Genomic DNA, 161,536 nt, shown 5'->3' with positions numbered 1-161,536 from the left:
GAGCGGTAGTTCAGTTGGTTAGAATACCTGCCTGTCACGCAGGGGGTCGCGGGTTCGAGCCCCGTCCGTTCCGCCACCCTATTTAGGGGCGTAGTTCAATTGGTAGAGCACCGGTCTCCAAAACCGGGTGTTGGGGGTTCGAGTCCCTCCGCCCCTGCCAGAAATAGAAAAAACCTTTGCTTAGGCAAAGGTTTTTTTTTGCCTGCAAAACAGCGACAAGAACAAAAATTAAGCCAGTTAACTTTATAACGGGCTTAATTAGTGCTTTGTTAGGCAAAAGATCTGTCAGCGTACCATTACCGGGAATTTTAAGAGCTGTTTGATATGTGCCTGCTGATCACTGTTTTGCAGCCACACCGCATAAAGCGGGCGAACAGCAACCGGTGTGTCGGGAATAACCATCAGATCACTATAAAGGCTGTGCCAGTAATCAGGCAAAAACGCACAGGCGCCGGTGGTATGTAACAGTTCACGCGTGACGTGCGCAGAAGTAGTCGTTAAAACGGGTACGTCATCTCCTCCTGAAAGATAACTTTCATGCTGATGAAAATCCGCACCCCATTCCAACTTAATGTAATCGTATTTCTCACGCTTCTCTGTTTTACGCGCACGGAATAGGGCTAATGAGATATGACCTATCTGTTGGCTCGTCAGCTCATCCATTTTCGGTGCTTCAGTGGTGACCAGCAGGTCGAGTTGACGCTCATGTAGTTGCTTAACCAGCAGATGACGTTGCGCCACACGCGCCTCAAGGTGAAGACTCTCACGATTCTCATAAAGCGTCTGCAGCCAGGGCGTCAAGTAAGCCTCCCATAACGAGGCGCTGGCCCCAATTGAGAGCTCATGATGCTGCTGAGTATGCGAGACTTCTTTCTTAGCCATGAGCCATGTACTCATCAAACTCTCGGCATAGGGCAATAACCGTTCGCCAGCTGAAGTCAGTCGTATGTTATTGCGGTGACGAGTAAAAAGATTTACACCAAGCTGATTTTCCAACTGACGGATGCGAAAACTGACCGCAGATTGCGTTAAGTAAAGTGCTTCTGCAGCGCGCCCGAAATGGCGAGTTCTACTCACTTCCAGGAAAGTTTTCAGTAATTCCGTATCCACAGCGTTCTCCCAAAAAATGTTTGTCGTATAGATTTAAATGTTTTGTTTTACACTCTGTCAAGCCTATCTAATACTCCGCGCCATAAATAGCACGGCCATACGAGAATCAGGAGCGTGTAACATGGCGGAAAGCTTCTCAACAGAAAATCGGTTCTTTGATAACAAACATTACCCTCGCGGTTTTTCGCGTCACGGTGACTTTACTATTAAAGAAGCACAGCTTCTTGAGCGCCACGGATTCGCTTTTAACGAACTTGATTTGTCAAAGCGTGAACCGATAACGGAAGAAGAACGTTTATTTATTGAAGTATGTCGTGGTGTGCGTGAGCCGCAAACGGAAGCGGAACGTGTATGGACAAAATATACCGCACGTATCAAGCGTCCTAAGCGTTTTCACACCTTGTCGGGTGGTAAGCCTCAAATGGATACCGTCGAAGATTACAGCGACAGTGAAGATTAAAAAAAGGGGCGAAAGCCCCTTTTTTATTGCAGGCTTTTATGAAGATAAATCATTAACCTGTCAATACTGCGATAGCTCAGCGCTTCCTGCAAATGGCTTCGGTTAATATCCTTTTCTCCTGCCAGATCCGCCACTGTACGCGCCACTTTTAAAATCCGTTGCCATGCTCGTACTGATAAGCCCAGTTTATTCAGTACAGATTCAAGCCACTCTGCATCCTCTTTCCGAATGTCACACCAACACTGTATATCCGCATTGCTCATATGAGCGTTAATTTTTCCTGCACGCGCAATCTGTACAGCTCGAGCTGACAAAACGCGCTCACGTACTTTTGCAGATGTTTCACCCGCGCGACGTTGCTGGCTTAGCATCCCGCTTGGCAATAAAGGGACTTCAAGCGAGAGATCAAAACGATCAAGAAAGGGCCCAGAAAGCTTACTGAGATACCGTAAAACTTGCTGAGGTGTGCAGCGATTATGTTGGCCTTGGTAATGACCAGTTGGGCTAGGATTCAGCGCTGCGATAAGCTGAAAGCGAGCAGGATAGGTCACTTTCGCTCGGGCTCGAGATATGGCGATTTCGCCAGATTCTATCGGTTCGCGTAATGAGTCTAAGACTTTTCGTTCAAACTCAGGAAGTTCATCCAAAAAAAGCACCCCATTGTGCGCTAATGAAATTTCGCCTGGACGAGGTAGCGAACCGCCCCCAATCAACGCATACAACGAAGCGCTATGATGAGGGGACCTGAATGGCCTTTTACGCCATTGCTGATGAAGATCACCGCTGTTGGCCAGGCTGGCGATAGCGGCACACTCCAGTGCTTCCTGATCGCTCAGCGGTGGCATAATACCTGGCAATCGCGTGGCCAACATGGTCTTTCCCGTACCGGGCGGGCCAATTAACATCAAATTATGTCCGCCTGCAGCGGTAATCTCTAAGGCTCTTCGGCCTTGTTCCTGCCCAATGATGTCACTTAAATCTTCGCTAAAATGCTCGGGTGTTTCATCCTGCGGTTCGGCTACGGTTAGTTCACACTGATTATGCAAAAAAGCGCAGACATCGAGTAGATGCGGACTAACCAGTGATGTACCCAAGCGGATAAGTCCTACATCTGCCTGATTCTCCACAGCGAGTATCAGTTGACGACCCGCTTCAAGCGCAGCCATTGCTGCCGGAATCGCGCCCTGAACGCGACAGAGCGCGCCATCAAGAGCTAACTCTCCCAGAAACTCATGCTGAGTCAATTTCTCGGCAGGAAGCTGTTCAGAAGCCACAAGAATGGCGATTGCCATCGGGAGGTCATAGCGTCCGCCTTCTTTCGGTAAATCGGCTGGGCCCAGATTGATGGTGATACGTTTAGCTGGAAAGTTAAAGCCGCTGTTGATGATGGCGCTACGAACCCGCTCCCGGGCTTCTTTTACCGTCGTCTCGGGTAAACCAACTAATGTCAATGCAGGCAAACCATTACTGATATGCACTTCAATGGTCACTAATGGTGCTTCCACACCCAATGCAGCACGCGTAAGTACTTTAGACAATGACATAACCGCTCCTTGTTGCAGCGATTCTGACGACATAAGGGAGAGATTACGAAAGGATAAAGGTGGACGCGCGAGATGCTGCACAGCAAATTTATGTCACTTGCTTGAGATTACGGCTAAGCGAGACACTGCCCGCAAAAGCACCAATCAATTATAACGTTAGGAAAGTGATGAATATTTATCATTCAGCAAATATCCTTTTAATTACAATTTGATAACGAATAACTCAAATCAAAATTATGAAAATAACTGATGAAAATTATTGTCATCACCCTGCTAACTATGATAACTCTGTAGGCATTACTTCGAACACGTAAAAGAATTGAACAAAAAATGAAAGCCCTTCTACAAGTGATTAGCCTAGTCGTGATTAGCGTGGTGGTGATTATTAACCTACCGTGCGGGGCAACGCTTGGAGAAAGAAAGGCTTAAAAATCAAGCCTGAAACTCGAAAAACCCCCGCACCGAAAGGTCCGGGGGTTTTTTTTCGGCCAGGCTAAATATCAGCAAATCATCAAGGAACAAACAATGAACAGTAGCATAAAATTCTGTTGTTCCCCTCAGGATACAGGAGAATAGCGATGACAGGTGCACAGTGGGTGGTTCAGGCTATACGCGCGCAGGGCGTTGATACCGTATTTGGTTATCCCGGCGGCGCAATCATGCCGGTATACGATGCGCTCTATGACGGCGGCGTGGATCACCTATTGTGCCGGCATGAGCAGGGCGCTGTGATGGCTGCAATCGGATATGCGCGTTCTACCGGTAAAACGGGTGTTTGCATTGCAACCTCAGGTCCGGGTGCGACCAACCTGATCACTGGCCTTGCTGACGCCATGATGGATTCCGTTCCTGTAGTTGCGATCACCGGGCAGGTTTCATCCGCGTTCATCGGAACCGATGCCTTTCAGGAAATTGATGTGTTAGGCCTTTCCCTGGCCTGCACCAAACACAGCTTTTTGGTTGAGTCGCTTGATGATCTGCCTTCCGTGATGGCTGAAGCGTTTGCCATTGCTCAATCTGGCCGTCCTGGCCCGGTTTTAGTTGATATTCCTAAAGATATCCAAATTGCGAAAGGTGAACCCGTGCCACATCTGCTGCCGGTTGAAGAAGTGTTGGCGCTGCCGCACGACGCCATTCTTGAAGCGCGTGCGATGATGGCGCAGGCACAGAAACCGATGTTGTATATCGGCGGCGGTGTTGGCATGGCGCAGGCAGTTCCGGCGCTGCGTGCGCTGGCACAAGAAACTGGTATACCAGCCGTTGCCACATTAAAAGGGTTGGGCAGCGTAGATGCAGAAAGCGAGGTTTACCTCGGTATGCTGGGCATGCATGGAACCAAAGCCGCTAACTTGGCTGTTCAGTCTTGTGATTTGCTGATTGCGGTAGGTGCGCGCTTTGATGATCGCGTAACCGGCAAGCTGGATACCTTTGCACCGCTTGCTAGCGTGATTCACTTGGATGTTGATCCTGCTGAATTCAATAAACTGCGCCGTGCCCATGTTTCTCTGCAAGCCGACCTGAATCATGTGTTGCCTGCCCTGAGCCAGCCGCTGCAAATTGATGCCTGGCGTGAAGAGGTAAAAAGCCTCAAAGCAATGCACGAATGGCGTTACGATCATCCCGGTGATGCAATCTACGCTCCGCTGTTGTTAAAGCAGTTGTCCGATCGTAAGCCAACCAACGCTGTAGTCACCACAGATGTCGGACAGCATCAGATGTGGTCGGCGCAACATATGTCTTTTAGCGCCCCTGAAAATTTCATTACGTCCAGCGGACTAGGCACGATGGGTTTTGGGCTGCCAGCCGCCATTGGCGCGCAAGTCGCACGTCCGCAAGATACGGTGATCTGTGTCTCTGGCGATGGCTCTATCATGATGAATATTCAGGAGCTGGGCACCATCAAACGCGGCAAGCTGCCGGTAAAAATCGTGTTGTTGGATAACCAACGTTTAGGCATGGTTCGCCAGTGGCAACAGCTGTTTTTTGATGGTCGCTACAGTGAAACGAACCTGTCCGATAACCCCGATTTTCTTACACTGGCGAGCGCCTTTAATATCCCAGGCCAGCGTATTACCCGTAAAGAACAGGTCGACGCCGCACTTGATGCTCTGCTGAACAGCGAAGGTCCTTACTTCCTGCATGTTGCGATTGATGAGCATGAAAACGTCTGGCCATTGGTACCACCGGGTGCCAGCAACGCAAACATGATGGAGAAAACCGCATGATCCAGCATCAATTGTCTATCGAAGCACGCTTCCGCCCTGAAATATTGGAGCGCATTTTACGCGTGGTCCGTCACCGGGGTTTCCAGGTGTGTTCCATGAACATGGCGTCAGTGGCCAATGCCGAAAACATTAATATTGAAATGACCGTTGCCAGCCAGCGCTCAGTCGATTTACTGTCTTCTCAGTTAAGCAAATTGATGGATGTCGCGTGCGTCCAGATTCAACAACAGACAACACAACAAATCCGCGCATAGTCGCGAAAGGAATAAAAAAATGAGCACGAAGAAAGCAGACTTTATTTGGTTCAATGGGGAGATGGTTAAGTGGGAAGATGCCAAGGTTAGCGTCATGTCTCACGCGTTGCATTACGGCACTTCAGTTTTTGAAGGCGTACGTTGCTACGACTCTCACATCGGACCGGTTGTGTTCCGCCATCGCGAGCACATGCAACGTCTGCACGATTCCGCCAAAATTTACCGTTTTCCAATCAAACCGAATGTTGACGAGTTGATGGAAGCCTGCCGCGAAGTTATCCGCGTTAACAAATTGAAAAGCGCCTATATCCGTCCGCTGGCATTCGTGGGCGACGTCGGTTTGGGCGTGAACCCGCCAGATGGCTTCAGCACTGATGTGATTATTGCTGCATTCCCGTGGGGGGCTTATCTGGGCGCTGAAGCGCTGGAGAACGGCATTGATGCGATGGTCTCTTCCTGGAATCGCGTTGCGCCAAACACGCTGCCAACCGCCGCTAAAGCGGGTGGTAACTATCTTTCTTCACTGTTGGTCGGTAGCGAAGCGCGCCGTCACGGTTATCAGGAAGGTATTGCCCTCGACACCAATGGCTATATTTCAGAAGGTGCGGGTGAAAACTTATTCGAAGTGAAAGATGGCATTCTGTTCACACCGCCATTCACTTCCTCTGCACTGCCGGGCATCACGCGTGACGCCATCATCAAACTGGCCATCGACATGGGCATTGAAGTGCGTGAGCAAACGCTGTCGCGTGAATCGCTGTATCTGGCTGACGAAATCTTTATGTCAGGCACCGCAGCAGAGATCACCCCGGTTCGCAGCGTCGACGGCATCCAGGTCGGTGAAGGCAAGCGTGGTCCGGTGACTGCACGCATCCAGCAGGCATTCTTTGGCCTGTTCACTGGCGAGACTGAAGACAAATGGGGCTGGTTAGATCCGGTTAACTCATAATTAGATAGTGCGCGGGCGTCAGTCGACGTCCGCGACCTTATTCATTTTGGAGTAAATAGAGCATGCCTAAGTACCGTTCCGCCACTACCACCCATGGCCGTAATATGGCAGGTGCCCGTGCCTTGTGGCGCGCGACAGGAATGACCGACGACGATTTCGGCAAGCCGATTATTGCCGTGGTCAACTCATTCACCCAATTCGTACCTGGCCACGTTCATCTGCGTGACCTCGGCAAACTGGTCGCCGAGCAGATTGAAGCGGCGGGCGGTGTAGCCAAAGAGTTCAACACCATCGCGGTCGATGACGGTATTGCCATGGGGCATGGCGGCATGCTGTATTCACTGCCTTCACGCGAGCTCATTGCAGACTCGGTTGAATATATGGTCAACGCACACTGCGCCGATGCCATGGTCTGTATCTCTAACTGCGACAAAATCACCCCCGGCATGTTAATGGCGTCAATGCGTCTGAACATCCCGGTGATCTTTGTTTCCGGCGGTCCAATGGAAGCCGGTAAAACCAAGCTTTCAGACAAAATCATCAAGCTGGATCTGGTTGATGCGATGATTCAGGGTGCCAACCCAAACGTCAGCGATGCCGACAGCGAGCAGATCGAACGCTCTGCGTGTCCAACCTGCGGCTCGTGCTCCGGCATGTTCACTGCAAACTCAATGAACTGTCTGACCGAAGCGCTGGGTCTTTCGCAGCCGGGCAATGGTTCTTTGCTGGCAACTCACGCAGACCGCAAAGATCTCTTCATCAACGCCGGTAAGCGCATCGTGAGCCTGACCAAACGCTATTACGAGCAGGATGACGTCAACATGCTGCCGCGCAATATCGCCACCAAGGCAGCGTTTGAGAACGCCATGACGCTGGACATTGCCATGGGCGGTTCCACTAACACTGTTCTGCATCTGATAGCGGCGGCGCAGGAAGGAGGAATCGATTTCAATATTTCCGATATTGACCGCTTGTCACGCAAAGTGCCGCAACTGTGTAAAGTGGCGCCGAGTACGCCGAAATACCACATGGAAGATGTTCACCGTGCAGGTGGCGTAATCGGGATTCTGGGTGAGTTGGATCGTGCTGGCTTGCTCGACTCCAGCACTCGCAACATCCTCCAACAGACAATGCGTGAGACGTTAGATCAGTACGACGTCATGCTGACAAAAGACCAGGCGGTGAAGGACATGTTCCGCGCAGGTCCAGCCGGTATTCGTACCACCCAGGCATTCTCACAGAATTGCCGTTGGGACACGTTGGATGACGATCGTGCCGAGGGGTGTATTCGTACCCGCGAGCATGCGTACTCACAGGAAGGCGGCTTGGCGGTACTGTACGGCAACATTGCAGAAGATGGTTGTATCGTCAAAACTGCGGGCGTGGACGAAGAAAGCCTGACCTTCAGTGGCCCGGCGAAAGTTTACGAAAGCCAGGATGATGCGGTAGCCGCCATTCTGGGTGGCAAAGTCGTTGCGGGCGATGTGGTTGTCATCCGTTACGAAGGGCCGAAAGGCGGACCAGGCATGCAAGAAATGCTCTATCCGACCACTTACCTGAAATCCATGGGGCTGGGCAAAAGCTGTGCACTGATCACCGATGGCCGTTTCTCAGGCGGGACTTCAGGCCTGTCGATTGGTCACGCATCGCCAGAAGCCGCCAGCGGCGGCACTATCGCGCTGGTGAAAGAGGGCGATATCATTGAGATCGATATCCCGAACCGTGGCATCAAGCTGGCGGTACCAGATAACGAACTGCATGCGCGTCGTGAAGAGCAAGAAGCGCGCGGTGCCGAGGCTTATACGCCAGTCAACCGTGAACGTGAAGTCTCCTTTGCGCTGCGTGCCTATGCTTTGCTTGCAACCAGCGCAGACAAAGGCGCGGTACGTGACAAGAGTAAGCTGGGAGGCTAACTGATGGCTGAGTCTCAACCGCTACCCGATGCGCCATGTGGCGCAGAGTACTTGCGCGCGGTGCTGCGTTCACCGGTGTATGAAGTTGCACAGGTAACGCCGCTACAAAAAATGGAAAAAATTTCATCGCGTCTCGGTAACACCATTCTGGTGAAGCGCGAAGATCGTCAACCGGTGCACAGTTTCAAACTGCGTGGCGCCTACGCGATGATTGCCGGTCTGAATGAAGAGCAGAAAGCGCGCGGTGTGGTAACGGCTTCGGCCGGAAACCATGCACAGGGCGTGGCGCTCTCCGCCAGTAAGTTAGGTATCAAATCACTGATTGTGATGCCGCTGGCGACAGCCGATATCAAGGTTGATGCGGTGCGCGCATTTGGCGGTGAGGCTTATCTGTTTGGCGCCAACTTTGACGAGGCGAAAGCCAAGGCCATTGAATTGTCAGAGCAGCGGGGCTACACCTTCGTTCCGCCTTTTGATCATCCCGCAGTGATCGCCGGGCAAGGCACGCTGGCGTTGGAGCTGCTGCAACAGGATGCGCATCTCGATCGCGTTTTTGTGCCGGTTGGCGGCGGCGGTTTGGCGGCGGGCGTGGCGGTACTGATCAAACAGCTAATGCCACAAATCAAAGTGATTGCGGTGGAATCAGAAGATTCAGCTTGCCTGAAAGCAGCGCTGGAAGCGGGCCACCCGGTTGATCTGCCGCGTGTGGGTTTATTTGCTGAAGGCGTGGCGGTAAAGCGCATCGGCACTGAAACTTTCCGTCTCTGCCAGGAATACCTCGACGACATCATCACCGTTGACAGCGATGCTATCTGCGCCGCGATGAAGGATCTGTTCGAAGATGTGCGTGCCGTCGCTGAACCTTCTGGCGCGCTGGCGCTGGCGGGCATGAAAAAGTACATCCAGCAACATGACATCAAAGGCGAACGTCTGGCGCACGTGTTATCAGGCGCTAACGTCAACTTTCACGGGTTACGTTATGTTTCCGAGCGTTGCGAGTTAGGCGAACAGCGTGAAGCGCTGCTGGCAGTCACCATTCCCGAACAGCAGGGCAGTTTCCTGAAGTTCTGTCAGACGCTAGGTGGACGTTCCATTACTGAGTTCAACTATCGCTATGCTGATGCTGACAAAGCCTGCATTTTTGTGGGTGTGCGCTTAACGCGTGGCCTGGAAGAGCGCAGTGAAATCATCACGCATCTGACCGAAAGTGGTTATCAGGTAGTGGATTTGTCAGACGATGAAATGGCGAAGCTGCATGTGCGTTACATGGTGGGAGGACGTCCATCCAAGCCGCTGCGTGAACGCTTATTCAGTTTTGAGTTTCCAGAAGCGCCGGGCGCCTTGCTGAAATTTCTGCAAACGCTCGGTACCCACTGGAATATTTCACTGTTTCACTACCGCAGCCACGGCACCGATTACGGTCGCGTGCTGGCGGGCTTTGAACTGGGCGATATTGAACCCCGCTTTGAAGAGCACCTCGCCGATCTGGGTTACGACTTTCATGATGAAACCCAGAACCCGGCGTTCCGCTTTTTCCTCGCGGGGCAGTAAATTTCGGTGACTACAGCTGGCTCCAGAAAGCACTAATAAGCGGCTCCCCGAGCCGCTTTTTTTGTACGCAGACACCAAGCTCGAATGGCGCGACCGATTCCACATTTTCCAGCATCAATACGCGATTACGCACCGGTTCTGGGCTGTTTTCCAGTACCACATCAGGCAGCAAGGCAATGCCACACCCTAGCGCGACCATTGACACAATCGCTTCATGCCCGGAAACCGTGGCATAAATCAACGGATTGGGAATGCGGTGACGCCGAAACCATAAATCGATGCGGCGGCGTGCAGGCCCTTGTTCCGGCAGGATAAAGGGAATTTGTGACCAGTCTGGCGTCGGCTGCGTGGCTTGTGCTCGCACCGTGCAGGGCAGCGCTGGCGCGATCAGCACCAGCGGGATCAGCCCCAATGGCATAAAATCAATGCTGGCGGGCAGCGTTTCAGGCCGTCCGGCAATCGCCAGATCGGCATCGCCGGAGTGCACTTTTTCCACCGCATCGGCGGCATCGCCGGTGTTGAGCTTGATTTCAACTTGTGGATGTTCAGCGCGAAAACGGTCAAGAATCGGCGGAAGATGGCTGTAGGCGGCCGTTACCGAGCAGAAAAGACGGAGTTCACCACTCAGCGACGGGCCATTCAGATCCATCACGTGACGCAGCTGTTGATACTGCAACAGCGTTTGTTGCGCGAACTGGCGCAAGCGCTCACCTGCTTCAGTCAGCGTCACTGTGCGGTTATCACGTAAAAAAAGCGCGTGGCCCACATCTTCCTCCAGGCGCTGTATCTGACGCGACAGCGTCGAAGGGCTGACGTGCATAGCGCGTGCGGTACGGCCAAAGTGACAGCTTTCAGCCAGATGAAGAAACAATTTTAGATCTCGTAAGTCCATATGCGCATCGTCTCAAAGTGGTATTGCAAATATTGCAATGTAACGTTGTTAATATATCAATTTAAGCAACAGATTTCCTGTCATATGATGGGGTCATTCGCGGCGCTGCAATCAGCTGTCGTATCCAAACAAAAACAGTAAACACAACCTCACTGGAGTACCCATGGCCAACTATTTCAACACATTGAACCTGCGCAATCAGTTAGCGCAGTTAGGTAAATGTCGTTTCATGGCGCGCGATGAATTCGCGGACGGCGCTAGCTTTCTGAAAGGCAAAAAAGTCGTCATCGTTGGCTGTGGTGCTCAAGGCCTGAATCAGGGTCTTAACATGCGCGATTCCGGTCTGGACGTTTCCTACGCTCTGCGCGCGGAAGCCATCGCGGAGAAACGTGCATCGTGGCGCAAAGCGACCGATAACGGTTTCAAAGTAGGCACTTACGAAGAGCTGATTCCACAAGCTGATTTAGTGGTTAACCTGACGCCAGACAAGCAGCACTCAGCGGTCGTTCAGGCTGTTCAGCCGCTGATGAAAGATGGCGCTGCGCTGGGTTACTCGCACGGCTTTAACATCGTTGAAGTCGGTGAAACTATCCGTAAAGACATCACCGTGGTGATGGTTGCACCGAAATGTCCGGGCACCGAAGTGCGTGAAGAATATAAACGTGGTTTCGGCGTACCTACGCTGATCGCGGTTCACCCAGAAAACGATCCAAAAGGCGAAGGCATGGCCATCGCTAAAGCCTGGGCTGCGGCAACCGGCGGCGATCGCGCTGGTGTGTTGGAATCCTCTTTCGTGGCTGAAGTAAAATCTGACCTGATGGGCGAGCAAACCATTCTGTGTGGCATGCTGCAGGCGGGTTCACTGCTGTGCTTCGACAAGCTGGTGGCTGAAGGTACCGATCCGACCTATGCTGAAAAACTGATTCAGTTCGGCTGGGAAACCATCACCGAATCGCTGAAATTTGGTGGTATTACCTTGATGATGGATCGCCTCTCTAACCCGGCGAAACTGCGCGCTTATGCGCTGTCTGAACAGTTAAAAACCATCATGGCTCCCCTGTTCCAGAAGCACATGGACGACATCATCTCCGGCGAATTCTCTTCTGGCATGATGGCTGACTGGGCGAATGATGACAAAAATCTGCTGACCTGGCGTGAAGAGACCGGCCAAACTGCGTTTGAAACCGCGTCTCAGTACGAAGGTAAAATCGAAGAGCAAGAATACTACGACAAAGGCGTTGTGATGGTTGCCATGGTGAAAGCAGGCGTTGAGCTGGCTTTCGAAACCATGGTTGATGCAGGCATCATTGAAGAGTCAGCTTATTATGAATCACTGCATGAGCTGCCACTGATTGCTAACACCATTGCACGTAAGCGTCTGTATGAGATGAACGTAGTTATCTCTGACACCGCCGAGTACGGTAACTATCTGTTCTCCTTCGCGGCTGTTCCGCTGCTGAAAGAGTTCATGACCACTCTGCAGCCGGGCGATCTGGGTAAAGCGGTTGAAGGGACTCAGGTTGATAACGCACAGCTGCGTGATGTCAACGAAGCGGTTCGTCAGCATGCAATCGAAACCGTAGGCCGCAAACTGCGTGGCTACATGACTGATATGAAGCGTATCGCTGTCGCTGGTTAATCCTCAGTAACACGATTTTCAGCAGAGAAACCCCGGCTTGCCGGGGTTTTTTTATGGGCTGAATTGGGTACACGCTGCTTCATTCCGGGCAGGCTAAATAAGGTGTCTTTGTTGGTGCGCGCTGCCCCATTCCAGGCAGGCTAGATAAGGTGTCGTTTGTCGGTGCGCGCTGCCCCCCATCCCGGCCTTCCCCCGCGAAGCGGGGGAAGGAGACGCTACCGCATGTAGCTTCATAATTAACAGATAGCAGCATCTTCCTCCCCCATTTATGGGGGAGGACCGAGGTGGGGGACAAACGACACCTTACTCAGGAGTAACCGGGATGGGGGACAGCGTGCACCATCAAATACTCAACCCAACCCCAATAAAAAACCCGGCCTGAGCCGGGTTTCTCATCACTACTGAAGCCGAAGCCTTAGCAATTACGCCTCATACAGCGTTTGGTTACGCGTCTCTTTACAGGCAATCAACGCAATCAGCGTCAGCACCGCCATTGAAGCCAGATAAAACCCTACCGCCTGCAAACCATAGTGGGTGTTCAGCCAGGTTGCGATATAAGGCGCAACGGACGCACCAAGAATCGATGAGAGGTTATAGGAGAACGACGCGCCGGTATAACGCACTTCTGTCGGGAACAACTCCGGCAGCAGCGCGCCCATTGGGCCGAAGGTCAAACCCATGATACTCAGGCCGAGCAGCAAGAAGACCATGACCAGCGCTTGCGATCCTGAACCCAACAGCATCGGGAACATAAACGAAAAAACGATAATCAGCAGGGTAATGGTGATCATGGTTTTACGACGACCAAAGCGGTCAGCCAGGATACCGGCAATCGGCACCGTGATGCCAAAGCCAATCACGGCCACCATCAGCATCCACAGGAAACTGTTACGCGAGAACCCAAGGCCAGCAGGGGCCGCTGCGGTGCCGTAACTCATGGAGTAAACGGTCATGATGTAAAACAGCGTATAGGTCGCGAGCATGATAAAGGTGCCAAGGATCGTCGCGGTCATATGCTTGCTTAGCAGCGCCACAATCGGTACACGCACCTGTTTCTTCTCTTTTTGCACCTTGGCAAACACCGGGCTTTCATGCAGCGAAACGCGCACATACAAACCAATTAACACCAGCACGGCGGAAAGGATAAACGGCACGCGCCAGCCCCAATCCATGAACTGCTGATCGGTAAGCAGCCAGGAGAGCAGCAGGAACGTTCCGTTGGCAAAAAAGAAGCCGATCGGTGCGCCCAGCTGCGGGAATGAACCGTACAACGCACGCTTCTTAGCCGGTGCGTTTTCGGTTGCCAGCAGCGCCGCTCCGCCCCATTCGCCGCCTAATCCCAAACCCTGCCCAAATCGCGCCAGTGCCAGCAGCAGCGGTGCCATCACACCAATGGTTTCATAACTTGGCAGCAGGCCAATCACCACGGTAGAAATGCCCATGGTCAGCAGTGAAGCGACCAGCGTGGCTTTACGGCCAATGCGATCACCAAAGTGGCCAAATAGCGCGGAGCCAATTGGACGCGCCACGAAGGCGATGGCAAAAGTCGCCAGCGATTGTAGCGTCGCGACGGTGGCATCACCTTGTGGGAAGAAGATGTGCGGAAAAACAATCACGGCGGCAGTGGCATAAATATAGAAATCGAAGAATTCAATGGCTGTACCGACCAGCGATGCAATAACCACTTTGCTACGCGAATTGACCGGCGTTGGATCATATTGCTTGTCGATTTTTTCTGAGATGGAGGCTTGCATAACTGTATCTTATTTGTAAATGAGACCAAGAATCTTACGCACCTGTATGACGTCATTCAATGACGAAAAACCGCGACACAACAGGCTTTAGCGGCCAAAAAGTGGATAATTTCTGTCTCTTAACTAATGTCGGGTTATGTCAGGGTGAAGTGGCGGAATTTTGGCGGGATACTCTACAAAATGGCTTAATAAAAGAGACCCCTCAGCTATTCATCCTGCTATTTGCATGAAAAATAGGCGAGGGGAAAGATTTTCCGCTGTTGTTAACGCTTTGTCATCAACGGTTACGTGAATCTTTAACCGTTTCCGAGATGCGCGGGTCATCTTTGTACTTAGCCGTAGCGATCCAGGCCGCACAAAACAGCGTCAAACGCGCGAAGAAATAGAAAAAGGCCATTAAGCCCAGCACCGAGCCAAAGGCGGCGCCAGAAGGTGAACTAGCCAGCTTGGGCAGCGTCAGCGTCATCACAAATTTAATCACCTCAAAGCCAATCGCCGCCAGCAGCGTACCGCGAAACAGCGCTTTTTTACGTGGCTTGTGGCGCGGCAGAATCCAGAAAATCCACAAAAACAGCAGATAGTTGGCTAAGACGGAAATCGACGTCGCGATGATAGTCAGCGCGGGGCGCAGCCATTCAATGCCATCCAGCCCTAACGCACGCACAATGGTTTCCTGCGCAGAACCGGCAACAGAGGTCAGCGATAGGGTGATAACCAACGCCAGCATTAAACCGATCAGCGACAAAAGATCGCGGAGGTAGCGTTTCCAAATCTTCTCTTTATCGTCGGGCTTGCGTTCCCAGACGTCACGCGACTGCGCGCGAATCGCTTCACGCAGATTGCCCATCCAGTTCAATCCTGAATAGAGCGCCAGCAGTAAACCGGTGATTCCCACCGTCGCACGCTGTTGAACCGCCGTATTCACCGTGTTCTTTAGCGTGGTTGCCAAAGTAGGATCGCTGATGCTGCTCACGATCTTGTTGATCACATCGGTCAACAGATCCTGATTGGATGCCAACACAAAACCCACCGCAGCAAAGGAGACCATCAAAATCGGGATCAACGATAAAAAAGAAAAATAGGTAATGGCGGCACCAAACTGGCTGCCGAGACGATCGTTAAAGCGATCAAGCGCACGAATGAAATGCGCAACCGCGGGAATAGCCTGAAACCAGGCGGCAAAACGCGACACGCGAACAATGGATTTATCGACAGATTTATTGCCGGTCTTGATATCGATCAGCGGCTTATCAGGCTGCGTATCGTGTGGTTTTTCCTGGTTGTCTGTCATAGACGCTCATCATCCTGTTATTAATCAAAAATAAATTATAGCTTGTCAGGTAACGTACTCCTGCAAGACCTGGCTCAGCCACTCCATAAACACCCGCACGCGCCGTGCTACGTTGCGCCGATGTGGGTAGAGCAGATGGATAGGCATCGGTTTCGCCGGAAAATGGTGCAGCACTTCAACCAGCTCACCCGACTCCAGCAGTTTTTGAATGCCAATCGCCGGCACCTGAATAATGCCCAAACCCGCCAGGCAGGCAGCGCGATACGTTTCGGTGCTGTTCACCGTCACCACGCCGCCCGTCTTGACGAAATGCGTCAGTTTGCCATCGAAATACTCAAAACCGGGTGAAGCTTGGCCCAGCTGTTGGGTGTAATGCACCATCGCATGTTGCGATAATTCTTCCAGGCGAATCGGCATACCAAAGCGCGAAAGGTAGCCAGGACTTGCGCAGTTGATCAAGCTGTAGCTGCCGATCTTACGGGCAATCAAGCCTGAATCTTTCAGATCGCCAACGCGAATCACGCAATCAAACCCTTCCCGAACCACATCAACCTGGCGATCGCTGCTGCTGAGTTCTAATTCGATACCGGGATAGTGCTGCAAAAATTCCGGCAAGCGCGGCAGGACAAAGCCGGTTGCCATCGCCACCGACATATCCACGCGCAGCTTGCCGCTTAGGGTGGCGGGATCGTGTTGAAACAGGCTGTCCATATCATCCAGGATCGACAGCATGTCCAGGCAGCGATCGTAATAAACCAGCCCATCTTGAGTCAGTTGCACGCGACGCGTGGTGCGATGCAGTAGCCGCGTTCCCATCTGATTTTCCAGCGCCTGTAACTGCCGCGACACGCTGCCCTTAGGAAGACCTAAACTTTCTGCAGCTCGGGTAAAACTGCCCATTTCGGCAACCCGGACGAACACCTGCATTGCGTGAATTTTATCCATGTTGTTCACCGATTGTTGTTTTAAGTGAAACAGTGATGCGTATTGAACTGCGTTTATGGATCAATTATTAGCGAATATCCTTAACGCGTGTTCAATTTTGCAACAGGAGCGAAGTATGAGTCATAAAATAGCGTTAATTACTGGCGGAAGTCGTGGTTTAGGCAAGAATGCAGCCCTAAAACTGGCAGCCAGGCAGACCGATATCATTTTGACCTACCGTAGTCAGGCAGAAGAGGCGCAGGCGGTTGTTAAGGAGATTGAAGCGCTCGGTGGCCGTGCAGTCGCGCTGGCACTGGATGTCGGCGATACTCAACAATTTGACGGCTTCGTGACCGCAGTAAAAAACGCGCTGCAAAATCGCTGGCAGAGAGAAAGCTTTGACTATTTAGTGAACAATGCTGGCATCGGTCATTACAAACCTTTCGCGGAAACCACCGAAGAGGAATTTGATAGTCTGATCAATGTCCATTTCAAAGGCCCTTTTTTCCTGACGCAGAAACTGTTGCCCGTGATTGCCGATGGCGGACGCATCCTGAATATCTCCAGCGGACTGACGCGCATCATCCTGCCAGGTTCTGGCACCTACGGCTCGATCAAAGCAGCGATGGAAGTCTTAACGCGTTATCAGGCGAAAGAGTTAGGTGAGCGCGGTATCCGCGTCAATATTTTGGCGCCAGGTGCGATAGAAACCGATTTTGGTGGCGGTCGGGTGCGTGACAACCCAGAAATGAACAAGCACATCGCTTCACTAACGGCGTTGGGACGCGTGGGCTTACCAGACGATATTGGCAATGCCATCACCGCATTGCTGAGTGACGAAACCGGCTGGATCACCGGTCAACGCATTGAAGCATCAGGCGGGCAGTCGATTTAAGCGTGCGGGCGACAAGATGTCGCCCGTTTCTTTTACCGCTGACCGCTGACTTCTTTTATAACTGAATCGTGCCGTCGATAACCGTAACGGTGTTACCACCAATCCAAATTCTTTCGCCGTCGAAATCGACTTGCACGCGGCCTGCACGCTGAATGGCGGTGCCCTGACGTACACGATACGCGCTGATTTGGCCTTGCGCGGCAAAGTAACGCGCCAGGCAGGCGTTAGCGCTGCCGGTGATCGGATCTTCTGTCAGGCTGCCGTTTTCTACCAGTAATCCGCGTACTTCATACTGCTCCGCTTCGCCTTCTGGCAGGCGACCAAACACCATCACGCCATTTACGCCAGCATGTTTCTTCAAGCGCTGCATATCGCTGACGTCAGGTTGGATTGCCAACACCGCGTCGGCGCTGATCATCGGAATCAACAACCAGCGGATTCCCATGTCTGCCACCGTGGCGCTGTGCGTATGATCGAACGCGTCGCTGTTTAAGGCACTGCTCATCAAGGCATCGTTATAGGGCGTTAAGGTTGCAGCCGGTGCCGCAAAGGCCAGCGCACCGCCGGCACCGATTTTCACCGTGACGTTACCCACCCCGCACTCCTGTACAATCTCTCCTGGCGTTTTAGTCGGCCAACCCGCTTCAAGCAGCGCATGAGCGGTGCCCAGCGTGGGATGTCCAGCAAATGGCAGCTCGCCTTCAACGGTAAAAATGCGCACGCGATAATCCGCCTGCGCATCTTGTGGTGGCAGCACAAAGGTGGTTTCTGACAAATTCGTCCAGCGCGCAATCGCGGCCAGCTGTTCATCACTCAATCCCTGTGCATCCATGATCACAGCCAGCGGATTACCGTTAAATGCTGACGAAGTAAACACATCTACTTGCTTAAACGCGACCTTCATTGTCTCTCCTTGCTGATTAGGGTTTGCAAAAGGCTTTTTCTGTCTGGTGATTGCTTATCACTGTTAACAGCGTTATGAATAAGTTAAAGATTTCGCTGGTGGAGCTGGTTATGTTGAAAATTCTTGGACGCGCTTCCTCAATCAACGTGCGCAAAGTTTTATGGCTGTGTGAAGAATTGGATCTTGATTACGAACGCGAAGAGTGGGGCGACAGCAACAAATCGCTGCACTCGCCCGAGTTCATGGCGCTCAATCCCAATGCGCTGATTCCGGTACTCAAAGATGATGACTTCGTGCTGTGGGAATCCAACGCCATCCTGCGCTACCTGGTCAACGCTTACAGCGGCGAATGGCTTTATCCGACACAACCGCAGGCGCGTGCGCCTGTCGATCAGTGGATGGATTGGCAGTCCACCGAGCTTAATACGTCCTGGCGCTACGCGTTTATGTCGCTGGTGCGCAATTCGCCTGCCCATCAGGATCCACGCTTGCTGGCTGCCGCGTGTAAAGGCTGGTCGCACACCATGAATATCCTTGATCAGCAGCTAAAAAAAACCGGGCGCTACGTCGCAGGGCGTAACTTTACGCTGGCTGATATTCCGGTTGGCCTGGCGGTGAACCGCTGGTTTGAAACTCCATTGGATCATCCCGATTATCCGGCGGTGCGCACCTATTACGAACGGCTGACCGAACGCCACGGCTACACCGTTTGGGGCCGTAACGGTACGCCTTGATCCTGACCTGGCGGCAAACCCGCCAGTTCGCAAGCCACCGCGCCAGCCCGCTTGATAGCCCAGGTATAGCGGTCATCAAACGGGTAACAGCAGGAGAGGCGCAACGCATGGTTATAGCGTTCACTCAAAGAGTAGAGCGCGCCGGGCGTGACGCAAATTTGCTCGCGCAGCAGGCGATCAAACATTTCAGTAGTATTCACTCCACCCGGCAGCTCGACCCAAAATACAAAACCACCGCGCGGCAACGTCGCGCGCGTGCCTTGCGGGAAGTAACGCGCAATCAATCCTCGCGCTTCATCCAGATTCGCGGCATAACGACGTCGTAACGTACGAAGATGATGATCGTAACCGCCGTTAGCTAAAAATTCCGCCAGGGTTTCAGACAGCAGCGCCGACTCAGCCATAGAAGAAACCGCTTTGAGTCGCGCCACCGCATCATGAAAGCGCCCGGCAGCAATCCAACCAATGCGAAAATCGGGTGCCACGGTTTTGGTAAAGCTGGTGCAGTAAAGCACCCAACCCTGCTGATCAAAGGCTTTCACGGCAGGTGAGAGCGGCCAGTCAAACTGCAATTCGTCATACAGGCCATCTTCCAGCATTGGAATCTGGTAAGTATTCACTAACTTCGCAAGCCGCTTCTTATTCTCCAGCGACATGCAGTAACCCAGCGGATTCTGCGCACTCGGCATGGTAATCAGCGCCTGGATACGCTTCTCCTGCAGCAGCATTTCCAGCGCATCCAGCGATAAGCCTTGCTGCGGATCGGTAGGAATCTCCAGCGCCTTCAGGCCCAGCGACGCCAGCAGCGGAAACAGGAAAAAGTAAGTCGGTGACTCCAGCCCAATACAGTCGCCCGGTTGAGTTACCGCACGTAAGGCCAGCTGCAACGCCTCCATGCAACCGTGCGTCAGCGTGATCTCATCAGAAGTCAAAGATTGCCCGGCATGCAAAGCGCGCCGCGCAATCTCCTCCCGTAAGCGCTCACTACCAGGCGGAAGCGCATAGCGCCCAATCATGTTGGGATTTCGACGTAATAATGAAGCGGTAATGCGGCCAATCCGCGCCGAGGGAAACAGCTCGCTATCTTGCGGGCAAGCCAGCGAAATATTGATGTAATCAGGGTGATTTTGCGCAGCAAATACTTTATCGATCAGGTCCAGTTTTTCACTGCTGGGATCTCTGACGCGCGCTTTATGCGGCGCGTCGCGCGTCACCGCCGGTAATACGCTTCGGACATAATATCCTGATTGGGGACGCGCCTCGATTAAGCCGCGATCTTCCAGCAGTTGCCAGGCATTAAGTACAGTATTAACGCTAACCTGCTGCGATTGGGCTACCCGACGAATAGCGGGAAGGCGTTTGCCAGGCTTCAGCGTACCTTGATGGATCGCCTCAGCAAAGTTATCTGCTAGCTGATGATAAAGGCGTTGATCGGTTGATGGCGCAAGGGACACAGAAGCCTCCAAAATTAACGGGTACAATTTTAAATAATCTTAACTGTAACCATCACAATAGTAATTTTGTGTCTCTGTTACCATTGTTTTTATCGCCGTAGCATGAAGCTCTGTTCACTACCCGGAAAGCCATCATGCTCGATCCCTCTTTTTTCAGTTATGTCACCGTTATGTCCATTACGCCAGGCCCCAATAACCTGTTGCTTGCAACATCAGGTGTCAATTTTGGTATGCGACGTACCTTGCCCATGGTGTTTGGCATTATGATTGGTTGTGCGGTGCAAACGGCGATTGCGGGCATGGCACTGGAACTCTTGCTGCACTGGATGGCGACGATTCGCCTGCCGCTAACGCTGGTGGGATGTGCCTATTTACTGTGGCTATCGTGGAAGCTGTTTCGGGCAGGCGCGCCGGAATTGCGGGCTAAGCCGCAGCCGATGTCGCTGTTAGGCGGTGCCTGTTTTCAGGCAATTAACCCTAAAGCCTGGCTGATGGCGAGTAACGTCGCGCTGCTTTACAGCACCAGCAGCGGCGTACTGACGGTAATGATCGGTTTTATGCTGCTTAATTTGCCGTGCATTTTAGTCTGGGCGGCATTGGGTGATCGGCTGCGCAGCCACCTGCAAATTGAGTGGAAGCGCCGCCTGTTTAACAGTTTGATGGCGCTGTCGCTGGTTGCAACGACAGCGTGGATGCTGGTGGATGCATTCGCGGCTTAATCGGGCGCGCCCGGCGCGTCCTGTGATGGCCACAACCAGTCGCGCACTTCCGGGATATCTTCGCCATATTCCCGTACGTAACGATGGTGCTCCGCAATGCGTTCCTGCAGGTCATCCAACAGCTCGGGGTGTTTATCGGCAAGGCCCGGCACGCGCAGAATCGCCTCCTGCGCCAGATGATAACGATCGAGTTCATTAAGCACTGTCATATCAAATGGCGTGGTGGTAGTGCCTTCTTCATTAAAACCGCGTACATGGAAGTTGCGGTCGTTGTTACGCTGATAGGTCAGGCGATGAATCAGGCTCGGATAACCGTGGAACGCAAAAATCACCGGTTTATCTTGCGTAAACAGCGCATCAAAATCTGCTTCGGATTTGCCGTGCGGATGCTGATCTTGCGTTTGCAGTGCAAGAAGATCCACCACGTTTACCACGCGAATACGCAAATCAGGCAAATAGCCGCGCAGTAAATCGACCGCGGCCAGGGTTTCCAGCGTCGGCACATCGCCGGCGCAGGCCATGACGACATCGGGCGATTCGCCTTCTGGTGTGGTGCCTGCCCAGCGCCATTCGCCCATGCCCGCTTCGCAGTGCGCAATCGCACTGTCCATATCCAGCCACTGCGCCGCGGGCTGCTTGCCTGCCACAATCACGTTGATACGATCCCAGGTGCGTAAACAGTGATCGCCAACCCACAGCAATGTGTTGGCATCTGGCGGCAAATAGATGCGCACAATGTCAGCTTTCTTGTTGGCAACATGATCGATAAAGCCCGGATCCTGATGACTGTAGCCATTATGGTCCTGCCGCCAGACATGCGAAGAGAGCAGATAATTCAGCGAGGAGATCGGTTTACGCCAGCCCAGCTTGCGCGTCACTTTCAGCCATTTAGCGTGCTGATTAAACATAGAATCGACGATATGAATAAACGCTTCATAACAGTTGAACAAGCCGTGGCGGCCCGTAAGTAAATAACCTTCCAGCCAACCCTGACACTGATGTTCACTGAGAATTTCCATTACCCGACCATCGCGGGCCAGCTGTTCGTCATAAGGCTTAACGGCCTCAAGCCACGTTTTACTGGTGACATCAAACACGGGCGTCAGGCGATTTGACGCGGTTTCATCTGGGCCAAACAGACGGAAATTGTCTTTATTTCGCTGAAAGATGGCGCTTAAATAACGACCCAGATGCTCGGTAGCTTGCGCCTGTTGTGAGCCGGGTTTTTGCGTATCAAAAGCAAATTCGCGAATATCTGGCACATTCAGTTCGCGCCGCAGTAAGCCGCCATTAGCAAAGGGTGAAGCGCCCATGCGTTTGTCGCCCTGCGGTGCCAGCGCCTGTAATTCAGCTTTCAGCGTACCGTTTTCATCAAACAGATCTTCTGGCTGATAGCTGCGCATCCACTCTTCAAGAATTTTGCGGTGATCATCATTTTCACGACAGCCTGAAACCGGCACCTGATGCGCACGCCAGAAATCTTCTACTTTTTTGCCATCAACGGTTTGCGGGCCGGTCCAACCTTTAGGGCTGCGCAGAATAATCATTGGCCAGCGCGGAATATCTTCTGTGGCATGGCCTTCGCGTGCTTCACGCTGGTAAGTGGCGATTTTCGCAAAGGCGTTATCCAGGGCATCAGCCATCTGCACATGCATTTTTTCAGGTTCATGACCCGACACAAACAGCGGTTCGTAGCCATAACCGCTGAACAATTGATGCAAATCGTCATCGCTGGCGCGCCCAAGAATCGTCGGGTTAGCAATTTTGTAGCCGTTGAGATGCAGGATCGGTAGCACCGCGCCGTCACGTTCAGGATTAAGGAATTTGATGCCGTGCCAGCTTGACGCCAGCGGCCCGGTTTCCGCTTCGCCATCGCCTATCACACAAGGCACCACTAAATCGGGGTTATCAAAAGCCGCGCCGAACGCGTGAGAAAGCGAATAGCCCAGCTCACCCCCTTCGTTTATCGAACCCGGCGTTTCCGGCGCGGCATGGCTTGGAATCCCACCGGGAAAAGAAAATTGCTTAAATAGCCGTTGCATACCTTCCGCATCCTGACTAATGTGCGGATAAATTTCGCTGTAGCTGCCCTCTAACCAGGTATTCGCCACCATTCCTGGGCCACCATGTCCTGGCCCACAGATATAAATCAGGTTGAGATCCTGCTGGCGGATGATGCGATTGAGATGGGCATAGATAAAATTCAGACCGGGTGTAGTACCCCAATGCCCAAGCAGGCGGGGCTTGATGTGTTCCGGTTTCAGCGGCTCACGCAGTAGCGGGTTTGCCATCAGGTAAATCTGCCCAACAGAAAGGTAATTGGCAGCACGCCAATAGCGATCCAGCAAGGTGAGTTCAGCGGCGGCGGTCGGTTGGGACATATCATTTCCTCCTGATTCAGTGGGCAAATGGTGTGCAGCACACCACTAACCCTAATAGAGAATCAGTGAGTCGACCAGGCCAGCAGCAAACAAAAAGGCCTCGCAATGCGAGGCCTTTGAAGAAAGCTTAGCCGGTTACTTTCCAACAACGTGCGCGGTTTCGCGGCCTTCGTCGTTGGCAGCCATGGGCGTGACCGCGACGTATTCAAGCTGCAAAATACGGCTGGTATCAGCCAGTACGCGTTCTGTCAGCGCCACATCACCATTCAGTTTGCGGCCCCAGGATGGGATCACAGTGCGGATTTTGTTCTGCCATTCCGGCGATGCCATCTGCTCGGGATACACTTTTTGCATCAACTCCAGCATGATCGGTGCGGCGGTTGATGCACCTGGTGATGCGCCAAGCAGGGCAGAAATCGAGCCATCTTCCGATGCCACTACTTCGGTGCCAAGGCGCAGCACGCCGCCTTCTTTCTCATCTTTCTTGATGATTTGCACACGTTGGCCCGCTGTCACCAGACGCCAGTCTTCCTGCTTAGCTTGCGGAACGTACGCGCGCAGCGCATCCATTCGATCGCGATCGCTTTGCAGTACCTGATCCATCAGGTATTTCACCAGGTCAAAACTTTTCAAACCCACATGCATCATCGGCAGCAGGTTCGAACTGTTCATGGAAGCGAACATATCCAGCAGTGAACCTTGCTTCAAAAACTTGGTAGAGAAGGTCGCAAACGGCCCGAACAGCAGCACTTGCTTACCATCCAACACGCGAGTATCAACGTGCGGCACAGACATCGGCGGTGCGCCAACGCTGGCTTTGCCATAGACCTTCGCCATGTGCTGTTTCACAACTTCTGGGTTTTCGGTGACCAGGAAAGAACCGCCGACCGGAAAACCTGCATAGCCGCTGGCTTCCGGGATGCCGGCTTTTTGCAGCAGCGGCAGCGCCGCACCACCTGCACCGATAAACACCGTTTTCGCCGTCAGCGTGCGCTGCGTACCGCTTGCCAGACAGTGCAGCGTGACCTGCCAGCGACCATCATCGAGGCGGCTGATATCACGCACTTCCTGATGCAGGCGCAGACGGAAATTAGGCTTTTTCTCCAGCGCTGCAATCAGCTGACGCGTGACTTCGCCGAAGTTAACGTCGGTACCCATTTCGGTCCAGGTCGCGGCCACTTTCTGGCTGCGATCGCGGCCTTTCATCACCAGCGGGATCCACTCCTCAATCTGCTGAGCATCTTCTGAGTAATCCATGCCACGGAACAAGGTGCTTTTCTGCAACGCCTTGAAGCGCTTGCGCAGAAACGAAACGTTATCCTCGCCCCAGACAAAACTCATGTGCGGCGTACTGTGGATAAAGCTTTTAGGGTTTTTCAGATTGCCTTTCTGGACGTGATAAGCCCAAAACTGCCGTGAAATCTGGAAGGATTCGTTGATCGCCACCGCTTTAGAGATGTCGATACTGCCGTCGGCCTTTTGCGGCGTATAGTTCAGCTCGGCCAACGCAGCGTGGCCGGTGCCCGCATTGTTCCAGCCATTCGACGACTCTTCAGCCACGCTATCCAGACGCTCGACCATTTCGATTGACCAGTCTGGCTCTAAGTCTTGCAGCCATGCGCCTAAGGTTGCGCTCATGACGCCCGCGCCGATAAGCAGAACATCGACGTCTTTACGCTCCTGCGTGGTGGTGTCCTTGCCAATGGCACTCATCGCGAGCGCAAGGTTTACAGCTGAATTGCACATGAGGCGACATCTCCTCTTCTGTTGACCTGAAGCTCAACAGGTTTGCAGGCGAAATAGACACGCTTCGTTCGAGCGCGTTGCGCTATCTCTTAAGGTTAAGACTCAGGTATAGGTTAAAGCGGTGATAACGGTTAACTGCACGTTATGCTTTGTCTTAGGAATATAACATTCTCGCATCTGAATTAAACATTTGTTTATTTTTTAAATGCAGAAATGATTCAGCATAAGAATTAATCATCAAAGGCGGCGGGATATAAGGTATTTTTACCATTAACTCAGTAAGTTAACCGAGTAATATGTTGCAGGTGGGTTTAAGCAAAAAACAGCAGAGGAAACCGTTGAGTTTTTAAGGGATTAATTAACTTAATGATTATAAACAATAAAAAAATAGTTGAGAATTTATGCGATTTTTTGGTTACGTGATCTGAATCACCTTTCTGTAAAAATTATGTTACATATTTGTGTGTATTCAAACAGGCTGCAAACCTAAACAGCCATCGCGCTTTGTTATGTCAGCAGAGAGAAAGAGCCGCTTTCAAGCTCAGGTTTAAACCCTAAACCAGCGGCGCCAGACAAAACGAATCACAAAGAACTCCACCGTTCCCAGCAGCAAAAACCAAATGCAAAAAACCACGGTGTAAAGCTGGCTGAGATCCTGGAAATGAAACATCTCCATCAGGCGTTGCGCCAAAGCGATGCCAAAAGCGGGCGCGGGCAGCAGCAGGGCGGAGAGGAAACCCAGCAATAAAATACCGCCTGGGATAATGACTGTTTCAAATGGGTTATTCATTAGCGACTTTCTCAAAGGGTTAGCCCACTATTTTCGGGCAATCCACGTTGCGGTTCAATCCCACAATGCCGAACCGGGCGTTAAAAAACGGTCTCAAATCACTAAGACAGGTCTCAGAAAATGCTTTTACACCATCAACTTAGCGTCAAACATAGCGGCTGTTAAAAGTTATAGCCTTTGCTATACTTAAATCCATGATTTTACTGTCTTTTTATCTTTAGTAATGCGTGCTAGACTGCGGCCACTTTTTCATTACTGAACAAAATGTGTGGTGAAATCAGCGGTAACTCTGGCTTTTTTCATCGCAATACCTGAAATCATGACTTTTATTGCCACGCTCATTCTTGCCTTAGGTATGTCCATGGACGCTTTTGCCGCTGCACTCGGCAAAGGTGCCACGCTGCATCGTCCTGGATTCAAAGAAGCGCTGCGTACCGGTCTGATTTTTGGTTCGATTGAAGCCTTAACGCCATTAATTGGCTGGGCAATCGGGCTTGCAGCCAGCCGCTACATTATGGCGTGGGATCATTGGGTTGCCTTTATTCTGCTGGCCTTTCTGGGTGGCCGTATGATGATGGAAGGCTTTCGCCAAAATGTCGCAGAACCTTGCGAAGCGCCACAGCAGCACGGGTTTATGGTGCTGGCCACCACAGCCGTAGCGACCAGTTTGGATGCGCTGGCGGTCGGCGTTGGTTTGGCTTTTTTGCAGGTCAATATTATTACCACGGCGTTAACCATCGGCGCGGCTACCACCGTCATGGCCACCACCGGCGTACTGGTCGGGCGTTTTATCGGTCCCATCCTTGGCAAATGGGCCGAAGTGCTCGGGGGTTTAGTCTTGATTGCAGTGGGCTCAACTATTCTGTTCCAACATCTTGGTTACTTCGCTTAAGCCGTGACTGAGTAAAAAGCAAAAAACCCAAAAAACGTGATCTACTTCAAAATTTATTGCCTGTAAAATGCGCGGAAGTTATACTTTTCGCGTATTTCTTCAACAAATTTTGAAACAGGTGACACATGAAACGCATTATTAAGTACGTGTTCCGCGCTTACGTTGAAACGTTTAAACACGTACCGCCGGGTGCAATGTACTAAACACCCCGCAAGAAACCCTCGATAATCGCGGTCAGGGATCGACCGGTGATTATCACTTTTTCCTCTCGCTTTTTCGCTGTAACGCCCTCTTTTTCGCCTTTTTAAGCGCCCTCAGACTTACAACCATAAGCAGGCGATCTACACATAGCTGTAGGTTATACCCCAGCATCAAACAAGCATTCGTCACGCTGTCATCTGCATGAAATATTCCGTTCAGGCCCCCTAAACTCTGACGGAATAAAGAGAAACATCATGCTGATCCCTCAACCTTATTTGCTTTTCCTTGGTGATGTCACCGATCCGCTGGCAGCCAAAACAGCGCGCGGCATTCATGTATGGCGTCCTGAACAATGCGTTGGTGAAATCCGTTTGCCGGGTTGCACGGTCAGCCTTGGCCTGGAAGAACTCGACATCGCGACAGCGAAAGCGCGCGGCGCGAAAACACTGGTACTCGGTACCGCTAACGCAGGCGGATATTTGCCCACGCATTGGCTAGCAACCGTAACCGAGGCGATCACCGCAGGAATGAACGTTGCCAGCGGTTTGCATCATCGCCTGGCTGATGAACCGGAACTGGTGGCGTTGGCACAAGAGCATGGCGTGGAACTGTTCGATATTCGCCACATGCGGCCAAAATTGGATGTTGGCAGCGGTAAAAAACGCAGCGGTAAACGCATCTTAACGGTCGGTACGGATTGTTCGGTCGGCAAAATGTACACTTCGCTGGCGCTGGAAGCGGCAATGCGCGAGATCGGAATGAAAGCGGATTTCCGCGCTACCGGGCAAACCGGCATTCTGGTTGCAGGCGAAGGCATTGCGATTGATGCAGTGATTGCCGATTTCATCGCAGGTGCAGCAGAGGCGCTTTCGCCAGCTAACGATGACGATCACTGGGATATTGTCGAAGGTCAGGGTTCACTGTTCCATCCTTCTTATGCAGGCGTCAGCATGGGGCTGATTCATGGCGCACAGCCACATTGGCTGGTGATGTGTCATGAAATGGGCCGTCCGCATATGCGTCACTTGCCGCATCAACCGATGGTTAGCGTGGCCGATTGCGTTGACGCTAACCTGCGCGCTGCCGCAGTGACCAGCGACAACGTCCAACTCGCCGGTTTTGCTATCAACACCTCTAATTTCCCTGAACAAGAAGCCCGCGACTATTGCGCACAGGTCAGTGCTGAGTTTGGTGTTCCTGCGACCGATCCGGTGCGCTTTGGTATCGACGCGATCGCAGCGTTGCTGAAGGAGCAGGGCTAAGATGCGTCGCATGCAGATTCAGCTGCTGGAGTTGCCTTTAGCGCGTCCGTTTGCCATCTCACGCGGCACCCGTACTGCGGTAACGGTCATTCGCGTCACGTTAGAACAGAACGGTTTTATCGGGCGCGGTGAATGTACGCCAACGCCGCGTTATAGCGAAACCGCTGAAAGCGTGCATGCTCAGCTTGAAGCGTTACAGGCCGATATTGAAGCTGGCCTCAGCCGTGACGCGTTGCAAACCCGTCTCGCTGCCGGTTCAGCCCGTAACGCGCTGGACTGCGCTTTATGGCGGCTGGATGCCGCACTGGCGAAACAAACGCTGTGGCAGCAGGCGGCCCGCAAGGTGCCGGTCTCCGTTGTGACCGCTGAAACGTTGAGTCTGGATACGCGCGAAAACATGGCAGAAGCTGCCGCAGATGCGGTATCGCGCGGTGCCGTGCTGCTGAAAATCAAACTCAACCGTGATGAGATTCTGGAAAAAGTGGCGGCAATCCGTGCCGTTGCGCCCCATGCGACGCTGATCATTGATGCCAATGAAGCCTGGGCGGGCCTTGATCTGCAAAGCCTGTTTAACGCCTTGCTGCCCTACAACATCGCCATGATTGAGCAGCCGTTACCTGCTGGTCAGGATGGTGATTTACAACGTTTCACCCATTCCATTCCTCTCTGCGCTGACGAAAGCTGTCACACCGTTGCCGACATTGAAGGTCTGCGCAATCGCTATGAAATGATCAACATCAAGCTCGATAAGTGCGGTGGTTTGACCGAAGCGCTGGCGATGGTTGTCGAGGCGAAAAAGCAGGAAATGCGGGTGATGGTGGGCTGCATGCTGGGTTCGTCGCTGGCAATGGAAGCCGCGCTGCCGGTGGCGATTGATGCAGAGCATGTCGATCTCGACGGCCCCATTTGGTTAGCGGCAGACAGTTCGCCGTTTCTCACCTATTCGCAAGGCCGCATCTGGCTGTAACACTCTGGAGCAACGATGACGGACACCTCCTTTTTAACTGCCCCCGCCAGCGTTGCCGATACGCGTTCCGCGCCGGTACTCGCCATTCAGGATCTTTGCGTCAGCTTTCGTGGGCGCAGCGGCGTTCATCAGGCGCTCAAGGGCATCTCTTTTGCTATTCATCCCGGTGAAATTGTTGCTGTAGTCGGCGAAAGTGGTTCCGGTAAATCCGTGACCTCGCTGGCGATAATGGGATTGCTGGCCGCCTCGGCGCGCACCGAACGGGGTTCCATTTTTTTCCGCGATCGTGCCGGAAAAGAGCATGATCTGAGCAAATTGAGCGATGAACAGCGGCGAACGCTGCGTGGTCGTGAAATGGCGATGATTTTTCAGGAGCCGATGACGTCACTCAATCCGGTATTGCGGGTGGGCGATCAACTCACTGAAGCGTTGCGCGACCATCAGCTGTGCGATAAAGCGCAGGCCCATGCACGGGCGCGTGAGCTGTTACGTCAGGTGCGCATCGCCGATGTTGATCGCGTAATGAAAAGCTATCCCCATTCGCTGTCTGGCGGTATGCGCCAGCGCGTCATGATTGCGCAGGCGCTGGCGTGCGATCCGCAACTGCTGATTGCCGACGAACCGACCACCGCGCTCGACGTTACGGTGCAGGCGCGCATTCTGCATATCCTGCGTGATTTACAACAGCAAAAGCAGATGGCGGTGTTGTTCATCACCCATGACATGGGCGTAGTGGCAGAAGTTGCCGATCGCGTTGTGGTGATGTATCGCGGCAACGTTGTTGAGCAGGGCACGGTCGCAGAGGTTTTCACTGCACCGCAGCATGACTACACCAAGGCATTGCTGGCGGCAGTACCCAAACTCGGCGACATGCGTGAGCTGCCATGGCCGCAGCGCTTTCCATTACTGGGCGCAGAAACCACCGCCGCATCCAGCCAACACACCGCCCGTTACGAGGAAAAACCGTTGCTAGATGTACGCGGTTTGAAAGTGTACTTCCCGATACGCAGCGGTATTTTTTCAGCGCTAACCCATCAGGTTCATGCGGTAGAGCAGATCGACTTCACGCTCTGGCCAGGCGAAACCCTGGCGATTGTCGGCGAAAGCGGTTGTGGAAAGTCCACCACCGGACGGGCGCTGATGCGTTTATTACACAGCGATGCCGAGAGCATTCACTTTCAAGGCAATGAAATTACCAACCTGAAAGAGGCGCAATTCCAACCGCTGCGCCGTGAAATTCAAATGGTTTTTCAGGACCCTTATGCCTCGCTCAATCCTCGGTTAACCGTGGGTTTTACCATTGCGGAACCGCTGCTATTACATGGCGTGGTGAAGTCGCTGGAAGAGGCCACGCCGCAGGTTGAGGCGCTGTTGAAAAGTGTCGGTCTACTGCCGGAACATGCGCAGCGCTATCCGCATGAGTTTTCTGGCGGTCAGCGCCAGCGTATTGCTATCGCCCGCGCGATGGCGCTCAAACCCAAAGTCATTATTGCTGATGAAGCCGTTTCGGCGCTCGACGTCTCGATTCAGGCGCAGGTTGTCAATTTGATGATGGATTTGCAGCAGCAAACCGGCGTGGCATGGATTTTCATCTCGCATGATATGGCGGTGGTTGAGCGTATTGCCAATCGTGTGGCGGTGATGTATCTCGGCCAAATTGTCGAGATCGGCCCGCGCCAGTCAGTTTTCAACCATCCGCAACATCCTTATACCCAACGTCTGCTGGCTTCGGTGCCGGTTGCCGATCCATTGAACCGTCCTGAGCGTCATTTCGATGACAGCGAAATTCCCTCGCCGCTGCGCAAGGTTGGCGAGACGGTAGAGAAAAATCGTTATCGCCAGGTGGCTCCCCATCATTGGGTAGCCGAAGGCGCTTTTCCGCGTTAATTCATCAATACCAGGAGCCACCATGAAGCCGTTATTACGTCGTACGTCTCTCGCCCTTGGGCTGTCATTGTGTCTGGCGAATGTTGCCCAGGCGCAGGATCTGCGCATCTCCATGTATGCCGACATTACCGGGCTAGACCCGCACGATACCTCCGATAACATCAGCTATTCGGTGCAGAGCGGCATCTTTGAACGCTTGTTCCAGTTCGACGCCAAAATGACGCTGACACCGTGGCTCGCCACCGCTTACACCAGCAATGAAGACGCGACTCAATTTACGATTACGCTGCGCGATGGCGTGACTTTCCAGGACGGCACGCCGTTTGATGCTGAGGCGGTGAAAGCTAACCTTGATCGCCTTGCCGATCAGAGCAAAGGGCTGAAACGCAACAGCCTGTATCGCATGATTAACACCGTCACGGTGCTGGCACCGAATAAGGTGCAGATCGATCTGAATGAATCCTTTGGTGCCTTCATCAACACGTTGGCGCATCCATCAGCCGTGATGTGGAGCCCGGCGATTCTCAAGCAATACCCAGAAGAGTCGCAACTGCGTTTGCATCCTGTGGGCACCGGCCCGTTCAAATTCGTTGCATGGCAGCCGGGCAAAGCAGTCACCATGGCGAAATATACGGGTTACTGGAATAAAGGCTGGCCGAAAGTCGACAACGTGATTTTCTCGCCTAGCCCAGAAGATGCTACACGCGTAGCAGCATTGAAGTCAGGCCAGGTAGATGCGATTTACCCGCTGCCGTCCGATTTAATTGGCACCGTGCAAAGCGACAGCAAGTTGGCGATTCAGCGCGATCCGAGCATTTATCTCTATTACATGGCGATCAACACGCAGCATAAAGCACTGGCTGATGTGCGCGTGCGTCAGGCGATCAACTACGCCATTAACCGCGATCTCTGGCTGAAAGTTGGTTTTGCCGGCATGGGAACGCCAGCGACCTCGGCGATTCCAGCGGGCGTCCAGTTTTATCAGAAACAAGGCGAGCCGAATTACCGCTATGCGCCTGACGAAGCCAAGGCGCTGCTGAAAGCGGCGGGCTACCCGAACGGACTGGACTTGAAATTGTGGAGCACCAATGCCACAGCCAGCGTGCGCGCTGCGCAGTTCCTGAAGGCCCAACTGGCAACCGTGGGCATCCGCGTAACGGTAACGCCAATGGATTCCGGCACCCGCAACGCCAAACTCTGGGGTGTGAAAGATCCTAAGCAGGCTGAATATGATCTCTATTACGGCGGCTGGTCTACCTCAACCGGTGATGCAGACTGGGCGTTGCGTCCGCTGTTCGCCACTGAATCTTGGGTACCGACCTCCTATAACGTTTCTTACTACAGCAATCCCGCGGTGGATAAAGCCATTGCAGGCGGTTTAGCGACAGCCGATCCAACCAAGCGCGCTGCCTCTTACGCAGAAGCGCAGACGCTGCTGTGGAAAGATGCACCGATTGCATTCTTAGGTACGCCGGACAATTTAGTCGGCAAGACCAAAGCGCTGAGCGGCGTCTCGATGCTGCCAGACGGCAATTTGCTGTTTACCCAAGCGGCGTTTAAGTAAGGCTTTGTTGGGGCAGGGCGTTGTTTGCCTCCCATCTCGTTGCTCTTTAGTCCGGGGTCGTTTGTCCCCCACCTCGGTCCTCTTTAGTCCGGGGTCGTTTGTCCCCCACCTCGGTCCTCCCCCACATGTGGGGAGGAAGGGGCTGCAATATGCGAGTAATGAAGTTGCATGTGGCAGCGTCTCCTTCCCCCGCTGGCGGGGAAAGGCCGGGATGGGGGACAGCGAGCACAATCTTGGGTCCGCGCCTTGTCCCTGGACAATAAGCACCGAGTCAATAAAAAGGAACCTCATGTTCGCATACATCATTCGTCGACTGCTGGAGATGATCCCGGTGCTGTTGGTGGTCTCACTGCTGGTCTTCGGCTTCATCAAGCTGCTGCCCGGCGATCCGGCACGTATCTATGCGGGACCCGATGCGCCCATCGAGGCGGTCGAAGCAGCACGTCAGCACCTTGGTCTTAACGATCCGCTACCACAGCAATATATTCATTGGCTTGGCGGCATTTTTCGTGGCGACCTGGGCGTCACCTATCGTACCCAGCAACCGGTATTAGAGGTGATCAAACAAGGATTTATGCCAACTATGTGGCTGGCGCTGGCCGGTTTTGTCTGGTCAGTCGTACTGGGCCTCATTTTGGGGGTGATCGCCGCGCTGCGTCGCGGAAAATGGCAAGACTGGACTTTAATGAGCGTGGCGGTTGGCGGCATCTCAATGCCAACCTTTTGGCTTGGCCTGCTGCTGATACAGTTTGTTGCCATGCCGTTTGGCCTGTTCTCCGTTAGCGGCTTCAATAAGCCCGCCGATATTATCCTGCCCGCTATCACGTTGGGTTCCTCAGTAGCGGCGGTCATGGCACGCTTTACCCGCTCAGCCTTTCTCGAAGTGGCGCAGGAAGATTACGTGCGCACCGCGCGCGCCAAAGGGTTGCGCCAGCGGCTGGTCACCTGGAAACATGTGATGCGTAACGCACTGATCCCGGTGATCACCATGCTGGGTCTGCAGTTTGGTTTTCTGCTGGGTGGATCAATTGTGGTGGAAAGTGTCTTCAACTGGCCGGGTTTAGGCTGGCTGTTGATCGAGTCGATCAAATCGCAAGATCAGCCGGTGATCCAGGCGCTGGTGATGCTGTTTGTGTTTGAATTTATTGCGATCAACCTGCTGGTCGATCTGCTCTACGCGGTGGTTAATCCCGCCATCCGTTTGAAATAGGAGTCAGAGATGAGCGAAACGCTTTCTGCTGTTGTGCCTGACACTATCCGCTCGCCGTGGCGCGATTTTTTGCACGCTTTAGTGCGTAATCCGCTGGCGCTGGTTTCGGGCAGCTTTGTGCTACTGCTGGTATTGGTGGCGATTTTTGCCCCTTGGTTAGCCCCGTGGAACCCCATGGAGCCGGACTGGATGGCGCTCTCTTCGCCGCCGTCTGCCACACACTGGATGGGCACCGATGATCTGGGCCGCGACGTATTAAGTCGTATTATTTATGGTGCGCGCATTTCGCTGTACGTCGGCGTGGTGTCTGTCACGCTCGGCATGCTGGTGGGGATTTTCCTTGGCCTGCTGGCGGGTTATTACGGACGTTGGGTCGATATGCTGCTCATGCGCGCTTCTGACGTATTGTTCGCCTTTCCCGGCATGCTATTGGCAATTGCGGTGGTGGCGATTCTTGGTCCCGGCTTGAATAACGTGATCATTGCCGTAGCGGTGTTCAGTGTGCCGGTCTTCGCCCGCATCGTGCGTGCCTCCACGTTGACGCTGAAACAGGCGGCCTATGTGGAAGCCGTGCGCTGCGCCGGTGCGCCAGATCGGATTATCCTGCTACGCCACATTTTGCCCGGCACGCTTTCCAGCGTAATCGTCTATTTCACCATGCGTATTGGCACCAGTATTCTCACCGCAGCGGGCCTGAGTTTCATTGGCCTTGGCCCGGAGCCAGACGTGCCTGAATGGGGCAATATTCTGGCCATGAGCCGCAGCATGATGATGGCGGGCTTGTGGCATGTCAGCGTCTTTCCGGGGCTGGCGATATTTATCACCGTGCTGGCGTTTAACCTGCTGGGCGATGCCCTGCGTGACACCCTGGATCCAAAACTGAAGAGCTAATCATGGATTTTCAACAGATGCAGCGTGACCTGCTGTTGCAGCGCTGGCGCAGCGAACGTCAACTCGGTCAACCGCGCAGCGAATGTGGTGCAACTGATCGTATCACCGATGTTCCGGGCGTACGCGTCGGGCATCACACAATAGCAGCAGGCGAAGTGCAGACCGGTGTCACGGCAATTGTGCCGCCCGGCGATAATCTTTTTACCCAGCCGCTGCCCTGTGCGGCGGCAGTATTTAACGGTTTTGCCAAGCCGGTTGGCTTAGTGCAGCTCAGTGAGTTGGGCGTGCTGCAAACCCCAATTTTGCTAAGCAACACGCTGGCGGTGGGCACGCTGTATACCACGCTGGTGCGTGAGGCGATTCTTGCTAATCCGGAATTAGGCCGCAGTTTACCCACCGTGAACCCGCTGGCGCTGGAGTGCAATGATGGCTGGCTAAATGATATTCAGGCGCTGGCGATCACGGAAGAGATGGCGCGCTCTGCGCTTAGCAATGCCGATGCAGATTTTGCGTGTGGCAGCGTGGGTGCTGGGCGTGGCATGAGCTGTTTCAGCCTGAAAGGGGGGATCGGCAGCGCCTCGCGGCTCATTCCCACGTTGAACGCCACGCTCGGTGTTTTGGTGCTGGCAAACTTCGGCGCATTAACCGCGTTAACGCTGGATGGCGTTCGCCTGGGCGAGATGATTGCGCCGCTGCTGCCGGAACTGACGCCGCAGCGCGATGCCGGTTCGATCATCATCATCATGGCAACCGATGCGCCGCTCGATGCTCGTCAGCTTAAGCGCGTCGCGAAACGCGCCGGTGCGGGTTTGGGGCGACTTGGCAGTTATTGGGGCCACGGTTCCGGTGACATCGCCGTCGCGTTTTCCACTCAAGCAACGCCGCAACCGCCCGATGACGCTGCGCTAGAGCCGCTGTTGGCCGCCGCCGCAGATGCCACCGAGCACGCGGTGCTGGATGCGTTACTCAGCGCCGAGGCAGTAACCGGTTTTCGCGATCATCATCGTCCGGCTTTGCGTGAGGTGCTGGATCGACTGGCTGCACAAGGAGAATCTGACCAATGAAAATCTTTATCTCTGCCGATATTGAAGGCATCGCTGGCGTCATGCGCCCGGAGCAGTGTTCTCCAGGACATGCAGAACATCAGTTGGCGCGTGGCCTGATGGAACAAGAGGTGAATGCCGCCATTGCTGGCGCGTTTGCTGGTGGTGCAACGGAAGTGGTGGTGGCCGACAGCCACGCGCAAATGACCAATCTGCGTGCTGAAAATATCGATCCGCGCGCCCGGCTGGTGCAGGGCAAACCGCGCGGCTTATCGATGGTGGAAGGGCTGGAGCAGCAAGCTTTCGACGGCATGATGTTTATCGGCTATCACAGCGCGGCGGGTGAGTTTGGCGTGCTGGCGCATACCATTAACGGGCGCGCATTTTGGCGTATTCAGATCAACGGCCAGGTGATGGGTGAAAGCGACATCTATGCCGCAGCGGGCGCGGAGCAGGGCACGCCACTGTGGCTGGTAAGCGGCGACGATTGTCTGAAAAAGTGGATTGGCGAATATTATCCGTCAGTGGAGTATGTCCAGGTGAAGCGTGCCATTTCACAAACCAGCGCTGAATCGCTCAGCCCTGAAATGGCCCGAACCGCAATTCGTGAAGCCGCAGAACATGCCGTTAAACGGGCGGACCTGAAATCGACGACGTTGCTCACCGCGCCTTATCAGCTGCGTTTGCAGGCCAGCAAACCGGTATTAGCCGATTTGTTCAGCCTGATACCGGGTGTAGAGCGGATTGATGCGGTGACGGTGGGTTATCAGGCTGACCGCATGGCGACAATTATCAGCCTGTTAAGCGCATTCTCTTATCTGGCGACGACGCAAAATTAGGTCATCCGATGAGCAGAACTCTGTACGATTTTTAGCGTCGCTTTTGTTACCCTGCACGGCATTGATTAAGCACACGTTTTTAAAACAGCGTTCACAACACGCGATACCCAAAATCATTCGAATTGAAGAGTGATGGGTATATAACAAATGAGGCAGTAATGCAGCTTTGCAGTTTTTACCTTCCTGACCAGGAAAGAAAAAGTTTTGGTATTGTGCTGGAAAATGGCGTTATCGATCTCGGCCTGCGTTTTGGCGCAGAATGTCCCGATCTTAAAAGCTTTCTGACCCGCTCATCGCTGGCCGATCTCGATGCGTTTCGTGCCATGCCCGCTGATCATCCGTTCTCTGCACTGCGCTTTCTGCCAGTGATTGAAAACCCGGGTAAAGTCTTCTGCGTAGGCATGAACTACGCCGATAAGCGTAAAGAGTTCGCCGAAACCCTCGACGCGCCGACTTTATTTGTTCGTTTCGCCGATTCGCTGACCGGCCACGATTCACCCTTGCAGAAGCCAGCTACTACACAAGAGTTTGATTATGAAGGTGAGCTGGCGGTGATTATCGGTAAAGCTGCGCATCAGGTAAAAGCCGCAGAGGCGTTAGATGTGGTCGCCGGTTACAGCTGCTTTATGGATGCGACAGTACGCGATATGCAGTTTACCTGGTTCACCGCTGGGAAAAACTGGCCGCAAACCGGGGGATTCGGGCCGTGGATGACCACTGCCGATGAAATCCCCGATCCGCAGCAGTTGGCAATCAAAACCTTCCTGAATGATCGGGAAGTGCAGAACGACAACACCAGCAGCATGGTGCATCCGGTGGCGAAGATTATTGAATATATCTCGGCATTCAGCCCGCTATCACCTGGCGATGTGATCATCACCGGTTCACCGGGCGGTGTCGGCAAGAAACGCACGCCGCCGCTGTTTATGTTTAGCGGAGATGTCATCGAAGTACATATCGAAAAAATCGGCCGTTTAGTTAACGCAATCGCGTAGCGCCTTCATACTTCGCGCTGCAGGTGCGTTGGCTGCATGGGTTAACCCCGGTCACTTACTCATGTAAGCTCCCGGGGATTAACCCGTTTGCCGCCTTCCTGCAGCACGAATTATTTTGGCTCGCTTCGGTGAGCGCTGAGGCTAAAAAGAGGACGCTGCTGCGGCTCGCCTCGGTGAGCGCTGGAAAAGACGACGCTGCTGCGGCTCAGGTTGGTGAGCGCTGAAAATAGACCACGCGGCTGCGGCTGAGTTGGAGTCGAATACGCTCGCCCTGGCGCTGTATCACAAAGCGCTTCTGCCACGGACCATCCTTACCGGTGGCGAGAACCCGATCCTGCCCCAGCGATTGCAGCGTGGCGGGGATTGCGGCGGGCCCGATTCCCATCATCAACACTTTGCCTTCCACAGTCAGTTCCGCGCGCTGTTCTGGCGCAAACCAGCGGCCTTGTAGTGCCGTAATCGAGGCTTCATCTGGCTCTACCGGTACAAAGCGGCGTGCCGCGTGACCAATTTCACCGACAATTGCCTGCCCTTCATGACGTAAACGCAGCGGGAAAGTGCTGGAAAGCGACACGGCATCGCCATGCGCATCGCCGCGCCACAGCGTTTCGCCTGCGCCCAGCCAGGTCGCGGTCACGCCAGCGATTTCCAGCCAATCGGCTTCAGCCGGATTTTCTGCCACATACAGCCCAGGCGTTAAGTCATGACCTTTTTCTGGCAGGGAACGATTAATCAGCGCCGCCATCACCCGCATCGCGCTTTCAGAGGTTGTAATGTCCTCACGATTGGCAACCAACGCCACGCCAATTTTTAATTCCGGGTGCAGCAGAAAATAACTTTTATAACCCGCGTGCGAACCGCCGTGACCAAACAGCGTCTGGCTGCCGATCATGCTGCTGGTTAACCCCAAGCCGTAGCCGCTGGTGCGGCCATCTGCCAAGGTGCGTGGCGCACTGAGTCGCTGCAACACGCCCGCGCCTGGTCCGCTGTCTGCCAGCAAGGTTTGCAACCAGCGCGTCAAATGACGCAGGCTACCGGTGATACAACCTGATGCCGAAAGATGCAGGCCAGCGCTGGAAAGCAACCAGCGCTCACCATCATGCCAGTAACCTGGCACCAAACCCGGTACGATATCAAACCAGGTTTCGGCGGCGGTGAGATCAATCTCCAGTGGTTCGCAGAGATACTGCTGGAGCAGGTCGCGAAAGCGCACCCCTTTGGCTTTCAACGCCTCTTCAACCAGGCGATAACCGGTATTGGTATAAGAAATTTCGCTGCCTGGCGAATAATTTAACTCGCCTTCTTCCGCTACAAAGTGCAGCAGATCTGCGGCTGAAGTCGCGTTGTAAACCGACAAACCCAGCAGCGATAACGTTTCACGCACGTCGGGTAAACCGCTGCTCATATCGAGTGCCTGGCCCACAGTAATCTGACCGTTCGCGCCGCGCAGCTGGGGTAAATGCTGCACCAGCTTATCGTCGAGCGATAAATAGTGACGGCCCGGCCCAGTAACCAGTGCTGCGAAAATGTGTTTGGTAATTGAAGCAAAGCGCACCACGCTGTCGGGGCTGAACGGCGTTTGCTGGGCTAAATCGGCCAGGCCCGCGCTGTGCGCTGAGTGGATCTGATGGGCGTCGAACAGTACGATTGCGCCGCCCGGTGCGCCCGGCTGTTGCCAGCTTTGGGTGATCTGTTCCGCGACGTCTGCCGCGTGTTGCCAGTTAACTGTCATGCAGGTTCCTCAAGCGTCATGCTGAGATCAAAAAGCTGCGCAGTATGCGGATGCTGAATGCGCCTGGCGCGCAAATCGTCCGCGCTCAGCTGCTCCACCATCTCACCGTTTTGCATCACGCCAATGCGCTGACAGAGATGCGCCACCACTGCCAGATTGTGCGTCACCATAATGTAGGTGAGTTTGCGTTCGCTGCGTAGATCACTGAGCAAATTCAGGATTTCCGCCTGCACCGAAACATCGAGCGCTGACGTCGGCTCATCCAGCAGCAGGACTTCAGGTTCAGCAATCAGCGCACGGGCAATCGCCACGCGCTGGCGCTGACCGCCAGAAAGCTGATGCGGAAAACGAAAACGCACCGCCGCCGCTAAACCAACTTCACTCAGCGCCTGGCTGATGCGCTGTTCAGCGCGATCCAGCCGATGCACCAGCAGCGGCTCGTGCAGGATACGGTCGATGGTTTGGCGCGGATGCAGCGAACCATAGGGATCCTGAAACACCATCTGCACCTGCTGGTAGAAATGGCGTCCGCGTTTTGCGCTCAATGCCATTTCGCCAAACCGCATCGTACCGCGCCAGTCGTGATTCAGCCCGGCCAACGCCCGCAAAAGGGTGGATTTGCCGGAACCACTTTCGCCCACCAGCCCAAAACTTTCGCCATTGGCTACGCGAAAACTTACGCCTTTCACCACCTCGTGCGCACCAAAAGCAATGCGCAGATCATCAATCTCAATCATCTTGATTCCCTTAATCGCGCCACGCGGCATCGCGCTGCAATACCGGTAAACGCGCGCGCGGATGGCGCAGCGACGGCAGGCAGGCCAGCAAACCTTGCGTATAAGGATGCTGCGCCTGATGCAGTTCGCCCGCCTTTAGCTGTTCAACAATCTTGCCGGCGTACATCACCGCCACGCGATCGCAGAAGTGCGACACCAAAGGCAGATCGTGGCTGATCAGGATCAATCCCATGCCGCGCGCAGAAACCAGATCGTCAATAAGCTTGAGGATCTCCGCCTGCACCGTGGCATCCAGCGCGCTGGTGGGTTCATCGGCAATCAGCAATTCAGGATCGGGTGCCAGCATCATGGCAATCATGACGCGCTGGCCCATGCCGCCAGAAACTTCATGCGCATACCGCTGTGCGACTGCTTCAGCGTCACGAATTTTGACCTGCTCCAGCAAACCAATGGCTGCCTGCATGGCGGCTTTTTTGCTGCCGCCTTTGTGCTCACGCCAGGCTTCTGCCACCTGCTGACCGATGGTCATCACGGGATTAAGCGAATATTTCGGATCTTGCAGGATAAAACCGACACGCTTGCCGCGAATCTGGCGCAGCACTTTCTCACTCGCCTGGCGCAGATCGATGCCGTCAAAGCGCAACACATCCGCGCTAACGTCTGCATTGCCGGGCAACAGCTGCATCAGGCTGCGTGCGGTAAGCGACTTGCCGGAACCGCTTTCGCCGACGATGGCAAACTTCTCTTTGCCGACGCTGAGGCTGACGCCGCGCACCGCCTCAACGGTTTCGCTGCGACTGCGAAAGGCGATGCGCAGGTTTTCAATTTCCACCAGCATTTAGCGCTCCTTGGGATCGAGGACGTCGCGTAAACCGTCGCCTAAAAAGTTAAACGCCAGCGATGTCAGGAAGATGGCGATACACGGCATCAGCGGTACCCACCATTCGCTGAACAGGAAGCGGCGTGCAGTCGCGATCATCGTGCCCCATTCGGGTGATGGCGGTTGCGCGCCCATGCCGAGAAAGCCCAGGCTGGCAGCCGTGATGATGATGGAGCTCATGTCTAACGTGATGCGCACAATCAGGCTGGGCACGCACAGCGGCATGATGTGACGCAGGATAATGCGCAGCGGTGTTGCACCCGTCAGGCGGTTGGCGGCGATAAAATCGCTGTGGCGATATTGCAGCGTTTCGGCACGCGCCAGACGTGCGTAAGGCGGCCACGAAGTTAAGGCAATCGCCAGCACCGCACTTTCAATGCCCGGTTTCAACGCAGCAACAAACGCCAGCGCCAGAATCAAACGCGGAAAGGCGAGAAAAATGTCGGTGATGCGCATCAACGCTTTATCAATAAAGCCGCCGCAATAACCCGCAATGCAGCCAATCAGCAGGCCGAGCGGGGCGGTAAGCAGCACCACCGCGATCACCATGCCCAACGTGGTTCTGCCGCCATAAATAATGCGCGTCCAGACATCGCGCCCGAGTTCATCGGTACCGAGCCAGTGTGTAAAAGAGGGCGCGGCCAGGCGATTCTCCAGATGCTGTGCGCTGGGAGCGAAACCACTCAGCAGAGGCGCAAACAGCGCCAGCAGCAGCATAAGCATAATGACAATCAATCCTGCCACGGCCAGCGGATTGCTGCGCAGGTTGAGCCACAAGCGGTAGCGGCGGCCCCAAACTGCCTGTCGGCGGTTGCTGGGCGTGTCGTCGAGCAGCCAGGCTCGTGAGAAAAAAGTCATTTTACGCGGGGATCCCAAAGTCGATAGAGAAGGTCAGCTAGCTGATTTAGCAACACGTAAACCGCGCCGACCAGCAGCGTGGCACCGACCACTGGATTCATATCAGCGTTCATCAGCGAGGTAGTGAGATATTGGCCGAGACCAGGCCAGGCGAAGACGTTTTCCGTCACCACCGCGCCTTCCAGTAATCCGGCGTAGGTAAGCGCCAGCACCGTGACCAACTGCACCGCCACGGTGGGAAAGGCGTGTCGCCAAATCACCCGACGGGACGACAACCCTTTGGCGCGGGCAGTGATCACAAACTCGCCGCCTAATGCGTTGAGCATGAAGGTACGCGTCATGCGGGTGATATACGCCATGCTGAAATATGCCAGGATCAACACCGGCTGCGCCATGTGCGCCAGCGCATCCCAAAAGGCGTCATATTCGCCCGCCAGCAGGGAATCGATGGTTAAAAATCCCGTAACCTGCGGCACCATGTCCTGCCAAATAATGTCCTGGCGTCCCGGGCCAGGCGCGATACCCAACACCGCGTAGAACACCAGCAGGCTGAGCAGCGCCAGCACAAACACCGGCAGCGAATGGCCAGCAAGGCATATCACGCGAATGGTTTGATCTATCCACGAACGCTGGCGTACTGCGGCCCAGACCCCAAGGGGAATGCCAACCAGCGCGGCAATCACGATCGCCGCCGTTGCCAGCTCCATCGTCGCCGGAAAGAAGCGCGCAATATCGCTGGTGACAGCGTTAGAGGTGAGAATGGATTTGCCTAAATCTCCGTGTAGCAGTTGATTCAGGTAGTGACCAAACTGGATGTAGAGGGGCTGATCCAGCCCCATTTCCATCCGCACGCGCTCAACCACCGATTGCGGCGCGTTATCACCCACCGCCGCCAGCACCGGATCGGTGGGCATGACGCGGCCAATGAAAAAGGTCAACACGGATAAGCCAAACAGCGTCAGCACTAAACTGCCCAAGGTGCTGAAGGTTTTTTTCAACGCCCCCATCAGGCTTTTTTCACCTGCGCATAGGACCACTGTTCCAGCACCGTGAGATGCACATCAGAGATGTTTTTATTGCAGGCCACGGTTTGAATCTGCTGCATCATATAAATGAACGGGCTTTTTTCCCGGCCCATTTGCTGAATTTTTTGGTAGAGCGCAATGCGTTTCGCGGGGTCACTTTCATGCAGTGCCTGCTCGGTGAGTGTGTTGAATTCATCGTCGGACCAGCCGCAACGCCACGCCAGCGTGCGGTTGCGCGCATTGGTGCTGTTGTCGGTATTGACGCAGAACGCTTCGGTATTGGAGTTGGGATCAAAGTAATCTGCGCCCCATGATGTCAGCGCAAGCTGATGTTGGCGGGCGCGCATTTTGGTTAGCACCTGACGGTTTTCTGAAGAGATCAGCGACACCTTGATACCAATCGCGCCTAACTGAGTCTGAACCGCCTGAGCGATATCTGGGTAAGGCTGCATTGAATAGTGGTCGAGCGTGATGTCGAAACCGTCTGGATAACCCGCTTCTGCCAACAGCGCTTTGGCTTTACTGACGTCTTTATGGAACGGTGTGTCATCCAGCGCCGCCGGGAAGCCGCTCGGCAAGAAGCTTTGATGCACGTTATACGTCAGCGTCAGAATGTTTTTCTGGATGCTGTCGTAATCCAGCGCCCACTTGATCGCTTGCCATACCTGCGGCTTTTTCAGCAGTTCATTGGTGGTATTGCAAGACATCAGCATAATGGCGGAGAGCGGCTGTTTCACCAGCGACACGCTGGTGTCATTCACCAGCGGCTTGAGCTGTTCGGTGGTCAAATCATACGCCGCATCCACGTCGCCTTTTTTCAGCATCAGCGCCTGCGCAGCGGGATCGGCGATGTGTTTGAGGATCACACGTTTGATTTTGCTCTGGCTGGCGTAAGCCGGGTTCAGTTCCAGAATCACGCTTTCACTGGCTTTCCAGCCGCGCAGCGTAAAGGCGCCTGATCCCGCGCTGTGCTGTTTCAGCCAGGCGTTACCGAAATCATTGCCTTGCTGATTCGCTAAACAGGCTTTCTTCGACACAATGCTGCCCACCGTCGCGGACAGGCAATACAACAGGAACGATTCCGATGCCGGGCCACCAAGCTTCATCTGCAATGTCTGCGCATCGGTCGCCGTGATCATCTGGTCAACGTTCTCTTTAGTAAAACCGAACTGGTTGATGATAAACGCCGGGCTTTTATCCAGTTTGACGATGCGTTGGAGTGAGAAAGCCGCATCTTCAGCGGTCAAAGCGGTTCCGTCAGCGAACTTTGCCGCCGGGTCGAGATGAAAAGTGAACACGCTATTATCACTGCTGACGTCCCAGCTTTTTGCCAGTTGACCTATCACTTTATCGGCCTGAACCGGGTCAGCCATCACCAGACGTTGATAGAGGTTGCCGCAGATTTGGCCGCCGGTCGCTTCGAAACTTTCATGCGGATCGAGGCTGGTTATGTTATCGAGCTGCATCGCCATCACCAGCATGCTGGGCGGCGTAGCGGCAAAGGCAGAATTAAGGCTGAGATAGGAAACGAACGGAACGGCGCTGCATCCTGCGAGAAAACGTCTTCTGGTGACCATGCTATCTCCAACTAATTGATTATTAATATAATTATTTTATATTTGTGCTTTTTTTGTCTTGACATCTTTCTGCGGCAAGCGGATTAATAATGCCTATAGCCGAAAACCCTTTGCCTCTTTTTGGTGCGTTCGCGCGGTCAGTTTGCCTGCGCTGTGCGCTCTCTCTCGTTAACGGAATGGATAAATATGTCTGACACAATTACCGCTGCACGGCTTGCCATCCCGGTGTTTGATGGGCACAACGACGTGTTAAACAAGCTGTGGGAGCACCATCAGCCGGATCCGGTCCGCGCTTTTTTGCAGGGCACCGATTCAGGCCAAATGGATTTTCCGCGCATCCGCCAAGGCAATATGGCGGGCGGCATTTTCGCCACGTGGGTGCCAACGCATCCGTCTGTTGCAAGAAGCGAGCCAGATGCCTTGGATTTTCCTCAGGAAATTGTCTCAGCGGCACGCGATGCCACTTTTTCTATGCTGGCGTTGCTGCTACGAATTGAGGCGGCTTCAGCCGGTAAGATCAAAATCTGCCATAGCGTGCGAGAGATTCGTGAATGTATGGCGCAACAGGTTCTGGCGGTGGTGATGCACGTTGAAGGTGCGGAAGCGCTGGATACCAACGGTGATCTGCTGGATATGCTCTACGCCAGCGGTTTGCGCACGCTTGGCCCACTCTGGAGCCGCACCAACCAATTTGGTTATGGTGTGCCGTTCCGTTATCCCTCGTCGCCAGATCTTGGCGAGGGCTTAACACCCGCAGGTAAACAGCTGGTGCGCGACTGTAATCGTCGCCGTATCCTTGTTGACCTGTCGCACATGGATGAGAAAGGGTTCTGGCATACCGCTGAAATCAGCGATGCACCGTTGGTCGCCAGTCATTCCAATGCGCATGTGTTAAGTGCGCAGTCGCGTAATCTCACCGATCGCCAACTTGCGGCAATCGCTGAAACCCAAGGCTTTGTCGGCGTTAACTTTGCTGTGCCATTTTTGCGTGCCGATGGCGATCGTCATGCGGCAACCGGCGTGGATGAGATCGTGCGCCACGTTGAATATCTGCTGGAAAAAGTCGGTGAAGATGGCGTGGGTTTTGGTTCAGATCTGGATGGCGCAACCATGCCGGATGAGCTGAAAGATGTGGCGGGCTTCCCGCTGCTGGTCGAGGCGCTGGCGAAGCGCGGGTACAGCCACGCCTTGCTGAATAAAATTTGTCATGGCAACTGGTTGCGCGTGCTCGAAGCGACCTGGGGCGAATAACGATGCGGCTGCGGCATATTGAAGTTTTTCAGGCGATTGTGCAGACCGGCACCATCAGCGGTGCGGCGCGCCTGCTGAATGTGTCACAGCCCAATGTGAGTCGGGTACTTAATCACGCCGAACAGCAGCTCGGTTTTACGCTGTTTGAGCGGCGTGCGCAGGGCATGGTGGTCACTGCTGAAGGGCGTCGCCTGTTACCGGAAATTGATGAGCTTTATCATCGCTTGCAGGCGATCAATCTGCTCGCTGAGCAGCTGCGACGTGGCGAAGGGCAAACGGTGCGCGTGGGCGCGGCGCACGCCTTTGGTCAAATGGTATTGGCACCCGCGCTGGTGGCCTATCAACAACAGGCGGTGGCGGTAAACGTTGAGCTAGTGACCGAACACTTCGGCACGCTGTGTCGCAGTCTGCTTGATAATCAACTCGATTTCGCGCTGGTGTTTGGTCAACAGGTCGATGCTGATTTACTGGCCGAGCCGCTGTTTCAATCATCCATGGTAGCCTTGTTGCCAGCCGACTCGCCGCAGCAGGCTCCGGTTACGCTGGAATGGCTGTGCGCTAACAATCTGTTGATGATGCAGAATCAGGATCCGCTTGGGCGCGTTTTGCATCGCGCCCTGCGTGATAAGCAGCTGCATTCGGCACTATCGTTGTCGATCAAAACCTATTCAGTCATTGCCGATATGGTGCTGGCGGGCGGCGGTGTAGGTGTGGTTGATCTGTTTACGGCTTGCCGCTACGCCGACAAACTCAAGCTGCTGCCCATCGCACAACCGCTGCCGTTTGAAGTGATGCTGATTAGCCGTCGCGACCAGCCACAATCACAATCTACGCTGCACCTGAAACAGGTGATCCGCAGCAAGCTGTGGGAAATTGCCCGCCAGTGTGAAATACAATTTATGGCCCCATTAATCTGATAAACCGCCTGCCGCTGAATCCCGTCCTACACTGAAAGTCTACGTCTGAACAGGAGCAGCAGATGGGGCGAACTATCCAGAGTAAACGGCGGCAGCGTGCGGCGCTGGTCGCCGGTGTAGGTTTAGGGGCCGCCGCCGCGTGGTGGGGCATCAAAAAATGGCAACAGCTGAAGCAAACTCCGCCAGTCTCAACGCGTAGCCATCACGCCGGGTTGGCCGGTTATTATCAGCAAATTGGTGACTGGCGCATGTTTACGCGGGTCACACCCAATGAAACCCACGGCTTGCCGGTGGTGCTGATTCACGGCCTGGTGTTGTCGGGCAGGTCGATGGAAGATCTGGCTTTAGCATTAAGCCGCGATTACCACGTTTTAGTGCCAGATTTGCCCGGCTTTGGCGCCAGCGCGTTACCGGCGAAAGCGCCCATCTTGTCGGTGGATGAGTTAGCCGAAGCGCTTTGGCTCTGGCTACAGCACAACAATTTCCAGCGCGCGATTTGGATCGGTAACTCGTTTGGCTGCCAAATTTTGGCGGCGTTAGCGGTTAATCATCCTGAAGCCGTGGCAGGTTTGGTGCTGCAAGGCCCAACGGTTGATCGTCACGCCCGAAGCCTGCCCCGTCAAATTTGGCGCGACTGGCACAACGGGCGGCTGGAATCACATCGCTCTCCCAGTCAGCTGTCGCGTGTTGACTACGCCAAAGCGGGACTGTGGCGCGCCTTTGGCACCCTGCGCGCCATGATGCGCGACCATATCGAACGAAGGCTCACCTACATTACGGCACCCACGCTGTTACTGCGCGGCTCGCGTGATACGGTCTCGCCCGCACGCTGGGTTGAAGAGCTGGGTGCACTGCTGGCCAACGGTGAAACCCTTACGCTGCGCGGCGGCACCCATACGCTACATTTTGTTTATCCGTGGAGTTTCTGTCGCGCAATTCGTCCGTTCCTGGCGCGCATTCAGCAGGAGAATCATCATGAGTAAACCGCCAAAAGGCATCGCCCGTTTCGATTCCTCTGCTGCCATGTTAGTGGCGTTAGCCAATGCGCTACACGATCGCCCGTTTGCCAGCCCCAGCCAGTCGCCAACGCTGGATCGCCTGTTGCCGTCATTGAATAAACTGCCGACGCGGCTGCGAGAATGGGGATACGCCGTTGGCGGCATGGCGGAAGGGATCAGCGTGGCACAGGCTGGCGAACTGGATATTGAAGGTATTGCCGAATGGATGGTAAGCGAATATCCACAGCAATCCTATCCGGCGGCGTTTATCGGCTCATCAAATGGCGCAATGATTCATCTCGCGGCGGCAATGGGCGTGCCGTGGTTGCCACAAACCTTTCTTTGTCCGGTGCGGGCACTCAACAACGATCCCGATGATGCGCAGGCCGGTTTTGAGCAGGGCAAACACGTGGCTGCGGCTCTGCTTGCTGCCTGGCCGCAACTGGCGGTGCACCACATGCAGGATCCAAATCAGGATCGGTTGATGCTTGATCAGATGAGCTATTACCGACTGAAGCTGCGCGCGTTGCCGTTGGCGTTTAACGAATTTTTAATGGGCAGTTTGCCCGCTGGCTCAACACTGTTTATCAATCATTGCACGCGTCAATGGCCGGTGACACGCACCAGCGATCGCTCCTTTTTCCAGTTTGGTGCGTTGGGCGGAGCAACCGAAAAAGAGTATCTGGAGGGCGGGCCGCGCGTGGCTGAGTATCTGGCACGTTACGGTATTGATCGCGAAAAATGGGATGCGCCTCGCACCACCGACAGTGTGCCGGAAGCGGAATGGGGGCTGGACGGTTATCTGATTCCGCCGCTGAAAAATCTGGCGACATCACAAGGTCTCAAGCTGATGGAAATTCGTTACGAAGACCCGGAAGCGCTGAGTTTTGTCGTGGCTGAAATCTATCGAGACTGGTATCTGGCCGCCGGAATTTTGCCGACGCGCCTGACGGTGGACAGCTTCTTACTGATGGATCCGTGGTGCAGCATGCACCAGCACGCGATTCCCTTCTGGTTGGTGTTCTGTACCTCGCCTTCAGCGGCCGCGCTGCAAAAATTCCTGGAGAAACAGCCGCCATTCCGCAACATCGACATGATGCTGTTTTCACATGGCACCGAGAGTATTGGGTTGGCCGAGATTTCGCGCTGGCAGGAGTTATTAAATTTTGCCCGCGATGAAGGCGCTTTTGTTGGGGTAGATACGGAGCGTTTCCCACGTGATTTTGCCACGCTGGCACGCTTCGATTCTGCTTTGCGTGAGCGCGCAGCGCTGCTTCCGCCGCCGCCGCCGCTGAGTGTTGAAAAGGTGATTTCAGGGATTCAGCGTTACGGCGTACGGCATGGCGTAACGCTGAAGGCGCTGAACTGATCAGCGCCTTCGCGGGAAGATTAATCGTTGTCGGTAATGGGTTTACGTACCAGCACCAAATAAGCCAGCGCGCCAACTAAGGTGACGCAGGCACAAATCATCAGCGCCAGGCTGAAGGATTTGGTGGTGTCGAGTACCCAACCGGTAATAACCGGCGCGAACGAGGCGAAGATAAAACTGGCGAAGTTCTGGATGCTGCCCACAGATGCGGTCATACGCGCCGTCACGTTAGCGTGAATCAGGCCCCAGCATGAGGTACCCGCAAAGTGGATGCAGAACAGCGCCAGGCCAATCAGCGTCACTGCGCTGGTGGTATCGGTGGCCCGCGTCACAATCGCGGTAAACGCTGCGGACAACACCATGCCGCTCACAATGCAAACTTTACGGGTTTTCACGGCGTCGTAACCGCGACGTACCAGCGCATCAACCACATAGCCGTTCAGCAACATGCCTGCCGCACCAAACAAGAACGGAATCGCTGCCAGCAGGCCGGTGCTTTTCAGATCAAGGTTGTAAGTGGATTGCAGGTAACCCGGCAGCCAGGCAATATACAACCATGCGGTGTAGTTGATGCCGCTGAAGCCAATCATCATGCCCCACATGGTGCGTTGCTTGAACAAACCACGCCAGGATTTGAAACTGATCGGTTCTTTACGCGACGCCACGCTGCCCGCTTGCAGATAATTAATCTCTTCTGCACTCAGCTTGCTGTTGTCACGATCGCGATAAATCATATACCAGCCGATGGCGAGGAAAATGCCCAGAATCCCAATGGTGACAAACATGCCGCGCCAGCCGAGCACCAGCATCATTGCTGCCAGAATGGGTGGCGCAACGGAAAGGCCAATCATCGAGGCAGCGTTGAACATGCCCATCGGCATGCCGCGATCTTTGATATTGAACCAATCGTTGATCACTTTGACGCCGCACGGGTTCATCGGCGCTTCACCGATTCCCAGGCCGATACGCACCAAAATAAATTGAGTGAAGTTGTTTACCAGTCCTGATGCCGCCTGGAACAGCGACCAGAAGAACATGCCTAACCCCAACATGATGCGGGGACCTTTGCGATCCAGCAACGCGCCACACGGCAGCTGTGCCAAACCGTAAGCCAGCGAGAACGCTGACAGCAGCAGCCCAATTTCGGTGGCGCTTAAACCCATTTCCTCACGGATGGTCATATTGGCGACAGAAAGCGAGCTGCGATCGAGATAGTTAATGATGGCGGCGAACAGCAACAGCAGCATTGCCGTAATTTGAATTTTGCGAATGCGCGGTGAGCGCACCACATCGCTACGCATCGGGATGTAATCCTGACCTGGCGAGGGCTTGCCGGGCGAGGTATCGCGACCGGTAACCGATGTATTGTCCATTGCAACCTCCCGGAACTGGGTACTTATCGTTATGGTGAAAGTCAGTGTTCGCGTGACGGTAAAAGGGGCCGCCATGACGTTGCAGTTGAGACTAGAAGCAAAGGGTCAACGATGTTGCAAAGATGTTTCTGATTCGTGCGGGAGCTAATGCTTTGTGGTTTTTAATCGGTTCTTAATTGTACTGACGAATGGATCGCACCATTGAGGTCTTGGCTGTCGTTAGATGATTGTGTAATGCGCACAGCGCATCAACATCTTGTCGGCCAATCAGCGCGGTGAGAATCGCCATATGCTCTTCCAGCGCCACAATATTACGCTGCTTTAAATCACTCTCATCCCATTGATAATGCGAATGAAAAATAACTGAAATAATCTCCAGCGATTGATTAAAAAAAGGATTATTGGCAGCGGATAAAATCAGGGAATGCATCTGCTTATCCAGCGCAGCGAAATGACGATAATTACTGGCGATGGTGTCGCGCATTGATCGATGACGGTTCAGCAGATCGCGCGCCTGAATCCAGCGTTCATCGTCGGCAGGTAAATTGAGGAAGCGGCTCAGTGCATGGGTTTCCAGCATTTCTCGCAGTTCGAACAGCTTCTCAGCGTAATCCTGCGTGAATTTCTTCATTCGCCATTGGCCACGCTTAACCGGTTCCAACAAGTCGTAACGCATAAAGCGCAGCAGGAATTCGCGCACCACCACCGGACTGACTTTCACCTGCTGGGCCAACTGCAACTCGCTAAACGCATCGCCAGGCGTTAACTGACGCTGGTTAATCATATTGAAAAACGCCTGCTCAAACTGACTGGCCTGCTGTTCAATTGGCGGCGTCAGGGCGCTGAAGCCATCTTCTTGAGTAGGATCGCGCACAATAACGTAGGTTTCTTCCACTTTCTCCAGCACGCCACGCTGATGCAGATAATGCAATGTGTGACGCACCGTGGTGCGACTGATGTTAAACATTTCCGCCAGCGCAGCCTGCGGCGGCAGTGGTGAGCGAATGTGGTGCTGCGCAATGCTTTCCAACATCTGGTTGATCACGTTTTGACGCAGGTTTTGACTTCGACTCATGACGCCTCCGGGTTTTTATGCATTAAAAACCATTCAAAGCCCAAAAAAATCGTCGTGCTTCACAGTTCCCACTGTTTAAATCCGCGGTTGCGCTGAGATTCGCCATAAATGCCTGCAAGACAACGGGAGAATCATCATGACGACAATGAAAACGCTGGTTATCGCTGAACCGCGCAAAATGGTTTGGACTACGCGTGACAAGCCGACGCCAGCGGCGGGCGAAGCGCTAATTAAAATTCTCACCGCCGGTATTTGCGGAACCGACATTCATGCCTGGGCAGGCAATCAACCTTTCTTCAGCTATCCACGCGTGTTAGGCCACGAATTGTGTGCCGAAGTCGTGGAGTTGGGCAGCGATGCTCGCGGGTTTGAACGGGGCCAACGCGTAGCGCTGATCCCCTATATTTCCTGCCAGCAATGCGATGCTTGTCAGAGCGGCAAAACTAACTGCTGCGAAAAAATCTCTGTGATTGGTGTTCATCAGGATGGCGGTTTTTGTGAATACCTGAACGTGCCGGTTAGCAATCTGCTGGCCGTGGACGATGTGGCACCCGAAGCTGCCGCACTGATTGAACCCTTCGCTATCAGTGCACATGCAGTGCGCCGCGCCGGAATCGTTGCCGGTGAACATGTTTTAGTCGTGGGAGCCGGGCCGATTGGGTTAGGCGTGGCCGCGATTGCCGCCGCAAACGGTGCAAGCGTGGTGGTAGCAGATACCAGCGAATTCCGTCGCCAGCACGTCAACGATAAGTTGGCATTAGCGGCGCTTAATCCCGCCGACGAAAACTTTTACGATGCGCTGCGCGAGCAGTTTAATGGCCGATTGGCCCTGAAAGTCATTGATGCCACCGGCAGTCCAGCAGCGATGAACAACGCGGTGAATTTAATGCGTCACGGCGGCACCATCGTTTACGTCGGTCTGCATAAAGGTGATTTGGTGATCCCCGACAGCGAGTTTCATAAAAAAGAGACCACGCTAATGGGCAGCCGCAACGCGACGCGTGAAGATTTCGACCGTGTTCGTGCGTTGATGGCCAGCGGAAAATTGCGTGCTGAAATGATGTTAAATGAACACTTCGCTTTCTCAACGCTGGCGGAAGATTTTGAACCGCAGGTGATTAACAATCGTGAGCTGATCAAAGGTGTTATCTATTTTGACCGCTGATGTACTGCGCTAGCCTGGCGGGTTAACCCCATTCTCAAGGATTAACCCGCTTGAAGTCATGATGGCTGTGCGGAAAGGGTAGAGAAGAAGTGCGCGCGTACCGCATCGGCATCGACAGATAACGCAATACGCTGCGCAGGGAGATCGCGAAACGCATCTTCGCGTGATGCTAACCTGCTGAGTTTTCTGACCGTTTGCCCGCTGGCGATGCCTTCAGTGATCACTCTTAGCGGGCTTTCGATCAATGTGAACGCGTGGGGCAAACAGAGCCAGGAAATGGTCAGCGTGTCATGCAGCGCCATGCCGGCAAAACCCTCTTTTGCCAGGCTGTAGGCAAGGTAAGGACGGCAGATGGCACTTAACACGGGCTGGTTCAGCTGATGCACTTCTGCCTCGCGAATTAAGACTTTGTGCGTAACATCCAGCGGCATCAAAACCACCGGTAACGCCGATGACAGTACCTGATCGGCGGCGTGCGGATCCTTCCAGATATTAAATTCACTGAAGGGCGTTACGTTGCCTGAATGGCCTTCTGTACCAAACGCGCCACCCATGATGACCAACTCTTTCACCAGCGGAATGATGTCAGGCGCCTGATTAATGGCGCTGGCGATATTGGTCAGCGGACCAATCGCCACCAGCGTGATGTCATGCGGCTGCGCCCGCACGCTATCAATGATGAACTGCACCGCGCCCGTGGCCTGATCGCTGTGTGGGTTTTCAAAGGCATCACCCAATCCGTCTTCACCGTGCAGTTTAGCGGGCGCACTGGGTGCCTGCGCCAGCGGACGTGAACAGCCGCGATAAACCGGCACATCAATGCCCATTTTTTCACAAAATAGCCGGGCATTTTTTGTCGCTTGCCCAACCGCAACATTACCAAACACGGTAGTGATACCGAGCAAACGCTGGGTTTTTGCTGCATACGCCAACGCAAATGCGTCATCAACGCCGATGTCAGTATCAAAAATCAGAGTGCGCATGGTGTTCTCCGAAAAACGTATTAAGTACCCAGCATTACAGCGATGAGTGCCAGCGCGTCAAGTAACTCTGGCGCGCCTGTTTAGCGCCTGATGTTTACACTGGGTTTCAATGTAATCGAAATAATCGAAACGAACGGTCATTCTTTTGTCATAACTTCCTCACCTCTGTGTCAGAGCCGATTCGTTATCCTCTTCACATCAAATCAATGAGGAAACGATCATGAAAAAGCAAATCATTCTGGCCGCAGGTATGCTGTGTGCTCTGGCAGGAGCAGCGGCACAGGCGGAAACAGTAAAAAATATTGTATTAGTCCACGGCGCCTTTGTAGGCGGTTCGGGCTGGCGTCCGGTTTACGATCGGCTGACGCACGACGGCTATCACGTCACGCTGGTGCAGGAACCGTTAACCGGTTTTACTGACGATGTTGCCGCGACACGGCGCGTGCTTGATCAGCAAGAGGGGTCGGCGATTTTGGTCGGCCACAGCTACGGCGGCGCGATCATTACCGAAGCGGGCAACGACAACCATGTGGCGGGACTGGTCTATATCGCGGCACATGCGCTGGATAATGGGGAAACCGAAGCCAGCAACGGCAAAAAATTCCCTAATAGCGCGCACCCTTTCATGAAAACGCCGGATGGATTTTTGATGATTGCGCCGCAACACTTTCATAGCGACTTTGCTGCCGATTTGACGGCTAAACAAGCCGACTTTGAAGCGCATGCACAGATGCCGACGTCTGCTGCCGTGTTTACCGCCAACATTCCTGATCCTGCATGGAAAACCAAACCCAGCTGGTACATGGTGGCGAAAGCCGACAAAATTATTAATCCCGATCTCGAGCGGATGTACGCCAAACGCGCCCACAGTCACACAGTAGAAGTGGCCGGCGCCAGCCATTCGGTGTATGAATCACATCCTGATGCGGTCGCCAGTTTAATTGAGCAAGCAGCTCAACACGCCAAATCCTGACCACCGGCGCGCCCGCAGATATTCCCGGAGAACACGATGAAAATTCTGGTGATTGAAGACGAGGCGAAGGCCCGTGAATACATGCGACATGGCCTGACGGAAGCGGGTTATGTTGTCGATGTCGCCGCAAATGGCCAGGATGGCCTGTTTTGCGCGCAAGAACACCATTACGATCTGATTTTACTGGATGTCATGATGCCGGAAATGAGCGGCTGGGAAGTGATGGCCTCGCTGGATCAACAGATCCACACGCCCGTGATTTTCCTGACGGCGAAAGGCACGCTAGAGGATCGCATTAAAGGTCTGGAGCTGGGCGCAGATGACTATTTAGTGAAACCGTTCTCGTTTGCTGAGCTGCTGGCACGGGTACGAACGCAGTTGCGACGCGGCAGCCAGCAGAAGCTTCCCGATATTCTGACACTCTCCGACCTGCGGCTTAGCATTGCTAAACGGCGGGTTGAGCGTGCTGGTCAGCGCATCGATCTCACTAATAAAGAGTTCAATCTGCTGCTGCTGTTTATGCAGCATCCCGGCGAGGTGTTAACGCGCACGCTGATCGCTTCACGCGTCTGGGATATGAATTTTGATAGCGATACCAACGTCGTGGATGTGGCGGTGCGCCGCTTACGACAGAAAGTAGATGAACCCTTTTCCCGGCCACTGATTCACACCGTGCACGGCGTCGGTTATCGCTGCGAGGCGGAAGCATGAAACCGCTGTCGCTCACCACGCGGCTGTCGCTGATTCTGGCGTGTACCATGCTGGTAGTGATGGCGTTAACGGGGCTGGCGCTGTATCACTCGCTGGCGAAGCAAATCAGTGTGCGTGATGATGGCGCGTTGCTGGCGCGCATGGATCAAATTCGTACGCTGCTGCGTGATGAGGACGCGATTGCGCTTATTCATCAAAAGCCGCGACTGTTTGCCAACATGTTGGGAAACACCGAGTCGCTATTAATGCTGCGTTTTCCCGGTCAATCGCCACTGATTGAGGTCAATCCTGGCCAGCGCACCTTGCCTGCCATCACGCCGATGTCCGCCGAACAGCCGCTGACGCTCAACGCTGTTCATCATTTACAGTCGTCAGATGGCACGCCGTTTATCGCCGCTGCCGCGCTGGCCAATACGCGTGACGGACCGGGAAAAATAGAAATTGTCACCGGACGTTTGATGACCGAACGTACCCAAACCCTTGCCAGCTATCGTGATCAAATTATCACCTTTACCTTACTGGCTACGCTGTTAGTGGCGTTAATCGCGCATGTTTCCCTGCGCCGAGGTTTGGTTGGGCTACGTCATTTGGCTTCAGAAACGGATGCGATAGATGTTCGCCATCTTTCTCATCGCATTCGACTCACAAAAGTGCCGCTTGAACTCCAGCCGCTGGTGGCGGCGTTTAACCAAATGCTGACGCGACTGGAAACAGGCTATCAGCAGTTGAGTCAGGTCTCAGCGGACATGGCTCACGACCTGCGCACACCCGTGAATACGCTCATCGGGCAAACCGAAGTGGCGCTGCGTCAGCAACGAACGCCCGCTGAATATCAGGCGCTGCTCGGCTCGAATTATGAAGAGCTAGAACGACTGGCAAAGATGATTGATAACATGCTGTTTCTGGCGAAAGCTGAAGATGCCAGCCAGGCGATTGCCCTACAAATCCTGGATCTTGAGAGTTTGGGTACACGCTTAGCAGACTATTTTGAAGGTCTGGCTGAAGAGCGTCAGATGGCGTTACGGGTTGAATTACAGGGCGAAGTGCAGGCCGATCTCGACCTGCTGCTGCGTGCGTTGGCCAATCTACTCGCCAACGCGCTGCGCTATGGTGACAGCGGCAGCGTGATTCGGTTGTTCAGCGAAACAGGCGCGAATGGCGTAACAATCAGCGTGGAAAATCACGGCCCAACCATTCCTTCAGAACGGCAAGCCAGACTGTTTGATCGCTTCTGGCGCGCCGACAGTTCACGTCATCTCTCTTCCAGCGGCAGCGGTTTAGGCTTGTCGATTGTGCGCAGCATAATGCAGTTACATCATGGGCGCTGCGCGGTTCAGAGTGAGCAGGGATTAACCCGCTTCACGCTCTATTTCCCCTTAAAACCCTGAGTTGTCAGCGGCCAATCTCGCGAGTATTATCATCGCCTTAAGGTGATGGCGTTCCACCTTTCCCAACCGCTTGCGGCGTTAATCCGCGGCTGATGACGCCTGACATACACCGTAATCCTCACGCAGGAGCGGATGTGTCAGGCGCGTGTTTTGCCTGCCACCGCGATCCTGCGCGTATCCCTAAACAGGAGCATTACTGATGTTGAAATCTCTGTTAGCCGTGATGTTAGGCGGAGCGGTTGGATGTGCCCTGCGCTGGCTCATTTCACTGCGTTTTAATACGCTGTTTCCTAATCTGCCGCCAGGCACGTTAATCGTGAATCTGGTAGGCGGGTTTGTCATTGGTGCCGCACTGGCGTGGTTCGTAAAAAATCCTCAAATCGACCCAACCTGGAAATTGCTGATCGTCACCGGGTTATGCGGCGGCTTGACCACGTTTTCGACCTTCTCCGCTGAAATTGTCGTGCTGCTACAATCAGGTAAATACCTTTGGGCGATGTCGAGCGTGTTAGTACACGTTATCGGTTCGCTGCTGATGACCTTTGCCGGCTTTGCCGTGGTCAACGTGCTGGGGTAATCCCTGGCGCGGAAAGGCAGCGAAATCGCCCTTGAATTAACCCTAAAGAGGTAGATACTGTTTCAGGTTCAGTAAAGAGTAAAAACAGAACCTGAACGTTAAGTCACCGATTATTCCGGACGATTAAGGAGCACGTTGATGAGCCACAACCCTAAATTCCTTAACCTGGTGTTGTTAAACGGTGGACCCGAGCAAAAATTGCAGGCGGCACGAGAAGCCGGTTTCGATCAGGTCGAAATATGGCGTGAGGATGTACAAGCTTGTGAGCAGGGTGCAGCGGCGTTAGCGCAGTTTGCGGGCCAACAGGGAATAGGTTTTACCAATCTACAAGTGTTACGCGATTTTACCGGCGCATCCGATGGCCTGCGCGTTGAAAAACGCGAGGAGCTACGTCAGTTTATTCAGATCGCGCAGGCGCTGGGCTGCGATACCATTCAGGCACCGGCAACCACACGTGAAGATTGTCTTCCCGAATGCATTGATGACGATTTACGCTGGATGGCGTCGGAAGCCGCCCGCTACAAAATGCGCATCATGTATGAGCCAATGGCATGGTGCAGCGTGGATAACACGCTACCGCTGGCGTGGGAACGTTTGCAGCGTCTCGATCAGCCCAACATCGGTTTAGTGGTGGATCTGTTTCACATTTGCGCCCTTGGCGGCGATGCTTCGCAGCTGGACGGCATTCCTGCCGATCGCATCTATGAAGTGCAACTGTGCGATATGGCGGAAAAACCGTCACAGGATAAACAGGCATTGATCGACACCGCGCGCCATCAACGCCTGTTGCCCGGCGACGGCATCATCAATATTGAACATTTCGTTGATAAGCTGAAAAGTGCCGGTTATCAAGGCCCGGTGGGCATTGAAGTGTTTAACGATGAACTCAAACGCTTGCCGCCCGCCGAAGCGGCACAACACGCGTGGCGAGCATTAAATCGTTACTGGCCTTAATCCTGCAAACACTGGGCGATAAAAGCGGCAGCATGCATCGCGCCTTGCCCTGAAATCGAATGACCCGTTTTGGGTTCAAACAGCGTTTCGGTCGGGACATTGGCGCTTTTAAGCCGATGCGCTGCCGATTCGCTTTCTCTCCACGGAATCACGTTATCGGCGTGCCCGTGAATCAGCATCGCTGGCGTATAAGGCTGCGGCGTTAGGGGGCCATCAAAAGCCAGTCGACCTGAAAAAGCCACCACGCCGGCCAACGGATAACGGCCATCTACCAGCGCATCCAGCGCCATTATTGAGCCTTGTGAAAACCCCACCAGCACGACTTTATCCCACTGATCGGCCATATTGTTTTGCGCCATGATCTCGCTTAGTCGGGCATCAAATGCGGCTCGCGCTTCACGCACGCGGGCTGGGCGATTTTCTACTGTTACACCGGCCAGACTGAACCATTGATAGCCGAATCCCTGCTCAAAAGCATAAGGCGCGTCAGGCGAGGCAAAAACAACATCGGGTAACAATGCAGTCCAATGCTGACCAATCGGAGCAAGATCGTCACCATTACTGCCAACGCCGTGTAAAAATATCACCAATGCTTTTGCCATGTTTATTCCTTAAAAGCCGTAATCGCTCAGGTCTGGGCCTGCGGGCACAATGCCGTTGGGGTTCAGCGCCTTGATCGAGTAATAACCCTGTTTAATATGATCAATATTGACGGTTTCGCGCACGCCAGACACCGACAGCATGCTCTTCAGGTAGCGGTTGAGCAACGGATAGTCACGTACCCGGCGCAAGTTGCATTTAAACAACCCGAAGTAGGCCGCATCAAAACGAATCAGCGTGACAAACAAGCGGATATCCGCCTCGGTGATACGCTCGCCAAGCAGAAAAGTGCGGCCATCTTGTAGGCGCGTTTCCAGCTCATCCATTTGCTCAAACACCTCATTACATGCTTGCTGATAGCTGATTTGCGTGGTGGCAAATCCCGCCCGGTAGACGCCATTATTCAGGCGTGGATAGATTTGCGCGTTCAGGGCATCAATCTCTTCACGCAGACATTCAGGATAGAGATTGATGCGGTTATCCGCCAAACCGCCAAACCCGCTGTTCAGCATTCGCACAATATCAGCGGATTCGTTATTTACAATGGTGACGGTCTTTTTATCCCACAATACCGGTACCGTGGCGCGACCGGTAAAGTCAGCGTCAGCGCGGGTATAAAGTTCGTGCAGATATTCTGCGCCGTTTACGCTGTCGCGATCAGCGCCCGGATAATCACCGAAACGCCAGCCTTGCTCACTTAGTAGCGGTTCAACCACCGACACGCTAATCAGTGATTCCAACCCTTTGAGTTTACGGGTAATCAATGTACGTGATGCCCAAGGACAAATCAGCGCAACATAGAGATGATAGCGATCGGGTTCGGCAGCAAACTCCGTTGAGCCATCGCTGCTGATCCTGTCGCGGAAGCGTGAAGTCTGGCGAACAAATCCGCCTTGCTTATCGGTGGCCTGCACCGGATGCCATTCTGCACTCCATTTGCCGTTCACTAACATCATTCTGCTCCTCTATGGTAATAAGAAGCAGCTTAACCCGCTGCGGGTTCAGTGATAATCCGGTCCAAAAGGTAAACGTTATTTCCAAAATGGAAAGAATAGTCGCGGTGATACGTTAAGCGGATACGGAGTGAAAATAGGCGACATCCACATCGAGCAGCTAGCGTGATGTCTGTGCCAAATGACGAGTGAGCGGGTAAAATGCGCACCATCGAACGGGTGCAGTTTCAATGCGTTGTCATCACGGAACGATCTCTCCCGTTCGATCAATAGATAACGTCTGGCCGCTGCTGATACCATTACACTTTCCCTCTACTCAAAAACCTGCTTGACTGACGGTTCGCCCGTTCTTGTCTGGAGTTGTTGATGTCACTGATTCACCTGACTTCGTTAGCAGAGATTGCTGCCGCCGAATGGGATGCGCTGTTACCTGATGATCAACCTTTTTTACGCCACGCCTTTCTGTCCAGTCTGGAGGAGAGCGGCAGCGTGCGCGCTGAATCGGGCTGGCAACCGGATCATCTGCTGTGGCGTGAAAACGGCGTGCTGCGCGCTGCTATTCCTGGCTATCGCAAGCGTCACTCGCAGGGCGAATATGTATTTGATCATGCATGGGCCGATGCCAGCCAGCGTGCAGGAATCCGTTATTATCCAAAATGGCTTGGGGCCATTCCTTTCAGTCCGGTCACGGGCGCACGTCTGATTGGCGCGCCCGACGCGGCGGCACAATTGCTGGCAGCCTTACCGGAAACGCTGCTAAAAAACGGATTGAGCGGCGCGCACATTAATTTTACCGATGCGCAGGCCAATCATCTGCTGCACGAGCAGCCCAACTGGCTTGAACGCTGGGGCCTGCAGTATCACTGGCACAATCGCGGCTACCGCGACTTTCAGGATTTCCTCGACACGTTGATGTCACGCAAGCGTAAACAGCTGCGCAAAGAGCGTGAACAGGTGACGCAGAGTGGCTTTGAATTCAGCGGGTATCGCGGCGATCAGCTCCGTGAAGATCAGTGGGATTTTGTGTATACCTGTTACGCCAACACTTACGCAGTGCGCGGCCAGCGGCCCTATTTAACGCGCAATTTCTTTAGTTTGCTGGCGGAGCGGATGCCAGAAAATATCCGCGTGGTGATTGCGCACCTTCAGCAGCAGCCCGCAGCGATGGCGTTTTACCTCAAAGATGAACACGCACTGTATGGACGTTATTGGGGATGTTTAGCCGAATTTGACCGGCTGCATTTTGAAACCTGTTTCTATCAGGGAATGGATTTTGCCATTGCAGAAGGATTGCAGCGTTTTGATGCGGGCGCACAAGGCGAACATAAACTGGTGCGCGGCTTTGAGCCGCATATTACCCACTCGTGGCATTACTTAATGCATCCGGGATTGCGTGAAGCGGTGGATGATTTTCTTCAGCGAGAAAGGGAGGGCGTACGCGCCTGGGAAGAGGAGGCGCGCGACGCCTTGCCCTATCGACGCGGTGATTAATCGGTGCCGACAAAGCCGCCGGTTTGATGCTGCCACAAGCGGGCGTACAGTCCGTTTTGCGCCAGCAACTCGCGGTGGCTGCCCATCTCGACAATCTCACCTTTCTCCAGCACCACTAAGCGGTCCATCTTGGCGATGGTCGACAAGCGGTGAGCGATAGCAATCACCGTTTTGCCCTGCATCAGCGATTCCAGGCTCTCCTGAATAGCCGCTTCGACTTCCGAGTCGAGTGCCGATGTGGCTTCATCCATGATCAAAATCGGCGCATCTTTCAGCAGCACGCGCGCAATCGCCACACGTTGACGCTGCCCGCCAGAAAGCTTCACGCCGCGCTCACCAACTTGCGCATCCAGCCCGGTACGTCCTTGCGGGTCAGAGAGCAGCGGAATGAATTCATCTGCGCGGGCGCGATGAATAGCCAATTGCAGCGCTTGTTCGCTGGCATCGGGGCGGCCATACAGCAGGTTTTCCCGAATCGAACGGTGCAGCAGTGAGGTATCTTGGGTGATCATACCAATCTGGCTGCGCAAGCTTTCTTGGGTAACTTCCGCGATATTCTGGCCATCAATTACGATGCGGCCCCCGTTCAGGTCATACAGCCGCAGCAGCAGGTTAACCAGGGTGGATTTGCCCGCGCCAGACGGGCCAATCAGCCCAATCTTCTCGCCCGGTTTGATGTCGAGATTAAGGCGATTGATGACCTGACGGCCGCCGCCGTAATCAAAGCGCACATCCTCAAAGCGGATATTGCCGCGTGTCACTTCAAGGTTTTTGGCTTTTGGCGCATCCTGCACGCTCAGCGGCTGGGCGATGGTATTCAGGCCATCCTGCACCATGCCGATATTTTCAAAAATGCCGTTCACCACCCACATGATCCAACCGGACATGTTGACCAGGCGGATCACCAAACCAGTTGCCAGTGCGATAGCACCGACGCTGATCAGCGACTCGCTCCAGAGCCACAGCGCCAGCCCGGAAGTGGAGACTATCAGCAGGCCATTCAACGCTGATAAGGTCAGATCCATGCTCGTAACCATGCGGCTGGCGTGCTGCGTTTTGTTGGTCTGTTCCTGAATCGCTTCGCGGGCATATTTGCGTTCCAGGTCGCTGTGGGCAAAGAGTTTGATGGTGGTGATATTGGTGTAGCCATCGACAATCGTGCCCATCAATTTTGAACGCGCTTCTGAAGAGACCACTGAACGCGCTTTCACGCGTGGCACAAAAAAGCGCAGCGAGGCGGCATAAGCAACAATCCAGATAATCAGTGGGATCATCAATCGCCAGTCCGCTTCGGCGAACAGAATCAGCGAGGTTACGGAATAGATCAGCACGTGCCAGATGGCATCCACCAGTTGTACTGATGAATCTCTGAGCGCATTGCCGGTTTGCATGATGCGCTGCGCAATGCGTCCAGCGAAGTCGTTCTGGAAGAAGTTCAGGCTCTGGCGCAACACATAGTTGTGGTGCTGCCAGCGGATCATACTGGTCATACTGGGGTTAATACTTTGATGCACCAGCATGTCATGCAGCGCGATAAAGATGGGTCGCAGAATCAAGGCGACACATCCCATCCAGAGCAGAATTTGCCAGTTGTCGCGGAACAAGCTGGCGGGCGTTGAATGATTGACCAGGTCGATGATGCGGCTCAGGTAGCTGAAAAGCGCAACCTCCACCAACGCCGATCCAAGCCCAACCACCAACAGCGCCGCAAAACTGGGCCACACCTGACGCAAATAATACGCGTAAAAGGGCCAGACTGATGAGGGCGGCGATTCGGTGGGCGCATCCTGAAAAATATTGATAAAACGTTCAAAACGGCGATACAACATAGAATCACTCTTTCCAACCGATAAAGAATTACAGCTTAGTGCAATTTGGTGCAGTGAAACCCACCGTCTAACAGGAGAAAATATGGAAATTACCGTTCGTGGACGTGAACCCAGCGATGCTGCGGCTTATCAGCGTTTGTACAGCCATCCTGATGTTTATCCCTGGACGCTTCAGCTGCCGTATCCGAGCGTAGCGACCTGGGAAAAGAAATTTTTGAAAATGGATGCTGAAGGATTCATCGCTTTTGTTGCTGAAATTGACGGCAAAATGGTGGGCGAATTAACCCTGTTTGTTGAAAACAGGCCGCGGACGCGCCACTGCATCAGTTTTGGCATTGGTGTTGATCCGGCCTTTGCCGGGCGCGGCGTGGGCGAGCGATTGATTCGTACCGGGATAGATTACGCGCAAAACTGGCTGGGCGTGACGCGCATCGAACTGGAAGTGTTTCACGATAATCACCGCGCGCTGCGCTTGTATGAGCGTCTTGGGTTTGAGCGTGAAGGCGTACGGCGTCAGGCATCGCTGCGTGACGGAAAACGGCATGACGTGGTGATGATGGCGAAGCTGCTGGATAGTTAACCAAGCCCGGAGCGGCGGACAGGCCGCTCCGGTTTCAGGTTATTTACTTTTATTGACGTACTGCTGCATGTTCTCTTTAGTGACCAACTCAAACGGGATCCACTGATGCGAATCCACTTTTTCGCGTTTTATTAAACGCTGCGCCACCTCAACAGACTTTTTGCCTTGTCCCACCGCATCCTGAAATACCGTGACCTGCATGCTGCCGTTAGCCATCGATTTTAATCCATCCGGCGTGGCATCAATGCCGCCGACCAGAATGTTTTTCTTCGGTTTTGCCTGCGCGATGGCCATGGTGGCACCAATCGCCATTTCGTCGTTATTGGCCGCAACAATGTCGATATCTTCACCGTTCGACAGCCAGTTCAACATCAAATCCATGCCTTCGCTGCGTGAATAGTTGGCGGTTTGTTTCAGCACCACTTTCATGTTGGGGTATTTCGCCACCACTTGCTCAACGTCTTTGGTACGCTGCAATGCACCCGCATCGGTGAGGTTGCCAATCATGATGGCGACGTTGCCGCGATAGTTAGCCATTTTTGCCAGCGCTTCCATCTGCAACACGCCCGATTCACGTTCGTCAGAACCCACAAACACCACGCCCGGCGGCAGCGTTTTATCGCCTGGCGTACGGTTAACAAACACCAGCGGAATTTTTGCCTGTTGCGCCAGCTTGGTGAGCGCAGGCGTGCTGGCAGAATCAACCGGATCGACAATGATGGCGTCTACACCTGAGCCGATAAAGCTCTGTACCTGATCGGTTTGCCGACCGACATCGCCGCGCGCATCTTCAAACTGCGATTCCAGCCCCTGCGTTTTAGCCTCTTTATCAATCGACTGACGAATAATGGTGAGAAAGTTTTGGTCAAAGTAAGCCATCGATACGCCGATTTTTTCAGCCAGCGCCGAAGCGGAGAGACTCATCATGCACAGCATTACTAACGCTTTCTTTTTCATTGCAGACTCCGCAGGCTATTTTTGGAATTTTCTTTTCATTAATAAAGGAAATGGTTTAATGAATTCATTTGCAGCCTACGAGTCGGCGCGTGCTTTGACAATTGCCTGATTTTACTCTTGCAAGCGGGTGCACACTTTGCTGAAAAAATTTATGCTGCATAGCGTTCTCTGGTGCTGATTTCTCAGACACGGCGCACATTCCACGGCAAAAATGGCGTACTTTTTCAGCTTATGTGCAGCGTCGCACTGCGCATTGTGGCAGTTGCCAAAATTAGCGCTAAACATGGCCGACAATCTCACCATTCGCACAATGACCTTTAGTTAGGCTCCTATCTATATTTTCTTCACAAGGGAATCTCAGCGGTATTCCTGAAAAAAAACTATGCGGCAGGACGCTGCCCCTTTTTAAGGAATTCACCTCATGTTGAAAGATAAGCTCGCGACGAAAACCTCGCATGTTCGTATCTGGATTTTGTGTCTGATCCTCTTTTTATCGGTGGTGGCCTATGCTGACCGTTCGATCCTGTCGATCTCAGGATCGGCGATCAAAGATGAATTTGGCCTGTCCGCGATCCAGCTTGGGCTGATCCTGTCGGCATTCAGTTGGGCATATGTGATCGGCCAAATCCCCGGCGGACTTTTTCTGGATCGTTTTGGGGCTAAAAAAGTCTATGGCGTCACGCTGGCGCTCTGGTCGGTATCTACCATCGCGATGGGATTTGTCGGTGAGTTTTCCAGCGGCATGACAGGTGCACTGATACTGATGTTTGGCCTGCGTTTCCTGCTGGGATTGATAGAAGCACCCAGCTTTCCTGCCAACGCCCGCGTGGTGATCATGTGGTTTCCTGGCGCTGAACGCGGTCGTGCGTCGTCGCTGTTTAGCTCGGCGCAGTACTTTGCTGTCGCTATTTTTTCGCCGCTTTCTGCCTGGCTGGTTTCACGTCACGGTTGGGAATGGCCTTTCTTTGTGCTTGGCGGCATTGGCGTGCTGGCGGTGTTTGTTTGGGCAACCTATATGCGTGAACCGCGCAATCATCCTGGCGTGTCGGAAAACGAATTCCGCCACATCGTTGAGGGTGGCGCGCTGGTGGATATCGACTCAGCCAAAACACTGAAAGAGCGTCCGGCACTGAGCAAAGCGATGTTCAAAAAACTGCTGACCAACCGCATGTTGTGGTGTGCCTATCTCGGCCAGTACTGCATCATCGCGCTGAGCTACTTCTTCATCACCTGGTTTCCTATCTATCTGGTTCAGGCGCGCGGCATGAACATCATGGATGCCGGTTTAGCCACCATTGCACCGGCGCTGTTTGGCTTCCTCGGCGGCATCAGCGGCGGTTATATCTCTGACAAACTGCTGGCCAGAGGCTGGAGCGTTTCCTGGGCGCGTAAAACGCCTTACATCGTGGGTATGTTGATGGCAGCCAGCTTGATTCTGGCGGCAGTGATCCCCAGCAATGTGGGCATTATCGCCATCATGTCGTTTGCTTTCTTTGGCAAAGGTGTGGCGGCAGGCGCAGGAACCTGGACCGTGATCAGCGATACCGCACCCAAAGAAGCGGTTGGCCTGGCGGGCGCAATCTTTAACGGTATCGGTAATATCGCGGGTTTCACCACGCCGCTGCTGTTCGGCATCATTGTGGGTTTGACCGGCAGTTACAGTATCGGTTTGGTGTTTGTCGGCGCGCACTGCGTGATTGCCGCAGTATTGTTCCTGTTTGTAATGGGCCCTATCGAACGTGTCGGGGAAGAGCAGCAGGAAAATCACCAAGGCTTCGAAAAACAGGGGAAAGAAGATGGCATTAAAGCAATTTAACGTGCTGATAAAGGGCCCCCATAAATGCGGGGTCGTCTGTCCCCCACCTCAATCCTCCTTAAGTGCGAGGCCGTTTGTCCCCCACCTCAGTCCTCCCCCATATATGGGGGAGGAAGACGCTGCCACATGCGAGTAATGAAGCTGCATGTTGCAGCGTCTCCTTCCCCCGCGTTGCGGGGGGAGGCCGGGATGGGGGACAGCGCGCAGATGAGGCCGTTTGTCCCCCACCTCAATCCTCCCCCATACATGGGGGGAGGAAGACGCTGCCATATGTTAGTGATGAAGCTGCATGTTGCAGCGTCTCCTTCCCCCGCAGTGCGGGGGAAGGCCGGGATGGGGGACAGCGCGCAGATGAGGCCGTTTGACAGTGCGCAGAGGACAGGAGACAGCGCGCACAATCCCCGTCTCGTCGTACCACACAGTTTGCACAAAACCTGTTGAAGAATATTTGTTCAGCTGCCGATATCACCCTACCACCCGCTGATATTAAGGAGTGATATCGTGATAAAGCTGATTGCCGTTGGCGAACTGCGGCTCGGAATGTTCATCCACAAACTGGACGTTTGGTGGATGAAAGACAAGCGCATTCGCAACCAAATGCTGATCACTGATCCTCATCAGATCATCACTTTACGTAACGAAGGGATCCAATCGATCTGGATCGATCTCGATAAATCGGTACAGGCCCCGCTTGCGCCAGCAGTAGAAAAAAAAGCTATTCCACGTACGCCGTTTTTTCAGGAACTGGATAAGGCGCAGCTGATCTTTCAGCAGGGCAAGCCGAAAGTGTTAGCGATGTTCAACGAAGCGCGTCTGGGTAACAGCCTCGATCTCTCTTTTATGATCGATTTAGTCGATGAAATCGCCGGATCCATTGAGCGTGAACCTTCTGCTTTGCTGAGCGTGGCGCGGCTAAAAAGCCACGATGATTACACCTATCTGCATTCCATGGCGGTCTGCGGCTTGATGATCTCACTGGGTAAAACATTGGGTCTCAACGAACAGCAGCTTCGTCGCGTGGGTATGGGCGGCTTGCTGCATGACGTGGGCAAGGCGGCGGTGCCGCTGGATATTCTCAATAAGCCCACCAAGCTGACAGAGGAAGAGTTCAACGTCATGCGTCAGCATCCCATTATCGGAGCACAGATTTTAATGGAGGCTGACGCTGACGAAGATCTACTGGATATTGCCCTGCATCACCATGAAAGATATGACGGAAATGGCTATCCACATGGGCTGAAAGGCGAACAGATTACACGGTTCGCTCGCATGGCGGCAGTGTGCGATGTTTACGATGCACTGACGTCGACGCGTGTTTATCGTAAAGGCTGGACGCCCGCAGAAGCGATGCACAACATGCTGAGCTGGCGCGGTCATTTTGACAGCCACCTGCTCAATAGTTTTGTGCGCACTATTGGCATTTATCCGGTGGGATCGCTGGTACGTCTGGCATCGGGCCGGGTTGCGCTGGTGGTAAAGGCAGGCGAAAAATCCCTGTTGCGTCCTTGTGTTCACGTATTCTGGTCGCTGCATGCCCAGCGCGAAATGAAGCCTGAAATAGTCGATCTCGGTGACAGCTTTTGTACTGACAGTATTGTTAGCGCAGAAGAGAGCAATTTATGGATAAACGTCGATCTCAACCGTATTTGGGCGCTGCATGCGGCTTAAGCGCCGCCTATTAATGCAGCCTGCATACCCCACATAAAACGCCTGATTTATCGCCATTTTTATACTTTATTTACACCCACGCCACGCATTTTAACACCTTCTTTATACGCCTCAGCGCAAGCTAATCAGCAAATCCAATTCTCTGGAGGTGACTGTGAGCGTGGACGTAATAACCGGCATTGTGCTGGTGGTGTTATTGCTGGGCTATTTAGTTTATGCCTTGCTCAATGCGGAGGCGTTCTAATGGCGGCCAATGCATTTTTACTGATCGCCGTCTATGTGCTGCTGCTCATGGTACTGGCGCAGCCACTGGGACGCGGGATGGCACGTTTCGTGGCTGACAAGCCGCTGTTTGCCGGGCTGGAACGCCCGCTGTGGCGTCTGTTGGGAACGGAGCAGCCAGGCATGCGCTGGCCGCATTATCTGCTGGCGATTCTGCTGTTTAATGCCCTTGGTTTGCTGCTGTTGCTGGCCATTTTATTGCTACAAGGCGAATTGCCGCTTAACCCGCAGCAGTTGCCGAGCCTGAGTTGGCATCTGGCGCTGAATACCGCCGTGAGCTTTGTCACCAACACCAACTGGCAATCTTATGGTGGCGAAAGCACGCTGAGTTATTTCAGTCAGATGGTGGGATTAACGGTACAAAACTTCCTGTCGGCAGCCACCGGCATCGCGGTGGCGTTTGCGCTGATCCGCGGCTTCGCCAGTCGTTCGCTTGAAACTTTAGGCAACGCCTGGCGCGATCTCACACGCATTACGCTGTATATCCTGCTGCCAATTAGCCTGCTAATGGCGCTGTTTTTTGTCAGCCAGGGCAGCATCCAGAACTTTTTACCCTATCACAGCATCACTACGCTGGAGGGGGCACAGCAAACGCTGGCGATGGGGCCGGTGGCATCGCAGGAAGCGATCAAAATGCTCGGCACTAACGGCGGTGGCTTCTTTAACGTTAACTCCGCTCATCCCTTTGAAAACCCCAACGCATTAACCAATCTGGTGCAGATGCTCAGCATCTTTTTGATCCCCGCCGCGCTCTGCTTTGCCTTTGGTGAAAGCGTCAAAGATCGGCGTCAGGGCAACATGCTGCTGTGGGCGATGACGCTGATGTTTGTGGTCGCGGTGAGTGTTGTTATGTGGGCAGAGGTCAAGGGTAATCCGCATTTCATCGCATTAGGTGCTGACAGCGCGATGAATATGGAAGGCAAAGAGACGCGCTTTGGCATTCTCAACTCCAGCCTGTTTGCAGTGATCACCACGGCGGCTTCCTGCGGGGCGGTGAATGCCATGCACGATTCCTTTACCGCGTTGGGCGGCATGGTGCCGATGTGGTTGATGCAATTGGGTGAAGTGGTGTTTGGCGGCGTAGGCGCAGGCTTGTACGGCATGCTGCTGTTTGTGCTGTTAGCGGTGTTTATCGCGGGCCTGATGATCGGTCGTACGCCAGAATTTCTCGGCAAAAAAATCGATGTGTGGGAAATGAAAATGACCGCGCTGGCGATTTTAGTCACGCCGGCGCTGGTACTGATCGGAACGGCGCTGGCGATGATGACCGATGCTGGGCGTGCTGGCATGTTAAATCCCGGCATTCATGGCTTCAGCGAAGTGCTGTATGCCGTTTCATCGGCAGCGAACAACAACGGCAGCGCCTTTGCGGGTCTAAGTGCTAACACCCCTTTCTGGAATCTGCTGCTGGCAAGCTGCATGTTGCTGGGACGCTTTGGCATCATCATTCCAGTGATGGCGATTGCCGGTGCGATGGCGGTGAAAAAAGTGCAGCCGGTTGGCAACGGCACTCTGCCGACACACGGCCCGTTATTTATTTCGCTGCTGATTGGCACCGTGCTGCTGGTGGGTGCACTGACTTTCATTCCTGCTCTGGCTTTAGGCCCGATCGCTGAGCATCTTAATCTTCAGGTGAAAACATCATGAGTCGTCAACAACAAGCGCTGTTTGATGCAGCGCTGCTGCGCGTTGCGGTGCTCGATGCCATGAAAAAGCTCGATCCGCGCGTGCAATTTCGTAATCCAGTGATGTTTGTGGTTTACCTCGGCAGCGTACTGACCAGCCTCTTAACGTTGGCGATGCTGGCGGGGAAAACCAGCGGCAGCGCCAGCTTTACCGGTGCGATCGCGATTTGGCTGTGGTTTACCGTGCTGTTCGCCAACATGGCAGAAGCGCTGGCGGAAGGGCGCAGCAAGGCGCAAGCCAGTAGCTTAAAAGGCGTGAAGAAAACCAGCTTCGCCAAAAAACTCGCCGAGGCGCGCTACGGCGCAAGCTGGCAGCAGGTCGCGGCCGATCAGCTGCGTAAAGGCGATGTGGTGTTAGTGGAAGCGGGCGACATCATTCCCTGTGACGGTGAAGTGCTGGAAGGTGGCGCATCGGTGGATGAAAGCGCCATCACCGGCGAATCGGCACCGGTGATACGTGAGTCGGGTGGCGACTTTGCGTCGGTGACGGGTGGCACGCGCATTCTTTCCGACTGGCTGGTAATCAGTTGCAGCGCAAATCCGGGTGAAACCTTTTTAGACCGTATGATTGCCATGGTTGAAGGCGCGAAACGTCGTAAAACGCCTAACGAGATCGCGCTGACTATTTTGCTGGTGTCGCTCACCCTCGTCTTTTTGTTGGCAACGGTGACGCTGTGGCCCTTTTCCGCGTGGGGCGGCACGCCGGTCAGCGTTACGGTGCTGGTGGCGCTGCTGGTCTGTTTGATTCCAACCACCATTGGTGGCCTGCTTTCTGCGATTGGCGTGGCGGGAATGAGCCGCATGTTAGGCGCAAACGTGATTGCAACCAGCGGGCGGGCGGTGGAAGCAGCGGGTGATGTCGATGTGTTGATGCTGGATAAAACCGGCACCATCACGCTGGGTAATCGTCAGGCCACGCAATTTTTACCGGCACCCGGCGTCAGCGAAGAGCAGCTGGCAGATGCGGCGCAGCTCGCCTCGCTGGCGGATGAAACCCCCGAAGGGCGCAGTATTGTGGTGCTCGCCAAGCAGAAGTTTAATCTGCGCGAGCGCGATCTCAGCAGCATGGGCGCGAGTTTTATTCCCTTCTCGGCGCAAACCCGCATGAGCGGCGTGAACGTGCAGGATCGCTTGATTCGTAAAGGCGCGGTGGACGCAGTACGTCGTCATATTGAAGCCAGTAATGGTCATTTTCCGGCTGAAGTGAATGCGCGAGTTGAAGAGGTGGCGCGCACCGGCGGTACGCCGCTGGTGGTGGCAGAAGGCGCGAACGTGTTAGGCGTGGTGGCGCTGAAAGATATCGTTAAAGGCGGGATTAAAGAGCGTTTTGCCGAGCTGCGCAAAATGGGCATTAAAACGGTGATGATCACGGGCGACAATCCACTGACGGCGGCGGCGATTGCTGCGGAAGCGGGCGTGGATGACTTTTTGTCGGAGGCAACACCGGAAGCCAAGCTGGCGCTGATCCGTCAATATCAGGCTGAAGGCCGCCTGGTGGCGATGACAGGCGACGGCACCAACGATGCGCCTGCATTGGCACAGGCTGACGTTGCGGTGGCGATGAACTCGGGAACCCAGGCCGCAAAAGAGGCGGGCAACATGGTGGATCTCGATTCTAATCCCACCAAGCTGCTGGAAGTGGTGCACATCGGTAAGCAGATGCTGATGACACGCGGTTCGCTGACGACCTTCAGTATCGCCAACGACGTAGCCAAATATTTTGCCATCATTCCGGCGGCATTTGCCGCCACGTATCCGCAGCTCAATACGCTCAACGTGATGCAGCTGCATTCCCCTAACTCGGCCATTCTCTCGGCGGTGATATTCAACGCGCTGGTGATTGTGTTCCTGATCCCGCTGGCGCTAAAAGGCGTGAGTTATCGTCCCCTGAGTGCGGCGGCATTATTGCGTCGTAACCTGTTGATCTACGGATTAGGTGGGCTGCTGGTGCCGTTTGTCGGTATCAAAGCCATCGACCTAATCTTGGTGCTGTTTGGCGTGGCCTGAGGAGAAAAAAATGAGTCAGTTACGTCCTGCGATTTTACTGTTGTTGCTGCTTACCGTTGTCACCGGCGTGGTTTATCCTTTGCTCACCACCGGCCTGGCGCAATGGCTTTTTCCCGCTCAGGCCAACGGTTCGTTATTAGAGGAAAAAGGTGTGGTGCGCGGTTCGGCGCTGATTGGCCAGAACTTTACCCAGCCAGATCGCTTTTGGGGTCGCCCGTCGGCAAGCGGCGATGCGCCTTACAATCCGCTGGCTTCCAGCGGCAGCAATCTGGCGGGCAGCAATCCGGCGCTGGATAACCTGGTGGCTGAGCGCGTTGCAGCGTTGCGGGCAGCCAATCCGCTCGCGCCAAAAGCGGTGCCGGTTGAATTAGTTACCGCGTCGGGCAGCGGCCTCGATCCCGATATTTCGCCTGCGGCCGCGCAATGGCAAGCGCCGCGCATTGCCGCTGCGCGCCAGCTGCCGTTAGAACAGGTGCAGGCGCTGATTACACAACAGGCGCGTCGTCCGTTTTTGACCTTCAGCGGCGAAGCGACGGTGAACGTATTACAGCTGAATATGGCGCTGGATGCGATGCCAGCAAACCCTTAATAAGGACGCTATGAACGACGAGCCTTTGCGGCCCAATCCCGATGCGCTGCTGCAGGAAAACAGCGACAGCCATCGCGGCAAGCTGAAAATCTATTTTGGTGCCTGCGCGGGCGTCGGGAAAACTTACGCCATGCTGCAAGAGGCGCAGCGCATGCGGGCGCAAGAGTTGGATGTCTTGGTCGGCGTGGTAGAAACCCATGAACGGCCTGAGACGGCACAGCTGCTGGAAGGTCTGGCGCTGTTGCCACGCCGCGCGACGGGGCGTTCGCGCCATGCCGAGTTCGATCTCGATGCCGCGCTGGCGCGCCATCCTGCGGTCATCCTGATGGATGAACTGGCGCACACCAATGTACAAGGGTCGCGTCATCCAAAGCGCTGGCAGGATATTGAAGAGTTGCTGGAGGCGGGCATTGACGTACTCACCACCGTCAACGTTCAGCACCTTGAAAGCCTCAACGATGTTGTTGGCGGCGTGACCGGCATTCAGGTGCGCGAAACCGTGCCCGATCCCTTTTTCGACAGCGCCGATGAAGTGGTATTGGTCGATTTGCCGCCGGATGACCTGCGCCAGCGGCTGAAAGAGGGCAAGGTTTACATGGGTGAGCGCGCTGAACGCGCCATCGAAAATTTCTTCCGCAAAGGTAACTTGTTTGCACTGCGTGAGTTGGCGCTGCGCCGCACCGCCGATCGTGTTGATGACCAGATGCGTGCCTGGCGCGACCGTCAAGGCAGCGATCGCGTATGGCATACGCGTGACGCCATTTTGCTGTGCATTGGCGACGACAGCGGCAGCGAAAAATTAGTGCGCAGCGCGGCGCGGCTCGCCGCCAGGTTGGGCAGCGAATGGCATGCGGTTTACGTTGAGACGCCGCGGCTGAATCGCCTGCCAGAAGCCCGCCGTCGTGCCATTCTCCGCACCTTGCAACTGGCGCAGGAGCTGGGCGCAGAAACCGCTACGCTCTCTGATCCTGATGAAGCCCAGGCGGTGCTGCGTTACGCACGCGAACACAATCTTGGCAAAATTGTGACGGGTCGCCGTCCGGTACGCCGCTGGCGACGCGATAGCTTTGCCGAGCGTCTGGGTCAGCTTGGCCCGGATGTCGATTTATTGGTGGTGGCGCTAGATGAACCGGTGAAGGATGCGCCGCATCCACTGGCGGAAGGACGCATTAGCAACGATAAATGGCGGTTGCACCTGCGTGGCTGCTTTATGGCGCTGGTGCTGTGCGTGCTGGTGACAGCGGTGGGGCAAACGTTGCTGATCGGTTTCGATCCCGCTAACAGCGTGATGATCTACTTGCTGGCGGTGGTGATCGTCGCGCTGCGTTATGGACGCTTGCCTTCGATCATTGCGACCATCATGAACATTCTCGCTTTCGATCTGTTTTTTGTCGCACCGACCGGCACGGTTGCGGTTTCCGATTTGCAATATCTGGTGACCTTTGCGGTGATGCTGGCGGTGGGGGTGATTGTCGGGAATCTCACCGCTGGCGTGCGCTATCAGGCGCGGGTTGCACGTTACCGCGAGCAGCGGGCGCGCTATCTGTACGAGATGGCGAAATCGCTGAGCAGCGCGTTAACGCCGCAGGATATCGCTGCGACCAGCCAGCGGGTAATTGACGTTACGTTACAGGCGCGCAGTCTGCTGCTGCTGCCGGATGAGCAGGGTGAGTTACAGTCTATTGGTGATGCGCTACCCGCCAATGAACCGGATCGCGCTATCGCCAAGTGGAGCTTCAGCAAAGGCCAACCCGCAGGCGCGGGCACTGACACCTTGTCCGCCGTGCCTTATCAAATTCTGCCGCTTAAAAGTGGTGCGCTGTGTCGCGGTTTGCTGGTGGTTGAGCCACAAAACCTGCGCCAGTTGATGATTCCTGAGCAGCAGCGGTTGGTCGAAACCTTTACCGTGCTGATCGCTAACGCGTTAGAGCGCATTGCACTTTCGCAGAGTGAAGCAGCGTCGCGCTTGTCAGCAGAACGTGAACAGTTGAGGAATGCACTGCTTTCGGCGCTATCCCACGATTTGCGCACACCGCTGACGGTGCTGTTTGGGCAGGCGGAAATGTTGATGCTCGATCTCGCCAGCGAAGATGAAAAATATGTGCAGCAGGCCAGCCAGATTCGCGAACAGACGTTGAGCACGATTCGGCTGGTGAGCAATATGTTGGATATGGCGCGTATCCAATCGGGCGGTTTGAATTTACGTGAAGAGTGGCTGGCGCTGGAAGAGGTGATTGGCGGCGCCCTCAGCAGCATGACTGCCTCGCTGAAAGGGCAACATATTCAGCTGGAGTTACCGCCAGAGATGGTACTGATCAAAGGCGACAGCACGCTGCTTGAGCGGGTGTTGACCAATTTGATTGAAAACAGCCTGAAATATGCGGGTCACGGCGCACCGCGCGGTATCAAGGCGTGGCAGGAAAAAGACCGGCTGGAACTGGCAATTTGGGACGGCGGGCCGGGCATTGCCGAGGCAGAGTTAACCCGTATCTTTGATAAGTTTGCGCGCGGGAATAAGGAGTCGGCGGTGCCGGGTGTGGGCTTGGGTTTAGCTATCTGCAAAACCATTATTGAAAGCCACGGCGGGCAGATTTGGGCAGAGAATCGTCCACAGGGTGGCGCATCATTTCGCTTATCATTGCCGCTGCCGCCCGCGCCGGAAATTTCTGAAGAGGCACTGAAATAACTTCACAGTTCCTCGGTTATACTGCCCAGCTTATTTGATCACTATTGGGAAATTATGGAACGTTTTACCGAAAACCTGATGTATGCATCCCGCTGGTTGTTGGCTCCGGTTTACATTGGACTTTCGCTGGGATTGCTGGCGCTAACCATCAAATTTTTTCAGGAGATTGTTCACCTGTTGCCCAACATTTTCAGCGTGGCGGAAAACGATCTGATTTTAATCCTGCTGTCGTTGGTCGACATGGCGCTGGTGGGAGGGTTGTTGGTAATGGTGATGCTGTCGGGCTATGAAAACTTTGTTTCTAAACTCGACATTGATGAAGACAAAGAGAAGCTGAGCTGGCTGGGCAAGATGGATTCTGGCTCGTTAAAAAACAAGGTTGCGGCCTCGATTGTGGCGATCTCGTCTATCCATTTGCTGCGCGTGTTCATGGAAGCGCGCAATGTCGCTAATGACAAGCTGATGTGGTACGTGATTATTCACCTGACCTTTGTGCTGTCTGCGTTTGTGATGGGCTGGCTGGACAATATGTCGCGTAACCAAAAGAAAGATTATTAGGAAATTAAGCGGTGGCCAGGGTTTGTGCCACTTCAATCCGGTTAAGTGCGAGGTCGTTTGTCCCCCACCTCGGTCCTCCCCCATAAATGGGGGAGGAAGACGCTGCAATATGTCCGAACTGTACCAGCATGTGGCAGCGTCTCCTTCCCCCGCGTCGCGGGGGAAGGCTGGGATGGGGGATAGCGCGCAGATGAGTCGTTTGTCCCCACCTCAATCCTCCCCCATACATGGGGGAGGAAGACGCTGCAATATGCCCGCTCAATACCCGCATGCGGCAGCGTCTCCTTCCCCCGCGGTGCGGGGGAAGGCTGGGATGGGGGACAGCGCGCAGAGAAAGTCGTTTGTCCCCCACCTCAATCCTCCCCCATACATCGGGGAGGAAGACGCTGCAATATGCCCGCTCTTCACCTGCATGTGGCAGCGTCTCCTTCCTCCGCGTCGCGGGGGAAGGCCGGGATGGGGGACAGCGCGCACCTTCCAAATCTACGCGCGCCTTCCAAACCTAACGTGATGCTGGCCTTGTACCTGCCAGCGTAGGCATTACATCTTTAATCATTGCAAAAAACTGGGTTAGCCTTGCCGGGTAATAACTTGCCCACGGATAAGTTAGCCAAATGGGCAGCGGCGGTGCTTGCCATTCCGGCGTCAGTTGAATGAGCCGTCCAGCAGCCAAATCCTCTTGCACTACCCAAGCCGACACGATCGCTGCACCCATTCCTGCTAAGGCCGCTTTGCGCACCGCATATAAGCTGTCGCTGCTCAACCTTGGCGTAATAGCCAGATTCACGGGCTGTCCATCCTGAACTCGCTGCAATGCCACTTCATTACGATAAAAACTGGTCAGCGCCAGCCAAGGCAAATCACACAATTGTTCAACCTGTTCGACAGGAGCGTGCTGTGCCAATACGTCTGGCGATGCCACTACAATGCGCGGAACTTCAGCCAGTAAAATCGCCACCAGCGAGGTGTCTGTCGGTGCACCGACCTGAATCGCGCAGTCCACGTTCTCTGCCATAAAATCGGGCGTGCGATCGTTTAACATCCACTCGACATTCAGGCGTGGATAACGCTGCAGGTAGTCGAGCAGCGGGGCGATCAGCTGATCTTGACCAAACGCATGCGGCGCACGCACGCGCAATGTTCCTACCGGATCGTCGTTGGCACGCGTCAAATCGTCTTCAAGCGCATACCAGGTTGCCAGCAGCTGCCGCGCTTGCGCATAGCAACGTTCACCATCATCGGTGAGTTTCAGCGCATGGGTAGTGCGCATAATCAGTTTCAGGCCGAGCCGCTGCTCCAGCGTCTGCAAGCGACGACTGATGGTCGGCTGCGTAGTGCCAAGTTGTTGCGCTGCGGCTGACAGACTGCCGCTCTCAACAATGCGGATAAAAGTTTGCATTAGTTCAATGCGATCACTGCTGATGGAGTTGCTCATACGCCTCATGCATAACGGTTTTGCCTTCAAGCAGTCTACCGCGTATAGCCGCAGTGCGCTTTAATGTGCGAAATGAATTTATAGGAAGAGATTATGTCAGCAGTTAACAGCATCAATAGCGACCAGGCCGAAGCCCTTCCGGGCCCGTTGGTTTTTACACTCGCAGCAGGCGCGGGTTTAAGCGTGGCGTCGATTTACTACAGCCAGCCCATGCTGGATATCATCAGCAAGCAATTCAATGTGGGCGTTGGCGCGGTGGGCATGGTACCGATGCTGACGCAGGCGGGTTATGCGTTGGGCATTTTACTGCTGGCACCGCTCGGCGACCGACACGATCGCCGCACCATTATATTAATCAAAGGGCTGCTGTTAATGGCGGCGCTGCTGCTGTGTGGATTTTCGGGTGGTCTGAGTGCGCTGCTGGTTGCCAGCTTTGCTACCGGATTAACCGCCACCGTGGCGCAGGATATCGTTCCCGCTTCGGCAGCGTTAGCACCAGAGCGCAGCCGCGGCAAAACAGTTGGCACCGTCATGACGGGTTTGCTGGTGGGGATTTTGCTGTCACGCGTAGTGAGCGGCGTAGTGGCGGAATATTTCGGCTGGCGCACCATGTATATGATCGCTGCGCTGGCGGTGCTTTTCATTAGCATGGCGCTGTGGCGCGTGCTGCCACGCTTTACGCCGGGCACATCGGTAAGCTATCCACGTTTACTGCTGTCGTTGGTGCATCTCTGGCGTCAGCATCAAACATTGCGCCGTGCAGCGTTAGCGCAAGGATTGTTATCGGTGGGTTTCAGCGCCTTTTGGTCAACGTTAGCGATCATGCTTAGCGAGCGGTTTCATTTCGACAGCGCCGTTGCGGGTGCATTTGGTTTGGCCGGCGCGGCGGGCGCATTGGCTGCGCCGCTGGCAGGCAGCGTAGCCGACCGCATCGGCCCGGCACGCGTTACCCAAGTGGGCGCAGCGTTAGTGACCGTTTCTTTCGCCTTGATGTTTTTACTGCCGCTGCTGCCGATGCCTGCTCAGCTAGCATTGATCATCATCAGTACCGTCGGTTTTGATTTGGGCGTGCAGGCCACCCTGGTCGCGCACCAAACATTGGTCTATGGCCTTGCCCCGGAAGCGCGTAGCCGTCTGAACGCCTTGCTGTTTACCGTGGTCTTTATTGGGATGGCAAGCGGTGCAGCCTTGGGAAGCCTGGCGCTGGCGCATTGGGGTTGGAACGGCGTGGTGGCGTTATCCACGTTAGCCGGAGCCGCGAGTTTGGCGGTGCGCTTCGCCAGTCGCCATCTTAAAAACTGATTATATTGTGCTTGCCATGACGCTCACCTCATTTTCAAAAGATGTGCCAGGATTAAAGGTAATCTGGAAATAATTGGAGCGTTATGGATTTTCTCGCCTGGACAGCCGCAACCGGCTGTCTGCTACTGCTTATGTCACTGGCTGCCGGTTGGATACACCGTGGGCCAGTGACCTCATTTGGACTTTTTCTGGTTGCGGGCGTGTTATGCGGCCCGTGGGTTTTTAACGTCCTGCAAATTGACATTATCCGCCATTCCGAGCTGGTAGCGCACATCACTGAAATCACCATGGCGGCGTCGCTGTTCATCACCGGGTTAAAATTACGGTTGCCGTTAAAAGCGCTCAGCTGGCGTACTGGCGTCAGGCTGGCGTTCCCGGCTATGCTGCTCACTGTTGCCGCAATGACTGCGCTGGTGCACTGGATAATTGGTTTTGACTGGCCGCTGTCGCTGGCGTTTGGCGCAATTGTCGCACCCACCGATCCGGTGCTGGCGAGTTTGATTTCTGTTAACGATGCGCGTGACGATGATTCACTGCGTGTCGCAATCTCAAGTGAAGCTGGCATGAATGATGGCTCGGCATTGCCGTTGCTGGTTTTGGCGCTGGCGCTGTTTAACGGTAAAAGCCTGAACGGCGCGCTGCTGACACATTGGGGCGCGACTGAGGTGCTTTGGGCGATTGGCGGTGGTTTGCTGATTGGCTTTGTGCTTGGGCGATTGATCGGCTCGCTGGCAACCAATTTACGTAGTGCGCATGGTAATGTCGCACCCAATGATTTTCTTGCGCTGGCGCTGATCGCCCTGAGTTATGCGTTGACACAATGGCTGGGTGCGTCTGGCTTTCTCGCTGCGTTTGCTGCCGGCGTAGGCTTACGTCGTGCCGAGCTGGGGGTGTTCAAACGCTATCAAACGGATGATATGACCGATGATGAGCGCGTGTTGCCAGCGGAAGCCTTGGTAAATCCCAATAAACGCATGGAGCACGATGACAACGGCATGGTGAAATCGGTGGGTTTGGTCGTAGGCGATGCGTTGTCATTCGGCGATACTATTGAACGTTTATTGGCTGCGTTGATGATGGTGGTGCTGGGCGTAACGCTGGCGTATCACTGGAATCTCAACGGTGTGATGCTTGGCCTGCTACTGTTTGTTGTAGTACGGCCGGTCGCGGTGTGGCTGGTAACTATCGGAGCCGGCATTCCCACAGCGCAACGCTTGCTGATAGGTTGGCTGGGTATTCGCGGCATCGGTAGCCTTAACTATATCGCTTTTGCCTGGGTGCACGGCATGGAAGGTGCGCAGGCCGAAATGATGGTGGATATGGCGTTGACGCTGGTGGTAAGCAGCATTGTGGTTCACGGTGTAACGGTGACACCGCTGTTGAATTGGCGGCAGAAACGCCTTGAAGCACGACATCGTAACTAACGTTTTTGCTTAATTTAAAAAAACAGGAGTCAGTAATGAAAGCTACTCAACTACTGCTGCTGGGCATGCTGGTTTCCGGCAGTGCGCTGGCAGCCAACGAAGGCGAACAAAATGTGTATGCCAGCCAGCTGTGTCACATTGTTAGCAGCGAGCACGCGGTTTCCAGCGCTGATCAATACGTTGAAAAAATGAAGACGTATGTCGCGCAAAGCCAGTCACCTTCAGCCATGAATCAGCCCGAGTTTGATGAAGATACCGCCAATGAAGTGGCCAGTGCCTGGCTGCAACTGGGCGATGAAGAGCGCGCTAAATTACGTGCCAATGAACAGCAGTGTGAACAGACTGTCATGACGCAGTTTCAGCAAGAAGATTAGTTCAGCTTGATTAACGAATAAACGCGCCTGGCTGGCGCGTTTTTTTATGGATTTTAAGGCAAAGTTGCGTACATAATCGCCAGCATTTGGCACTGGACTTGCATCACATAATCACTCCTCAGTGAACCGCAACAGTTTGCTGATCATTTGAGCATTGAAATACAGGCATCATGATTACGCGTCGACACTTTATTCTCGGCACGGGAGCCCTTGCGCTTTCTATGACCACTGGCAAATTGTTTGCTCGAGACGACATTATTCCCCTCTGGCCGGACGATCCGCCCGGCGGTGGCGGACCGTCCGGCGAGCTGCATATCAATAAAACGGGTTCATGGTCGAACATTGTTAGCCCGTCAATTCAACGGTTTAAGCCTGAAAATCCCAACGGCGAGGCGGTAATAATTGCTGCCGGTGGCGGCTATCGTTGGATTGGAATGGGACGTGAAGCCTGGCCGGTGGCGCGCTGGCTAAACGCCCATGGCTATACCGCGTATGTGCTGAGCTACCGTCTGCCGCAGGAAAAATGGCAAGCCGGGCATTTAGCGCCGCTACAGGATGCGCAACGCGCCATTCGCTTGGTGCGCTCTTTTGAGCGCAAGGTGCATGTGCTGGGCTTCTCAGCGGGTGGTCATCTGTTGGGAATGGCGGCCGCGCGCCCAGAATATGATTCTTATGCTCCGCAGGATCCTCTGGATGAAGTCGTGCCGAAAGTGGATAGCGTAGGTCTGATCTACCCCGTGATTACGCTGGAAGCGCCGTATCAGCACACCACAACCCACTTAATGTTGGTGGGGAAAAACGCCACGCCGCAAGATGAAGCTAACTGGTCGGTGCAACATTACGTTACACGCAGCTATCCCCCCACGTTCCTGGCGCAGGCCGAGGACGATCACACCTCAAACCCTTTCAATACGGAACTTATGCGCGATACCTGTCGGCGTAATCGTGTCCCGGTTGAGCTGATTCAAATCAGTAAAGGCGGACACGGTTTTGGTTTAGGTAAAGCGGGAACGCCTGCCGCACTGTGGGATCAAGCCTATGTAGGCTGGCTGGATAGACTAAGTTAATCTGCACCGAACCGGTGCAGCGCTGCACCCACAAAAAATGTTAATAAGGCGGCATAAAACCGCCTTTTTTCATGCCTGAATTCGCTGTTTCCTCCAGAAAAATCCTTTCTTAACAGGCTTCTATAAATTATTTGAACAAGTTATCAAATGCATTCCGTTATCTCTTATGCGCCTGTCGCCGTAAAGTTTATTCCAACAGCACAACAACCTAATCAACGGCTTCTGAGAGGAAATAATCATGTCTAAACTTGACCTGCTTGACCCACAAAACTCTACCCTGATCTTCATCGACCATCAGCCGCAAATGGCTTTCGGCGTCGCCAATATTGATCGTCAGCAGCTTAAAAATAACACTGTTGCTCTCGCCAAGGCGGGCAAGATTTTTAACGTGCCGACAATTTATACCTCCGTTGAGACCGAAAGCTTCAGCGGTTATATCTGGCCTGAACTGCTGGCGGTTCACCCGGAGATTAAACCGATTGAACGCACCTCGATGAACTCGTGGGAAGATGCCAAATTCGTCGAAGCCGTGAAAAAAACGGGCCGCAAAAAATTGGTGATTTCCGCGCTGTGGACGGAAGTTTGTCTGACATTCCCGGCGTTGATGGCACTGAACGAAGGCTTTGAAGTCTACGTGGTCACCGATACGTCGGGCGGCACCAGCGTTGATGCACACGAACGCTCAGTACAGCGTATGGTGCAGGCGGGTGCTATTCCTGTCACCTGGCAGCAGGTGCTGCTTGAATATCAACGCGACTGGTCACGTAAAGAGACCTATGACGCGGTGATGGATCTGGTTCGTGAACACAGTGGTGCTTATGGCATGGGCGTTGATTACGCTTACACGCTGGTGCACAACGCGCCAGCGCGTCAGGGCTGACAGGTGGCTTTCACCGCGTCAATAAACAGCCGTAAGGCCACCGGCATGATGAAAGCGCAGAAGTCAGTTGCGTATAAAGTGGATAGCGCGAGGTTCTTATAGGGAGAGCTAACCCTTTTATTATGAACCAAGCATCTTATAGGGTTGGTATGATCGTAAAAGGCTCAAGATTGAGCCTTTTTTATTCTTTTAAAACTCTGGGTTCATATAAAGGATGAATTGCCGATCCTAGGTAGATTGCCAAAAAAAATCCTACATTCAACATGTAGGATTCTGATGAGAAATAAATGTGTAATCAATGGCGGCTATTAGCGCATTGTCACAAACTCTTCCGAAGCCGTTGGGTGAATCGCGACGGTATTATCAAAATCTTTTTTGGTCGCGCCCATTTTCAGTGCCACCGCGAAGCCTTGCAGCATCTCGTCCATACCAAATCCGATTCCGTGAATGCCGACAATCTTCTCTTCAGCGCCGACACAAACCAGCTTCATACGGCAAGGTTGGCGATGCTGCGTCACTGCGGTATACATCGCGGTAAAGGCTGATTTATAGATTTTTACCTGATCGTCGCCATATTGCTCACGCGCTTGTGGCTCGGTTAAACCTACAGTCCCAATCGGTGGATGGCTGAATACCACGGTTGGGATGTTGCTGTAATCCAGATGCTCGTCCGGCTTGTTGTTGAACAAGCGCTCGGAAAGACGACGGCCAGCGGCGACGGCCACGGGTGTCAGCTCGACTGCGCCCGTGTTATCGCCCACGGCGTAAACGCCCGGCACGTTGGTGTTCTGGAACTTATCAACCTTGATATAGCCTTTTTCGTCCAGTTCCACGCCTGCGGCTTCAATGTTCAACACATCGTTAGCCGGTTCGCGGCCAATAGCCCAAACCAGACAATCAACCGTTTGCTCGCTGCCATTTTCTAATTGCAGCGTCAGGCTGCCATCACTATTTTTAATCACCGCTTTAGGGATGGAATGGGTGTGCAGTGTTGGGCCTTCGGTGTTCATGACTTCAACCAGCGTTTCGGTGATCAGCGGATCAAAGGTGCGCAGCGGCGCATGTTGACGCACGAACAGATGCGTTTCCGAACCCAGCGCATTCACCACGCCCGCCAGCTCAACGGCGATATAACCGGCACCGATGACCGCAGTGCGCTTTGGCAACGCGTCGAGTTCAAAGAAACCGTCGGAATCGATGCCATATTCCGCACCCGGAATGCGAGGATGGCTTGGACGGCCGCCGGTCGCGATCAAGATGTGATCGGCGGTGATGGTTTCACCGTTGACTTCCACTGTGTTCGCATCAACGAAGCGGGCAAAACCTCTGATCACTTCAACCTGGTTTTTGCCCAGCACGTTGTCGTAGGAGGTGTGAATACGATCAATATAGGCGCTGCGATTTTTCACCAGGGTCGCCCAATCGAAGCGGTTTACCGTGGTATCGAAGCCGTAATCGGGGCCATAAAGATGGATAGCTTCAGCGATTTGCGCAGCGTGCCACATTATTTTCTTCGGCACGCAACCTACGTTGACGCAGGTGCCGCCCAATTCTTTGGCTTCGATCAGGGCGCATTTTTGTCCATGCATCGCCGCACGGTTAATTGAAGCGATGCCGCCGCTGCCGCCGCCAATGGCGAGATAGTCAAAATGTCGGGTCATTGCAGTATCCATCTGGTTGCAAGAAAAATTGGCATAGAGTGTAACGCTGCGGGTCGAAATGACGCAAAGTTTGCGCCTATGATTGTAATAGGGTCGAATTTTTTCCACACATTACAGGGAAGCATAGCATGCACCTTACTTTTCTTGGTACCGGCGGCGGTGCGCCCAGCCTGCAACGCAACGTAACCTCTATCGCTTTTACCCGCTCAATTCGCGGCGAAACCTGGCTCTTCGACTGTGGTGAAGGGACCCAGCTTCAATTCATGCGCACTGCGCTGAAACCGGGCAGATTGGATAAGATTTTCATTACGCACCTGCACGGCGATCACATCTTTGGCCTGCCGGGTTTATTAACCAGCCGCTCAATGGCGGGACTGCTTGATCCTTTTACCGTTTATGGGCCAAAAGGCATCAAAACCTTTATCGAAACTGCGCTGTCACTGAGCGGATCTTTTACCAGCTATCCGCTGGACATTATTGAGATTGAAGCCGGAACGGTTTTGGATGATGGCGAATTTCGGGTGACGGCCTGGCTGTTGAATCACGTCATTGAATGCTTTGGTTATCGCATTGAACAGTACGATAAACCGGGTTTTCTGGATGCGCCGCGTCTGAAAGCGGAAGGTGTGCCGCGCGGGCCGTGGTATCAACAGCTGAAGCTGGGCCAAAAAGTGACGCTGGAAGATGGCCGCGTGATTAACGGCGCACACTATTTGGGGCCTGCGACCAAAGGCAAAACGCTGGCGATATTTGGCGACACTGCACCGACTGAGGTTGCGCTTCAGCTCGCGGCGGATGTTGATTTGATGGTGCATGAAACCACGCTTGAAGCCGCGATGATTGAAAAGGCAAACGGACGTGGGCATTCAACCACGCTTCAGGCAGCACAAGCGGCGAAAGACGCAGGGGCTAAGCGTTTGATTGCCACGCACTTTAGCTCACGCTACCTGCCGCAGGATATGGCGCGCCTGCTGGCAGAATGTCAGACCATTTTTCCGGCGACTGAGATAGCGCATGATTTGGCGGTCTTCACCTTTTAATGCTGCAGCGCAGGGTAAGTAAAAAACAGCAGATGCGTCATATTGAGGGTGAAGTGGCATGCGGTTGCGATCCACAAGCGGCCGCTCCAGTGCCACGCAAGGCCGTAAATTATCCCGGCGAGCGTGGCAAAAATCACCAGCAATACACCGCCTGGAAAATGCACCAATCCAAACAGCAGTGACGTTATCCACAAGGCTTTGCCTCCGCCTACTCGCTGGCGCAAGCGGTGCTGCAAATAACCGCGAAAAAAAGCTTCTTCAGCCAGCGCCACGAAAAACAGATTGGCCAACATGAACGCCCAAATCCACGCGGGAAAATGCGGTTCAAATCCTAATCCACCCAGCATCACCGCCAAACAAAGCAGCAGGGGAATAGCAGCTAACAGGGCAAACCAAACGATGTTATGCCGTGGCGGATGGGCGGCAGTGTTGAACAGCGTGGGCGTGCAGGCCAGCAGCAGAAAAGGAATTAATGCTTTATCAAGATTGAACGAGAAGCTAAAAGGCACGCTTTGCGGGCCTGCTCTCACCGCTTCGACGTGCGGCGGCTGATGAAATCCGGGGAAAAGATGCAGAAACAGCCCAATACAGATGAAGACTAACAGCGCTTCGGTGCTGCTTTGCAGATGAGGATTGGCTGGGTAACGTAAACGCAGCCCGACGAGGCTTGCCGAAAGTAAAATCAATACGCCGGCTGGCCAGCTCAATAGACCCTGATAAAGTCCCAGCAAAAGTGAGAGTGTCAGCAGCAGCAGCGCCAGGCGTTTTGCCTGTGCCAGTGAAATCAGCGCGCCAGCCAGAACTAACCACATGACAGAAGCCTACAGATGACATTTGCCGCGACGTTCACATCGCGGCAGCGTTATGCGTTACTCGGGTACGACCTGCGTCACGCTGAAATGACCGGTGCCAGCAGGAACCAACTTTTTATGCAGCCAAGGCAGCAACGTGTTCATTTGGCCAGCCAGTTTCCATGGTGGATTGATCACAATCATGCCCGATGCCGTCATGCCGCGTTGAGCGCTGTCAGGGCGTACCGCCAGTTCAATCTGCAAAATATTGCGAATGCCGGTCGCTTCGAAATCACGCATCATGTGTTTGATCTGCTGACGCATAACCACTGGGTACCACAGCGCAAAGACGCCAGTGTTAAAGCGTTTGTGGCCTTCCTGAATACCTTTTACTACCGCCTGATAATCACTTTTCATTTCATACGGCGGATCGATCAGAATCAAGCCACGACGTGAAGGCGGCGGCAGCTTGGCCTTTAACTGCTGATAACCGTCGGCGCGTTCTACGCGGGCGCGGCTATCTTTGCCAAACTCGTTACGCAGCAGCGGGTAATCGCTGGAATGCAGTTCGGTCAGTTGCAGTTTGTCATCTTCACGCAGCAAATGACGGGCAATCAGCGGCGAACCGGGGTAATAACGCAAGGTATCGCCACGATTAAGCGATTTAATGGCATCGAAATAAGGTTGCAACAGCTCGGGTGCGTCTGGCTGTTGCCAGATACGCGAAATCCCTTCCAGGTATTCGCCGGTGCGCTCAGCGTGCTCACCGCTCAATTGATAACGTCCTGCACCCGCATGCGTATCGAGATAGAAAAACGGTTTTTCTTTCTCTTTAAGGGCGGTGATGATCAGGCTTTGTACGGTGTGTTTCAGCACATCAGCATGGTTGCCGGCGTGAAAACTGTGGCGATAACTCAGCATAAAAAATGGGATTTCCGAGGTTGCAGCTAAAAAGGGATACAGCGAGTGCGCTGGATTATAACGTCAGATGCGAACAATTGCTGACGTTTCGCGCTATTCAACAGCGCTTGCAGCTTAAGTTTAGTCATTTTATGGCCCCTTCGACCTGTACGACGTGGCTGAATTCCAGAAATCCGGCGCACAAACCAATAAATATCTGCAAATTAAAGATTCGGTTAGCGGTGACTCAACAATCGGGTGATGTCGCGCTACCCGTTCCAGATGTGCGAATTGTGCTTGCGTAGCAAGACGCTTTTTATGCCTTGCGCCTCGTCGCTGTCCGTTTCTTCCGCGCCTCATCATAGCTGCCATTGATTTTCGCTACACTTAACCGCATGTTACTTTGATTGCATTGCGCGACCTGTCGCGCCTCATACATCGATAAAGGACTGCGCTATGACCAATCCGTTACTCACTTCTTTTGATCTGCCGCCATTTTCTGCCATCCAACCTGAACATGTGGTTCCCGCCGTTACCGAGGTGTTGACCGACTGTCGTGCCATGGTGGAAAAAGTCGTGGCGCAAGGCGCACCTTACACCTGGGATAATCTTGTTCAGCCGCTGGCGGAAACCGATGATCGTCTTGGCCGCATCTTCTCGCCGGTTAGCCACCTTAACTCAGTGAAAAACAGCCCGGAGCTGCGTCAGGCGTATGAACAAACGCTGCCGCTGCTCTCTGAATACAGCACATGGGTAGGACAGCATGAAGGTTTGTATCAGGCGTATCGCAATCTAAAAGAGGGCGAAAATTACGCGGCACTGGATTTAGCACAGAAAAAAGCGGTCGATAACGCGCTGCGTGATTTTGAACTCTCCGGTATTGGTCTGGATAAAGAGAAGCAGAAACGTTATGGCGAAATCGCCGCGCGCCTCTCTGAGTTGGGTTCTGCCTACAGCAACAACGTGCTCGATGCCACCATGGGCTGGAGCAAGCTGATCACCGATGAAAGCGAGCTTGCCGGTATGCCGGAAAGCGCAATGGCAGCGGCCAAAGCTCAAGCCGAAGCGAAAGAGCAAGAGGGCTGGTTGCTGACGCTGGATATCCCAAGCTATTTGCCGGTGATGACCTATTGCGATAACGCTGCACTGCGTGAAGAGATGTATCGCGCTTACTCAACGCGTGCGTCTGATCAAGGTCCAAACGCCGGTAAGTGGGACAACGGTCCGATCATGGCAGAAGAGTTGGCGCTGCGCCATGAGCTGGCACAGCTGCTTGGCTTTGATTCCTTTGCCCACAAATCACTGGCCACCAAAATGGCGGAAAGCCCATCGCAGGTGATCGACTTCCTGAATGATTTGGCAAAACGCGCCCGTCCACAGGGTGAAAAAGAGCTGCAACAGCTGCGCGCCTTTGCTGAAAAAGAGCATGGCGTTGAAAGCCTGAATCCTTGGGATCTCACTTACTACGGCGAAAAACAGAAGCAGCATCTTTATACCATCAGCGATGAGCAACTGCGTCCTTACTTCCCAGAATCACGCGCGGTTGCGGGCTTGTTTGAAGTGGTAAAACGGATTTACGGCATTACCGCTAAAGAGCGTACCGATGTTGATGTTTATCATCCAGACGTGCGTTTCTTCGACCTGTTTGATGAAACCGGCGAGCTGCGCGGCAGCTTCTACCTTGACCTGTATGCGCGCGAGCACAAACGCGGCGGGGCATGGATGGACGATTGCGTCGGCCAGATGCGTAAAGCGGATGGTAATCTGCAAAAACCGGTGGCGTATCTCACCTGTAACTTCAACCGCCCGGTGAAAGGGAAACCTGCGCTGTTCACGCACGATGAAGTGATCACGCTGTTCCATGAATTTGGTCATGGCTTGCACCATATGCTCACGCGCGTGGAAACCCCCGGCGTGGCGGGTATCAACGGTGTGCCTTGGGATGCGGTCGAGCTGCCAAGTCAGTTTATGGAAAACTGGTGCTGGGAACCGGATGCGCTGGCGTTTATTTCGGGTCACTTTGAAACCGGCGAACCGCTGCCAAAAGAATTGCTGGATAAAATGCTGGCGGCGAAGAACTATCAGGCGGCGCTGTTTATCCTGCGTCAGCTGGAGTTTGGCCTGTTCGATTTCCGCTTGCACACGGAATTCAATCCAGAGAAAGGTGCACAAATTCTGGAAACCCTGCGCGAAGTGAAAAGCCGGGTTGCCGTGGTGCCAAGCCCAGAATGGGGCCGATTCCCGCACGCGTTTAGCCATATCTTTGCCGGCGGTTACGCCGCAGGTTATTACAGCTATTTGTGGGCAGATGTACTGGCCGCAGATGCCTATTCACGCTTTGAGGAAGAGGGGATTTTCAACCGCGAAACCGGTCAATCCTTCCTTGATAACATCCTGACGCGCGGCGGCTCTGAAGAGCCGATGGAGCTGTTTAAACGCTTCCGTGGACGTGAGCCGCAGCTGGATGCGATGCTGGAACATTACGGCATTCAGGGATAAGTCGTTACGTGAAAATCTGTTTGATCGATGAATCAGGCGCCGGAGACGGCGCCTTATCACTTTTAGCGCAGCGCTGGCAGCTGGAGCATGACGACGATGCACCGCTGGCGCTGGTACAAACGCCTACGCATCTTGAGTTGCGTAAGCGCGATGAACCGAAGCTGGGCGGCATTTTTGTCGATTTCGTCTCCGGTGCGATGGCGCATCGTCGCCGTTTTGGCGGCGGACGCGGTGAAGCGGTAGCGAAAGCGGTGGGCATTAAAGGCGGATACTTGCCTGATGTGGTTGATGCAACAGCCGGTCTGGGACGTGATGCCTTTGTGCTGGCAGCGTTAGGTTGCCGGGTGCGGATGCTTGAGCGTCATCCGGTGGTGGCAGCGCTGTTAGAAGATGGTTTACAGCGCGGCTATCAGGATGCCGAAATCGGGGGTTGGCTACGTGAAAGGTTGACGTTGATCCATGCGTCCAGCGCCCTGGCGTTAAGCGAGATATCGCCACAACCTGACGTAGTCTATCTCGATCCGATGTATCCGCATCGCCAGAAAAGCGCCATGGTGAAGAAAGAGATGCGGGTATTTCAGTCCCTGGTGGGTGCCGATGAGGATGCTGACGCGTTGCTGGAACCGGCGCGGCGCTTAGCGAAAAAGCGCATCGTGGTGAAACGACCCGATTACGCACCGCCGCTGGCGAATATTGAGACGCAATCGGCGGTGGTGACAAAAAGCCATCGCTTCGATATCTATCCGCCCTTGGCAAAATAAGCATAAAAAAAGCCGGTTATTCAACCGGCTTTTTTAGGCGAAAAAACCGCGTTATTCGTCTTCTTCATCGCGCAACGGCACGATCAGCATGTCGATATGAACGGTGTTGATGAGCTGACGCGCTGAGGACATCAGTTTGCTCCAGAAATCTTGATGATGACCGCAGACCACCATATCCACATCATATTTTTTGATTGCGTCTACCAGCACTTGGGCAAGATCGCCGCTGCCGCTCAGGGTTTCGCTGATTGGATAACCCGCCGAGTCAGATAAGCCTCTTAATGCCTGGTGCGTCTCCTGAGAAATACGCTTTTGCATATCGCCAAGATTTACGTCAATCAAACCGGTGTAGAGATCGGAGTAATTCACGTCTACGTGAATCAGAGAAATTTTTGCATCATAAGGGCGAGCCAACGAAACGGCTTTATCCACTAACAGTTGGCTTTCGGGAGAAAGATCTACTGCAATCAGGATATGTTTATAAGCCATGATATAACTCCTTCCACGAGATTAAGGATGGCAACCGGTATTCCTGCCGCGTCACAGCTAGGCGAAATCCTTTGCGCGAACGGGCGATGAGCGCCACCAAAGTGTTTGCCTGCGAGGCAGGCGTCATATTGTTTTACCGTTGAGTATAGCTGTGAATGTTAACAAATGCTTCCGCGGCCGCTACGGTTGTGAATAAGATCAAAGGTCCGCTATTTTTGCTCGCGCCGAACGAAAATCATCGCTGGAAAAAAATGAAACATTTCTCCTACACTGAAAATGACGGTTACTCACGTATGGTACTGAGCGCCCGAGCTTGTCAGAACAACATCGCAGTCTGGTTCATTCAGTGGTTGGCAATTTCTGTGGGGCGTATTTAGCGTTATTCCGCTGCAAGCGTCTCCGCGGCTCCAGCCGGGAGGGGGAACATGATGATCAGCACCATCGCGCTTTTTTGGGCTCTGTGTGTGGTTTGTATTGTGAATATGGCGCGCTATTTCTCTTCTCTGCGCGCCTTGCTGGCGGTATTACGAGGCTGCGATCCGCTGCTCTATCAATATGTCGATGGCGCGGGCTTTTTCACTTCTCATGGGCAGCCAAGCAAACAAGTCCGGCTGGTACGTTATATCTGGGCTAAGCGTTATCTTGATCACCACGATGAAGAGTTTATTCGTCGCTGCGAGCGGGTACGTGGGCAGTTTATGCTGACCAGTTCTTTGTGCGGATTAGTGGTGATTAGCCTGATAGCGATGGCTATCTGGCATTAAAAAAGGGCGACTTGCGTCGCCCTCTATTCAAACTGATTTACACCAGTTTTAATGCTATCCAGTACAGCGAGCCTGAAAGAACAATACAGACAGGCAAGGTGAATATCCACGCCATGGCAATGTTCTTGATGGTTCGACTCTGCAAGCCGCCGCCGTCTACCAGCATGGTACCCGCGACAGAAGAAGAGAGGATATGCGTGGTGGAAACCGGCAAGCCGGTATAACTGGCCACACCAATTGAAACCGCAGCCGTGACCTGCGCGGACATCCCTTGTGCGTAAGTCATGCCTTTTTTACCGATCTTTTCACCAATTGTGGTCGCAACACGACGCCAGCCAATCATTGTGCCGATGCCTAATGCCAGCGCAACTGCCACAATAATCCACACCGGCGCATATTCAATCGTGCCGAGCAGATCGCTTTTCAGCTTGTTAAGGAAGCGTTTGTCATCGCCAGTGGTTTCCGGCAGCTTAGCCGCTTTATCTGCGGTATCAGAGATACACAGCAGCAGGCGACGCATCTGGCTGCGTTGTTCCACAGAAAGCTGATCGTAGCTCTGCAGGTTATTCAGCAAGCTTTGCGCACGCTGGACGGCTTGCAGCGCACGTGCGCTATCACAATGGAACTGCTGCGGACCTGACGGCACTTCTTCCGGGGTTGGCAGCGCAGGCGGAGCCATCTGGATGATGTGCGTCAGCGATTCATTGTGCTGCTGATAATACTGTTCGAGATGATTAACTGCATCGCGGGTACGCGTGATGTCATAACCCGACGCATTCATATTCACCACGAATCCCGCAGGCGCAACGCCAATCAGGACCAGCATGATCAGGCCAATGCCTTTCTGACCATCATTCGCACCGTGCGAATAACTCACCCCAATTGCAGAAACAATCAGCGCGATACGCGTCCAGAACGGCGGCTTTTTCTTGCCATCGATCTTTTCACGGTCAGCAGGCGTCATATGAATCCGGGCGCGCTTCTTGGTGTTGCTCCAGTAGCGACGCAGAATGAAAATCAATCCACCCGCTATCAGCAGACCCACGATGGGCGACAGAATCAGTGACAGGAAGATGTTGATCACTTTCGGGATGTTGAGTGCATCAACCACCGAAGTGCCATTCATCAACGCATTGGTGAGACCGATACCGATAATGGCACCAATCAAGGTATGGGAGCTGGAAGCCGGTAACCCTAAATACCAGGTGCCGAGGTTCCAGATGATCGCCGCTAATAGCATAGAAAACACCATAGCGAGACCGTGAGCCGATCCGACATTCAACAGCAAGTCGGTGGGAAGCATGTGAACAATGGCATAGGCAACGCTCAAACCACCGAGCAGCACACCAAAGAAGTTGAATACACCCGCCATCACCACAGCAAGCTGGGCACGCATGGCACGCGTATAGATGACCGTCGCAACTGCGTTGGCCGTGTCGTGAAAACCGTTGATTGCTTCGTAAAACAATACAAACAGCAGGGCAAGAACCAATAACAGGCCGGTACTGAGGTCTAGGCCAGCAAACAGATGTAGCATAAACGTTACGCCATTTTGGGAGGACATGAACGCGGCGCATTATCCGCGACAACGTGCTGTATGGGAAAGGAAAATATAGTCCTAATTTACTGTTAAGTTGTAATTTACACGATATAACGGGGTAAAAAGGTCTAAAAATTAGTCAGTTACATTATGACACATTTACGGCAAATTTTTGACGCTGGCGTCGGAGTGAGCAGATCACTACAATCTGCGCCTTTCAGATAAAGTGGGTAAGAAGCAGTGGAACAGTTTGACGTTATCATCATTGGTGCGGGTGCCGCAGGCCTGTTCTGTGCCGCGCAGGCTGGCCTTCGTGGCCGTCGCGTGCTGCTGCTGGATAACGGTAAGAAGCCGGGCCGTAAAATTTTGATGTCGGGCGGCGGCCGCTGCAACTTCACCAATCTCTATACCGAAGCCGCGGCTTATCTGTCGCACAATCCTCACTTCTGCAAGTCTGCGCTGGCGCGTTATACCCAATGGGATTTCATCGATCTGGTGAACAAACATGGCATCGCCTGGCATGAAAAGACCTTAGGACAGCTGTTTTGTGATGATTCGGCGCAGCAAATCGTCGAACTGTTAGTGAAAGAGTGCGAAAAAGCAGAGGTTACGCTGCGTCTACGCTCGGAAGTATTGAGTGTCAGTCGTGATGAATCTGGCTATACGCTGCAACTGAATGGCGACACGGTGCGGGCTAAAAAGCTGGTGATCGCCAGCGGCGGATTGTCGATGCCAGGATTGGGCGCAACCCCGTTTGGCTATAAAATTGCTGAGCAGTTCGGCCTTAGCGTCTTTCCCACTCGCGCCGCGCTGGTGCCGTTTACGCTGCACAAGCCGTTGCTGGATCAGCTGCAAACCCTTTCCGGCGTCGCCATCGACAGTACCATTGAAGCGCAGGACGGCACGCTGTTCAAAGAGGCGATGCTCTTTACGCATCGCGGTTTGTCGGGACCGGCAGTATTACAAATTTCAAGTTACTGGCAGCCCGGTGAATTCGTCACTATCAATTTATCGCCGGCCAACGATCTGGACGCGTTTATTAACGTGCAGCGCGAGGCGCATCCCAATCTCAGTGTAAAAAACAGCCTGGCTAAATTGCTGCCTAAGCGTCTGGTCGAAATTCTGCAAGAGATGAAGGTGGTGCCGGACGCCAGCCTGAAGCAGCTCAACAGCAAACAGCAGGCCGAGCTGGTACAAACGCTACATCAATGGCGAGTTCAGCCAAACGGCACTGAGGGCTATCGCACGGCGGAAGTCACGCTGGGTGGCGTGGACACCACTCAACTCTCTTCGAAAACCATGGAAGCGCGTGATGTGCCTGGACTGTTTTTTATTGGCGAAGTGGTAGACGTAACCGGTTGGTTAGGTGGCTATAACTTTCAATGGGCGTGGAGCTCGGCCTGGGCATGTGCGCAGGCGCTTTAATGTATCGTTCGATTTTTAAGGAGGCATCATGCTGATCAACTCATCCATTCGTCTTAACAAATACATTAGCGAGAGCGGTATCTGTTCTCGTCGCGATGCCGATCGTTATATCGAACAGGGAAATGTTTTTATTAACGGCAAGCGAGCCGCAATCGGCGATCAGGTCACAGCCGGGGATGTGGTGAAAGTCAATGGTCAGCTTATTGAGCCGCGCGACGAAGAGGACTTAGTACTGATTGCGCTGAATAAACCGGTGGGAATCGTCAGCACGACGGAAGAGGGTGAACGAGACAATATTGTTGATTTCGTTAATCACAGCAAACGCGTCTTTCCGATTGGTCGTCTGGATAAAGATTCGCAAGGGCTGATTTTCCTGACCAACCATGGCGATCTGGTCAACAAAATCCTGCGAGCCGGCAACGATCACGAAAAAGAGTATCTGGTTACCGTCAACAAGCCGATAACCGATGAATTTATTCACGGTTTGGGTGCGGGCGTGCCGATGCTGGGAACGGTGACAAAAAAATGCAAAGTGAAGAAAGAAGCGCCTTTTGTGTTTCGCATTACGCTGGTACAGGGGCTTAATCGACAGATTCGTCGGATGTGTGAACACTTTGGTTATGAAGTCACCAAGCTTGAACGCACGCGTATCATGAACGTCAATCTTAAAGGGCTGCCGCTGGGTGAATGGCGCGATTTAAATGACGATGAGCTGATTGCGTTGTTTAAACTGATTGAAAACTCCTCTTCAGAAGCCAAACCGGCGAAGAAAACGCAGGCTAAGTCAGGCGCGGCTAAAAAGCCGGGCGTTAACCGCCCTAAAATCGCAGAAAAAGCGGAGAGCAATGCTGCATCGCGTAAGCGTTTTAACCAGCCGGGACGTAAAAAGAAGGGGCGATAATCCCCGCTGTTTCTCCGTCGCCGGGGAAATTATCCTCGGCAAGGCAAAACATATTTTGCACGACACAGAGCGCGCTGCAAAACAGCGCTACGTAAGCCTCAGTATTCCCTGAACTAAGTGCCAGCCGCTTGGTTAATCATTTGAATTTAGGAACTTTTACCCTTAATAAAATGGCAGGAATGGGTATCCGGTCACATACTTTCACTTTAAGCCAAATGAAGTGAGAAATATGTTTAGATATGTTCTTTCCGTTTTTTCCAGCCCAGAAAAATTCATTCAACTCATGTCACGCCAGGACATCAACGAATCCATCGCTGATGGTGATCGCATCATTATTGATGAGGATGGCAACGCGTCGGTTAACGTCACCAGTGATGAGGTACGCGAAGATTTCGCTCGCCATGTGAACGCTTTAAAAGGAGTGTGACATGGGTACGGCAATCTTTATGGTGTTGATGGTCAGCGGGTATTGGTACACCAGCCGCGATCTCTCTAGCCGCTTTAAAATTCGGCGATCATCGGGTTGGGATGTTTACTTCCTGGTCGCGCTTTACGGCTGCATCTTCGTATTACAGGGCGTGTTTGCCACCGGTATTATTTGGATCGTGCTGTTAGGTATCTCAGCGATTGCGAATGCACTGCAGGAAATCCCCGGCGTGCATTTAAAATGGCAAATCGAGTTCATGAACTGGAGTTTCCTCGGCATCCAGGCGCCGGTCGTGGTGATGCTGGCATTCGCGATACTGTTTTGCCTCTATCGTTCCAACTGGTCCGGCAGCGCACGTCTCAATGCGCCGGGACGCAAAGATCTTTACCAGAAGTTGTCCCGTTCTAACGGCGTTGAGCAGTTGCTGTTTCAATGTATGGAAGAGGGTGAACTGGCCTGGATTACCTTAAAATCACGTCGTATCTATATTGGCATGATACACGCCGCCACGTTTGAATATGAAAACACGGCCAATATCGTCTTAATCCCGATGCTCAGCGGCTACCGTGACAGCAAAACGCTGAAATTAGCGGTCGAACACAACTACAGCAAATGGTACGCGGAGCATGATATTACGCTGGAATCTGAACCTAAAAATGCCATGGCTTTTCGTAAAGTGCTTATGGTTGATCAGATAGAGAGCCTTTCCCTGTTCGATCCGGCCAGCGCCAGCGCTTTGGCCTATGGCGATCCGCAAGCGGTGACTAAAAGTCCGCAGTCAGAAGAGTCACCAGAAGAGTTATAAATTTTTCTTATCACGACGACGCTCCTCTCTTAATCGCAACAGGAGTAGGCTGTGAAAAAAGCCGCTGAGGGGGTCGTCGAGATGGAAATTATTCAGGCAGAAGAAGAACATATTCCTGCAATACAAAAAATTTATGCCTGGCATGTGCTGCATGGCACGGCAACGTTTGAAACTGAACCGCCCAGCGAAGCTGAGATGCTTAATCGGCTGAGGAAAATTCAGCAAGCAGGCTTGCTGTGGTTGGTGGTCATTCATGACGGCGAGGTAAAAGGCTACTGTTACCTTGGCCGTTATCGAGAACGCTTTGCCTACCGTTTCACCCTCGAAGATTCCATCTACATCAACGTCGATTTTCAAAAGCGTGGCGCAGGCCGTGCGCTGCTGGAGTGCGCCATTAGCTGGGCGGAGCAGAAAGGTTTTCGTCAACTGCTGGCGGTGGTGGGCGACAGCGCTAATCAAGGCTCGCTCAATGTGCATTATGCCAGCGGATATAAGCTTATTGGCACACTAGAGTCGGTAGGATTTAAACATGGCCGCTGGCTTGACACCGTTATCATGCAGCGTGATTTAGGTGAAGGTAACCGCACCGATCCTCTTTAAAAGTAAGCCAGGATAAAATCCTGGCTGGATGATTACCCCTGATATTGCACCGCTGTTTCTCTTAATACTGCTGCAAAATTATAAATATCGTTGAGTGATGAAATAGGGTGTTTACACCTCGTGCTATGCGCCCGTCAAACCGCATTTGCGAATCAATGCCTCATGAATGAAAAGCTAAGCTGGCAGTTAACGTAAAAAAGAGGAACGGTTATGGCACAGCAAGGCAAAGCATTAGTGGTAGGGGCGTCACGCGGTATCGGCTTGGCGGTTGTTCAAGCATTTTCAGCTCAAAACTGGGATGTGACAGCCACTTACCGCAGTGAAATTCCTGCGGCGGGCCATGTTGCGAAGAGTGACTGGCACCGGCTGGATATGACACAGCCGCAGGCGGTAAACGCATTCGCGGCGCAGCTTGGTGAGCAACGGTTTGACCTGATCCTGATTAATGCGGGCATTTTTGGCCCTTCACATCAAAAGCTGGCGCAAAGCGAAGATGATGAGCTGGCTCAGCTGTTCCTTACCAACGCGGTGGCGCCGGTGCGCACCGCAGAAGTGCTGCTGCCTTTACTGAGTGATGAGAAAGGCGTGCTTGCCTTTACCTCCTCAACGTTAAGTAGCCTGAATGAAAACCCAGATGCAGAGATGCCGATCTATTCTGCCAGTAAGGCGGCGTTAAACATGCTGACTCGCACGCTGGCGGGTGAAGTCGAAGCACAACGCGGCACGCTGCTAACGCTACATCCCGGCTGGGTAAAAACGGATATGGGCGGTGAATCTGCGCCGCTGACGGCGGAAGAGAGTGCTGCCGGTATTATCCAGCAGCTCAATACCTGGCGCGGGCGCGGCGGTCATCACTTTGTTGACTACGCCGGCCATACGCTGCAATGGTAGAAAAAGCGGGACGGTTACGCCCCGATATCCCGCAGCGCTTTTCCTTTCATCAAATTGCGCTCAATGTGCTCCAGCGTGACGTGTTTGGTTTCTGGCACCAGCAGCATCGTCAGTAAAATAAACACCAGGTTCAGCGCCGCATAGAACCAGAAGGTGTTGGCATTGCCCAGCTTGTCGAGCAGGGTTAAAAAGGTCGCGCCAACAATCATATTACCGACCCAGTTGGTGGTGGTTGAGGCGGTAATGCCAAAGTCACGGCCTTTTAGCGGCTGGATTTCAGAACAAAGTAGCCAGATCACCGGCCCTGCCGCCATGGCAAAACCAACGATAAACATCAGCAGCATGGCGATGGCGAAGTATTTGCGGAAGTCCGTTTCAACCCCCATGTGCAGCAGCGTGCCTAGCGCGCCCATACCCACCGCCATCACCAGAAAACTGGTGGTGAGCATCGGTTTACGTCCCCAGCGATCGACAAAGCCAATCGCAATCAACGTCGCCAGCATGTTTACCAGGCCGACAATCACCGTGCCCCACATCTGCTCGCTGGTGCTGGAAAAGCCAGCAATATTGAATATTTTTGGCGCGTAATACATCACTACGTTCATACCGGTGAACTGCTGCATAACCTGAAGCAGCATGCCCAACCACACGGCACGACGAAAGTTACTGTTGCTTTTAAACAGTGACCAGCCGCGTTGTTTCACTTGCAGACTTTCACGAATCTCTTCCAGCTCTTGCTTCGCTTGTTCGCTGCTATTACGCAGCCGGTCTAGCACCCGTTGAGCTTCATTGAAGCGGCCATGCGCTGCCAACCAGCGTGGGCTGTTGGGCAAAAAAAGCACGCCAATGAATAAGATCACCGCAGGAATAGCGATCACACCCAGCATTCCGCGCCAGTTACCGCTGTAGCTAAAAGCGGTATCCGACAGATAAGCCACGACAATGCCAGTGGTTAACATCAGTTGGTACATCGAAATCATTGAGCCACGCACGCGTTCTGGCGCGATTTCTGCCAGATAAAGGGGGGCGGTGTAAGAGGCAATGCCCACTGCTAAACCCAACATCACACGGGCGCACACCAGCGATTCAACATCAGGAGAAAACGCTGACCATAATGAGCCGATGACAAAAAGCGTGGCGCCGGCCAGCATGCTTTTTTTGCGTCCCAGCTTGGAAGACATCCAGCCTGCACCCAGCGCACCGATTGCTGCGCCAAACATCATTGAACTGACTACCCATTCCTGTTCGTGATTAGAGATATGCAGGTCGTCGGAAAGAAACGGCAGCGCTCCCGCAATCACGCCAATATCTAATCCAAACAGCAGGCCAGACAATGCGGCCATGAAACAGACGAACCAGGTAAAACGATTTTGGCTGGTTTTTTTGTGAGCGGCACTCATGCATTTCTCCTTGAAGGTTCAGCTTTGTCAATATTGTTAATGTTATGTAAACATAGCTGATGCAGACGTGCTGCCGGTCACATAAAAGTCAGTTTAGCGGCGTCGAGGTAAGTGATATGGCGGGAAAAGCATTAGAGAACAAAGAGGTTAACAACGATTTGCTCAGCTGCGCTGCCGCACAAATGCGCAAAGGACGGTGGTTTACTGCCTTTATAAAGCGAAATTTTGCAACATAACGCGCCGGAAACTACACTGCCGCTTTCAAGCTTTACATTGAAGGTGCTTATGACTCAACCCTTTCAACGATCACCGCTGCCGCTGCCCGGTGGGCATCGTAAAGTCCTGTTGCACTCTTGCTGTGCGCCCTGTTCCGGCGAAGTGATGGAAGCGATGCTGGCATCTGGCATCGAATATACCCTCTATTTCTACAACCCAAATATTCATCCGCTTAAAGAGTATGAGCTGCGTAAGCAGGAGAATATTCGGTTTGCCGAAAAATTTGGCGTGCCGTTTGTGGATGCGGATTATGATCGTGATGACTGGTTTGCACGGGCGCGCGGTATGGAATGGGAACCGGAACGCGGCGCACGCTGTACCATGTGTTTTGATATGCGTTTCGAACGCACCGCGCTTTACGCCCATGAAAATGGTTTTCCGGTGATCACCAGTTCGCTGGGGATTTCGCGCTGGAAGGATATGCAGCAAATTAATGATTGTGGCGTGCGCGCCGCGGCGCATTATCCCGATCTGAGTTACTGGGAATTTAACTGGCGTAAAGGCGGAGGTGCAGCGCGCATGATTGAAATCAGCAAGCGCGAACACTTTTATCAACAGGAGTATTGTGGTTGCGTTTATTCATTGCGCGACACCAATCGTCATCGCGTTGCCAATGGTCGCGAGCGTATTCAGATTGGTGTGCAATATTATCAGCCTGACGAATCTTAATCAGGAAACGTAGCGCGACGGAATAAGGTGTCGCGTGGAAGCGAGCGCCATGCGTTGTGATGACCCGCAGCGCATAATCTCTTGCTTAGTCGAGTGAAAGCAGAGCGCACAAGGGTTATGACTTTTCTCCAGTTGCGCCTGTGTTTCTGCATTCAGCTGTCGTTTACGGCATACGCTCGGTGTGCATCCCATAACCTGTTTAAACGAGCGAGTAAAAGATTGCTGGCTTTCAAAATGGTATTTCACGGCCAGACTAATAATCGGCGCGTTACTGTTTTTTAAATCATGCACGCAGGCGGCTAATTTCCGCTTGCGAATATAGCGTGCCAGCGTTTCATGGTGATAACGCGCAAACAGTTTTTGTAAATACCATTTGGAATAACCGGATTTCTCGGCAATGTCATTAATACTCAAGCGCTGATTGAGATTGTTATTAATCCATTCAGTGATGGAGATAATCACACCTTCATTGTATTTATTCTCGTTCATAAGCCACCTCATTTAAGATGCGGGAAGTTTAGAATAATTTATCTTTCTCTACACGCTGCTTTAGTAAAGATTTATCAGGAAATGAATTTTTATTTTTTAGATATAAGACCGGTCTTTGAAATGGTGATTTTTTAAGGGCTTTTGTTGTTTGGATGTTATAAATTCTGAAGGAATAGAGGAATTAGATGATGAAATTAATTTGCTTATTCCAAAATAATTTATCTATTCAAGGGCATCGCTGGGTTAAATGACGGTTGAATCTGAATTAACCACATAGCACGGCGTATCAATACATTTTCAGGTGGGTCGTGCCAGGCTTAGTGCTCTTTTTATCGCATGGAGAAATTCGGATGGGCCCGACATACGTGTTGAAGAAACCGCTTGCCGCTTTGCTCACCTCGCTGACCTTACTCAGCGCCGCACCTGCCCTTGCCGCCAATGTTTATGGCGAGCAGCTTGAAGGCTTTACCTACCCCTATACGTTGCAGCACTTCAATTTTTCATCACAACAGCAATCGCTTAGCATGGGCTATATGGATGTAAAGCCGCAGCAAAATGCCAACGGGAAAACTGTAGTGCTAATGCACGGGAAGAATTTTTGCGGGGCCACCTGGGAAGAGACAATCCGTGATCTGAGTGAAAAAGGGTATCGCGTGATTGCCCCCGATCAAATTGGTTTTTGTAGCTCGACCAAACCCGCTAATTACCAGTACACCTTTCAACAGTTGGCTGAAAATACCCATCAACTGTTGACTAAACTGGGCGTTCAAAAAGCGGTCATTATTGGGCATTCAACCGGCGGCATGCTGGCAACACGTTATGCGCTGATGTATCCCAATCAAACGGAAAAATTAGTGTTAGTGAATCCAATTGGCTTAGAAGACTGGAAAGCCAAAGGCGCACCCTATCGCACTGTCGATCAATGGTATGAGCGTGAGTTAAAATTAAGCGCGGAAGGCATTAAAAAATATGAGCAGCAAACCTATTATGTGGGACGCTGGAAACCAGAATATGACAAATGGGTTGATATGCTGGCTGGGCTGAACAGCGGGCCAGGACATAAAAAGGTCGCCTGGAACTCAGCACTGATTTACGACATGATTTTTACCCAGCCAGTGTATTACGAATTTAAAGAGATTAACGTGCCGACTACGTTAATCATCGGTACCTCAGACACCACTGCTATCGGCAGCGATATCGCCTCACCGGCGGTGAAAGCGACGCTGGGCAACTATAAGGTGTTGGGCAAAGAGGTTGCGAAGCTGATTCCAGGGGCGCGATTGATTGAGCTTCCTGGTATGGGACATGCGCCGCAAATGGAAGAGCCAGCTAAGTTTAACCAGACGTTGATAGACGATCTGGCCAGGTAAACCCGTTCAGGCGCTACGGCGCCTGAATAGCGGATATCAGCGCTTGCTTGCTCTTTTTATTCAGGTACATCTGTTCATCACTGTTATGCAGCAGTTGTTCCAGCGTCTGCGGCTGGGCTGCATCAAATTCCACCACGCCAGCTGAAAATTGCAGGTTATATCGGCGGTTAAGGTGGCTAAATTGCTGCTGCAAATAGCGTGAGAACTGTTGCAACAATGCTTCTGCCTGCGGTTGCTTCAGGCCATTAAATAGCACCACAAACTCATCTCCGCCCAGGCGGGCGAAAAGATCAGAGTGATTGAAAACCACTTTCATCGCATCGGCAAAATCCATGAGGGCGCGATCGCCTTCACGGTGTCCTAACGTGTCATTGATCTGCTTAAACTTGTCGAGATCGAGAAAAGTCAGACAAGCAGGCTTTTGCTTGATAATGCACTCATTCAACACCAGCTGGCCCAGCGTCATAAAACCACGACGATTGGTAATTTGTGTCAGCTCATCGCAGGTTGCGGTCTGAAATGCTGCCAGCTCCGCTTCAGCCATGGCGGCCAGATCGCGCAAGGTTACCTCATCATCTTCAGTAAATTGACGCGGCTCCCGACCGATAATGCACAGGGTGCCTAGTTTTGCGCCGCCCGGTGCCCGCAACGGACATCCCGCATAAAAGCGGATGTGGGGATCGCCAGTGACCAGAGGATTATCGTGAAAACGCTGATCTTCTAATGCGTTTTCGACAACCAGAATGTCGTCCCGGAGAATGGCATGGCCACAAAATGAGGTGGTGCGCGGGGAACGGGTTTGGTCAAATCCCTGAGAAGATTTAAACCATTGATAATCGGCTTCCAGCAGGCTGACTAACGCGATAGGAACGTTAAACAGGCGGCGAGCCAGGCGGGTTAAACGATCAAAACGCTCTTCCGCTGGTGTATTCATGATATTTAACGCACGCAGTTGCGATAAACGTTGTGCCTCGTCGGCAGCAAACTTAGGTGCTTTCATCACAGAGACCTTTTATTTTTTTAGCTGAAGCCAGGTTCTGGTGTTTGCCTTGCGGCGAAGAAAAAGACAGCGACTGAAGCGATGCAGTGCGCTGTCTTTGAGAGAGGGGATCAGAGCACTTTTTGTTCTGCGAGATCAAGGGCAAAATAGCTGAAAATCAGGTCTGCACCGGCTCGCTTAATCGCGCCGAGGCTTTCCAGTACCACATTACGTTCATCAATAGCACCAGCCTGCGCAGCGAATTTGATCATCGCGTATTCACCACTGACCTGGTACGCAGCCAGCGGCAGCTCTGTGCGCTCGCGGATATCACGCAGGATATCGAGGTAAGCGCCAGCCGGTTTCACCATCAGTGAATCTGCGCCTTCTGCGGCATCCAACAGCGACTCACGAATCGCTTCGCGGCGGTTCATCGGATTCATCTGATAAGTCTTGCGATCGCCTTTCAGAGCCGTGCCCGCAGCTTCACGGAACGGGCCGTAGAACGATGAAGCAAACTTGGTTGAGTAAGACATGATAGCTGTTTGGGTGAATCCAGCTGCATCCAGTGCCTGACGTATCGCCTGCACCTGGCCATCCATCGCTGCTGAAGGCGCGATAAAGTCAGCCCCGGCTGCTGCGGCAACCACTGCCTGCTTGCCCAGGTTGATCAGCGTTTGGTCGTTATCGACGCCGTGATCGCACAGCACGCCGCAATGACCGTGGCTGGTGTATTCACAAAAACAGGTGTCAGACATAACAATCATTTCCGGCACGGTGTCTTTACAGATACGCGACATACGCGCCACCAAACCGTTCTCATTCCACGCGTCGCTGCCTGTGGCATCAAGGTGGTGAGAAATACCAAATGTCATGACTGAGCGGATGCCCGCTTTCGCAATACGTTCGATTTCATAAGCGAGACGTTTTTCTGGAATGCGAACCACGCCAGGCATTGCCTGAATCGCTTTGTAATCATCAACACCTTCCTCAACGAAGATTGGCAACGCCAGATCGTTCACGCTAAGAGAGGATTCCTGAAACATTGCGCGCATTGACGCGCTAGAGCGCAGCCTTCTAGGGCGCTGAATAAGGGAGAAATCAGACATATTCATTGCTTACCAGTATAAAAAAGTGGCGATAGTTTACTCCCTTTGGCGGCAAGGGATGAAGGTTTGTGTGCGGCTGAGAGCAGAGACAGAAAAAAATCTCCCGCCGGGCGGCGGGAGAGAAAAGATTACTCGTTGATGTCTGGGTGCTGCTGCACCAGGTTTTTACGCTTCGCTTCGAGGCGCGTAATTTCTTCATCGATATCTTCGATTTTCTGCTCGATATTATCGTGATGTTCCTGAAGAATTTCACGCGCTTCATTAAGGTCAGACGCCGCAGGCGTAGCGCCTTTCAGTGGTTTGTTCGCGGTCTCTTTCATGTAGATACCGGTAATTAAACCAATCACGGCGATGACCATCAGGTAGTAAGCCGGCATATAAAGGTTGTTGGTGGTTTCAACCAGCCAGGCAGCAAAGGTGGGCGTCAGACCCGCAATCAGTACCGAAATGTTGAAGGCGCTGGCTAACGCACTGTAACGGATGTGCGTTGGAAACATGGCGGGCAGCGACGATGCCATCACGCCGGTAAAAGCATTCAGAATCACAGCAAGCAATAGCAGACCCGCAAAAATCAATCCTAATACGCCGCTATTAATCAACATGAACGCCGGAATCGCGAAGATCAGTAACGCGATACTGCCAATGATGATAAAGGGACGACGACCGAAGCGGTCGCTCAACATTCCCATGACGGGCTGAACGAACAGCATACCAATCATGATAGCGATGATGATCAATACGCCATGATCTTCGGAGTAATGCAGGTTATGCGACAGGTAACTTGGCATGTAGGTGAGCAACATGTAGTAGGTTACGTTAGTTGCAATCACCAGCCCTACGCATGCCAGCAGGCTGCGCCAGTGTTTAGTGGCAATCTCTTTGAAAGAGACTTTTGGACCGTCACGCAGGCCTTCGCGATCGCCTTGTTCCAGTTTTTCAACGTGCTGCTGAAACGCTGGCGTCTCTTCCAGCGCATGACGCAAATAGAGACCAATGATGCCCAGCGGTAACGCCACAAAGAACGGTAAGCGCCAGCCCCATTCAAGGAAGCTCTCTTCACCAATAATGGCGGAGATCAGCACCACTAAGCCTGCACCCAACACAAAGCCCGCGATGGAGCCGAAGTCGAGCCAGCTGCCCATGAAGCCGCGTTTGCGGTCCGGCGAATATTCGGCAACGAAGATCGATGCACCGGTATATTCACCGCCCACCGAGAAGCCCTGTGCCATTTTTGCCAACAGCAACAGAATAGGTGCCCAAATGCCGATTGAGGCGTAAGACGGTATCAGGCCGATACAGAATGTACTGATCGACATGATGATAATGGTAATAGAGAGAATCTTTTGGCGACCATATTTATCGCCTAGCCTACCGAAGAACAAGCCGCCCAAAGGACGAATTAAGAAAGGAACAGAGAAAGTACCCAGCGCAGCAATCATCTGCACACTGGGAGAAGCATCTGGAAAGAACACCTTGCCCAGCGCATAGGCTACAAAGCCGTATACACCAAAATCAAACCACTCCATCGCGTTGCCCAAAGATGCCGCGGTGATGGCTTTACGTAAACGGGCATCATCAATGATGGTGACATCATCAAGCCCAATTGGTTTTACACGCTTCCTACGCAATTTCATAGAATTACCCTGTAATGGAACATGAAAGTCCTCAACGGCGCGAACCGAGCAAATGCATTCAGACCGCTGCGTTGAGGAAATTTAAGCATAGCCGGAAAAGTGCCTTTTCCCCTGGCGGTAAAAGCACTAATTCCTGTCGAAATTATCGCTTCAAGCGACACAGTATACCGTTTTAGTGTGATATTTGTCATGTTTGACCTGATAATGACCGTTTTGGCCGGGTAACAAGCAGCAGGCTAGTGGGTTAAAAATGGCGGTGTCTGATGACGATTGATGGATTTTTCCGCAGTGCTGAAAAGCGCCAGTAATGCGCTTAATAAGGTTAATCTTAAGTTAAAGTAATGTATATTTTGACTGCTTATTGAAACTTGCCAGATTTGAAACATTCGGTAATACTCTGCGCGTCATGACGTAAGGAGGATAAATGACACGGATATCGCTTCAGCCCTTCAAGAACTCCTGGCTGTCTCAATTTGACACCATAGAAAGAAAATTAATCAATTATCGGCCCCTCTCTCGACGAAAGCCTGCTACTAAGGTGATTCCGCAGTTGTGGATTCAGTGTGACGATCGCGCTGAACAAGCACTGCAACAGCTAGCACAAAATCCTGATGATTTGCTTCGGCGCGCAAACGATTGGCTGACCAGGCAGGGCAAGGAGTGCATCCGACAATTGCAGCAATTAGGCGAAGCGCTACACATTTCTACCCGTACCGGCAAAAATAGCGCTCAACTGGATGAATATCAGCGCTTGGTGGGGCAATTAATGCCGACGCTGGAGCGGATTAATCAGCGTCTTCAGGCGCAATCCGCCGCGCCGCTGCAGGCAGGGAATGAAGATTCCGTTGAAGTGGCATTACGCGTCGCCATGAAGCGCCGCGCGCCGCTATTTAAGTAGAGAACGCAGCGGCTTGTTATCCAGCCACGCCGCGATATTTTCTACCGCCTGAGCAAAGTAAGCCTGATAATTGCTGTCGGCGACGTAACCCAGATGCGGCGTAGCCACGACGTTAGGCAAATTGCGCAAAGGGTGATCGGCAGGAAGCGGCTCAGTTTCAAATACATCCAGTGCAGCTCCCGCAAGTTGCCCCGATTTGAGAGCAGCAACCATCGCGGATTGATCAACCAGCCCAGCACGCGAAGTATTAACCAGCAGCGCGCCCGGTTTCATGTGCGCCAACGTGCTGGCGTCCAGTAGGTTACGCGTGCGATCGCTAAGCACCAGATGAAGTGAGACGACATCGCTGTTTGCCAGCAGCGCCTGTAACGTGGGCATTTGGGTTACGCCACATTCTGCTGCGCGTTCAGCCGTCAGGTTCTGGCTCCACGCACAGACCTTCATATCAAACGCCTGCGCGACTTTTGCCATCGCGCTGCCTATTTTGCCTAAACCCACTAATCCCAGCGTTTTACCTTGCAGCGTCATGCCCAGAGATTGCTGCCAAGGGCCGTTGGTGCGCAGCGCCTGATTCTCGTCGGTAATGCGCCGTGCCAGTGCCAGTAAAAGTCCCCATGTCAGCTCCATTGGCGGCGCGCTGCTGCTGCTGGTGCCGCACACTTCAATGCCACGCTCGCGGCAAGCAGCCAGATCGATCGCGGCATTGCGCATGCCAGAGGTCACAATCAGTTTTAACGCAGGTAAACGCGCTATTAGCGCCGCATCAATGGCTGTGCGTTCGCGCATCACCACTAAAATATCGCTGTTGGCAAGTTGCTCAACCAGCTGGTCGGGTTCATCAATATGTTGTTGCAGGCTACGCGAGGTGACAACGGGTTGCAGCGATTCCCAGTCCGCCAGTGATAAGGCGATATTCTGATAATCATCAAGAAGGGTGCAATTCAGACGCATCATGATCCTCAACGTGAATGGGCAAGGGGCCTTTTTCTTTGAGCCAGATTTTCAGCGCGCTATTACTCATGGGCTGAGCGTAATAGTAGCCCTGAATAAACACCACGCCGCGTTGTTGCAAATAAAGAAGCTGTAACGGCGTTTCCACGCCTTCACCCAAAACCTGTAAACGCAATTTAAAGCTGAGATTGATAATAGCGTCCAGTACCGGTGTTTCACCGCCCAGCGATTCAATAGCGTTAATAAAACCCCGATCAATTTTTAAATAATCGAGCGAGAAGGTCATTAAATAGCTCAGCGAGCAATGACCGGTGCCAAAATCATCAATCGCGACCTTAATGCCGACTTCACGCAACGCATCAAGTTTACGCGCCACGGCGTCGCCATCTTTAATCAGACTGCGCTCCGTTAATTCCAGCGTAATAACAAATTGTTGATGCTTCACTTTTTCGACAAATTGCAGCATATCGCTGACGAATTCAGGATGCTGTAAATGTTCAGCGGCCACGTTAATGGCTAAATGAAAACCCGGCTCAACTTCCCAATCCTGCACATCCTCAGCGATCAACTCCATTAAGTGGCGTGTTAGCGGCACAATCATGCCTTCGGCTTCAGCCGCGCTGATAAAAATGTCGGGACGGATCACGGTGCCGTTAGGCAACGTCCAGCGCATTAATGCTTCGGCACCGGAGCAGCGCTGCAGCTGGTCGTTGTAAACCGGTTGATAATGCACGGTAAACTGGCGGCCATTAATGGCGCGGCGTATCTCATCGCGCCATGAGATCCGCCGTTGCAGCCAGTTAGCGGTAAGGATCATCAACAGAATTGAAAAAATGGCAGCCATCGGCAGAAAGACAAACAGAACCTGACGCCAGGCACGGGCTAATTCAGAGCCTGGTGCCACGATATTGACGCTAATCGGGTAGCGCAATGAGGTCGTCTGATAGGTTTGAGCATCAAAAAAACGATTTTTCACCGTCTCAACTTTACCGACAGAAATAGGTGCGCCGTCGTTGAAGCGCATTGAGAGCTGATAACCGCGCGATTCACCAATGGCCTCCATGAAGTCCATCAGGTATTGACCATCAATCACCGCCCAAAAACCTTCACCGTCTGGCAATTGGCGCACAAAGATCACCGCAGGGCGATTGGGCACGCCTGCGGTGCCGGCAATCGACAAACTCCACCAAGCGCGGCCTGTTACCGGCGGATCGCGCCTGATCATCTCTTTGAGCGAACCCGGGTTTAAGCCATACGCGGATGAGCAGGCCACTCTGTCATCCTGTAACTTCCCAATGGCCCTGAAATAGGCATTTAGCGTGCCTGCAAGCTGTAATTTATCTTCGATTTGGTTGCAAGGTTGGTAATGGTATTTACGCAGAGAAGTGATCATATCCCAGCCGCTGTCGCTCATCTTTTCGGCCTGAGACAAAAGCGTTTTTGCGGCGCTCACCTGTTGCTGGTGAACCGTATGGTGAGCATCGATAACGGTAAAAATAGTGCCAAGAATCAATGGCAATGCGCCGGCGAGGAGAATGATGAGCCTGGCGTAATCACGTTTTCGTTTCAGTGGCGGCACCGCAAAATCCTCTAAAAGTGATCCGTATTGAGGAGGTGCTAATGAGTCAGCGCAGCATAGCATGTCCTCGGGCGATGCAGGGTAGCGTTTTGATTAAGATCAAAACTGATTAAGGTCAATTATCGACCGTTCATTGCAAATATTGACAATGTTTTGCCGTTTTTGGCATTTCCCTGACGTGAAAAGGCTGTGTCACGATGACCGCAAGCACATATTCAGCAACAAGGAGCGGACATGAGCACGGCAATTCTGACCTCAACTTCCTTACAACAGCGCGTAAGCGATGCCGAATGGCAGGCTCTCGTTAAGCTCTCACAAGCCTATGTATTAGCCGCAAAACTCCGTTGGACCGATCACATCTACACCCATTTTTCGCTGCGTGTGCCGGGCGATCAACCCCACTTTCTTATCAATGCTTATGGGCAAACGTTTGATGAAATTCGACCTGAAACGTTGGTGAAGATTGATATTGACGGCAATATTATTGACGACCCAACAGGGCTGGGAATTAACCCAGCGGGATTTGTTATTCACAGTGCTATTCATCGTGCGCGCCCAGATGCACATGCGGTAATGCATACCCACACCGCCGCAGGAATTGGCGTATCGGCACAAAAACAGGGTTTGCTGATGATTTCTCAGCACAGTACCCGGTTTCACCAGCGCGTGGGTTACCACGATTACGAAGGTATCGCCCTCGATCTGGATGAACAGCAGCGCATCGTCGCCGACCTCGGTTCTCTCAATGCGCTGATCCTGCGCAATCATGGCTTGCTGACCAGCGGTGGCAGCATCGAAGAAGCTTTCTACAACCTTTATTACCTTGAGCGAGCGTGCCAGGCGCAGCTTGCGGCGCAGTCTGGCGGCGCTGAATTACTGATTCTGCCGGATGCGGTGGCAGAGAAAGCCGCGCAGACGTTTGAGAACAGCATTACCAATAAAAAATATCTACTGCATTGGGATGCCTACATCCGCCAGCTCAACCGTAACGCGCTGTAAGGGATAAAGATGAAAATCATCAGAGTGGCGCTCGTCGCCCTGTTAGTCAGTGTGAATCTCAGTGCGCAGGCAGCAGAGGATTTGAGTAAGGTGACGCTGGTGTTGGGCGATCAAGCTCGCAATCTGCGCTCGCTGGTGGAAGCGGCAGACGTAATGAAAGATGCGCCTTATCACTACCGCTGGGCGAATTTTCAGGGTGCTGCACCTTTGTTTGAAGCACAGCGGGCGGGCGCGGTTGATACCTCTTACGCGGGCGACCTGCCAGTATTGATGGCCGCCTCCGGCGGCGTGCCGCTGAAAATAATTGCCACCAATGTTGGTGATGGCGGCTCAAATGGCTTGGTGGTTCCCGCCGACTCGCCGATCCACAGCGTAAAAGATTTAACGGGTAAAGAAGTGGTGGTCTCATCGGCACGCGGGAGTATCTCGCAGTATTTGCTGTATCAGGCGTTGGATGAAGCGGGGGTAAAACGCGACAGCGTGCCGGTACGTTTTGTGTTGCCTACCGATGCCAGTGCAGCCTTTAACTCCGGTCAAATCGGCGTTTGGGCAACCTTTGATCCCTATTTAGGTATTGCGGAACAACAGGGTGGACGCGTGTTGCGTGATGGAAAAGGGCTTACCACAGCGCTGTCATTTGTGACTGCTACGCAAGCATCGCTCGACGATCCGGGTAAGCGTGCGGCGATTGCTGATTTCACCCAGCGACTCGAAAAAGCCCGTAAATGGGCGATCAGCCATCCAGAAGCGTACAACAATGTTTATGCACAGCTAACGCGCCTGAAACCACAGGATGCGCAGAAAATTACCGCCCGTATTTCCCACGGCATTCGCCCTGTGACACCGGACGATATTGCCAAAGTGCAGGAAGTCTCAAATCTCTTCAGCGAATTGAAGATTTTGCCAAACGCCGTGAACGTGCAGGCGATTACGGATAGAACCGTATTTAACGCAGCCCCTTAATCGCTGAAAGAAAGCCCCGAACAGCGCAACCTGTTCGGGGCTTTCTTATGGCCTTTAATCCTGAAAAAACGTTTGGCGCAGCGCCACTTCAACGCCTCGCAATTCCGCTAATCCTTTCAGACGGCCAATGGCTGAATAGCCGGGATTGGTACGCTTGTGCAGATCGTCTAACATTTGGTGGCCATGATCGGGACGCATCGGAATCGCGCGTTGGTTCCCCGCCCGGCGGCGACGTTGTTCTTCTGTCAGAATCGCTTTGATCACGCCGACCATATCGACGTCACCGGCCAGGTGCGCCGCCTCATGGAAACTGTTGGGATTTTCTTCGCGCTTGGTGGCGCGCAGATGGATAAAGTTGATGCGGTCAGCGTACGTTTCCGCCATCTCGACCAGCGCATTGTCTGCCCGCACGCCATATGAACCGGTGCAGAAGCAGAAGCCGTTATGCAGGCTGTCGACAGTTTCTTTGAGCCATTGCATATCCTCCTGCGTCGAAATAATGCGCGGCAAACCGAGAATAGGGCGCGGGGGATCATCAGGATGCACCGCCAGTTTAATACCCACTTCTTCCGCCACCGGCACGATGGCACGCAGGAAAGTCGCCATGTGTTCACGCAGTTTGGCTTTATCGATACCGTCATATTGCGCCAGCTGCGCCTGGAACTGTTCCAGCGTATAGCCCTCTTCGGCGCCTGGCAAACCGGCAATAATATTACGTACCAGCGTGGTTTTTTCCTCTTCGCTCATGGCGGCGAAGCGGTTAGCAGCAGCTTGCTGCTCTTCAGCACTGTAATCTTTTTCGGCACCGGGACGTTGCAGCAGAAACAGTTCAAAGGCGGCAAAAGCATCCGCATCAAAGCGCAGGGCTTTTGCGCCATCGGGCAATTCCCACGCCAGATCGGTTCGCGTCCAGTCGAGTACCGGCATGAAGTTGTAGCACACCGTATCAATGCCACAGGTCGCCAGATTGCGGATCGATTGCTGATAGTTAGCGATGTAACGCGCATAATCGCCGCGCTGGGTTTTAATGGATTCGTGCACCGGAATGCTTTCGACCACCGACCAGATCAAGCCTTTTTCCGCCAGTAACGCCTGACGCGCTTTGATCTCTTCCACCGGCCAGACTTCGCCATTCGCAATGTGATGCAGCGCGGTCACAATGCCTGTTGCACCCGCCTGACGTGCATCATCCAGAGAAACCGGATCGTTCGGGCCATACCAACGCCAAGTGTGTTCCATTTTCACTCCCTTTGTGATTTGGCCCAGTGGTCAGGCCGCTGGACCAAGAGTAAGATAGTGCGCTATAAAAGGCCGTGATCGGGATCGCAGCATGAAAAAATGTGAGCGCTGCGACACGTCGGTCTTCTGCGCACGCAAAGGAGAAAGAGATGGCGCTACCTGTACTGAAAGCAGAACGTTTATATCGTCAAATCGCTAACGCGATTATGGACAGCATTAAAAAGGGCGAATTTGTGCCGGGCGGATTATTGCCTGCGGAACGTGAGCTGGCGAAGCAACTTGGTGTGAGTCGCTCATCGGTACGCGAAGCCTTAATTGTTTTGGAAATGACGGGCTGGGTGGATATCCGTACCGGAAATGGCATTTATGTGGCGCAAGCGCTGCCGCAGGGCGGCGTAAAAAATGACATCAGAGAAACAGAAAGCTTCAGTCTGCACGACCTGCTTCAGGCGCGTGAAGCTTTTGAAGGGATGTTAGCTGCCTTTGCAGCGCGTCATGGCACTGCACAACAGCGCGCCGCCTTGCTGGCGTTGACAGCAGAATTGCAGCAGTTTAATGAAAATGACGCCGCGTTTCTGGAGCAAGATAAACAATTTCATCTGTTAATCAGCGAAATGAGCGGCAACGATCTGCTGCGCGACATGATGGAATATCTCTGGAACAAGCGTCAAAGTCCGCATTTTAAACGGTTGGAGCGGCACTACGCAGATAACGCATTTGCCCAAGAAATGAATGAGGATCATCAGCACATTGCCGAGGCGATTGTCGCGGGTGATGAAACCGCTGCACGTGCGACGATGGAAAAGCATCTACAACACGTGCAGCAGCGTTTACTTGGTTAATCCTTTCGCGCGTTTGGGACGTCCGGTACCCAGCATGATCGCCAGACGGCTACCGCCCGGCGTGGTCTCCATCAATATTTTCGTAATGCTGGTCAGCGGCACCGATAGCAGCATACCGACCGGCCCCAGCAACCAGCCCCAAAAAATCAACGACAAAAAGACCACCAGCGTTGATAAACCCAGTCCACGCCCCATCAGGCGTGGTTCCAGCATATTGCCGAACACCATGTGAATGGCAGAGAACAGCGCCGCCACCATCACGGCATCAAAGAGGCTGTTCAGCAGCAGCGCCTGAATAAACGGTGGAATACCCGCAAGGATTGGACCGATGTTAGGAATGAAGTTGAGAATAAACGCCACCACGCCCCACAGTAGCGCGAACTTCACGCCCAGCAACACTAAGCTGAGCCAGACGGCAACGCCGGTAACTAAGCTAACCAGCGTTTTTAATGCCAGATAATGCGTGACGCCTTTCAATGCTTTGTGCAATCCCGCGATGCGTATTTTGGGATTGACCAGTGCGTTACGCATTTTGTAAGGCAGATGGTGAACTTCAAACAGCATGAAAACCACCGTCAGAACCAGCAGCACAATATTGGTCATGGCACCGGAAAAACGGGTTAGCGCACTGGTAGCCAGATTCATCATCATGCTGGGATCGAAGCGTTGTACCAGAGACTCGGTGGAGATATTAAGGTGAAACTGCGCTGCTAAATGCTGCACAACCGTCATTTTCTGTTCCAGGGTGGCGCGTAATTGCGGATAGATATCCGAAAATTCACTCACCGAACTGGCTATTACCGCGATGAGCAGCAACATCACCAACATAATCACCGTAATAACCAAGGTGATCGCCACTCCACGACGTAACCCGCGCCGCATCAACATCGTCACCAACGGATTAAGCACAATAGCGAAGAAGGCCGCGAGTAACAGCGGAACCAGAATATCGGAAGCTGCGCGGATACCCGCCAGAACGATGACCAGCATCGCCAGTTTAATCAGAATATTTTGCCCAATTTTTTCCTGCTGTAGCTCGCTCATTCCCTCTCCTGAAATAAAATTGGCTGAGAGAAGTGTAGCCTAAGCCGGATTAACAAACTGATTTATCAGAGAAACGGTAAGAGCTCACTCACGTGGCGACGCAGTCATGCCCGCGCGCCCACTATCAATGTCAGACGGGAAAGCAATGCGACTGTTGCTATTGTCCCACCACACCCTGTTCACACTGTCGCCAGATAAAATCGTGATGGTTTGCGTTGCCGCTGACGTAAATCGGTACGGTAAACCGCTCGCAGAGCACAATAGCGAACCTCCTCTCTATTGTTGTCTGTAAGCGGGGCCGATCAGCTACCGCCTTGCCGCAATCCGAATTATTTAAGGTATAGTCATTTCTTGAGCCTAAAAAATTCAGCTAAAGACGAGCGCAATTACTCATGCCAGACCAACCCGCAGCGCAATCTGCACCCCGTCATTCCCAGATTACCCTCCTGATTATCTCCATTGTGATGTACAACTTTGCTACTTATCTCACTATCGGTTTACCGTTGGCGGTGCTGCCGGGTTTTGTCAACGACACGCTCGGCTACAGCGCTTTTTGGGCGGGATTAGTCATCAGCTTGCAGTATCTCGCCACGCTGCTGAGTCGTCCGCATGCTGGACGATACGCCGATCTCTGGGGACCAAAAAAAGTGGTGGTTTGGGGATTGGTGGGGTGTTTGATCAGCGGGTTATGCATTTTGGCGGCAGCATTGACGCTCAGCACACCAACGTTGAGCCTGGTGTTGCTGTGTGTGGGACGATTAATTCTTGGCGTGGGCCAAAGTTTCTCGGGAACGGGCACCTCGCTATGGGGCGTGGCGCGCGTCGGCTCGCTGCATATTGGTCGGGTAATATCCTGGAATGGCATCGTCACCTATGGCGCGATGGCGATTGGTGCGCCGCTCGGCGTCATGATTTTTCGTATGGGCGGCTTATTGTGGCTCTCCGCCATTATTATCACTATTTCTGTGGTCGCCATTGCTTTGGCAATACCGCGCCCAGCGGTAAAAGCGAGCAAAGGCAGACCACTGCCGTTTCGCGCCGTGTTGGGAAAAGTGTATGGATTTGGCCTGATCCTGGCGATGGGATCCGCGGGCTTCGGCGTTATTGCGACCTTTATTACACTGTTCTACAAGGCGAAAGGCTGGGAAGGTGCCGCCTTTGCGCTCACGCTGTTTAGTGCCGCTTTTGTCGGTGCACGCTTGCTGTTTCCCAATGCGATTACTCGTCACGGTGGACTGCGCGTTGCCAGCGTTTGCCTGGCAGTGGAAGCGGTTGGTCTGTTTCTGGTGGCGGGCGCATTCGAGCCCTGGATGGCAAAAGCGGGGGCGTTTCTCACCGGCGCAGGCTTCTCGCTGGTATTCCCGGCAATTGGCGTGGTGGCGGTAAAAGTGGTGCCGCAGCAAAATCAGGGCAGCGCGTTAGCAACCTACACGGCGTTTATGGATTTATCTCTGGGGATCACCGGGCCAATTGCCGGGTTTATCATGAGCTACGCAGGTGTGCCGCTGGTCTATCTGCTCACCGCGCTGTTGGTCTGCTTTGCGCTGTTTTGCACATTACGCATGATTCGTCATCAGCCCACTGCGCTGAAGAGTGAAAGAGAGGAAAAGTAAAAAAGCGGCCTCCGACCGAGGCCAAAAAATGTGTCACAAGACACAGATAAGGGTAAGGTCACGCGGCGCAAAGACGTCAGCGCCGCGCAGGGGATTAGGCTTGTAGCAGTTCGATACTGAAACGAATTTGGCGTTCTATTTCGGTTGGCGTCCAGCGGTTTAGTTCGGATGAGAAAGGCTCAAACGCGTAGACACCTTTATAACCAAGCATCTCCAGGCGCTTCACCTGCGCCACGCTGTTCAACACATCGTGATCACTCAACATGATGCGTTCTTCGTCGGTCAACTCAGCCGTTGGGCGGGTATCTTCCACGCCGGACAAGTGCACCAGGCCAATCTGGTTAACATCAATCTCTGCCGGAAATTCTTGTTCGGCATTTTCATACAGATGGTGGTGGAAAGTATCCAGCAGCAGTTTAAACGGTACGTTGGCATCACGAATCAACTGCTGTGCCTGTACGGCAGAACGCAGCGAACTGATCGGGAAACCCAGCGGCTCAACTAAACCCTGCACGCCATAATGTTCAAAACGCGGCGCGAGTTTCTGCATCGCTTCCAGCGTCTGCTGAGGTGAGATGGCAACGCCTTCGTTCAGTGGGCACATCACCAAGGCTTTCGCACCGATACTTTTTGCCTCTTTTAACAGCGCCTCCGCTTTTTCCAACAGCGCATCGTCGGCACGGTTAAAGGGATAAAGCGCATTAATAGTGACAATTTCAATGTGATATTTCTCGGTAAGCGCGCGCAGTTGTTCAGGTGATAAATCATCTGTCACTTTGCCGCTCGGCATGTCATTACGCAGCTCTACTTTGCTTAATCCCAGGCGCTGTACTAACTGGAAGAAGGCTTCCAGCGAAAGGGCAGGGGCAATTTTTCGGTTAATACAGAAACGAGTGGGATCAATGGCCATGCTGCGGCTCCTGTTAGGGGAGATAAGATGCAGCAAAGAAAACATTTATTTCATTAATAGTGAATAATGGAATGCGTATTATTAGATCTGCTTCGCAATAATTTCATATTTCGTTCCATAGCGCAGATCATATACCCTGTTTCTTTGAAAAAACGCATAAGATTTTATGGCACTGCTGCCGCTGCTGGAGGCGCATTATCACTGGCTAAAATGCATTTTGATGCCAACACGCAAAGCCGCGAAGAAAAATGCGATCTGTGCCGCTAAAAAGAAATTTTCCAAAAAGAACTATTTGAAAAATTTGTTCCACTGTAATAGCTTCATAACACGCTTTAGGCTTCGCCTGATCAGGCAACGTGACTTCCAGCACGCGCAGTCTGCAGGGAACGTAAACATTCAAAGAGGCAACAACATGAATATCGTAGGAAACTTTATTGGCGGTAAAACCACCCACAGCGCCAGCAACGAAACCATTCCTGTTTATGATCCGGCAACCGGCAAAGTGGTCCGCGAACTGACGCAAAGTACCGCTGATGAAGTCGCTCAGGCGATTGAAGTTGCACACAATGCCTTTCCAGCCTGGTCAAAAACCTCTCCGCTACGTCGTGCGCGCGTGCTGTTCAATTTTAAAGCATTGATGGAACAACATCGCGATGAGCTGGCGGCATTGATCGTCTCTGAACACGGTAAAGTCTGGTCAGATGCGCTGGGCGAACTGACGCGCGGCATCGAAGTGATTGAATTTGCCTGCGGTATTCCACACCTGATTAAAGGCGAATATTCGGCTAACGTCGGCACTGGCGTTGACAGCTTCTCGCTGATGCAGCCGGTGGGTGTTGTGGCGGGTATTACCCCGTTCAACTTCCCGGCGATGGTGCCGTTATGGATGTTCCCTATCGCGCTGGCGTGCGGTAATACCTTCATTCTTAAGCCGCCTGCACTCGACCCTTCTGCCGCTGTTCGCATGGCAGAACTGCTGACCGAAGCGGGTCTGCCGGACGGTGTCTTTAATGTGGTTCACAGTTCCAACGACGATGCAGAGCAGTTGTATAAAGATCCACGCATCGCTGCTGTTAGCTTTGTGGGTTCTTCCGGCGTCGCAGAACATATCTATAAAACAGCCAGCGCCCACGGCAAACGCGTTCAGGCGTTTGGTGCAGCGAAAAACCACGCCATTGTGATGCCGGATGCCGATCTGGATGCCACCGTGAACGCCATCATGGGCGGCGCGTTTGGATCCGCAGGCGAACGCTGCATGGCGTTGCCAGTTGTGGTTGCCGTTGGCGATGATACGGCTGATAAGTTAATTGCGAGCCTGACTCCGCTGGTGAAAGCGCTGCGTGTCGGCCCTGGCATCAACAAAGGTTCAGAAGAGAATGAGATGGGGCCGGTGGTTTCTGCGGCACATCAGAAAAAAGTGCTTGGCTACATAGATAAAGGCGAGCAGGAAGGTGCAAAACTGGTGGTGGATGGCCGTAACTTCCAGGTGCCTGGCCATGCTGAAGGTTATTACGTTGGCGGCACGCTGTTCGACAACGTGACGTCTGACATGGTGATCTGGCGTGAAGAGATTTTTGGACCGGTGCTGAGCATTATGCGCGCGCCTGATTACGACAGCGCACTGAAACTGGTTAACAGCCACGAATTTGGCAACGGCAGCGCTATCTTTACCAGCAACGGCAATACCGCGCGCGAATTTGTGCAGGATGTTGAAGCGGGCATGGTGGGTGTTAACGTACCGGTTCCTGTGCCGATGGCCTTCCACAGCTTTGGCGGCTGGAAACGTTCGGTCTTTGGTGCATTGAACGTGCACGGCCCAGACGGCGTACGCTTCTATACCCGCATGAAAACCGCAACCGCCCGTTGGCCGAGTGGTCAGCAAACCGTTTCTGAATTCAGCATGCCGACGCTGGGCTAATTCATTTTTATACCCGAAAACCTTCAGGCGACAGCAGTGGAACATGCGTTTGCATCCTCAATCCTTGATAGAGGTAAACAGACGCTATTAACGCAGTTGTCGCTTGAATGATGACGGAGAAGGAGGATTAGGATGTCTTTACTTTCTAAAGCACAACAGCCTGACAGCCAGGGACGTATTCAGCATGTCACCCCGGAAAGTGCAGGCTGGCGTTATGTTGGCTTTGACGCTTACCTGCTGAAAAAGGGAGAAATCCTGCGTCTGAGCAGCGGTGAAAAAGAGCTTTGTTTAGTGTTAGTGGCGGGGCTGGCATCAGTGAAAACGCGCCACGCTGAGTTTCCTGGCATCGGCAAACGCATGTCACCCTTTGAACGCGTTCCACCCTATTCGGTGTATGTGCCGCACAACGATAAAGTCGAGATTCAGGCGGACAGCGACCTTGAGCTGGCGGTATGTAATGCGCCAAGTCAGGGCAATTTACCGGCTCGCCTGATTGCGCCCGCTGACGTCGGCGTTGAACAGCGCGGAAAAGGGCGCAATAAACGCCTGGTACATAATATTCTGCCGGATAATGAACCCGCCGACAGCCTGCTGGTCGTGGAAGTGTATACCGATGAGGGCGACACCAGCTCATATCCAAGCCACAAGCACGATCAGGAAAACAGCGAAAACGAAACCTATCTGGAAGAGACCTATTATCACCGTTTCGATCCAGAGCGTGGATTTGCGATGCAGCGCGTTTATACCGAAGATCGCTCGCTGGATGAGTGCATGGCGCCCTATAACCGCGATGTGGTTACTGTGCCGCGCGGTTATCATCCGGTCGCGACTCTGGCGGGGTATAACAACTATTACCTCAACGTGATGGCTGGCCCGGAACGTTTGTGGAAGTTTACCTGGGAGAAAGATCACGCCTGGGTAAACAGCGATGACTATCCGCGCAGCAAATAATGGCGGAAAACAAAAAGGCAGCCTTGAAATGGCTGCCTTTTTTATGCCTGAACGCGAATGTTTGATAAAACACCCTGCTCAGCAATGATCTCTAATCAGTTATGACTTCTTTTCGACATTCTTATCCGCATTATTCAAGGCAAGCGAAACGGCCAATGTCTGCGCCAGGCACAACGAAGCGACCTGAGAACGGAAACCATCAACCTGCGCTTCACGTACCACAAAGCAGACATCGCTGAAAGCGGCCAGCGGACTGACCTGGCTGTCGGTAATGGCGATTTGATGCGCGCCGCGTTTAGCCCCTAATTCAACCACTTCAACGGCTTCACGTGCGTAAGGTGAATAGCTAATGGCGATCACCACGTCTTTCGGGTTTACCAGGCTGAGCTGCTCGGTGAACATCCCACCCAGACCATCAATCAGGAAGGCACGACGTTCAAGGTGGCGCAGAGCATAAACCAGATAGGACGCCACGCTAAACGAGCGGCGCAGGCCAATAACGTAAATGTTTTCAGCTTCATTAAGCAGCTTAACGGCTTTATTTAACTGGTCCGGATTCACCTGCATCGCCAGCTGCTGCAATGCCTGGCTGTTTACCATAGTGAAAACGTTAAGGATTTCGGCTGGGCTTTCTGGTGCGCTGGCGCTGTCATCGGTAGAGGTTTGACGAAACAGGCGGGCGCGCTCGGTATAGTTCACCGTTTCTTCCATCAGATGCTGACGGAAAACTTGTTTCATTTCGTTGAACCCGCTGAAGCCAAACGCATTGGCAAAGCGAATCAGTGTGGAAGGCGGTACATCCGCTTGGGATGCGATGGAAGCCACGGTATCAAAAGCAATGCTGTTACTGTTATCAAGGATATAACGAGCGACCTGTTTTAGACGCTTGCTCAGTGTTTCATAGCGGCGACGAATATCGTCCTGCAGCAAGGAAAGTTGGGTGGGATTATTGGTCATTACTTCTGCCCGTTTAATAAGAATAATGGCTGGATAATGAGCGCTATAGTACCAGATGGATGGAAAATTTCATTTCTTTGCGTGTAATGAGGGCTTTATTTCATGGGTTTATGAAATACCTCACAGAATCCGTGGAGATGCGTGACGAAGCACGACATCCCCACCATTTTATTACGGTCAGATTTCAGGTTAAAGAAGGATTAAACGTTACAAACCTGCATTTTCGCGAATGTATTTGCGCGCTTTCACGGCATATTCAAAGGGATTAGCCAGCGCGGGATCTTGCTCCGCTTCCACCACCATCCAACCTTTGTAGCCGTAATCGTCGAGGATTTTGAACACCGGTTTGAAATCAATCACGCCGTCGCCGGGTACGGTAAACGTGCCTTTTTTCACCCCATCGAGGAAAGAGAGTTTATTTTGACGCACCTCTGCCACTACGTCATCGCGCACATCTTTCAGATGGACGTGGAAGATACGCGGCAGGTATTTTTTCAGCACTGCCAGCATCTTCTCTTGTGAGCCTTCTGAGTAGTAAACATGGCCAGTGTCATACAACAGGCCGACGTTTTCGTTGGTCAACGCCATGAAACGGTCAATCTCTTCAGTGGTCTGAATGCCGGTTCCCATATGATGATGCAGCGTAACGCGCATGCCTTTTTCAGCTGCGATAACCGCCAGCTCGTTGTAACCTTCCGCCGTTAAACGCCACTCTTCATCGGTGAAAACAGGCTTCTCTTCCAGCACCGCCAGCGTGGTGCCCTGAATACTTTTGCTCTGCTCAGAGCAGCCAATGACACGTGCACCCATCGCGTGCAAGAAGTTCATGTGGTTCACAAACTCGTCGATGGTTTTAGCTTTGTCGCCGTTGGCAAAAAAGGTGCTGAACCAGGCGTTACAGATCTCAATGCCACGAATATCCAGCATCGGCTTTAAAATTGCCGGATCGCGCGGGTATTTGCTGCCCACTTCGCTGCCAGTAAATCCTGCCAGCGCCATCTCACTCACCGTCTGCTGAAAAGTATTTTCACTGCCCAAATCAGGCATATCATCATTGGTCCAACCGATCGGCGCTATTGCCAGCTTCACGTTATCTTTGTTCATCTTGTAATCCTTTTGATAAGGGCGGGCCAGTGCCGCCCACAATGAAAGCGCGGGATCAGTGGTTATAAAAATCAGGACGCGGCGGCATTTCTACTGGCTCAATCGCGCCGCTGTTTTGCGCCTTCAGGCACGCATCGGCAGCAACGGAAGCAGCAAAGCCATCCCAGGCTGAGGGGCCCGTTAACTGGCCCGCTTTTACATCATTGATGAACGCCTGCAGCTCAACGTCATAGGCATCAATAAAACGATCTTTCCAGTCGACCAAAATGGTGTTCGAAAGTTTGGCATCTTTACGCAGCTGAACAGAAGAGGGCTCAGGCAGTTTGGCAATACCGGTTTCGCCAACCACTTCACACTGAATGTCGTAGCCGTAAGCGCAGTTAACAAAAATTTCCACGTCGATGCGCACGCCTTTTTGCGTTTCAAACAGCACAATTTGCGGATCTTTCAATTTGGCGTGGCTCTTCGACGTCACGCGTGGGAAGACCACCTGCACGCTTTTATAATCGTCGTTGGTCAGCCAGCGCAGCACATCCAGTTCGTGAATCAGGGTGTTAGTAATCGCCATATCGGTGGTGTAATTTTCCGGCACCGTTGGGTTGCGATGGGCGCAATGCAGCATCAGCGGTTCGCCAATTTCACCATCGGTAATCACCTTTTTCAGGGCGCGATAACCAGAATCGTAAGGGCGCATAAAGCCTACCTGCACCAGACGCTTGCCGTGTTTGATCTCCGCCTCTACCACGTGACGGCAGCCTTCAGCGCTCATTGCCAGCGGCTTTTCACAGAACACCGGTTTACCGGCAGCAATCGCAGCCAGGGTAAACTCTTCATGAGTCGGATCCCATGAAGTCACTAATATGGCGTCGACTTCAGGCGATTGAATCACCTGATGACCATCTTGATAGACTTCTGCTTCGATATTCAGGCGTTGCAACGCTGCGCGTGCGCCATCAACGTTGATGTCAGATACGGCAACCACTTTTGCGCCCTGCAACACGTTATTGCAGCGGCGAATGTGTTCCTGACCAATTGCACCTGTACCGATTACGCCAAGTTTCAAAGTCATAATTATACCTGTAGGGTTCATTCGGATAAGAGAAAGGGGCCGGGAACCGGCCCTGAGATTAATACTTACGGGCTTGATCCAGGTGCGCGTTTAGGCTGTCGGCGACGCTTTGGGTGCGTTCTGAATCCGACGTCTGCGCCACGCCCACGTGCCACCAGCTGAAGTACTTATGAATCATGGTTTTTGGTAAGACTTTAATATCAATGAGCGTCGATACCGTCTGCTTCTTCGCATCTTCCAGCGCCGCTTTGAGCTGATCCAGCGTGGTCACACGATAGGTTTTGCAGCCGTAACCGGCGGCAATAGAAGCAAAATCAACCGGGACAAAACCCCCATCCAGCTTGCCACCTTCCGGGTTACGGAAGCGGAATTCGGTGGTGAAGCTATCCATGCCGTGTTCCATTTGCAGGTTATTGATGCAGCCGTTGGTCATGTTATCCAACAGCACCACGTTGATTTTGGCGCCTTCCTGAATGGATGTGACCAGCTCGGAGTGCAGCATCATGAATGAACCATCACCGACCAGCGCGTAAACCTCACGTTGCGGCTGCGCCAGTTTGACGCCCAGTGCGGCATTCACTTCATAACCCATGCAGGAATAGCCGTACTCAACGTGGTACGCGTTGTAATCTTTGGTGCGCCACACGCGTTGCAGGTCGCCCGGCAAGCTGCCCGCGGCTGCCACAATCACTGCATCCTTTGGGAGCTGCTCGTTTAAGGTGCCGAGCACGCTGCTTTGCGTGAGCAGGGATTGTGTCAAACGGTTGAACTCAGCAAATACCGCTTCGCGATCGATGTGATCGGCAATTTCTGGGGTAAAGCCTTCGCTGTATTCAACCTGATAAACACGCTGCGTCTCTTTCAGCAGTTTGCTTTGAGCCTGCTCGATTTGGTTGCCCCAATCGTTGCTGTAATTTTGGGAAACCAGCGCCGCGCTCAGCGCCGTTAATCCTTCACGCGCATCCGCTAGCAACTGCACGCCATCTAACTTGTAGCTGTCGAAATTACTGACGTTAACGTTGAGGAAGCTGACCTCGGGGTTCTGGAAAATCCATTTCGATGCGGTGGTGAAATCGGTGTAGCGCGTCCCCACGCCAATCACCAAATCAGCCTCTTTCGCCAGCAAGTTGGCGGCCAGACAGCCGGTTTCGCCGACGCCGCCCACGTTGAGCGGATGATCGGAAATGATTGTGCCTTTACCCGCCTGGGTTTCAGCAAAAGGGATTTGATAGCGTTCAGCAAACTGACGCAGCGCTTCGCCCGCTTCGGAGTATTTCACGCCACCGCCACAAACAATGATTGGCTTGCGTTTACGCACAATCAGCGAAAGGGCATCTTCTAACTGTGCCGCGGTGGGTAAGCGGCGATCCAGACGATGAACACGTTTTTGGAAGAAATATTCCGGGTAATCCCAGGCTTCGCCTTGCACATCTTGTGGCAGAGAGATTGTCACCGCGCCGGTTTCTGCCGGATCGGTGAGCACGCGCATCGCATTGATGCAGGCGGTCATCAGCTGTTCTGGGCGGCTGACACGGTCCCAGTATTTGCTGACGGCGCGGAAGGCGTCATTGGTGCTGATGCTGAGATCGTGCGCTTGTTCAATTTGTTGCAGCACCGGATCGGGCTGGCGGGTCGCGAACACGTCGCCCGGCAGCAGCAGCAGAGGAATACGGTTTGCCGTGGCGGTAGCGGCGGCGGTAATCATGTTTGCCGCACCCGGCCCAACGGAAGAGGTGCAAGCAATGATTTGACGACGCAGCGATTGCTTAGCAAAACCCGTCGCAGCATGCGCCATGCCTTGTTCGTTACGTCCCTGATGCACTACCAGATCGCCGCTATCCTGCTCCAGCGCCTGACCCAAACCCAGAACGTTGCCATGACCGAAGATGGCGAAGATGCCTTTGACAAACTTCGTCTCAACGCCATCAACATCAATGAATTGGTTATCAAGAAATTTAACCAGCGCCTGTGCAGTGGTCAGTCTGATTGTGCCCATATGCTCTTCCTTTACATGCTGGTGGTGCCTGAAATCCGAGCGCGGTAGGCGATGTAGAACCTCGGAAAAGGCGACCGGGGGTAATTGAAACGTGAAGCGATTATAAACAAATATATTTTTCATAAAATACGATTACAGAAGAAACATTTCATTTTGCGAGTGAGATCAAATTTAACGCCAAAACGGGGCTTTGATCGTTTTTGTCACGTCGTAAAGTGGAACGCCCGGTAGGCTTCACTGCCATATGAAAAATTTCATTTCATTTCAGTAGATTCCCCTTTTAATCAGGCTTTTCCTGCGATCTGTCTCACAACCCTGCAACAGCGGGTACTGGCGGGGTTGAATCTTTCCAGTATTGATAGCTTTCCAGAGTTTTACCTGGTTCACAAAATCGCGATGGATATTTCATTTCATATTGAATTTGGAATTTTTATTCCCCATACTTCGGAAATAGCCAATCAGGCACCTTGAGACCCCGGAAGCAAAGCGCGCGTTATCGGGCTTTTCGCCGACAGTGTCTGCTTATCACAGAAGGAAACCACAGGTATGAGTACACAACAGAAGCGGCTTGATGTGATTTGTATCGGACGCATCGCCGTCGATTTTTATGGTCAGCAAATTGGCGCTCGCCTGGAGGATGCCACCTCGTTTGCTAAATACCTTGGCGGTTCTTCAGGGAACGTGGCTTACGGTACGGCCATTCAGGGTTTGAAATCCGCCATGCTGGCGCGGGTGGGTGATGAGCATAATGGCCGCTTCCTGCGTGAAGAGTTACAGCGCGTGGGCTGTAATACCGAGGGATTGATTACCGATGAGAAACGTCTTACCGGCATGGTGATCCTTGGCATTAAAGATGAAGAGACCTTTCCGCTGATTTTCTACCGTGATAACTGCGCCGATATGGGCCTGGTGCCAGAAGACATTAAAGAGGAATTTATCACTGCTTCTCGCGCCGTGGCGGTTACGGGAACCCATTTATCGCATCCGCAAACGCGTGAAGCGGTACTGAAAGCGCTGGATATTGCCAAGCGCAATGGCCTACGTACCGCGCTGGATATCGATTATCGCCCGGTTTTATGGGGTTTGACCTCGTTGGGTGACGGTGAAACGCGTTTCATCGAATCGGCTCAGGTCACGCAGCAGCTACAAGAAGTGGTGCATTACTTCGATTTGATTGTTGGAACCGAAGAAGAGTTTCATATCGCTGGTGGCAGCACTGACACGTTAACCGCGTTGAAAAATGTGCGTCAGGCGAGTCAGGCGACGCTGGTTTGTAAGCGCGGTCCAATGGGATGCGTGGTGTTTGAAGGCGATATTCCTGACAGCTGGGAACAAACCAAACTGCAAACTGGCGTACGCGTAGACGTGCTAAATGTACTGGGCGCAGGCGATGCCTTTATGTCTGGCCTGCTGCGCGGCTGGTTGAATGATGAAGGTTGGGAGCAAGCTTGCCGCTACGCCAATGCCTGCGGCGCGCTGGTGGTGTCACGTCACGGTTGTGCGCCAGCCATGCCGACCAAAGCGGAGCTGGATGATTTCCTCAGCCGTGACAAAGACGTTAAACGCCCCGATCTCGACAGCCGACTGAACCATCTGCACCGCGTTACAACACGTAAGCAGCAATGGCCAGAACTGAATGTTTTTGCCTTTGACCATCGCAAGCAGCTCGCGGATATGGCGCGTGAAGCCGGTGTTGATGAAAGCAAAATTCCGCAGTTAAAAGTCCTGCTGTTAAGAGCAGCAGAAGAAGCGGCGCAAGAAGCGGGCCTGGAGAACAAGAGCGGCATTTTGGCCGACACCACATATGGGCAGAAAGCGCTGAATGCGATTACCGGAAAAAACTGGTGGATTGGCCGTCCGATTGAACTGCCAAGTTCACGGCCGCTACGTCTTGAGCATGGAAACATCGGTTCTCAGCTTATCGACTGGCCTACTGAACACGTGGTGAAATGTCTGGTGTTTTATCATCCGCATGACAGCGCCGAACTGCGCAAAGAGCAGGATGATCTGATCCTTGACGTGTGGAAAGGTTGTAACAAAAGCGGGCATGAGCTGCTGCTGGAAGTGATTTTGCCAGAGAGCAACCCGGACCATAAAGAAGCCTATTATCTGGAGATGCTGAGCCATTTCTACAGCCTGGGCGTTCAGCCAGACTGGTGGAAACTGCCACCGATGTCAGCAGAAACCTGGCAGGCGATAAGCGGCTTGATTGAGCAGCAAGACCCATACTGCCGCGGCATTCTGTTACTGGGACTTGATGCGCCAGAAGAAAAGCTGAAAGCAGGCTTTGCCGCCGCCGCTAAGGCACCGTGGGTGAAAGGCTTTGCTGTCGGACGGACCATTTTTGGTCAGCCTTCACGCATGTGGCTGCAAGGTGAGCTGGACGATCAGGCGCTGATTGATACGGTGAAAGGTAATTATTTGCGCCTCATTGGTTACTGGCGCGAAGCGCGAGGTTAAAGAGAGGATCGGGCGCGATATCGCGCCCGATAAGCCCTTCGGTGAGTCGGAACTCCCCATCAAATCACTTCAGCGTTACGCTCTTCACGATATTGTCGGCATCGCTTTGCGCTTGCTGCTGATTATCGCCTGGCAGCGTAATCTGCATCGTCATCAGCTTACCGTCCACTTTTGCCAGAATCACGGAGGACCATGAGGTCTGATTGTTGGCAGAAATTACCGTATCCAACTGCTGTGCGGGTTGGTCTTTCAGGGTAACGGATTTGTTCGATACCACCTGCAACTGCGGATCGCGGTTACGTTGCTGCTGCTCCATACGTTGCGACAGCACATCCAGACCATCGGTGGTTTCGTCACCCGCAATAACAATAATGGCGCGTGCACCTGTTTCGTCAGCATAAACATGCATGTTGGTGGTTTGATTGCCCAGTTTGCCGCTCTTATCAGACATGCCTGGCGGCAGCGAGAAGCTCAGCTTGCCATCCATCAGCGTGACGTTTTGACTGGATTGGCTGGCGCTCACACCGTTGTCGTTCGCCGCTTCGTCTTTTTTCTGGTCACAGGCGGCTAAGCCTAAAACCAGTAAACCCATTCCCGCATATTTCACTAGGTTACGCATCAGAATCCCTTTTATCTTTCCAGACAGCCGTTTATATACCTTACACCCTTCGCGTTGCAGGAAGGCGGCAAGCGTGTGAATCCCAGAGAGCTTACTCGGGTAAGTGACTGGGTGAACGCGCGCTGCCAACGCACCTGCAGCTTGAAGTATGACGGGTATACAACAGTAATCAGGTTGCAAACGCAACCCGATGATTGTCAGGAAATCTTAGCCTGTCGTGGCAAAAAGCTCTATTTCCGTTTAGCCGAAATTAACGTGTGCATTGTTGGCGTGCTCGGTCAGGCGTTTTAATGTGGCATTCAACAGGACACCGTAAGCGGGCAGGAAGAACACCATGCAGATCAACACTTTAAAAGTGTAATCTACTAAAGCGATCTCAACCCAATGCTGCGCCATAAACGGATCGGGACTTTGATAGAAGGCGATAGAAAAGAAGGCTAGCGTGTCGCTGATATTACCGAGGAACATCGCGCAGCCGGGCGCAATCCACCACTGTGGCAAGCGACGCAGGCGATTAAACACATGCACATCAAGGATTTGGCCCAGCGCGTAAGCCATAAAGCTGGCGCAGGCGATGCGGGCGACGAAAAGATTTACCTCTTCCAGCGCGTGCCAGCCTTGCCATTCGCCTTGATAGTAGAGGCTAGAAACAGCGTAAGAGATAAACAGCGCAGGGATCATCACCGCCAGAATAATGCGGCGTGCCAGCGCCGCGCCAAAAATGCGCACGGTGAGATCGGTAGCAAGAAAGATAAATGGGAAGCTGAAAGCGCCCCATGTGGTGTGAAAGCCAAAAATGGAAACCGGCAATTGCACCAGATAATTGCTGGAGGTGATCACCAACAAATGAAACAACGACAACCAAAACAGCGCGTGCATGCGCTGACGCGATGAAAATGCGATCATAATAAGCCTTTTTAGTGTTGGGGTGAGGGAACCCATTGCAGAAGATTGCCAGCAATATCCTGCGATTAAACGGATGAAAAAGCGGCGGCATCTTACCGCGTTGTGCTATTTATGCAATGGCTAATTTTAACGCAATCGTTATCGTCTTGCGTCGGTTTATTGACGCGCTAGAATAGCCGACCCACATCAAAACTGAGTCCATTATGAGCGATGCTTTTACTTCTGCCGACCATCAGCTCGATGCGCGCGGCCTGCGCTGTCCTGAGCCGGTAATGATGGTGCGTAAAACCGTCCGCAATTTGCAGGATGGAGAAACGCTGCTGATCATTGCCGATGATCCGGCGACGACACGTGATATTCCAGGCTTCTGCCGCTTTATGGAACATCGGCTTTTAGCCCAGCAGACGGAAACCTTGCCTTACCAGTTTCTGCTGCAAAAAGGGTTGGAAGGTTAACGGCGGCAGATAACCGCCGTCGATTTTACCGCGTTCGTGAATGCAGAAGCCGCAAGGCGTTTGCCGTGACCAGCGCGGTAGCGCCAGAATCGGCTAAAACCGCCAGCCATAATCCGGTTAATCCCATCAGCGTTGTCACCAGAAACAGCGCTTTCAGCCCCAGCGCCAGCGCGATGTTTTGGCGGATGATGCTGCGTGTTCGGCGGGCTAATGCAATCATGGGTGCCAGATTCGTCAGTTGGTTACGGGTTAATGCGGCGTCGGCAGCCTCCAGTGCGACGTCTGTGCCGCTGCCCATGGCGATGCCTAACGTTGCGGCTTTCATGGCAGGCGCGTCGTTGATGCCATCGCCGACCATCGCCAATGAAGAGTATTGACTGAGCTGACGAACCGCCTCGACTTTATCGGCAGGCAGCAGGCTGGCGCGGTAATCGATGCCAAGCTGCTGAGCAATGCTCGCTGCGGCACGCGGATTGTCACCGGTTAACATCAGGCTCTTAATGCCGAGTTTTTTTAACGCGGCTATTGCTGCTATCGCATCGCTACGCAGCTGATCCTGCAACGCCAATGCACCCAACGCTTCGCCATCACGCAGCACAATCACCAGCGTCTGACCGTGCGCCTCCTGCTCGGCAATCAACGTCTGCTGCGCTGGCGTCAGTGTCGTCACGCGTGCCGGGGCAAGTAATTCTATTCGTTGGCCTGCGACCTGTGCGGCGATACCACTTCCCGCGAGTGCCTGTTGTGAGTTGGCCTGCGGAATCTGCAGATCACGTGCCTGTGCAGCCGCAATAATCGCTGTCGCCAGCGGATGCGTGGAACCTTGCTCCACGGCGGCGCTGAGTGTTAACAGCTGTGCTTCGCTGATCCCGATAAACGGTAAGATGCGCGTAACCTGCGGTTTCCCGGCGGTCAGCGTACCGGTTTTATCAAACGCCAGCATGTGTAGCGAACTCAGCCGTTCCAGCGCTGCGCCACCTTTGATCAACGCGCCCTGACGAGCGGCAGCGGCTAACCCGGAAGTAATGGCGGCGGGCGTTGAGATCACCAGCGCGCAAGGACAGCCAATCAGCAATAACGTAAGCCCTTTATAAATCCAGGGTTGCCAGTCGCCGTAGCCCAGCAGCGGCGGTAGCACCATCACCAGTAGCGATAACAACATAATGGCGGGCGTATAAATGCGGCTGAAAGAGTCGATAAAACGCTCCACGGGCGCGCGATGGCTTTCGGCTTCTTCGATCAGTTGCAGAATGCGGTCAATGGCACTTTCGCCGGGTTTCGACGTGACTTCCAGTGTCACCAGCCGATCTACGCTGGTGGCACCCGCCATAATTTTTTCGCCGCTTTCGTGCGAGACCGGCAATGATTCTCCGGTTAATGCGCTTTCATCAAAGCTGGCGCTACCGCTTAACAAACGCGCATCGACCGGTAAACGCCCGCCCGCAGCAACTTCAATCACATCGCCGGGTTGCAACGCATCCAGTGCAATCTGTGAGCGCGTGCTGCCTTGAATACGCATGGCGAATTCTGGGCGCAGCGCCATCAGGCTAGTGACGCCGCTGCGCGCGCGTGAGGCAGCATAGGCTTCCAGGCGTTCACCCAGCTGGAACAGCAGCAGTACCATGGCAGCCTCTATATGCGCGCCAATGATTAATGCGCCCGCAGAGGCCAGCGTCATTAACATTTCAATCGTAAAGGAAGAGCCGCTGCGCAGTCGAAGCCAGGCGCTGTATGCTACTGGGCCTAGCCCAATCAGTGTGGTGACAACAAACAGGCGATCGCCCCAAACGGCGTCAAAGTGGCTAATTAACGCGCTGACCACCATCAGCACACCAAGCAGAATGAAACTGCGATTGGCTTGCCAGTGCGAAGGGGGAGACGTCTGGGTTTGAGATGATGACAGTGTGAAACCGGCTTTTTTTACTGCATTTTCAACGGTAATTTGCACATCACGATAGGCATCGACCACCAGCTTTTCACTGGAAAAAAGGATGCGGGCGGCGGCAACGTCAGGTAAATGGCGAACGGCGGTTTCAATCGTGCGGGCACAGCTGGGACAATCCATGCCGCTTACGCGCCAGCTGAATTGTTGCGTACTTTGCTGCGTTCTGGCGACTCGCCGGTCGCTTTCCTCTTCAGCTTCGCTAGCGGGGCCGGAAGGGCTATCGCCAGAACAGCAGGCAGGCGTATCTGATGAAATCGGCGTGGCAGCGCTAATAGAAAGTGTTGTCGGGCGAATGTGGCTTAGGTTGCAAAGGGGCTTTGATGCAGCATGCATGGTGCGGGATTTACCGCAGCCACAGGATTGATGTTGATGCATATGACCTCCAGAAGCGGGCGGAAGTGCCCGCTCTGATATCCTACACTCTGGAGTCAACTCCAGAGTCAAGCCTTTGGTCATTTTTTCTTCAGTAGAGCCACAGTGAACGCACAATCATGAAGTGACCGGCGAAATAGCAGGCTGCGATGATGGCGCTATCGGCGCTGAAACGGCGGCGATAATGAGAGATAAACCAAATAATATTGGCTAACAGCAACAGGCCGGCACCGACCATGATCGAAAAGCTGTAATCGGTTGGACGGAAGAAATATTGCTCGGTCGCCATCCAGGTCATGACCAATGTCATGCCAATAAAGGTACAGATTGGCCACCGCAAATCGGCCAGCTTGTTCCAAAGAACACCAATCACCACCACGCCAATAATCAGCAGCGTAAGGGGAATCGGCCAGAAGAAGCTCATCGTCATGTTAGCGGCAAAACTCAGCGTATAAAGCAGATGCGAAAGAAAGAACGCACCCAGCGCATAGAGCATTTTCTGACGCGGCAGCAGTGTAAGAGCATCGCCAACCAAGGTAGCGATTAACCCGGCAAGGATCAGATAATCGGTGGTGTTAAGCGTAGGTGCTTGCCATGCCAGGCCAACCAGCAGCAGAAGCGTAACCGGTTTAAACAGCCAGCGTTGCCATTGTGGACCACGATATGAGGCATCGACATACAGCCAACCGGAGAAAAGTACAGCGAGGAAAGACCAGAGCATTGTTTCTCCCTTTTAACCAAAAATGGTGAATGTTCCCAAAATGTCGATCTCAGTTTAGGTTACGCCTCAGCAATGTGACAATCAGGCAACTCTGGTTGTATGCTTGCCGCGCAATAAATCTCTCCTGTAACCGATTAAGAACGAGCGAAAATATGAGCAAACCACCGCTACTCTTTTTTATCGTCCTGGCCATTATCGCCGTGTTGGCGACCCGTCAGTTCATTAAGCAACGGCGTGAAGCTGCCGTGAATGATGTTTCACCGATCCGCAGTCTGACGGTTGAAGTGAAGACTAAACGCGAATTTCCAGCACCCAATCGCCGCTCACGTCAGCGAGAAGTGATTGCTGGTGAAGAGATGCGTTACGAAGCCTGGTTTCACCCACTGAACGGGGCAAGTGATATAAAAGTGCAGGTAAAAGAAGATGATTATCATCAAATGGATAAAGGATCGAAAGGCGAGCTAAAAATGCAGGGTTCGCGTTTTGTGAGTTTTACGCCTGTGCATTAAAAATATACGCCACGTATTTTCATAGAGAACAGGTATTTTAAGACAAAAATTATTGCTTACAATAGCGGTTAAACATTAAATGCAAAAGGGTTCATGAGAAATCATGAACCCTTTTTTATCACTCGCTTGAGGCGTAATCAGTGCTTAAGCTTCATGGCTGGTCGCTTTAGGAATATGCCCATGACTTCTTTTAAGAAACCGGCTTTCCAGCAAGTTCCATGAAGTAAACGCAAGTGTTACGGTTAATATAATAGTGAGCATAAGGCCGAGATAAGCATTCCTATCAAATACACCGAAATGCGTAAGAACCTGAATAATTGGCCAGTGATATAAATACATTCCGTAAGAAAGATCACCGAACTGGCTAATTTTAATTTCTCTGCAAAGGCCGGTGCAAAACAAAATAACAACGGATGAGAATGCAACAGGCTCAATAAGATAAGAGAAGGATGTGTTTTTAAAAATCACGAAAGCCACGAGTGAAACGATAGTGATTTCTTTAAGCTTATCAAAAATAGCTTGATTTGTAGCCAGCAAGCTGCCGAAGAAGAAATACGACGACAAAGCGATAAATTGTTTCGCCAAAGTGTCAGCTTTAGGTCCAGTATACACAGAAGTAAAATAGAAAAACCACACGCATGAGATAGCGAAGATAGTAGCATAAGTCTTAAATGGCTTTTTCACGAGTAATGGCACGATAAAAGGCAAAAGCACATACAAAGTGATTTCTGCTTTAATAGTCCAAAGAGAACCATCCATTGGTTGGTTCGGGTTATTCGTAAAAACACCCGGTAAAGAAGGCTGAATAAAATTCATAAAAGAAAAGTTTGCAATGACATATTTTATTGTTTCTTTATTAGTGATGAACTCTTTAAGCGGGAGGCTTGTAAGACAAACTCCAATGATTAAACACATCACTATTACAAAAATATAAGCAGGAAGGATTCTTTGAGCGCGCTTGACAAAATAAGATTTAATCGAGTTACTTCTTAAGTAACTTTTTGCAATAAGGAATCCGCTTATTGCAAAAAATCCTTTTACAGCAAAATCACTATTCAGGATATGAGCAAGAAAGCGTATGTCAGCATTTCGCGTTACTTCTGCTGTGTGCACTAACATGACGACAGATGCTAAGATTAGTCTTACTATATCAAAGTTGTTTTTTGAGTTCATTTTTAATTTCTTACATATGCTGATGAGTGAGTGAATAGAACAACGCTTGTGTAGGGTTTTTTTATAGAGAGGATCTTAAAGCCATTAGAATTTTAATCATTCTAAAAAGCAAGAAAGTATTTTTCGAATGGTAATAATCAGAATTTTCTCAGGTTAAGCGCAGAGCGCTAAAATAAAAATTTAGCGCTCATTCAATAGCTAATTACTTTAACAACTGATAAGACTGAGCTACTTCATATCCTACCACAGACTGCTTGCTTGAAATAGTGTTGTAATAAAGATAGTAGAGAACCATAAGAATAGTTACTGACACGGCAGCAACCTTTTTAAGTTTAAACGATTCATAAATACAAAGGGATATTAAAACAGGTTCGACCTGAAGAAGGTAGTTGGCTAGTCGACCACCAGAGGCATAATCTTGCAGTGCAAGTCTTAGACCACTGCCAATTGCAAATGTAATAACTATTACATAGTAGAAATTGAATTTTTCGGGAGCAATTTTTTTCAGTGAATTGTTTAAAAGCATAAAACTAAAAATAAATACGAAGCCAATGTTTTTTAGATTAGATAACGTCAAAATCCCTTGTTCTTGTGCGGAATCTTGGTTCGCGTAACCCATAGCCCTTTCACCGATAGAACCAATATGGCTCGATACGAGCGAGATAATTGCAGAGCTTCCAATAAATGCCATTGGTATACTTACCAGAACTATGGCAATAGGGATAAATTTGTTTCGCTTAACAATTAAACTGAGCGGTATTAATAACGCCGTAATCGCAGTTGCGTGGCTAATAAATGATAGGATAAAAAGCTTTACCATACCTTTTTTGTTTTTATTACAGGTATGATAAACAAAGCCCAGTAGAAATGCAGAACTCAAACCAAACCTGATCTGGTTCATGTCTTTATTTATAAAGAGGTGCGCGGAATAGACAGCCAATGCGACCATTGGTAATGGGGATAGCTTTTTAAAATAAAATGAATTAACACATACTGCAATCATGCAATATATGAAAATAAAAATGTCAGCATTTTTTGAAAATACTCTTGAAATGAGCGCAATGAAATAAATGGCGGGCTCATAACGGAAATCCTTTAAACTTTCCCAAAAACCTTTAATTGTAATTTTGGATGCGAACTGTGAATAGAAGTCACGGTACTGGAAATCATCAAGCCCTGTGCCAAGCCCACGAATCCCACCGAACGTAAAGAGAACACCTACAGCGACAATGTAGATATATAATCTTATCCACTTAGAATTTTCGTTATTACTAAGCACAACCTCAACAATCGCAAAGAATGTCAGGGTTAAGCTTATGATCCAGTAAATTCCCATAGCTCAACATTCTAATAGTTTTAAAACGTTTTTATACCATATGGTACTGCCTGCGTAAACATGAGAAAATTCTAATTTTTTATGCTTAGAAAGGCTTGTTTATCAGTGAATTTAATTTACATATAATCATTTTACTGTACTTAATAGTGGTGTTAATTAAGTGTAATAGTTTAGGCTAATAAATTTGAGGTGGAGCGTGAAAGTGAACATAGGTAAGAATTATATACAAATAGCCAGAGGGCGTTTGGTTTGTTTTCCTAATGTGTCTATAGTTAAATTCCTTGCTTTTTTGCTATGTGCTTTAGTTTTTTATTCACAAATGTCCTCCGCTAATGAGGATATTCCTATTTGGCCCGGAGCTAACTCAGGGAAAAATAAAGTAGTTGATTTCAGTAAAAATTCCACTGTACCTAATCGTGCAGTAACCCGGGTTTCTTCGCCAAACTTCATATATGTACCACCGAAAGTTCATAACAATCATACAGCCATTCTAATAGTTCCCGGTGGTGGTTTTTCCTATATCATGAAAGATCTTGAAGGGCTAAGAGTTGCTGATTATTTAAGTCAAAGAGGTTACTCATCATTTGTGCTTATTTACCGTATGCCAAAAGGCGGTAGTGATGAAAATAGAAATAATGCATTTTCGGATGTACAACGCTCCCTAAGAAAAATCCGCTCGATGAGTGTAAATAATGAAATATCCATAAACAAAGTGGGCGTGATGGGTTTTTCTGCTGGCGCTTATCTGGCTGCAAATGTAAGTAATAAGCCTAATGAAAACTATGGCCATAACAATGATGCAATAGATAGGCTAAGTGCCCGACCTGATTTTACTGCCTTGATTTATCCCGTTATCTCTATGAAAACGGGAATAACGCATCAAGGCACCCGGCAGGCTCTATATGGGAAAAGTACATCCCAACAAATTGGCAACGAGTTTTCGCAGGAAAATTTGGTCTCAAAACAGACACCACCAACATTTATCGCTCAAGCTTTGGATGATAAAGTCGCATCGCCACAAAATTCACTGCTGATGTTTGATGCTTTGCGCAAAATGAGAGTAAATGTTGAACTTCATTTGTTTCATGAGGGAGGGCACGGCTTCTCCACAGGAGCCGGTAAAACAATACCCGTTAGCGACTGGCTTGATCTTTTCTGTAAATGGCAGCAATCAATTGATAATGCGACGTAAGTCTGTTGAGCTGGCTTTACTTAAGAAAAATAAATAGAAACATTGTTCAAATTGTTTGACCAATGTTTCTATGAGAATAGTAATTATTTTTTTCTGGGGAAATGTTTTTTTTGCCAGGCCACCAGTTCAAACACGCCAAACAGGAAAACTTTTGCCTGCGTTAAGCGGTCGATGGGCGGCGCATCTTTGGTTTGCGTTGCGCGCAGTAACACCAACTGCAAGCCGTGCATCATAATCATGAAAAACAGTGCGACGTTAATGAAATAGGTCAACGGCTTCGGATACGGATGTATCACGTTGAACAGTAGAAATCCCCAAACGCACAGCATCAACAGGCGTCCTAAATTAAGTAACATCATGCGTCTCCTGTTGACGTTGATATAAACGATAAGCTACCTGACCTGCAATTTTTTCGCGGTGCAAATCCCAGTTCGCCGGTACTGGCGGCGTGCCATTTTCTACTTCGCTTTCGACGTAAATCAGCGCCTCTTCTGCCAGCCAACCGTTTTGCTCCAGCAGCAGTAATGTTTGCTCCAGCAAGCCTTTACGAAACGGCGGATCGATAAACACCACATCAAAAGGCTGGCCGGGCTGATCGAGCCAGGTCAACGCGTTGGTTTGAATCACCTTGCCGTGAGTGGCACGCAGCGTTTGCAGGTTTTTTTCCAACTGCTGCGCGACCGGACGTTCTAGCTCCAGCAGTGTTGCTGCACCTGCATAGCGCGACAGCGCTTCAAGGCCCAATGCGCCGCTGCCGGCAAAACAGTCCAGGCAATTAGCCTGTTGAATCACGGGCGCCAGCCAGTTGAACAGCGTTTCACGCACGCGATCGGTGGTGGGGCGCAGACCGGCGCTGTCTGGCACCGGCAATTTACGTCCGCGCCATTGACCGCCAATAATGCGGATCTGCCCGGCACCGCCCGTATTGCGGGGATTTTTTATCATCTTGCTCACAACTCGTCATAATTTGTTGCGTAGTTTAACGGGCGAAACGATGAGAAGAAACGTTAAAAAAGGGTGCTGTGGTGAGCTGGCTGGAAAGTGTTAGACTACTGAGTTGCTGAAGTCATGCATAATTCTGCGGTTTTGCGCCGGTCTGGCGTTTAATACCACTACTGATTTTACACCTGGGAACAGTGTGCGACCGGGATAAAGCCATCGAGGAGTGTAGTCACACAATGGCAAAAGAGAAAAAACGTGGCTTTTTTTCCTGGCTAGGATTTGGCAAAGAGGAAGAAACGCAAAAACCGGTTGAGACGCCAGAGCAGGAGCAGGAACAACAGCCTGCTGAAGCTGAGGTTCAGCAGCCGGAACATCCATCCCAGGCGCTCAACGAGGCCGAAGCGGACGCGGAAGAGACTGTCGCCATTACCGAAGCGGTGGCCGAACAGCAACGCGAAGCGGAAATTGAACCTGAACTCGAAACTGAATCTGAACCAGAACCTCAACTGATCGTCGCTGAACCCGACGTTTTGGCGACACCAGAAGCGGTTAAAGCCGATCCTGAAGCGCTGCTTGAAGTTGAGCCAGAAGTTGAACTTGAGCCAGAACCAGACGTGGCTGAAGTTGTCGACATCGACGTGGAAGACGTCGAAGACGACGCGCCACTCAGCGACGAAGAGCTGGAAGCGCTAGCACTCGCCGATGCAGGCATCATCGAAGAGGCGGAAGTCGTTGAGCCGGAAGATACCGTCAGCGATCTGCCGTTAGCGGCCGCACCCATCATTTCCCACGAGCAGGAACGTCCTACTAAAGAGGGCTTTTTTGCGCGCCTGAAGCGTAGCCTGGTTAAAACCCGTCAGAATCTTGGCTCGGGCTTTATCAGTCTGTTCCGCGGCAAGAAAATTGATGACGAGCTGTTTGAAGAACTGGAAGAGCAACTGCTGATCGCTGATGTTGGCGTGGAAACCACGCGTCGCATCATTACCAATCTGACGCAACAGGCAAACCGCAAACAGCTGCGTGACGCTGAAGCGCTATACGGTCTGCTGAAAACTGAAATGGCCGATATTCTGGCTAAAGTTGATGCGCCGCTGGATGTGACCGGTCAAACACCTTTCGTCATCCTGATGGTTGGCGTGAACGGCGTGGGTAAAACCACCACCATCGGTAAGATGGCGCGCCAGTATCAGGCCGAAGGCAAATCAGTGATGCTGGCGGCGGGTGACACCTTCCGTGCCGCTGCTGTTGAACAGCTTCAGGTTTGGGGCCAACGCAACAACATTCCTGTTATTGCTCAGCATACCGGCGCTGATTCCGCCTCGGTGATTTTTGACGCGATTCAGGCTGCCAAATCACGCGGCGTAGATGTGTTGATTGCCGATACTGCGGGTCGCTTGCAGAATAAAGCGCATCTCATGGAAGAACTAAAGAAAATCACTCGCGTCATGAAGAAGCTGGATGATTCTGCGCCGCACGAAGTGATGCTGACGCTGGACGCCAGCACTGGGCAGAACGCCGTTAGCCAAGCCAAACTGTTCCATGAAGCGGTGGGTTTAACCGGTATTACCCTCACCAAGCTGGACGGTACGGCCAAAGGCGGCGTGATCTTCTCGATAGCCGATCAGTTCAGTATTCCGATTCGCTATATCGGTGTTGGGGAAGGCATTGAGGATTTACGGCCGTTCAAGGCTGAAGATTTTATTGAGGCACTGTTTGCCCGAGAGGACTAATTGGGATGATTCGCTTTCAAGAGGTGAGTAAGGCATATCTCGGTGGACGTCAGGCGTTGCAGGGCGTGGATTTTCATCTGCGTCCCGGCGAAATGGCGTTCCTGACCGGCCATTCTGGTGCCGGTAAAAGTACGTTGCTGAAGTTGATATGCGGCATTGAACGTCCAAGCGCCGGACAAATTTGGTTTAGCGGTCATGATATTTCTCGTCTGCGCAACAGCGAGGTGCCATTCCTGCGTCGCCAAATCGGCATGATTTTCCAGGATCACCATCTGCTGATGGATCGTTCCGTTTATGAAAACGTGGCGATTCCGCTGATCATTTCGGGTGCCAGCGGCGAAGATATTCGTCGTCGCGTGTCAGCGGCACTGGATAAAGTCGGCTTACTCGACAAAGCGAAAAGTTTTCCGATTCAGCTTTCTGGTGGTGAACAGCAGCGCGTTGGTATTGCGCGCGCAGTGGTTAACAAACCCGCTGTATTGCTGGCGGATGAGCCCACCGGTAACCTTGACGATGCACTGTCGGAAGATATTCTTCGGCTGTTCGAGGAGTTTAATCGCGTTGGCGTAACGGTGTTGATGGCAACGCACGACAGCGGCTTGATTGCGCGTCGTCAGTATCGTGTGATGACGCTGAATCAGGGACGTTTGCATGGAGGCCACGATGGTCAATAAACGCAATAAACGCCCAGCGGCGCCAAAAGCGAAGCAGCCGTCAAAAAGCAAAGCGCTGAAAGGCGGCTGGCAGGAACAGTGGCGTTATGCCCTGCGCGGCACGCTGTCAGATATGTGGCGTCAACCGCTGGCAACGCTGTTAACGGTGATGGTCATTGCGATTTCGCTTACCTTGCCCAGCGTCTGTTACATGGTGTGGAAAAACGTGAGTCAGGCCGCGACGCAATGGTATCCCGCGCCGCAGTTGACGGTTTATCTCTCCAAAACGTTGGATGATACAGCAGCAGAAAACGTGGTGGCACAGCTTAAGCAAGTCGATGGTGTGGATAACGTCAATTATCTGACCCGCGAAGAAGCGTTGAACGAGTTCCGCAACTGGTCTGGGTTTGGTGGTGCAATGGATATGCTGGAGCAAAATCCGCTGCCGGCAGTGGCTATCATCACGCCGAAACTTAATTTCCAAAATTCAGACACCATGCAAAATCTGCGCGACAGCGTGGCGAAAGTGCAGGGCGTGGATGAAGTGCGTATGGATGACAGCTGGTTTGCCAGGTTAGCGGCATTAACAGGATTAGTCGGTCAAATTGCGTCGATGATTGGCATCCTGATGATCATCGCGGTATTCCTGGTGATAGGCAACAGCGTGCGGCTCAGCATCTTTGCCCGGCGCGACACCATCAATGTGCAGAAACTGATAGGCGCTACCGACGGCTTTATTCTGCGTCCGTTTTTATACGGCGGCGCATTGTTAGGCCTAAGCGGCGCGGTATTATCCTTGATCCTGTCGGAAGTATTGGTGTTAAGGCTGCAATCGGTAGTGGCTAACGTTGCATCGGTGTTTGGCACCACATTCTTGCTGGAAGGTTTTTCCTGGGATGAAGCGTTGCTGCTATTACTGATTGCCGCGATCATTGGTTGGATCGCCGCCTGGCTGGCGACAGTTCAACATTTACGTCGTTTTACGCCCCAGTAAACGCCTGCAACATTTTTTTGCTATAATGGTCCTCTGCTATCGACAAGGGAAAGCAGAGGATCTTTTCCCCGCTTTCCTTCTTGTCATCTGTGTGTAAAATATGCACCGCTAATATTGAACTTGTGGATAACTTTATCATCCAATAAGTAGCACAGATTGCTTTCGAACTTTTAGCGGCGTTGACATACTGTAGCGTCTGCTCAAGGACGACGGTTCAAAGAACTGTGCAGCTATTCCACTTGATTTGTGAGGGTTTGAATGACCAAAGAAATGCAAACTTTAGCTATTGCTCCTCTTGGTAACCTGGAATCATACATTCGGGCTGCCAATGTCTGGCCGATGCTGTCGGCAGAAGAGGAAAAAGCGTTGGCTGAACGGCTGCATTACCAGGGCGATCTGGATGCGGCAAAGACGCTGATCCTGTCTCACCTACGCTTTGTAGTTCATATCGCTCGTAATTATTCCGGTTACGGCCTGCCGCAAGCGGACCTGATTCAGGAGGGCAACATCGGCTTAATGAAAGCCGTGCGTCGCTTCAACCCTGAAGTGGGTGTGCGTCTGGTTTCTTTTGCCGTGCACTGGATTAAAGCCGAGATTCACGAATACGTGCTGCGTAACTGGCGTATCGTGAAAGTCGCTACCACGAAAGCACAACGTAAGTTGTTCTTTAACCTGCGTAAAACCAAGCAGCGTCTGGGCTGGTTTAACCAGGATGAAGTTGAAATGGTTGCGCGTGAACTGGGCGTAAGCAGTAAAGACGTGCGTGAAATGGAATCACGTATGGCCGCACAGGATATGACCTTCGATATGTCCGCAGACGATGAAAGCGGTGAAGGTAAATCCATGGCACCCGTGTTGTATCTGCAGGATAAAACCTCAGACTTCGCGGACGGCATCGAAGAGGATAACTGGGATTCGCATGCGGCAGACAAGCTGAGCTATGCGATGGAAGGCCTCGACGAACGCAGCCAGCACATTATCCGTGCACGTTGGTTAGATGAAGACAACAAAACCACGCTGCAAGAGTTAGCCGATCAGTACGGCGTGTCAGCAGAACGTGTGCGACAGCTCGAGAAGAATGCCATGAAAAAACTGCGTATGGCGATCGAAGCGTAATAACGCGAAGCGTTAATGAAAGAGGGCGACAACATGTCGCCCTTTTTGTTGCCTGTGGTTTATAGCCTGAAACTCACTTCACCCAGCCGTCGGTTTGCGCCCTGAATCCACAGGCCTGCATAAACGCCGCACGAATTCTTTGATCATCACTGCCATCATCCGCAATCCACCAATCCGCCAGCGACGGATTCTGCGCCATGGTCTCTTCCAGCAGATATTGCCCAACGCCGCGACGCCGCGTGGCATCCCGCACCCTTAAGCGATGTACCTTTCCGTGTATCCCCGAAATTTCCAGTTGCAGCGCAGCTAACAAGCGGTCATTAAAACGCGCCGCATACAGCCGATGATTCTCGCTCAGCGACTGCTCTAACTTTTCTATGTCCAGTTCAGGCCAAACTTTGCCTAAGTCGATGCGGTCCTGCGTTGTAAACGCTGTTAAGCGCAGGATAGTGAGTTTCATGGCAAACACCTGTTGGTTTAAAAGAGGAAGTGTAGCGAAATTATACAACCACAGCGCCAACAGATTTTCCTGAATAAAACAGGTCAAAAGTTGGCCTGGATGCCAGAATGATAGTTGTAAACAAGTAAACCTGAGGCATAAACCAGCATAATGCGCTGGAGAAATGGTGAAAATACGGCCATTGCATCCAGTAGATTATGCTGCGTAACCCTGCCGTTACTGAATATGTCAGTTGATTTACCGAAGAAACATCCTGTTTAATGAGCTGAAAAATAAAGCCTTATTACCAATAAATGCCAGAAAAGCGTGCTAACTCATTATTGTTTAATCAGTTTTCAACTTTATCTGGCAGAAAATAAAGCAACTCACAACAAACACGACATAACAGATGGGGTAGTTCGGATGAAGATGAAAGGTCGCGCGTTACTGGCAGGATGCGTTGCACTGGCGATGAGCCATGCTGCGCTGGCAAAAGATATTAAAGTGGCCATCGTTGGTGCGATGTCAGGTCCGGTTGCACAATATGGCGATATGCAGTTCGCAGGCGCAACGCAGGCCATTGAAGACATCAACGCGAAAGGCGGCATCAACGGTGACAAGCTGGTTGCGGTAAAATATGACGATGCCTGTGACCCAAAACAAGCGGTCGCCGTGGCGAACAAAGTGATTAACGATGGCATCCGCTATGTGATTGGCCATCTTTGCTCCTCTTCAACTCAGCCCGCTTCTGACATCTATGAAGACGAAGGCGTACTGATGATTACGCCAGCCGCTACCGCGCCAGACTTAACCTCTCGCGGATACAAGCTGATTATGCGTACCACCGGCCTCGATTCTGACCAAGGCCCTACGGCGGCAAAATATGCGATGAGCGAGATCAAACCACAGCGTATCGCTATCGTTCATGACAAACAGCAATATGGCGAAGGCCTGGCGCGTTCGGTACAAAAAAGTCTGAAAGACGCAGGCGCTAACATTGTGATGTTTGAAGGTATCACCGCAGGCGATAAAGATTTTTCTACGCTGGTGGCCCGCCTGAAAAAAGATAACGTCGATTTCGTCTACTTCGGCGGTTACTACCCAGAAATGGGCCAGATCGTACGCCAGGCGCGTGCAGCGGGCCTGAAAACCCAGTTTATGGGGCCAGAAGGCGTGGGCAATGCCTCGCTGTCGAACATTGCTGGTGCTGCCTCTGAAGGCATGCTGGTGACGTTACCGAAGCGTTACGATCAAGTGCCAACCAACAAAACCATTGTTGATGCGCTGAAAGCCAAAAAGCTCGATCCAACCGGCCCCTTCGTCTGGACCACCTACGCGGCATTGCAATCGCTGGTGGCTGGTATGGAGCGCAGCAAGAGCGCAGAGCCAGAAGATATTGTGAAGAACCTGAAACAGGGCGCAGCCGTGCCGACCGTGATGGGCGACCTGAGCTGGGATGAGAAGGGCGACCTGAAAGGCTTCGAATTTGGTGTGTTCAAGTGGCATGCCGACGGTACGTCTACTGCGGTGAAATAAGTTTTAGGGGCGGCTTTAATGCCGCCTTTATCAACACGGCTTTACTTTCCGCCTGGCTGTCAAAGATTCACGCTAACGCATTCAGTTCACGGACGTTTTTTTTAAGGTACATTCTATGTCCGAGCAATTCCTCTATTTCCTTCAGCAAATGTTCAACGGTGTTACCCTCGGCAGCACCTACGCGCTGATCGCCATCGGTTACACCATGGTTTACGGCATTATCGGCATGATTAACTTCGCCCACGGCGAGGTCTACATGATCGGTAGCTACGTCTCCTTCATCGTGATTGCCGCCCTGATGATGATGGGCATCGACACTACGTGGCTAATGATTGCCGCCGGTTTCGTGATGGCGGTGATCATTTCCAGCGCTTACGGCTGGAGCATTGAGCGCGTGGCATATAAGCCGGTGCGCTCTTCTAAGCGATTGATCGCACTGATCTCCGCGATCGGTATGTCGATCTTTCTGCAAAACTACGTCAGCCTGACGCAAGGTTCCCGCGACCTCGCGCTGCCAAGCTTGATTACCGGGCAATGGACGGTAGGCGAAAGCAACGGCTTTGCCGCCACCATTTCAACCATGCAAATTGTTATTTGGATTGTGACCTTCCTGGCGATGCTGGCGTTGACCACGTTTATCCGCTATTCCCGCATGGGCCGCGCCTGTCGCGCCTGCGCTGAAGACCTGAAAATGGCCAGCCTGTTGGGGATCAACACTGACCGCGTGATTTCGCTGACCTTTGTGATCGGTGCGGCGATGGCGGCAGTTGCAGGTGTGCTGTTAGGCCAGTTCTACGGTTCAATCAACCCCTTTATCGGCTTTATGGCGGGGATGAAAGCGTTTACCGCGGCGGTTTTAGGCGGCATTGGCAGCATTCCCGGCGCGATGATTGGCGGATTAGTATTGGGTATTGCTGAAGCACTGACATCGGCCTACCTCAGCACTGAATATAAAGATGTGGTTTCGTTTGCCTTGCTGATTGTGGTGCTGTTGGTGATGCCGACCGGAATTCTGGGGCGTCCGGAGGTCGAAAAAGTATGAAGTCTTCCTTCGTTAATGCACTTATCTCCTCGCTGATGCTGCTGGTTCTCGCCACCTTTTTCATGGGGTTGCGCCTGAACCTGGATGGCACGAATTTGATAGTACAGAACGCCGGTAGTCTGCGGTGGGAATGGATCGCTGTCGCCTGCGTGGTGGTATTCTTATTCCAGCTGATGCGCCCAGTGTGGCAGAGCGGCATGAAGAAAGTTTCGTTGCCCGCGTTCGTATTACCCGGCATTGATGGTTCCACGCCAAAGCAGAAACTGGTGATGGGGATCATGATCCTGGCCGCTGTTGCCTGGCCGTTTTTGGTCTCACGCGGTACCGTCGATATCGCCACCATGACGTTGATTTACATCATGCTTGGCCTTGGCCTCAACGTAGTGGTTGGCCTTTCTGGCCTGTTAGTATTGGGCTACGGCGGTTTCTATGCGATTGGCGCTTACACTTTCGCGCTGCTTAATCACTATTTCGGTTTAGGTTTCTGGGAATGTCTGCCGCTGGCGGGCATTGTGGCAGCGATGTTTGGTCTACTGCTGGGTTTCCCGGTGCTGCGCTTGCGTGGCGACTATTTGGCGATTGTGACGCTTGGCTTTGGCGAAATTGTGCGTATTTTGCTGCTCAATAACACCGACATCACCGGTGGTCCAAACGGCATCAGCCAGATCCCCAAACCCACCTTTTTCGGGCTGGAGTTTAACCGCACCCCGCGTGATGGCGGCTGGGATACCTTCCATAACGTCTTTGGCCTGAAATACGATCCCAGCGACCGCATCATTTTCCTCTATTTGGTTGCGCTACTGCTGGTGGTGCTCACGCTGTTTGTGATCAATCGTCTGCTGCGCATGCCGCTGGGCCGTGCGTGGGAAGCGCTGCGTGAAGATGAAATTGCCTGCCGCTCGCTGGGCCTCAGCCCAACGCGTATCAAGCTCACCGCTTTTACTATCAGCGCCGCCTTTGCCGGGTTTGCCGGTAGCCTGTTTGCAGCACGACAGGGCTTTGTTAGCCCCGAATCCTTTACCTTTGTTGAATCCGCCTTTGTACTGGCGATTGTGGTGTTGGGCGGCATGGGTTCGCAGTTTGCCGTGATTCTCGCCGCCATTCTGTTGGTGGTTTCGCGTGAACTTATGCGCGATCTCAATGAATACAGCATGTTGGTGCTGGGTGGATTAATGGTGCTAATGATGATTTGGCGCCCGCAAGGTCTGCTGCCGATGAAGCGTCCACACCTGAAACTCAAGCAGGGTAAAAAAGGAGAGCAGGCATGAGTCAGCCTTTGTTAGCCGTTGAAGGCCTGATGATGCGCTTCGGCGGCCTGTTAGCCGTGAATAACGTGGCGCTGGAACTGCGTCCGCAAGAGATCGTTTCTTTGATTGGCCCAAATGGCGCCGGCAAAACCACCGTTTTTAACTGCCTGACCGGTTTCTACAAACCCACTGGCGGCAGCATCAAGTTACGCGATCAGCATCTTGAAGGGTTGCCGGGCCAAAAGATTGCGCGCATGGGCATCGTTCGCACCTTCCAACATGTGCGTCTGTTCCGCGAAATGACGGTGATTGAAAACCTGTTAGTGGCGCAGCATCAGCACCTGAAAAGTGGCGTGTTCTCTGGATTATTGAAAACGCCAGCGTTTCGCCGCAGCGAAAGTGAAGCGTTGGATCGCGCCGCAACCTGGCTGGATCGCGTGGGCTTGCTGGAAATGGCAAACCGGCAGGCGGGCAACCTGGCGTATGGTCAGCAGCGTCGTCTGGAAATCGCCCGCTGCATGGTGACACGCCCAGAAATTCTGATGCTGGATGAACCCGCGGCGGGTTTGAACCCCAAAGAAACCCACGAACTGGATGAGTTGATTGCTGAACTGCGCGGTGATCACAAGGTTTCCGTGTTGTTGATTGAACACGATATGAAGCTGGTGATGGGTATTTCCGATCGTATTTACGTGGTGAACCAAGGAACGCCATTAGCCAACGGCACGCCGGAAGAGATTCGCAATAACCCGGATGTGATCCGTGCCTATTTAGGAGAGGCGTAACATGGCCAACACGATGCTAACCATTGAGAATGTCAGCGCGCATTACGGCAAAATCCAGGCGCTGCACAATGTCAGCCTGTATATCAACCAAGGCGAAATCGTCACCTTGATTGGCGCGAACGGCGCAGGTAAAACCACGCTGCTCGGCACGTTGTGTGGCGAACCTCGCGCCACGCAGGGCTCCATCACCTTTGACGGTAAAGCCATAACCGACTGGCAAACTGCACGCATCATGCGTGAAGCGATTGCGATTGTGCCGGAAGGGCGTCGCGTATTTTCACGCATGACGGTGGAAGAAAATCTGGCGATGGGTGGTTTTTTTGCCAGCCGTCAGCAGTATCAGGAGCGCATCAAGCGGGTTTATGCGCTGTTTCCGCGTCTGGATGAGCGCAGATTACAGCGCGCAGGAACTATGTCCGGTGGCGAACAGCAGATGTTAGCGATTGGTCGTGCATTGATGAGCCAGCCGCGTCTGTTACTGCTGGATGAGCCTTCACTCGGTCTGGCTCCGATTATTATTCAGCAAATTTTCGATACCATTGAGCAGCTGCGTAGCGAAGGGATGACCATTTTCCTTGTGGAGCAGAATGCGAATCAGGCATTGAAACTGGCCGATCGGGGTTACGTGTTGGAAAACGGCCATGTGGTGCTGGAAGATACCGGCGCTGCGTTGTTATCCAATGAAGCGGTACGCAGTGCTTATTTAGGCGCCTAGTTTTCCTGTTGCTCTAACTCAAGTACGAGGTCGTTTGTCCCCCACCTCAGTCCTCTCAAGTACGAGGTCGTTTGCCCCCCACCTCAATCCTCCCCCATAAATGGGGGAGGAAGACGCTGCTCTATGTTAGTGAGGAAGCGGCATGTGGCAGCGTCTCCTTCCCCTGCTTTGCGGGGGAAGGCCGGGATGGGGGACAGCGCGCAGATGAGGTCATTTGCCCCCACCTCAATCCTCTCAGGTGCGAGGTCGTTTGCCCCCCACCTCAGTCCTCCCCCATACATGGGGGAGGAAGACGCTGCAATATGCTCGCTCTGAAATTGCCTGTAGCAGCGTCTCCTTCCCCTGCTTCGCGGGGGAAGGTCGGGATGGGGGACAGCGCGCAGATGAGGTCATTTATCCCCCACCTCAGTCCTCCCAGGTGCGAGGTCGTTTATCCCCCACCTCAATCCTCCCCCATACATGGGGGAGGAAGACGCTGCTCTATTTAGTGAGGAAGCGGCATATGGCAGCGTCTCCTTCCCCTGCTTTGCGGGGGAAGGCCGGGATGGGGGGCAGCGCGCACCATCAAAAAACGCTTCGATCCACTTCACTCTGCTTAAATCCTGAAATCCCGCTGTAACCTCTCTGTCATTAAGCCGTTATTTATCCGTCATTTTCCCGTGTCATGTTACGTCGCGAACAAAAAAATGCGCGATCTTGCGCGTACTTACCTGCACAGGAAAACAATATGTCCGTGTTTACTTTTCGTCGTAGCCTGATGAGTGCGGTGCTGGGCCTGACGCTCAGCAGCAATGCGCTCGCCGCCACTGAAATTCCTTTCTGGCACTCAATGGAGGGCGAATTGGGTAAAGAAGTTGACTCTTTGGCGCAGCGTTTTAACCAGGCGCACCCCGATTACAAAATTGTTCCGACCTACAAAGGTAACTACGAGCAGAGCCTGGCCGCTGGCATTGCGGCGGTGCGTACCGGCAAAGCGCCGGCGATTTTGCAGGTTTATGAAGTCGGCACTGCCACCATGATGGCATCGAAAGCCATTGTGCCCGTGCATCAGCTCTTCCAGGATGCAGGCATCGCGTTTGATGAAAAACAGTTCGTTCCTACCGTTTCCGGCTATTACAGTGACTCAAGCGGCCATCTGATCTCACAACCGTTTAACAGCTCTACGCCGGTGCTTTACTACAACAAAGATGCGTTTAAAAAAGCGGGTTTGAATCCCGATCAACCGCCAAAAACCTGGCAAGAACTGGCGAAAAGCGCCGATGCGCTGCGTAAAGCGGGCATGAGCTGTGGCTACGCCAGCGGTTGGCAAGGCTGGATCCAAATTGAAAACTTCAGCGCCTGGCACGCGTTGCCGGTTGCAACCAAAAACAACGGTTTCGATGGTACTGACGCGGTGCTGGAGTTCAACAAACCGGTCCAGGTTCGTCATATCCAGATGCTGGAAGAGATGAACAAAAAAGGTGACTTCACCTACTTTGGTCGTAAAGACGAATCCACCGCCAAGTTTTATAACGGCGATTGCGCTATCACCACCGCTTCTTCCGGCTCGCTGGCCGACATCCGCCATTATGCGAAATTCAATTTCGGCGTAGGCATGATGCCGTATGACGAAACGGTCGCGAACGCGCCGCAAAATGCCATCATCGGCGGGGCGAGTTTGTGGGTGATGAAGGGCAAAGATGCAGGCACTTATAAAGGCGTTGCGGAATTCATGCAGTTCCTCGCGCAGCCAGAAATTGCAGCCGAATGGCATCAGAAAACTGGTTATCTGCCTATTACCACCGCGGCTTATACACTGAGCAAGCAGCAGGGTTTTTATGACAAAAATCCAGGTGCCGATATCGCCACTCGTCAGATGCTGAACAAACCGCCATTGCCGTTTACCCAAGGTATGCGTCTGGGCAACATGCCGCAGATCCGTACCGTGATTGACGAGGAGCTGGAAGGCGTCTGGACCGGCAAGCAGTCACCACAAAACGCGCTGGATAACGCCGTGAAACGTGGCAACGATCTGCTGCGTCGTTTCGAACAGCAAGTTAAGTAATTGCCCTTCAGGGCCAGCTTATCCTGGCCCTTGTTCTCCTTTACGCAGAGCACGCTATGTCTTCATCTCGTCCGGTATTTCGCACCAGCGCGTTGCCCTATCTTCTGGTGCTGCCGCAATTGCTGATTACGGCTATTTTCTTTCTCTGGCCTGCCGGAGAAGCGCTGTGGTATTCGCTACAAAACCTCGATCCTTTTGGCCTCTCCAGCACTTTTGTCGGTTTAGATAATTTCAAGCGCCTGTTCGCTGATGAATATTATCTGGCGTCGTTTTGGACCACGATAAAATTCAGTGGATTGGTCACGGTGTGCGGCATGACCTTTTCGCTGCTGCTGGCAGCGCTGGTGGATTACGTCATTCGCCTGCGCAAGCTCTATCAAATGCTGCTGCTGCTGCCCTATGCCGTCGCGCCGGTTGTCGCAGCGGTATTGTGGATGTTCCTGTTTAATCCTGGGCTTGGCCTGTTCAGCTACTTGCTGAACCATGTCGGTTATAACTGGAACTACGCGCAAAACAGCGGCCAGGCGATGTTCCTGATTGTGCTGGCCTCTATCTGGCAGCAGATGAGCTATAACTTCCTGTTTTTCTTCGCTGCACTGCAATCTATCCCTAAGTCGCTGGTGGAAGCGGCGGCAATCGATGGCGCAGGTCCGGTGCGCCGCTTCTTTAATTTATCGCTGCCGCTGATAACACCAGTGAGTTTCTTCCTGCTGGTCGTGAATCTGATTTACGCCTTCTTCGATACCTTCCCGGTGATCGATGCCGCCACCGGCGGCGGTCCGGTTCAGGCCACTACCACGCTGATCTACAAAATTTATCGCGAAGGATTTACTGGCCTGGATCTGTCGTCCTCGGCGGCGCAATCCGTGGTGCTGATGCTGCTGGTGATTGGCTTAACGGTGATTCAGTTCCGCTTTGTGGAGCGTAAGGTGCAATACCAATGATTGAAAATCGACGCGGGCTGGATATCTTTAGCCACATCGTTTTGGTGCTTGGCGTGCTGACCATTCTGTTTCCGCTGTATGTCGCTTTCGTGGCCGCCACGCTGGATAACGAAGCGGTTTATCAGGTGCCAATGACGCTAATTCCCGGCACGCATTTATGGGAGAACGTCTCGCGCATCTGGACACAGGGCGTCAACGGTAACGGCCCGGCTTTTGGCATGATGCTGCTCAACAGCATGATCATGGCGCTCGGCATCACCTTCGGCAAAATCGTGGTGTCGATCCTCTCCGCTTTTGCGCTGGTGTGGTTTCGCTTTCCGCTGCGCACGCTGTTCTTCTGGCTAATTTTCATCACCCTGATGTTGCCGGTTGAAGTGCGTATTTTCCCCACTGTGCAGGTGATCGCGGATCTGAACATGCTCGACAGCTACAGCGGTTTAACGCTGCCGCTGATGGCCTCTGCGACCGCGACATTCCTGTTTCGCCAGTTTTTTATGTCATTACCCGATGAGCTGGTTGAAGCGGCACGCATTGATGGCGCCAGCCCGATGCGCTTTTTCTGGGACATCGTACTGCCGCTCTCCAAAACCAATCTGGCAGCGCTGTTCGTCATCACCTTTATCTACGGCTGGAACCAATATCTTTGGCCGCTGCTGGTGATCAACGACGCCAGCCTGGGAACCGCAGTAGCCGGGATAAAAAGCATGATCTCCAGCAGCGGTTCGCCTACGCAGTGGAACGAAGTCATGGCAGCAATGTTATTAACCCTGATCCCACCGGTGGTGGTGGTATTCGTCATGCAGCGCGCCTTTGTGCGTGGCCTGGTTGAGAGTGAGAAATAAGAGATGGCAGGTGTAACGCTTCAGGCGGTGACAAAATCCTACGATGGTAAAAATCAGGTCATTCAACCGCTGAATGTCACGGTGAATGAGGGCGAATTTATGGTAATGGTGGGGCCGTCCGGCTGCGGCAAATCAACCCTGCTGCGCATGGTCGCTGGGCTGGAGCGCGTCAGCTCAGGCGATATTTATATCGATGGCAAACGTGTCACCCACGAAGAACCGAAAGATCGCGGTATTGCGATGGTGTTTCAGAATTACGCGCTCTATCCGCACATGTCGGTAGAAGAGAACATGGCGTATGGCTTAAAGATTCGCGGCATGGGCAAAGAGCAGATCCGCCAGCGCGTACTGGATGCCGCACGCAGTCTTGAGCTGGATCCACTTTTAAGCCGCCGTCCGCGTGAGCTTTCTGGCGGGCAGCGCCAGCGCGTTGCGATGGGCCGGGCGATTGTGCGCGAACCGGCGGTATTTTTGTTTGATGAACCGCTGTCCAATTTAGATGCACGGCTGCGTGTGCAGATGCGGTTGGAACTGCAACAGTTGCATCGCCGCCTGAAAACCACCAGCCTGTATGTCACGCACGATCAAGTGGAAGCGATGACGCTGGCGCAAAGAGTAATGGTGATGAACAAAGGCATTGTCGAGCAGATCGGCACGCCGGTTGATGTCTATGAACGGCCCGCCAGCCAATTCGTTGCCGCGTTTATCGGTTCGCCGGCCATGAATCTGCTGAAAGGAGACATCAGCAGCGACGGCACGCGTTTCACCCTTAATGCCTCCTGCGCGCTGCCGCTTGGCATAAATAAAGCGAAATGGGCAAACCGGCCAATGGTACTCGGCATTCGCCCGGAACACATTCAGATCAGCAGCCGCGAGCAGGCAGGCATTCCGATGGTGGTCGAAACGCTGGAGATGCTGGGCGCGGACAACCTGGTACATGGGCGTATTGGCGAGTCACGTTTAGTGGTGCGCTTGCCCTACAGCGAACGTCCCAAGGTGGGCAGCACGCTGTGGCTGCATCTGCCAGCAGATGCGTTACACTTCTTCGATTCAACCCATGGAAAGCGTCTGGAATGAGTCAAAAAAACTGGCCTTACCCGCACATCGTCGCGCATCGCGGTGGCGGTAAACTGGCACCGGAAAACACCTTAGCGGCGATTGATATCGGTGCGAAATATGGTCATTTGATGATTGAGTTCGATGCCAAACTGTCGAACGATGCGCAAATTTTTCTGCTGCACGATGACACGCTTGATCGAACCAGTAACGGTTGGGGCATCGCCGGAGAGTTGTCCTGGGACAAGCTGGCGAAACTCGATGCGGGCAGCTGGTTTAGCCGCGACTTTAACGGTGAACCGCTGGCGCTGTTGGCCGACGTCGCCGCGCGCTGCCGTCAGCATCAGATGATGGCGAACATCGAAATCAAACCTACAACTAACAGCGAAGTTGAAACCGGTCGCGCTATCGCGCAGGCTGCGGCGCAACTGTGGCAAGGTCAAACCGCACCGTTGCTCTCCTCTTTCTCTTATGAAGCGCTGGAAGCCGCCATGCAGGTTGAACCTGAGCTGCCGCGCGGATTGTTGTTGCACAGTTGGGATAAACAGTGGCAGGAGAAGACCACCGCGCTGGATTGCGTGTCGATACACCTTAATCACAAGGTGTTGAGTGCAGCTCGCGTTGCTGAACTCAAAGCAGCAGGCTTACGCATTTTGGCTTATACCGTAAATAACCCTGAGCGGGCGCGGGCGTTGCTGAAGTGGGGCGTCGATGCCATCTGTACCGATCGCATCGACATCATTGGCCCCGATTTTACCTAGTTCTGATTCTGTTGCTGGCCCGGCTGCGTTCTAATCACACGCTGCTGGGCACTGTCACGCTGTTCCTGCATTTTGCGCTGCACGTCCTGATTTTGCTGCTGCTGATCCTGCTGCAACTTCCTTTTTTGCTGTTGCTGCTGGTTCTGCATCTGCGACTGCATCCGCTGCTGGCTCGGATTGTAGCCCGGTTTGTTCGGATCATTAGTGCTGTTCAGCGTGTTCGCCATGCTGGTTAACGGCAAGAGCGCCGCAAAAACAATTAGCCATCTCTTCATAAAAAATCCTCCGTAAGCGCGATCGCTGCTGTGTGCAATAGGCTGAAATCAACCTTTAGATTGCCTCTTCTAGTTTATTAGATATCACAAACTCCACATTTAAGAGTGTGCCGAATTTGACTTAACCCTCAATAATTTGCTGTATTTGTAATCACTTGAAGAAATGATAAAAAAATGTAAATAACAGAGGATGGTGGCAGGATGAAAATTCAAGGCAAGGTGCGCCAGCTCGGCTGGTCGTTGTTAATGAGTTTCGTGGTGGTGAGTGGGGCCAGTGCGGTCCCTAATTCGACTCCGCCGGTTTCGTATGGCGTCGACAGTGACACCTTTCACCCGGTAAAAGCGCAGCACGGCATGGTGGCCTCAGTGGATGCGATGGCGACAAACGTCGGTGTTGATATTCTGCGTCAGGGCGGCAATGCCGTTGATGCAGCCGTTGCCGTGGGATTCGCCTTAGCCGTGACGCATCCGCAGGCAGGTAACCTGGGTGGCGGAGGTTTTATGCTGCTGCGCACTGCATCAGGCCGCACCACTGCCATCGATTTTCGTGAAATGGCGCCGGGCCACGCTTCACGCGATATGTTCCTCGACAAGCAAGGCAACGCTGACAGCAAGCTTTCACTGACTTCTCATCTCGCGTCTGGCACGCCAGGCACCGTGGCCGGTTTTGCCTTAGCCGCGCAGAAATATGGCACATTGCCACTGAGCACCTTGCTGGCACCGGCCATTAAACTGGCGCGCGACGGCTTTGTGGTTAACGATGCGCTGGCTGATGATCTGAAAACCTACGGCAAAGAAGTCTTGATCACCCATGCCAACAGCAAAGCTATTTTCTACAAGCCGGACGGTACGCCGTGGCAGAAGGGCGATCGTCTGGTGCAGAAGAATCTGGCGCGTAGCTTAACGTTAATTGCGCAGCAGGGACCGGATGCATTTTACAAAGGCAATATTGCCGACGAAATCGCCGGAGAAATGGCGCAGCACGGTGGTCTGATTAACAAAGCGGATTTAGCGGCTTACCGCGCGGTTGAGCGCAAGCCCGTCAGTGGCACCTATCGCGGTTATGAGGTCTTTTCGATGCCGCCTCCTTCTTCCGGTGGCATTCACATCGTTCAAATCCTCAATATTTTGGAAAACTTTGATTTAGCGAAGATGGGCTTTGGCAGCGCCGATGCGATGCAGGTAATGGCTGAAGCGGAGAAATACGCTTACGCTGACCGCTCTGAATATCTTGGCGACCCAGATTTCGTCAGAGTTCCTTGGCAGGCATTGACCAGCAAAGCCTATGCGAAATCGCTGGCGCAGCAGATTGATGTGGCAAAAGCGCGTCCTTCCAGTGAGATCAAACCCGGCAAACTCGCGCCTTATGAAAGCAATCAGACCACCCATTTCTCGGTGGTGGACAAGAACGGCAACGCGGTCGCGGTAACGTACACGCTCAACACCTATTTCGGCAGCGGCATTGTGGCGGGCAACAGCGGCATCCTGATGAACAACGAAATGGATGATTTCTCTGCCAAACCCGGCACGCCAAACGTTTACGGATTGGTTGGCGGAGAAGCGAATGCTGTACAACCGGCGAAACGTCCGCTCTCATCGATGTCTCCGACCATTGTGGCGAAAGAGGGTAAAACCTGGCTGGTTACTGGCAGTCCAGGCGGTAGTCGAATCATCACAACTGTGCTGCAAATGGTGGTGAACAGCATCGATTTTGGCATGAATGTGGCCGAAGCAACTAACGCACCGCGCTTCCATCATCAATGGTTGCCGGATCAGCTACGTGTTGAAAAAGGCTTTAGCCCGGATACGCTGCGCCTGCTGGAGAATAAAGGTCAGCACGTAAAAGTTCTGCCCGCTATGGGCAGCACCCAGAGCATTATGATTGGGCCAGATGGCACATTATATGGCGCATCCGATCCGCGCAGTGTGGACGATCTCAGCGCGGGTTATTAAGTCTTTAAGGCACCGGTTAGGTGCCTTTTTTAGGGGGAATAACAGAAAGGTTTTCGTTTGGCTTCGAATAATCCCTTTTAACATCAAGGGTTTTTTGAATTAATTAAATGAAAATTATTCTCAAAAACACTTTACAGACGCGAATGATAATGATTATTATTGCCATGCGTTCTCGGGACTCCAACGACGTCCTTAGAAAGCACGACATTGCTCACATTGCTTCCAGTATTATTTAGCCAGCCCGGGTGCTGGCTTTTTTTTTACTGCGTATAAGCGGTTTCTTACCTTCGTTCCCACCAGCCAGCCCCAATGACGGTATGGTACAAAATGCGCGTCTACGGGACGCCATCTTCATCATTTTTTTTGAACAGAGGAATGAAGTTTTTCAGCTATCAATCTTTTCCCCTCAGGCACAGACTACATAAAACATTGAGGAGATTTGAACATGATCTATTTACGTAAAGCTGAAGAACGCGGCCATGCCAATCACGGTTGGCTGGATAGCTGGCACACTTTCTCCTTTGCCGACTATTACGATGCCAACTTTATGGGCTTCTCGGCGCTGCGCGTGATCAACGAAGATGTGATCGATGGAGGGCAGGGTTTTGGCACTCATCCGCACAGAGACATGGAAATTCTGACTTATGTGTTGTCCGGCACCGTTGAGCACCAGGACAGCATGGGCAATAAAGAGCAGATTCCCATCGGTGAATTCCAGATCATGAGCGCCGGTACCGGTGTGCGTCATTCGGAATACAACGCCAGCAAAACGGATGCGCTGCACCTGTATCAGATCTGGATTATCCCTGAGCGCACCGGCATTGAACCGCGCTACGATCAGCGCCGGTTCCCGGATATAAAAGGTCGCCAATTTGTCCTGACACCGGATGCGCGTGACGGCTCGTTGAAGGTTTATCAGGATATGACGCTATCGCGTTGGCTGTTTGCCGCCGGGGACAGCGACAGCGTGGAGATTGAAGCGGGTCGCCGCGTCTGGATCCAAGTGGTGAAGGGCGATGTAAAGGTCAATGGTCAGCCCGCTGGAACCAGCGATGCGTTCGCTATTTGGGATGAAAATACACTGACAATTGAAGCGGACAGCGCTGCCGAAGTGCTGCTGTTTGATCTGCCGCCAGTCTAAAACGTTAAGGGGCGCGCATCGTCGTGCCCCATTGGCAATTCCATGACAATTTAATGTTAGACTCATCGTAAATTAGCTTTCAGCTGACTCCAGGCGCTTACGATGAAGAAAAAAAGACCGGTATTACAGGACGTTGCCGATCGCGTCGGCATTACTAAAATGACCGTCAGCCGCTATCTGCGCAATCCCCAGCAGGTCTCCGCTGCGCTGGGCGAGAAGATCGCCGTGGCGCTGGATGAACTCGGTTATATCCCCAATCGCGCCCCCGATATGCTTTCTAACGCCACCAGTCGCGCCATCGGCGTGCTGCTGCCTTCGCTGACCAATCAGGTATTTGCCGATGTACTGCGTGGCATCGAAGCCGTTACCGATGAAGCGGGCTACCAGACGCTGGTGGCGCACTTTGGCTATAACCCGCAAAAAGAGGAGTTGCAGCTACGATCGCTGTTGGGCTGGAATATTGATGGGGTGATCCTGACGGAACGCAGCCATACGCCGGGCACGCTGCGCATGCTTGAAGTGGCGGGGATCCCGGTCATAGAAGTGATGGACAGCGTAACGCCTTGTCTGGATATGGCGGTGGGTTTTGACAACGTCGAAGCGGCACGTCAGATGACACAGGCTATCCTGAATAAAGGCCATCGACACACCGTCTATTTAGGTGCTCGCCTTGATGAACGTACGTTGCAAAAGCAGCGTGGCTACGAAAAAGCGATGCAGGAAGCGGGGCTCACGCCGCACAGCGTGATGATGGAAGATGCCTCTTCGTTCAGTGCCGGTGGTGAGTTGTTATGTGAAGCGCAACGTCTTTACCCTGAAACAGACAGCCTGTTTTGTACCAATGATGACCTGGCGGTTGGTGCGATGTTTGAGTGCCAGCGTCAGGGATTACACGTGCCGACGCAAATGGCGATTGCTGGATTCCACGGACATGATATTGCGCTAGTGGTGACGCCGCCTTTAGCGACAGTGCTGACGCCACGCGACCGTATGGGACGTGAAGCTGCCGCGCTGTTACTGGCGCGTATTGCGGGCGATCACAGTGTAAGCCAGCCGCTGGATGTGGGTTTTGAAATAGCGGAAGGCGGCAGCATCTGATTCTGTCGAATCTTTGAGTCAGTTCACACTTTTGTGCTTTTCCGGGTAAAAGGGTTGCCAGGCTGTTAAGCGGTCAAGACAATGAGAAATGACATTGTTATCGGTAACATTGGCAATTCCACCTGCCGGAGAAGAAAAATGACAACGCACTCCCCGTCGCATCACGTCTTTATCCTGATGGGCGTTTCAGGCAGCGGCAAATCTGCCGTCGCCAACCAGGTTTCGCATCAACTGAATACCGCCTTTCTCGACGGTGATTTTCTCCATCCGCGTGCCAACATCATGAAAATGGCAGAGGGTCATCCGCTGGATGACAACGATCGCCAGCCGTGGCTACAAGCCCTTAATGATGCAGCATTTGCGATGCAGCGCACCCAAGAGATCTCCATTATTGTCTGCTCCGCGCTGAAAAAGCGTTACCGTGACATCCTGCGTCAGGGCAATGCCAACCTGAGTTTTGTCTACTTGAAAGGGGATTTCGATACCATCGAGTCACGCCTGAAAGCGCGCAAAGGCCACTTCTTCAAGCCGCAAATGCTGGTGACGCAGTTCGCCACGCTGGAAGAGCCGGGCAGTGACGAGCCGGACGTACTATCAGTGAATATTGATCATTCACTCGACGAGGTTGTAGCGGCTACGGTTGCGACCATCAAGGAAGCAATCAATCAAGGCTAGGCAATGAATACCGCAACACTCGTTTTGACGGCAGCAGGCTCAGTCCTGCTGCTGCTGTTTTTGGTGATGAAAGCCCGCATGCATGCTTTTGTTGCTTTGATGATTGTCTCTGTGGGGGCGGGTTTGTTTTCCGGCATGCCGCTGGATCAAATCGCTGAAACCATGCAGAAAGGGATGGGCGGTACGCTCGGTTTTTTGGCTATTGTCGTGGCGTTGGGCGCAATGTTCGGCAAAATTTTGCATGAAACTGGCGCAGTTGACCAAATCGCCATTCGCATGTTGAAAGCTTTTGGCGAAAGCCGTGCGCACTACGCGATGGGTATCGCAGGATTGATCTGTGCGCTGCCGCTGTTTTTTGAAGTCGCAGTGGTGTTGCTGATCAGCATCGCTTTCGCGGTGGCACGTCGCACTCAAGGTAATCTGGTGAAACTGGTGATCCCGCTGTTTGCGGGCGTTGCGGCGGCGGCAGCTTTTCTACTGCCGGGACCTGCGCCAATGTTGCTGGCTTCACAGATGCACGCCGATTTCGGCTGGATGATTTTGCTGGGCCTGTGCGCCGCCATTCCGGGCATGTTGATTGCTGGTCCGCTGTTCGGCAACTTCATCGGTAATCACGTGACCTTCAGTTCGCCGCCGGAAGATCATCAACCTGATGTTGATGAAAACAAGCTACCATCCTTTGGTTTTAGCCTGTCGCTGATTTTGTTTCCGCTGGTGTTGGTTGGCCTGAAAACCATTGGCGCGCGCTTTACCACCGAAGGCACTTCGCTGTATCAATGGCTGGAGTTTATTGGCCATCCGTTTATTGCGATTTTACTGGCTTGCCTGGTGGCGATTTATGGTCTGGCTTATCGTCAGGGCATGGACAAAGAGAAGGTGATGCAGGTATGCGGCAGTGCGCTGCAACCGGCGGGGATTATTCTGCTGGTGATTGGTGCGGGCGGTGTATTTAAGCAGGTGCTGGTCGATTCTGGCGTGGGCCCGGTGTTGGGCAATGCGCTGACCGGAGCTGGTCTGCCGATCGCGCTGGCCTGTTTTATTCTCTCTGGCGCGGTACGTGTGATTCAAGGTTCGGCGACCGTCGCGTGCTTAACCACGGTGGGGTTGATCATGCCGGTGATTGAGCCGCTGCATTACAGTGGCGCGCAGCTGGCTGCGTTGTCGATTTGTATTGGCGGCGGGTCGATCATTATCAGTCACGTGAATGATGCGGGTTTCTGGCTGTTCGGGCGCTTTACCGGTGCCAGCGAAGCGGAAACATTGAAAACGTGGACGTTGATGGAAACCATCCTCGGCACGGTCGGTGCCATTGTCGGTATGATCGCGTTTACGTTGTTGTCGTAATGAGGCATCGTTTGTCCCCCACCTCAGTCTTCTCAAGTGCGAGGTCGTTTGTCCCCCATCCCGGCCTTCCCCCGCATCGCGGGGGAAGGAGACGCTGCCACATGCCGTCTCATCACTAACATAAAGCAGCATCTTCCTCCCCCATTTATGGGGGAGGACTGAGGTGGGGGACAGCGCGCAGAGGCCAATAACGCGCAGAAGCCAATAACATGCAGTAAGCAGGACCTACCCAAACTACAACTTTAAATAAACCCGAATCCCATCCAAAAACATCTGCGTGGCCAGCATGATCAGAATTAACCCCATCAGACGTTCCAGCGCATTCACACCTTTATCACCCAGTAACCGCAGAAACAGGCCTGACAGCAGCAGGATTACCACCGTAGCGCCCCAGGCGATCAGCAGCGCGCCTACCAGATACGACATTTGATGGGGATATTGATGCGATAACAGCATCAAGGTTGCCAGCAGTGAAGGGCCTGCAACCAGCGGAATCGCCAGCGGTACCAGAAAAGGTTCTTCTCCCGCAGACAAACCGGTACTGCTGCTTTCAGGAGAAGGGAAAATCATTTTTATTGCGATCAGGAACAGGATCACGCCACCCGAAATTGAAACGGTTTCCGTACGCAGATTCAAAAACGCCAGGATGCGTTCACCCGCAAACAGAAACAGCAACATAATTGCCAGGGCGATCAGCATTTCGCGGATCAACACAATACGCCGCCGCTTGGGTTCCAGATGCTTCAAAACCGACATAAAAATCGGTAAATTGCCCAGTGGATCCATAATTAGCAACAATAATATTGTCGCAGAGATCATTTCAGTCATTCGTTTTACATCATCTTATTGTCGATAAATTACTGTTATTAGGTGCGCTGCTGAAAAAGTTAGCGCCATCGAATTAATTCACTTGCCAGATGTGCTGCATTTTGTAGAGTTGGTCGTCATATACCCTACAGACTTCACGCCGCCGGTGCGTTGGCTGCACGACTTCACCCCAGTCACTTACCAGAGTAAGCGCTTGGGGCTGAATCAGCTTGCCGCCTTCCTGCAACGCGAAGTCTGTAGGGTAACGGTAATTCTCATTATTACGCAGAGTGGAGTGAAAGTGGCATTCCGCTCTTCCCATCGATAAAAGTCAGGTCGTTAACACCGCCTGAGACGGACACAACATGAAGAATGTAGGTTTAGTTGGTTGGCGCGGTATGGTCGGCTCTGTGCTGATGTCCCGCATGATCGAAGAACGCGATTTTGATGTCATCAATCCGGTCTTCTTCTCCACCTCGCAGCATGGTCAGGCGGCGCCAGAGTTTGGCGGTAAACACCATGGCACGCTGCAGGATGCGTTTGATATCGATGCACTAAAGGCGCTGGATATCATTATTACCTGCCAGGGCGGCGACTATACCAGTGAAGTTTATCCTAAGCTGCGCGCCAGCGGCTGGAAAGGTTACTGG

General features: G+C 52.8%; 146 protein-coding genes, 1 tRNA gene and 1 riboswitch (1 of these 148 cut by a window edge). Of the genes, 91 read left to right on the top strand and 56 right to left on the bottom strand.

The window, feature by feature from the left end; translation table 11 throughout:
- The first annotated feature begins 84 nt into the window (after positions 1-84).
- A tRNA-Trp gene (locus SC127_RS09505) sits at positions 85-160 on the top strand.
- Between the two features lie 125 nt (positions 161-285).
- On the opposite strand, the gene hdfR is transcribed toward SC127_RS09505, so the two are convergent.
- Positions 286-1,110, bottom strand: a complete 825-nt coding sequence (hdfR, locus tag SC127_RS09500) for an HTH-type transcriptional regulator HdfR (protein ID WP_243079952.1) — start codon at positions 1,108-1,110, stop codon at positions 286-288.
- Positions 1,111-1,231: 121 nt separating this feature from the next.
- Between hdfR and SC127_RS09495 the strand changes: the two genes are divergently transcribed.
- Positions 1,232-1,570 (top strand): DUF413 domain-containing protein, encoded by a 339-nt coding sequence (locus SC127_RS09495; protein ID WP_215845272.1) that lies wholly within the window; start codon positions 1,232-1,234, stop codon positions 1,568-1,570.
- A gap of 23 nt (positions 1,571-1,593) precedes the next feature.
- Here SC127_RS09495 and SC127_RS09490 read toward each other — a convergent pair whose 3' ends face one another.
- On the bottom strand, positions 1,594-3,114 hold the full coding sequence (locus tag SC127_RS09490) for a YifB family Mg chelatase-like AAA ATPase (protein ID WP_243079951.1): 1,521 nt from the start codon (positions 3,112-3,114) through the stop codon (positions 1,594-1,596).
- Positions 3,115-3,444: 330 nt separating this feature from the next.
- On the opposite strand from SC127_RS09490, the gene ilvL reads away from it, so the two are divergent.
- The 6 genes from ilvL (at position 3,445) to ilvA (ending at position 10,006) form a co-directional block, all read left to right on the top strand.
- On the top strand, positions 3,445-3,543 hold the full coding sequence (ilvL, locus tag SC127_RS09485; protein ID WP_082097622.1) for an ilv operon leader peptide: 99 nt from the start codon (positions 3,445-3,447) through the stop codon (positions 3,541-3,543).
- Between the two features lie 149 nt (positions 3,544-3,692).
- Positions 3,693-5,339 carry an acetolactate synthase 2 catalytic subunit gene (gene ilvG / locus SC127_RS09480; protein WP_243079950.1) on the top strand — a complete coding sequence of 549 codons (1,647 nt, stop codon included), beginning with the start codon at positions 3,693-3,695 and terminating at the stop codon, positions 5,337-5,339.
- Complete coding sequence (gene ilvM, locus SC127_RS09475; RefSeq protein ID WP_215845274.1) at positions 5,336-5,593, top strand: acetolactate synthase 2 small subunit; 258 nt, start codon at positions 5,336-5,338, stop codon at positions 5,591-5,593. The genes ilvG and ilvM overlap by 4 nt, the downstream gene beginning before the upstream one ends.
- A gap of 19 nt (positions 5,594-5,612) precedes the next feature.
- Entirely contained in the window at positions 5,613-6,542 is a 930-nt protein-coding gene (locus SC127_RS09470) for a branched-chain amino acid transaminase (protein WP_243079949.1), read from the top strand.
- Between the two features lie 62 nt (positions 6,543-6,604).
- Complete coding sequence (ilvD, locus tag SC127_RS09465; protein ID WP_215845275.1) at positions 6,605-8,455, top strand: dihydroxy-acid dehydratase; 1,851 nt, start codon at positions 6,605-6,607, stop codon at positions 8,453-8,455.
- Between the two features lie 3 nt (positions 8,456-8,458).
- Positions 8,459-10,006: a threonine ammonia-lyase, biosynthetic gene (ilvA, locus tag SC127_RS09460; RefSeq protein ID WP_243079948.1), complete on the top strand. Its 1,548-nt coding sequence runs from the start codon at positions 8,459-8,461 to the stop codon at positions 10,004-10,006.
- A gap of 10 nt (positions 10,007-10,016) precedes the next feature.
- Here the strand turns inward: ilvA and ilvY are convergent, their stop codons facing one another.
- The gene (gene ilvY / locus SC127_RS09455) at positions 10,017-10,898 is read right to left on the bottom strand and encodes an HTH-type transcriptional activator IlvY (protein WP_243079947.1); all 882 of its coding nucleotides are present in this window, start codon (positions 10,896-10,898) and stop codon (positions 10,017-10,019) included.
- Between the two features lie 163 nt (positions 10,899-11,061).
- Here ilvY and ilvC point away from each other — a divergent pair, with 163 nt between their 5' ends.
- Positions 11,062-12,537: a ketol-acid reductoisomerase gene (gene ilvC / locus SC127_RS09450; protein ID WP_243079946.1), complete on the top strand. Its 1,476-nt coding sequence runs from the start codon at positions 11,062-11,064 to the stop codon at positions 12,535-12,537.
- 422 nt (positions 12,538-12,959) lie between these two features.
- On the opposite strand, the gene SC127_RS09445 is transcribed toward ilvC, so the two are convergent.
- The 3 genes from SC127_RS09445 to SC127_RS09435 form a co-directional block, all read right to left on the bottom strand.
- A complete protein-coding gene (locus tag SC127_RS09445) occupies positions 12,960-14,291 on the bottom strand; it encodes an MFS transporter (protein ID WP_243079945.1) in 1,332 nt (443 codons plus the stop codon).
- A gap of 277 nt (positions 14,292-14,568) precedes the next feature.
- Entirely contained in the window at positions 14,569-15,582 is a 1,014-nt protein-coding gene (gene yhjD, locus SC127_RS09440; RefSeq protein ID WP_215845277.1) for an inner membrane protein YhjD, read from the bottom strand.
- Positions 15,583-15,627: 45 nt separating this feature from the next.
- The gene (locus SC127_RS09435; protein WP_332626039.1) at positions 15,628-16,527 is read right to left on the bottom strand and encodes a LysR family transcriptional regulator; all 900 of its coding nucleotides are present in this window, start codon (positions 16,525-16,527) and stop codon (positions 15,628-15,630) included.
- Between the two features lie 115 nt (positions 16,528-16,642).
- Between SC127_RS09435 and SC127_RS09430 the strand changes: the two genes are divergently transcribed.
- Positions 16,643-17,401 (top strand): SDR family NAD(P)-dependent oxidoreductase, encoded by a 759-nt coding sequence (locus SC127_RS09430; protein WP_332626038.1) that lies wholly within the window; start codon positions 16,643-16,645, stop codon positions 17,399-17,401.
- A 55-nt stretch (positions 17,402-17,456) separates the two neighbouring features.
- Here the strand turns inward: SC127_RS09430 and SC127_RS09425 are convergent, their stop codons facing one another.
- The gene (locus SC127_RS09425; RefSeq protein ID WP_332626037.1) at positions 17,457-18,305 is read right to left on the bottom strand and encodes a PhzF family phenazine biosynthesis protein; all 849 of its coding nucleotides are present in this window, start codon (positions 18,303-18,305) and stop codon (positions 17,457-17,459) included.
- A 110-nt stretch (positions 18,306-18,415) separates the two neighbouring features.
- Here SC127_RS09425 and SC127_RS09420 point away from each other — a divergent pair, with 110 nt between their 5' ends.
- Positions 18,416-19,039, top strand: a complete 624-nt coding sequence (locus SC127_RS09420; protein WP_243079941.1) for a glutathione S-transferase family protein — start codon at positions 18,416-18,418, stop codon at positions 19,037-19,039.
- Here the strand turns inward: SC127_RS09420 and SC127_RS09415 are convergent.
- The gene (locus SC127_RS09415) at positions 19,006-20,493 is read right to left on the bottom strand and encodes an aminotransferase-like domain-containing protein (protein ID WP_243079940.1); all 1,488 of its coding nucleotides are present in this window, start codon (positions 20,491-20,493) and stop codon (positions 19,006-19,008) included. The genes SC127_RS09420 and SC127_RS09415 overlap by 34 nt on opposite strands.
- Positions 20,494-20,627: 134 nt before the next feature.
- On the opposite strand from SC127_RS09415, the gene SC127_RS09410 reads away from it, so the two are divergent.
- Entirely contained in the window at positions 20,628-21,212 is a 585-nt protein-coding gene (locus SC127_RS09410) for a LysE family translocator (RefSeq protein WP_332626036.1), read from the top strand.
- On the opposite strand, the gene SC127_RS09405 is transcribed toward SC127_RS09410, so the two are convergent.
- The 3 genes from SC127_RS09405 to SC127_RS09395 form a co-directional block, all read right to left on the bottom strand.
- Complete coding sequence (locus SC127_RS09405; protein ID WP_332626035.1) at positions 21,209-23,593, bottom strand: phosphoketolase family protein; 2,385 nt, start codon at positions 23,591-23,593, stop codon at positions 21,209-21,211. The genes SC127_RS09410 and SC127_RS09405 overlap by 4 nt on opposite strands.
- A gap of 135 nt (positions 23,594-23,728) precedes the next feature.
- Positions 23,729-25,339, bottom strand: coding sequence for a malate dehydrogenase (quinone) (gene mqo, locus SC127_RS09400; RefSeq protein WP_332626034.1), 1,611 nt, complete (start codon positions 25,337-25,339; stop codon positions 23,729-23,731).
- 547 nt (positions 25,340-25,886) lie between these two features.
- Positions 25,887-26,129: a DUF1158 domain-containing protein gene (locus SC127_RS09395; RefSeq protein WP_243079938.1), complete on the bottom strand. Its 243-nt coding sequence runs from the start codon at positions 26,127-26,129 to the stop codon at positions 25,887-25,889.
- Between the two features lie 319 nt (positions 26,130-26,448).
- Between SC127_RS09395 and mntP the strand changes: the two genes are divergently transcribed.
- The 11 genes from mntP to SC127_RS09345 all read left to right on the top strand — a co-directional run bounded on the left by mntP (position 26,449) and on the right by SC127_RS09345 (position 37,880).
- On the top strand, positions 26,449-27,021 hold the full coding sequence (mntP, locus tag SC127_RS09390; RefSeq protein WP_243079937.1) for a manganese efflux pump MntP: 573 nt from the start codon (positions 26,449-26,451) through the stop codon (positions 27,019-27,021).
- A gap of 125 nt (positions 27,022-27,146) precedes the next feature.
- On the top strand, positions 27,147-27,224 hold the full coding sequence (azuC, locus tag SC127_RS22575) for a stress response protein AzuC (protein WP_215848200.1): 78 nt from the start codon (positions 27,147-27,149) through the stop codon (positions 27,222-27,224).
- A 252-nt stretch (positions 27,225-27,476) separates the two neighbouring features.
- Complete coding sequence (gene dgcN / locus SC127_RS09385; RefSeq protein WP_332626033.1) at positions 27,477-28,484, top strand: N-acetyltransferase DgcN; 1,008 nt, start codon at positions 27,477-27,479, stop codon at positions 28,482-28,484.
- 1 nt (position 28,485) lies between these two features.
- A complete protein-coding gene (dgcA, locus tag SC127_RS09380; protein WP_332626032.1) occupies positions 28,486-29,451 on the top strand; it encodes an N-acetyl-D-Glu racemase DgcA in 966 nt (321 codons plus the stop codon).
- Positions 29,452-29,466: 15 nt separating this feature from the next.
- Positions 29,467-31,338 carry an ABC transporter ATP-binding protein gene (locus SC127_RS09375; RefSeq protein ID WP_332626031.1) on the top strand — a complete coding sequence of 624 codons (1,872 nt, stop codon included), beginning with the start codon at positions 29,467-29,469 and terminating at the stop codon, positions 31,336-31,338.
- A 22-nt stretch (positions 31,339-31,360) separates the two neighbouring features.
- A complete protein-coding gene (locus SC127_RS09370; RefSeq protein ID WP_243079933.1) occupies positions 31,361-32,902 on the top strand; it encodes a glutathione ABC transporter substrate-binding protein in 1,542 nt (513 codons plus the stop codon).
- A 289-nt stretch (positions 32,903-33,191) separates the two neighbouring features.
- On the top strand, positions 33,192-34,112 hold the full coding sequence (locus tag SC127_RS09365) for an ABC transporter permease (RefSeq protein WP_332626030.1): 921 nt from the start codon (positions 33,192-33,194) through the stop codon (positions 34,110-34,112).
- Between the two features lie 9 nt (positions 34,113-34,121).
- Positions 34,122-35,003 (top strand): ABC transporter permease subunit, encoded by an 882-nt coding sequence (locus tag SC127_RS09360; RefSeq protein ID WP_332626029.1) that lies wholly within the window; start codon positions 34,122-34,124, stop codon positions 35,001-35,003.
- A 2-nt stretch (positions 35,004-35,005) separates the two neighbouring features.
- Positions 35,006-36,067 carry a DmpA family aminopeptidase gene (locus SC127_RS09355; protein WP_243079931.1) on the top strand — a complete coding sequence of 354 codons (1,062 nt, stop codon included), beginning with the start codon at positions 35,006-35,008 and terminating at the stop codon, positions 36,065-36,067.
- Positions 36,064-36,885 (top strand): M55 family metallopeptidase, encoded by an 822-nt coding sequence (locus SC127_RS09350; protein ID WP_243079930.1) that lies wholly within the window; start codon positions 36,064-36,066, stop codon positions 36,883-36,885. The genes SC127_RS09355 and SC127_RS09350 overlap by 4 nt, the downstream gene beginning before the upstream one ends.
- A gap of 158 nt (positions 36,886-37,043) precedes the next feature.
- Positions 37,044-37,880: a fumarylacetoacetate hydrolase family protein gene (locus SC127_RS09345; RefSeq protein WP_243079929.1), complete on the top strand. Its 837-nt coding sequence runs from the start codon at positions 37,044-37,046 to the stop codon at positions 37,878-37,880.
- Positions 37,881-38,085: 205 nt separating this feature from the next.
- Here the strand turns inward: SC127_RS09345 and SC127_RS09340 are convergent, their stop codons facing one another.
- From SC127_RS09340 to SC127_RS09315, 6 genes are read right to left on the bottom strand one after another with little or no spacing between them, the layout of a single operon-like run.
- Positions 38,086-39,612 carry a serine hydrolase domain-containing protein gene (locus SC127_RS09340; protein WP_332626028.1) on the bottom strand — a complete coding sequence of 509 codons (1,527 nt, stop codon included), beginning with the start codon at positions 39,610-39,612 and terminating at the stop codon, positions 38,086-38,088.
- Positions 39,609-40,349, bottom strand: a complete 741-nt coding sequence (locus SC127_RS09335; RefSeq protein ID WP_332626027.1) for an ABC transporter ATP-binding protein — start codon at positions 40,347-40,349, stop codon at positions 39,609-39,611. The genes SC127_RS09340 and SC127_RS09335 overlap by 4 nt, the downstream gene beginning before the upstream one ends.
- 10 nt (positions 40,350-40,359) lie before the next feature.
- Positions 40,360-41,187 (bottom strand): ABC transporter ATP-binding protein, encoded by an 828-nt coding sequence (locus tag SC127_RS09330; RefSeq protein WP_332626026.1) that lies wholly within the window; start codon positions 41,185-41,187, stop codon positions 40,360-40,362.
- Positions 41,188-42,087, bottom strand: a complete 900-nt coding sequence (locus SC127_RS09325; protein WP_332626025.1) for an ABC transporter permease — start codon at positions 42,085-42,087, stop codon at positions 41,188-41,190.
- Entirely contained in the window at positions 42,084-43,094 is a 1,011-nt protein-coding gene (locus SC127_RS09320) for an ABC transporter permease (protein WP_243079925.1), read from the bottom strand. Before SC127_RS09320 ends, SC127_RS09325 begins: the two co-directional genes overlap by 4 nt.
- The gene (locus SC127_RS09315) at positions 43,094-44,689 is read right to left on the bottom strand and encodes an ABC transporter substrate-binding protein (protein ID WP_243079924.1); all 1,596 of its coding nucleotides are present in this window, start codon (positions 44,687-44,689) and stop codon (positions 43,094-43,096) included. Before SC127_RS09315 ends, SC127_RS09320 begins: the two co-directional genes overlap by 1 nt.
- A 186-nt stretch (positions 44,690-44,875) precedes the next feature.
- Between SC127_RS09315 and SC127_RS09310 the strand changes: the two genes are divergently transcribed.
- From SC127_RS09310 to SC127_RS09295, 4 genes are all read left to right on the top strand, one after another.
- On the top strand, positions 44,876-45,940 hold the full coding sequence (locus SC127_RS09310; protein WP_332626024.1) for a dipeptidase: 1,065 nt from the start codon (positions 44,876-44,878) through the stop codon (positions 45,938-45,940).
- A 2-nt stretch (positions 45,941-45,942) separates the two neighbouring features.
- Positions 45,943-46,857, top strand: a complete 915-nt coding sequence (locus SC127_RS09305) for a LysR family transcriptional regulator (RefSeq protein WP_215845297.1) — start codon at positions 45,943-45,945, stop codon at positions 46,855-46,857.
- A gap of 62 nt (positions 46,858-46,919) precedes the next feature.
- Positions 46,920-47,840, top strand: coding sequence for an alpha/beta fold hydrolase (locus tag SC127_RS09300; protein ID WP_243079921.1), 921 nt, complete (start codon positions 46,920-46,922; stop codon positions 47,838-47,840).
- Positions 47,833-49,224 (top strand): hypothetical protein, encoded by a 1,392-nt coding sequence (locus SC127_RS09295; protein WP_243079920.1) that lies wholly within the window; start codon positions 47,833-47,835, stop codon positions 49,222-49,224. Before SC127_RS09300 ends, SC127_RS09295 begins: the two co-directional genes overlap by 8 nt.
- 20 nt (positions 49,225-49,244) lie before the next feature.
- Here SC127_RS09295 and SC127_RS09290 read toward each other — a convergent pair whose 3' ends face one another.
- Together SC127_RS09290 and SC127_RS09285 are read right to left on the bottom strand one after the other, a co-directional pair.
- Positions 49,245-50,597 carry an MFS transporter gene (locus SC127_RS09290; RefSeq protein ID WP_332626023.1) on the bottom strand — a complete coding sequence of 451 codons (1,353 nt, stop codon included), beginning with the start codon at positions 50,595-50,597 and terminating at the stop codon, positions 49,245-49,247.
- Between the two features lie 172 nt (positions 50,598-50,769).
- A complete protein-coding gene (locus tag SC127_RS09285; protein ID WP_243079919.1) occupies positions 50,770-51,672 on the bottom strand; it encodes a GntR family transcriptional regulator in 903 nt (300 codons plus the stop codon).
- A gap of 136 nt (positions 51,673-51,808) precedes the next feature.
- Between SC127_RS09285 and SC127_RS09280 the strand changes: the two genes are divergently transcribed.
- Positions 51,809-52,837, top strand: coding sequence for a zinc-binding alcohol dehydrogenase family protein (locus SC127_RS09280; protein ID WP_332626022.1), 1,029 nt, complete (start codon positions 51,809-51,811; stop codon positions 52,835-52,837).
- 56 nt (positions 52,838-52,893) lie between these two features.
- Here the strand turns inward: SC127_RS09280 and SC127_RS09275 are convergent, their stop codons facing one another.
- Entirely contained in the window at positions 52,894-53,820 is a 927-nt protein-coding gene (locus SC127_RS09275; RefSeq protein ID WP_243079917.1) for a nucleoside hydrolase, read from the bottom strand.
- 220 nt (positions 53,821-54,040) lie between these two features.
- On the opposite strand from SC127_RS09275, the gene SC127_RS09270 reads away from it, so the two are divergent.
- The 5 genes from SC127_RS09270 to SC127_RS09250 all read left to right on the top strand — a co-directional run bounded on the left by SC127_RS09270 (position 54,041) and on the right by SC127_RS09250 (position 58,423).
- Complete coding sequence (locus SC127_RS09270) at positions 54,041-54,793, top strand: alpha/beta hydrolase (RefSeq protein ID WP_332626021.1); 753 nt, start codon at positions 54,041-54,043, stop codon at positions 54,791-54,793.
- A gap of 36 nt (positions 54,794-54,829) precedes the next feature.
- Positions 54,830-55,504 (top strand): heavy metal response regulator transcription factor, encoded by a 675-nt coding sequence (locus tag SC127_RS09265; RefSeq protein WP_215845301.1) that lies wholly within the window; start codon positions 54,830-54,832, stop codon positions 55,502-55,504.
- Positions 55,501-56,892 carry a heavy metal sensor histidine kinase gene (locus SC127_RS09260; RefSeq protein ID WP_332626020.1) on the top strand — a complete coding sequence of 464 codons (1,392 nt, stop codon included), beginning with the start codon at positions 55,501-55,503 and terminating at the stop codon, positions 56,890-56,892. Before SC127_RS09265 ends, SC127_RS09260 begins: the two co-directional genes overlap by 4 nt.
- A 32-nt stretch (positions 56,893-56,924) precedes the next feature.
- Positions 56,925-57,001, top strand: a riboswitch (Fluoride riboswitch).
- Positions 57,002-57,091: 90 nt separating this feature from the next.
- Complete coding sequence (gene crcB / locus SC127_RS09255; protein WP_215845303.1) at positions 57,092-57,469, top strand: fluoride efflux transporter CrcB; 378 nt, start codon at positions 57,092-57,094, stop codon at positions 57,467-57,469.
- A gap of 138 nt (positions 57,470-57,607) precedes the next feature.
- Positions 57,608-58,423, top strand: a complete 816-nt coding sequence (locus tag SC127_RS09250; protein ID WP_243079914.1) for a sugar phosphate isomerase/epimerase family protein — start codon at positions 57,608-57,610, stop codon at positions 58,421-58,423.
- On the opposite strand, the gene SC127_RS09245 is transcribed toward SC127_RS09250, so the two are convergent.
- Positions 58,420-59,025, bottom strand: a complete 606-nt coding sequence (locus SC127_RS09245; RefSeq protein ID WP_332626019.1) for an alpha/beta hydrolase — start codon at positions 59,023-59,025, stop codon at positions 58,420-58,422. The genes SC127_RS09250 and SC127_RS09245 overlap by 4 nt on opposite strands.
- A gap of 9 nt (positions 59,026-59,034) precedes the next feature.
- Complete coding sequence (locus SC127_RS09240; protein WP_332626042.1) at positions 59,035-59,976, bottom strand: glutathione S-transferase family protein; 942 nt, start codon at positions 59,974-59,976, stop codon at positions 59,035-59,037.
- Positions 59,977-60,342: 366 nt separating this feature from the next.
- Between SC127_RS09240 and SC127_RS09235 the strand changes: the two genes are divergently transcribed.
- Positions 60,343-61,467, top strand: a complete 1,125-nt coding sequence (locus SC127_RS09235; RefSeq protein ID WP_332626018.1) for a GNAT family N-acetyltransferase — start codon at positions 60,343-60,345, stop codon at positions 61,465-61,467.
- On the opposite strand, the gene SC127_RS09230 is transcribed toward SC127_RS09235, so the two are convergent.
- Positions 61,464-63,296 carry an ABC transporter ATP-binding protein gene (locus tag SC127_RS09230; protein WP_332626017.1) on the bottom strand — a complete coding sequence of 611 codons (1,833 nt, stop codon included), beginning with the start codon at positions 63,294-63,296 and terminating at the stop codon, positions 61,464-61,466. The two genes, SC127_RS09235 and SC127_RS09230, sit on opposite strands and share 4 nt — an antisense overlap.
- An 82-nt stretch (positions 63,297-63,378) precedes the next feature.
- Here SC127_RS09230 and SC127_RS09225 point away from each other — a divergent pair, with 82 nt between their 5' ends.
- A complete protein-coding gene (locus tag SC127_RS09225) occupies positions 63,379-63,876 on the top strand; it encodes a GNAT family N-acetyltransferase (protein WP_215845306.1) in 498 nt (165 codons plus the stop codon).
- 39 nt (positions 63,877-63,915) lie between these two features.
- On the opposite strand, the gene SC127_RS09220 is transcribed toward SC127_RS09225, so the two are convergent.
- Complete coding sequence (locus SC127_RS09220) at positions 63,916-64,833, bottom strand: sugar ABC transporter substrate-binding protein (protein WP_332626016.1); 918 nt, start codon at positions 64,831-64,833, stop codon at positions 63,916-63,918.
- Between the two features lie 421 nt (positions 64,834-65,254).
- Between SC127_RS09220 and SC127_RS09215 the strand changes: the two genes are divergently transcribed.
- The 8 genes from SC127_RS09215 to SC127_RS09180 all read left to right on the top strand — a co-directional run bounded on the left by SC127_RS09215 (position 65,255) and on the right by SC127_RS09180 (position 76,124).
- On the top strand, positions 65,255-66,649 hold the full coding sequence (locus tag SC127_RS09215) for an MFS transporter (protein ID WP_215845308.1): 1,395 nt from the start codon (positions 65,255-65,257) through the stop codon (positions 66,647-66,649).
- 501 nt (positions 66,650-67,150) lie between these two features.
- Entirely contained in the window at positions 67,151-68,317 is a 1,167-nt protein-coding gene (locus SC127_RS09210; RefSeq protein WP_243079908.1) for an HD-GYP domain-containing protein, read from the top strand.
- Between the two features lie 154 nt (positions 68,318-68,471).
- Complete coding sequence (gene kdpF / locus SC127_RS09205; protein ID WP_215845309.1) at positions 68,472-68,561, top strand: K(+)-transporting ATPase subunit F; 90 nt, start codon at positions 68,472-68,474, stop codon at positions 68,559-68,561.
- A complete protein-coding gene (gene kdpA, locus SC127_RS09200; RefSeq protein WP_332626015.1) occupies positions 68,561-70,246 on the top strand; it encodes a potassium-transporting ATPase subunit KdpA in 1,686 nt (561 codons plus the stop codon). Before kdpF ends, kdpA begins: the two co-directional genes overlap by 1 nt.
- Complete coding sequence (kdpB, locus tag SC127_RS09195; RefSeq protein WP_332626014.1) at positions 70,243-72,291, top strand: potassium-transporting ATPase subunit KdpB; 2,049 nt, start codon at positions 70,243-70,245, stop codon at positions 72,289-72,291. The genes kdpA and kdpB overlap by 4 nt, the downstream gene beginning before the upstream one ends.
- Positions 72,292-72,301: 10 nt before the next feature.
- A complete protein-coding gene (kdpC, locus tag SC127_RS09190) occupies positions 72,302-72,880 on the top strand; it encodes a potassium-transporting ATPase subunit KdpC (RefSeq protein WP_215845310.1) in 579 nt (192 codons plus the stop codon).
- A 10-nt stretch (positions 72,881-72,890) separates the two neighbouring features.
- A complete protein-coding gene (kdpD, locus tag SC127_RS09185; RefSeq protein ID WP_332626013.1) occupies positions 72,891-75,566 on the top strand; it encodes a two-component system sensor histidine kinase KdpD in 2,676 nt (891 codons plus the stop codon).
- A gap of 54 nt (positions 75,567-75,620) precedes the next feature.
- Complete coding sequence (locus SC127_RS09180; protein WP_215845312.1) at positions 75,621-76,124, top strand: TIGR00645 family protein; 504 nt, start codon at positions 75,621-75,623, stop codon at positions 76,122-76,124.
- A 502-nt stretch (positions 76,125-76,626) separates the two neighbouring features.
- Here SC127_RS09180 and SC127_RS09175 read toward each other — a convergent pair.
- Positions 76,627-77,559: a LysR family transcriptional regulator gene (locus tag SC127_RS09175; RefSeq protein WP_332626012.1), complete on the bottom strand. Its 933-nt coding sequence runs from the start codon at positions 77,557-77,559 to the stop codon at positions 76,627-76,629.
- A 93-nt stretch (positions 77,560-77,652) separates the two neighbouring features.
- On the opposite strand from SC127_RS09175, the gene SC127_RS09170 reads away from it, so the two are divergent.
- The 5 genes from SC127_RS09170 (at position 77,653) to SC127_RS09150 (ending at position 82,606) form a co-directional block, all read left to right on the top strand.
- The gene (locus SC127_RS09170) at positions 77,653-78,861 is read left to right on the top strand and encodes an MFS transporter (RefSeq protein WP_332626011.1); all 1,209 of its coding nucleotides are present in this window, start codon (positions 77,653-77,655) and stop codon (positions 78,859-78,861) included.
- Between the two features lie 83 nt (positions 78,862-78,944).
- A complete protein-coding gene (locus tag SC127_RS09165) occupies positions 78,945-80,285 on the top strand; it encodes a cation:proton antiporter (RefSeq protein WP_332626010.1) in 1,341 nt (446 codons plus the stop codon).
- Between the two features lie 35 nt (positions 80,286-80,320).
- Positions 80,321-80,659 (top strand): hypothetical protein, encoded by a 339-nt coding sequence (locus tag SC127_RS09160; RefSeq protein ID WP_215845315.1) that lies wholly within the window; start codon positions 80,321-80,323, stop codon positions 80,657-80,659.
- A gap of 170 nt (positions 80,660-80,829) precedes the next feature.
- Entirely contained in the window at positions 80,830-81,726 is an 897-nt protein-coding gene (locus SC127_RS09155; protein ID WP_332626009.1) for an alpha/beta hydrolase, read from the top strand.
- Positions 81,727-81,964: 238 nt separating this feature from the next.
- Complete coding sequence (locus SC127_RS09150; RefSeq protein ID WP_215845317.1) at positions 81,965-82,606, top strand: hydrolase; 642 nt, start codon at positions 81,965-81,967, stop codon at positions 82,604-82,606.
- A gap of 308 nt (positions 82,607-82,914) precedes the next feature.
- On the opposite strand, the gene gorA is transcribed toward SC127_RS09150, so the two are convergent.
- Positions 82,915-84,267 (bottom strand): glutathione-disulfide reductase, encoded by a 1,353-nt coding sequence (gene gorA, locus SC127_RS09145; RefSeq protein WP_243079902.1) that lies wholly within the window; start codon positions 84,265-84,267, stop codon positions 82,915-82,917.
- A 128-nt stretch (positions 84,268-84,395) separates the two neighbouring features.
- Here gorA and rnz point away from each other — a divergent pair, with 128 nt between their 5' ends.
- Positions 84,396-85,307, top strand: a complete 912-nt coding sequence (rnz, locus tag SC127_RS09140) for a ribonuclease Z (RefSeq protein ID WP_332626008.1) — start codon at positions 84,396-84,398, stop codon at positions 85,305-85,307.
- Here the strand turns inward: rnz and SC127_RS09135 are convergent.
- Complete coding sequence (locus SC127_RS09135; RefSeq protein ID WP_332626007.1) at positions 85,304-86,119, bottom strand: CPBP family intramembrane glutamic endopeptidase; 816 nt, start codon at positions 86,117-86,119, stop codon at positions 85,304-85,306. The genes rnz and SC127_RS09135 overlap by 4 nt on opposite strands.
- Before the next feature lie 57 nt (positions 86,120-86,176).
- Entirely contained in the window at positions 86,177-87,019 is an 843-nt protein-coding gene (locus tag SC127_RS09130; protein WP_332626006.1) for a 23S rRNA (adenine(2030)-N(6))-methyltransferase RlmJ, read from the bottom strand.
- Positions 87,020-87,454: 435 nt separating this feature from the next.
- Between SC127_RS09130 and prlC the strand changes: the two genes are divergently transcribed.
- Together prlC and rsmJ are read left to right on the top strand one after the other, a co-directional pair.
- Positions 87,455-89,497 (top strand): oligopeptidase A, encoded by a 2,043-nt coding sequence (prlC, locus tag SC127_RS09125; protein WP_215845320.1) that lies wholly within the window; start codon positions 87,455-87,457, stop codon positions 89,495-89,497.
- Between the two features lie 8 nt (positions 89,498-89,505).
- Positions 89,506-90,258, top strand: coding sequence for a 16S rRNA (guanine(1516)-N(2))-methyltransferase RsmJ (rsmJ, locus tag SC127_RS09120; RefSeq protein WP_332626005.1), 753 nt, complete (start codon positions 89,506-89,508; stop codon positions 90,256-90,258).
- Positions 90,259-90,309: 51 nt separating this feature from the next.
- Here rsmJ and uspA read toward each other — a convergent pair whose 3' ends face one another.
- Positions 90,310-90,747: a universal stress protein UspA gene (uspA, locus tag SC127_RS09115; RefSeq protein WP_215845322.1), complete on the bottom strand. Its 438-nt coding sequence runs from the start codon at positions 90,745-90,747 to the stop codon at positions 90,310-90,312.
- A 428-nt stretch (positions 90,748-91,175) separates the two neighbouring features.
- Here uspA and uspB point away from each other — a divergent pair, with 428 nt between their 5' ends.
- Positions 91,176-91,511 (top strand): universal stress protein UspB, encoded by a 336-nt coding sequence (gene uspB / locus SC127_RS09110; protein ID WP_215848203.1) that lies wholly within the window; start codon positions 91,176-91,178, stop codon positions 91,509-91,511.
- A gap of 37 nt (positions 91,512-91,548) precedes the next feature.
- Here the strand turns inward: uspB and pitA are convergent, their stop codons facing one another.
- A complete protein-coding gene (gene pitA, locus SC127_RS09105; protein WP_215848204.1) occupies positions 91,549-93,048 on the bottom strand; it encodes an inorganic phosphate transporter PitA in 1,500 nt (499 codons plus the stop codon).
- A 243-nt stretch (positions 93,049-93,291) separates the two neighbouring features.
- On the opposite strand from pitA, the gene SC127_RS09100 reads away from it, so the two are divergent.
- From SC127_RS09100 to SC127_RS09075, 6 genes are all read left to right on the top strand, one after another.
- Positions 93,292-94,476: an NAD(P)/FAD-dependent oxidoreductase gene (locus tag SC127_RS09100; protein ID WP_215845323.1), complete on the top strand. Its 1,185-nt coding sequence runs from the start codon at positions 93,292-93,294 to the stop codon at positions 94,474-94,476.
- Positions 94,477-94,504: 28 nt separating this feature from the next.
- Positions 94,505-95,377, top strand: a complete 873-nt coding sequence (gene rluF, locus SC127_RS09095; protein ID WP_215845324.1) for a 23S rRNA pseudouridine(2604) synthase RluF — start codon at positions 94,505-94,507, stop codon at positions 95,375-95,377.
- 229 nt (positions 95,378-95,606) lie between these two features.
- A complete protein-coding gene (locus SC127_RS09090; RefSeq protein WP_215845325.1) occupies positions 95,607-95,804 on the top strand; it encodes a hypothetical protein in 198 nt (65 codons plus the stop codon).
- Between the two features lies 1 nt (position 95,805).
- Complete coding sequence (locus tag SC127_RS09085) at positions 95,806-96,609, top strand: hypothetical protein (RefSeq protein ID WP_332626004.1); 804 nt, start codon at positions 95,806-95,808, stop codon at positions 96,607-96,609.
- Between the two features lie 81 nt (positions 96,610-96,690).
- Complete coding sequence (locus SC127_RS09080) at positions 96,691-97,209, top strand: GNAT family N-acetyltransferase (protein ID WP_243079957.1); 519 nt, start codon at positions 96,691-96,693, stop codon at positions 97,207-97,209.
- A 210-nt stretch (positions 97,210-97,419) separates the two neighbouring features.
- On the top strand, positions 97,420-98,100 hold the full coding sequence (locus tag SC127_RS09075) for an SDR family oxidoreductase (RefSeq protein WP_332626003.1): 681 nt from the start codon (positions 97,420-97,422) through the stop codon (positions 98,098-98,100).
- Positions 98,101-98,114: 14 nt separating this feature from the next.
- On the opposite strand, the gene SC127_RS09070 is transcribed toward SC127_RS09075, so the two are convergent.
- The gene (locus SC127_RS09070; RefSeq protein WP_243079896.1) at positions 98,115-99,500 is read right to left on the bottom strand and encodes a sugar porter family MFS transporter; all 1,386 of its coding nucleotides are present in this window, start codon (positions 99,498-99,500) and stop codon (positions 98,115-98,117) included.
- 285 nt (positions 99,501-99,785) lie between these two features.
- On the opposite strand from SC127_RS09070, the gene SC127_RS09065 reads away from it, so the two are divergent.
- A complete protein-coding gene (locus tag SC127_RS09065; protein WP_243079895.1) occupies positions 99,786-100,445 on the top strand; it encodes an epoxyqueuosine reductase QueH in 660 nt (219 codons plus the stop codon).
- Here the strand turns inward: SC127_RS09065 and SC127_RS09060 are convergent, their stop codons facing one another.
- Positions 100,446-100,934 (bottom strand): helix-turn-helix domain-containing protein, encoded by a 489-nt coding sequence (locus tag SC127_RS09060; protein WP_215845329.1) that lies wholly within the window; start codon positions 100,932-100,934, stop codon positions 100,446-100,448.
- A 350-nt stretch (positions 100,935-101,284) separates the two neighbouring features.
- Between SC127_RS09060 and SC127_RS09055 the strand changes: the two genes are divergently transcribed.
- Positions 101,285-102,304, top strand: a complete 1,020-nt coding sequence (locus SC127_RS09055; RefSeq protein WP_243079894.1) for an alpha/beta fold hydrolase — start codon at positions 101,285-101,287, stop codon at positions 102,302-102,304.
- Between the two features lie 13 nt (positions 102,305-102,317).
- Here the strand turns inward: SC127_RS09055 and SC127_RS09050 are convergent, their stop codons facing one another.
- From SC127_RS09050 to proP, 3 genes are all read right to left on the bottom strand, one after another.
- On the bottom strand, positions 102,318-103,304 hold the full coding sequence (locus SC127_RS09050) for a sensor domain-containing diguanylate cyclase (protein WP_332626002.1): 987 nt from the start codon (positions 103,302-103,304) through the stop codon (positions 102,318-102,320).
- Positions 103,305-103,414: 110 nt separating this feature from the next.
- Positions 103,415-104,392, bottom strand: coding sequence for a porphobilinogen synthase (gene hemB, locus SC127_RS09045; RefSeq protein WP_215845332.1), 978 nt, complete (start codon positions 104,390-104,392; stop codon positions 103,415-103,417).
- 128 nt (positions 104,393-104,520) lie between these two features.
- Positions 104,521-106,026 (bottom strand): glycine betaine/L-proline transporter ProP, encoded by a 1,506-nt coding sequence (gene proP / locus SC127_RS09040; protein WP_215845333.1) that lies wholly within the window; start codon positions 106,024-106,026, stop codon positions 104,521-104,523.
- Between the two features lie 424 nt (positions 106,027-106,450).
- Between proP and SC127_RS09035 the strand changes: the two genes are divergently transcribed.
- Positions 106,451-106,924 (top strand): hypothetical protein, encoded by a 474-nt coding sequence (locus SC127_RS09035; protein ID WP_243079893.1) that lies wholly within the window; start codon positions 106,451-106,453, stop codon positions 106,922-106,924.
- Here the strand turns inward: SC127_RS09035 and SC127_RS09030 are convergent.
- Both SC127_RS09030 and SC127_RS09025 read right to left on the bottom strand, forming a co-directional pair.
- Positions 106,913-107,875 carry a D-2-hydroxyacid dehydrogenase family protein gene (locus SC127_RS09030; RefSeq protein ID WP_332626041.1) on the bottom strand — a complete coding sequence of 321 codons (963 nt, stop codon included), beginning with the start codon at positions 107,873-107,875 and terminating at the stop codon, positions 106,913-106,915. The genes SC127_RS09035 and SC127_RS09030 overlap by 12 nt on opposite strands.
- A complete protein-coding gene (locus SC127_RS09025; protein WP_332626001.1) occupies positions 107,850-109,454 on the bottom strand; it encodes an EAL domain-containing protein in 1,605 nt (534 codons plus the stop codon). Before SC127_RS09025 ends, SC127_RS09030 begins: the two co-directional genes overlap by 26 nt.
- Before the next feature lie 234 nt (positions 109,455-109,688).
- Between SC127_RS09025 and SC127_RS09020 the strand changes: the two genes are divergently transcribed.
- On the top strand, positions 109,689-110,453 hold the full coding sequence (locus SC127_RS09020; RefSeq protein WP_332626000.1) for a class II aldolase/adducin family protein: 765 nt from the start codon (positions 109,689-109,691) through the stop codon (positions 110,451-110,453).
- Between the two features lie 9 nt (positions 110,454-110,462).
- On the top strand, positions 110,463-111,416 hold the full coding sequence (locus SC127_RS09015) for an ABC transporter substrate-binding protein (protein WP_215845337.1): 954 nt from the start codon (positions 110,463-110,465) through the stop codon (positions 111,414-111,416).
- 54 nt (positions 111,417-111,470) lie between these two features.
- On the opposite strand, the gene uxuA is transcribed toward SC127_RS09015, so the two are convergent.
- Complete coding sequence (gene uxuA, locus SC127_RS09010; protein WP_243079890.1) at positions 111,471-112,655, bottom strand: mannonate dehydratase; 1,185 nt, start codon at positions 112,653-112,655, stop codon at positions 111,471-111,473.
- A 149-nt stretch (positions 112,656-112,804) separates the two neighbouring features.
- On the opposite strand from uxuA, the gene SC127_RS09005 reads away from it, so the two are divergent.
- Positions 112,805-113,497 carry a FadR/GntR family transcriptional regulator gene (locus tag SC127_RS09005; protein ID WP_332625999.1) on the top strand — a complete coding sequence of 231 codons (693 nt, stop codon included), beginning with the start codon at positions 112,805-112,807 and terminating at the stop codon, positions 113,495-113,497.
- Here SC127_RS09005 and SC127_RS09000 read toward each other — a convergent pair.
- A complete protein-coding gene (locus SC127_RS09000) occupies positions 113,486-114,541 on the bottom strand; it encodes an AI-2E family transporter (RefSeq protein WP_243079889.1) in 1,056 nt (351 codons plus the stop codon). The genes SC127_RS09005 and SC127_RS09000 overlap by 12 nt on opposite strands.
- A gap of 392 nt (positions 114,542-114,933) precedes the next feature.
- Here SC127_RS09000 and SC127_RS08995 point away from each other — a divergent pair, with 392 nt between their 5' ends.
- The gene (locus tag SC127_RS08995; protein ID WP_243079888.1) at positions 114,934-116,154 is read left to right on the top strand and encodes an MFS transporter; all 1,221 of its coding nucleotides are present in this window, start codon (positions 114,934-114,936) and stop codon (positions 116,152-116,154) included.
- Positions 116,155-116,248: 94 nt separating this feature from the next.
- On the opposite strand, the gene SC127_RS08990 is transcribed toward SC127_RS08995, so the two are convergent.
- The gene (locus SC127_RS08990; RefSeq protein WP_215845340.1) at positions 116,249-117,064 is read right to left on the bottom strand and encodes a TIM barrel protein; all 816 of its coding nucleotides are present in this window, start codon (positions 117,062-117,064) and stop codon (positions 116,249-116,251) included.
- A 412-nt stretch (positions 117,065-117,476) separates the two neighbouring features.
- Between SC127_RS08990 and SC127_RS08985 the strand changes: the two genes are divergently transcribed.
- A complete protein-coding gene (locus tag SC127_RS08985; RefSeq protein ID WP_243079887.1) occupies positions 117,477-118,982 on the top strand; it encodes a CoA-acylating methylmalonate-semialdehyde dehydrogenase in 1,506 nt (501 codons plus the stop codon).
- 132 nt (positions 118,983-119,114) lie between these two features.
- Positions 119,115-119,933 carry a 5-deoxy-glucuronate isomerase gene (gene iolB, locus SC127_RS08980; RefSeq protein WP_332625998.1) on the top strand — a complete coding sequence of 273 codons (819 nt, stop codon included), beginning with the start codon at positions 119,115-119,117 and terminating at the stop codon, positions 119,931-119,933.
- Positions 119,934-120,032: 99 nt separating this feature from the next.
- On the opposite strand, the gene SC127_RS08975 is transcribed toward iolB, so the two are convergent.
- The 4 genes from SC127_RS08975 to iolD form a co-directional block, all read right to left on the bottom strand.
- Positions 120,033-120,890, bottom strand: a complete 858-nt coding sequence (locus SC127_RS08975; protein WP_243079885.1) for a MurR/RpiR family transcriptional regulator — start codon at positions 120,888-120,890, stop codon at positions 120,033-120,035.
- A 207-nt stretch (positions 120,891-121,097) separates the two neighbouring features.
- Positions 121,098-121,994, bottom strand: a complete 897-nt coding sequence (gene iolE / locus SC127_RS08970) for a myo-inosose-2 dehydratase (protein WP_332625997.1) — start codon at positions 121,992-121,994, stop codon at positions 121,098-121,100.
- 55 nt (positions 121,995-122,049) lie between these two features.
- On the bottom strand, positions 122,050-123,063 hold the full coding sequence (locus SC127_RS08965; protein WP_215845345.1) for a Gfo/Idh/MocA family oxidoreductase: 1,014 nt from the start codon (positions 123,061-123,063) through the stop codon (positions 122,050-122,052).
- Between the two features lie 58 nt (positions 123,064-123,121).
- A complete protein-coding gene (gene iolD / locus SC127_RS08960; RefSeq protein WP_243079884.1) occupies positions 123,122-125,059 on the bottom strand; it encodes a 3D-(3,5/4)-trihydroxycyclohexane-1,2-dione acylhydrolase (decyclizing) in 1,938 nt (645 codons plus the stop codon).
- Between the two features lie 546 nt (positions 125,060-125,605).
- Here iolD and SC127_RS08955 point away from each other — a divergent pair.
- Positions 125,606-127,519 carry a bifunctional 5-dehydro-2-deoxygluconokinase/5-dehydro-2-deoxyphosphogluconate aldolase gene (locus SC127_RS08955; RefSeq protein ID WP_215845346.1) on the top strand — a complete coding sequence of 638 codons (1,914 nt, stop codon included), beginning with the start codon at positions 125,606-125,608 and terminating at the stop codon, positions 127,517-127,519.
- Between the two features lie 64 nt (positions 127,520-127,583).
- Here the strand turns inward: SC127_RS08955 and SC127_RS08950 are convergent, their stop codons facing one another.
- Together SC127_RS08950 and SC127_RS08945 are read right to left on the bottom strand one after the other, a co-directional pair.
- A complete protein-coding gene (locus SC127_RS08950; RefSeq protein ID WP_243079883.1) occupies positions 127,584-128,138 on the bottom strand; it encodes a DcrB family lipoprotein in 555 nt (184 codons plus the stop codon).
- A gap of 240 nt (positions 128,139-128,378) precedes the next feature.
- The gene (locus tag SC127_RS08945) at positions 128,379-129,044 is read right to left on the bottom strand and encodes a 7-cyano-7-deazaguanine/7-aminomethyl-7-deazaguanine transporter (protein WP_243079882.1); all 666 of its coding nucleotides are present in this window, start codon (positions 129,042-129,044) and stop codon (positions 128,379-128,381) included.
- A 203-nt stretch (positions 129,045-129,247) separates the two neighbouring features.
- Here SC127_RS08945 and tusA point away from each other — a divergent pair, with 203 nt between their 5' ends.
- On the top strand, positions 129,248-129,499 hold the full coding sequence (gene tusA / locus SC127_RS08940) for a sulfurtransferase TusA (RefSeq protein WP_215845348.1): 252 nt from the start codon (positions 129,248-129,250) through the stop codon (positions 129,497-129,499).
- 25 nt (positions 129,500-129,524) lie between these two features.
- On the opposite strand, the gene SC127_RS08935 is transcribed toward tusA, so the two are convergent.
- Together SC127_RS08935 and SC127_RS08930 are read right to left on the bottom strand one after the other, a co-directional pair.
- On the bottom strand, positions 129,525-131,819 hold the full coding sequence (locus tag SC127_RS08935; RefSeq protein ID WP_332625996.1) for a zinc/cadmium/mercury/lead-transporting ATPase: 2,295 nt from the start codon (positions 131,817-131,819) through the stop codon (positions 129,525-129,527).
- Between the two features lie 88 nt (positions 131,820-131,907).
- Positions 131,908-132,537: a lysoplasmalogenase gene (locus tag SC127_RS08930; RefSeq protein ID WP_215845349.1), complete on the bottom strand. Its 630-nt coding sequence runs from the start codon at positions 132,535-132,537 to the stop codon at positions 131,908-131,910.
- 152 nt (positions 132,538-132,689) lie between these two features.
- Here SC127_RS08930 and SC127_RS08925 point away from each other — a divergent pair, with 152 nt between their 5' ends.
- Positions 132,690-133,046, top strand: a complete 357-nt coding sequence (locus SC127_RS08925; RefSeq protein ID WP_243079880.1) for a DUF2500 domain-containing protein — start codon at positions 132,690-132,692, stop codon at positions 133,044-133,046.
- 144 nt (positions 133,047-133,190) lie between these two features.
- On the opposite strand, the gene SC127_RS08920 is transcribed toward SC127_RS08925, so the two are convergent.
- Together SC127_RS08920 and SC127_RS08915 are read right to left on the bottom strand one after the other, a co-directional pair.
- Complete coding sequence (locus tag SC127_RS08920) at positions 133,191-134,219, bottom strand: acyltransferase family protein (protein WP_332625995.1); 1,029 nt, start codon at positions 134,217-134,219, stop codon at positions 133,191-133,193.
- A 202-nt stretch (positions 134,220-134,421) separates the two neighbouring features.
- Entirely contained in the window at positions 134,422-135,555 is a 1,134-nt protein-coding gene (locus SC127_RS08915) for an EpsG family protein (RefSeq protein WP_332625994.1), read from the bottom strand.
- A 196-nt stretch (positions 135,556-135,751) separates the two neighbouring features.
- Between SC127_RS08915 and SC127_RS08910 the strand changes: the two genes are divergently transcribed.
- Positions 135,752-136,747 (top strand): alpha/beta hydrolase, encoded by a 996-nt coding sequence (locus tag SC127_RS08910; RefSeq protein WP_332625993.1) that lies wholly within the window; start codon positions 135,752-135,754, stop codon positions 136,745-136,747.
- 83 nt (positions 136,748-136,830) lie between these two features.
- On the opposite strand, the gene SC127_RS08905 is transcribed toward SC127_RS08910, so the two are convergent.
- Entirely contained in the window at positions 136,831-137,103 is a 273-nt protein-coding gene (locus tag SC127_RS08905; protein WP_215848207.1) for a DUF1145 family protein, read from the bottom strand.
- Positions 137,093-137,692, bottom strand: coding sequence for a 16S rRNA (guanine(966)-N(2))-methyltransferase (rsmD, locus tag SC127_RS08900; RefSeq protein WP_243079879.1), 600 nt, complete (start codon positions 137,690-137,692; stop codon positions 137,093-137,095). The genes SC127_RS08905 and rsmD overlap by 11 nt, the downstream gene beginning before the upstream one ends.
- 233 nt (positions 137,693-137,925) lie before the next feature.
- Between rsmD and ftsY the strand changes: the two genes are divergently transcribed.
- The 4 genes from ftsY (at position 137,926) to rpoH (ending at position 142,182) form a co-directional block, all read left to right on the top strand.
- On the top strand, positions 137,926-139,419 hold the full coding sequence (gene ftsY, locus SC127_RS08895; protein ID WP_332625992.1) for a signal recognition particle-docking protein FtsY: 1,494 nt from the start codon (positions 137,926-137,928) through the stop codon (positions 139,417-139,419).
- Positions 139,420-139,424: 5 nt separating this feature from the next.
- Positions 139,425-140,093, top strand: a complete 669-nt coding sequence (gene ftsE, locus SC127_RS08890; protein ID WP_215845351.1) for a cell division ATP-binding protein FtsE — start codon at positions 139,425-139,427, stop codon at positions 140,091-140,093.
- Positions 140,083-141,066 carry a permease-like cell division protein FtsX gene (gene ftsX, locus SC127_RS08885; RefSeq protein WP_215845352.1) on the top strand — a complete coding sequence of 328 codons (984 nt, stop codon included), beginning with the start codon at positions 140,083-140,085 and terminating at the stop codon, positions 141,064-141,066. The genes ftsE and ftsX overlap by 11 nt, the downstream gene beginning before the upstream one ends.
- Before the next feature lie 258 nt (positions 141,067-141,324).
- The gene (gene rpoH, locus SC127_RS08880) at positions 141,325-142,182 is read left to right on the top strand and encodes an RNA polymerase sigma factor RpoH (RefSeq protein ID WP_215845353.1); all 858 of its coding nucleotides are present in this window, start codon (positions 141,325-141,327) and stop codon (positions 142,180-142,182) included.
- 73 nt (positions 142,183-142,255) lie between these two features.
- Here the strand turns inward: rpoH and panM are convergent, their stop codons facing one another.
- Positions 142,256-142,642 (bottom strand): aspartate 1-decarboxylase autocleavage activator PanM, encoded by a 387-nt coding sequence (gene panM / locus SC127_RS08875; protein WP_215845354.1) that lies wholly within the window; start codon positions 142,640-142,642, stop codon positions 142,256-142,258.
- A gap of 402 nt (positions 142,643-143,044) precedes the next feature.
- Here panM and SC127_RS08870 point away from each other — a divergent pair, with 402 nt between their 5' ends.
- From SC127_RS08870 to ugpQ, 10 genes are all read left to right on the top strand, one after another.
- A complete protein-coding gene (locus SC127_RS08870; RefSeq protein WP_332625991.1) occupies positions 143,045-144,157 on the top strand; it encodes a branched-chain amino acid ABC transporter substrate-binding protein in 1,113 nt (370 codons plus the stop codon).
- Positions 144,158-144,272: 115 nt separating this feature from the next.
- Positions 144,273-145,199, top strand: coding sequence for a high-affinity branched-chain amino acid ABC transporter permease LivH (livH, locus tag SC127_RS08865; protein WP_215845356.1), 927 nt, complete (start codon positions 144,273-144,275; stop codon positions 145,197-145,199).
- The gene (locus SC127_RS08860; RefSeq protein ID WP_215845357.1) at positions 145,196-146,467 is read left to right on the top strand and encodes a high-affinity branched-chain amino acid ABC transporter permease LivM; all 1,272 of its coding nucleotides are present in this window, start codon (positions 145,196-145,198) and stop codon (positions 146,465-146,467) included. The genes livH and SC127_RS08860 overlap by 4 nt, the downstream gene beginning before the upstream one ends.
- Positions 146,464-147,231, top strand: a complete 768-nt coding sequence (livG, locus tag SC127_RS08855; RefSeq protein ID WP_215845358.1) for a high-affinity branched-chain amino acid ABC transporter ATP-binding protein LivG — start codon at positions 146,464-146,466, stop codon at positions 147,229-147,231. Before SC127_RS08860 ends, livG begins: the two co-directional genes overlap by 4 nt.
- Before the next feature lies 1 nt (position 147,232).
- Positions 147,233-147,946, top strand: coding sequence for a high-affinity branched-chain amino acid ABC transporter ATP-binding protein LivF (livF, locus tag SC127_RS08850; protein ID WP_215845359.1), 714 nt, complete (start codon positions 147,233-147,235; stop codon positions 147,944-147,946).
- A 727-nt stretch (positions 147,947-148,673) separates the two neighbouring features.
- Positions 148,674-149,990 carry a sn-glycerol-3-phosphate ABC transporter substrate-binding protein UgpB gene (gene ugpB, locus SC127_RS08845; protein WP_332625990.1) on the top strand — a complete coding sequence of 439 codons (1,317 nt, stop codon included), beginning with the start codon at positions 148,674-148,676 and terminating at the stop codon, positions 149,988-149,990.
- 56 nt (positions 149,991-150,046) lie between these two features.
- Entirely contained in the window at positions 150,047-150,934 is an 888-nt protein-coding gene (ugpA, locus tag SC127_RS08840) for a sn-glycerol-3-phosphate ABC transporter permease UgpA (protein WP_332625989.1), read from the top strand.
- Positions 150,931-151,776, top strand: coding sequence for a sn-glycerol-3-phosphate ABC transporter permease UgpE (gene ugpE / locus SC127_RS08835; protein WP_215845361.1), 846 nt, complete (start codon positions 150,931-150,933; stop codon positions 151,774-151,776). The genes ugpA and ugpE overlap by 4 nt, the downstream gene beginning before the upstream one ends.
- Positions 151,777-151,779: 3 nt before the next feature.
- Positions 151,780-152,853, top strand: a complete 1,074-nt coding sequence (locus SC127_RS08830; protein ID WP_332625988.1) for a sn-glycerol-3-phosphate import ATP-binding protein UgpC — start codon at positions 151,780-151,782, stop codon at positions 152,851-152,853.
- Positions 152,850-153,593, top strand: a complete 744-nt coding sequence (ugpQ, locus tag SC127_RS08825; protein WP_243079876.1) for a glycerophosphodiester phosphodiesterase — start codon at positions 152,850-152,852, stop codon at positions 153,591-153,593. Before SC127_RS08830 ends, ugpQ begins: the two co-directional genes overlap by 4 nt.
- Here ugpQ and SC127_RS08820 read toward each other — a convergent pair.
- The gene (locus tag SC127_RS08820; protein ID WP_243079875.1) at positions 153,590-153,868 is read right to left on the bottom strand and encodes a DUF2756 domain-containing protein; all 279 of its coding nucleotides are present in this window, start codon (positions 153,866-153,868) and stop codon (positions 153,590-153,592) included. The two genes, ugpQ and SC127_RS08820, sit on opposite strands and share 4 nt — an antisense overlap.
- Before the next feature lie 201 nt (positions 153,869-154,069).
- Here SC127_RS08820 and ggt point away from each other — a divergent pair, with 201 nt between their 5' ends.
- From ggt to gntU, 5 genes are all read left to right on the top strand, one after another.
- Positions 154,070-155,821, top strand: a complete 1,752-nt coding sequence (ggt, locus tag SC127_RS08815) for a gamma-glutamyltransferase (protein ID WP_332625987.1) — start codon at positions 154,070-154,072, stop codon at positions 155,819-155,821.
- Between the two features lie 445 nt (positions 155,822-156,266).
- Positions 156,267-156,962, top strand: a complete 696-nt coding sequence (locus tag SC127_RS08810; RefSeq protein WP_332625986.1) for a pirin family protein — start codon at positions 156,267-156,269, stop codon at positions 156,960-156,962.
- A 102-nt stretch (positions 156,963-157,064) separates the two neighbouring features.
- Positions 157,065-158,060 (top strand): gluconate operon transcriptional repressor GntR, encoded by a 996-nt coding sequence (gene gntR / locus SC127_RS08805; protein WP_243079873.1) that lies wholly within the window; start codon positions 157,065-157,067, stop codon positions 158,058-158,060.
- Positions 158,061-158,198: 138 nt separating this feature from the next.
- Positions 158,199-158,735 (top strand): gluconokinase, encoded by a 537-nt coding sequence (gene gntK, locus SC127_RS08800; protein WP_215845365.1) that lies wholly within the window; start codon positions 158,199-158,201, stop codon positions 158,733-158,735.
- A 3-nt stretch (positions 158,736-158,738) separates the two neighbouring features.
- Positions 158,739-160,079, top strand: coding sequence for a gluconate transporter (gntU, locus tag SC127_RS08795; protein WP_243079872.1), 1,341 nt, complete (start codon positions 158,739-158,741; stop codon positions 160,077-160,079).
- 234 nt (positions 160,080-160,313) lie between these two features.
- Here gntU and SC127_RS08790 read toward each other — a convergent pair whose 3' ends face one another.
- Together SC127_RS08790 and SC127_RS08785 are read right to left on the bottom strand one after the other, a co-directional pair.
- The gene (locus tag SC127_RS08790) at positions 160,314-160,907 is read right to left on the bottom strand and encodes a YhgN family NAAT transporter (protein ID WP_215845366.1); all 594 of its coding nucleotides are present in this window, start codon (positions 160,905-160,907) and stop codon (positions 160,314-160,316) included.
- Positions 160,908-160,980: 73 nt separating this feature from the next.
- The gene (locus tag SC127_RS08785) at positions 160,981-161,208 is read right to left on the bottom strand and encodes a hypothetical protein (protein WP_332625985.1); all 228 of its coding nucleotides are present in this window, start codon (positions 161,206-161,208) and stop codon (positions 160,981-160,983) included.
- A gap of 43 nt (positions 161,209-161,251) precedes the next feature.
- On the opposite strand from SC127_RS08785, the gene asd reads away from it, so the two are divergent.
- On the top strand, positions 161,252-161,536 hold the 5' end (the start) of the coding sequence (gene asd, locus SC127_RS08780; RefSeq protein WP_243079871.1) for an aspartate-semialdehyde dehydrogenase. Its footprint extends 825 nt past the window's final position; only the first 285 of its 1,110 coding nucleotides appear in the window; it begins with the start codon at positions 161,252-161,254; the stop codon falls past the right edge of the window.

This window comes from Pantoea sp. T14 (assembly GCF_036663535.1).
In the GTDB taxonomy this organism is placed as follows: Bacteria; Pseudomonadota; Gammaproteobacteria; order Enterobacterales; family Enterobacteriaceae; genus Pantoea; species Pantoea phytostimulans.
This window is presented reverse-complemented; position numbering and strand designations above follow the sequence as displayed.

Excerpts from the sequence above, each read along its gene's own strand:
- SC127_RS09495 (WP_215845272.1), top strand. The coding sequence starts at position 1,232 with ATGGCGGAAAGCTTCTCAACAGAAAATCGGTTCTTTGATAACAAACAT.
- SC127_RS09490 (WP_243079951.1), bottom strand. The coding sequence starts at position 3,114 with ATGTCATTGTCTAAAGTACTTACGCGTGCTGCATTGGGTGTGGAAGCA.
- ilvL (WP_082097622.1), top strand. The coding sequence starts at position 3,445 with ATGAAAGCCCTTCTACAAGTGATTAGCCTAGTCGTGATTAGCGTGGTG.
- ilvG (WP_243079950.1), top strand. The coding sequence starts at position 3,693 with ATGACAGGTGCACAGTGGGTGGTTCAGGCTATACGCGCGCAGGGCGTT.
- ilvM (WP_215845274.1), top strand. The coding sequence starts at position 5,336 with ATGATCCAGCATCAATTGTCTATCGAAGCACGCTTCCGCCCTGAAATA.
- SC127_RS09470 (WP_243079949.1), top strand. The coding sequence starts at position 5,613 with ATGAGCACGAAGAAAGCAGACTTTATTTGGTTCAATGGGGAGATGGTT.
- ilvD (WP_215845275.1), top strand. The coding sequence starts at position 6,605 with ATGCCTAAGTACCGTTCCGCCACTACCACCCATGGCCGTAATATGGCA.
- ilvA (WP_243079948.1), top strand. The coding sequence starts at position 8,459 with ATGGCTGAGTCTCAACCGCTACCCGATGCGCCATGTGGCGCAGAGTAC.
- ilvY (WP_243079947.1), bottom strand. The coding sequence starts at position 10,898 with ATGGACTTACGAGATCTAAAATTGTTTCTTCATCTGGCTGAAAGCTGT.
- ilvC (WP_243079946.1), top strand. The coding sequence starts at position 11,062 with ATGGCCAACTATTTCAACACATTGAACCTGCGCAATCAGTTAGCGCAG.
- SC127_RS09445 (WP_243079945.1), bottom strand. The coding sequence starts at position 14,291 with ATGCAAGCCTCCATCTCAGAAAAAATCGACAAGCAATATGATCCAACG.
- yhjD (WP_215845277.1), bottom strand. The coding sequence starts at position 15,582 with ATGACAGACAACCAGGAAAAACCACACGATACGCAGCCTGATAAGCCG.
- SC127_RS09435 (WP_332626039.1), bottom strand. The coding sequence starts at position 16,527 with ATGGATAAAATTCACGCAATGCAGGTGTTCGTCCGGGTTGCCGAAATG.
- SC127_RS09430 (WP_332626038.1), top strand. The coding sequence starts at position 16,643 with ATGAGTCATAAAATAGCGTTAATTACTGGCGGAAGTCGTGGTTTAGGC.
- SC127_RS09425 (WP_332626037.1), bottom strand. The coding sequence starts at position 18,305 with ATGAAGGTCGCGTTTAAGCAAGTAGATGTGTTTACTTCGTCAGCATTT.
- SC127_RS09420 (WP_243079941.1), top strand. The coding sequence starts at position 18,416 with ATGTTGAAAATTCTTGGACGCGCTTCCTCAATCAACGTGCGCAAAGTT.
- SC127_RS09410 (WP_332626036.1), top strand. The coding sequence starts at position 20,628 with ATGCTCGATCCCTCTTTTTTCAGTTATGTCACCGTTATGTCCATTACG.
- SC127_RS09405 (WP_332626035.1), bottom strand. The coding sequence starts at position 23,593 with ATGTCCCAACCGACCGCCGCCGCTGAACTCACCTTGCTGGATCGCTAT.
- mqo (WP_332626034.1), bottom strand. The coding sequence starts at position 25,339 with ATGTGCAATTCAGCTGTAAACCTTGCGCTCGCGATGAGTGCCATTGGC.
- SC127_RS09395 (WP_243079938.1), bottom strand. The coding sequence starts at position 26,129 with ATGAATAACCCATTTGAAACAGTCATTATCCCAGGCGGTATTTTATTG.
- mntP (WP_243079937.1), top strand. The coding sequence starts at position 26,449 with ATGACTTTTATTGCCACGCTCATTCTTGCCTTAGGTATGTCCATGGAC.
- azuC (WP_215848200.1), top strand. The coding sequence starts at position 27,147 with ATGAAACGCATTATTAAGTACGTGTTCCGCGCTTACGTTGAAACGTTT.
- dgcN (WP_332626033.1), top strand. The coding sequence starts at position 27,477 with ATGCTGATCCCTCAACCTTATTTGCTTTTCCTTGGTGATGTCACCGAT.
- dgcA (WP_332626032.1), top strand. The coding sequence starts at position 28,486 with ATGCGTCGCATGCAGATTCAGCTGCTGGAGTTGCCTTTAGCGCGTCCG.
- SC127_RS09375 (WP_332626031.1), top strand. The coding sequence starts at position 29,467 with ATGACGGACACCTCCTTTTTAACTGCCCCCGCCAGCGTTGCCGATACG.
- SC127_RS09370 (WP_243079933.1), top strand. The coding sequence starts at position 31,361 with ATGAAGCCGTTATTACGTCGTACGTCTCTCGCCCTTGGGCTGTCATTG.
- SC127_RS09365 (WP_332626030.1), top strand. The coding sequence starts at position 33,192 with ATGTTCGCATACATCATTCGTCGACTGCTGGAGATGATCCCGGTGCTG.
- SC127_RS09360 (WP_332626029.1), top strand. The coding sequence starts at position 34,122 with ATGAGCGAAACGCTTTCTGCTGTTGTGCCTGACACTATCCGCTCGCCG.
- SC127_RS09355 (WP_243079931.1), top strand. The coding sequence starts at position 35,006 with ATGGATTTTCAACAGATGCAGCGTGACCTGCTGTTGCAGCGCTGGCGC.
- SC127_RS09350 (WP_243079930.1), top strand. The coding sequence starts at position 36,064 with ATGAAAATCTTTATCTCTGCCGATATTGAAGGCATCGCTGGCGTCATG.
- SC127_RS09345 (WP_243079929.1), top strand. The coding sequence starts at position 37,044 with ATGCAGCTTTGCAGTTTTTACCTTCCTGACCAGGAAAGAAAAAGTTTT.
- SC127_RS09340 (WP_332626028.1), bottom strand. The coding sequence starts at position 39,612 with ATGACAGTTAACTGGCAACACGCGGCAGACGTCGCGGAACAGATCACC.
- SC127_RS09335 (WP_332626027.1), bottom strand. The coding sequence starts at position 40,349 with ATGATTGAGATTGATGATCTGCGCATTGCTTTTGGTGCGCACGAGGTG.
- SC127_RS09330 (WP_332626026.1), bottom strand. The coding sequence starts at position 41,187 with ATGCTGGTGGAAATTGAAAACCTGCGCATCGCCTTTCGCAGTCGCAGC.
- SC127_RS09325 (WP_332626025.1), bottom strand. The coding sequence starts at position 42,087 with ATGACTTTTTTCTCACGAGCCTGGCTGCTCGACGACACGCCCAGCAAC.
- SC127_RS09320 (WP_243079925.1), bottom strand. The coding sequence starts at position 43,094 with ATGGGGGCGTTGAAAAAAACCTTCAGCACCTTGGGCAGTTTAGTGCTG.
- SC127_RS09315 (WP_243079924.1), bottom strand. The coding sequence starts at position 44,689 with ATGGTCACCAGAAGACGTTTTCTCGCAGGATGCAGCGCCGTTCCGTTC.
- SC127_RS09310 (WP_332626024.1), top strand. The coding sequence starts at position 44,876 with ATGTCTGACACAATTACCGCTGCACGGCTTGCCATCCCGGTGTTTGAT.
- SC127_RS09305 (WP_215845297.1), top strand. The coding sequence starts at position 45,943 with ATGCGGCTGCGGCATATTGAAGTTTTTCAGGCGATTGTGCAGACCGGC.
- SC127_RS09300 (WP_243079921.1), top strand. The coding sequence starts at position 46,920 with ATGGGGCGAACTATCCAGAGTAAACGGCGGCAGCGTGCGGCGCTGGTC.
- SC127_RS09295 (WP_243079920.1), top strand. The coding sequence starts at position 47,833 with ATGAGTAAACCGCCAAAAGGCATCGCCCGTTTCGATTCCTCTGCTGCC.
- SC127_RS09290 (WP_332626023.1), bottom strand. The coding sequence starts at position 50,597 with ATGGACAATACATCGGTTACCGGTCGCGATACCTCGCCCGGCAAGCCC.
- SC127_RS09285 (WP_243079919.1), bottom strand. The coding sequence starts at position 51,672 with ATGAGTCGAAGTCAAAACCTGCGTCAAAACGTGATCAACCAGATGTTG.
- SC127_RS09280 (WP_332626022.1), top strand. The coding sequence starts at position 51,809 with ATGACGACAATGAAAACGCTGGTTATCGCTGAACCGCGCAAAATGGTT.
- SC127_RS09275 (WP_243079917.1), bottom strand. The coding sequence starts at position 53,820 with ATGCGCACTCTGATTTTTGATACTGACATCGGCGTTGATGACGCATTT.
- SC127_RS09270 (WP_332626021.1), top strand. The coding sequence starts at position 54,041 with ATGAAAAAGCAAATCATTCTGGCCGCAGGTATGCTGTGTGCTCTGGCA.
- SC127_RS09265 (WP_215845301.1), top strand. The coding sequence starts at position 54,830 with ATGAAAATTCTGGTGATTGAAGACGAGGCGAAGGCCCGTGAATACATG.
- SC127_RS09260 (WP_332626020.1), top strand. The coding sequence starts at position 55,501 with ATGAAACCGCTGTCGCTCACCACGCGGCTGTCGCTGATTCTGGCGTGT.
- crcB (WP_215845303.1), top strand. The coding sequence starts at position 57,092 with ATGTTGAAATCTCTGTTAGCCGTGATGTTAGGCGGAGCGGTTGGATGT.
- SC127_RS09250 (WP_243079914.1), top strand. The coding sequence starts at position 57,608 with ATGAGCCACAACCCTAAATTCCTTAACCTGGTGTTGTTAAACGGTGGA.
- SC127_RS09245 (WP_332626019.1), bottom strand. The coding sequence starts at position 59,025 with ATGGCAAAAGCATTGGTGATATTTTTACACGGCGTTGGCAGTAATGGT.
- SC127_RS09240 (WP_332626042.1), bottom strand. The coding sequence starts at position 59,976 with ATGTTAGTGAACGGCAAATGGAGTGCAGAATGGCATCCGGTGCAGGCC.
- SC127_RS09235 (WP_332626018.1), top strand. The coding sequence starts at position 60,343 with ATGTCACTGATTCACCTGACTTCGTTAGCAGAGATTGCTGCCGCCGAA.
- SC127_RS09230 (WP_332626017.1), bottom strand. The coding sequence starts at position 63,296 with ATGTTGTATCGCCGTTTTGAACGTTTTATCAATATTTTTCAGGATGCG.
- SC127_RS09225 (WP_215845306.1), top strand. The coding sequence starts at position 63,379 with ATGGAAATTACCGTTCGTGGACGTGAACCCAGCGATGCTGCGGCTTAT.
- SC127_RS09220 (WP_332626016.1), bottom strand. The coding sequence starts at position 64,833 with ATGAAAAAGAAAGCGTTAGTAATGCTGTGCATGATGAGTCTCTCCGCT.
- SC127_RS09215 (WP_215845308.1), top strand. The coding sequence starts at position 65,255 with ATGTTGAAAGATAAGCTCGCGACGAAAACCTCGCATGTTCGTATCTGG.
- kdpA (WP_332626015.1), top strand. The coding sequence starts at position 68,561 with ATGGCGGCCAATGCATTTTTACTGATCGCCGTCTATGTGCTGCTGCTC.
- kdpB (WP_332626014.1), top strand. The coding sequence starts at position 70,243 with ATGAGTCGTCAACAACAAGCGCTGTTTGATGCAGCGCTGCTGCGCGTT.
- kdpC (WP_215845310.1), top strand. The coding sequence starts at position 72,302 with ATGAGTCAGTTACGTCCTGCGATTTTACTGTTGTTGCTGCTTACCGTT.
- kdpD (WP_332626013.1), top strand. The coding sequence starts at position 72,891 with ATGAACGACGAGCCTTTGCGGCCCAATCCCGATGCGCTGCTGCAGGAA.
- SC127_RS09180 (WP_215845312.1), top strand. The coding sequence starts at position 75,621 with ATGGAACGTTTTACCGAAAACCTGATGTATGCATCCCGCTGGTTGTTG.
- SC127_RS09175 (WP_332626012.1), bottom strand. The coding sequence starts at position 77,559 with ATGAGCAACTCCATCAGCAGTGATCGCATTGAACTAATGCAAACTTTT.
- SC127_RS09170 (WP_332626011.1), top strand. The coding sequence starts at position 77,653 with ATGTCAGCAGTTAACAGCATCAATAGCGACCAGGCCGAAGCCCTTCCG.
- SC127_RS09165 (WP_332626010.1), top strand. The coding sequence starts at position 78,945 with ATGGATTTTCTCGCCTGGACAGCCGCAACCGGCTGTCTGCTACTGCTT.
- SC127_RS09160 (WP_215845315.1), top strand. The coding sequence starts at position 80,321 with ATGAAAGCTACTCAACTACTGCTGCTGGGCATGCTGGTTTCCGGCAGT.
- SC127_RS09155 (WP_332626009.1), top strand. The coding sequence starts at position 80,830 with ATGATTACGCGTCGACACTTTATTCTCGGCACGGGAGCCCTTGCGCTT.
- SC127_RS09150 (WP_215845317.1), top strand. The coding sequence starts at position 81,965 with ATGTCTAAACTTGACCTGCTTGACCCACAAAACTCTACCCTGATCTTC.
- gorA (WP_243079902.1), bottom strand. The coding sequence starts at position 84,267 with ATGACCCGACATTTTGACTATCTCGCCATTGGCGGCGGCAGCGGCGGC.
- rnz (WP_332626008.1), top strand. The coding sequence starts at position 84,396 with ATGCACCTTACTTTTCTTGGTACCGGCGGCGGTGCGCCCAGCCTGCAA.
- SC127_RS09135 (WP_332626007.1), bottom strand. The coding sequence starts at position 86,119 with ATGTGGTTAGTTCTGGCTGGCGCGCTGATTTCACTGGCACAGGCAAAA.
- SC127_RS09130 (WP_332626006.1), bottom strand. The coding sequence starts at position 87,019 with ATGCTGAGTTATCGCCACAGTTTTCACGCCGGCAACCATGCTGATGTG.
- prlC (WP_215845320.1), top strand. The coding sequence starts at position 87,455 with ATGACCAATCCGTTACTCACTTCTTTTGATCTGCCGCCATTTTCTGCC.
- uspA (WP_215845322.1), bottom strand. The coding sequence starts at position 90,747 with ATGGCTTATAAACATATCCTGATTGCAGTAGATCTTTCTCCCGAAAGC.
- uspB (WP_215848203.1), top strand. The coding sequence starts at position 91,176 with ATGATCAGCACCATCGCGCTTTTTTGGGCTCTGTGTGTGGTTTGTATT.
- pitA (WP_215848204.1), bottom strand. The coding sequence starts at position 93,048 with ATGCTACATCTGTTTGCTGGCCTAGACCTCAGTACCGGCCTGTTATTG.
- rluF (WP_215845324.1), top strand. The coding sequence starts at position 94,505 with ATGCTGATCAACTCATCCATTCGTCTTAACAAATACATTAGCGAGAGC.
- SC127_RS09090 (WP_215845325.1), top strand. The coding sequence starts at position 95,607 with ATGTTTAGATATGTTCTTTCCGTTTTTTCCAGCCCAGAAAAATTCATT.
- SC127_RS09085 (WP_332626004.1), top strand. The coding sequence starts at position 95,806 with ATGGGTACGGCAATCTTTATGGTGTTGATGGTCAGCGGGTATTGGTAC.
- SC127_RS09080 (WP_243079957.1), top strand. The coding sequence starts at position 96,691 with ATGGAAATTATTCAGGCAGAAGAAGAACATATTCCTGCAATACAAAAA.
- SC127_RS09075 (WP_332626003.1), top strand. The coding sequence starts at position 97,420 with ATGGCACAGCAAGGCAAAGCATTAGTGGTAGGGGCGTCACGCGGTATC.
- SC127_RS09070 (WP_243079896.1), bottom strand. The coding sequence starts at position 99,500 with ATGAGTGCCGCTCACAAAAAAACCAGCCAAAATCGTTTTACCTGGTTC.
- SC127_RS09065 (WP_243079895.1), top strand. The coding sequence starts at position 99,786 with ATGACTCAACCCTTTCAACGATCACCGCTGCCGCTGCCCGGTGGGCAT.
- SC127_RS09060 (WP_215845329.1), bottom strand. The coding sequence starts at position 100,934 with ATGAACGAGAATAAATACAATGAAGGTGTGATTATCTCCATCACTGAA.
- SC127_RS09055 (WP_243079894.1), top strand. The coding sequence starts at position 101,285 with ATGGGCCCGACATACGTGTTGAAGAAACCGCTTGCCGCTTTGCTCACC.
- SC127_RS09050 (WP_332626002.1), bottom strand. The coding sequence starts at position 103,304 with ATGAAAGCACCTAAGTTTGCTGCCGACGAGGCACAACGTTTATCGCAA.
- hemB (WP_215845332.1), bottom strand. The coding sequence starts at position 104,392 with ATGTCTGATTTCTCCCTTATTCAGCGCCCTAGAAGGCTGCGCTCTAGC.
- proP (WP_215845333.1), bottom strand. The coding sequence starts at position 106,026 with ATGAAATTGCGTAGGAAGCGTGTAAAACCAATTGGGCTTGATGATGTC.
- SC127_RS09035 (WP_243079893.1), top strand. The coding sequence starts at position 106,451 with ATGACACGGATATCGCTTCAGCCCTTCAAGAACTCCTGGCTGTCTCAA.
- SC127_RS09030 (WP_332626041.1), bottom strand. The coding sequence starts at position 107,875 with ATGCGTCTGAATTGCACCCTTCTTGATGATTATCAGAATATCGCCTTA.
- SC127_RS09020 (WP_332626000.1), top strand. The coding sequence starts at position 109,689 with ATGAGCACGGCAATTCTGACCTCAACTTCCTTACAACAGCGCGTAAGC.
- SC127_RS09015 (WP_215845337.1), top strand. The coding sequence starts at position 110,463 with ATGAAAATCATCAGAGTGGCGCTCGTCGCCCTGTTAGTCAGTGTGAAT.
- uxuA (WP_243079890.1), bottom strand. The coding sequence starts at position 112,655 with ATGGAACACACTTGGCGTTGGTATGGCCCGAACGATCCGGTTTCTCTG.
- SC127_RS09005 (WP_332625999.1), top strand. The coding sequence starts at position 112,805 with ATGGCGCTACCTGTACTGAAAGCAGAACGTTTATATCGTCAAATCGCT.
- SC127_RS09000 (WP_243079889.1), bottom strand. The coding sequence starts at position 114,541 with ATGAGCGAGCTACAGCAGGAAAAAATTGGGCAAAATATTCTGATTAAA.
- SC127_RS08995 (WP_243079888.1), top strand. The coding sequence starts at position 114,934 with ATGCCAGACCAACCCGCAGCGCAATCTGCACCCCGTCATTCCCAGATT.
- SC127_RS08990 (WP_215845340.1), bottom strand. The coding sequence starts at position 117,064 with ATGGCCATTGATCCCACTCGTTTCTGTATTAACCGAAAAATTGCCCCT.
- SC127_RS08985 (WP_243079887.1), top strand. The coding sequence starts at position 117,477 with ATGAATATCGTAGGAAACTTTATTGGCGGTAAAACCACCCACAGCGCC.
- iolB (WP_332625998.1), top strand. The coding sequence starts at position 119,115 with ATGTCTTTACTTTCTAAAGCACAACAGCCTGACAGCCAGGGACGTATT.
- SC127_RS08975 (WP_243079885.1), bottom strand. The coding sequence starts at position 120,890 with ATGACCAATAATCCCACCCAACTTTCCTTGCTGCAGGACGATATTCGT.
- iolE (WP_332625997.1), bottom strand. The coding sequence starts at position 121,994 with ATGAACAAAGATAACGTGAAGCTGGCAATAGCGCCGATCGGTTGGACC.
- SC127_RS08965 (WP_215845345.1), bottom strand. The coding sequence starts at position 123,063 with ATGACTTTGAAACTTGGCGTAATCGGTACAGGTGCAATTGGTCAGGAA.
- iolD (WP_243079884.1), bottom strand. The coding sequence starts at position 125,059 with ATGGGCACAATCAGACTGACCACTGCACAGGCGCTGGTTAAATTTCTT.
- SC127_RS08955 (WP_215845346.1), top strand. The coding sequence starts at position 125,606 with ATGAGTACACAACAGAAGCGGCTTGATGTGATTTGTATCGGACGCATC.
- SC127_RS08950 (WP_243079883.1), bottom strand. The coding sequence starts at position 128,138 with ATGCGTAACCTAGTGAAATATGCGGGAATGGGTTTACTGGTTTTAGGC.
- SC127_RS08945 (WP_243079882.1), bottom strand. The coding sequence starts at position 129,044 with ATGATCGCATTTTCATCGCGTCAGCGCATGCACGCGCTGTTTTGGTTG.
- tusA (WP_215845348.1), top strand. The coding sequence starts at position 129,248 with ATGAGCGATGCTTTTACTTCTGCCGACCATCAGCTCGATGCGCGCGGC.
- SC127_RS08935 (WP_332625996.1), bottom strand. The coding sequence starts at position 131,819 with ATGCATCAACATCAATCCTGTGGCTGCGGTAAATCCCGCACCATGCAT.
- SC127_RS08930 (WP_215845349.1), bottom strand. The coding sequence starts at position 132,537 with ATGCTCTGGTCTTTCCTCGCTGTACTTTTCTCCGGTTGGCTGTATGTC.
- SC127_RS08925 (WP_243079880.1), top strand. The coding sequence starts at position 132,690 with ATGAGCAAACCACCGCTACTCTTTTTTATCGTCCTGGCCATTATCGCC.
- SC127_RS08920 (WP_332625995.1), bottom strand. The coding sequence starts at position 134,219 with ATGAACTCAAAAAACAACTTTGATATAGTAAGACTAATCTTAGCATCT.
- SC127_RS08915 (WP_332625994.1), bottom strand. The coding sequence starts at position 135,555 with ATGGGAATTTACTGGATCATAAGCTTAACCCTGACATTCTTTGCGATT.
- SC127_RS08905 (WP_215848207.1), bottom strand. The coding sequence starts at position 137,103 with ATGTTACTTAATTTAGGACGCCTGTTGATGCTGTGCGTTTGGGGATTT.
- rsmD (WP_243079879.1), bottom strand. The coding sequence starts at position 137,692 with ATGATAAAAAATCCCCGCAATACGGGCGGTGCCGGGCAGATCCGCATT.
- ftsY (WP_332625992.1), top strand. The coding sequence starts at position 137,926 with ATGGCAAAAGAGAAAAAACGTGGCTTTTTTTCCTGGCTAGGATTTGGC.
- ftsE (WP_215845351.1), top strand. The coding sequence starts at position 139,425 with ATGATTCGCTTTCAAGAGGTGAGTAAGGCATATCTCGGTGGACGTCAG.
- ftsX (WP_215845352.1), top strand. The coding sequence starts at position 140,083 with ATGGTCAATAAACGCAATAAACGCCCAGCGGCGCCAAAAGCGAAGCAG.
- rpoH (WP_215845353.1), top strand. The coding sequence starts at position 141,325 with ATGACCAAAGAAATGCAAACTTTAGCTATTGCTCCTCTTGGTAACCTG.
- panM (WP_215845354.1), bottom strand. The coding sequence starts at position 142,642 with ATGAAACTCACTATCCTGCGCTTAACAGCGTTTACAACGCAGGACCGC.
- SC127_RS08870 (WP_332625991.1), top strand. The coding sequence starts at position 143,045 with ATGAAGATGAAAGGTCGCGCGTTACTGGCAGGATGCGTTGCACTGGCG.
- livH (WP_215845356.1), top strand. The coding sequence starts at position 144,273 with ATGTCCGAGCAATTCCTCTATTTCCTTCAGCAAATGTTCAACGGTGTT.
- SC127_RS08860 (WP_215845357.1), top strand. The coding sequence starts at position 145,196 with ATGAAGTCTTCCTTCGTTAATGCACTTATCTCCTCGCTGATGCTGCTG.
- livG (WP_215845358.1), top strand. The coding sequence starts at position 146,464 with ATGAGTCAGCCTTTGTTAGCCGTTGAAGGCCTGATGATGCGCTTCGGC.
- livF (WP_215845359.1), top strand. The coding sequence starts at position 147,233 with ATGGCCAACACGATGCTAACCATTGAGAATGTCAGCGCGCATTACGGC.
- ugpB (WP_332625990.1), top strand. The coding sequence starts at position 148,674 with ATGTCCGTGTTTACTTTTCGTCGTAGCCTGATGAGTGCGGTGCTGGGC.
- ugpA (WP_332625989.1), top strand. The coding sequence starts at position 150,047 with ATGTCTTCATCTCGTCCGGTATTTCGCACCAGCGCGTTGCCCTATCTT.
- ugpE (WP_215845361.1), top strand. The coding sequence starts at position 150,931 with ATGATTGAAAATCGACGCGGGCTGGATATCTTTAGCCACATCGTTTTG.
- SC127_RS08830 (WP_332625988.1), top strand. The coding sequence starts at position 151,780 with ATGGCAGGTGTAACGCTTCAGGCGGTGACAAAATCCTACGATGGTAAA.
- ugpQ (WP_243079876.1), top strand. The coding sequence starts at position 152,850 with ATGAGTCAAAAAAACTGGCCTTACCCGCACATCGTCGCGCATCGCGGT.
- SC127_RS08820 (WP_243079875.1), bottom strand. The coding sequence starts at position 153,868 with ATGAAGAGATGGCTAATTGTTTTTGCGGCGCTCTTGCCGTTAACCAGC.
- ggt (WP_332625987.1), top strand. The coding sequence starts at position 154,070 with ATGAAAATTCAAGGCAAGGTGCGCCAGCTCGGCTGGTCGTTGTTAATG.
- SC127_RS08810 (WP_332625986.1), top strand. The coding sequence starts at position 156,267 with ATGATCTATTTACGTAAAGCTGAAGAACGCGGCCATGCCAATCACGGT.
- gntR (WP_243079873.1), top strand. The coding sequence starts at position 157,065 with ATGAAGAAAAAAAGACCGGTATTACAGGACGTTGCCGATCGCGTCGGC.
- gntK (WP_215845365.1), top strand. The coding sequence starts at position 158,199 with ATGACAACGCACTCCCCGTCGCATCACGTCTTTATCCTGATGGGCGTT.
- gntU (WP_243079872.1), top strand. The coding sequence starts at position 158,739 with ATGAATACCGCAACACTCGTTTTGACGGCAGCAGGCTCAGTCCTGCTG.
- SC127_RS08790 (WP_215845366.1), bottom strand. The coding sequence starts at position 160,907 with ATGACTGAAATGATCTCTGCGACAATATTATTGTTGCTAATTATGGAT.
- SC127_RS08785 (WP_332625985.1), bottom strand. The coding sequence starts at position 161,208 with ATGGGAAGAGCGGAATGCCACTTTCACTCCACTCTGCGTAATAATGAG.